The sequence below is a fragment of the Frigoribacterium sp. Leaf263 genome, assembly GCF_001422285.1.
Classification (GTDB): Bacteria; Actinomycetota; Actinomycetes; order Actinomycetales; family Microbacteriaceae; genus Frigoribacterium.
On sequence record NZ_LMMO01000004.1, the window covers coordinates 111,969 to 333,845 of the forward strand.

Below are 221,877 nucleotides of genomic sequence, written 5' to 3' on the forward strand. Positions count from 1 at the left end.
CATGCTCGGCCGCCTCGTCGATTCGTCGGGCGGCGCCCGGGTGCTCGCCGACCGCATGGTCGACGTCTTCGGCGAGAAGCGGGCGCCGTTCGCGCTCGGCCTCGCGTCGCTGATCATGGGGTTCCCGATCTTCTTCGACGCGGGCCTCATCGTCATGCTGCCGATCGTGTTCGCCGTCGCCCGCCGCATGGGCGGCAAGTCGATGCTGCTCTACGGCATCAGCGCGGCCGCGGCCTTCTCGGTCATGCACGTGTTCCTGCCGCCGCACCCCGGTCCGGTCTCGGCGACGGAGCTGCTCGGCGCGAACCTCGGCATCGTGCTGCTCGCCGGTCTCGTGATCGTGTTCCCCGTCTGGTACGTCTCGGGCTACCTGTGGGCCAAGGCCGTGAACAAGCGCATCCCGCTGCCCGTGCTCTCGCTCTTCGGCAGCGAGAAGGACGACGTCCAGGCCGCCAACCCGCCCAAGGCCAGCACCGTCATCGCCGTGCTCGCCGTGCCCCTCGTGCTCATCCTGCTGAACACGGGCCTCAGCTCGCTCGGCTCCGTCGGCATCGTCGACCCCGAGGCGGGCTGGGTGCAGGCCCTCGTCCTCATCGGCACGAGCGGCATCGCGCTGCTCATCTCGGTGCTCGTCGCCGCGATCGTGCTCGGCCGCGCCCGCGGCGTCACCGGCAGCGCCCTCGAGAAGGTGCTCGACAGCGCGCTCGGCCCGATCTGCTCGGTCGTGCTGATCACCGGCGCCGGCGGCATGTTCGGCGGCGTGCTGCGCGCCTCCGGCATCGGCGACGCCCTCGCCGACGTGCTCGGCGACCTCGGTCTGCCGGTCATCGTGGCCGCGTGGGTCATCGCCGCGATCCTGCGACTGGCGCAGGGCTCGGCGACCGTCGCGCTGGTCACCGCCGCCGGCCTGGTGGCGCCCGCCGTCGCCCTCGCCGACCTCAACGCCGTCCAGCTCGCCGCCGTCGTGCTCGCCACCGCGGCCGGGTCGGTCTTCGCCGGTCACGTCAACGACTCGGGCTTCTGGCTCGTCGGCCGCCTGATGGGCATGGACGTCAAGACCACCCTGCGCGTCTGGACCCTGCAGCAGGCCATCGAGTCCGTGCTCGGCTTCGCCGCCGCGCTGCTCGTGTTCGCGGTCGGCTCGCTGCTCTGATCCGCGCCCGTCGGGTCGACCGGGCGCGCTCGGTCGACCCGGCCCGCGCCTCCTGTCCGGCCCGCGCCTCCTCGCGGCGTCAGCCGTCACCCTCACGAAGGAGTCTCATGTCATCCTCGCTCTTCGACCTCACCGGGCGGCTCGCGCTCGTGACCGGCTCGTCCCGCGGACTCGGGCGGTCGCTCGCCATCGCCCTCGCCGAGTCGGGCGCCCGTGTGGTCGTGCACGGTCGCGACGCGTCGACCGTCACCACGACGCAGGACGCCATCGAGCAGTCGACGGGCACCCGGCCGGCGGCGGCTCTGTTCGACGTCACCGACGCGAAGGCCGTCGAGGAGGCGCTGGCCGGCCTCGTCGCAGAGCACGGGGTCCCCGACATCCTCGTCAACAACGCCGGCGTGCAGAAGCGCGCTCCGTTCACCGAGTTCTCGGTGGAGGACTGGGACGCCGTCGTCTCGACGAACCTGTCGAGCGTCTTCTACGTGTCGCGCTTCGTGGCGCCCGGCATGGTCGAGCGCGGGTCGGGCAAGATCATCAACATCGCGAGCGTCCAGTCGATGCTCGCCCGCCAGACCATCGCGCCGTACTCGGCGAGCAAGGGCGGCGTCGCGCAGCTGAGCCGCGGCATGGCGGCCGACCTCGCACGGCACAACGTGCAGGTGAACACGCTCTCGCCCGGGTACTTCGCGACCGAGATGAACACGGCGCTCTGGCAGGACGAGACGTTCGACACGTGGCTGAAGCAGCGGACCCCGGCGCAGCGCTGGGGCCGCATCGAGGAGCTGCACGGCACGCTCGTCTACCTCGCCTCGGCCGCGAGCGACTTCGTGTCGGGGCAGAACATCTTCGTCGACGGCGGCATGACGAGCGTCGTCTGACGACCGAGCCTCATCCCCCGCAGATCCGAGAGAGAACCAGCATGAAGACCATCCAGATCGACTCCGCCCACGTCCTCACCGAGCGCGAGGTGCCGACTCCCGAACCCACCGAGGGGGAGGTGCGGATCCGGGTGGACTACGTCGGCATCTGCGGCTCCGACCTGCACTACTTCTTCGAGGGGGCGAACGGGGCGTTCGTCGTCGAGGAGCCCCTGGCGCCGGGCCACGAGCTCGCGGGCCGGGTCGACGTCGACCCGAGCGGGCGTCTCGCGCCGGGCACGCCGGTGACCGTGCACCCGGCGCGCTTCGGCGCCGATGAGCCCGGTCTCGAGAACGCCCCGCACCTGCGGCGCGGGGGGTCGTATCTCGGCAGCGCGTCGACGCACCCGCACACGCAGGGGGCGCTGAGCGAGTACCTGGTCGTCGACGCCGGCATGATCCGCGTGCTGCCCGACGGTCTGCCGCTCGAGCGGGCGGCGTTGGCCGAGCCGCTGGCCGTCGGTCTGCACGCTCTGACCCGCGTCGGCGATGTGACGGGCGCGCGGGTGCTCGTCTCGGGTGCGGGCCCGATCGGCCTGCTGGCGGCGGCCGCGGCGCGGGCGCGCGGCGCGGCGAGCGTGACGGTGGTCGACCTGCTGCCGGGGCCGCTGAGCCGTGCGCTGGCGATCGGTGCCGACGAGGCGCTGCGGCTCGGGGTCGACGAGGTGCCGGCCGATTCGTTCGACGTGGTGCTCGAGTGCTCGGGTGCGGCGAAGGCGGTCAGTGCGGCGTTCGTCGCCGCGCGCCGCCAGGGCACGGTGGCGCAGGTCGGCATGATGCCGAACGAGGAGCGCCCGGTGAACCTCGCGCCCGCCATCTCGAAGGAGCTGTCGGTGCTCGGTGTGTTCCGCTTCGTCGACGAGATCGACGAGGCCGTGCGGATCCTGGCGTCGACGCCGTCGCTCGAGGCGGTCGTGACGCACGTGATCGGCACCGATGCCGCCGAGCACGCGTTCGAGGTCGCGAAGGACTCCGCGGTGAGCGGCAAGGTGCTGCTGGCCGCCTGGCCCACCGCCTGAGCCCGGCGGCGCTTCGCGTGCGCTGCCCTGCGCTGCCCCGCCCTGCGTGCCGCCGCCACCACGCCGCGCCTCCTCATCCCGCCACGAGCTCGACACCCCGCCACCGGATCGTGTGGCGGGTCGTCGACTCCGTGGCGGGATGATCCTGCGCCCGGCCGGGTGGGCGCACCCCGCCGCCCTCGTCAGCGGAGCGGGTATCCGACTCCGGACATGACGGGCGTCAGCAGCAGACGCGCCGTCAGCCCGCCGCCGGGTGTCTCGACCAGCTCGACCGACCCGTGATCGTGCTCGACGAGCTCGCGGGCGATGGCGAGCCCGAGACCGGAGCCGCCGGGCGTCGTGCTCCAGAAGCGGTCGAAGGCTCGGGAGCGGTCGTCGGGCGACATGCCCGGACCACGGTCGACCACTTCGACGAGCACGCCGCTCGGCACCGACGACCCGCGCAGCGTCACCGCCGCCCCGGCCGGAGTCACCCGAAGCGCGTTGTCGATGAGGTTGTCGAGCGCCTGCTCGAGGTGACCCCGGGTCGCGAGAGCGCCGAGCGCCCGCGACCCTGTCGTCGCGATCGTCGCGGATGCGCCGACCGCTGACGGCCGCCCTGGGCCGGACCCGGAGGACTTCGCCGCCTCGCCCGCGGATCGTGCGCCAGCAGATCGTGCGCCGACGGACCCCGCCGATCCGCCAGCCCCCGCGCCGGCAGCAGACCGAGTTCCGGCAGAACCCGCGTCAGGTGGCCGTCGCACGCCGACACCGGTCGGCACCGGACCGGCGGGCACGAGCTCGACCACGATCCGAGCCTCGACGTCCTCAGCGGCCGGCGACCAGAACCGGGCCCGGTCCGTGAGCACCGCACCGACGTCGATCGGCACAGGCGTCGCCGACGACGCCTGACTCCGCGCGAGCACGAGCAGGTCGGAGACCAGTCGACTGAGCCGCCCCGACTCGCGCAGGGCCCGGTCGACCGCCGCCTTGTAGTCGGGGTCGTCGAGGCGGTCGTGCAGGTTCTCGAGACCGAGGCGCAGGGCGGTGAGCGGCGTCCGCAGCTGGTGCGAGGCATCTGCCGTGAAGGCTCGCTGCGCGGCGAGCAGCACCTCGATGCGCCGCGTGCCGTCGTTCAGGGTGCCGGCCAGTCTCCGCATCTCGGGCGGGCCCATCGCGTCGAGGTCCGCTCGGGCGGTGAGGTCTCCTCGGGAGATGCGGTCGGCCATGGCGTCGAGCAGCCGGAGCGGTCGCAGCAGCGAGGTCGCGACGACCGCGCTGGCGATGACCGACAGCACGAGCACGATCGATCCGGCTGCGAGCCGGAACAGCCAGATGCCCTGCACCTGCGCATCAACCGGGGCGGACGGCACCGTCACCCGGACGGCGCCGTCCACCCGCCCGTCGTCGGTCGTCGCCGGGACGGTCACCTGCAGTCCGCGTTCCCCGAGCACGGAGTCGTCGAGCGACCGCACCCGCTCCTGGCCCGCCAGGGCGGCGTCGAAGTCGTCGTCCGCCGCACTGACGACGGGGCGACCGAGGGCGGGGCGGCGGTCGACGCCGATCAGCTCGACGCGTCCGTCGGTCTGCTCCTCGACCTCGTCCCGCAGCTGGATCAGCGCCAGCCGCGAGCCGCGGGCGGTCGCCTCGTCGGCCTCGGTCGCCGTCGTGAGGAGCACGGCGATGGTGCGTGCCTCGCGCAGGGCGACCTCGCGCTGACCGCCGCGGAGCAGATCGCCGAGCTGGATGCCGACGGGCACGGTGAAGGCGACGAGAGCCAGACCGACGATCACCAGGTACGAGGCGATGAGCCTACGACGCATCGCCGTGCTCCACTCGGAAGCCCACCCCGCGGACCGTCGTGATGACGATCTCGGGGCCGAGCTTCTGCCGGAGCGCCGAGACGTGCACGTCGAGGGTGCGGGTCGATCCGAACCAGTGGGTGTCCCACACCTCGTCGATCAGCGCCTCGCGGGTAACGACCGACCCGACGCGACGGGTCAGCGCGACGAGCAGATCGAACTCCTTGGGAGCGAGTGCGACCTCGTCGTCGTGGCGCACGACCCGACGGGCCGGGACGTCGACCGACACGGCGCCGATCCGAAGGGGAGGAGGAGCGGGCTCGGTCGTCTCGCCCGTCCCGTCGATGCCGTGACGTCGGGTCACGGCACGGATCCGGGCGACGATCTCGCGCACGCCGAACGGCTTGGCGACGTAGTCGTCGGCACCGACCTCGAGCCCCGCGACCGTGTCGACCTCGTCGCCCCGGGCCGTGACGACGATGATCGGCACGGTCGACCGGGTGCGGAGCCGTCGGCACACGTCGAGGCCGTCCATGTCGGGCAGCCCGAGGTCGAGCAGGACGATGTCGGGGGGTTCGGCGGCGAGCGCCTCGCGTCCCGTCGTCACCCAGTCCACCTCGTAGCCGAAGCGGGCGAGGCCCTCTCGGAGGGAGGCGGCGATGGCCGGATCGTCTTCCACGAGCAGAACGAGCACAGGAGACGATCTCACTCTCGGCTGGACGGAGGGCGGACGGAGCGGTCGCCGTCCCGGTCGGCGGTCACCGTCGACTAGCCCTCGACGGGCTCCTTCGACGAGTGGTGCTCGACGATCTGCCACTCGCCGTCGCTCTGCTCGTAGACGAAGGTGAACCGGGCGGGCACGACGTCGCCGCTCGCCCCCATGGTGAACGTGTAGAGCCCGGAGTGCGAGACGGTCCCGTCGCCCAGGTCGCGGACGACGCTCTCGGTGATCTCACCCGAGGGCTCGTTCTGCAGGAATCCCTCGAAGTAGCCGAGGCGCTCCTCTTCGGTGTCGTGGATGCCGGGCGACACCGTCGGCAGGAGCACGGCGTCGTCCGCGTAGTGGTCGTTGACCTTCTCCGGGTCGCCGGTCGCGAGCGACGCGTTCCACTCGTCGAACAGGGCCATGACCTCGGCGTCGGTGGGGGCCGCCGCCGATGACGGGGCCTCGGGCGCGGTGTCGGGCGAGGCGGCGGTCGCGGCGGTGTAGCCGGTCACGCCGAGCACGGCGACGGCGGAGACGGCGATGGCGGGGATGGCGATGCGGCGGCGGCGAGTCATGTGCGGCTTCTTTCGCTGGGGGCCGGTGTTGCCGGCCGGTGGATGCGGTGAACTCAGCTTCTCGAGACGCCCGTCAGCGCCCCGTCAGGAGAACGTCAGCACCGCGACAGGATCGTGTCGTCGGGGTCGATCGAGGCGATCCCGCCCGAGTCGCTGCGCTAGCGTCGGCGGATGACCGGCATCACGTATCCGACACCGCTGCGGGCCGGGGCGCGCGTCGAGGTGCCCGCTCCGTCCATGGGAGTCCCGGCCGAGCTGCACGACCGGCTGCGCGCCTCCGTCGCCTCGTTGACCGGGCGAGGGTTCGACGTGCGCGTCCGTGAACACGCGACCCGCGGCGGGCTCGTCCCGGCCGACGCCGCCGAGCGGGCGCGCGATCTCGCCGACGCGTTCCGTACCGGCGACGCCGTGCTGCCGCCCTGGGGCGGCGAGCTGGCGATCGAGCTGCTCGACGCGCTCGACTGGCAGGCCCTGGCCGAGACGCGGGCCTGGTTCGTCGGGTGGTCCGACATCTCGACCCTGCTGCTGCCGCTGACGACGATGACGGGGCTGGCCACCCTGCACGGCGCGAACCTCATGGACGAGCCCTGGCAGCTGCCCCGCGAGTTCCGACGGTGGAGCGACGTCGCGAGTCTGCCGATCGGCGGCTCGTTCGAGCAGCGGAGCGCCCCGAACCGTCGCGACCGCCCGTGGGGCGAGTGGGCCGACGAACCCCTCGACCGCGAGCGGGCCTACGAGGCGCCGACCCGGTGGCGCGCCCTCGACGGCGCACCCGACGTCGCGATGCGCGGTCGCCTCATCGGCGGGTGTCTCGAGACGGTCTCGCTGCTGGCCGGGACCCCCTACGGCGATGTTCCCGGTTTCGCCCGGCGGCATGCGCCCGAGGGCACGATCGTCTATCTCGAGGCGGCCGAGTCGGACGCGATCTCCGTCGCGCGGATGCTCCGCTCGCTGCGGCTGGCGGGCTGGTTCGACGCGGCGAACGGCGTGCTGATCGGGCGGACCGGCGGCCCCTCGGCGGGCGGCCTCGAACAACACGACGCCGTCGAGCGCGCGCTGGGCGACCTGGGCCTGCCCGTCGTGCTCGACTTCGACGCCGGGCACCAGCCGCCGCAGCTGCCGCTCGTGAACGGCGCCCTGGCCGAGGTCACGCTGACCGGCGACGCCGGCACCATCACGCAGCACCTCGTCGCCTGAGTCACCGCCCCGACGCCAGAAGATGGACCCGACGCCACGTTCAAGCCCGGCGTCGTGTCCATCTCCTGGCGCACTGGCCGAGCCGCCGTCGGGCGACCGACCATCTAGAGTCGCCCCGTGAGCGTCGATCCGTTCGAGAACGATGAACTCGGCCGTGCCGAGCGCGAGGTCGCACGCCTGCCCCACCGGGTGCCGCTGTCGGCGCGGAGACCGGCGACGCCGATCGGACGCGTCCTGACCGTCGCGGCGCCGCTCTGCGCGATCGCGACCGTGGTCGCCGAGATGGCCTTCACGTTCGCCGCGACGGCGTTCGTCAGCGTCTGGATCGTCCTGCTGCTCGGCGTCGCGAGCACCGTCGCCGTCAGCCTCGCCGCGGGCGAGTACGGCGGCCGTTCGGGACGGATCGTCGGCGTCATCAGCGGGCTCGTCATCCTGCCACCGGGCGGCATCGTCGTGGGATGGATGGTGCTGGAGGCGCCCCGCCTGCTGTTCTCCTAGCCGACCGCACCCGCACCTCCACCCGCCGCGAGCGCCGCCGCCTCGACGCGGTCGTGGTGCGCCCGCCACCCCGTGTCGTCGCGGTCGGGCACGTTGAGGTCGCCCGGGCCGTTGCCGAGGCGCCCGTCGATCAGCTCGCCGACCAGGTCGGCGTGCCCGGCGTGACGGGCCGTCTCGACGCAGAGGTGGACGAGGATCTGATGCAGCGTGACCTCCTGCCGCCCGGCCCCCCACCACGGCACGAAGCCCGGGGCGTCGAGGTCGAGCGTGGCGACGGTCGCGTCCGCGTGGGCGGCGGAGTAGCGGGCGAACTCGACCACCGCCTCCCTCGTCTCGTCGGCCGTGGCCCACAGGTCGGCCTCGGGCTCGCTCGTGTCGGACAGCCAGGGGACGTCGCGGTCGGCGGGGCGGCCCATCACCTCGCCGAGATAGCCGAGCTGCACGCTGGCGACGTGCTTGACGAGCCCGAGCAGGTTCGTGCCGCTCGGCACGAGAGGCCGGCGGATGTCGTACTCGCCGAGGCCGTCGAGCTTCGCGAGCAGGTCGGCGCGCTGTCGCGAGAGGTAGCGCTGGAGGGTCTCTTTCTCGTCCATGAGCCCAGAGTGGCGCGGTCGCGGCCTGTGCGCCAGAGGCTGCGCCCACGCCGCCACCGACTCGACATCCCGCCACCGGATCGCGTGGCGGGATGTCGATTCCGTGGCGGGCTGGCGCCACCCCGGCCGCCACCGCGCGAGGAGATGGACACGACGCCGGCTTCGAACCCGGCGTCGTGTCCACTTCCTGGCGTCGGGGCGCACATCGCGTGCCAGGATCGACGGGACGCCGCAGTCGGCGGCGTCGCCGACGTGAGGATGCGGGCATGAGCGTGACGGACGAGCTGGTGCACGTGGTCCTGGTCGAGTGGGCCGACGGGGCTCCGGCCGATGTGGCCGATCAGGCGACCCGCTTGTCGCGCGAGCACCTCACCCGCATCGACGGCGTGCTGTCCGTGTCGAGCGGCGAAAGCCTGAGCGGCGAGCAGCTCGAGGCCGGGTTCGGCTGGATGCTCGTCGTGCGGTTCCGCGATCGGGCCGCGCTCGACGGCTACCTGCCGCACCCGTCGCATCAGCCGGTGTCGGAGTATCTGCGCGACGCGTCGGCGCGCGTCGTCGTGTTCGACATCGCCGCCTAGGCCCCGCATCCCTCCGCAGTCGCCGATGCGCCGATGCGCCGATGCGCCTGCGCGACCATGCGGCGTTGCGGCGGGCTCAACCGTTCGGCGCGACCAGCACCTTCGCATGCCGGGTCTTCCCGCCGTCCAGCTCCGCCAGCAGCGCCGGCAGCTCGTCCAGCCCGACCGTCCCCGTGATCAGCGGCTCGGCCTGCACCGACCCGTCCGCGAGCGCCCGCATCGCTCCGACGAAGTCCGAGTGCGTGTACGCGAGGCTGCCGACGACGGTGAGCTCGCGGCTCTGCCAATCGCCGTACGAGACCTCCGAGGTGGTCATCGGGTAGCCGAGCAGGGCGAGGGTGCCTCCGCGGCGGACCAGCTCGGCGCTCGGCTGGAGGAGCGGTGCGGCCCCCGTGCACTCGTACAGCACGTCGGCGCCGAGGCCGTCGGTGAGCTCGAGCACGTGCGACTCGAACGCGGCGCCCGGCTCGTGGACGTCGGTGAAGCCGAGCTCGCGGGCGGTCTCGCGCCGCGCCTCCATCGGCTCGACGATCACCACGTGGCCGGCGCCGGAGTGGCGCGCGTGCTGCGCGGTGAGCAGTCCGATCGGTCCGGCCCCCTGCACGACGACGACGTCGCCGAGGCGCTGACCGGCGCGGCGGACGGCGTGGAACGTGACCGCAGTCGGTTCGACGAGCCCGAGCTGCTCGTCGGTGAGATCGTCGAGCGCGCGCTGGACGCGGCGTTCATGGACGGTGACGTGCTCGGCGAAGGCGCCATGCGAGGGGGCGCCGTCCGAGATGCCGTTGGCCTCGGCGAAGGCGGTGTCGCAGTGGTCGGGATGCCCGGCGCGGCACATGGCGCACGAGCCGCAGGGCGGTCCGACGCTGGCAACGACGCGGTCCCCCACGGCGACGGTCGTGACACCCGTGCCCGCGGCGATGACGGTGCCGGTCCACTCGTGGCCGAACACGGCGGCCGGGATCAGCCCGCCCGACGCCCACCCGTGCGTGTCGGTCGCGCACACGCCCGTGTACCGGATGCGCACCACAACCTGATCCGCGCCCGGAGCCTCGAGCGGCCCCTCGGCGAACGCGACCGATCGCTCGGCGTCGACGGTGGCGAATCGGGTGCGGGCCGGCAGCTCAGTCATCCCCCCACGCTAGCCCTAGGCGACACCTGTCGCCCTGCAGCCCGGGAGGCGCGGGTCGGTCCGACCGGTGAGGTCCGCCCCCGGGCGGGCCACGTCGGGTAGCGTCGCCCTCTTCGCGAGAGCGGAGTCCCCCTCGGAGATCGATGAAGCGCTACGACGTGTTCGTGTACCGCGACCGCACCTTCTGGATGCTCGACGTCCCCGAGCTCGGCATCCTCGGTGCGGCGGCCAGCAGGTCCACGGCCCCTCGCGAGGCCCGTGATCTCATCTCCCTCTGGTTCGACCACCCCGACGCGCACACGCCGCCGCCCCGGATCCGCTGGTCTCCCCCGCGCCACCACGGCTGAGCCCGAGAAGTCACGACATCCCGCACACCGACGGCCCGGGAGGTCAGTGACGCGGCGCCGCCCGCAGCGCCGCGTTCAGCTGAGCAGCCACGTACGTCGCAGAGGTCTGCACCTTCCAATAGAGCCCGCTCGGCGACGACATCTCGAGCTGTCCGTAGAGCATGACCGAGCGCTCGGGGTTGTTCGAGTAGCGACGATCGGGTCCGCCCTTGACGTTGACGTACTGCCACGTCCGGTCGACCTTCTGAGCGTCGCGGGGCGCCGCTCCGGCCGCTTCGATGAAGCGTGTGGTCGTGGCGCCGCTGAAGAGGTCGCCGTACGCGACGTCGGCGTAGTGCCGGCCGTCTTTGACGAGTATCCGGTCGGGGAGGAAGTGCAGGCTCGTGCTGCCTGCCGTGATGGTCGGCACGGTGATGTTGGTCGCGAGATGGCGCGGGGCGTCGAAGCTCACGGTCGCCACGATCCGATTGATCAGGTTCGCGGCGCCGGCGTTGGTCTTGTGTTGGCGGGTGGTCACGACCTGCCCTGACTCGAGCACGCGCCAGATCCTCTGCGAGCCGGCGGCGATCTTCGTCGTGTCGACCAGCGACTCGAACCAGCGTTCGTCCGCGCCGTCGACGTCGTAGAAGACGACGACGCGGCTCGTGGCCTGGTCGCGCAGCAGGAGGAATACGAGTGCCGCCACCGCTGCACCCGAGAGCGCCCATCCCCACGGCGCGAGCACGAGCCCCGCCGCGAAGAGCAGTGGGGCGATGAGCCAGAGCCACGACCGGTGACCGGCAGCGCTGTTGAGCTGCTCGACGATGTCGCCCCGCCCCGTCGGGATGAGCTCGTGGACGGCCGCCCCGGTGACGTCCTTTATGTCGACACCCTCCGGTGTCGCCGACTGCCGAGGAGGCGCGGGTCGCCTCGACCGTTCCGCCCGGGAACGGGTGGCCCGGTACGTCAGTCCCCCACCGCGCATCGTCACATAGTTGGCGCGTGGCGCTGCACGTGTCCCATAACCCGGCAGACCAGTGCTCACGTCGACCGCGGTCTCGCGGGCAGCGAAGCGGAACGGCCCCGTTCTGATGCTCTCGCGGATGTAGATCCCCACGCGTTCAGACAGCCGGAGTCTCGAGGAACGTCTGCTCGGTCAGGATGCCGCGCGCCTTGCTGCGTGATGGTGAGTTCAGTGACACCCATCGAGCCTAGGAGCGATCCTCACCTCTTCCAGCCCCAGTTCGGGCCCGTTCGCTCGCGGGCCGGCCGAGAAGCCCCAGGTCGCCTCCCTCAGGAGGCGGTGGCCGCGACTCCCCCACGGGTGCCGTCCTCCGCGGGCCGCCTCGCCGGCCTGACAGGATGGGCGAGGCGCGGCGTCCACCGCCGCCCGCTCCGGGGGAAACGCATGCCAGACCTGACACGAGAAGAACTCGTCGCACTGCGCGACGCTGAGAAGCTGCGCCTGAAGATCTTCGAGAACCACGGCAACGTCATGGACACGGTCGTAGTGACCGGCGACGACTACGTCGGCTACCGCGTCTGGGCGACCGACGAGCGAGCCGCGGTCTGGGGTGGGACGAGCCTCTACGCGTTCGAGTCCGCCGCCCTGAAGAACGCGCTCATGAGAGCGCGAGCGGGTCGCGAGCTCGTCTTCTATCGGCTCAGCCGAGCAGTCGACCGACGAGCTGCGGCATTCGCCGAGCGAGGCGGTGCACTCGAGGCGGGTCTCCGCGGGACCCTGCTCCGCCCGAACGCCGAGTGGCTCGAGAACGACGGCGGCCCGACGTTCTACGACGTGTTCACCTCCCCCGCTACCGACGAGCACGGCTTCCTCACCGACCACGTCGGTGTCCTCCTGTCCTCGCGTGTCGGGGGCTGGACGGCCACGACACCCCGTGACGTCGACTACGGCAGCTTCCCCACGCGAGACGAGGCCCTCACCGCCCTGCTCGACGCTGCCCGGGGCTAGATCGACCAGCAGCGAGACCTCGCACTCGGACGGACGTCCCGTCTGGTCGACTTCCTCAGAAGCTCGCCCACGGAAGGCGGAACCGCCGAGACCCCGAGCGTCGACCGACGTGCGAGGAGGCGCGCATCATCGGATCCCGCCCCTCACCGCCCTCGCGCCGCGGGCGTCGGGATCGCCGACAGGGGCGCGCAGTAGATGAGGGCGTCCCAGTCGTTCTCGAGGGTGCACTCGATGGGGACGTCTCGGCCGTCGACGGTGAGGGCCTCGTCTTGGAAGCCGCCGCCGGTATGTCCGCCCGGGTCACGGAAGGTGAAGACATGTGATCCGTCAGCCGAGGTGCATTGCCAGGGCCGCTGATTGCGCCACCCGTCGATCCGCACGCATTCGCCGAGAGGGTGCGCCGCGAGGTTCTCGTCGAGGTACTCCCACGATCCCGGGCGGCCGTCGTCGGTCTCGAAGACGCTGTGTGGGGTCGATTCGGCGATCTCGCGGGGGAAGTCGGGATCGTTCCAGATCAGCATCGCCGCGAAGACAAGGCCCATGCCCCCGACGAACACGAGCAGGATGATCCCCGTCACCTTGAGGTCGCGCTTCTGCCGAGCCGTGAGCGGCTCGATCGGCTTCGGCGGCCGTCTGGGCTTCGACACGTTCCTCCTCCATGACGGTGACGGCGCACACAACACCATTGTGGCTCGCGCGCTCATGGCACGGTCCCCGCGAGCCAGACACCCCGACCAGCAGACCCCCGGTGCCCCACCCACATCATGGCAGGCGTCTCAATCGGCTAGGAGCCCGCCCGAACGTGAAGGGCTATCGCGACGTCACCATCACGTGGCTCGAGAACTTGCGACGTCCATCCACAATCAGCTCGGAGCGGCCCCGAACTCACCTCGACGTCGAGATGGCCGAGACCGTCCTGGTGAGGGGACGCGAACGTGGTGATGGCGTTCGCGCGATCAGCCGCCGTCGTCACCTCGCGCAGGTCCCAACCATGGGCAGCCGATTCGTCTTGCAGAGCCTGAATCACGGCCGTCGAATCGGAAGCCAGGAAATACCCGAAATAGGCGCTCTGGGTATCAGAGTCACTCTCCGACCGCTCGCAGGCGAGTTCCGCACCTGACCCGATCAGACTGGAGAAGACCGGTTGCGTCAGCTCGTCCGCCTCGCTCTCGGACCCCAGGCCGAAGAGATAGCCGAGGTAGGCGTAGAAGACGAGTACCAGTGCGGTGAGCACGAGACCGGCAACCACGAGGAGGACCGTCGTGAGCCTCCTGAACGCGGACATGCGAGCACCGTAGCCCACTCGAGAACGCAGCCACAGGTCTGCTTCGAACACCGGCAGGTGCGACGTGGGTGAGCGGGACGTGCTGTGCTGCACCAGTCGACGCGGACGGGGAGAAAGCTGCGTCGGGCGCTGGAGACAGCGTTGCGAACCCGCGGACGGGTACGGGTGCGGGAGGCGCGGTGTCAGCCCCAGAGGCGCGTGGCGATCGACCCGATCAGGTCGTCGGTCGGCACGTTCGTCTGATCGACGGTCACGACGATGTCGTCGCGGACGAAGTACGTCTGGGTGCGGTCGACCGGGTACTGGGGGTCGGGGGTCACGAGCTGGCAGAGGCGTCCGCCGTCGGTCGTGGTGCAGTCGTAGCCCTCGGCGGCGAAGCCCTCCAGCAGGGGGCCGGTGATCGACGGGTCCAGGCGCGCCATGTCGACGCCGATGCCCGAGGCGTCCGATCGCGGGTCGCGCCAGTAGCACGACAGCTCGTTCGCCGCCCGGATGGTCTCGATCGCGCTCGCCCCGTCGCTCGCGTCCGACGGCGTCTTCGCTCCGGAGGCGGTGCCCGAGTAGCCGAACTCGACCGGGTTCAGCGGGATGTCGCCGAAGTTCTTCGTGTAGGCGGCCTCGTCGACGATCTGCGTGCAGTCGGTCGGGATCGTGACCGGGGTCGCGGCGGCCGGCGACTCGGTCGTCGCCGTGTCCGACGGACTCGGCGACGAGGAGGTGGAGGCCGTGTCGGTCGTGCTCGAGACGGGTTCGGCCGGCGTGGTCTGGCCCGCGCAGCCGGCGAGCAGGACGAGGGCGAGGCCGGTGGCCCCGATCGTGCCGATGCGTCGTGTGATCATGTCGTTCTCCCGTACTCGTGTGCTGACCCCCGTGGTCCGGCTCGTCCACGCTAGCCAGCCGTTGCACGACTGGTGTCGTCCTCGAGGATGACTCCGCGCCTCCTGAGATCACGATCCCGTCACGGCGATCGATCGATGTCGTCCGGGAGGATGACACCGGTTCTCTGGCGACGGAGATGCGGCCCACGAGCGGTCGGAGGCCGGTCGACGGCGTTACGGTCGGATCATGAGAAGTCCTTGGGGAATCACGGCAGCAGCCGTCCTGTCCGTGTCCGTCATGGCCGTGCTGGCGGGGTGCACGACGACCGATTCAGCGGCGCCGTCTGCGACGCCCACCTCGTCGCCCTCCGCCTCAGCCTCCGCCTCGACGTCGCCGGTTCCTGCGCCGTCGACGACCGCTGCGGCTCCCGAACAGGGCGCGGACGCTCTGGACTCGGTCGACACGATCGTGGTGTCCGCCACGCAGCTGTCTCTCCGCGAAGCCGACTCCGAGGTCGCCACGATCGCCCTGGTCGGCACGCCGCTCGACGACGCCGTGTCGACCCTGTCAGAGGTGCTGGGCGAGCCCCGCTCGAGCGACCTCGAGGCGGCGAGCTGCGTTCGAGCACAGACGGCCTGGGCCTGGGGCGACACGACCCGGATCGGCACGCCCGATATCCACACCGACGACGGGACGCTCAGCTTCGGGACGAACGAGACCGCGGTGGCGACGTCTGACGGCCGCTCGGTCCGCATCGAGACCCTGACCGGCGAGGCCGTCGGGGACTCCGTCGCTGCGCTGGACGCGGCCTTCGACGCCACCGTGAAGGACGACTTCGCGACGGCGCCCGACCGGGAGCTGCTCTCCATCGTCTACGACCTCGTCAGGAACCCCCAGGTCAGGGAGGGCGACTACCGACCGTACGGCGCCTCGGTCTTCAGCGAGAGGGGTGTCATCGCATCGATCATCGGTCCGAACGAGATCAAGAGCGACTGCTGAGCCCCCGGCCCCGAGGCGGTAGCCCGAGCAGACTCGGCTCACCCCACCACGGCCGAGGCCTCCACCTCCACCCGAACACCCGGCTCGAACAGGATCTCCACCCCGACCAGCGACGCCGGCGGCATCGGCGACGGGATCCCCAACTCCCCCGCGACGGCGAGCACCCCGGCCATGAAGTCGTCCATCTGATCCACCGACCACTCGGTGACGAAGAACCGCAGCCGGGTCACATCCGCGAACGACGCGCCCGCCCCGGCCAGCCCCACCGCGGTGTTCCGCAGTGCCGACGCCACCTGCCCTGCCAGATCCGCCGGAACCCCGTCCGCCCCATGAGCCACCTGCCCCGCGACCTCGACGAGCCGAGACCCGGTGGCGACCGAGACGTGGTGGTACGGAGCAGGAGCGAGCATCCCCGCGGGGCTGCTGAGCTGAACTGTCATGTCATCCTCTCGAGGCCGCCACCCTGGCAGCCGTCGCAGGACTGTCTACGGGACGACTCCAGGGCACTTCAACGAAACTAAGTGGCATGCACGACACCGACGCAGCCGTCATCACGCCCGAGCACCGCGAGCTGCTGGGCGAGCTCCTTGACCGCTGGTCGCTCCACATCATCGATGAGCTCTGCGAGGGCCCCCGCCGTTTCAACGACCTGAGGCGTGCGTTGCCCGACGTCTCCCCCAAGTCGCTGACGACGACCCTCCGCCGCCTCGAGCGCAACGGAATGGTCGAGCGAGCCGTCCTCACCACCCGCCCCGTGGCCGTCGAGTACCGCCTCACCCCTCTTGCCCACTCCGTCCAGACCCTCATCGACGCCCTCTACCGCTGGACCACCACCAGCCTCCCCGCCATAACCGCCGCCCGAACCACCTTCTACGCCCGCGAAGCCCCCTAGCCCAGGAGGCGCCGCTAGAAATCACCTATCAAGGCGGCGAAAGCACGGAGGAGAGCGCTGACTTCGTGGCGACCCCGCGCGTGGACATTTGCATCACCACGGAACCTGCGCCAAGGACACCGCCCTGATGGGCGCAGTCCCGAGGTATCGGAACCCTCACTTCTATGGGCAATAGCCGCCTAGCGCACACGACGAATTGACACCAGTAAGTGCGCCGTCACGAAAACAATTCTCTTAGCTCTCGCGCCCCATCCCAGGCAAAATCAAGTCCGAAACTCAGCCTAGAAGATTTCACATATCTTAGAGGCTAAAGTCCAGATGACCATTTTAGGACGCTGGACAGCCATGGAACTCCACATGCGTAAGAATGGGGACATGGGCGTACAAGGCATGTGGGGACGGGACCAAGTCGTTGAGACCATTCTTGACACACCGCCAGGCGTGGTTATTCTGGCCGGCGACTCAGGTGTCGGTAAATCGCACGTACTGCGTGGACTCGGAAGCGTTGCACCCAGCAGTACGCTCTTGAGTGAAATCCACGATGTATCTGGAGTCGACGATTCGCTGAGATCAGCCATCGCGAAGGGCCTCGGTGACTGCGTTAGGAGTCACCAGGAGTCCCATCCGGGAGACCTTCAAATTTGGGGCCGTCTCGACGACCTGGTCAAAAGCGCGGGAAGCGCAAGCGCAAAAAAAGCAGGTGCATTGATCGTCGATGCCGCCTTCGGAGCTTTAGCTTCAAAAGTCGGCAAAGAAACCGCGGACATCATTCGCTCAGGGTTGCAAAATGTGTTGACAGCGGCTGAGAATACGTTCGAAACACGACTCGGGGAATTTATTAGTTCGGATGTTGCCGCAGAACTTAGCAAAATAGCGAAAGAAATTGCGTCTTGGAGTGAAAGTCATCTCGTGATTCGCCTTGATCACGGGGAACGTCTGTCTGCGAATGATACGGCTTTGCTGACGACTCTAGCCGAAAGCGAAGAAGCGACTTTTGCCCTCGTCGTCGCCCTGAGTGACGCAGATATTCAGGGTCGTGACACTCTTGCCCTCCTGCGTACACGTGGGGTCTCGACCCTGCGGCTTGAACCCTTGAAACAAACAGACATAGATCAATGGTGTGAATCCCAGGGAATTATCCCTGCCCATTGGGATGCCCTCGGACGCGTGACAAGCGGGTACCCTCTATTCATCCTGGCGGCCCTATCCCTCGAAAAGGAAGGGCTACCACTTTCCGAGCTCGCGCCGGAAATGGCATTTTCGGCGCTACTAGAAAATTCTTGGAACCAGGTTCCTGAGCAGCAACGCCTGCAAGCCTCAAAGCTGGCAGTCTTTAGAGACGCTCCCCCAGACGAGTTCCTGACCTCGTACTTGAACACTGACGCCATGGGACTCGGCGCGCTACGACGGGTCCTGGTGCGGACAGGTATCTTTGTCGCTGCTACCGACACGACTTGGTTCCACGACCGACGCCGAGTTGACATCTGGGACCGTATTCTGGAAAGTTCCGAACGAATGGAAGTCTCCGCAGCAGCATTCGATAAAGTCAAGTCTTGGCTCGAAGAAGCTGACTGGATTGAAAGTTGGACGTATACGGCCTTACCCACGCTTATCCGATCTATTCGTGCAGATGCATTAGCGCCCTATCTATTGGCCTTGACGAATATCAAAGATGACGAAGCAGCCATAATGTGGGCGCTTCTCGAATTGGGCGAGCCTGATGGCACGCTGGGCCAGTTCTCAGATACCGCCGCGGTTGTTCGGTGGGCTGGCCACAGGCACAGTCCACTAGAGAACCCGATCGACGCCTTGCAACGCCTGCTGTCAGCGAACATGACCGTCTCGGCGGCGGACGAGCAATTCTCGATGACGGGTGCCGTGATTCCAGATATTGTAAGCCATGCTGCACTGATTGGTGAAATTGAGAAGCGTTTTGCGGCTCAGCCGATACAGAATATAGCTTCGGAAGCCTTCAACGCTTATGTACGCCCACTAGTGCCAAAGTTCCACCAGGCCTCGATTGCGACAGGTGTCAGAGATTTGAGGGGCCATAAAGCTGCGCTTGAGAAGTTGCGGAGAACCGACAACCAAATTCAGCTTATATCATCTATGATTGCGCTTGGTTTCACCCTAAAGATACAAGCTATGTCAGTTAGCATCACCATGACTTTCAAGACACACGCCGACCAGCAAGTGGCTGTGGATGCTTTGAGGAAGTTCCCGATATCAGCTCGCATCACTTTTGACGATCCTTTGTTGCTTCCGCCACAACGCGTAGCTTGGCGAGGGGTGGTTGATATTCTCGAAGGCGCAGAACCAATCAAGTCAATATCATTGCACAATGCAGACCACTTGCTCGAGATTGCAACTGCGCGCATGGCAGCAGAGAAGTGCCTCCGACACATTCTTCCCTCACAGGCGGCATCAGCTTTAGGACTTGAACATCCTCGTCGCTACCTTATTCAAGTTGATGATGAACTCTCAAACTCTTTGATATTCGAAGTTATCGGCGGACAGGAAAAGGACGCTGTTCAACTATCTCAGTCGGACTGGCCAGGCCTCATGCACGACCCACTTCGCGAGCTTCGACTACGAGCCGCTGGCTATCTTGGACCAGACGAGCGAATAGGACTCATCACAGGTAGATTTTCTCGTGACAAAGCGATTGAGGGGCCCCTGAGCCAACTAGCAGGGGATCTGAAACGACGAGGGCGTGAGTACAACCGCTACCTTCCTAAGATTGAAGTGTCACCAAATGTAGAGATTTTTAAACCACGCATCAAAACTGCCCTAATTGCTCGTAAGCAGTTGCAAACAGCCCTCAATGAAATTGGCCTGTTGCCAAGTGTGCCCACAAATGAATCTTATTTCGTTGATGTCTTTTGGTCTCCAGATGCTCTCAGAGGTCACTATCTTGCCCAAACCGTAGTAGTTGACGACGGAGCGGGCACAGTTCGAGTGCGCAATTTGAAGGAAGATCATCGTCGGCTATCCTGGCCCCCGTCGCCTGCAGAACTCGCTCATCTCGGCTTAGCCGGCAGCAAAGAAATACAGTCTTCGAGCAGTGGTGATTATCTATGGCAGCTCGCTGATTTGCTCGGCTTTGACCATGAAGACTTAGTGCCTGCACGGTCTACGTATCTCGGTACTTCGGGTACTTAGACTACAGAGACATTGCAGTCTAATAAATGTAGGTCAATATCGTCGGTCGTGGAAACGGTTGATACAGACCCCTGGTTAGATTGAGGAAGTTCACTAATGGAGTCAATGCCAAAGCACACAACTGTTCGCGCGGAGCCTTCGAGGGTCGGGCAGAACTTGCGTGGAACTTGGCGCTGAATCACTCGGTTCTTCGCCTCAGAATGTGAATTTTGATGCGGCGAGTCGGAGGAAGACATCCCCCCTTTCGCCTCAGGACTGTGCCGGTAGTGACCGTTGCGGTCCGCAAGCCTCCGTGGAACTCGTCCCCCACCCCTGAAAGGTGACTCACGATGGATCCGGTGTCGTAGGAATCAACTCGCCCGCTTGATGGCCCGCGGCTTCGGCGAGGCGCTGGAGCGAAGTGGTCGTATAGATTCCTTCTGTCCGCGAGGAATCGTCGGATCAGGGGCAGCTGGGAGTCGGGCATACCCTGAGGGCCACAAGCGTTACGCTGTAACGAGATCGGTGACAGTGGTTGCGGGTACTCTACAAGAGCAACAAGCTGAAGAAACAGTGCGCGGACGAGCGTGAGATGCGTCGGAAGTGGCCGCAACTCGAGAAGAAGCTGCGTCTACGGGTGAAGGCGTTGTACGCGGTTCGCACGCTTGGCGACCTCCCCGTAGAAGATCCCGGTGGCGCCTGGCACGACCTTAAAGGCGTCCGCTCCGGTAGCTGGTCCGGGGAGCTCAGTGGCAACTGGCGCCTCATCGTCGAGCCGGACCCCGACAAGCTGCATGCAACCAAAGTCACCGTTGTCGACATCGAGGATTACCACGGTGCGTGACGAGCCCAGCAACTCCTGTAAGGAGACACCATGACCACCACGAACTATGCCGTCGCTCCCGGCGAGTACCTCGAGGAGTGGATCGAGGACAACGGTCTCTCTCAGCAGCTCGTCGCGGATCGCCTTGGGTGCAGCCGTAAGCACGTTAACGAGATTGTGAACGGCCGCACGCCGATCACGGCAGACACTGCCGCGCGGCTTCAGCGAGTTGTGGGTATCCCTGCTGACGCTTGGCTGCGGTACGAGGCTGCGTACCGGGCAGACCTTGCCCGCATCGCCGATGAAGAACACCTAGCCGACCACTTCGACGATATCCACCCGAGCGCTGCGACGTACCTTCGCAGCCTCGGTGCGACGAAGTCCACTAAGCGTGAGCCGGGCAAGTTCGTATCGGACTTTCTTGCGTTCCACCGGTGCGGGACCTGGGACGCCTACACGCACGTGCATGACTCTGCCAACCGTGGTGACTATGCACTTGCCGCGCTCAAGGAGTCGAACGCCACCGTCGACCCCACTTTGCTGTCGAGTTGGTTGCGGGCAGCCGAGTTCAGCGAGCCGTTTGAACGGGGCCGCTCGTTTTCGTACACGCAGGAGCGCCTGGAGGCCGCGCTACCGGCGCTTCGGCAGCGAACCGCGACACCCGACGTGCTTATGCTGCACGACGTTGCTGCCATGCTCGCCGACGTCGGCGTGGTGTTCATGGTTGTACCTCCGCCAGCGAACTTCCCGCTGCTGGGAATGACTCGATGGATCAACAAACGGGTGCCCGTCATCCAGCAGACCGGGCGATGGGGCAGGGATGGCTTCGTTGTATGGACCCTGTTTCACGAGCTTGGGCACGTGTTGAACGATCCTCGCGGCGAGATGCACCTGGAATATCGGAGTGATAAGAAGCGCACCACGGTCGCGGAGAAGCAGGCCAACACGTTCGCCATGCAGGTACTGTTCGGCGAAGACGGCATCGAACCGTTCCGCGGGTTGAGCACCGACCAAGACATTTCGCGACGGGCAGCTGAGATCGGAGTGGCGCCGGGCGTCGCCGTGCAGCAGATGCACCGCAAGCGATGGCTGCCGTACGGCTACGGGAACCGCCTGTTTGTGGACCTCAGCGGAACTTTCAACGCCTGACACCGCACGGATTAGGGCATTGGTTGGTTTCGGAGACTGAGGAACGCGCTGGAGGTGACGACGCCAGCTTACGAGGATGGCGCATCTCGGCCCCACTTCTTTGCACTCTGATCAATGGGTCCTTCGTGCCCCACTCCTGGCCACTGTTGTTTCGATACGAAGTCTGATGCGGTCCGGACGTCGCCGTCTTACGGACGATCTGCTGATGACACGGTCGAAGGCGCCACGAGTGTCTTCAGTGCGATTATCTGACCCCGGCGGGGCAGACTTGCGCCATAAGCCGGCCCAGCCTCACAAGACGTCGCCGTTCACCAAGGATTGATCATGTCCGATCGTCGGTCGACAGGCGGACTCCCCGACTGTCGATCGGCCGCCTCGACCCCAGGACACGGATGAAGCGCTTACACGTCTCAAATAGCTAGTCCTCGCTGTGTAAAACGACGGAATATCATATGAACGCGTCGAAGATGACCAAGCCTCCTAGGACTCGAGCCGGACGTGGCCCGTGGGCATTGCCAAACAACGTGTCCATGTCCGTATTTCCGACACGTTAGGTGTCATTCCGAAAAATTTTTTGGCGGACAACCCGCAGCCTAGCTAGGCATATCCACGAACCGCGAGAACATCCCATGGAACGCCACGGTGATCGTGTCCGTCGGCCCGTTGCGGTGCTTGGCGACGATGAAGTCGGCCTCGCCCTGGCGGGGGTTGTCCTTCTCGTAGGCGGACTCGCGGTGCAGCAGGATGACCATGTCGGCGTCCTGCTCGAGCGAGCCGGACTCTCGCAGGTCGCTGATCGCCGGCTTCTTGTCGGCGCGCTGCTCGGGGCCACGGTTCAGCTGCGACAGCGCGATCACGGGCACCTGCAGCTCCTTCGCCATGAGCTTCAGCGCACGCGAGAACTCCGACACCTCCTGCTGACGGCTCTCGACGCGCTTGCCCGACGTCATCAGCTGCAGGTAGTCGATGACCACGAGCTTCAGGTTGTGCTGCTGCTTCAGACGCCGGCACTTCGCGCGGATCTCGACCAGCGTCATGTTCGGGCTGTCGTCGATGAACAGCGGCGCATCGTTGATCCGGCCACGCACCTGGGCGATGTTCGTCCAGTCACGCGCATCCACCGTGCCCTTGCGCATGTTCTGCAGCGGCACACTCGACTCGGCCGACATCAGACGCATCGCGATCTCGCTGCGCCCCATCTCGAGCGAGAAGAACACCGACGCCTGCCCGTGCTTGATCGACGCCGCCCGCGCCAGGTCGAGCGCCAACGTCGACTTACCGAGCGCCGGTCGCGCCGCCACGATGATCAGCTGCCCGGGGTGGAAACCGTTCGTCAATGCATCGAGCTGCGCGAACCCCGTCGGCACACCCGTCATCTGACCGTCACGACCCTTGGCCGCCTCGATCTCGTCGATCGCGACCGTCACAGCCTCGTTCAACGGCACGTAGTCCTCGGTCTGGACTCCCCCGGCCACGTTGTAGACCTCGGCCTGGGCGTTGTTGACCAGGTCGACGACCTCGCCCTCGCTGGCGTAACCCATCTGCACGATCCGCGTGCCGGCCTCAACAAGACGGCGCAGCACCGCCTTCTCCGCCACGATCGACGCGTAGTAGCCCGCGTTCGCCGCGGTCGGCACGACACCGGTCAGCGTGTGCAGGTACTCGGCTCCCCCGGCCCGCGACAGATCGCCCGACTTCATCAGCTCGTCGCTGACCGTGATGACATCGGTGGGCTCACCGTGCGAGTACAACCCGAGGATCGCGTCGTAGATGACCTCGTGCTTCGGCACGTAGAAGTCCATGCCGCGCACCGTCTCGATGACGTCGGCGACGGCGTCCTTGCTCAGCAGCATGCCGCCGATCGTGCTCTGCTCGGCCAGCAGGTCGTGCGGCGGGACGCGGTCCATGCCCGAACCCATCGCCGGGCGATCGCGGTCACGCGGCGAATCGCTGGCGATACCGAGTTGGGCGAGCGACATGGGGCCTCCTGCAAGAGCTGATCGGGCGCGTGCCGACGGGCACGAAACGACACTCGGGACTGTTCTACAGCGGACCCCCGACATCGCTGCCCGAACCGCCGCGACCCATCCCCTCCGAGCGCGTGTACACCATATGGACACCTAGTTCTCCACAGCAAACGAGCCTGTGGATAACTCTGGGGAGAACCCGTGCGAAACGCCGGGAGCGCTTGGGGAGAACTGTGGATCAACCTGTGGAGAAAGAGATACTTTACCGCCCTTACCCACCTCTGACCAGGCATTTCGGTTTACTCACCCTGTGTGTAAAAACTAGTCTCAACCCGGGGTCGAGACTCCCGATTTGACTTCTGCCTGTGCACAGAGAACTTGACAGGGAGGCGCGGTGACCGATACGGATTCGGCTGCCGTTCAGCTTCCTGTAACCCGGTCCCACTCCGCCGGCCCGCGCCTCCTCGGCCCCTCAGCAGCCCCTGTGCGCCCCTCTGACGGGCGACGCGCGCGCGAACGACCAACGGTCCCCGGCGCACGGAAAAGCGGCGCCCCTCCCGACAGGAGGGACGCCGCTCGACGAAGCTCAGAGAGCTACTTGGCCGAGACCACCGTGAGGGTGATCGTGGCGATGACGTCTTCGCGAAGACGCAGCGTGGCCTCGTGCTCACCGACGAGCTTGATGGCCGAGGGGATCTCGACCTTCCGCTTGTCGATGGTGGCGACGCCCTGCTTGGTGACCGCGTCGGCGATGTCGCCGGGGCGGACCGAACCGAACAGACGACCGTCGGCACCGGTCTTGACCGTGAGACGGATCTTCTGGGCCTCGAGGCGGGCCTTGAGGTCGTGCGCCTCTTCGATCGTCTTCAGCTCGCGGGTCTCGCGGGCCGTGCGGATCTGAGCGACCTGCTTCTCGCCACCACGCGACCACGCCACGGCGAAGCCCTGGGGGACGAGGTAGTTGCGGGCGTAGCCGTTCTTGACGTCGACGACGTCACCGGCCGAGCCGAGGCCGGAGACCTCGTGCGTGAGGATTACTTTCGACATGCGTTCTCTCCTAAGTCGGCGCTGATCAGCGGCCGGAGCCGGCGTAGGGGAGAAGCGCCATCTCGCGGGCGTTCTTCACGGCACGGGCGATGAGGCGCTGCTCCTGGACGGAGACGCCGGTGATGCGACGGGCGCGGATCTTTCCACGCTCCGAGATGAACTTGCGAAGGGTCGCGACGTCTTTGTAGTCGATGACGCCGACGCGGATCGACTTCGCGGGAGCGGCGTTCTTGCCGCCCTTGCCGCGGAGGGGCTTGCGGCGGTCGCCGCTGCTCTTTCCAGCCATTGTGGTCTGCTTTCAGATGAGAAGAAGAAGTACTGAAGGGGGACGAGGTGCCCTGAGGCAGGGTGCCTAGAAGGGCGTCTCGTCGTTGTAGGTGCCGCCGCCGGGGGTGTTCCAGACGTCGCCGCCCGAGGTGCTGCCACCCTGCGGTGCGGCCGCGGGCTGACCCCACGGCTCCTGCGCCTGACCGCCGCCGACCTGACCCTGCTGGCCGCCGCCGCGGTTGCCCCCGAAGGAGCCTCCGGCAGCGCCGTCGCGGGATGAGGAGGCGCGGGTCACCTGAGCGGTCGCGTAGCGCAGCGAGGGGCCGATCTCGTCGATCTCGAGCTCCATGCTGGTGCGCTTCTCGCCCTCTTTGGTCTCGTACGAGCGCTGCTTGAGCCGCCCCTGAGCCATGACACGGCTGCCCTTGGTGAGGCTGCTGGCCACGTGCTCGGCGAACTCGCGCCAGACGCTGGCACGGAGGAAGAGCGCTTCGCCGTCCTTCCACTCGTTCGACGCGCGGTCGAACGTGCGGGGGGTCGACGCGATGGTGAAGTTCGCGACCGCGAGCCCGTTCTGCGTGTAGCGCAGCTCGGGGTCACTGGTGAGGTTTCCCACCACTGTGATGACGGTCTCGCCAGCCATCGGCTACTCGGAGGCCTTCGGTGCGGCGGGTGCGGGCTTCTCCGACGACGCGGCGGCGACCGACGCGGCGGGAGCCGAGGCGGAGGCAGGAGCGGCGGCGGGTGCGACGGCGGCGTTGGCGGCCTTGCGGGCCGCCTTCTCGTCGGAGACCTTCTTGGCGGCGGCGACCATCGCGATGGCCTCTTCCGCACGGAGGACCTTCGTGCGCAGCACGGCCTCGGAGAGACCCAGCTGACGGTCGAGCTCGACCGTGGCGGCCGGGTTCGAGGTCAGGTTGACGACGGCGTAGATGCCCTCGGTCTTCTTGTTGATCTCGTAGGCGAGACGACGGCGGCCCCAGATGTCGACGTTGTCGATCGTGCCGCCATCGTTGCGGATGACGTTGAGGAACTTGTCCAAGCTCGGGGCGACGGTGCGCTCATCGATCTCGGGGTCCAGGATGACCATCAGTTCGTACTGGTTCATGACTAACCCACCTCCTTCGGACTTAACGGTCGCAGACGGTCTGCGACAGGAGGGTATTCATGGTCGCGGGGCGCCGTGAGGCGCACGCAACCTTGCAAGGGTAGCCGCTCGCGCCTCCTAGTTCAATGCCTCGTCATCGTCGGCCGGCGGGGGAGTGACGCCGCCACGGGCGCCCGGAACCCCGGTCAGCGCCGCGTTCGCCTCGCTCTGCGCCTGCGCGAGCGCGTCGGCCACCGAGAGCTCGCCGGTGAACATCCGGTCGAAGATCGGCTCGATGATGCTCTGCGTGCGCCCGTAGATGCCGGTCGGCGCGGCGATGGTCGGGCCGTCGTCGATGACGTCGAAGAACGGCCTGACGTCGACGCCCTGCGTCGTCCAGTGGTCGTAGTACCCCTCTTGAGCGCCGAGCACGGCCGGCACGGCGGCGCCGTCGGCCCCGATGTGCTTCGCGCCGTCCGTCGAGCCGAGCCACGCGAGCACCTTCGCGGTGTCGTCGCGGTGCGGGGTGTTCGCGTTGCCCGCGGCGACGATGCCGTTCGTCACGCTGATGCGGCCGGCGGGCCCGGCGGGCATCGGCGCGACGCCCCACTCGAAGTCGGCTCCCGCGTCGACGGGCGCGAGGCTGTACAGCCCCGACTGGAACAGCGCCATGTTCCCGGCCACGAACTGCTCGCGGCTGTAGTCCGCGTTCTCGTTCGTCAGGACGGCGGGAGGCGCGACCCGCGCCTGCTGCACGAGGTCGACCACGTACTGAAAGGCGACCCGCGCCTCCTCGGTGTCGAAGGCGAACGCCGTCGAGTCGTCGTTCTCGAACGCGCCGCCGGCCGAGGCCAGGTAGTCGTACCAGATGGCCTGCAGGTCGTCGCCGGCGTTGTAGCCGTACTGCACCGGGGTGCCGTCGAAGGCGGGGTCGTCGGCCGTGTGCCCCGACGCGTCGCGGGTGAGCTTCTTCAGCACGGGCAGCAGCGTGTCGCCCTCGCCGCCGCCGGGCGCCCAGGCGAGCTCGTCGAGCGTCGCCGGATCGATGCCGGCCTGCTTCAGCAGATCCGCGTTGTAGTAGAGCGCGATGCCGCCGTCCGAGAGCTGCGGCACGCCCCAGAGGTGGCCGTCGTCGGTCGTGAACTGGTCGACGACCGCGGGGGACCACGCCGCGCGCGAGGTGCGACCGAGCACGCGGTCGATGTCGAACAGCGCGCCCTCGTCGGCGTAGTCGGTGTAGTTCGAGCTGTTCAGCCAGAAGATGTCGTCGGCCTCGCCCGCTGCGACGTCGTCGGCCAGGGTCGTGAAGTACTCGTCGTAGGGCACGACGTCGACCTCGACCTCGATGTCGGGGTTGTCGCGCTCGAACGTCGCGAACGACTTCTCGTAACCGGCGGCGACGGTGTCGTCCCAGACGCGGACGGTGACCGTCGTCTGATCCGCCTCGGGTTCCGGACGCGTGGGCCCGGTCTGACCCGAGGTCGACAGACCGAACGCGGTGATGCCGAGGGCCGATGCGGCGACGATCGCGACGCAGACGGACCCGGCGACGAGCGCGGAGTTCAAGGGCTTGGGCACCGGTGCAGAGTACCCGGACTCCGAGGAGGCGCGGGTCGGCACCGTCCTGTGCTCGACGCCGCCGTCGTGAAGCGGCTACTGGCTGCGCGCGCCCCACCAGGCCAGCAGGCGGGCGGTCGCCTCGTCCTCGCCGAGCGGGCCCTCTTCGGTGCGCAGCTCGAGCAGGAACCGATACGCCTCGCCGACCTCGCGGCTCGGGCCGATGCCGAGCACGCGCTGGATCGCGTCGCCGTCGAGGTCGGGGCGCAGCGAGTCGATCTCCTCGCGGGCGCGGAGATCGGCGATGCGGGCCTCGAGGTCGTCGTAGGCGAAGCCGAGGCGGTCGGCCTTGCGGCGGTTGCGGGTCGTGACGTCGGCCCGGGTGAGCATGTGCAGACGTTCGAGCTGGTCGCCGGCGTCGCGCACGTAGCGGCGGACGGCCGAGTCGGTCCAGGCGCCCTCGGTGTAGCCGAAGAACCGCAGGTGCAGCTCGATCAGACGGTAGACCGCGGCGATGGTGTCGTTGTCGAAGCGCAGGGCCTTCAGCCGCTTCTTCGCGAGCTTCGCGCCGACGACGTCGTGGTGGTGGAACGTCACGACCCCGCCCGGCTCGAGGCGGCGGGTGGCCGGCTTGCCGCAGTCGTGCAGCAGGGCGGCGAGGCGCAGGGTGAGATCGGGGGCCTCGCCGGGGTGACGCTCGGCCTCGTAGCCGATCGCCTGCTCGAGCACGGTGAGGCTGTGCTCGTAGACGTCTTTGTGGTGGTGGTGCTCGTCGATCTCGAGGCGCATGGCGGCGAGCTCGGGCATCACGTGGTCGGCGAGGCCCGTGTCGACCAGCAGGCGGATCCCGGGGGTCGGGGTCGGGGTGCGCAGCAGCTTCGAGAGCTCGTCGGCGACGCGCTCGACCGACACGATGGACAGGGTGGAGGCGCGGGTCGTCATCGCCTCGCGCACCTCGTCCGACACCTCGAATCCGAGCTGAGCGGTGAACCGCGCCGCCCGCATCATCCGCAGCGGATCGTCCCGGAAGCTGTCGACGGCCGCGCCGGGGGTCGCGAGCCGCTGCGCCAGCAGATCGTCGACCCCGCCGGACGGGTCGACCAGCACCTTCTCGGGCAGCCGCAGCGCCATCGCGTTGACGGTGAAGTCGCGACGCACGAGATCGCCCTCGAGGGTGTCGCCGAACTCGACGACGGGCTTGCGGGTCTCGCCGTCGTAGACGTCGCTGCGGTACGTCGTGATCTCGACGACCTCGCCGTCGACGCGGGCCGCGATCGTGCCGAACTGGCGCCCGACGTCCCAGTGGGCCTCGGCCAAGGGCACGACGATCTCGAGGATCTCGTCGGGGGAGGCGCTGGTCGTGAAGTCGAGGTCGTTCACCCGGTGCCCGAGGAACGCATCGCGCACCGGACCGCCGACCAGGGCGAACTCGTGACCCGCGGCGGCGAAGGCGGCCGAGAGGCGGGCGATGCGGGGGGTGGAGGCCAGTCGATCCAGGCGCTCGACGGCGGAGGCGACGGTGTCCATGGGCGACCACTTTGCCATACGGGGCGGTGCGGATCGCCGACCCGCGCCTCCTCCCCAGGGCTGGTTCCGGGCCTCGACGGGGCCGTCGGGGGCCGCTCACCTCGAACGGCTGGGGACGATTCCCTAGACTCGGCATGCTCGTGCGACCCCGGCGCCGACGAGCGACACCACTATGAGACTCCTTCCCGCCCTCCTGGCCCTCGTGACGACGCTCGGCGTCGCAGGCGCCGCGCTGCCCGCGGACGCCGCGTCGGCCGCACCGGCGGGCACCGTGTCGGCGTCGGCGTCCGCCGCGTCGTCGGCCGCCGAGGCCGACGGCGACTCCGTCACGCTCACCGTCTCGCCCGAGGCCGACGGAGTGCTGCGCTCGGGCGACGACCTCGATCTGACGCTGACCGTGACGAACGGCACCGAGAGCGACCTCGACGAGGGCAGCGCCCGCATCTACCTCGACCGCGACTCGTTCGTCGCCCGGTCGAAGCTCGCCGACTGGCTCACCCCCGAGACGACCACGGGCGACGACTACCTCGGCCTCTACATGGCGCGGGTCGACGTGCCCGCGGTGTCCGCCGGCGAGACCGTGACCGTCGACGACGTCTCGATCCCCGCCGACCGCACGGCCCTCGACGGGTGGACGTGGGGTGCGCGGGCGCTCGGGGTGCGCCTCCTCGGCCCCGACGGACTGCAGGTCGCGCAGGCCCGCAGCAGCGTCGTCTGGTACCCGAGCGAGAGCTTCCAGCCGACGCGCCTGTCGGTCGCCGTGCCGATCACCACCCCCGAGACCGAGAACGGCGTGCTCGACGCCGCCGCCCTCGAGGCCTACACCTCACCCGACGGCACCCTCACGCGGCAGCTGCGCCAGGTGGTCGGCACGTCGGCGACGGTGGCCGTCGACCCGATGATCATCGCGTCGATCCGCCTGCTCGGCAGCGAGGCCCCCGAGTCGGCGGTCGAGTGGCTCGACGACCTGTCGGCGGCGGGCGTCGAGACGTTCCCCCTCGCCTACGCCGACGCCGACGTCGCCGGGCTGAGCCAGGCGGGCGCCCCCTCGGTGCCCGGACCGACCTCGTTCGACTCGCTGGTCGACGAGTCGCGGTTCGACACCTCGACCTCGGCCACCGACGCGCCGACCCCGGCGCCGACCGACGAGACGAGCGACGGGTCGGACTCGAGCACGAGCTCGTCGTCGGGCTCGTCGACCTCGTCGGAGTCGTCGCCCGGCGCGGGTCCGTCCGACTCGCCGGGCGTCGGCACGGGCGGCGGCTCGGGCTCGACCGCCCCGCCGGCCGACGAGCCCACCCCGACCCCCACCGACGAGCCGACGGCGCCTCCGCTGCCGACCACCGAGTCGCTGCTGGCGTTCCCCTGGTCGCTGTCGTCGATCGCCTGGCCGGTCGACGACACCGTGGTGGCCTCCGACATCGCCACCATCACCGAGCGCGACTACACCTCGACGATCCTCTCGAGCTCGAACGTCGACGTGGCGTCCGAGTCGACCGAGAACGCGCCCGTCGACCTCGGCGGCTCGACCGGTCTCGTCTCGGACGACACGTTGTCGGGTCTCGTCCGCGAGGCGGCCGCGGCCACCAGCACCGCCTCCTGGAAGTCCGCGATGGCCGAGCTGTCCGCGAGCGTCGCCACCATCGCGAAGGAGCGCCCCAGCGACGGCCGCACCATGCTCGCCACCCTCGGCCGCTCGTGGTCGACCGACGGCGAGCGGCTGCGTCAGACCCTCGGCGCCCTCGACGACCTGCCCTGGTCGGCGCCCTCGGCCCTCGGCGACACCCTCGCGGTCGATGCGACCGACGCGACGGTCGTCGACGAACCCGAGTCGGCCGAGCGCCTCCGCGACCTGCGCTCGCTCGTCCGGTCCGACCGCCAGGTCGCCGACTTCTCGACCGCCCTCGAAGAGCCGCAGACCGTGACCGGTCCGGCCCGCCTCCGCACGCTGGCGCTGTCGTCGCACGCCTGGCGGGCGAACCCCGGCGGTCTGTCGTCCGAGGTCGCCGACGCGGCCGTGGCGGCCACCGACACGTCGCGACTCGTCTCGATCGTGCAGGGCAGCGACCAGCTGATCCTCGGCGACCGGTCGTCGCTGCCGCTCTACGTGCAGAACACCTCCGACTCGGCGGCGACGGTGTTCCTCACCCTCGCCCCCTCCAGCTCGCGCCTCCTCGTCGAGGAGGACCGCATCCCCGTGACCGTGCAGGCGCAGTCGCAGGCGCGCGTGCGGGTGCCCGTGCAGTCCATCGCCAACGGAACGGTCGACGTCTCGATGTCCCTCGTCAGCTCCACCGGGGTCACCATCGCCACCCCGGCCGTCGTCTCGATCAACGTGCAGGCCGGGTGGGAGACCGCCATCACCTGGGCGTTCGGCATCGGCTTCGCCCTGCTCTTCGGCGGCGGCATCTACCGCACCATCCGCAAGCGCCGTCGCGGCGCCGACGGCGGCGGCAGCGCCGGGGGAGACCCCGACGGCCCGACCGACGGCCCCGTCGCGTCCCCGGGCGCGGCCGCGTGAGCGGCGCGACGGGCACGGGGAGCGCAGGAGGCGCGGGAGGCGACCAGGGAGGCTCCGGTCCGATCCCTCCCGCCGGCTCCGCGGGCCGCGGCGGTCTCGGCCGCGCGAGCATCCTCCTCGCGTCCGGCACGATGGTGTCCCGCGTGCTCGGCTTCGTCAAGACGGCCGTCCTCGCCGCGGCGATCGGCCAGTCCGCCAGCCGGGCGGCCGACTCGTTCGCCCTGGCGAACCAGCTGCCGAACAACATCTACGCGCTCATCGCGGGCGGCCTGCTGAGCGCCGTGCTCGTGCCGCAGATCGTCCGGGCGGCGACGCACGACGACGACGGCGGCCAGCGCTTCATCAACAAGATCGTCACCCTCGGCACGCTCGTCTTCGCGGTGGTCGGTCTGCTCGGCACCCTGCTGGCGCCGGTGCTCGTCTCGATCTACGCCCAGCAGGCCGATGCATCCGGTCAAGGGGGTTACACCTCCGAGTCCCTGGCGCTGGCCACGGCGTTCGCGTACTGGTGCCTGCCCCAGATCTTCTTCTACGCCATGTACTCGCTGCTCAGCGAGGTGCTCAACGCCCGCCAGGTCTTCGGCCCGTTCACCTGGGCCCCGGTGCTCAACAACGTCGTCGCGATCGCCGGTCTCGTCGCCTTCATGGTGGTCTTCGGGGGAGCCGAGGCGAACTCGACCGTCGACGTCTGGTCGGCCGACCGCATCGCCGTGATCGCCGGCACGGCGTCGCTCGGCGTGCTGGCCCAGGCGGCGTTCCTGCTGCTCTTCTGGCGTCGCGCTGGGCTCACCTTCCGCCCCGACTTCCGCTGGCGCGGCGTCGGACTCGGTGCGACCGGCAAGGCGGCCGGCTGGCTCTTCGGCATGGTGCTCGTGACCCAGGTCGCCGGGCTCGTGCAGAGCCGGGTGGCGTCGCAGGGCAGCGGCGCCGGGGCCTCGAACGCCGTGCTCGCCAACTCTTGGCTGCTGTTCATGCTGCCGCACGGGATCGTGGCCGTGTCCATCGCGACGGCCTACTTCACCCGCATGAGCGGCCACGCCTCGCGCGGCGATCTCCGCGCCGTGCGCACCGACCTGTCGCAGTCGCTCCGCACCATCGGCATGTTCATGGTCTTCGCCACCGTGGCCATGTGCGTCGTCGCGTACCCGTTCGCGAGCTTCTTCGAGCGGACCTTCGAGGGCGCCAGCCAGATGGCGCAGGTCATCCTCGGGTTCATGCCCGGGCTGATCCTCTTCAGCGTGCTGTTCGTCGTCCAGCGGGTCTTCTACGCGCTGCACGATCAGCGCACGCCGTTCTTCATGCAGGTCGTCCAGTCGAGCATCTTCGTCGTCGGCACGCTGATCGCCTCCGTCGTCGTTCCCGACGACCAGGTCGCCGTCGCGATCGCCGTCACGACCTCGATCGCCGGCTCGACGCAGACGGTCGTCGCCCTGGTGCTCATCAGCCGCCGCCTCGGCGGGATGGACGGCCGCTGGGTGCTGCGCCGCTACGTGCAGTTCCTGTTCTTCTCGCTCGTCGCCGGTGCCGTCGGACTCGTCGTCGTGACCGTCATGGGTGGTTTCGTTGCTGATGGCTTCGCGCACAGCGGCCGGATCCCCGGGCTGCTGACCGTCATGGTCGCCGCCGCGGTGATGGCCGTTGTCTACCTCGGTCTGCTCGCCCTGATCCGGCTGCCCGAGCTGCTGGCGCTGACCGGTCCGGTGGTGGCCCGGGCCCGGCCGCTGGTCGCGCGCGTCCTCAGGCGCTGACCCGCGCCTCCTCCCCAGGGGCTCCCTGGGCCGCTCCGAGGGGTCGACCCGCGCCTCCCGGGTCGCTCGGAATAGCCCGTCGATAGGATGTGTTCACTCAGACGGTCGGGCGAGAACGTCGATCGGGCATCACGGCTCGAACGCATCTGGCACGACATCCGCCCCGTTCCTCAGAGAGGTGCTCATGCGCCAGATCATCATCATCGGCTCCGGTCCCGCCGGCTACACGGCCGGCATCTACGCCGCCCGCGCCGGGCTCGAGCCGCTCATCGTGGCCAGCTCGGTCGAGGCCGGCGGCGAGCTCATGAAGACCACCGAGGTCGAGAACTTCCCCGGCTTCCCCGACGGCATCATGGGCCCCGACCTCATGTTCAAGCTGCAAGAGCAGGCAGAGAAGTTCGGCGCCGAGGTCCTCCTCGACGACGTGACCAGCGTCGACCTGACCGGCGACGTCAAGAAGGTCACCCTCGGCAGCGGCACCGTCGAGGAGGCCGTCACGGTGATCTTCGCCACGGGCAGCGCCTACCGCAAGCTCGGCCTCGCCGACGAGGAGCGCCTCAGCGGCCGCGGCGTCAGCTGGTGCGCGACGTGCGACGGCTTCTTCTTCAAGCAGAAGGAGATCGCGGTCGTCGGCGGCGGCGACTCGGCGATGGAGGAGGCGACGTTCCTCACGCGCTTCGCCAGCAAGGTCTACGTCATCCACCGCGGCGACTCGCTGCGTGCGTCGAAGATCATGCAGGAGCGGGCCTTCGCCAACGACAAGATCGAGTTCCTCTGGAACAAGACCGTCACGAAGATCAACGGCGACGAGAAGGCCACGGGCGTGCAGCTGACCGACACGGTCGACGGCAGCACCTCGGACCTCGACCTCGACGGCCTCTTCATCGCGATCGGCAACGACCCGCGCGTGCACCTCGTCCACAACCAGCTCGACCTCACGGTCGACGGCACGATCGCCGTCGAGGGCCGCAGCTCGAAGACGAACCTCCGCGGCGTGTTCGCCGCCGGCGACGTCATCGACGCGACGTACCGCCAGGCGGCCACGGCAGCCGGCTCGGGTGTCGTCGCGGCGCTCGACGCCGAGCACTTCCTGGCGAGCCTCGACCAGACGTTTCTAGCCGAGAACACCGAGGGCGCGGCCGAGGGCATCGACACGGCCGAGTCCGTCGCCGTGGGCGTCTGACCGGCGCCCCCGGTCTCCGCCTCGCGAACCCCACAGCCCTAACAGTCCCCACGACGAAAGGAACCACCATGAGCACCGCCAAGGCAGTCACCGACGCGTCCTTCGAGAGCGACGTCATCACCTCCGACAAGACGATCCTCGTCGACTTCTGGGCCGAGTGGTGCGGCCCGTGCCGCGCCGTCTCGCCGATCCTCGACCAGATCGCGGCCGAGCACTCCGACAAGATCGAGATCGTCAAGCTCAACGTCGACGACAACCCGCAGACCGCGGCGAAGTACCAGATCACGTCGATCCCCGCCATGAAGGTCTACCGCGGTGGCGAGGTCGTCAAGACCGTCATCGGCGCGAAGCCCAAGCAGGCCCTCGAGGCCGACCTGGCGGAGTTCCTCGCGTAGTCGATCCGACCACGTCGAAAGCCCGCCCAGCACCCCGCTGGGCGGGCTTTCGTGGTCTCACCGCCGCACCAGGCATAGTCTTGGACGATTCACCCTCAGACAGACAGGGAAGCAGATGACCGACAAGGGCACCAACCTCGATCCGTGGTACGACTCGTACGCCGACCGTACGGCCGGACTCAGCGCCTCCGAGGTCCGAGCCCTGTTCGCCGTCGCCTCGCGTCCCGAGGTCGTCTCCCTGGCCGGGGGCATGCCCTACGTCTCGGCTCTGCCGCGCGAGCTCGTGACGGGGTCGATCGACCGCGTCATGTCGAAGGGCGGGGGAGCGATGGCCCTGCAGTACGGCTCGGGTCAGGGCACCCCCGCGATCCGCGAGCACATCATGCAGATCATGGCGATGGAGGGCATCCGCGGCAGCGCCGACGACGTGGTGGTCACGACCGGCTCGCAGCAGGCCCTCGATCTCGTCACGCGGCTGTTCATCAACCCCGGTGACGTCGTCCTGGCCGAGTCGCCGAGCTACGTGGGGGCTCTGGGGGTCTTCAAGGCCTACCAGGCGGACGTCCAGCACGTCGCGATGGACGACGAGGGGCTGGTCCCGGAGGCGCTGAGAGAGGCGATCACGGCCGTCACCTCCCGGGGCGGCACGATCAAGTTCCTGTACACGATCCCCAACTTCCACAACCCGGCCGGAGTCACGCTGTCGTGGGCCCGCCGGCTCGAGATCCTCGAGATCTGCCGCAGCGCCGGAATCCTCGTGCTCGAGGACAACCCCTACGGCCTCCTGTCGTTCGACGAGCCGGCTCCGCAGGCGATGCGCTCGGTCGATGACGAGGGCGTCATCTATCTCGGTTCGTTCTCGAAGACCCTCGCCCCCGGATTCCGCGTCGGCTGGGCCCTGGCCCCGCACGCCATCCGCGAGAAGCTGATCCTCGCGAACGAGTCGGCCACCCTGTCGCCCAACTCCTTCGGTCAGTTCGTGATCACCGAGTACCTCGACCAGGCGGACTGGCGCGGCCAGATCGACATCTTCCGCGACCTCTACCGCGAACGACGCGATGCGATGCTGTCGGCCCTGGGGGAGTACCTGCCCTCACTGACGTGGACGCGACCCGAGGGCGGCTTCTTCGTCTGGCTGTCGCTCCCCGACGAGCTCGACTCGAAGGCCATGCTGCCGCGTGCGGTGAAGGAGCTGGTGGCCTACACGCCCGGAACGGCCTTCTACGCCGACGGAGGGGGGCGGCAGAACATCCGTCTGTCGTTCTGCTACCCCACGTCCGAGATGATCAAGGTCGGCGTGGCGCGCCTCGCGACGGTGATCAACGGCGAGCTCGACCTGCTGAACACGTTCTCCGGTGCTCGTCTGGGCAAGCCGGCGACGCAGCGCGAAGGCGTCACCATGCCGCCGCCGAACATGTCCTGATCAGGGTTTATCGTCTCTCGCGTCCTCTTCTCGCCATCATCTCGAAGGATCATCCGTCATGAACTCGAGCGCCCTGCGCAACGTCACCGTCCTCGCCGGCGGCATCTCGCACGAGCGCGACGTGTCGCTCCGGTCGGGTCGACGCGTCGTGGACAGCCTGACGTCGCACGGCATCGCCGTCGAACTCCGCGACCCGGATGCGACGCTGCTGGCGCACCTCACCGAGACGCGCCCCGACGTCGTCTGGCCGGTGCTGCACGGCGCCAGCGGTGAGGACGGCGCGCTGCGAGGCCTGCTCGAGGCACTCGACATCCCGTTCGTGGGCAGCACCTCGGCCGCGGCGCGTCTCGCGTGGGACAAGCCGACGGCGAAGGAGCTCGCCCGTCGTGCCGGCGTCTCGACGCCCCGGGGCCTGACGCTGTCGCACGATGCGTTCCGCGAGCTCGGAGCAGCCGGCGTCCTCGCCGCCATCGCCGACGAACACCCGGTGCCCGTCGTGGTGAAACCCGCCCGAGGAGGCTCGGCGCAGGGAGTCACCGTCGTCGAGACCGCAGACGGCCTCCCCCGGGCGATGGTCGACGCGTACACGTACTGCGACGATGTCATCGTCGAGCAGAAGATCACCGGCACCGAGATCGCCGTGGGCGTCATCGACACGGGCGACGGGCCCACCGCCCTGCCGGCCGTCGAGATCGTTCCGCGCAGTGGGATCTACGGATTCGACGCGCGGTATAACGCTGGTGAGACGACGTTCTTCACGCCGGCTCGGTTGTCGGATGAGGCAGCGGCGTCGGCCGCCCAGGCCGCGGTTGCGGTGCACGAGGCCTTGGGGCTGCGGCACCTGTCACGTGTCGACCTGATCGTCGATGCCACCGGCAAGGCCTGGTTCCTCGAGGTGAACGTGCTGCCGGGGCTGACGGAGACCTCGCTCGTACCGATGGCCCTCGATGCCGCCGGATACGAACTCGGCTTGGTCTATGCAGCCCTGGCCGAGAAGGCCGTCCGCGACCACCAGTAGACTCACCGGCCTCCGGGCCCTCGTTTCACGTGAAACCTCGCCCGCATGCTGTCGAGGATGCCGTGGTCGTGACGGACTGAGGCTGCCCCCACACAGTGACCGACGCCGGCCTCATCGAGGCTCGTGCTCGCTCGGTCTCTCCGGCTTAGGCATGCCCTGCAGTCACCAGTGATGAGACACCGGCTGCGATCGCTCGATTTCGTCGGGAGGTGCTCCTCTCGAAGGGAGTGTCGCCTTCCTGCCTGCTCATGGTGCGTGACCAGAACTGCCAGTCAAGGGGGACGAAGCCTCGAGAAGTCCAGCTGGGAAGCATCGCGAGTAGCGCCATATCGCTGCAGGGCAGGTGGTGTCGTAACTCGGCAGGGCAGGCGGTGTCGTAACGAGACAGGGCAGGCGGTGTCGTAACTCGGCAGGGCAGGCGGTGTCGTAACTCGGCAGCGCAGGCGATGCCGTATCGCAGAGTCGCAGCGGAAGATCGCGTGAGGTCCGAAAGCGTCGCGGACGACTCGCCGCCAGTACCGGCGCGACATATAGCGCGGTCATGGGCTTCTTCGTCGTCGCTCCGATCACGGCGAGCTGTGCGATCGGATTCACGGACTCGTGATCCGCCCCACCCGGCGAGACCCGACCACCCGGAGTCTTCAGCCGATCGAGAAGATCCTCTCGACATCGATCACCCGATGACGGCAGGTACAGCGAGGCGCACGGAGTCAGACCCGCCCTCGGAGGACGACAGACCAAATGCAGCACGACGTCGAAGCTCTCGGGGGCAGGGACAGGCTCTCTCTCTTCGTTTCACGTGAAACACACCCAGCCACGGTCAAATCACACTTACGCGACAGGCGGAAACGTTTCACGTGAAACAGCCGGGGTTGACTCGATGAACGCGCCGCCGTACCTGCGACATGATCCCATAGCCGGAAGTCCTCCTTACGCCACCGTCGAGGCCACGTGGACCGGTGTCGCCCCGTTTCTTCGCTCCATACCTGTATCCATGGGACGGCAACCAAGAGAAGTCGCAAGCTCGCCAACCCGGAGAACCCTCTCAACCGGGTACAAAGATGTCCTAGACACCTATCTGACGCAGAACGACGAAACGCCCCGTGAGTGGAAGCGTTTCACGTGAAACAACAGTCGACATGACCGCAGACGATCAGCGGACGGGATCCTGGCCCAACTCCCCGAGAATGCGGTTGAGATCATCGATCGAAGCGAAGTCGATCGTGATCGAGCCCTTCCGCGCTCCGAGGTTCACCTTGACCCGCGTCTCGAGCCGGTCACCGAGACCCTCGGCGATCTCATCGAGATGCGCCTGGTGACGACCAGCAGCCTTAGTGGTCTTCGCCTTGGCAGGGGAGCCCGCCGCGATGGCTTCCGCCTGACGCACGGACAGGTCTTCGTTGACGATCTTGTCGGCCAGGCGCTCCATGAGGACGGGATCACCGGTGGACAGGATCGCACGAGCATGACCGGCCGACAGCACGCCGGCGGCGACCCGCCGCTGCACGCTCGCCGGCAGCCGGAGCAGACGAAGCGTGTTCGTGATCTGAGGACGGCTTCGACCGATGCGAGTCGCCAGCTCGTCCTGCGTGATGCCGAAGTCGGCGAGAAGTTGCTGATAGGCCGACGCTTCTTCGAGAGGGTTGAGCTCCGCACGGTGCAGGTTCTCGAGAAGGGCGTCGCGCAGCATGGCGTCATCGGCCGTGTCTTTGACTATGGCCGGAATCGTGGCCAGCCCCAACTCCTTGGTGGCCCGCAGTCGACGCTCTCCCATGACGAGTTCGTACTGCACAGGCGTCGACGCCTTCTTGCCCTTCGAGGGGAGGGGCCGAACGACGATCGGCTGCAGCACGCCCACCTCACGGATCGACGAGACGAGCTCGGCGAGCTCCTCATCGCGGAACTCCGTGCGCGGCTGCTTCGCATTGGGGACGACATCGAGGGGGTTCAGGTTCGCCAGTCGCGCACCCGGGACCGCGACGAGATCCTCAGCCGTCTGTTGCGCCGTCGGGAAGAACACGTCGACAGGGCGACCCTGCGTCTCGTCGTTGACGGGGATGAGGGCGCCGATGCCGCGCCCGAGTCCGGTTCTCTTCGTAGCCACTACTGGGGTGCTCCTCGACGTGCAAGTTCGGCGGCCGCCTCGAGGTACGAGATCGACCCGGGCGAGTTCTGGTCATAGCTGATCACGGTCTGCCCGTAACCGGGAGCCTCGCTGATCCGTACGGACCGCGGGATCAACGTTTGCAGCGCCTCCTTGGGGAAGTGCTCGCGGACATCGGCGACGACCTGCTGAGCGAGGTTCGTCCGGCCGTCGTACATCGTCAACAGGATGCTCGAGACGGCCAGACGGGGGTTGAGGTGCTTCTCGATCAGCTGGATGTTGCGCAGGAGCTGGCTGAGGCCCTCAAGCGCGTAGTACTCGCACTGGATCGGGATCAGCACTTCTCCTGCAGCGACGAACGCGTTGATGGTCAGCAGCCCCAACGACGGCGGGCAGTCGATGAACACGTAGTCGTACCGCTCACCAGCAGCCTCAGTCCGTTCGAGGTGCGCTTCGAGCGCCGTCCGGAGTCGCTGCTCGCGAGCCACCAGCGAGACCAGCTCGATCTCGGCGCCGGCGAGGTGGATGGTGGCCGGGATGCAGAAGAGGGTGTCGAACTCCGGACTCTGCTGGACGACATCGTCCATGTTCCCGTCGTTGACGATGACGTCGTACACGCTCGGTGTATCGGCGCGGTGGTCTACCCCCAATGCCGTCGAGGCATTGCCCTGCGGGTCGAGATCGATGACCAGCACCCGTGCCCCGCTGCGCGCCAGGGCTGCAGCCAGGTTGACGGTGGTCGTCGTCTTGCCGACGCCGCCCTTCTGGTTCGACACGGTGAGCACGCGTGTCTGCGCCGGCGGCGGCAGGGGCTCCCGCGACAGCGCACGCTTGCGCCGATTCAGGTCGGCGAGCTCCCGGGCCAGGGGAGTGGTGCCGTCGTAGTCAGTGGAGGAACTCACCGGATGGATTCTCCGAATCGCCATGTTTCACGTGGAACAACGTGGATGCAGCTCGACGGGCGAGGTCGCACGCCGAGGAGGCGCGGCGACCGGTCGAGCACTGGCTCAACTTTAGCTTGCAGCACCGACAATGCCGGGAGAACAGCGACTCGAGCCGACGTTCTCTCATAACCCCTGATCACGCCCTGGATGCGGACCTGCTCGAGTGTCGTCTGGTCAGGCTGCGAGCTGAGGGGCCCAGATCACGACAGGATAGGCCGGAAGGCGACCATCTCGCTCAGATCGGCTCCTGTGGAGCCGGATCGCGCCTCCTCGGCGGTAACCACCGGCATCGAGACGAGCCGGCCACGAGACGTGCGGGCGACGAGTCGTCAACCCAAGGTGGCGCGGAAGACGCGGGTGGTCTCGGCCGGGTCGACGACGCCGACCCCGAGCTCGAGCACCTCGACATCGACCAGGTGGTTCTTGGCGATGACCTTCCGAGCCGCGTCCACCTCGGCGTCGACTCGGGCCCCCTTCATCAGCAGCAGCTGTCCGCCGGTCTTCACCAGGGGAGCCGTCAGGGGGATCAGCTTCGACAGCGCCGACACCGCGCGCGCCGTGACCTGATCGAGCCAGCCGTCGAGCTCGACCTCCTCGGCGCGAGCGCGCACGACCTCGACGTTGGTGAGGCCCATGCGATCGGCCTCGGCCCGGAGCCAGTCGGTGCGACGCTCCATGGGCTCGATGAGGACGAGCGTGGCCCCGGGTCGTGCCGCGGCGAGGACGAGACCCGGCAGTCCGGCGCCCGAGCCGACGTCGCCCACGCGACCGTCGACGAGCAGCGGCGCCAGCAATCCCGAGTTGACGATGTGCCGAGTCCACAGGCGGGGGAGTTCGAGCGGGCCGATGAGACCGAGCTCCTCGCCGTACTGCGCGAGGTCTGCGGCGTACTGCCGCACCACGTCGAGACGGTCGCCGAAGATGCCGGCCGCGACGGCGGGCTCGGGCTCGAGAGTGCTCAGGTCAGGCATCGGCGGCTCGGGGTGTGCGGGCTAGGCCCGGGTGATGACGGTGTGGCGGTCGCGGCCTTCGCCCTCGGACTCCGAGGTGAAGCCGCGAGCGGCCACGATGTCATGCACGAGCTTGCGCTCGTACGACGACATGGGAGGCAGCGACGCTGCGGTGCCGCCCTCCTCGAGCTTCTCGACGGCACGGTCGACGAGCGCGCCGAGCTCGGCCTCGCGGATCGCCCGCGACCCGCCGATGTCGAGGATCAGGCGCGAGAACTCGCCCGTCTTGGTCTGCACCGCGATGCGCGTGAGCTCCTGCAGGGCGTTGACCGTGTCCGGCTTCGATAGCACGCGGAGGTTGCCCTCGCCGGTCGAGTCGACCGAGATGTACGACCGGCCGGCCCGCACCTCGATGTCGATGTCGCCGTCGAAGTCGCAGATGTCGAGGAGCTCCTCGATGTAGTCCGCGGCGATCTCACCCTCGTCGAGATCGGTGGTCGAGGAGGCGCCGGTCGCGTCGTCGTCGGAGGTGACGGCACCGGTCGGCTCGACCCGCGCCTCCTCGGGGGAGGCGTCTGCGGGTGCTGCGGGCTCGGCCGCCGCGTCCCGCGTGGTCGCCGTCTCGCTGTCGATGGGCTGCGGGTTCGTCACGTCGTGGTCATCCGTCTCGCTCGTCACTTCTTGTTGCCGTTCTGCTTCTTCGCCCGGTTCTTCCCCACCGGCTGCGTGCGCTGCGTGGTCTTCGGAACGGGAGGGGCCGACTCGATCTCGGTCACCGTGATGGTCGGCAGACCCTTGCGCTGCTGCTTGCGGGCGAGGCGCTCCTCACGGGCGAGTGCCGCCTCGCTGCCCGGGGTGGGCATGTTCCGGATGACGATGAACTGCTGCGCCATCGTCCAGATGTTCGAGGTCAGCCAGTAGAACATGACGCCGAGCGGGAACGACAGACCCGAGAAGACGAAGACGAGGGGCAGCACGTAGAGGAGCATGCGCTGCTGCTTGAACATGGGGCTCGCCTTGGTCTCGGGCGACATGTTCTTCGAGACGATCTGCAGCTGGGTGATGAACTGCGACGCGGTCATGACGACGACCATGCCGGCGGCGATGAGCCGGACCTCCCAGGTGGTGGCGCTGAGGAAGGTCTCCTTCAGCGGTGCACCCCACAGCGTGGCCTCGCCGAACGAGGTGGACAGCGCCTGGTTGAGCAGGCCGACGCCGACGCCCTCGCGCTGGGCGTTCTGCAGCACCGAGAACAGGCTGAAGAAGATCGGCATCTGGATGAGCAGCGGCAGGCACGAGCTCAGCGGGTTGGTGCCCGTGTCTTTGTAGAGCGCCATGGTCTCGCGCGACATGGCCTCGCGGCTGAACTGGTCGCGCTTGCCCTTGTACTTGTCCTGGATCTTCTTGAGCTTGGGAGCGATCTCCATCATGCGTCGCTGGCTCTTGATCTGCCGGACGAAGATGGGGATCAGCAGGGCCCGGACCACGAGCACGAGACCCACGATCGACAGCACCCAGGTTCCACCCCAGTCGAAGCCCATCCCGGCGCTGGTCAGCAGCTCGTGGAATCCGACGAGGATCGCCTCGACGACCCACTTGAGGGGCCAGAGGATGGTGTCGATGAAGCCCATGGTGTTCGGGTCAGCCCTTTCCGTGGCTCTGTACGAGGAGACCGTTCGAACCGACGGGAGCGGAGGCTCGAGCCGGGCGACGGGGGATCACGAAGCCGAAGCCCGTGATCGTGATGTTCTGGGCCGGTCGTTCGGGGACGTCGTCGATCCCGCCCGCCGACCAGGGGTTGCAGCGGGCGATGCGCCAGGCGCCCCGCGCGGAGCCGGCGACGACGCCATACCGCTGGATCGCCTCGAGCGCGTATCGCGAGCAGGAGGGATGGTACCGGCAGACCTCGCCGTACAGAGGCGAGATGACCGCCCGATAGGCGCGGAGCACGACGATCGCCGCGTTGCGGGGAAGCAACGCCACGAACAGTACGAGTTCTCTCACGCTTTCACGACCTTGTCGACGACCCCTGAGATGTCCTTCAGCAGGGTAGACCACGGAACGGAGTCGCTGCCTGGCAAAGAGCGGATGACGATGTCGGTCCCCGGGGGCATCGACGGCAGCAGCTCATGGCAGACGTGCTTCAACCGCCGACGGACCGTGTTGCGGACGACGGCGTTGCCGACGGTCTTGGCCACGATGAACCCGAACCGGACTCCGGCGTCGTCATGACGACGCACGTAGACGACCGAGTGCGCCGTGGCCGACTTGCGGCCACGGCGCACGGTGTTTCGGTAGTCGTCTGCGCGGACGATCCGGTTGGCTCTGGCCAACACCGGGTGCGACTACGCGGAGAGTTCGGTGCGACCCTTGCCACGACGGGCGGCGAGGATGGCGCGACCCGCACGGGTGCGCATGCGGGCACGGAAACCGTGCTTCTTGGCGCGGCGGCGGTTGTTCGGCTGGAACGTTCTCTTGCTCATGGTGTTTTCTCCAGGGATGCGGACCTGGCCTGCTGCCATGATCCGAGAAGTCTTGTACAGCCCAACTGGCTGAAATCAACTGATTAAAAGTACGCGGCATCCGCCCTGCGGTCAAACGGCAGCCTCGGAGGAGTTTATCCACAGTGTTGAAAACTCCGATTGCGGCAGACATACTCATCCGAACTAGGGTGGGTACCTCCCGCTCAAGATCCGCGTAAATCCGGGGAACGAGCACCACTCACGGACGATCCGGCCACCGCCGACCCGTGGAGAAAGCTGTGCATAAGTCGGTCCGCCGAGATGCCGAGGCCCCCCACCGGGCACGGCGCGCCCAGCACGCAGATCACCGGCAGAAAGAGAAACCCCCGTGGCGAACACCGTCGATCCGGTCCAGGACCTCTGGCGGTCCGTGCTCGCGAGCCTGACCACCGACGACCGCATCACGCCTCAGCTGCACGGCTTCATCAGCCTCGTCGAGCCGAAGGGCGTGCTCGGCGGCACCCTCTACCTCGAGGTGCCCAACGACCTGACCCGCGGGATGCTCGAGCAGCGCATCCGCGGTCCTCTGCTCGAGTCCATCGCCGCCCTCGGCGACGACTCGGTCGCCAGCTTCGCGATCACGGTCAACCCCGACATCACCCCCGACACCCTCACGCAGCAGCCCGAGCAGACCGAGCCGGCCCACTACATCGAGGCCCCCTTCGTCCCGACGCCCGTCGAGTCGCCGACGACGGGCAAGCGCAACGACTCGCGGCTGAACCCGAAGTACAGCTTCGACAACTTCGTCATCGGCGCCTCGAACCGCTTCGCGCACGCGGCCGCCGTCGCCGTCGCCGAGGCGCCGGCCAAGGCCTACAACCCGCTCTTCATCTACGGGTCGTCCGGGCTCGGCAAGACGCACCTCCTCCACGCCATCGGCCACTACGCCGAGACGATGTACCCGGGCATCCGCGTCCGCTACGTCAGCAGCGAGGAGTTCACGAACGACTTCATCAACTCGATCGCCAACAACCGCTCGAACCTGTTCCAGCAGCGGTACCGCGAGATCGACATCCTCCTGATCGACGACATCCAGTTCCTGCAGGGGAAGGACAGCACGCAGGAGGCGTTCTTCCACACGTTCAACACCCTGCACGATCACGACAAGCAGCTGGTCATCACCAGCGACCTGCCCCCGAAGCACCTCACGGGGTTCGAGGACCGCATGCGCTCGCGCTTCGAGTGGGGTCTGATCACCGACGTGCAGGCGCCCGACCTCGAGACGCGCATCGCGATCCTCCGCAAGAAGGCGCAGAGCGAGAAGCTGCAGATCCGCGACGAGGTGCTCGAGTTCATCGCCACGAAGGTGTCGAGCAACATCCGCGAGCTCGAGGGCACGCTCATCCGGGTGACGGCGTTCGCCAGCCTCAACCGCACGGCGGTGGACCTCGCGCTCGTGCAGACCGTGCTGAAGGACCTCATCACGCTCGACGAGGACAACATCATCGCGCCGGTCGACATCATCAACCACACCGCGGACTACTTCAAGCTCTCGGTCGACGACCTCTACGGCTCGTCGCGGTCGCAGGCGATCGCGACCGCCCGGCAGATCGCGATGTACCTGTGCCGTGAGCTGACGAGCCTGTCGCTGCCGAAGATCGGTCAGCTGTTCGGCAACCGGGACCACACCACGGTCATGTACGCGAACAAGAAAATCAGCGAGCTCATGAAGGAGCGCCGCTCCATCTACAACCAGGTGACCGAGCTGACGAGCCGCATCAAGCAGGACACCCGCTACAAATAAGGGCCTGGTCGAGGGGCTGTCCCCACCCCTCCCGGCAGCACCGTCCGTTCGGGCGTCGACATCATGTCGGCGCCCGTTCGTCGTCTCCGGAGCCATCAGGAGTCGCACAGCAGGTCCCTAGACGACCGAACGATCCCACAGTGTGGATAACCTGTGGAAACTCGTGGATAACTTGGGGGACGGTTGTTCACGAATGACATGACCCTGTGGGAACGGCTCGAGGCCGACCCGTGGGTCGTCCGAGGTTTCGGGGGTGACGTCCACATCGAGTGCACAAGTCACACGGTTGTAGTTCCCTGTCGCCGTGGGGTTTTAAACAGGTTATCCACACTGTGCACAACGGTTAAGACTGTTAATCCTGATTACAAGAAATTGATGGAGAGACAACCTTGTGGACAGGTCGAGGGCGGTCGGGACCCCGGGACCGGGGCTCCGAATGCTGTGCCAGTATTAACCGGCCATCCACGAGCAGGTAGTCGATAGGGGTCCCCCGCGTGAAGTTCCAGGTCAACCGTGACGTCTTCAGCGATGCCGTCTCGTTCGCGGTGAAGCTCCTTCCGCAGCGCACGACCCTCCCGATCCTCAGCGGAGTGCTGATCGAGGCCGACGCCGACGGGCTCACGCTCTCGTCGTTCGACTACGAGGTCTCTGCCCAGACGCAGATCCCCGCGGAGGTCGACGAGCCCGGCACGATCCTCGTCTCGGGTCGTCTGCTCGCCGACATCGCGAGCCGCCTGCCGAACGCCCCCGTCACCTTCTCCACCGACGAGAACCGGATCGCCGTCAGCTGCGGCTCCGCGAACTTCTCGCTCCTGAGCATGCCCGTCGAGGAGTACCCGACGCTGCCCACCGTCGGGGAGCGCTCAGGCATCGTCCCCGGCGATCGCTTCGCCCTCGCCGTCTCGCAGGTCGCCGTCGCCGCGTCCCGCGACGACGTCACGCCCGTCATCACCGGCGTCCAGCTCGAGGTCACCGAGAACGCGCTCTCGCTCGTGGCCACCGACCGCTACCGCGTTGCCGTCCGCGGCATCGACTTCGACCCCGGCACCGCCGCCAGCGCCGAGACCACCACCGCGCTCGTCCCGGCCCGCACGCTCCAGGAGGTCGGCAAGACCTTCGGCAACGCGACCACGGTGTCCGTGTCCATCACCGGTTCCGACGACCGTGAGCTCATCGCCTTCCAGGCGGGCAACAAGACCGTCACGTCGCTGCTGATCAAGGGCAACTTCCCGCCCGTCAAGCGGCTCTTCCCCGAGACCGTCGAGAACTACGCCGTAATCAACACGGCCGAGCTCGTCGAGTCCGTCCGCCGCGTCTCGCTCGTGCTCGAGCGCGAGGCGGCCCTCAGGTTCACGTTCACCATCGACGGCCTCACGCTCGAGGCCATCGGTAGCGAGCAGGCGCAGGCGTCAGAGTCGATCGATGCGTTGTTGACAGGAGAGGACACGGTCGTCTCGTTGAAGCCGCAGTTCCTCCTCGACGGTCTCGGAGCGGTCCACTCCGAGTTCGTCCGCATCTCCTTCACGAAGACGGAGAACCCGAACAAGCCCGGTCCGGTGCTGATCACCAGTCAGTCCTCCAAAGACCAGGCCGGCGCTGACAGCTACAAGTACCTGCTGCAGCCCAACCTCCTCCTGCGCTAGACGCATCTCACGAATCGGGCGCCCACCCGCGCCTCCCCGAACAAAGGAATCACATGCACATCGGTCTCGTCGGTCTCGGCAAAATGGGCAACAACATGCGTGCCCGCCTCCGCGACAACGGCATCGAGGTGACGGGTTACGACGCCAACCCCGCCGTCTCCGACGTCGCCACGCTGTCCGACCTCGCCGCCGGCCTCCCCAGCCCCCGCATCGTCTGGGTCATGGTCCCGGCCGGTGACATCACCGCCGCCGTCATCGAGGACCTCTCCAACGAGCTCTCCGAGGGCGATCTGGTCATCGACGGCGGCAACAGCAAGTTCACGAGCGACTTCGCGAACGAGAAGCTGCTCGGCGACAAGGGCATCAAGTACATCGACGCCGGCGTCTCGGGCGGCGTCTGGGGCAAGGACAACGGCTACGGCCTGATGGTCGGCGGCTCGACCGAGAACGTCGCCATGGCTCAGCCGATCTTCGACGCGCTGCGCCCCGAGGGCCCCCGCGAAGAGGGCTTCGTCCACGCGGGCGACACCGGCGCGGGTCACTACGCCAAGATGGTCCACAACGGCATCGAGTACGCGATCATGCAGGCCTACGGCGAGGGCTACGAGCTTCTCGAGGCCCGCTCCGACCTGATCAAGAACGTGCCCGGCACCTTCAAGGCCTGGCAGCGCGGCACCGTCGTGCGCTCCTGGCTGCTCGAGCTCATGGTCCTGGCCCTCGAGGCCGACCCGAAGCTCGCCGAGATCTCGGGCTACGTCGAGGACAGCGGCGAGGGCCGCTGGACCCTCGAAGAGGCGATCAACCACGCGGTGCCGATGCCGACGATCAGCGCGTCGATCTTCGCGCGCTTCGTCTCGCGTCAGGGCGAGGGCTCGCCGACCATGAAGGCCGTCGCCGCTCTGCGCAACCAGTTCGGCGGCCACGCGGTCAAGAAGGCCTAGCGCCTCACCGGCCCGCGTGCGAGTACTGCATCTCAGCCTGACCGACTTCCGCAACTACACCACTGCAGAAGTCGGCCTCGCGCGCGGGCCGAACCTCTTCGTCGGCAGCAACGGCCAGGGCAAGACGAACCTCGTCGAGTCGCTCGGGTACCTGTCGAGTCTCGGCTCGCACCGGGTGTCGAGCGACTCGGCCCTGATCAGACAGGGCGCCGACTCGGCCATCGTCCGGGCGCGACTCGAGGCCGACGGCCGCGAGCTGCTCGCCGAGGTGCAGATCAACCGGTCGTCCGCCAACCGGGCGCAGATCAACCGGGGCGCCATCAAGCCGCGTGAACTCCCGCGGTACTTCACGAGCGTCCTGTTCGCCCCCGAAGACCTCGCGCTCGTCCGGGGCGAGCCCTCCGGCCGCCGGAGGTTCCTCGACGAACTGCTCGTCGCCCGCTCGCCTCGGTTCGCCGGCGTGCAGACGGACTACGACCGCGTGCTCAAGCAGCGCAACACCCTGCTGAAGTCGGCCAGGGCCAGCGGGGTCAAGGCCGGTCAGCTCGGCACCCTCGACATCTGGGACGAGCGCCTGGTCGCCCTGGGCAGCGAGCTGATCGTCGCCCGCGACCGACTCGTCGCGGACCTCGCCCCCGAGGTCGCCCGCGCCTACGCCGCCGTCGCCGGCGAAGACCACCGGGCCCGACTCGCCACCGTGCTGAGCATCCGCGGCTCGGTGCCCGACGACGAGACCGCGGCCGCCGCCGAGGCCCCCGACGAGACCATCCCCGCGGACTCCGTCGCCGACGTCTTCCGCGAGGCGCTCGCCCGGGTCCGCCCGTCCGAGCTCGATCGGGGTCTCACTCTCGTCGGGCCGCATCGTGACGATCTCTTCCTCTCGCTGAACGGGCTGCCGGCGCGCGGTTACGCCAGCCATGGCGAGTCATGGTCGTTCGCGCTCGCTCTCAAGCTCGCCTCGGCGGCCGTCGTCCGCAGCGAGTCGGCCACGGGCGACCCGGTCATCGTGCTCGACGACGTCTTCGCCGAGCTCGACGGATCCCGTCGCGAACGTCTCGCCGACGAGGTCGCCGGCTACGAGCAGGTGCTCATCACCGCGGCGGTCGAGGGCGACGTCCCCCAACGGCTGAAGGCCCACACCGTGCGGATCTCAGCCGGCACCATCGTCGACGAGGTCGCGCCGTGAGCGACGACCGGGTCGACCGGAGCGACCGGGTCGATGGGGGAGCCGCGGCCGATGCGTCCGCCCGGCCCGCGCCTCCTTCGCTCCCCGCGGTCGAGACGCCGCCCGACGACGAGGCGCAGCGGGTCTATCTGCGGTTCCGCCGCGTGTTCGGCGATGCGACGAGTCGCTCGCGCGACGGCCGGCGCCGCAAGGCCATCAAGCTCGGGTCGCCGAGTCAGCCGTTCGGCACGGGCCGGGAGCCCCGCGGCATCGCCGACGTCCTCGCGAGCGTCACCACCGAGATGGGCTGGAACTCGCCTCTCGCGCAGTCCGAGCTCATGGAGGCCTGGCCCGCGCTGGTCGGCGACGAGCTCTCCGGGCACTCGCATCCCGTCTCGATCGACGACGGCACGCTGACCGTCCAATGCGACTCGACGGCGTGGGCCACGCAGCTGAGATTGATGCGCGGACAGGTCACGACGACCATCGTCCAGAGGTACCCCGACGCGGGCATCCAGTCGGTGCGATTCTTGGCACCCAACGCCCCGACCTGGAAACGCGGTCCCAGATCGGTTCCAGGGCGTGGTCCTCGCGATACCTACGGGTGACGAGGGTGAATCGTCCAAGGCGACGGAGAAAATCGCTCTGAGGGCGGATTTCGCCCCGTCGCAGGCGGGGCTGCGGTAGACTCGGAAGGTCGTCCGTGGGCCCCTTGGGGGGTTCGAGACCGGGCGTTCCACCCTCGTCCGATCCGGCAGGAGCTCCACGCACATGTCACCTGACACCCCCGACGCCCGAAACGACCACTCCTACGGCGCCGGCGACATTCAGGTGCTCGAGGGGCTCGAGGCGGTCCGCAAGCGACCCGGCATGTACATCGGGTCCACCGGCCCGCGCGGTCTGCACCACCTCGTGTACGAGATCGTCGACAACTCGGTCGACGAGGCCCTGGCCGGTCACTGCGACCACATCGAGATCACCATGCGCGAAGACGGCGGCGTGCGCGTCGTCGACAACGGCCGCGGCATCCCGGTCGACGTGCACCCCATCGAGGGTCGCTCGACCGTCGAGGTCGTCCTGACCGTGCTCCACGCCGGCGGCAAGTTCGGCGGCGGCGGATACGCCGTCTCGGGTGGTCTGCACGGCGTGGGCAGCTCCGTCGTCAACGCCCTGTCGAGCGAGCTCGACGTCGAGGTCCGCCGTCAGGGCAACGTCTACCGGCAGAGCTTCACCGACGGCGTCCCCGTCGCGCCGCTCGCCAAGGGCGAGGCCGACGACACGACCGGCACCACCATCACCTTCTGGCCCAACGCCGAGATCTTCGAGACGGTCGACTTCGACTACGAGACCCTCCGCACGCGATTCCAGCAGATGGCGTTCCTGAACAAGGGCCTCCGCATCGAGCTCAGCGACGAGCGCGTGCAAGAAGAGGATGCCGAGCCGCGTCACGACGTCTTCCACTACGAGAAGGGGCTCGTCGACTACGTCGAGTACCTGAACACGGTGAAGAAGGTCGAGACCGTCCACGACGACATCATCGCCTTCGAGCAGGAGGACACCGAGAAGAAGATCTCGCTCGAGGTCGCCATGCAGTGGAACACCTCGTATCAGGAGAGCGTCCACACCTACGCGAACACGATCAACACTCACGAGGGCGGCACGCACGAGGAGGGGTTCCGCGCCGCGCTGACGACGCTGGTCAACCGCTACGCCAAAGACCCCAAGAACAAGCTGCTGAAGGAGAAGGACGACAACCTCACGGGCGACGACGTCCGCGAGGGTCTGACCGCCGTCATCTCCATCAAGCTCGGCGAACCGCAGTTCGAGGGTCAGACGAAGACCAAGCTCGGCAACACCGAGGCCAAGTCGTTCGTGCAGAAGGTCGCCTTCGACCAGATCACCGACTGGTTCGACCGCAATCCGCGACAGGCCGCCGAGATCGTCCGCAAGGGGATCCTCGCGTCGCAGGCCCGAATGGCCGCCCGCAAGGCCCGTGAGCAGACCCGTCGCAAGGGCGTGCTCGAGTCGAACGGCATGCCCGGCAAGCTCAAGGACTGCCAGAGCAAGGACCCTTCGCTCAGCGAGATCTTCATCGTCGAGGGCGATTCCGCCGGCGGTTCCGCCGTGCAGGGGCGCAACCCCGAGACCCAGGCGATCCTGCCCCTCCGCGGCAAGATCCTCAACGTCGAGAAGGCGCGGCTCGACCGCGCCCTCGGCAACAACGAGGTGCAGGCCATGATCAAGGCCTTCGGCGCCGACATCGGCGAGGACTTCGACGCCGACAAGGCCCGGTACCACAAGATCGTGCTGATGGCCGATGCCGACGTCGACGGGCAGCACATCACCACGCTGCTGCTGACGCTGCTGTTCCGCTACATGCGGCCGCTGATCGACCTCGGCTACGTCTACCTCGCCCAGCCGCCGCTGTACAAGCTCAAGTGGAGCAACGCCCCGCACGAGTACGTCTACAGCGACGCCGAGCGCGACGCCGTGCTGGTGTCGGGCAAGGCCGCGGGCAAGCGGATCCCCAAGGAGAACGCCATCCAGCGCTACAAGGGCCTCGGCGAGATGGATTACAAGGAGCTCTGGGAGACCACCATGGACCCGGAGACCCGCACGCTCCTGCAGGTGACCCTCGAGGACGCCGCCGCCGCCGACACGATCTTCGACACCCTCATGGGCGAGAACGTCGAGTCGCGACGCAACTTCATCCAGCAGAACGCGAAAGACGTCCGCTTCCTCGACATCTGACACGCGCCTCCGGTGATCCGGAGGACATCCGCGCCCCGCGGAGCAGACCGGGGCCGACGACGACAAACGGAGAATCATGGCCGACGAGCCGACAGACACCCCCGAGGGCACCGACCCCGAGGTCACGCCCACCTTCGCGGCGGCGCTCAAGCGGGACAGCATCGAGCAGGTCGACCTGCAGCTCGAGATGCAGCGCTCGTACCTCGACTACGCGATGAGCGTCATCGTCGGGCGCGCGCTCCCCGAGGTCCGCGACGGTCTCAAGCCCGTCCACCGCCGCGTGATCTACGCGATGTACGACGGCGGCTACCGCCCCGACCGTGCGTTCTCGAAGTGCTCCCGCGTCGTCGGCGACGTCATGGGCCAGTTCCACCCGCACGGCGACTCGGCCATCTACGACGCGCTGGTGCGTCTGGTCCAGCCGTGGAGCCTGCGCTACCCGCTCGCGCTCGGGCAGGGCAACTTCGGCTCGCCCGGCAACGACGGCGCCGCGGCCCCGCGGTACACCGAGACCAAGATGGCTCCCCTCGCGCTCGAGATGGTCCGCGACATCGACGAGGACACCGTCGACTTCCAGGACAACTACGACGGTCGCACGCAGGAGCCCGCCATCCTGCCGAGCCGGTTCCCGAACCTCCTCGTCAACGGCTCGGTCGGAATCGCCGTCGGCATGGCGACGAACATCCCGCCGCACAACCTGCGCGAGGTCGCGTCGGGTGCGCAGTGGTTCCTCGAGAACCCCGAGGCCTCGCGCGAGGAGCTCCTCGAGGCGCTCATGCAGCGCATCAAGGGACCCGACTTCCCGACCGGCGCGCAGATCCTCGGCGTCAAGGGCATCCAGGACGCGTACCGCACGGGTCGCGGCTCGATCACGATGCGCGCCGTCGTCAACGTCGAAGAGATCCAGGGCCGCACCTGCCTCGTCGTCACCGAGCTGCCGTACCAGGTCAACCCCGACAACCTGGCGATCAAGATCGCCGAGCTCGTCAAAGACGGTCGCGTCGGCGGCATCGCCGACATCCGCGACGAGACCTCCGGTCGCACCGGTCAGCGACTCGTCATCGTGCTCAAGCGCGACGCGGTCGCGAAGGTCGTGCTGAACAACCTCTACAAGCACACGTCGCTCCAAGAGAACTTCGGCGCGAACATGCTGGCGATCGTCGACGGGATCCCGCGCACGCTGGCCCTCGACGGGTTCATCTCGGCCTGGGTCGACCACCAGATCGACGTCATCCAGCGCCGCACCCGGTTCCGTCTCAAGAAGGCCGAAGCCGACGTGCACATCCTGCGCGGCTACCTCAAGGCGCTCGACGCCCTCGACGAGGTCATCGCGCTCATCCGCCGGTCGCCCACCGTCGAGGAGGCGCGGGTCGGCCTGATGGAGCTCCTGGCCGTCGACGAGATCCAGGCCTCGGCCATCCTCAACCTCCAGCTGCGCCGGCTGGCGGCCCTCGAGCGCCAGAAGATCCAGGACGACGCCGACAAGCTCGAGCGCGAGATCGCCGATTACAAGGACATCCTCGCCCGGCCCGAGCGTCAGCGCACGATCGTCAGCGACGAGCTCGCCGAGATCACCGACAAGTTCGGCGACGACCGCCGTACCGAGATCATGTTCGGCTTCGACGGCGACATGAGCGTCGAGGACCTCATCCCCGAAGAGGAGATGGTCGTCACCATCACCCGCGGCGGCTACGTCAAGCGGACGCGCAGCGACAACTACCGCAGCCAGCACCGCGGCGGCAAGGGCGTGCGCGGCGCCCAGCTGCGTGCGGACGACGTCGTCGACCACTTCTTCGTCACCACGACGCACCACTGGCTGCTGTTCCTCACGAACAAGGGCCGCGTCTACCGGGCCAAGACGTACGAGCTGCAGGAGGCCGGTCGCGACGCGAAGGGCCAACACGTCGCCAACCTGCTCGCGATGCAGCCCGACGAGCAGATCTCGCAGGTGCTCGACATCCGCGACTACGAGGTGGCGCAGTACCTCGTGCTGGCCACCCGCGAGGGCCTCATCAAGAAGACGGCCCTGACCGAGTACGACACGAACCGCACCGGCGGCATCATCGCCATCAACCTGCGCGACGACGACGAGCTCGTCTCGGCGCTGCTGGTCGACGAGCACGACGACCTCCTGCTCGTGTCGCGCCACGGCATGTCGCTGCGCTTCACCGCCACCAACGACTCGCTGCGACCGATGGGCCGTTCGACCTCCGGTGTGAAGGGCATGACCTTCCGCGAGGGCGACACGCTCCTGTCGGCCTCCGTGTCGAACGACGAGGGCTACGTCTTCGTCGTCACCGAGGGCGGCTACGCCAAGCGCACGGCCGCCGACCAGTACCGCGTGCAGAACCGCGGCGGTCTCGGCATCAAGGTCGCCAAGCTCGCGGAGGCGCGGGGCGACCTCGCCGGAGCGCTCATCGTCGGCGAGGACGACGAGGTGCTCGTGGTGCTGTCGAGCGGCAAGGTGGTACGGTCTGCCGTGGCCGAGGTGCCCGCCAAGGGCCGCGACACGATGGGTGTCGTGTTCGCACGGTTCGCCGCAGATGATCGGATCATCGCCGTGGCGCGCAACACCGAGCGCAACCTCGTGGCACAGTCCGACGAGGCCGTCATCGACGCAGTCGGTGACAACGAGGCCGTGCCGGCCGTCAGTCCCGGAGACGTGATCGACGCCGTCGAGACAGACGACACCACGCCCGACGTGCCGAACGCCGGCACCACCGAAGAGGAACCGATCAATGAGTAGTGTCGCCGAGCGACTCCAGAGCAAGGCCAAGCGACCCGCCGGCACCAAGCAGGTGCGGCTGAAGCTCGTCTACATCGACTTCTGGTCGGTCGTGAAGCTGTCGTTCCTCATCGCCGTCGCCCTGGGCATCATCACCGTGGTCGCCACGTTCCTGATCTGGCTGATCCTCAACCAGACCGGCATCTTCAACGACCTCGACCAGCTGCTGCGCGACATCCTCGGCGACCAGGACTTCTCCATCCAGGAGTCCTTCAACGTCGGTCAGGTGATGCTCTTCGCCATCGTGGTCGCCGTGCTCAACGTCGTCATCGGCACCGTCATCGGCGCGATCGTGGCCGTGCTGTACAACCTCAGCGTGCGTGTCACCGGCGGCCTGCTCGTCGGTTTCACCAACAACTGAGTCGATCTGACGGATCGTCGACGCGGCCGCCGCGTCGACGATTCGGAAACTCCGTCGTGGTGTTGTAGGCTTTACGACGGTTCGGGGGCTATAGCTCAGGCGGTTAGAGCGCTTCGCTGATAACGAAGAGGTCACAGGTTCAAGTCCTGTTAGCCCCACTCCCGTGAGGTCCACCAGCGGGTGGATCCCCAGCTCCACGGGGCCTTAGCTCAGTTGGTAGAGCGCCTGCTTTGCAAGCAGGATGTCAGGAGTTCGATTCTCCTAGGCTCCACAAGAAACAGGCCCTTCCCTGCTCCTCGACTTCGTCGGGTCGCGGGGATTTCTTGTTCGTGCTTGTGGCTGCGCCGCCGCTCCTGCGGCGCAGGCGAGCAGGCTTCGCCTGCCGCCGACGGGGTCCGGGCGATCGCGGGGGGCTGCCGACTTCGTCGGGTCGCGGGGCGCAGGCGCGCAGGCTTCGCCTGCCGCTGAGGGGGTCCGTGCGGTCGCGGGGGGCTGCCGACTTCGTCGGGTCGTGGGGGCTTCGAGGATCGGACGAGCATGGGGGCTGCTGACTTCGTCAGGTCGCTCGGGGTCTCGTTCGGGGCGTGTGGCGGCGGCGCGAGTAGCGCGAGTGCGCCGGAGCCCGCCGGAGCGGGCGTCGGACGGCGAGAGGGCCCGCATCCGGGTGGATGCGGGCCCTCTCGGGTGGTTCGGGGGGAGGACTACGCCTTGGTGTCGGCGTCGTCGTCGGCGACCCAGAGCTCGTCGTCGGCGCGCAGCGTCTGCACGGCGGCGAAGACGAGGGCTCCGAGGGCGACGACGCCCACGCCGATCAGCAGCACGCCGCCAACGCCGGGGCCGGACTTCTGCTTGGCCGGCGCGTACTTCTTCGCGACCTTGGCGCCCTGCTTCTTCGCGTTCTTGACGGCCTTCTTGACCTTGGGGTCGTTCGTGATGTCGAGGCCGTTGAGGTACGACTGCACGCTCGGGTAGACATCGTGCATCAGGCGGTCCTGAGCCTTGGTGGCGTACTTCGACCCGGCGGCGAGGCTGGTCGACACGGCGGGGCGCACGTTGTTGTCGACGGCATGACGGACGCGCGGCACGACCTCTTTGTTCGCGACCTTGACGCCGGCGTCGCGGGCATCCCCGAGGACCTTGCCGGCGTGACCGAAGACCTCGCGCTGCTCGGTCCACACGGCGGACGCGTGCTTCTTGAACTTGTTCAGTTCCTTCTTCTGCTTGCGTGACAAGGCCACAGTGTTCCTCCAACGAGTAGGCAACGGGGCCAGAGGGATACTGGCTCCTCCATCCTGGCACGAGGCAACCTGACAGGGAACACCACGAAGTCTGTACCCTCACTGAGGCCGAGGGGCCCCTGTGGGACAATGAGGCCTATGTCAAAGCACACTTCCGTTGCCACCGTGACGACCTCGCTCGGAACGATCAAGGTCAACCTGTTCGGCAACCACGCCCCCAAGACCGTCGCCAACTTCACCGGTCTCGCGACCGGCACCATCGAGTGGAAGCACCCCGCCACCGGCAAGGTCAGCACCGACAAGCTGTACGACGGCGTCGTCTTCCACCGCATCATCAAGGACTTCATGCTCCAGGGCGGCGACCCGCTCGGTCAGGGCATCGGCGGCCCCGGCTACCAGTTCGACGACGAGATCCACCCCGAGCTCGACTTCAGCAAGCCCTACGTCCTCGCCATGGCGAATGCCGGCACCCAGGGCGGCAAGGGCACGAACGGCTCGCAGTTCTTCATCACCACGGTGGCGACGCCGTGGCTGCAGGGCAAGCACACCATCTTCGGCGAGGTGGCCGACGACGAGTCCAAGAAGGTCGTCGACGCCATCGAGGCCGTGAAGACCGACGCCCGCGACAAGCCGCTCGAGGACGTCGTGATCCAGAGCGTCACCATCGACGAGGTCTAGGTGACGCAACCCTCTCCGTCGGATGCGGGCAACTACTGCTACCGACACCCCGATCGGCAGAGCTTCGTGCTCTGCCAGCGCTGCGGGCGGACCATCTGCGGGCAGTGCCAGACGCCGGCGGCCGTCGGCGTGCACTGCCCGGAGTGCGTCCGCGAGGCGCGCGCGAACGCACCGAGGGTGCAGCCTGCCGTCGTGACGCGCATGCGGAGCGCCTCGGCCAGCGGCGCACCGGTCGTCACGTACTCGTTGATCGGCACGAGCGTGCTCGTCTACCTGCTGCAGGTCGTGCTCGGATCGTCGTTCACGAGCCTGCTGTCGTTCTCGGCTCCGTTCGAGATCGTGCAGCCGTGGCGTCTCGTCACGTCGCTGTTCGCACATGCGGGCGTGTTCCACCTGCTCTTCAACATGTACGCGCTGTTCATCTTCGGCGGGCAGCTGGAGCGCACTCTGGGGCGGGGCCGGTTCGCCGCGCTCTACGCGATCAGCGGGGTGGGAGGCGCGGCAGCGGTCTCGCTGATCGCTCCCGTCTCGAGCGTGATCGGCGCCTCCGGGGCCATCTTCGGTCTCATGGCGGCGTTCTTCGTCATCGCCCGCAGCCTGGGCGGTTCGAACGGCGTGCAGCTGCTCGTGCTCGTGGGCATCAACCTCGTGATCGGGATCGTCCTGCCGAACGTGTCGTGGCAGGCCCACCTGGGCGGCCTCGTGGCCGGCGCGGCCGTCGCCTTCGTCTTCTCGAAGACGCGGCACCGCTCGAAGCGGGGTGCGCAGACCGCCGCGGTCGTCGGCATCGGCGTGCTCGTGCTCGCGATCGTGCTCTGGCGGTCGTACGAGCTCGCCAGCGCCTACGGCGTCATCTGAGGCGAGAGCGGGTTCGAACACCCGGACGACGGAAGTGGCGGCTCCCTGGGGAGCCGCCTCTTCTGTCGTTCCTGGCCGGGCCGGGAGTTTTCACACTCTTATCCACAGAAAGTTATCCACAGGTTTATTAACACTGGGGATAGTTACAGCGATGTAAGTCCGAAGGTGTGTTCTAGCGCCAGCGCGTGGTCATGAGGAACCCGATGAACATGATGCCGAAGCCCACGAGGATGTTCCACGAGCCGATCGAGGGCACGGGCAGCGTGCTCTGGCTGACGTAGAACACGACGATCCACGCCAGGCCGATCAGCATGAACCCGAACATGACCGGCTTGAACCAGACCGGGTTCGGGGCGTCTGCGGCCGTCCGCGTCTCGCGCGGGTCGGCGGGCTTCGAGGTGCGCTTCGTGTCTTTGGCCATGGCCGACATCATACCGGGAGGGGTTCCGGAGGCGCGGGGCGGCATCCCCGTCCACAGCACGCCCCCGAGACGGCCGGCCCGCCGGGGCCTGCACCTAGAATCGAGGCCATGGACGACGACCGGCGCCGACCCCGCGAGGGGGCGAGGTCGCGTCGCCGCCCTCGCCGCACCTCCTTCGCGGGTGTGCTCGGAGAGCTGCTCATCACGGCCGGTGCGCTCGTGCTGCTGTTCATCGGATGGCAGCAGTGGTTCAACGACCTCGTCGTCGCGGGCGAGCATCGCGAGCAGGCGTCGAGCCTGAGCGATCGGTTCGAGCGCGAGGCCGGGCCCGAGGTCGAGCCCGGTGCCGACGGCTCGTACGGTGACCCGCCGGTGGGCGAGGCACCCGCGGAGGCCGAGGAGTTCGCGAACTTCTACGTCCCCCGCTTCGGCGCCGACTACGCCGTCCCGATCGCCGGCGGCACGAGCACCGTTCGGACTCTCAACGCGATCGGCATCGGCCACTACGACCAGACGCAGATGCCCGGCGAGGTCGGCAACTTCGGGATCGCCGCGCACCGCACGACCTACGGGGCGCCCTTCAACGCCATCGCCGATCTGCGGGAGGGCGACGAGATGTACGTCGAGACCGAGGACGGCTGGTTCACCTACGCGTTCCGCAACCTCCAGTACGTCCAGGCGTCGCAGGTGTCGGTGCTGCAGCCCGTCCCCGACGCCCCTGACGTGTCGGCCGCTTCGGGCGAGAGGCTCATCACCCTGACGAGCTGCAACCCGATGTTCACAGCGCAGGAGCGCATCGTCGCCTACGGCGTCTTCGATTCGTGGCAGCCGCTCTCGGCCGGACCCCCGGCCGGGGTCACGGCCGCCGGTGGGGGGAGCTGACCGTGTACGCAGCCCTGTGGCGTATTCTTCCGGGACCGTGGTGGGTGCGACTGGTGATCCTGATCGTGCTGCTCGCGGCCGTCCTCTTCGCTCTCGTCGAGTGGGTGTTCCCCGCTGTGAACGAGATGCTGCCCACCCCCGACGTCACTGTGGAGAACCCATGACGCGCATCCTCGTCGTCGACAACTACGACAGCTTCGTCTACACGCTGAACGGCTACCTGCAGCAGCTCGGAGCCGAGACCGAGGTGGTCCGCAACGACTCGTTCGCCGGCCGCGACGCCGCCTCGCGCATCGCCGAGTACGACGCCGTGCTGCTCTCGCCGGGCCCCGGCACGCCCGCCGCGGCCGGGGTGTCGATCGACGTCGTCAACGCCGCCCTCGAGACCGACAAGCCCCTCCTCGGCGTCTGCCTCGGGCACCAGGCCATCGCGGAGGCGCTGGGTGCGACGGTCACCCACGCCGAGGAGCTCATGCACGGCAAGACCTCGGCCGTGACGCACGACGAGAGCCCCTTCTACGACGGGGTGCCGCAGCCCTTCACGGCGACGCGGTACCACTCGCTCGCCGTCGTCGACGAGACCGTGCCGGGAGCCCTCGAGGTGACCTCGCGCACCACCGGCGGCATCATCATGGGTCTGCGGCACCGCAGCGCTCCCCTGTACGGCGTGCAGTTCCACCCCGAGTCGGTCCTCACCGAGGGCGGCTATCAGATGATCGGCAACTGGCTCGGCGAGGCCGGTCTGCCCGAGGCACGGACGACCGCCCGAGGGCTGTCACCGCTGCTCGATCTGAGCTGAGCCCGCCCGTCGAGCCCGTCGGGTGCCGGGCGCGACCACCGGGCGCGACCACCGCTCGCGAGAGTCGGCGGTGAAAGCCCGCCGGCTCTCCGCGCGACGGGTCGAGAGCTCCAGCCGCGCGAGCCGATCGGGGGAGGTCGGCGGTGAAGAGCGGTGATCAGCCGCTGCAGACCCGCAGGGTGATCGGCGAGCCCTGGGCGTGATCGCCGGGTGCGAGGGTCTGGCCGGCGACGGCACCGCCCGTGCAGGCGGGATCGGGTTCGAGGGTGACCGGCAGCTGGAGCTGCTCGGCCAGTCGCGCGTTGGCGTCCGTCGTCGTCTCGCCGGTCACATCGGGCACGGTGACGAGGCCGTTCGAGACGACCAGGTCGACGGTGCTGCCCACGGCCACCTCGGCGTCGACCTCGGGATCGGCGGCCATCACGGCGCCCTCCGGCACGTCGGGCGAGTAGTCGGTGGTCTGCTGACCCTGGGTGAAGCCCTCGTCGGAGAGCGTCTGCCACGCCTCGTCGATCTGCGAGCCGACGACGTCGGGCACCGCGGACAGCTGCGGACCCGTCGACACGGTCACCGTGACCCTCGTCTCGAGCGGCACGGACATGCCGGAGGAGGGATCCGTCGAGACGATGTCGCCGGCGGCGACGGTGTCGTCGGGCATCTCGGCGCGCGTGACCTCGAGACCCAGTTCGTCGAGGCGAGCCGAACCGTCGTCGTAGCTGACCCCCACGAGATCGGGGATGCGGGCGGACTGCGAGTTCTCGACGACGGGCGGTGCCAGGTTCACCACCCAGAAGACCACGGCGATGATGACGATCGCGACCAGGACGATGCCCGCCCAGATCCAGGCGACCGGGGGCCGGGTCTGGGTGCGCTGGGGACGGTCGTTGTCGTCGGACGCGAGCTCTTTCAGGGCGCCTTCGCTGCCGGCGGCGGTCGCCGGGTTGACGCCGAAGAGCGTCGAACCCGACTGCGACGAGGGCAGACGCCGGGTCGGCGCCCGGCCCTCGGCCGACGCCTCGACGTCGGCACGGAAGTCCGCTGCGGTCTGGAACCGTTCGAAGCGGTCTTTCGCCAGAGCGTGCAGGACGACCGCGTCGAGCGCCGGCGAGACCGCGGGCACGATCGTGCTCGGCGGCACCGGCGGCTCGCTCACGTGCTGGTAGGCGACGGCGACCGGCGACTCGCCCCGGAAGGGCGGACGGCCGGTCAGCAGCTCGAAGAGCAGGACGCCGGTGGAGTAGAGGTCCGTCCGGGCGTCGACCGTCTCGCCGCGCGCCTGCTCGGGGCTGAAGTACTGGGCGGTGCCGAGGATCGAGGTCGTCTGCGCCACCGTCGCCGACGAGTCGGAGATGGCCCGCGCGATGCCGAAGTCCATGACCTTGACCTCGCCGGCGTGGTTGATCATCACGTTGCCCGGCTTGATGTCGCGATGCACGACCCCGGCGCGATGCGAGTACTCGAGGGCGGTCAGGATGCCCCGGGTGATGCGCATCGCCTCGGCGGGATCCATCGGGCCCTCGGCGACGATGTCCTTGAGGAGTCTGCCCTCGACGTACTCCATGACGATGAAGGGGACCTGCACCTCGTGGCCGTTGGCCGAGCGCACGGTCTCCTCGCCGGCGTCGAAGACGCGGACGATGGTGGGGTGCGCCATGCGTGCCGCCGCCTGGGCCTCTTGGCGGAAACGCGTGCGGAAGGCCGGATCGGTCGCCAGTGCGGGCTTCATCAGCTTGATCGCGATGCGCCGACCGAGTCGGGCGTCGGTGCCGACGTGCACGTCGGCCATGCCGCCTCGACCGATGCGCTCACCGATCTGATACCGGTTGGCGAGGAGGTGGATGCTCTCTCTCACGCCTTCGACCACGCCGTACACTCCCTCACGAAACCGTGAACTCGGAACACACGGTCGCAGCAAGTGTACTTGGCCGTCTGGCCCCAGATCGGGTGCCGGGGTCCGTCCTGGGGATGATTGTCGCCGCTTCGTGACCGCGGCCCCGGAGGGCCGCGGTCACGGGGTTCAGCCCTGGGCGGGGGGCGTCTCGGACGGCGTCGTCTCGGTCGGCTCCTGAGACGGCTCCTGGGCCACCGGCGACGCCGTGAGCGTCACGCCGGGTGACGCGTCGGAGGCGAGCTCGCCGCAGTTCGCGAGGTAGGCGACGGTGACGTTGCCGGGCGTGGACGAGACGACCTGGATGGAGGTCACGTTGGCGCCGACGGCCCCGCCCGTCTGACCCGACGTGTCGGTTCCGCCCGAGACAGAGTACGAGTACCCGGTCAGCGAGTAGCCCGTGGGGCAGCCCGCGTAGGACTCCCAGGTGATCGTCGCGGGGGTCGCGCCGTCGGCCGGGATCTCCGAGGGGGACGCGCTCGGCGACCCGGGCTGGGTCGGCTGGGGCGCCTCCTGGTAGATCAGGATCGTGACGGTGCTGCCCTTGCGGACGTTCCCGCTCGGGTTGACGCTGGCGACCGTTCCGACGTCCTCGCTGTTCGGCGGTGCGGCCGAGCTGGGCCCCGAGTCGACGACGAGACCGAGCGACTCGAGCGCCGAGCGCGCCTGAGCCTCGGTCATGCCGACGAAGTCGCCGGCCACGACGTTGACCGTGTCGGGCGTCGGCGTCGTCGTGGGGGTCGGGGTGGGCGTCTCGGAAGGCGGCGGTGTCGAAGCGGTCGACGACGGGGGCCGGGACGAGGTCTCGGACGGCGACGGCTCGTTCGACGACAGAGCGAAGGCGATCACGGCGATCGCGCCGGCCAGCACGAGGACGCCGAGCACGATGAGCGGCCAGAACCAGGGGCTGCGCTGCTTGCGCTCATCGTCGAGGTCGTCGTCGTGCAGGGCGTCCGGGTCGGCGGAGCCGGGCGTGTACGGGCCCGTCACGGCCGCACCGGCACCCGTGGCGTTCGGGTTGAAGAGCTGCGTCGTGGCGTCCTGCGCGGCGAAGGCGCGGGTCGCGTCGTCGGCGGCGAGGGCGGCGGCACCGGCCGCGCCGATGGCGGGCACGGCGACCGTGGCGGCGGCGACGTCACCACGGCGGAGGGCCCGTGCGGCCTGGGCCAGGGCCGACGCTGTGGCCGGACGCTCGCCCGGCTTCTTCGAGATGCACGACATGACCAGACGTCGCACCGGCTCGGAGACGGTCGACGGGAGATCCGGCGGCTGTTCGTTGATCTGGGCCATGGCGATGGCGACCTGCGACTCGCCCGTGAACGGGCGTCGACCGGCGAGAGCCTCGTAGGCGACGATGCCGAGCGAGTAGATGTCGGTGCTCGGCGAGGCGGGGTGACCGCTGGCCTGCTCGGGCGAGAGGTACTGCACGGTGCCCATCACCTGACCGGTCGCGGTCAGCGGCACCTGGTCGGCGATGCGGGCGATGCCGAAGTCGGTGATCTTCACGCGGCCGTCGGGCGTGACGAGGAGGTTGCCGGGCTTGATGTCGCGGTGCACGAGGCCTGCGGCGTGGGCGGCCTGGAGAGCCGACGCGGTCTGCGCGACGATGTCGAGCACCTTGTCGGTCGGCAGGACGCGATCGCGCTCGAGCACGGTCGACAGGGCCTCGCCGGGGACCAGCTCCATGACGAGGTACGCGCTGCCCTCTTCTTCGCCGTAGTCGAAGACGTTGGCGATGCCCTCGTGATTGACGAGGGCGGCGTGTCGGGCCTCGGCGCGGAAGCGCTCGAGGAACCCCGGGTCGCCCAGGTACTCGTCCTTCAGGATCTTGATGGCGACGGTGCGCCCGATGACGAGGTCGGTCGCCTCCCAGACCTCGCCCATGCCGCCGATGGCGACACGGGTCGACAGCTGGTAACGCCCACCGAAGGTGATTCCGCCCGAAGGTCTCATTTGTTCAGCACCGCCTCAATGACTCTCTTCGCGATTGGTGACGCGACACTGTTTCCGAACGCGGACTGGCCCTGCCCGCCGCCGTTCTCGACGACGACCGCGACGGCCACCTCGGGGTCGGCGGCCGGTGCGAAGCCGGTGAACCACAGCGTGTACGGCTCGCCCACGCCGTTCTCCGCCGTGCCCGTCTTGCCGGCCACGTCGACCCCGCTAATTCTTGCATTGCTGGCCGCACCGTCGGCGACGTCGTCGACCATCATGTCGGTCATCGTCGCCGCGGTGTCGGAGCTGATCGGATCGCCGTACTCGGTGGGCGAGAAGTCCTCCACCGGGCTGAGATCGGGGTTCAGCACGCTGTCGATCAGGGTCGGGTCCATCTGCGTGCCGCCGTTGGCGATCGCCGCGGACACCATCGCCATCTGCAGGGGCGTGACGCGGTCGCTGCCCTGGCCGAACGACTGGAGCATGAGCGCGGCGTCGCTGATCTCGGCGCCGTCGGCGTCCTCGATCGGGAACTGGCTGGGCGTCACCGACTGCGGGATCGTGATCGAGTCGTCGTCGAAGCCGAACGCCTGAGCCTGCTCCTTCAGCGCGTCGGCGCCGAGCGCCCGACCGAGCTGAGCCATCGGGATGTTGCACGACAGGCGGAGCGCCGTGGCGATGCTCGCCTCGTCACCGCCGCCGCAGCTGCCGCCCTCGGCGTTGTTGATGTCGGTCGACGTGCCCGGCAGGGTGAGCCTCGAGGGGTTGGGGAACGTGCTCTCGGGGGTGTAGTCGCCGCTCTCGAGAGCCGCCGCGACGGTGATGAGCTTGAAGGTCGAGCCCGGCACGTAGAGGTCGCCCTCGATGGCCTTGTTCTGCAGCGGGTCGGAGGGATCGGCGACGAGGGCGTCGTAGGCGGCCTTGACCGCCGCGCTGTCGTGGCTCGCCAACGGGTTGGGGTCGTAGCTCTGCTTCGACACCATGGCGAGGATCCTGCCGGTCGAGGGCTCGACCGCCACGATCGAACCGTCGTTGCCGCCGAGCGCGTCGTACGCGGCCTGCTGCACCGTCGGGTCGAGCGTCAGGTTGACGGTCGCGCCCTCGGGGGACTGCCCGGTCAGCAGCGAGTTCATCTGCTCGAAGAACTGGGAGTTGGCGTTGCCCGTCAGGTACTCGTTCATGGAGTCCTCGATGCCGCGGGCGCCCTGACCGAGCGTGTAGTACCCGGTCACCGGGGCGTAGAGGTCGGGCTGCGGGTACGAGCGCTGGTACTTGTAGACGTCGTCGACCGGGTCGGACTGCGCGACGGGCTCGCCGCCCACGAGGATCGGTCCGCGCTGGGCCGAGTAGCTCGCCAGCAGGGCGCGGGAGTTGCGCGGGTCGGCCCGCAGCGACTCGGCCTGGAACGTCGTGATGTACGTGCTCGACACGAACAGCGCGACGAACATCGCCAGCACGACGAGGCTCACGCGTCTCAGTTCTTTGTTCATCAGCCGATCACCAGCCTGGGTTGGTTGCGCACCGAGTCGGACAGCCGCAGCAGCAGAGCCACGATGATCCAGTTCGCCACGAGGGACGATCCGCCGGCGGCCATGAAGGGCGCCGTCAGACCGGTCAGGGGGATGACGCGCGTCACGCCGCCCATGACCACGAAGACCTGGAGGGCGATGACGAAGGCCAGGCCGACGCCGAGCATGCGCCCGAAGTCGTCCTGCCCGACGAAGCCGATGCGGAAGCCGCGCGACACGAGCAGGAGGTAGAGGGCCAGGATCGCGAAGATGCCGGCCAGGCCGAGCTCCTCGCCGAGCGAGGCGAAGATGTAGTCGCTCTCGGCGAGCGGCGTCGTCTGCGGGCGCCCCTGGCCGAGTCCGGTGCCGATCAGCCCGCCGTTCGCGAAGCCGAACAGGCCCGAGACCAGCTGGAAGGACCCGCCGTCGGCGCTGTACTCGGCCGGGTCGAACGGGTTCAGCCAGGCAGCGAACCGGCCCTGGACGTAGCCCAGGAACGTCGAGGCCACCAGCGCCCCGCCGAGGAACAGCGTCAGACCGAGCACGATCCAGCTGGCCCGCCCCGTGCCCACGTAGATCATCACGAGGAACAGGCCGAAGTAGAGCAGCGAGGTGCCGAGGTCGCGCTGGAAGATCAGGACGCCCATGGCGACCAGCCAGACGATGAGGATCGGCCCGAGGTCGCGCGGTCGCGGGAACCGCATGCCGAGGATCTTCGGCCCCATCAGCGAGAGGTTGTCGCGGGCCGTCACCAGGTAGCCGGCGAAGAAGATCGCCAGCGTGATCTTGCCGATCTCGCCCGGCTGGAACGAGAACGGACCGATGTCGATCCAGACGCGGGCGTTCAGGCCCTCGCGACCGAGTCCGGGGATGAGCGGCAGCAGCAGGAGCACGATCGACACGAACATGGCGATGTACCGGTAGCGCGAGAGGATGCGGTAGTTGCGGATCACGATCAGCGCGATGAGCGCGATCACCATGGCCATCGCCGTCCACGCGATCTGCTTGATGCCGAAGGCCTCCCAGCCCGACCGGCCGTACGCGAGGTCGATGCGGTAGATCATCGCGATCCCGATGCCGTTCAGGGCGAGCCCGATCGGCAGGATGAACGGGTCGGCCTCGCGCGCGACCACGCGGAGCACGAGATGGAAGATCAGACCCAGGCCGAGCACGGCCGAGCCGGCGATCAGGACGCTCGTGTCGATCTCGTCGGTCGCGCCCAGCTGGACCAGGACGACCGCGCCGGCGCAGATCCCGCATGCGATGAGCAGCATCAGCAGCTCGAGGTTGCGGAGCCGGGCGGGCTGCCGCAGACGGATGGTGATGGCCTGCGTCAGACTGGTGGGCTCGACGGGTGCGGGGCGGGAGGCCTTCGCGGACCCTCGCGCGCCTCCTGGAGGACGACCGATCAGCTCGGTCGACGTGTCGTCACCGGGTGCTGGCATCGGTCAACCTCTCGACGATGGCACGGGCATCGGCCAGGGAACGGGCGTTGATGGTGTCCTCGACGGTCTGCTGCGTGTAGTTCGGCAGATCGGAGACCTCGAGGTCCGTCTCTTCGAGGACGCTCGACAACGCGATCGGGCCGAGCGTCTGCTGCACGCCCTTGTAGATGACGACCGTGCCCTCCCGCTCGCCCACGTAGTAGTGGTCCTGAGTCCACTGGTAGGTGAGCACGAGACCCGCCACGAGCGCGCCGATCGCGACCACGAGGGCCGCCAGCCAGGTGATGCGGCGACGCCGGCGACGCCGTCTGTCTTCGGCGATGAGCTCGGCGAGGTACTCGTCGGACTCGGGCTCGAAATGGCTGTCTTCGGGGGTCGTCGCGACCTTCAACGGGTGGAGCAGGATCGTCGGCAGCCGGAGCGACTTGCGGCCCGTCTCGCCCTCGAACGTGAGAGGGACGGCGGCGGAGCCCACGGTCACCGGGGGCTCGACCGACGAGTCGCCCGACTCGTCGACGTCGACGATGACGACCGTGACGTTGTCGGGGGCGCCGTGGTCGAGGGTCTCCTTCACCAGACGACGAGCCGTCTGATCGGGGTCGAGACCGGCGGCCAGGGCCTTCTTGATGCGCTCTTCGGCGAGATAGCTGCTGAGACCGTCGGAGCAGATGAGCCACCGGTCGCCGGGCTGCGTGCCGAGGATGGCCGTGTCGATCTCGGGCGCCGCGTCGACGTCGCCGAGCACGCGCATGAGCACGCTGCGGCGGGGGTGCACCGCCGCCTCCTCGGCCGTGATGCGACCGCTGTCGACCAGACGCTGGACGAACGTGTGATCGGCGGTGATCTGACTGAGCTCGCCCTCGCGCCACAGGTAGATGCGCGAGTCGCCGATGTGCGCGATGGCCATGCTGTCGCCGACGCGCAGCATCGCGCTGACGGTCGTGCCCATGCCCGTGAGCTCCTGGTGCTCGAACACGGTCTCGGCGAGCAGCTGATTCGCGGCGATCAGCGACGACTGGAGCGCGAACTCGGCATCGCCGGGCGAGCTGTACTGCTTGTCGGTCTCGCGGATGCGACGGATCGCGATGGCCGAGGCGACGTCGCCGCCGGCATGACCGCCCATCCCGTCGGCGACCACGAACAGCCGACCTCCGGCGTAGCCGCTGTCTTGGTTGTTCGAGCGGATCTTGCCCACATTGGACAGAGCCGCGCTCTTGGGATGCGTCATCGGGCGCTTACCGTCGCAGCTCGAAGCTCGTCTGGCCGATCGTCACCGTGGAGCCGACGGGCACCGGCGTGGGGACCGTGACACGTTCGCCCGCGAGGAACGTGCCGTTCGTGGAGTCGAGGTCCTGGATGACCCAGCGACCGTTCCACAGCATGAGACGGGCGTGATGCGTCGAGGTGTAGTCGTCGCGGATCACGAGATTGCTCTCTTGAGACCGGCCGATCGTCAGCGGGCCGTCGGACAGGGGCATCTCGAGCCCCGCCTTCGCGCCCTTCGTGATGACCAGCCGACGCGCGGCCGGATCGCCGCCCGGCGAAGGCGCCGCCGGAGCGGCGGACGCGGGCTGAGCGCGAGGCGCGGCGGGAGCGGGAGGCGCGGCGGGGGCTGCGCTCATCTGGCCCGGCTGCTGGTCCGCCGGCAGCTTGCGCGCCCGCTGACCGAACAGATCGGATCGGAGCGCGAACACGATGGCGAAGACGAACAGCCACAGGACCGCCAGGAAGCCGAAGCGCAACGCCAGGAGAGTGAGCTCACTCGTCATCGTCGGCCCCCCGAGACGTCGGGCCCGGAGAAGGGGTCGGGCGTCGCTGAGAGGGGGAGCACCCGGAACACGATACGCGTACGACCGATCTGGATCGTCGAATCGGGCAGGAGGGGGGCCTTCGAGAAGGGCTCGCCGTTCAGCTTCGAGCCGTTCGTCGAGCCGAGATCGCGGACCTGCGCCCGGTCGCCGTCCCACAGGATCTCGACGTGCCGCCGCGAGGTGCCGGTGTCCTGGATGGTGATGTCGGCGTCGGAGCCGCGACCGATGACGGTCCGCTGGCCGCGGAGCACATGCCGCTGACCGTCGATGTCGACGACCGGTCGCCACGAGACCTCCTCGCCGCGGACGTTGCGCGAGTCGACGGCCATGATGCCGATGCTCAGCGAGTCGTCCTCGCGGAGGCGGATGCTGACCGGACCGGCGAAGTGATACCCCTGCGCGGTGGCATGACGCTGCGTCAGCTGAGTGAGCTCGTCGATCAGCGACGACCCGATCGCCGCCATCTTCTCGTAGTCCATCGGCGCGAGACGCACCAGCAGCTCGTTGGGCACGAGGATGCGGTCACGCGAGACCACCGCGGCCTTCGTGTCGAGCTCGCGCCGCAGGGCGTTCGTCAGCTCGAGAGGTTGCACGCCCGAACGGAACGTCTTGGCGAAGGCGCCGTTGACGGCGCGCTCCAGCCCGCGTTCGAAGTTGTCGAGCAGTCCCATGTCTCTCCAGGGTCGGGTCTCAGGTCGCCCGATCTTAGCCGGAACGGGTGGCATGTTCTCACGAGTGCGAAGCGGGAGGCCTCGTTCATGCTAGTGTTTTCGAGTTCGCGCGAGTGGCGGAATTGGCAGACGCGCTGGCTTCAGGTGCCAGTGCTCGAAAGGGCGTGGGGGTTCAAGTCCCCCCTCGCGCACGAACGAATTGGCTCTCCCCTACGGGAGGGCCAATTGTTCTTTGTGCTCATGGTGCGCCGCCGCTGCTGCGGCGCACGAATGAAGATGGCTCTCCCTATCGGGAGGGCCATTTTGTTCTCTGTGCTCATGGGGGGCGCCGTCTGTGCGGTCGGTGAGCTGCGCCTCCTAGGGGAGGGGGGCGATGAGGTGGGGGCCGTTGTTGCGGACCGAGTTCGCGTCTCGGGAGACCTCGTGATGCACGAGGTCGTGCGCGATCTCGTGCGAGTCCCGGTCGAGCAGCTCGAGCAGCTCGGTCGTGCCGAGGTGATCGCCCAGCCAGTCGTCGTACGAGTCGGGCGTCAGGCAGGCGGGCATGCGATCGTGCACCTCGCCCGGCGCGACGTGAGCATCGCGCGTGATGATGGACATCGACAGCATCCACCTGTCGGGGTCGTCGTCGGCCCTGGACGGGTCCGGCCACGCGCTCGCGACCGCGGCCATGGCCAGCCCCGCCTCCGGCTGGTGGATGTAGTGCGGCTGCTTGCCCGTCTCGGTCACGACCCACTCGTAGTACCCGAGGGCGGGGACGATGCAGCGGGCCTGCGCGAACGGCCGACGGAACATCCCGCTCGTCGCGACGGTCTCGATGCGGGCGTTGATCGGCTGCGGGCGCCGCTTCAGATCCGGGTACCACGAGGGCACCATGCCCCAGCGGACGAGCGGCATCTCGCGCTCGCCGTGCCGCTCGCGCACCACCGGGACCCGCGTCGTCGGCGCGACGTTGAAGTCGTCGGGGACGGGCCCCAGACCCTCGAGCAGCGAGGGCAGCAGATCCGACGTGGCTCGGGCGATGACGTAGCGGCCGCACATGGGCTCAGTCTGCTCTTCCGTCGCCTCGGCGGTGGTGGTTCACTGGGGCGCAGCGGTCGCGGACACGACCCGGGCCGCACGTTCGGCCTCCCGGGGCCTCGACGAGACGAGGGTGACCATGTCCGACTCGCAACTGCACGGCTACGTCGTCGCGGGCGTCGTCCCGGGGAGCGGGGAGGCGGTGGTCGCCCGGGCGGTGGAGTTCGCCGCCCGCTTCGGCACCGGTCTCGTCTGCGTGATCGTCGAGCCCGACCGCGTCGCGTTCACCGAGGGGATCGACGGCACGGTGCTCTCGTACCCGCTCGAATCCGACGAGCTCGACGCACCGCCCGTCTTCGACGCCGAGCTGGAGGCGCTGCTCCGGCCGATCGCCGAGGCCCGTGGTGTCCCGCTCGCCACACGCGCCCTCACCGGAGAGCCCGCCCACTGCCTCGGCCGCTTCGCCGACCGCATCGGCGCGCCGATGATCGTCGTGGGCAGCCGCGAGGCCGGCCTGCGGGGCAGCCTCCGCGAGTTCTTCGCCGGCTCGGTGGCGCTGCATCTGACCCATCGCCAGCAGCTGCCCGTCGTGGTCGTGCCGCTGTCGCCGGTCACCCGGTCGGAGCGCCTGCCGTGGGAGCACGAGCTGTAGCGGGGCTCGGAGAGGCTCGCGTCAGGCGTGCGTCGCGCGCTCGTGGTCGGCGTGATCGGCCGGCTCGAGCTGGAACGTCGCGTGCTCGACCTCGAAGTGCGCGGCCAGGCACCGGTCGAGCGAGTCGAGGGTCTCGTCGACCCGCATGTCGCAGAACACCTCGCGCTCGACGACGACGTGCGCCGAGAAGACCGTCGCCCCGCTCGTGATCTGCCAGGCGTGCACGTCGTGGGCCGAGACGACGCCGGGCGTCTCGGTGATGTGCGCGCGGATGTCGTCGAGGTCGATGTCGCCCGGCGCCGAGCCGAACAGCACCCGGAGCGCCTCGCGCAGCAGCGACCAGGCGCGCGGCGCGATCATCGCGGCGATGATCAGCGACCCCACCGAGTCGGCCTGCACGAAGCCCGTGGTCAGGACGACGACCGAGGCCACGACGACGGCGACCGAGCCGAGCAGGTCGCCCAGCACCTCGAGATACGCGCCCCGCATGTTGATCGAGTGCGACGCCCCGCCCCGCAGCACGAGCAGCGCCACGACGTTGGTCGCCCCGCCGATCACGCCGACGACGAGCATCGGCAGACCGAGCACCTCGTGATCCGACGGGGTCAGCAGCCGCCCGACGGCCGCGACGGCCACCGAGATCGAGACGGCGACCAGCACGAGGCCGTTCACGGCCGCGGCGAACACCTCGGCCCGCCGGTACCCGTACGTCTGCCGCCCGCTGGCGGGTCTCGCCGCCACGATCGTCGCCGCGAGGGCCACGACGAGACCCGCGAGATCGGAGAACATGTGACCCGAGTCGGCCAGCAGGGCGAGCGAGCCCGAGACGAGCGCGCCGGTCAGCTGCGCGACGAGTCCGAGGGCGATGACGATGATCGCCAGCTTCAGTCGACGCCCGTCGGCCGCCATGTGACCGTGCTGGTGGTCGTGCGCCATGCTGTGCTCTCTCGGGGTGCTCGGGCGGCTCGAGCCGTCGGCCCGGTCGCGGGTCGTCGGTGATCGCCTCCCCCGAGAGTAGCCCGGGCCACCGACGTCGGACAGCTCTCGGGCCCAGTCGATAACGACTCTCGATCCCCGGAACGACGCGGATCCGAGCCGGGGAGGCGCGGGTGGCGGAACACGGCGGGCGCGACCGCGGTTGGCTGAGTCATGGACTCGACCCGCGCCTCCTCGGCCTCCCCCCGCCCCGTCGCCGTGACCGGGGCCACCGGCGCCCTCGGAGGGCGGGTGGCGGCCTCCCTCGCCGCCGACGGCGTGCCGTTGCGCCTCGTCGTCCGCGACGCCGCGCGCGCCCCGTCGCTCGGCGACCACGTCGATGTGGCCGTCGCCTCGTACGCCGACCGCGCCGCCGCCCGGGCCGCGCTCGAGGGCGTCGAGACGCTCTTCATGGTCTCGGCGGCCGAAGCGGTCGACCGGCTCGACCAGCACCGCGCCTTCGTCGACGCCGCGGCCGAGGCGGGCGTGCGGCACGTCGTCTACACGTCGTTCCAGGGCGCGGCCCCCGACGCCGTCTTCACGCTCGCCCGCGACCACGCCGCCACCGAGCAGCACCTGCTGGCGTCGGGCATGGCGACGACGTTCCTCCGCGACTCGTTCTACCTCGACGCCCTGATCGACTTCGCCGACGCCGACGGGGTGCTCCGCGGGCCGGCCGGTGCGGGGCGGGTCGCCGCCGTCGCCCGCACCGACGTGGCGGACGCGGCGGCCGCCGTGCTGCGCGACCCGGCGGCGCACCGGGGCGCGACCTACGACCTGACCGGACCGGAGGCGCTGACGCTCGCCGAGCTCGCCGCCCGTCTGTCGACCGCGACGGGCCGCGACCACGTCTTCGTCGACGAGACGCTGGACGAGGCCTACGCGTCGCGTGCGGCCTGGCGACCCGAGCCGTGGATGGCCGACGCCTGGGTCAGCACCTACACGTCGATCGCCTCGGGCGAGGTGGCGGGCGTCTCGCGTGCGGTGCGCGACCTCACGGGGCGCGAGCCGCTGACGCTCGAGCAGGTCGTCGCCGCGCGCTGAGGCCGTCGCCGAGCGGTGGTGCGGTCGCTACCGCACCCGCCGCGACGACAGCACGCCGCTGACCCCGAGCACCAGCGTCGCCGCGAACACGCCGAGCATGGGCGCCTGCCAGTTGCCCGTCGCATCGTGCAGACCGCCGATGGCGAGGGGCCCGAGCGCCGCGATCGCGTAGCCGCCGCCCTGCACGAGGGCCGAGAGCCGCCGGGCGTCGGTGTCGGTCGTCGCCATGCGCACGATGACGATGAAGATGATGGTGATGCCGCCGCCCTGGGCCGCGCCGCCGAAGATCGACCAGAGCAGCCAGTGCTCGGGGGCGAAGAGCAGGCCGAGGGGCATGACCGTCCAGAACAGGCTGATCAGGGCGATGACCACGGCGGGGCGCAGCTTCAGCGCGAGCACCGGCACGCCGAGGGCGCCGACCACCGCGAGGATCTGGAAGACCGACGAGCTGGCGCCCGCGGCCTCGCGGGTGAGGCCGATCTCGTCGCGCAGCAGCGTCGGCATCCAGGCCGTGAGCCCGTAGTACCCGAACGCCTGACCGGAGAACGCCAGGGTGAGGCCCCAGGTCGTCCAGCGCCTCAGGAGCGGGGGGCGTGCGGCATCGGCGCGGCGTTCGGCGTCGGCCGCCGCCGCGCGCTCGTCGACGACGGGGATGCCGCCGGTCAGCACGTCGGACGCGTCGCCCTCGGACGAGGAGGCGCGGCCCGTGTCGACCGGACCGGTCGCCGAACCGAGGCGCGCGCCCCGCAGAGCGACCCGCGGACCGACGGCGATCGACCAGACGACGCCGGCCAGGACCGCCAGCAGTCCCCAGGTGAGCAGGGCCAGAGGCCAGCCGACGACCGAGGCGATGGGCGCGGTGCCGAGCGAGGTGATCATCGACCCGACGTTGAGCGCCGACGTGTAGATGCCGGTCACGAAGCCGCCGCGCTCGGGCGAGAAGTCGCGCTTGATGACGACGGGCAGCACGACGTTGCCGATCGTGATGGCCACGCCGATGACGATGGTGCCGGCGTAGAGCCAGAACGAGCTGCCCAGCGTGCGGATGACGGTGCCGGCGAGCACGCCCGCGAGTCCGAGGGTCACGGCCAGCTCGGGGCCGACCCTGCCGATGAGAGCGGAGGCGGCCGGGCTCGCGACGGCGAAGCAGAGCACCGGGATGCTCGTCAGGAGGCCCGCCACCACGGCGGTGAGACCGAGGTCGCCGATCATCTGGTCGAGCACCGGCGCGGTGGCCACGATGGGCCCGCGCAGGTTGATCGCGATCAGGATGATCGCGAGGGTCAGCAGCCAGGCGGCGGGCGACCGCGCGACGGTGCCCGCGCGGGGGCTCACGCCGCGCCGCGCAGCAGGGTGACGCCCAGCAGGGCGGCGAGCTCGTCGACGTCGGCGGCCACCGCGACCGAGCCGGCGTACTCGGGCTCGTCGCCGTAGCCCCAGCCCGCCATGATGGTGGGCACGCCGTGGACGGCGGCGCCCTCGACGTCGTGGTGCCGGTCGCCGATCAGCACGGGGCGCGACAGGTCGACGCCGCGGGCCTCGAGCCGGCGGAGGGCCTCGGCCACGACGTCGGCCTTCGTATTGCGCACCTCGTCGTCGGAGGCGCCCGTGATGACGTCGAGGTAGCGGTCGAGACCGTTGACCTGCAGGATGCGCGTGGCGGGAGTCTCCGGCTTCGACGTCGCCGTGGAGGTGGGGATGCCGGCGGCGTGCACGGCGGCCATCAGATCGGGGACCCCGGGGTAGATGGGGCTGCCGAGGGCGCCGGTCTCGAGGTAGTGCGCACGATAGAGGCGCATGGCCTCGACGAGCCGGTCGCCGGTCAGGCCCAGACGCACCTCGAAGCTCTGCGGGAGGGGCGGGCCGACCCAGGCGATCAGCTCGTCGGGCGAGGGCACGGGCAGCCCGAGGGCCTCGATGGTGTGCGCGAGGCTGGCCGTGATGGCGGGCGCCGAATCGGCGATGGTGCCGTCGAGGTCGTAGAGGACGGCGGTGTAGGGGAGAGTCATCCCCCTCAGCTTAGGCACCGGGACCACCCCCGGGGAGGCGCGCCGTGGGCGGGTGGGGACGCCCGTCAGGCCACGGGGCCCAGCGGCCAGGTGGTCGCGGGCAGGGAGCGCGGGCCGGAGGCCGCGGTGCGACCCCGGCTCGGCGCGGTCGACCCGGGTCGACGGGCGGGTCGTGCGGAGTCGGTCCGCCCACGGGGCGTCGAGGGGACGATCGCGACGTCGTCGCGGACGACGCTCGGGAAGGAGCCCGAGATGGACTCGAACAGAGGCGTCGCCTCTCGCTGGGAGAGGATCTGATCGAAGATGGGCGAGGTCACGGGAGCCTCCGAGGGTTGCGGGCTGGGGAAGAGCGGGACATGAGAAATGTTACGCTCATATTCCGCCCGCGCAAGGGGTCGGCTGATGTATTTCGGATCGGCCCCCGCGCCCCTGTTCTCGGTGATGCGGCTCAGAACAGTCGCGAGTGCGAGTCGTCGAGGCCGCGCATCGCGTCGTAGTCGAGCAGCAGCGTGCGGATGCCCCGGTCGTGCGCCAGGGTGCGCGCCTGGGGCTTGATCTCCTGGGCGGCGAAGACGCCGGTCACCGGCGCGAGGTGCGGATCGCGGTTCATCAGCTCGAGGTAGCGGGTCAGCTGCTCGACGCCGTCGATGTCCCCGCGGCGCTTCAGCTCGACCGCCACCGCGCCTCCGGAGGCATCGCGCGCGAGGATGTCGACCGGGCCGATCGCCGTCATGTACTCGCGCCGGACCAGCGTGTGGCCCTCGCCGAGGAGCTCGATCTGCTCGGCGAGGAGCTTCTGCAGATCGGCCTCGACGCCGTCCTTCGTGAGGCCCGGGTCGAAGCCCATCTCGTGGCTGGAGTCGTGCAGGACCTCGTGGATCGAGACCACGAGGATGTCGGCCGTCTTCGCCTGGGTGACCTTCCAGAGCTCGACGACCCCCGCCTCCTGCTGGTCGGCGTCGGCCTCGAGGATGCTGATCGAGCACGGCGGGCTCATCCAGTTCAGCGGCTTGTAGCTGCCGCCGTCGGAGTGCACGAGCAGGCTGCCGTCGCTCTTGATCATGAGCAGGCGCGTGGCCAGCGGCAGGTGGGCCGAGAGTCGCCCGGCGTAGTCGACGGAGCAACGGGCAATGACGAGACGCACCCGACGATCCTAGGCGGGGAGGCGCGGGTCGGGCGACAGCGTCGGCGTCGGGCGATCGGTCCGCCTCTCCTGCTGGGCGCTTGACAGAGTGTGAAATGCGAAATATGTTCATGACACCGCGAGGAGCGGCCCGAGCACCAGCACCAGACCCCGGAGGAACCCATGTCGACCACGCTGCCCGCCACCGCTCAGGACTCGCCCGCGACGAACGGCCGGTCGGGGATCGGCGTCGCCGCGGACGCCCTGCTGATCGACCTCGCGACGGGCCGCCACACCCCGGGCGACGTCCTCGACGACTCGGCCGTCGCCCGGGAGCTCGGCGTGAGCCTCGGCGAGGTGCGCCGCTCGATCGACGTGCTCTGCCGCATCGGGGTGCTCCTGCGGGCGCCGTTCGGCCGCGACGCAGTGGTCGGTCTGCCCGCCTACAGCGTCACGACCCTCCTGCGGCGTCTCGGGGGCGCCATGGAGCTCGCGCTCGCTCGCGGGCCGCAGGTCGAGGACCTCCCCGATCCGCGACCGGGCGCCACCCTCGCCGACCGGTTCGGGCTCGAGTCTCCCCTCGACATCGCTCGACTCGTCGAGCTGGCCGACCCGCTGTTCGGACTGTTCGACGACGAGGAGGCCGCACGACTCGACCGCGAGGTCGTCGGCCCCCTCTCGGTGCTCGCCAGCATCGACGCGCTGCGGGTGCACGACTCGCGCCCCGCCCTCCCGGACGACCTCCGCGCCCGCATCGTCGACGAGATCGAGGCGGCCGTGCACTACGGCGAGTGGCGCTCGATCCCGGGCCTGATGGCCGACTTCGGCATCGCGTTCGCACCCGACCAGCCATAGGGGGGACGCCCCGCGGGCACCGCTAGGCTGCACCACCATGAGCCCGGCAGAGAAGCCCGACGTCGGCAGGCCGACGCTCGCCGCCGTGGCGCGTGCCGCGGGCGTCTCGGCCTCCACCGCCTCCCTCGCCTTCAGCGGAGCCGGCCCCGTCTCGCCGGCGACCCGCGACCGGGTCCTGGCCGCCGCCGCCGAGCTCGGCTACGGCGGACCCGACCCCCGGGCGCGATCGCTGCGACGCGGTCGCTCGGGCATCGTCGGGGCCGTCATCGAGTCGAGTCTCAGCGACGCCTTCCGGGATCCCGTCAACGTGGCCATGCTCGACGGCCTGGCCGACGTCACCGGACCGGCGGACTACTCGCTCCTGCTGCTCACGGAGACCGGGCCCGAGCGGTCTCGCCTGATCGACGCTCCGCTCGACGCCGTGGTGCTCTTCGGCTGCAGTCTCCGACTCGACGAGTCGGTCGCCGTCGTGCGACGGCGGGGCATCCCGGTCGTGTCCATCGAGGCGCGGGCGATGGAGGGCGTGCTCGACATCGGTCTCGACAACCTCGACGCGTCGCGGACGCTCGCCCGTCACCTCCACGATCTCGGACACCGCCGCGTCGCCGTCGTGTCGCTCCAGCTCGGACCCACCCGGGCGCTCGGACCGATCACCGACGAGCGGGTCGCCTCGGGGACGACCTACATCGCCCTGCAGCGTCTCGCCGGGGTCCGCGAGGTCTTCGGTCGGGTCGGGGGAGTCGTCACGGAGGGCAGCTGGACGTCGGAGGGGTACCGGGCCGGACTGGCCCTGCTCGACGTCGCACCCGCCGACCGGCCGACGGCCGTCATCGCGCAGAGCGACCTGCTCGCGTCGGGGGTCATCGCGGCCGCCGCCGAGCTCGGCCTCGAGGTGCCGCGCGATCTCAGCGTCGTCGGCTTCGACGGCATCCGTCTCGACGACCCCCGGGCGGCGGACCTCACGACGATGCGTCAGCCGGCGGTCGAGAAGGGTCGCGCGGCCGGACGGGCGCTGCTCGACCTGCTGTCGGGGGGGCCCGTCGAGTCGACGTCGTTCACGAGCACTTTCCGACGCGGGTCGACGACCGGGCCGCCGCCGCTCCCGGCGGACTGACCGGGCGAGACGAGAGCGCGGGGGAGGCGTCAGGCGGCGGGAGTCGCCAGGACGCCCTCGAGGGCCTTGTCGGCCTCTTCGGCGGTGGTGTTCAACGCCAGGGCCAGCTCGGAGACGAGGATCTGCCGGGCGCGGCCCAGCATGCTCTTCTCGCCGGCGGAGATGCCCTTGTCCTGATCGCGACGCCAGACGTCGCGGACGACCTCGGCGACCTTGTAGACGTCACCGCTCGTCATCTTCTCCTGGTTGCTCTTGTAGCGACGCGACCAGTTGCCGGCCTCCTCGACCTCGGAGGTGCGGAGCACGTCGTAGACGCGCTCGACGCCGGCCTGGTCGATGACCTCGCGGACGCCGATGTCGGTGGCGTTGCCCGTGGGGATCTGGATGACGAGCTCGCTCGTGTGCACGCGCAGCGACATGTACTCGGTGGGCGAGCCCTTGATGTTCTTGGTCGTCAGGTCGGTGATCGTGACGGCGCCGTGGTGCGGGTAGACCAGCGTCGTGCCGACTTCGTATGTCGTGGCCATGGTCTAGTGCGCCGCGTCGTAAGCGTCGCGGACGGCGGCGGCGATGCGGCCGCGGTCGGACACGTCGTGCCCGTTCGCCTTGGCCCACTCGCGGATCTTCTGCAGATCGTCGCCGTTCGACCGGGTCGAGCCGCTGCGCGCCGGGGCCTTGCGGCCGGTTCGGCGGGCCGCACCGGTGAAGGGGGCCAGGGCCTCGGTGAGCTCGTCGACGTGCGCGTCGCTCAGGTCGATCTCGTACGAGACGCCGTCGAGCGTCAGCGAGACGGTCTTGCCCTCGCCGTCGGCGATGGGGGTGCCGTCGATGTCATCGACGAGCTGGATGAGTGTTTTCTGGGCCAACGGAGTCTCCTGAAAAAACAATGGAAAGCGCCGAAGATAAACGTGCGACGGCGTGCTAGGGAACAAGTGTAATTCATGCGTGTCTGTATGACATCCCTAAAGCACTCCGCAGGCCGTCGCGCGAACGCCGATCGTTTATGCGGACGCATTCACGAGTGACCGGGAATGCCTTTCACCACCGCGCGAGGGTGTCGCGCGGATACTCTCCGAAGCGCTTCGCGTACGACGCCGAGAACCGACCGAGATTGCCGAATCCCCATCGACGCGCGACGTCGGCGACGAAGCCCGCGGCCGGATCGGCCGCGAGGAGATCCTGCCGGGCCCGGTCGAGACGGACGTGCCGGAGGTACGTCGTCGGGCTCGAGCCGAGGTGCTGGTTCATGAGCTGCTGCAGCGTGCGCGTGTGGACCCCGGCCGCCGTCGCGATGTCGCCCGCCGAGATCGGCTGGTCGGCGAAGGCGTGCACGTACTCGGCGGCCTGGCGGAGCTTGCGGGTCTGCTCGGTCCGCAGCTCCTCGGGGACGTCGACGGCCTGCCACGGGAATAGGTCGAGGAGGGCGTGCGCCAGCGAGACCTGCGCCGAGTGGCGGGCCAGGGGCTTCGTCGTGTGGCCCACGACGAGCGGAGTCGCCGCGCCGAGCGCCTTCTGCCAGGCGGCGAGCCCGGCGGCGTCGGGCACCGCGTCGTAGTCGAACACGATGCGCTGGCGCGGGCCACCGTGCCTCTCGGTCGCGACGTCCTCCAGGAAGTCGGCGCCGAGATGCACGATCCCGTGATGGTGCGGGGTCATCGTGAACGAGTACGAGGTCTCGCTCGGGGTCAGGAACGGCCGTCCGACGACGCTCGTCAGCTGGCCGCCGGGGTGGTCGATGGTCACCTCGCCGCTGCGGAACCACGACACGACGTAGTCCTTCGACCACGGGATCACGCCCTGCAGATGTCCGGTGAACGATCCCGTCTGCACGCTGAGCCGCTCGTCGCCCGCCGAGGCGAATCGGAATGAGAAGGGCTCGTCCGCGAGGCGCGCACGGAACTGACGACCGTCGAGAGAGGTCTCGAGGCTGTGTCGCGCCTCCTCGATGTCGTCGCCGGTGACCTGGAAGCGGTCGAAGCCGCCGGGGGTCTGGCCCGGCTCGGGCCGGGGCGTCCCGCTCGGCAGGTAGGTGGTGGTCATGAGGTCTCCTGGTCCTGAGCGTCTCGCACCGGTGCTGGTGGGGCACGCGGCTGCATCATCAGGACGTGTCCCGGAGGCCGAACGTCACGAAACCGACGACGACGGCCCTCCTTCCACGGTCGCAAATCGCGGCGGCATGCGCTCTCCCCCGAACGCGGGTCGTCGAGGTAGCGTCGGCCGCAGCGCGAGAACGCCCGGGCACCGAACGAGAGAGAGCGTCACCATGAGCGGAGCCGTCGTCGTCCACGACGCCGTGCTGATCGACGCCGCGGGCCGACGACCCGGCTGGATCCGCGTCGAGGACGGGGTGATCGCGGCCGTCGCCCAGGGCGCGGGTCGGCCCGAGGGAGCGACCGGTGGGGCGACGGGTCTGCCCGGCGCGTCGGCTGACGGTCCCTCGACATCGACGGCGCGCGTGATCGACGCCGGGGGTCGCGTCGTCGCCCCGGGTTTCGTCGACCTGCACGGACACGGCGCGGCCGGCCTGTCGTACGACGACGACGCCGACCTCTCGGCCGCGCTCGCGCACCACCGTCGACACGGGACGACGCGGCAGGTGCTGAGCCTCGTCTCGGCGCCACCCGCCCGACTGGAGGCGGCGCTCGGGCGCATCGCGGCGCTCGCGGCCACGGATCCGCTCGTGCTCGGCTCGCACCTCGAGGGGCCGTTCCTCGCCGCCTCGCATAAGGGCGCGCACGACGAGAGCGCGCTCGCGACGCCGACCGCCGAGACCGTCGACCGGCTGCTCGGAGCGGCGGACGGGAGCCTGCGGATGATCACGCTGGCACCCGAGCTCGACGGGGCCGCGGACGCGCTGCGGCGATTCGCCGACGCCGGGGTGGTCGTCGCCCTCGGGCACACGGCGGCGGACCACGACCTCGCGCTCGACGCCTTCGCCCGGGGCGCGCGCGCCCTCACCCACGCCTTCAACGCCATGCCGCCCCTGCTCCACCGCGACCCCGGCCCCGTGCTCGCCGCCGTCGACGCGGGCGCCGTGCTCGAGCTGATCGTCGACGGGGTGCACGTGCATCCGTCGGTCTGGCGGGCGGTCTTCGCGCTCGCACCGGGCCGGGTGGCGCTCGTCACGGACTCGATGTCGGCGACGGGCTGCGCCGACGGGTCGTACCGGCTCGGCGGGCTCGACGTCGTGGTGGCCGCCGGGGAGGCGCGGCTCGCCGACTCGGGAGCGCTCGCCGGGTCGGTGCTCACGCAGGACGTCGCCCTGCGGCTCGCCGTCGGGTCGGGCGTCGACCCCGTCGTGGCGATCACGGCGCTGACGCGCACCCCGGCCGACCTGCTCGGCCGCGGCGATCTCGGGCGGTTCGAGGTCGGAGCGCGGGGCGACCTCGTCGTGCTCGGCGACGACTGGTCGCCCGACGTGGTCGTGGCGGAGGGCGAGGTGCTGTTCGAGCGAGGATGATCGACCGGATGAGCGAGACCATCAGCGTCGGCGAGCTGCGTCAGCGGGCGGCGGGCACGACGGCCCCCGGGACGGAGGCGCTGGTCGGCCTCCTGGGGCGGTCGCCCCGCGACGAGCGGATCGGTCTCGATCGTGCGCCCGCAGCCGTCCTGGCCCGGAGACTCCGCTCGAGCCGGGCGCCGTCGAGCGGGAGTCTCACGGCGCTCCTGGCGGTGCTCGACGATCTCGGCGACGACGACGTGCGATTCGGGCGATACGACACCGAGACCGAGGTCGCGATCATGCTGATCGATGCGGGTGGGGCCGTCACCGCCGCGTCCGTGGAGCCGGTCGTCGAACCGGATCACGTCTCGGCCGCCGAGCTGGCTGGACTGCTGAGACGGTCCGACGACGCGGCGGCCGCCTCGTCGGCGGTCGCTCGGGCGTTGGCCGTGCTCGACGAGAGGCCCGACGAGTCGCTGCGGGTCGGACGACAGGGCGCCATCGCCACCTCGCGGACGTTCCGGACCAAGTACTCGATCGCCCGGGAGAAGGACGTCACCGTCGTCGGGCTGGAGGACTTCGTCGATCGGCTCGCCGAGCGGGGCGAGACCGAGATCGCGCTCTGCTCCGCCGACACGGGCTCCGCCGTCGTCGTCGCGGCCCTCCGGCCGGATCGGTCAGCCGCGATCGCCGTCCTGTTCGTGACCGACCTGCGGCACGACGGCGACGCCCGGGCCTGAGGTCGGCACGGGCCGCGGCCTCGCCCGTCGATCGGCCGCCCGCGCGTACCGGCCCGCGAGATCGGCGAAGGCGTCGATCAGCTCGGCCGGGCCGACGGCCACGAGCTCGGCGTCGAAGCGGCCGAACGAGGCGGCGAGCGACCCCCACGACCACGATCCGGCCTCGACGCGGCAGCGCTCGGGACCGACGGCGACCACGACGCCGTCGCCGACGAACGGGGCCACGGCGCTCGCCGGCAGCGACAGCTCGACCGTGCCGACGCAGGCCCAGGCGTCGGCTCCGCTCGAGCCCTTGAACCGCGCCGACAGGAAGGCCGCCGGGTCGCCGCCCGGCACCGCCCTCGGCTCGAAGCGCCGACCCGTGTGCTGGCGCAGCCGTAACCGGTCGACCCGGAACACCCGCCAGTCGCCGTGCTCGTCCGACCAACCGATCAGGTACCAGCGGCCGGAGCTCAGCAGCAGGTGATGCGGCTCGACGCGGCGCGGCGGTCGGGGCGGGGGCGACGCGGAGGCCGGGGGCGGCGTCGACGCGGGGTGCGCTTCGGAGGCGACCCGCGCCTCCTCGGCCCGGTCGACGTCGAAGCGGAGCTCCTCGCAGCGGTGGATCGCGTCGCCGATGCGCAGCAGCACCTCGGGGTCGACCTGCACGCGGGTCGACGGCGAGCCCGGCGTGAGGGCCCCGACCTCGAGTCGCGCGATGCGCTGCGCCACGCGATCGGGCAGCAGTCGCGTCACGGTCAGCAGGGCCCGGGCCGCGGCGTCGTCGAGACCGGCCCCGGCCAGGCGAGCGGTCTGCAGCGCGAGGGTCACGGCGACCGCCTGCTCGTCGTCGAGCAGCAGCGGAGGCAGCGACTCGCCCGCCGCGAGCCGGTACCCGCCCTCGGGCCCGCGGCTCGTGTCGATCGTGTAGCCCAGCTCGCGCAGACGCTCGACGTCGCGACGCACGGTGCGCTCGCCGACCTCGAGCCGAGCGGCCAGCGTCGGAGCCGACCACGACCGGTTCGTCTGCATCAACGACAGGAGGGCGAGGAGGCGCTGGGACGTCGACGAGGCGGCTGCGGCGGGCATGACGTCATCATCGCGCGTGAACCGGACCGAAGCTGACCGGTACACGGAGTCGACTTGTCTCAGCGCTCAGAGAGAGCGCGACATCACGACGAGGAGACAGACCATGAGCGTCATCACCACCCTGCACATCAACTTCCGAGGCCAGGCGAAGGAGGCGCTCGAGTTCTACCACTCGGTCTTCGGCGGCGACCTGGTGCTCGTGCCCTACGGCGAGACCGAGTCGGGTCAGGGCCCCGACCAGGCCGACCAGATCGTCTGGGGGCAGGTCAAGGCCCCGAGCGGGTTCCACGTCATGGCGTACGACATCCAGGACTCGCTGCCGTATGCGGCCGGCGACAACCCCTTCTACCTGTCGCTGCGCAGCACCGACGCGGCCGAGCTCGAGCAGCTCGGAACGGCGCTCGCCGCATCCGAGGGCGTCACCGTGCACGTCCCCTTCGGACCGTCGATGTTCTCGCCGTACTACGGCAAGCTCACCGACCGGTTTGGCGTGACGTGGATCATCGACGTGATCGTCCACTGGGGCTGAGCCGGGTCTCGGCGGGGCCGGAGCCCGCCCTCCACCGTGCGCGTGCCCGAGGGCCGGCCCCGCCCTGTGGCAGGATCGAGCCACGATCGAGGGGGAGACATGCGTTCAGAGGACGTCGTCGCGACGAGATTCACACCGACCCGGTTCCGGGACGGCTACGACCAGGACCAGGTCGACGACCTGCTCGACCGGATCACCGCGACGTTCGCGGCCCTCGAGCAGGGGCGCGGCCCGGGTCCCCTCACCCCCGACGAGGTCATCGCGGCGAGGTTCCAGCCGACGAAGTTCCGCGAGGGGTACGACCAGGATCAGGTCGACGCGTTCCTCGACCAGGTCGTCATCGCCCTGCGCGCCGTCGAACCGCCCGCCGCCGGCTGACGACGGAGCCGAGGAGGCGCGGGTCGCCACCCGCCGACCGGCCCGCACCGAGAGGGAGACATGCCCGACGACCGCCTCACCGTGCCCGACGCCGTCGCCTGGCGGGCATGGCTCGACGCCCACGAGTCGACCTCGGAGGGGGTGCGCCTCGTGCTCGCCAAGAAGGGCACCACGAGCCCCACGTCGCTCACGTACGCCGAGGCGCTCGACGAGGCCCTCTGCAGCGGCTGGATCGACGGGCGCCGCAACGCCCTCGACGCCGGCACCTTCCTCCAGCACTTCACGCCCCGGCGGGCCCGGTCGATCTGGTCGATGCGCAACGTCGACCACGTCGCCCGCCTCGTCGACTCGGGGCGGATGCGCCCGCGGGGTCAGGCCGAGATCGACCGGGCGAAGGGCGACGGGCGCTGGGATCGCGCCTACGCGGGCCAGGCGGACATGGAGCCGCCCGCCGACCTGGCGGCCGCGCTCGCCGACTCGACCCGCGCCTCCCGGACGTTCGAGGGGTTGAGCCGGTCGGCCCGCTACTCGGTCATGCACCCGGTGCTGACGGCCCCCACCGAGGAGGCGCGGGTCGGCCGCATCGCCCGCGCCGTCGCCCGGCTGGATGCCGGCGCCGAGCCGCCCGGCGCCGCCCGGCCCGGCTGACGGCGACCCTGGTCGGAAGACGCCCGCGAGCGCCGCGCGAGGGGCGCCTTCCGCCCACCGTGGCCGCGGGGCTGGTGCGCTGGCCTGTCGTTGGTCAGAAGATGCCCGTCCGAGCTCTGCGAGGGGCACTTTCCGCCCACCGTGGCCGCGGCAGGGCAAGGCGGCAGGCGGCGAGCGGTGCGGAAGCGACGGCTAGGCGCGGCGCCTGATCAGGTTCATCATGATCTGCGACATGACGACCTCGTCGTGCTGGTTCAGCATCTCGATGCGGGTGCGGACGATGCCGCGGTCGGGCTTCGACCGCGAGGGGCGGGCCTCGAGCACCGTGAACCGCGCCCGCAGCTGGTCGCCGGGTCGCACGGGCCGGTGCCAGCGCAGCTCGTCGACACCCGGCGACGCGAGGCTCGTCCGCTCGTTGAGGAAGTTGTCGACCATCAGCCGCATCATCATGGCGGTCGTGTGCCAGCCGCTCGCGATCAGACCGCCGAAGGGACCGTCAGCCGCGCCGACGGGATCCAGGTGCATCGTGTGCGGGTCGAAGTCGGCCGCGAAGCCCACGATGGAGCTCGCGGTGACCTCGACCGGGCCGTACGTCCCGCCGGCGCCGGGCCGGTAATCGTCGAAGTGTCGGTCGGTCAGCGGGGTCTCGTCGAAGGAAGGCACGAGAGGAGACGGTACACATCGCGCAGAATCCTGGCCGGGGGGTGGACAGACGTGCGGAGGGCCCCCGCCTGCGCGGGGGCCCTCCGGTCGTCGGGTCAGCTGTCGATCGACCGTCGCTCGGCCGACGGAGCGCCGACGGACGGCTCGGTCGCCGGCCCGGCGGTCACCTCGATCTTGCGCGGCTTCGCCCGCTCGCTCACCGGGATCAGCAGCGACAGCACGCCGTTGTCGTAGTGGGCGGTGATCGCGTTCGAGTCGATGCCCTCGCCCACGCTGAACTGCCGCAGGTACGACCCGTGCGGGCGCTCCTGCGACAGCCACGTCACCCCGTCGCGGGTGTCGGGGGTGCGGTTCGCGCGGATGGTCAGCAGCTGACCGTCGACGTCGATGTCCACCGAGCCCGGGTCGATGCCCGGCATGTCGGCGTTCAGCACGTAGCGGTCGCCGTCGCGGTAGAGGTCGACGGGCATGACCTTCGGGCCCTGACGGGTGCCGAGGAGCCCGGCGGCGAGGCGGTCGAGCTCGGTGAAAGGATCGAAAGACACAGCCATATGAAGAGTCCCCTTTCGGTGTTCGCGTGTGGTTATCCGGGCCGGTCCCGGTCTCGGATCCGGCCGACGAGAAGAGGATAAGTCCTGGCCAGCGGGCATGTCTTGAAAAGCGCTTCGAGCACGCTGGGATGAATCTGAGACCGCGACGGCCTGCTCAGCGCGCGCCGACGACCATCCAGCGCGACCCCGCGGCCCGCACCCCGAGGGTGACCGCGCGGATCCCGATGTAGCCCAGGCCGAACGCGGACCAGAGCGCCACGACCGCCCCCGGCCCGTCGCCCACCGCGCTCTCGACCGGCACGAGGATCGCCAGGTACACCAGCACGTTCACCACCCCCGCCAGCGCCAGGTAGCGCGCATCGCCGGCTCCGAGCAGCACGCCGTCGAGCACGAACACGAACCCGGCCAGCGGGATGCCGACCGCCATCGCGAGCACCACCCCGGGGAGCAGTGCGCGGACGCCCTCGTCGGTCGTGAACACCGGCCCGAGCACCCCCGAGAGCGCGGCGACGAGCACCCCGAGCAGCACCCCGCCGCCGACCCCGAACAGCATCAGGCGGCTGGTCACCGCCCTCACCCGGTCGCGGTCCCCGGCTCCGAGGGAGTGCCCGATCATGGCCTGCCCGGCGATCGCGAGGGCGTCGAGCGCGAAGGCGAGCGTGCTGAAGACCGTCAGCGCGACCTGGATGGTCGCCAACCCCGTCACCCCCGAGGAGGCGGCGGTCGCCACGGTCGCGATCATCGCGACCCGCAGACTCGCGTTCCGCACCAGCAGCCACGCGCCCGACCGGGCCGTGCGTCCGACCCCTGCGAGCCCGGGGCGCAGATCGGCGCCGACGGCGCGGGCCGCGCGCACGGCGATCACGACGTAGACGGCCGCCATGCCCCACTGCGCGACGACGGTGCCGGCCGCCGATCCGGCGACGCCCCAGCCGAACCCGTAGATGAACACGGCGTTCAGCCCGGCGTTCACGGCGAAGCCCACGCCGGCGACGACGAGAGGGGTGCGGGTGTCCTGCAGGCCGCGCAGCAGGCCGGTGGCGGCGATGACGATGAGCATGCCCGGCAGGCCGATCATGGACACCGTGAGATAGGTCGTGGCGGCGGCCTCCACGGCCGGCTCCGTGCCGAACAGCCCCACGAGCGACGGCGCCGTGAACGCTCCGGCGACGGCCAGCACGACGCCGAGCAGCAGCGCGAACCAGAGGCCGTCGACGCCGGCGCGGATGGCCCCCGCCCGGTCACCGGCACCGAGCCTCCTCGCCACGGTCGGGGTCGTCGCGTACGCCAGGAAGATCAGCAGCCCGAGCGCCGTCTGCAGGATCACCCCGGCCACCCCGAGACCGGCCAGCGGCACCGAGCCGAGATGCCCGATCAGGGCCGTGTCGGTCAGCAGGAACAGCGGTTCGGCGATCAGCGCCCCGAGCGCCGGCAGGGCCAGACGGACGATCTCGCGGTCGAGGGGGTTCCGGAGGCGCACCTCAGTCGGTGCCGCGGGCCCGGCCGACCAGCGTCATCAGGTGGTACACGACGATGGCCGCGACCGTTCCGAGGATGATGCCGCCGAACGTGGCGCCGCCGAGCGACAGCGTGAAGTCGGCGATGCCCATGATCAGGGCGATGCCGGCCGTGAGCTGGTTCTTCGGTCGGCTGAAGTCGACCTTGTTCTCGACCCAGATGCGGATGCCGATGACGCCGATGAGGCCGTAGAGGGCCGTGGTCACGCCGCCGAGCACCCCCGGCGGGATGGTGAAGATGACGGCGCCGATCTTCGGCGACAGCCCGAGCAGGATCGCCACGATGCCGGCGACCCAGTACGCCGCGGTCGAGAAGACCCGGGTGGCGCTCATCACGCCGATGTTCTCGCCGTAGGTGGTGGTGGCCGAGCCGCCGCCGAGCCCGGCGAGCACCGTGCTGAGGCCGTCGGCGAAGAGCGCTCGGCCGGTCAGCGGGTCGAGGTTCCGCTTCGTCAGCTGACCGACGCCCTTCACGTGCCCGACGTTCTCGGCGATCAGGGCCAGCACGACCGGCAGGAAACCGAGGTAGACGGGCAGCGCCGACAGATCGAAGGCCGGCGCGGTGAAGGTCGGCAGACCCACCCAGGGGGCGTCGCGCACGGCATCGAAGCTGACCTCGCCGAGCAGCACGGCGGCGATGTAGCCGACCACCACGCCGACGAAGATCGAGAGGCGACCGAGGAGGCCTCGGAAGAGCACGGCGCTCAGCACCACCGCGGCGAGCGTGATGACCGCCGTCAGCGGGGCGAGCGCGAAGTTGTCGCGGGCGGCGGGCGCGAGGTTGAAGCCGATCAGGGCGACGATCGCGCCGCTGACGACCGGCGGCAGCAGCGAGTCGATCCAGCGCGTGCCCGCGAGGTGCACCACCACGCCGATGATCGCGAGCAGGGCACCGACGACGATGATGCCGCTGAGAGCGAGCGGTATGCCCCCGACCTCCTTCGCCGCGGCGATCGGAGCGAGGAACGCGAACGACGACCCGAGATAGCTGGGCAGCCGGTTCTTCGTGATGATCAGGAACAGCAGCGTGCCGATGCCCGAGAACAGCAGGGTCGTGCTCGGCGGGAAGCCCGTGAGGATCGGCACCAGGAAGGTCGCGCCGAACATGGCGACGACGTGCTGACCGCCCAGGCCGATGGTGCGCGGCCAGGTGAGCCGCTCCTCCGGCGCCACGATCTCGGTCGAGTCGACGGTCTTGCCGTCACCGTGCAGGGACCAGGGGAGTGCCATGCTCAGAACTGTAGCGGCGACGCGGTCGTAGGCTGACGACCATGACGAGCGACGCCCTCTCCTCCGGAATCCTGACCGACGAGCTCGACCCGGAGGTGCGTCCGCAGGACGATCTCTTCCGTCACGTCAACGGTCGCTGGATCGCCCGGACGGCGATCCCCGACGACAAGGCGCGCTACGGCTCGTTCTACGTCCTCGCCGAGGAGGCCGAGGCGGCCGTCCGCGACATCATCCAGGAGTCTCAGGACGCCGAGCCGGGCACCGAGGCCCGCAAGGTCGGCGACCTCTACACGAGCTTCCTCGACGAGCAGCGCGTCGAGGCGCTCGGCGCCGAGCCGATCCGCCCCCTGCTCGACCCCGTCGACGACGTGACCGACGTCGACGGCCTCCTGCGCCTCCTGGGCTCGTTCGAGAAGCAGGGGCTCGCGAGCTTCGTGCAGCTCTTCGTCGACAACGACCCGGGCGACCCCGAGCGCTACGTCCTGTTCGTCGAGCAGGGCGGTCTGGGTCTGCCCGACGAGTCGTACTACCGCGACGAGAAGTCCGAGTCGATCCGCACCGCCTACGTCGCCTTCGTCGCCCGCATGCTCGAGCTCGCCGGCTTCGACGAGGCCGCCGACCGCGCCGCCCGCATCATGGCGCTCGAGACCGAGCTCGCCTCGCACCACTGGGACAACGTCGCCACCCGCGACAGCGACGCGACCTACAACCTCCTGCCCTGGGCGGGGTTCGACGCGCTCGCCGAGGGCGTGGACCTGACCGTCTGGCGCGACGCCGTGGGCGCGCCCGAGCGCGTGTTCGACGAGCTCGTCGTGCGTGAGCCGTCGTTCGTGACGGGTCTGGCGTCGCTGCTGACCGGAGCGCGCCTCCCCGACTGGCAGGACTGGCTGCGCTGGCAGATCATCCGCTCGTCGGCGGCCTATCTGTCGACCCCGTTCGTCGAGGCGAACTTCGGCTTCTACGGTCGCACCCTCACGGGCGCCCCCGTCCAGCGCGCCCGCTGGAAGCGCGGCGTCTCGCTCGTCGAGGGCGCCATGGGCGAGGCCGTCGGCCGCATCTACGTCGAGCGCCACTTCGCGCCCGAGGCCAAGACCGCCATGGACGTGCTCGTCGCGCACCTGGTCGAGGCGTACCGGCAGAGCATCACCGGCCTCGAGTGGATGACGGAGGAGACCCGCGGCCGCGCCCTCGAGAAGCTCGAGAAGTTCACGCCGAAGATCGGGTTCCCCGACACCTGGCGCGACTACTCGGCCCTCGAGGTCGACCCGGCCGATCTGGTCGGCAACGTGCGGGCGACCGCCGCCGTCGGCTTCGACCGCGAGCTGGGCAAGATCGGACAGCCGCTCGACCGCGGCGAGTGGTTCATGACCCCGCAGACGATCAACGCTTACTACAACCCCGGCATGAACGAGATCGTGTTCCCCGCGGCGATCCTGCAGTTCCCGTTCTTCGACGAGACCCGCGACGCCGCCGCGAACTACGGCGCGATCGGCGCGGTCATCGGACACGAGATCGGCCACGGCTTCGACGACCAGGGGTCGAAGTACGACGGCGACGGCCGACTCCGCGACTGGTGGACGGCCGCCGACCGCGAGGCGTTCGAGAAGCTCACCGCGTCGCTGATCGCCCAGTACGACGCGCTCGCCCCGGCTCAGGTCCCCGACCACCACGTCAACGGCGCCCTCACCATCGGCGAGAACATCGGCGACCTCGGTGGGCTGTCGATCGCCTACAAGGCGTACCTGCTCTCGCTCGAGGGGGCCGAGGCTCCTGTGATCGACGGCATGACCGGAGCCCAGCGGTTCTTCCTCAGCTGGGCGCAGGCGTGGCAGATCACGCTGCGCGACGAGGAGGCCGTCCGGCTGCTCTCGATCGATCCGCACTCGCCGAACGAGTTCCGCTGCAACCAGATCGTGCGCAACATCGACGAGTTCTACGCCGCCTTCGATGTCGCGCCGAGCGACGCGGCCTGGCTGCCGCCGGAGGAGCGCGTCACGATCTGGTGACCCCGCGCGGCCCCGCCGGTCAGTCGATCAGGCCGAGCCGGACGAGACCGTCGAGGGTCGCGACGCCGGCCGGGGGGCACCGGTCGGCGTCGGCCGACGTGACCCAGTGGAGCGCACCCACCTCGGCCGAGGCGAGGGGCTCGGGGCTGGCCGTGGTCGGGTCCGCCGAGAACAGGGTCATGTGCACCTCCCGCCCGTCCGGCTCGCCGTGGGCCTGGGTTCGCACGGTGAAAAGCTCGACGACGGTCGACGGGTCGAGTTCGACGGCGACCTCCTCGCGCGACTCGCGCACGAGGGCCTCGGCGGGCGACTCGCCCGGCTCGAGCTTGCCGCCCGGCAGGTACAGCACGTCGCGGCCGCGGGCCGTGACCATGAGGAGGCGCCGGTCGCGGATCAGGGCGAGGGCGCTGACGACGATCGGTTCCATCCGGTCATCCTCGCACCGGCCTGAAGAGGTCAGCTCGCGTCGCCGACGGCGCGCAGATGCGGGGCCGGGGTGGCGGCGCGCGTCTCGGTGAGGCCGAAGAGGGCCTCGAGCCCGTCGCGGAACTCCTCGCCGCGACCTTCGCGGGCCAGCTCGCGCGCTCGCACGGACGGGGTGTGCAGCAGCACGCCGGCCAGGTGGCGCAGGGCGGCCTCGGTGCGGTCGGACGAGTCGCCACGGGACCTCGCGCGCTGGATCTCGGAGTCGAGCAGATCGAAGACGTGCTTGCGCAGAGCGACGACGGCCGGGGTGAGCGACTGCTCGGCGGCGACGGCCTGGAACTCGGCCGCGGCCGTCGAGACGAGCGCGCGGGCGTCGTCGGCGGCGGTGAGCTCGGCGAGCGGGGCGTGCAGGCTGATGGTCTCGAGGTCGAGCAGCTCGACTCCGTCGATCTCGGTGACGAGGGGGTCGACGTTGCGGGGCAGGCCGAGGTCGATGACCAGGCGGCGGTCGCCCGCGGCGACGACGTCGGGGGTCACGACGGGTTCGGTCGTCGACGTGCAGGTGATGAGCACGTCGCACCAGGCGATGGCCTCGGCGAGGTCGTCGTAGGGGGTGGCGTCGTGCTTCAGCCCGAACCAGGAGGCGCGACCCGACGACGAGTACACGGCGAGCCGGTCGGCGCCCCGGTCGCGCAGGGCGGTGACCGTCGTGGCGGCGTACTGGCCGGTGCCCACGATCAGCACCCGGGCGTCGGCCCAGTCCGTGACGCGCGAAGACGCGAGCTCGAGGGCGAGGCGCACGAGCGAACGACCCGCGCCTCCGACGTTCGTGCGGTTCTTGATGCCGCGGGAGGTGTGCGAGGCCTTCTGGAAGAGGCGCTCGAGGTCGGACGACGTCGTGCCGCCCTCGCGGGCGCGCTCGAGCGCGCGGCGGACCTGGCCCGAGATCTCGTCTTCGCCGATGACGACCGACTCGAGACCCGAGCTGACGGCGAACAGGTGCTCGACGACCTCGTCGCCGGTGATGACGCGCACGCTGTCGCGCAGGTCGTCGGCCGTGACGTCGCTCGCGTCGCTCATGGTCGCGATGGTGGCCTCGACCGCGACGGCGCTGCCGGCCGTGAGGGGCTCGTCGACGTCGAGATAGGCCTCGAAGCGGTTGCAGGTCGCGAGCACGACGGCTCCGTTGACGAAGTCGCTGCCGTCGACCAGGGTGCCGACCGCCGAGGGTGCGCCGATGCTCAACTTCTCGAGGAGGTCGAAGCTGGCGTTCCGGTGGGACGCCGTCAGGCAGATGAGCACCGATCAAGAGTAACGCTCATCGACGCATCCGGCTGGGTGATGCCTCGATGTCGAGAGGATGCACGGGGTCAGGCTGGTCCCGGGAATGCGCATGCAGTGTTGCGCATTGCAACATGAGGCCCCGCCGACCACCCCGATCGGCCCGACGACAGGAGAATCATGACCACCAGCATCCAGTGGCAGCTCATCGCCCGCCCCGAGGGCGAGCCCACCACCGACGACGTGCGCCGGGCCGAGGTGACCCTGCCCGAGCTCGCCGACGGCGAGGTGCGCGTGCAGAACGAGTTCCTGTCCGTCGACCCCTACATGCGCGGTCGCATGAACGACGTGAAGTCCTACGTGCCGCCCTTCGCCCTGAACGAGACGATGACCGGCGGCGCCATCGGACGCGTCGTCGAGTCGCGCTCCGACGAGCTCCCGGTGGGCACGGTCGTGCAGCACGACCTCGGCTGGCGCGACGTGGCCCAGGGAGGCGCCGGCTCGTTCCGCGCCACGCAGACCGTCGAGGGCGTGCCCCTGTCCGCTCACCTCGGCGTGCTCGGCCTCACCGGTCTGACGGCCTACGTCGGCCTCACCGAGATCGCCGGGATCCGCGAGGGCGACGTCGTCTTCGTCTCCGGCGCCGCCGGCGCCGTGGGCACGATGGTCGGTCAGATCGCCCGGCTGAAGGGCGCCTCGCGCGTCATCGGCAGCGCCGGATCGGCCGAGAAGGTCGAGCTGCTCACCTCGAAGTACGGCTTCGACGCGGCGTTCAACTACAAGGACGGCGACGTCACCGAGCTGCTGCGCGAGGCGGCGCCCGACGGCATCGACGTCTACTTCGACAACGTCGGGGGCGACCACCTCTCGGCCGCGCTCGACTCGTTCCGCGACGGCGGCCGTGCCGCGCTCTGCGGCTCGATCGCCAACTACAACTCGACCGGGGCCCCCGTCGGCATCACCGGCATGACCAACATGGTCACCCGCGGTCTCATGATGAAGGGCTTCACGCTCGGTGACTACCGTCACATCGCCCCCGCCTTCCAGGCCGAGATGGGCCCGTGGCTCGCGAACGGCGACGTGGTCCACGACGAGACCGTCGTCGAGGGCATCGACCAGGCCTTCGAGGCGTTCACCGGGCTGATGCGCGGCGCCAACGTCGGCAAGATGGTCGTCAAGGTCGGCTGACCCGCGCCTCCTCGGCTCCCGCCTCCGCGTCGTCGGCGAGCCGAGGGCGAGGCGGCCGCGCGGGCGGTCCCGGGACCGCGGGACCCCCGCCGGGTCGCCTCGACGAGACGCCCAGCAGGCGATGGGAGAATGCTCCCCGTGATCACCTCCGCCCTGCCCGACCAGCACCCGCTCGCGACCGGCCTCACCGCCGACTCCCGCCTGGTGCGGGCGCTGCGGGGCGACCGGCCCGAGACGCTGCCCGTCTGGTTCATGCGTCAGGCCGGTCGATCGCTGCCCGAGTACCGCGAGCTGCGCGTCGGCACGAAGATGCTCGACGCCTGCCTCACCCCCGACCTCGCCAGCGAGATCACGCTGCAGCCGGTCCGTCGCCACGGCGTCGACGCCGGCATCTTCTTCAGCGACATCGTCGTGCCGATCAAGCTCGCCGGGGTGTCGGTCGACATCGTCCCCGGGCGCGGTCCGGTGCTCGAGAACCCCATCCGCACGGCGGCCGACGTCGCCGCCCTGCGCCCGCTCGACGACGACGCGCTGGCCCCCATCGCGGCCGGCGTCGCGCAGACGGTCGCCGAGCTGGGCGCCACCCCGCTGATCGGCTTCGCCGGCGCCCCGTTCACCCTCGCCGCGTACCTCGTCGAGGGCGGCCCCTCCAAAGACCACATCCGCGCCCGCACCCTGATGCACAGCGATCCCGACACCTGGGAGGCGCTGCTCACCTGGGCGGCGGACGTCACGGGGGCGTTCCTGCGCGCGCAGGTGATGGCCGGTGCGAGCGCCGCCCAGCTGTTCGACTCGTGGGTCGGGTCGCTGTCGCTCGCCGACTACACGGCGAACGTGGCACCGCACTCGGCCCGTGCGCTGTCGCACGTGGCCGACCTGGGCGTGCCGCGCATCCACTTCGGCGTCGGCAGCGGCGAGGTGCTGACCGCCATGCGCGACGTCGGCGTCGACGCGATGGGCGTCGACTGGCGCATCCCGCTCGACGAGGCCTCGCGTCGCCTCGGCGGCGGCACCCCGCTCCAGGGCAACATCGACCCCGCCCTGCTGCAGGCGCCCTGGCCGGTGCTCGAGGCGCACGTGCGCGACGTCGTCGAGCGCGGCCGCGCCGCGCCGGCCCACGTGCTCAACCTGGGGCACGGCGTCAACCCCGACACCGACCCCGACGTGCTGACCCGCATCGTCGAGCTGGCGCACACGCTCTAGAAGACCGCTCTCAGAGAAGGGGAACGCCCGTGTCCGACCCGCTCCGCGCCTCCTCGGTCGGTTCCGAGTCGCCGGCGCCCGCCTCCGGGCGCGCGCTCGTCGTCGTCGTCGGCGGCGGGGTCGCCGGACTGGTCACCGCGCGCGAGCTGGCCCGAGGCGGGGCGCGCGTGCTGCTGCTCGAGGCCTCGGGTCGACTCGGCGGCGAGGTGGGCCGGCACACCGTCGCGGGGATCGACCTCGACTCGGGCGCCGAGAGCTTCGCCACCCGCGGGGGGACGGTCGCCGCCTACCTCGCCGATCTCGGCCTCGGCGACGACATCGTGCTGCCCGACGGTCGAGGCGCCTGGGTGCATCAGGCCGACGGCGAGGCGTTCCCGCTGCCCCGCACGGGTCTGCTCGGCATCCCCGGCGATCTCGCAGACCCCGACGTGCTGCGCGTCATCGGGGCCGACGGGGCGGCGATCGCCGCCCGGCTCGACGCGCAGCCCGCCGAGGTCGGCGCCGACGAGATCGCCGTCGGTCCGTTCATCCGCGCGCGCATGGGCGACGCCGTGCTCGACCGGCTCGTCACGCCGATCGTCGGGGGCGTCCACTCGCGTCACCCCGACGACCTCCTCGTCGACCGCGTGTCGCCGGGCCTGCGCCGCGCGCTGCTGCGCGAGGGGTCGCTCACGGCCGCCGTCCTGAGCCTGCGGGCCCTGGCCCCGGCGGGCTCGGCGGTCGCGGGTCTGCGGGGCGGCAACGCCCGGCTGGTCGACGCGCTCGTCGCCGATCTGGCCCGGCTCGGCGTCGAGACCCGCCTCGACGCCCCCGTGAGCGCGCTCGACGCGTCGTCCGTGACCGTCGGGGGCGAGCGGCTCGTCGCCGACGCCGTGGTGCTGGCCGTCGGCGAGGGTGCGGGGCGGGCCCTGGCGGGTCGCGCCTCCTCGGCTGCGGGCCTGATCACGCTCGTCACCCTCGTCGTCCGCGAACCGGCCCTCGACGGCGGCCCGCGGGGCACCGGGGTGCTCGTCGCGCCGGGCGCCCTCGACGTGCGGGCGAAGGCCCTCACGCACGCCACCGTCAAGTGGCCGTGGCTCGCCGAGCGGACCGGCGGTCGCCACGTGCTGCGGCTGAGCTACGACTCGCCCGTCGTCGAGCGGAGCACCCCCGACGCCGAGCTGCGTGCGGTCGCGATCGCCGATGCCGGGGTGCTGCTCGGCGTCGCCCTCGACCCCGATCGGGTCGACGGCTGGGCGCGCGTCGCCTGGGACGCCCCGCTGACGACGCCCGCGACCGGAGCCGAGGAGGCGCGGGTCGGCTCCGTCACCCCCCTCGACGGCGTCCGTCGCGTCGGCGGCGCCGTGGCGGGACGGGGCCTCGCCTCGGTCATCGCGCAGTCCCGTGCGACCGCCGCGGCCGTCTTGAGCGACGGCGTCGGGCATCTCGCGGCGCCCTCGGACTAGATTGGGGTCTCGCGTGGCCGACGGCCGCGCGCAGACCACAGAAGGAGCGACATGCGAGGCAAACTGATCTTCGTCGCCGGTGGAGCACTCGGCTTCGTGCTGGGCGCCCGGGCCGGTCGGGACCGCTACGAGCAGATCTCGGCGACGAGCTCGAAGCTCTGGCACAGCCGCGCGGTCCAGCGCCAGGTGGTCAAGGCCGAGGACTTCGCCGGCGCCAAGACGGCCGACGTCGTCGACGCGGGTGTCAACGCCGTCAAGTTCGTCATCGTGCGGGCCTTCGGCGGCGGCAGGAAGAAGCAGAAGTCGACGACCACCGGTAAGACCCGATGACCGATTCGACCCGGAGCGACCGGATCCGCCACGACTCCGGCTCACGGACCCGCTCCCGGTCGCTCTTCACGCTGCTGCACGACGTCCCGACCCTGGTGACGGACCTCGTCAAGGGCGAGATCGCGCTGCTGAAGAGCGAGATCCTCGGCACCCTCAAGGCCTTCGGCCTCGGCGCGGGCTTCGTCGTCGGCGCGCTCGTGCTCGTCTTCGCGGCCCTCGGGGTGCTCCTGACCGCGATCGTGCTCCTGATCGCCATCTGGCTCCCGGGCTGGCTGTCGGCCCTCATCGTCGCGGTGGCCCTGCTGATCGGCGCGGGCATCCTCGGCTGGGTCGGCTACAAGAAGATCAAGGTCGGGCTGCCGGTCGTCCCCGAGAAGACCCTGGCCAGCCTGCAGCGCGATCTGCGGGCCATCAAGGGCGTCGGCACGATCCCCCGCACGCGTCTCGACGAGTCCTGACGCTCCTCCCCCTCTCCGCACCTCCCCTGCACCGAACGGAACCATCGTGAGCGACACGAACGACATCCAGGGTCACATCGACAAGACGCGTGCCGAGCTGGCCGCGACGCTGAACGAGATCGAGGACAAGCTCAACGTGCCCAAGCAGCTGGGTGCCGCCGGGCAGCGGGCCAAGGCGTCGTACGAGCGCGACAAGTGGCCGTGGCTCGCGGGCGCGGGGGTCGTCGCGCTGACCGTCGGCGGCATCCTGGTCGGCGTCGTCAAGCGCCGTTAGCCCCTCCCCACCGACCCCGCCCGGGGCGTCCTCCACCGTTCTCTCGAACTGGAAGTACCTGGTTGGGCTCCCAGCCGCGAGAGGGGGAGAATAGCCGCATGAGTACCAGCGCCGACGGGTCGGCACCCGTGTTGCCGACGTCAGATTCACCCGCCGCTCCCGCATCGGCCCCGACCGGGGCTCCGTCGTCGGGCGCCGGCGCCGAGCGTCTCGGCTACACGCTGTGGGCCGTGCTCCGCCGAGACCCCCAGAACCCGTTCACCCCCGACGAGACCGACGCCGAGGCGCTCGACGCCGTCGTCGAGTCGCTGGCCGCCGACGGCGTCGTCGTCCGCGGGTTCTACGACGTCAGCGCCCTGCGCGCCGACGCCGACATCATGATCTGGCTGCACGGCGAGATCCCCGAGGCGATCCAGTCCGCCTACCGTCGCCTGGTCCGCACCGACGCGCTCGGCGGCCTGCTCCCGACCTGGAACGCCATGGGCATGCACCGCGAGGCCGAGTTCTCGCGCAACCACAGCCCGGCCTTCATGCGCGGCAAGGATCCCGAGGCGTGGCTGACGGTCTACCCCTTCGTGCGCAGCTACGAGTGGTACCTGCTGCCCGAGTCCGAGCGCCGTCAGATGCTGGCCGACCACGGCAAGCAGGGGTCCGAGCACCGGGCCGTGCTCACCAACACGGTCGCGAGCTTCTCGCTGGGCGACTACGAGTGGATCCTCGCCCTCGAGGCGCCCGAGCTGGTCCAGCTCGTCGACCTCATGCGCGACCTGCGCTACACCGAAGCCCGTCGTCACGTCCGCGAGGAGATCCCCTTCTTCACCGGCCGACGCATCACCACCACCGAGATCATCGAGGTTCTGTCGTGACCGACACCAGCGGAATCACCAACGGCGAGCTCGTGCGCAACGCCACCCCGGCGGCCGAGCGCGGCCCCGAGCACGTCTCCGAGCCGACCGACTACGACGCCATCCTCCTGGCCGGCTTCGGCGGCCCCGAGGGCCAGGACGACGTCATCCCGTTCCTGCGGAACGTCACGCGCGGTCGCGGCATCCCCGAGGAGCGGCTCGAGGAGGTGGCCACCCACTACCGCCACTTCGGCGGCGTCAGCCCGATCAACGAGCACAACCGCGAGCTCAAGGCGGCCCTCGAGGCCGAGCTCGAGCGACGCGGCATCGACCTGCCCGTCGTCTGGGGCAACCGAAACTGGGATCCCTACATGGCCGACGCGGTCCGCGAGGCGGATCGCCGCGGGTTCCGCAAGCTCATCGCCGTCGCCACGAGCGCCTACTCGTCGTACAGCTCGTGCCGCCAGTACCGCGAGGACTTCGCCATGGCCCTCGACGAGACGGGTCTCGCCGACACGATGCAGATCGACAAGGTGCGTCAGTTCTTCGATCACCCCGGCTTCGTCCAGCCCTTCATCGACGGCGTGCGCGACGCGCTGCTGAAGGCCCGTGCCGAGCTGGACGGTCTCGACCTGTCGTCCGAGATCCAGGTGCTCTTCGCGACGCACTCGATCCCCTCGACCGATGCGGCCAAGAGCGGGCCGCAGTCGCGCGGCTTCGACGAAGACGGCGCCTACGCCGCCCAGCACAAGGCGGTCGCCGAGGTCGTCATGGCCGCGGCCGAGGCCGCCCTCGAGCTGGAGATCCCCGGAGGCGGCGGCAGCACCGTGCCGTGGCAGCTCGTCTACCAGTCGCGCAGCGGTCCGCCGTCGATGCCGTGGCTCGAGCCCGACATCAATGACGCGATCGACGATCTCGCCGGCGGTCCGACCCGCGCCGTCGTCATCGTGCCGCTCGGCTTCGTCAGCGACCACATGGAGGTCATGTGGGACCTCGACAACGAGGCGCTCGAGACCAGCGAGAAGAACGGCTTCTGGGCCGTCCGCACGCCGACGCCCGGCATCGACCCCAACTACGTGACGGGTCTGGTCGACCTCGTGCTCGAGCGACGCGACGGGGTCCCGGCCGAAGACCGCCCGCACGTGACCGACCTCGGCCCCTGGTACGACGTCTGCCGCCCGGGGTGCTGTGAGAACGTCCGCCTCGGCTTCAAGCCGGCGCTCTCGGGTCTGGTGCCCTGACGCCGTGACGACACTCCGCATCGGAACCCGCGGCAGCGCACTCGCCGTCGCCCAGTCGACGACCATCGCCGAGCGGCTCGGGCGTGCGACGGGCGCCGACGTCGAGCTCGTCCGCATCAAGACGGAGGGCGACCGCACCCAGTCGTCGGGTGAGTCGCTGTCCAGCCTCGGCGGAACCGGCGTCTTCGCCAGCGCCCTGCGCTCGGCGCTGCTCGCCGACGAATGCGACGTGCTCGTCCACAGCCTGAAAGACCTGCCCACCGCCTCCCACCCCGGTCTCGTCATCGGCGCGACGCCCGGCCGGGCCGACGCCCGCGACGCCCTGTGCGCGCGCGACGGGCTCACCCTCGAGACCCTGCCTCAGGGCTCGCGCGTGGGCACGGGGTCCCCTCGACGTGCCGCGCAGCTGCTCTCGCGTCGTCCGGACCTCGAGATCGTCGACATCCGCGGCAACGTCGACACGCGCCTCCGGCGGGTCGGAGACGACCTCGACGCCGTGCTGCTGTCGGCGGCGGGCCTCGGCCGCCTCGGGCGTCTCGACGCGGCGACCGACCTGCTCGGCCTGGGCTGGTGGCCGACCGCCCCCGGTCAGGGCTCCCTCGCGGTCGAGGTGCGCGAGGGCGACCCCGACGAGGTCCTCGCCCGCGGGCTCGCCGCGGTCGACGATCGCGAGACCCGACTGGTCGTCACGGCCGAGCGTCAGGTGCTCGCCGGTCTCGAAGCGGGCTGCGCCGCACCGATCGGCGCCACCGCCGTCGTCGACGCCGGTCTGCTGCTGCTCAGCGCCACCGTCTACAGCCCCGAGGGCGCCGGAACCGTCAGCTCCTCGCACGCCGTGTCGCTCGACGACGGCTCGCTCGAGTCGCAGCTGGTGGACGTCTCCGAGGTCGCCCGTCGCGTCGTCGACGAGCTCCTCGAGCTCGGCGCCGCCGATCTGGCGCCGCTCGGCGGCGGACCGTCGGGCGGCGACCCGGTGGGGAGCGCGTCGTGACGGTCGATCGGCCGCTCAAGGGCACTCGTGTGCTCGTGCCTCGCGGCGGCAAGTGGGGCGACGGCGTGGCCGCCGCCCTGCGCGCCCACGGCGCCGCCCCCGTCATCGCCCCGATGATCAACTTCGCTCCGGCCGAGACGCCCGAGCTGCTGGCCGCCGCCCTCGCCCGTCTCGAGGCGGGTGTCTACGACTGGCTGGTCGTCACCAGCGCCACCACGGTCGACGTGCTCGTCGGCAACGGCATCCGCCCACCCGCCTCGACCCGCATCGCGGCCGTCGGCGAGACGACCGCCGCGGCCCTCACGCTCTCCGGCTACCGCGTCGACTTCGTGCCCGAGGGCGACAACTCGGCGCGGGGTCTCGTCAAGGAGTGGCCGCGCGACGACGTCCAGGGCCGCGTGCTGGTGCCGCAGTCCGACCTCGCCGAGCCGACCCTCGTCGCGGGCCTGTCGGAGCGCGGCTTCGACGCCGAGTTCGTCTCCGCCTACCGCACGGTCGGCGTCGACGTCTCCGAGTCCGTCGCGACCGGCGTCCGGTCGGGCGACATCGGCGTCATCCTCATCACCTCGGGCAGCGTGGCCCGGCAGATCGCGGCACAGCTGGCCCCGCTGCCCGCGAGCACCCTCGTCGCCTGCATCGGGCCGCGCACGGCGTTCGACGCCCGCGCGGCCGGGCTGCCGGTGCACCTGATCGCCGAGACCCGCTCGGCGGCCGCCCTCGTCCAGGCCGTGGTCGACCACGCCCTCGACGGACGCCCCTCCGATCCCGAGAAAGACTGATGTCCGAGTTCCCCCGCGTGCGCCCCCGTCGGCTGCGCGCCACCCCCGCCCTCCGCCGCCTGACCGCCGAGACGCGTCTGCATCCGGCCGATCTCGTGCTGCCGATGTTCGTCCGAGAGGGCATCGACTCGCCGGTCGAGATCTCGTCCATGCCGGGAGTCGTCCACCACAGCCTCGCGAGCCTCCCGCACGCCGTCGCCGAGGCGGCCGAGGCCGGGGTCGGCGGTGTCATGCTCTTCGGCGTCCCGCTCGAGAAGGACGCCGTCGGCTCGGGTGCGACCGACCCGGACGGCATCCTGAACGTCGCGACCCGGGTGGCCGTCGACGCCGCGCAGGGCGCCCTCGTCGTGCAGACCGACCTCTGCCTCGACGAGTTCACCGACCACGGGCACTGCGGCGTCCTCGCCGCCGACGGCTCCGTCGACAACGACGCGACGCTCGTCCGCTACGACGAGATGGCCGTCGTGCAGGCCGAGGCCGGATCGCAGCTGATCGGCATGAGCGGCATGATGGACGGCCAGATCGGCTCGGCCCGCGACGCGCTCGACGCCGCCGGCTTCTCGAACACCGCTCTGCTGGCCTACGCCGCGAAGTACGCCTCGGCGTTCTACGGGCCGTTCCGCGAGGCCGTCCAGTCGACGCTCGTCGGCGACCGCCGCACCTACCAGCAGGACGCGGCCAACGGTCGCGAGGGCATCCGCGAGGTCGAGCTCGATCTCGCCGAGGGCGCCGACATCGTCATGGTGAAGCCCGCCATGAGCTACCTCGACGTGCTCGCCGAGACCGCGGCGATGAGCCCGGTGCCCGTCTGGGCGTACCAGATCAGCGGCGAGTACGCGATGATCCAGGCCGCCGCCGCCAACGGCTGGATCGACCTCGACGCCGCGTCGTACGAGAGCGTGCTCTCGATCAAGCGGGCCGGAGCCGATGCGATCCTGACGTACTGGGCCACGGAACTGGCCACGCGCCTCCGGGAAGGACGGATCCGATGATCACCGACCGCAGCACAGACCGCACCAACGACGGGTACTTCGCGCGAGCGAAGCGCTCCATCCCCGGCGGCGTCAACTCGCCGGTCCGGGCCTACGGGTCGGTCGGGGGCACACCCCGGTTCCTCGTCGGCGCCTCGGGCCCCTACGTGACCGACACCGAGGGCCGCGAGTACGTCGACCTCGTCGCATCGTGGGGTCCGGCCATCCTCGGCCACACGCATCCCGAGGTGCTCGAGGCCGTCCAGCAGGCCGCCGCCCGCGGTCTCTCGTTCGGGGCGTCGACGCCGGGCGAGACCGAGCTCGCCGAGCTCGTGCGAGAGCGGGTCTCCGTGGGCGACGCCCGCCCGATCGGCAAGATCCGCATGGTGTCGACGGGCACCGAGGCGACCATGACGGCGATCCGTCTCGCCCGCGGCTGCACCGGCCGCGATCTGCTGGTGAAGTTCGCCGGCCACTATCACGGACACTCCGACTCGCTGCTGGCCGAGGCCGGCTCGGGAGTCGCGACCCTGTCGCTGCCCGGCTCGGCCGGCATCACCGCGGCCACCGCGGCGCAGACCCTCGTGCTGCCGTACAACGACCTCGACGCCGTGCGCCGCGCGTTCGCCGAGCACGGGCCGCGCATCGCGGCCGTCATCGTCGAGGCCGCCGCCGCGAACATGGGCGTGCTGGCGCCGCAGCGCGGCTTCAACCGCAGCCTGTCCGAGATCACGCGCGCCAACGGCGCCCTGCTGATCGTCGACGAGGTGCTGACCGGGTTCCGGGTCGGCCCGGCCGGCTGGTGGGGTCTCGAAGCGGCTGACATCGTGCCCGACGGCAGCGGGTGGGAGCCCGACCTCGTCACGTTCGGCAAGGTCATCGGCGGCGGCATGCCCCTCGCCGCGCTCGGCGGTCGTGCCGACGTGATGGACCACCTCGCCCCTCTCGGCCCCGTCTACCAGGCCGGCACGCTGAGCGGCAACCCCGTCGCCGTCGCGGCGGGCACGGCGACCCTCCGTCTCGCGACGCCCGAGGTGTACGCCACGCTCGACTCGGTCTCCGACCGGCTGTCGGACGCCGTCTCCGCCGCGTTGTCCGCCGAGGGGGTCGAGCACACCGTGCAGCGCGCGGGCTCGCTGTTCTCGTTCGCCTTCACGCCCACGGCACCCGTCGACTACGACGACGTCCGCGCGCAGCAGGCCTGGCGCTACCCGCCGTTCTTCCACGCCATGCTCGACGCGGGCGTGAACCTGCCGCCGTCGGTCTACGAGGCGTGGTTCGTCACGGCGGCGCACGATGAGACCGCGGTGTCGCGCATCCTGGATGCCCTGCCCGCCGCCGCGAAGGCTGCGGCTGCGGCGACGCCGCCGACGCCGGTCTAGGCCGGCCGGGTCCGTCGGGGCGACGGCTCGCTGCCGTGGTCCCGTCGGGCCGGGCGTGCGGGTGCGCGCTCCAGGGCGCGAGGCGCTCCAGGGCGCGAGGTGCGCCGGGCACTCAGGCCGGCGGGGCGCCTCGCCGGGTCCGAGCCGACCAGCGTCCGTCGACGCGCTCCACGTCGAGCGGGTGGTCGAAGGCCGCCGACACCGGCTCCGATGTCAGCACGTGGTCGGCCGCTCCCTGGGCGAAGACGCGGCCGTCGCGCAGCAGGACGGCATGACTCGTGCTGGCCGGGAGATCCTCGAGATGATGGGTCACGGTCACGGACGCGATGTCCGGGTGGGCCGCCCGCACGCCGTCGAGGGTGTCGAGCAGGTGCTCGCGGGCGGCCACGTCGAGACCGGTCGCGGGTTCGTCGAGCAGCAGCAGCGAGGGCGTGGCGACCAGCGCCCGGGCGATGAGGGCGCGACCCCGTTCGCCCTGCGACAGCACCGACCAACGCGCCGTGGACCGGGCCCCGAGACCGACGGAGGCGATGAGCGAATGCGCCCGCGCCTCCTCGGCGGGTGTCGGCGACCAGCGGGCGACGGGGTCGCTGCTGCCGGTGAGCCCGGTCAGCACGACCTCGGTGACGATGTTGTCGCGCAGCATGCGGTGCCGCGGGTCGACGTGACCGATGTGCCGCCGCAGCTCGCTCAGCTCGACGCGGCCGAGACGGCGGCCCAGCACGTCGACCGTGCCCGAGGTGGGGTGCCCGAGGGCCCCGCAGAGCGTCAGCAGCGTGGTCTTGCCGGCGCCGTTCGGGCCGATGAGGGCCCAGTGCTCACCCGATCGGACCCGCAGCGACACGTCGGCCAGGAGGTCGCGACCCGAGCGCGCGACCCGCACGTCGGCGACGTCGAGCACGACCGGGCTCGGCCGCGCGCCGGTCGCCGACGCCGGGGTCACGAGAGGTAGACGCCCGCCTCGCGGACCTGCTCGTGGAACGCGGCGAGGCGCGCCGGCTGCGTGCGGACGGCCTCGGCCGCGGCGGCGGCGTCGCCCGAGGCCACGGCCTCGCGCAACGACTCCGTGAACTCGAGAGCGGCGTCGAAGTCGAAGAGCCCCTGCGACGACGGACGACGGATCAGCAGCAGGAGGCGCGGGCCCGTGTTCGCCCACAGTCGCGCCAGCGAGGTGCTCGCGCTGGCCTCGAGCAGCAGCTCGTTGAAGCGGACCAGGGCGGCGTCGTCTTCGAGCTTCTTCGCCGAGAAGGCCTTGATGCGGGCGTCGAGGATCTTCAGGGCCTCAGCGCGCTGGCTCGAGCCGAGGCGGGCGACGCCGCGCTCGACGAAGAGCGCCCAGACGGCGTAACCGACGTCGATGGTGTCGACGAACTCGTCGAAGGTGGGGTGCACGATGCGCGTGTAGCGGTTCGCCTCGATGTCGACCAGGGCCTGGTCGGCGAGCTTGGCGATGGCCTCGCGGACGGGCGTGCGCGAGACCCCGAGCCAGGCGACCAGCTGGTCGTCGTTCAGTCGCTCGCCGAACTCGAGGGTGCCGTCGATGATCGCGTCGAACATCTTGTCGTAGACGACGTCGCGGAGCAGACGGCGGGGGGCGGGCGGCTGGTCGGTGAGCGTGGGGATCGGCATGGGGTCTCCTGGGTCGGGCGGAGGGCGGGAGGTGCGGGCCGACTTCCCTGCGTCGGCCCGCACCGGGGATGGTGCGGTGGAACTGGTCGTGCTGTCGTGCTGTGGAGCTGGTCGTGCGGGTGTCGCGGTGCGGCGGTGCTACGACCGGGTCGTGAGCAGCGCGCCGACGACCTCGACGGCTTCGAGGTGGCGGAGGTTCGCCTCGTCGAGGGGCTGGAAGGCGGCGATCGCGAGGGCGACGTCGCGCCGGCGCACGGCCTCTCGGATCCGGGTGAGGTACTCGGTGGTGAGATCCCACTGCCAGTGGTCGAGGACGGGCTTCGAGTTGAACATCACCCGGGCGTTGATGAGCCGCTCCGCGCTGTCGAGCAGGGGGTTGCCGACCTTCGTCCGCAGGTACGCCGGCACCGCCTGGAAGTCGGGCAGCCCGGCGACGTCGTGCTCCGCGAGACGCGCCAGCGCGACGTCGACCAACCCGGTGAACTCGTCGACGTCGGCGTCGTCGAGCAGGGGGATGGCCCAGCGGGCGGTGAGCTCGTTCAGCCCCGAGTAGACCTGCAGGGCGTGCCGGTACATCTCGAAGTCGGGCAGGGCGATGCGGGTGTAGCGATTCGCCTCCATCTCGACGAGGCCGTGGTCGACGAGCTTCGCGATCGCCTCGCGGATGGGTGTGCGCGAGACGCCGAGCCAGGTGACGAGCTCGTCGTCGTTCAGGCGCTCACCGGGCTGCAGCGTGCCGTCTTCGATCGCCGCGAGCAGCTTGTCGAAGACGACGTCGCGCAGGAGGCGGCGGGGTGCCGGAGCGTCGGGACCGGAGGGGATGGGCATGTATCAGACCTTCAATGCACGAGGATGTATCGATTATCCGGTACTTTAGTAGACCACCCCGGGCGTGTCCACAGAGCGCCCCCGCGAGTCGGGGGTCGAGGTGTCAGGCGCCGACGCGGACGACGGTGCGGCCCTGCACGCGTCCGTCGAGGATGGCGCCGCCCTGGGCGACGACGTCGTCGAGCGCGACCTCGCGGGTCATCGAGTCGAGCAGGTCGAGATCGAGGTCGTCCGCCAGACGCGCCCAGGCCCAGCGACGCAGCGCGACCGGCGCCTGGACCGAGTCGATGCCCGCCAGGGTGACCGACCGCAGGATGAACGGCAGCACCGTCGTCGGCAGATCGGAGCCCTGCGCCAGCCCGCAGGCCGTCACGGTGCCGCCCCAGGACGTCTCGGCGAGCACCCCCGCGAGCGTGGTGCTGCCGACCGAGTCGATGCCGCCGGCCCAGCGCGGCCGGCGGATGGGCTTGCCCGGCTCGCCGAGCTCGGACCGGTCGATGACCGTGCCGGCGCCGAGCGACCGGAGATACGGTCCCAGCTCGTCGGCCCGCCCCGAGGAGGCGGTGACCGAGTACCCCAGGCGACTCAGCACCGCGACGGCGACCGACCCGACGCCCCCGGCCGCCCCGGTGACGACGATCTCGCCGTCGCCCGGGTGTACGCCGCGCTCGAGGCGGAGCACGCTCAGCATCGCCGTCAGCCCGGCCGTGCCGATCGCGGCGGCCTGCCGTGCGCTGATGCCGGCGGGCACGGCCACGAGCGTGTCGGCGTCGACCACGGCCTGGTCGGCGAAGCCGCCGTCGCGCGTCTCGCCGAGACCGGCGCCGGTCGCGACCACGAGGTCGCCGACCGCGAACGATCCGTCGGCGGTCTCGGGCCCCACGGAAAGGACCCGCCCGACGACGTCGATGCCCGGCACGAGCGGGCTGACGCGGACGACGCCCGGGTCGCCGGCGAGGGCGAGTCCGTCTTTGTAGTTCAGGCTCGACCAGAGGACGTCGACGACGACCCGGCCGGGCTCGAGTCCGTCGCCGCCGAGGGGCGGCGCCACCTCGCGCAGGGTGGCTCGCTGACCTCTCTCGACGACGACGGCTCGCATGCGCGCCAGGCTACGCGGAGTCGCGCGGCGTGGTGACGGGGGAGTCGGACGCCGCCCCGGCGCGACCGCCGAGGAACCCGCCCAGGGCCCCCACGAGGTCGAGACCGGTCGTGGCCTTCACGACGTCCTGCAGCTGCGTCATGTTGTTCGCCACCGACTTGGTGAGCTCGTTCGCCCCGTCGGTCGACACGACGGTGAGCGTGTCGATGTTGCTCATCGGCGCCGCCATCTCGCGGGCGATGTCGGGCAGACGCGAGATGACCTGCGAGGCCAGGGCGGCCTGGCCGAACTTGCCCTGCGCCTCGGCGAGGGCGTCGACCGCCTCGGCCTCGGCCAGACCCTTGGCCTTGATGGCGGCGGCCTCGGCGCGACCGGCGGCCTCGACGGCGGCGGCCTCGTTCTCGGCCGCGGCGCGGGCGGCGTCGGCGAGCTGCGTGCGGCGGAAGGCCTCGGCCTCGACGGCGGCGTTGGCCGCGTCGCGCTCGGCCTCGGCGTTCTGGACGGCGGCGTACGCGGCGGCCTCGGCGGGCTGGCGCACGTCAATGTTCAGGCGCTCCTGGTTGACCTTGGCCTGCTCGGCGACGGCGATGCTCTCCTGCTCGGCGACGAGCTTGTCCTGCGTGGCGCGGGCCAGCTCGCCGGCGGCGGACGCCTCGGCGTTGGCGCGGTCGGTCTCGGCCTTGATCTGCGCCTGGCGCACGTCGAGCTGCAGCTGACGCTCGGCGGTCTGCTGCGTGTTGCCGATGCGCGCCAGGGCGGCGATGCGCTCGGCCTCGGCCTCGGCGACGTCGGCGTTCTGCTTGGCGACGGCGGCCTCGGCGCGACCGCGGTCGGCGAGGTACGTGCTGCCGGGGGTCTCGATCTCGCGGATGTTCATCGTCTCGATCTGGAGACCGAGCTCGGCGAGCTCGCCCTTGGTCTCGTTGACGGCGTCGGCCGCCAGACGGGAGAAGTTCTTGACGAGGTCGTCCACCGGCTGGCCGCCGATCAGACCGCGGATCGAGCCCTCGAGCGACTGCTGGACGATCACGGGCAGCTGCTGCTGCTGCAGCAGGTACCGCTGGGCGGCGCGACGCACGCCGTCTTCGGTGCCGGTGACCTTGAAGTTGACCGTGGCCTTGACCGCGGTGCGGATGTAGTTGGCGTCGATCGCCTGCACCTCGACGGGGGTCTGGTACTGCTCGAGGCTGAGCTTGAACCCCTCTTGGAAGATCGGCCAGACGAAGGTGCGTCCGCCGATGATGACCTTCTGCGGGCTCGAGATCCCGCCGCCCTCGGAGCGCTCGGCGCCACGGCCGACGACGATCAGCGCCTCGTTCGGCGGGACGCGTCGCACGCGGCTGGCGACGAACGACAGCAGGGCGACGACGATGACGACCGCGACGACGATGGCGACGACGCTGATGTTTCCGGAGATGAAGTCCATCGGGCTTCTCGTTTCTCTTTCGGTGGTGCGGGGCGGTAGTCGGGGGACCCGGTGCGGGTCGGGGAACGGGGGCGGCGGAGCCTAGGAGGCGCGGGTCGGCTCGGACCCGTCGCGCACGACCTCGACGCGCGGACCGGCCTCGGCCACCACCCGGATGCGGGTGCCGCGCTCGATGCGCTCGCTGCTGACGGCCAGGCGGCGCTCGAGCTCGCGGACGTCGTCGAGGCGGACCTCGCCGCCCGTCGGCGTGATGGTCTCGGTCGCCGTGCCGACGAAGCCGACCGGCGACCAGTGGCCGCCGGTCTCGCGGCGGGTGACCCGGCGGACGAGGATCTGGATGACCACGAGGGCGACGAGGGCCATCGCGATCGCGATGACGTACGTCCAGCCCGGGGGCAGGCCGTTCTGCAGGGTGACGACGCCCGCGAGGCCGAAGATCGCCAGAGCGGCGCCCACGGCGACGCCGGAGACGAGGCCGTCGCCGATGTCGAAGACGTCGAGCAGATCGCCCACGACGATGCTGAGCAGCAGGACGACGAGCCCCACCGACCCGACGACGATGAACGTGACCATGCGACGAGACTGTCAGAAGACGACCCGCCGCGCCTCGGCTGCGCGGGGGAATGCGGACGGATCCGCCTGGGGTCGCCGACCCGCGCCTCCTCGGCGGGTGCCCGGATCAGCCGAAGAGGATGGCGGCCTCGTCGTAGCGGTGCTGCGGCACGGTCTTCAGGCTGTCGAGGGCCTCCTCGAACGAGACGTGCACGATGTCGGTGCCGCGCAGGGCCACCATGCGGCCCCAGCGCTCGTCCCGCACCGCGTCGCTCGCCGCGAGCCCGAGACGCGTCGCGAGCACCCGGTCGTACGACGTGGGCGTGCCGCCGCGCTGGATGTGACCGAGCGTCGTGGCTCGCGTCTCGATGCCGGTGCGCTCTTCGATGATCGGCGCGAGGCGCTCGCCGATTCCGCCGAGACGGGGACGGCCGAAGGCGTCGAGCCCGCGCTCGGAGTGCACGTCGGTGCCCTGATCGGGCACGAAGCCCTCGGCCACGACGACCAGCGGCGCGCGACCCCGGTCGTACGCCGACTTCACCCACGCCACGATCTGATCCATGCTCGTCGCCTGCTCGGGGATGAGGATCGCGTGCGCGCCCGACGCCATGCCCGAGTGCAGGGCGATCCAGCCCACGTGGCGGCCCATGACCTCGGCGACCATGCAGCGGCTGTGCGACTCGCCGGTCGTGCGGAGGCGGTCCATGGCGTCGGTCGCGATCTGCACGGCGGTGTCGAAGCCGAAGGTGTAGTCGGTGGCACCGAGGTCGTTGTCGACGGTCTTCGGCACGCCGACGATCTTGAGACCGGCGTCGGTCAGGCGCTTGGCCGCCGCGAGGGTGCCCTCGCCGCCGATCGCGATCATGGCGTCGATGCCGTGCCGCTCCATGTTCTCGGTGATGCGCGCCACGCCGCCGTCGCCCTCGAAGGGGTTCGTCCGGCTCGTGCCGAGGATCGTGCCGCCCTGCTTGGCGATGCCCTGGATGTCCTTCCGGGCCAGGGGGACGATGTCGGCGTCGACGACCCCGCGCCATCCGTCGCGGAACCCGACGAACTCCTGCCCGTGGATCTGCGTGCCCTTCAGGACGGCTCCGCGGATGACGGCGTTCAGGCCGGGGCAGTCGCCGCCGCTGGTGAGGATTCCGATTCTCATCGTGATGCTCCATCGCAAGGTCGGGCCCGGCCCGGAGGGCCGAGGTCGGTTCCATCATGGCGTACTACCCTCGACGCATGAGCGACCAGTCGACGCCGCGACCGCCGTCGGCCTGGGCGCGTTTCACCCGGCCCGCACCGGGCGAGAGCCGCGAGATCCCTCTCGCCGCGCCTCCTCGGCCCCGGCAGGAGGCGCGGGTCGATCCGTTCGCGCCGGCCGCCGAGCAGACGTGGGCGCCAGCCGCCCCCGAGCCCCGGCCCGACGCGGCCGGATTCGACTCGTACTTCGCCCCTGCCGACGACGACGAGTGGGACGCCCCGAGACCCCGACACGACGACCCCGGTCACGGTCTCGCCGTCGCGTCGATCGTCTTCGCGGTCTTCTTCGCGCCGCTCGGGCTCGTCCTCGGCCTCGTGTCGGCCCGACGCTCGGCCCGGGCGGGCCACTCGCGGCGCCTCGCCCTGATCGGCGTCGCGATCGCCGCCGTCGTGATGGTGGCGAGCATCGTCTACGGCGTCAGCGCGCTCGACCACCTGGCGCGGCTGTCGGCGACGTGCGCCCAGCTGGGCCCCGGCGAGTACGCCGACCCGGCCGGACGCACGGTCACCTGCGACTGACGCCGGTCGTGCTGGCCGCCGATCGACTCAGAGTCGGACGGTGCCCGTGTCGGCGACGTTCTCGGGGTGACCGCCGGTGATCGCGGCCTTCGCGTACTTCAGCAGCGTGACGGCCTTGGGCTCGTTGCTGACCCAGTACTCGGCGGTCTCGACGTCGACCTCGAGCAGGGCGACGGTGGGGTCGTCACGGCCCTGGTCGAACCAGGCCTCGGCCCCGGTGGTCCACAGCTCGTCGATGAGCTCCGCGTCCTTGACGACGGTCGCCTTGCCGGAGAGCGACAGGTAGCCCTTGCCGGTCTCGACGGCGACGTTGACCTGCGGGTGCGCGCGGACGTCGTCGACCTTGGGCGACGGGTCGGGCGTGAAGAAGTAGACCTTGCCGTCGAACTCGCGGTCGACGATGGCGAGGGGCCGGCTGACCAGGTGCTGGCTGCTGCCCTGGGTCGTGAGGATGCCGATTCGGCCCTTGTCGAGGACCTCGGAGATGCGCTTGATGTCGTTCGTGTCGGTCATGCGGGTGACGCTACGCCGGAGGTGCGGTGCGGGTCACAGTGCACCGCGCCTCCTTCCGCGCACGCGTCGCAGACCACCAGCTGCTCGCGGCACTGGACGTCGCTGCAGTTGCGCATCCGCTTCGTCGCGTCGCCGCAGCGGACGCATCGACCGAGCACGGCGGTGTGGTCGGAGAAGTCGACCGAGCCGCGGCCGTCGAACACGTAGAGCGAGCCGTCCCAAACGCCGTCGTCGCCGAAGCGCTCGCCGTAGCGGACCACGCCGCCGTCGAGCTGATAGACGCGGGTGAAGCCGCGCGTCGTCATCAGCGAGCTGAGCACCTCGCAGCGGACGCCGCCGGTGCAGTACGTGACGACCGGTTCGTCCTTCAGGTGGTCGTAGCGGCCGCTCTCGATCTCGGCCACGAACTCGCGCGTCGTGGCGACGTCGGGCACGATCGCATCGCGGAACCGGCCGATGCGCGACTCGAACTCGTTGCGACCGTCGAAGAACGTGACCTGCTCGCGCGCCATGAGCTCGTGCAACCCGTCGGGCGACAGGCGCGTGCCGCCGCCGACCATGCCGTCGGCGTCGACCCGAAGCTCGTCGGCGGCGCCGAAGGTGACGATCTCGTCGCGGACCTTGACCGACAGGCGGGGGAAGTCGTGACCCGTGCCCTCGCTCCACTTCGCGTCGAGGCCGGCGAAGGGCGCGTACTCGCGGGTCGTCTTGAGGTAGCGCTTGACGTCTCGGAGCTCGCCGCCGACCGTCGCGTTGATCCCGTGGGGCGAGAGGACGATCCGACCCGTCAGGTCGAGCGAGCGGCACAGGTCGCGCTGCCAGAGGCGCAGGGCCTCGGGGTCGGCGAGCGGGGTGAACACGTAGAACAGCAGGATCTTGGGGACGGCCACCCGGAGAGCTTAGTCGTCGACTGTGCAGTCCTGGATGATGAATGCACTATTCTGACATGTGGAACGGCACCGGGCGGCACACCGCCGGTCGGGGCCGTCGACCACGAGGAGGATCGATGCCCATCCCGACGACCCCGTCACCCGCGTTCTGCCGGCGGCTCCACCGCGACGAGGTCTTCGAGCTCGTCCTCGACGCCATCGTGTCGGGCGAGCTCGCCGAGGGCGAGCGGCTGCGCGACACCGAGCTGGAGGAGTGGCTCGGCGTCTCCCGCACGCCCATCCGCATGGCGCTGGCCCGCCTCGAGGACCTCTCTCTGATCGAGACCGTGCCGAAGAGGTACACCCGGGTCAGTCACGCCCGCCCCTGGCTCGTGCGCCCGCTGCTGCCCACGCTGTGCTCGCTCGTGCTGCTCGCCCTGGTCGAGGCCGTCGCCGACGACGAGACGCGGGTCGCGGTGGCGGCGGTGCTCCGTCAGGCCGGTGCGGAGGCCCCGGCGGGGGACGAGGCGCGGGTGGTGGCGCCGAGCGCGCCCCCGGTCGTCGAGGCCCTCGTCTCGGCCGCTCGCACGATGGCCGCCGCCTCGTCGAACGGTCGACTCGAGGGAATGGTCGTCCACTTCGGGGTCGCGCTGCTGTTCCACGCCCGGTTCGTCGGCGACGACCTCGACGAGGCGGGTCTGACGGAGGGGCTGTCGAGTCTCGCCGTCGCCCTCGAGAGGGCCGATGTCGAGGCGGCTCGCACGGCCGTCGAGAGGATCGCCTCGTCGGCGGGTCAGTAGGCGCCGACCGGGCGCACCACGGCGCGCACCGTCCGGACGAGGACGACGGCGTCGGTGACCGGGGTCCAGTCGTGGACGTACGAGAGGTCGAGATCGAGCGCGGCCTCCCAGGGGAGGTCGGATCGGCCGCCGACCTGCCACGGGCCCGTGAGCCCGGGGAGCACCAGCAGGCGCTGCCGCGCCCGGTCGCAGTAGCGGTCGACCTCGTGGGGCAGCGCGGGTCGGGGGCCGACGAGGCTCATGTCGCCGCGCAGCACGTTGAGCAGCTGGGGCAGCTCGTCGATCGAGTGGAGACGCAGTCGGCGACCCACCCGGGTGACCCGGGGGTCGCGACGGAGCTTGAAGAGGGGCCCGCCGGCCTCGTTGCGGGCGGCGAGCTCGGCGAGCCGGGCCTCGGCATCGACGTGCATGGTGCGGAACTTCAGCATCGTGAAGGGCCGGCCGTCGAGACCCGCGCGCTGCTGTCGGTAGAGGATCGGCCCGGGGGTGTCGAGGCGGACCGCCAGGGCGACCAGGACGGCGAGGGGGAGGAGGGCCACGGCGAGGACGAGTCCGACGATCACGTCGACGAGGCGCTTCGCGACCCGGTGCGGACGGCGGCGGACGGGCGGCGGGGCGAGGTAGGGCGAGGCGCCCGGCGAGGCCTCCGGGGTGACGGCACCCGGGGCCACGGCGTTCGGGGTGACGGCGATCGGGGTGACGGCGTCGGGGAGGGGGGCCGGGGTCGCGCCCCGGGTCGAGCCCGGCCTGAGGGGCGTGGTCGTCACCGTGCCGCCCGCCGGGTGTCGGGCACAGCCGGGATGTCGTCGAGCCCTGCGACGGCGGGGCCGAGCGTCTCGCGGCCGAGCAGCTCGACGAGCGCATCGCCGGCCTCGAGCCAGCGTCGATCGGACACCGCTGCCGCGAAGACCGCCACCGAGGGGCGGAGGGCCGGCTCGCCGAGGCTGATCGAGACGTGCTGCGAGAGGAACGCCGCGCGATGGTCGAGCGGCTCGGCGGCCCGACGCGTGAGCGGGTTCCCGGCCCGGTCGACGAAGACCGTCGTCTCGCGGACGATGTCGGCGCACGTCGCGTCGTCGGCCGCGAGGGCCTCGACCAGCTGGTCGGCGAGGGGTGCGGTCTCGTCGCCCGGCAGCTGCCTCGCGTGGCGCATCGCCTCGCCGTGGAGGACGCCGATGAGCTCGAACGTGTCGAGCAGGTCGGCGATCGTCACCGACGCGATGCGGGTGTACCGGTTCGCCTCGATGTCGACGAGGCCCTGGGTGGCGAGCCGGGCGAGCGCCTCCTTGACGGGCGTCTTCGAGACGCCCAGCCAGGCCGCGATGTCGTCTTCGAACAGGCGCTCGCCGGGATGCAGCGTGCCGTCGAGGATGGCGTCGAGGACGGATTCGAACGTCAGATCGCGGAGCAGTCGCCGGGGGCGACGCGTCGAGCGGTCGGGAACTGGCATGCTGCCTCCAAAGTCAGAAGCAGAACATATCATCCGTCATTCTTTTTCGCCAGAGCGGTAGCGGGCGGCGGACGGGCGTCAGGCCCCCGCCGACGCCGACGCCGACGCCGTCGCCGTCGTGTCCGATCCGATGCGGCCGCCGTCGAGACGGATCACGCGCCCGGCGACGGCGAGCACCGCCGGGTCGTGCGAGACGCAGACCACCGCGACGCCGCGGCGCGCCTCGGTCTGCATGATGTCGCGGATCCGCTCGGAGCTCTCGTCGTCGAGCCCCGTCGTGGGCTCGTCGAGCAGCAGGAGGTCCGCACCGCCGACGAGGCCCTGCGCCAGGAGCGCCCGCTGGCGCTGACCGCCCGACAGCGACGAGAACGGCTCGCCCGAGAGGTCGGCGATGCCGAGTCTGTCCAGCGCGACCGCCACGGTCTCGCGCGCCGCGCCTCCTCGGTGCCGGGGGCTCGTCGAGCGGCCCCAGGTGCCGATCGTCACGACGTCGCGCACCGTGACCGGCAGGCGGTCCGAGACACCGGCACGCTGCGGCACGAAGGCCGTGACGCGGGAGCCCACGCGGGTGCCGCGCGAGAGGGGGCGGGTGCCGGCGACGACCTCGAGGAGCGTCGACTTGCCGGCGCCGTTCGGGCCCGCCACGACGGTCAGCGACGCGGCGGCGAGGTCGAGGTCCACCCCGTCGAGTGCGGCGCGACCGTCGAAGTCGACACCCGCGCCGCGGAGGCTGACGCAGGGGAGGGGGGCGGGTCGGTTCGAGAGCACGACTCCACCCTACAAGTTGATAACCGTTCTCATTCTCGGCTACGGTCGTGCCTCGTGCCCTCCTCCATCACCGGGATCCTCGAGCCGTTCACGCTCGACTTCCTCCAGCGCGCCCTCGTCGGCGGCGGTCTCGTCGCCGTCCTCTGCGGCGTCGTCGGCACCTGGGTCGTCATCCGCGGCATGGCGTTCCTCGGCGAGGCCCTCGCCCACGGGATGCTGCCCGGCGTCGCCCTCGCGACCGTCGTCGGCGCCCCCGTCCTGGTCGGGGGCGCCCTGAGCGCCGTCGCCATGAGCCTCGGCATCGCCGCCCTGCAGCGTCGGGGCCGGCTCTCGTACGACACGAGCATCGGCATGCTCTTCGTCTCGATGCTCGCCCTCGGCGTCGTGATCATCTCGCACTCGGGCAGCTTCGCCACCGACGCGACCTCGATCCTCTTCGGCGACATCCTCGCCATCGCCCCGCTCGACGTGCTGCTGCTCGCCGTCGCCGCCGTCGTGGGCCTCGTCGTCGCCGTCGTGTTCCACCGCCCGCTCGTCGCCTCGGCGCTCGACCCGCGGATCGCCGCCGTGCTCGGACTCCGCCCCCGGCTGGCGCACGCGGCCCTGGTCGGACTCGTCACCCTCGCCGTCGTCGCCTCGTACCAGGCCGTCGGGTCGCTGCTGGTCGTGGGCCTCCTGCTCGCACCGGCCGTCGCAGCCGGCCAGTGGACGACGCGCATCCCCACCCGCATGGCGCTCGCCGCCGTCGTCGGCATCGCCGCGGTCGTCATCGGACTGCTCGTCTCGTGGCACGCCGCCACGGCGGCCGGCGCGTCGGTCGCCGCCACCGCCATCGCCCTGTCGGGTCTCTCGTGGGCCGCGCGCTCGATCGTGACGACCCGGCGGCGGGCTGCTCGACCCCCGGCCCCGCCCGCGGCACCGGCCCCCGCGCCCGCCCCTCTCGAAAGGACCCCGTGATCTCCCGCATCCTGAACTCCGCCCTCGTCGGCGTCTGCGCGCTCGCCCTGACCGCGTGCTCCCCGGGGTCCGACGCCTCCGACGGGTCCGCCGCGGGGTCCGAGTCGTCGGCGGCGACCGCACCCGCGGGTCACGGCGCGGTCGCCGGCGCGGAGGAGCTCGCCGAGCCGCGCCTCGGGCTCACCACGATCGACCCCGAGGGGGCGGTCTCGCACCTCGACCTGCTCGACGAGACCGTCACCGAGATCGGGTCGATCGGCGCCCCGTCCGCCATCACGACGGACGGCCGGTACCTGTTCGCGCAGACGGAGGCCGGCGTCGAGGTCGTCGACAGCGGGGTGTGGACGTGGGATCACGTCGACCACTTCCACTACTACCGGGCCGACCCGCGCCTCCTCGGCACCGTCGACGGAGGCGGGGAGGCGCAGATCGCCACCACGAACCTCTCGACGTCGGGCGGCACCGGCGTGTTCTTCGAGGGCTCGGGCGAGGCCGTCCTGCTCGACACCGAGGCGCTGTCGGAGGGCGAGGTCTCGGAGCTGTTCCGCCTCGACACCGCGCCCGGCCCGGGCATGGTCGTGCCCGTCGGGTCGTTCGCGGTCGTCGCCCAGGGCGGCACCGCCGTCGGCTACACGGCCGAGGGCGAACCGACCGGGCTCGACGAGGCGTGCCCCGACGCGTCGGGCACCATCACCACCCGCGTCGGCGCCGTCATCGGCTGCTCGGACGGGGCGCTGCTGGCCACCGTCGTCGACGACGAGCTCACCGTCGAGCGGATCCCCTACCCGGCCGGGACGACCGCGCCGCCCGCGACGTCGTTCGACAACCGGGAGGGGCGACCCACCGTCGCGGCGCTCGCCGGCTCGGAGGGCATCTGGCTGCTGGACACCCGAGAGCGCTCGTGGACGCTGATCGACGCCCCGGCGCCGCTCGTGCACGTCACCGCGGTGGACGACGCCGACGAGAACGTCCTCGCCCTCACCGCCGACGGCCGCGTCGTGGTCATGAGCGCCGACGGCGCCGTGCTCGCCGAGACCGAGCCGCTCGTCGCGGAGTCCCTCGCGGCCGGAGCGACCCCGACCCTCGTCGCCGACCAGCAGCGCGCCTACCTCAGCGGCCCGTCCGAACGGCGCCTGTTCGAGATCGACCACGCCGACGGCGCCCGCGTCGCCCGCACGTTCGACACCGCCACCGAACCGGCGTTCACCGCCCAGACGGGACGATGACCATGCGATCCACCACTCGGCGCGCGACCCTGTCCACGATCGTCGCGGCCGCCGTCGCCGGCCTCGCGCTCACAGGCTGCTCGCCCGTCGCGGGCGACGACCGGCCGCTCGTGGCCGTCTCGACGAACATCCTCGGCGACGTGGTCGAGGAGCTCGTGGGCGACGACGCCGAGGTCATGACGCTGATGAAGCCGAACGCGGACCCGCACTCGTTCGAGATCTCGGCCCAGGAGGCGGCGCGCCTGCGGTCGGCCGATCTGATCGTCTCGAACGGGCTCGGTCTCGAGGAGGGGCTGCAGCAGCACCTCGACGCGGCCTCGGCGGACGACGTGCCGACGTTCGTCGCCGGCGACGTCATCGACGTGCTCGACTACAGCGAGGGCGACGCCGAGGGCATGCCCGACTCGCACTTCTGGACGGATCCGGCGCGGATGCTCGACGTCGTCGACGCGCTCGAGCCCGAGCTGGCCGGGATCCCCGGCGTCGACGCCGAGGCCGTCGCCGAGCGGACCGCCGACTACCGGGCGCGGCTGGACGCGCTCGACGCCGAGATGACCGCGGCGTTCGAGGCGATCCCCGACGACCGCCGCGCCCTCGTCACGAACCACCACGTCTTCGGATACCTCGCCGACCGGTTCGACTTCGACGTGGTCGGAGCCGTCATCCCCGGGGGCACGACCCTGGCCGCGCCCTCCGCCTCGGACCTCGCCGACCTCGTCGACGCCGTCGAGGAGACCGGGGTCCGGGCGATCTTCGCCGAGTCGTCGTCGCCCGACCGCCTCGTCCAGGCCCTCGCCGGCGAGGCCGACATCCACGTGGAGGTGGTCGAGCTCTACACCGAGTCCCTTACGGGACCCGACGAGGGGGCTCCCGACTACCTCACCATGATGCGCGTCAACACGCAGCGCATCGCCACCGGGCTCTCGCCCTGAGCGCCCTGATCCACCATCAAGAGAAGGAACCCGCCATGCGCACCCCCCACCTCCGCCGAGTCGGCCTCGCCGCCGCCTCCCTCGGGCTCGTCGCCGCCCTGGCCGCCTGCTCGTCGGGCGCCGCACCCGAGAGCGACGGCACCACCACCCCCGCCGCCGACGCGTCATCCGGCCCGGCCGGCAGCCGCGTCGCCGTCTCGTACGAGGGCGGCATCCTCGTGCTCGACGGCACGACCCTCGAGACGGTCGCCGACATGGACTCCGAGGAGTTCACCCGGCTGAACCCGGCGGGCGACGGCCGCCACGTGATGGTCACGATGAGCGAGGGCTTCCAGCTGCTCGACACCGCGGCCGGCACGTCGGAGGAGCCGGAGCTCACCGACACCGTCTTCGCGGCCGACACCCCGGGCCACGTCGTGCGGCATGGCGGCAAGACGATCCTCTACGCCGACGGCACGAGCGACACCACCGTCTTCGACACCGCCGACCTGGCCACCGCCGACGGTCTGCCCGAGACGGAGACCATCGAGGGCGTCGAGGCGCACCACGGCGTCTCGGTCGTGCTCGAGGACGGCACGTTCCTCACCACGGTCGGGAACGCCGACGGCCGGAACGGCATCGAGGTCCGCGACGCGGCCGGCGAGGTCGTCGCGCAGAGCGACGAGTGCCCGGGCGTGCACGGCGAGGGCACCGCGGCCGACGAGGCCGTCGTCTTCGGCTGCGAGGACGGCGCGATCGTCTACCACGACGGCGAGATCACCAAGCTCGACGCACCCGACCAGCCCTACGGCCGCATGGGCAACGCGTACGTGAGCGAGACCAGCCCGATCATCGTCGGCGACTACAAGAACGACCCCGACGCCGAGGGCTACCTGCTGAACGCTGTGACCCTGATCGACACCGAGGCGAAGACCCTCGAGGTCGTCGACCTGCCCGAGGGCGTCGAGTACACCTTCCGTGACGTCGCCCGCGGCCCGGACGACCTCGCGTACATCATCGGCTCCGACGGCGCCGTGCACGTGCTCGACCCCGAGACCGGCGAGCTGACCGCCTCGTACCCCGTCATCGACGCCTGGGAGAGCCCCGTCGAGTGGCAGGACGCCCACCCGGCGATCGTCGTGGGCGCCGACGGCGTCGGCTACGTCACCGAGCCGGCCAAGAACAGCATCCACGCGGTCGACCTGACCACGGGCGAGGTCGTCGCCACGAGCGAGCTCGACGTCACCCCGAACGAGATCGCGACCGCGGTCGGCGAGTAGCCGAGGGCAGGAGGCGCGGTGCCGGTCGGCACCGCGCCTCCTCGTCCGTCGCGGAGCCACCCCCAGCCGGGTCGGCCGGCGCTCAGTCGGCCTTGACGACCGCGAGTTCGTTCCAGTGGGTGGTGGCGCGGGGCGAGACCATGTCGCGCTTCATCGTCCAGCCGCGGCGATGGCGGAGCCCGGCCACGCCGAGGCCGAGCGTCTCTTCGCCGAACCGGCCGGCGATCCGGTCGAGCACGGCCCCGTAGGCGGGCGGGGTCTCGGCGGCCTCGCCGAAGACGTCGAGACTGGCGTGCTCGTCGCGCGGCGTGAGCTCCATCAGGGTGACGCCGGCGCGGACGTACCTCTTGCCGGGCTCGAGCTGCGGCCCGAGCGCGGCGATGGCGGCGCGGTAGAGCGTCGTGGCGTCGTCGGTCGGCTCGGGGAACGCGGCCGAGACGACGTGGTTCGTGTGGGCCGACCCCTCGGCGAACGGGGAGGTCGCGGCGAAGCAGCGCATCATGCGGGTCAGCGAGCCCTGCTTCCGCAGGCGGGCGGCGGCGCGCTGCGTGTAGACCGACATGACCTCTTCGAGCTCGGCGACGGTCGTGATGGGCACGGCGAACGACCGCGAGTGGTGGATCTGGTCGCGTTCGGGCTGCACCTGGTCGATCGGCAGGCAGTCGACGCCGCGGAGCTCCTCGACGACCCGGGCCTGGACGACCCCGAACCGCTTGCGGATGCGGGCGACGTCGGCGTCGCGGAGATCGGCGGCGGTGTGGATGCCGAGCGGGATCAGCTTCTTGGCCGTCCGTCGGCCGATGCCCCACACCTCGCCGGCGTCGACGCTCGCCAGGATGGCGGTCTGCTGCTCGGGGCCGTAGCTGCCGAGGTGGCACACTCCCGCGAGGGCGGGGTTCTGCTTGGAGCCCCGATTGGCGAGCTTGGCGAGGGTCTTGGTCGGAGCGATGCCGATGCTGACGGGCAGCCCGATCAGCTTGCGGATCATGCGCCGGATCTCGCGCGCCTGCGCGATGGTGTCGTCGAGCGTGCCGGTCAGCTCGATGAAGGACTCGTCGATCGAGTAGACCTCCTGGCTGCTGGTGTACCGGCTGAGGATCTCGGCCGAGCGGGCCGACATGTCGCCGTAGAGCTCGTAGTTGCTCGACACGGCGACCACGCCCTGCATCGCCGCGATCGGGGCGATCGTGTGCCACGGCGCCGCCATGTCGACGTTCAGCGCCTTCGCCTCCTGCGACCGGGCGATGACGCAGCCGTCGTTGTTCGAGAGCACGACGACGGGCCGGCCCTCGAGGGCGGGGTCGAACACGCGCTCGCACGAGACGTAGAAGTTGTTGGCGTCGACGATCGCGATGCTGCGCCGCGAAGCCGTCGACGGGGAGCGCGGCTCAGACACGGTGCAGGCACCTCGTGGCGACGCCCCAGATGGTCGCCTCGTCGTGCTCGGACAGCACGATCTCGGGGTAGGCGGGGTTCTCGGGGCTCAGCACCATGCGGCCCGACCGGTACGACAGCCGCTTGACGGTCAGCTCGGTGTTGACGACGGCGACCACCACGTCGCCCTCGTGCGCGTCGAGCCCGCGATCGACGATGAGCTCGTCGCCGTCGAAGATGCCCGCGCCGATCATGCTCTCGCCGCTGACCCGCACGATGAACGTCGCCGTCGGGTCGCGCATCAGGTGGCGGTTGAGGTCGACGGGGCCGGTGTAGTAGCCCTGCGCCGGCGACGGGAAGCCCGCGGGGACGGCCTCGGGCGCCAGGCGGGCGAGGAGCCCCTCGGGTCGCTCGTCGCCCCCGACGGGTCCGATGATCGCGGCGCTCACCGGGCGCCCCCGACGGCACCCCGCGCCGCGGCGGGGTCGGCGACGATCGTCGGGGAGCTCATGGGGTGAAGCCTACGGAGCACCCCCGACATCGGGGGAGGGGCCGAGGAGGCGCGCCCGCGGTCGCGAGGACCGCCTCCTCGGCCGGTCACGGCGTCAGCCGCGGGCCAGCTGCGGGTACAGGGCCTCGAGGGGGGCCGAGAGACCCGCCCGCACCTGCCGCGAGGTCTCGTCGGCGAGGACCTCGTGCTCGCCGGCCTCGGTCGCGTCGAAGACGTCGGAGACGAGGTCGACGGGCGAGGTCTTCGCGTCGGTCACGCCGGCGGCCATCGCGGTGTCCACGTAGCCGACGTGCACGCCGACCACCTGGACGCCGGCGGGCTGCAGCTCGAGGCGCAGCGAGTTCGTCGCCGACCACAGAGCGGCCTTGGTCGCCGAGTAGATGCCCGCCACGGCGAACCACGACAGGGCCGAGTGGATGTCGATGATCGCCGTGCCGCCGCCCTGCGCGGAGAGCAGCGGGGCGTAGGCGCGGGCGAGGAACAGCGGCCCGAAGAAGTTCGTCTCGACGTTGGCGCGGATCTCGTCGTCGGTGTGGCTGAGGATCCCGGGGGTGGGCGTGTTGGCGCCGGCGTTGTTGATGAGGATGGTGACGTCGGGGGCGGCCTCGACCACGGCCGCGATGGAGGCGGCGTCGGTCACGTCGAGGGCGAGGGGCACGACGCGGTCGTCGCTCCATTCGCGCGGGGTGCGGGCGGTCGCGTAGACCTTCGCGGCACCGCGGGCGAGGGCGGCCTCGACGAACGCGGTGCCGATGCCCCCGTTCGCTCCGGTGACGAGGACGACGGAGCCTTCGATGCTGGTCATGGGTGTTCCTTCCGAGAGGGTGAGAAGATGTGATGCTCGAATACGAGCCGCCAGATATCTGACTCATGTCATAATTGAGTTCAGTCAGAATCTATTCCTGGAGCATGCCATGTCGTCGACATCCCCCGAGCCCGGGCGGCGCGAACGCAACAAGCAGGCGAAGCTCGAGCGCATCACCCGGGCGGCCTCCGACCTGTTCTCCCGCCACGGCGTCGACGAGGTCACGACCCAGCAGATCGCCGAGGCGGCCGACGTCGGCGCCGGCACGCTGTTCCTCTACGCCAGGACGAAGGGCGAGCTGCTGCTGCTCGCGCAGAACGCGAACTACGCGCGTTCCCTCGACGAGGGGATCCGCGCCTCCCAGAGCGCCGCGACGGCCGTCGAGGCCATCGTCGCCGTGCTGACTCCGATCGTGCACTGCAACCGCGAACAGGTCGAGAACGGCCGCACGTACCTCCGCGAGATGGCGTTCGGCGACGCGACCGAGCCGCATCACGCCGAGGCCCTCGCCATCGTGGCTCGCACCGAGGAGGCGGTGGCCGGCATCATCACGCGCCTCACGTCGCGCAGTCCGGCCGACGCCGCCTCGCTCGCCCAGGTGATCTCGGCGGTCGTCATGCTCGCGATGTCGTCGGCGGTCGACGAGGCGGTCTCCGACGACGAGATCGTCGAGGCGATCCGCGCGCGCCTGAGGGTCATCCTCCCCGACTGAGGCGGGGCTCGGCCATCCATGCGCACCGCGACCTCGAGGGAGGGACTCAGGTACCGGATGCCGAGGCAGTCACTTCGACTTCATTAGGACAGGGCCGCCAGAGACCCATCCCGAAGCCAGCACGAGAAGGTAGCCGTCTCGGACCACTCGTCCTCAAGGGGCCAGTAGGCGTACCACTCCACGCCTTCCGGCGCTTCGGCCTCGCACAGCACCCTGCCCCGATCCTCGATCGCAGCGATGCCCGGGTTCCCCGCTGGGAACTCGTCCGAGGCCTTGATGGAGGAGACGAACCGCCATTCGTACTCGCCGGTGCAGTCGGCCACTTCGGTTCGGCGCCCCTGAGAGTCGAACGGGTCCTGACCGCCTGGAGTGGTCGCGCACAGCTGATACTCACGAGGGTCGGCCTTCATCTGCGCGGCCATGTCCGCGATGCTCGCCGGCAGGAGGGGATACGCAGCAGTCGACTTCTGCGCGGCGAAGTTCATCCCTGCTGGCAGCCTCATGATGTCGCATCGCAGCCAGCGGTCGCCATCGGCCCAGGCCGTTGGCGCAGGGATGTGAGGTTGCAGCGTGAATGTCGCGTACAAGGAGTCGTCGTCGATCTGCAAGGCATCGCTCAAGGCGAGGCCTCAGGTCGATTGGATGAAGTCGCGCGTCGTCTGTGTGACGTCGTCCATGGTCGTCTCGGGGGTGAACGACTCCATCGTGCCCTGCGGAATGTCCGCGACCTTCACGGTGATGATCTCGTGATCGGTGGCGCAGTCGACCGGTTCCGCTCCCGACCAGGCGAGTGGCAGTTTCGTGCCCGCACGTTCATCGATCGCCTCGTCCTCGAGAGTCCAGCAGTGACCTTCCTCGGGTGTCGGGTCTGCGGCCATTGAAGGTGCTGCTTCGCTGGGCGGCGACGTTTCATCGGCGGCCGAGCAGGCGGACAATCCCATGGTCGCGATGATCGCCAGGCTGACGAGCGTTTTTCTTCTCCGCATGAACCCCCCAAAGGTCGATGCCAGATTATTCAGCGACCCGTGACGAGCGCGACTCGCGGATCACCCCCTTTCGGGTCGGGCGTCGCCCGGCTCGAGCGTCACCCACTCCTCGTCGCGCACGTAGCCCAGCAGGGCGTTCGCCCGGAGGATGCCGGTGTTGTCGGCGGAGCCGCCGGTGCGGAACCGCTCGACGCCGTCGTCGACGAGGGTCAGCACCGAGAGCGCCTTCACGGCGACGCCCAGACCCCGGCGCCGTCGGTCGCGTGCGACCACCGTGAAATCGGTCTCGGCCGCGGCCCCGTCGACGTCGACGACGGTGAGCGCGAGCAGCTCGCCGCCCGCCGAGAGCACCCCGAACATGCGCCGTGAGGCCGACGGCGTCGCCCCATCGCGATCGACGGGCCGTTGCCGCGTCGCCACGCTGCCCGGGTAGTCGCGGGCCGTCGCGGCGTCGAGGGCCAGGACGGCGTCGACGTCGTCGGCGGTGAGCTCGCGCGCGACGCCCGCCCGTCCGACGGAGCCGGCCAGCGCCTCCTGCAGCCTCGCCCGGTCGATGCGGTCGGCGTCGAGCTCCGCGCCGAACGACCGGGCCGTCACGCGCCAGCCCTCCGCCTCGAGCGCCGCGCGGCGCGGGTCGTCGGCGGGCATCACGGCGCTGTCTCGCATGCCCTCCATCATGCCGTGGCGTGTGGAGTCCGTGAGGATCCCCGAGCCCGGCGTGAGGAACCCGTAAAGGCCGCCGGCCGAGGCGCCGAGGGGGCGTCTACTGACTCGCTGTGCCCGTGACGGGCACCCGGGCCTCAGGGCCCGCCGATCATCCTCTTGGAGTCGTAGTGCTCGACATCGTGTACGTGCTCGCCGTCATCGCTGTGTTCGCAGTGGTCACCCTCGTGGCGAAGGGGGTCGAGAAGCTGTGATCGTCTTCAGCATCGGCGCGGCGGTCCTCGCCGTGGCCGCCCTCGCCTACCTCGTGTACGCCCTCGTGAAGCCCGAGAGGTTCTAGTGGACGCTCTCTCCGGCATCCTCCAGATCCTCACCGTCGTGGTGGTCCTGGTCGTTGTGCACCGCCCCCTGGGCGACCACATGGCCCGCATCTTCACCACGGCGAAGGACGCCCGGCTCGAGCGCGGCTTCTACCGCCTCATCGGGGTCGACTCCGCCTCCGAGCAGACCTGGCCCGCGTATCTGCGCGGTGTGCTCGCGTTCTCGCTCGTCGGCGTGCTGTTCGTCTACGCCCTGCAGCGGCTCCAGGCGGTCCTGCCGTACTCGCTCGGCTTCCCGGCCGTGCCCGAGGGGCTGTCGTTCAACACGGCGGCCTCGTTCGTGGCCAACACGAACTGGCAGTCGTACTCGCCCGACATCACGATGGGCTATGCGGTGCAGGTGCTCGGACTCGTCGTGCAGAACTTCGTGTCGGCGGCCGTCGGGATCGCCGTCGCGGTCGCGCTGATCCGCGGGCTCGCCCGGGTCCGCAGCGGCACCCTCGGCAACTTCTGGGTGGACCTGACGAGGGCCGTCACGCGCCTCCTGCTGCCCCTCGCCGTCCTCTCGGCGTTCGTGCTCCTCGCCGGCGGCGTCGTCCAGAACCTCGCGGGCTTCACCGACGTGACGACCCTCACGGGGGGCGCCGCGACGATCCCCGGCGGGCCGGTCGCCTCGCAGGAGGCCATCAAGCTGCTCGGCACCAACGGTGGCGGCTTCTTCAACGCCAACAGCGCCCACCCGTTCGAGAACCCCACCCCGTGGACGAACGTCCTCCAGGTGCTGCTGATGCTCGTCATCCCGTTCTCGCTGCCGCGGACCTTCGGCCGCATGGTCGGCTCGACCCGTCAGGGCGTCGCCATCGCCGCGGTCATGGCGACGATCTTCGCCGTGTCGCTGTCGGCGATGACCTGGTTCGAGCTGCGCGGCGCGGGCACCGCGACGCAGCTGGCCGGAGGCGCGATGGAGGGGAAGGAGGCGCGGTTCGGCATCTGGGGGTCGACCCTGTTCGGCACGACCTCGACGATCACGTCGACCGGCGCCGTCAACTCGATGCACGACTCGTACACGGCCCTCGGCGGCATGATGGCGATGCTGAACATGATGCTCGGCGAGATCGCCCCCGGCGGTGTGGGCAGCGGGCTCTACGGCCTGCTCGTGCTCGCCGTGATCACCGTGTTCATCGCGGGGCTGCTCGTCGGGCGGACGCCCGAGTACCTCGGCAAGAGGATCGGGCCGCGCGAGATCAAGCTCGCGAGCCTGTACATCCTCGTCACGCCGACGATCGTGCTGGCGTTCACGGCGCTGAGCTTCGCGATCCCCGCGGTGCGGGCCGACGTCGAGGGCACCAGCATCTGGAACCCGGGGCTGCACGGCTTCAGCGAGGTGCTCTACGCCTTCACCTCGGCGGCGAACAACAACGGCTCCGCCTTCGCCGGGCTGACCGCGAGCACGCCCTGGTTCACCACGACCCTCGGCGTCGCGATGCTGCTCGGCCGGTTCGTGCCGATCGTGCTCGTGCTCGCGCTCGCCGGCTCGTTCGCCGCACAGGACAGGGTGCCCGCCACGGCCGGCACGCTGCCCACCCACCGCCCGCAGTTCGTGGGCCTCCTGACCGGCGTCTCGGTGATCATCACCGCGCTGACCTACTTCCCCGTCCTCGCACTCGGGCCGCTCGCCGAAGGGCTGCAGTAACCATGACCACCACCGACACACCTGCCACCGACGCGTCACACGACGCCGACGACGCCACCCGCGCCGACTCCGGCACCGGCACCCCGCCGAAGCGCGGCGGCGCCTTCGGGGCCGCCCAGCTCGTCGCCGCCCTCCCGGGGGCCCTCCGCAAGCTCGACCCGCGCGAGATGTGGCACAACCCCGTCATGTTCATCGTCGAGGTCGGCGCCGCCTACACGACGATCCTCGCCGTGGCCGGGCTCTTCACGGGCCCGGAGACCTCGGGCGGATCGCCCGTGCCCGGCTCGTTCACGGCCGCCATCGCCGTCTGGCTGTGGTTGACCGTCGTCTTCGCCAACCTCGCCGAGTCCGTCGCCGAGGGGCGCGGCAAGGCGCAGGCCGAGACCCTGCGGGCCACCCGCACGAGCACCACGGCCCGGCGCGTCACGGCGTACGACGCGGTGTCCGACGGCGGAGCCGAGCGCGCCTCCTCGGAGTCCGTCTCGTCCGCCGATCTCACCCTCGGCGACGTCGTCGTCGTGACCGCCGGCGAGGTCGTGCCCGGCGACGGCGACATCGTCTGGGGCATCGCCAGCGTCGACGAGTCGGCCATCACCGGCGAGTCCGCGCCGGTCATCCGCGAGTCGGGCGGCGACCGCAGCGCCGTCACCGGTGGCACGCGCGTGCTGTCCGACCGCGTGGTCGTGCGGATCACGAGCAAGCCGGGCGAGACCTTCGTCGACCGGATGATCCGTCTCGTCGAAGGGGCCTCGCGGCAGAAGACGCCGAACGAGATCGCGCTGAACATCCTGCTCGCGAGCCTCTCGATCGTCTTCGTCGTCGTCACGCTGACCCTGAACCCGATCGCCGCCTACAGCGACGCGTCGGTGAGCATCCCCGTGCTCATCGCCCTGCTGGTGTGCCTCATCCCCACGACGATCGGCGCCCTGCTGAGCGCCATCGGCATCGCCGGCATGGACCGCCTCGTGCAGCGCAACGTGCTGGCCATGTCGGGTCGCGCCGTCGAGGCCGCCGGCGACGTCACCACGCTGCTGCTCGACAAGACCGGCACGATCACGTACGGCAACCGCCAGGCCGCCGAGTTCACGCCGCTCGACGGCATCGCACCGGCCGAGCTCGTCGACGCCGCAGCGCGGTCCTCCCTCGCCGACCCGACGCCCGAGGGCAAGTCCATCGTCGACCTGGCCCTGACGACGGGCTGGCACGACGCCGAGGATCGGCGAGGGGAGATCGTGCCCTTCACCGCGCAGACCAGGATGTCCGGGCTCGACCTGCCCGACGGCACCCGGATCCGCAAGGGCGCCGGCAACTCGATCATCTCGTGGGTCGAGGAGGATCGCCGCCTCTCGTCGAGCGAGCGCGACGAGCTCCAGACCCGCATCGACGAGATCTCGAACGCCGGCGGCACGCCCCTGGTGGTCGCCATGAAGACGACCGCAGCCGATGCCCGCGTGCTCGGCGTCGTCCACCTGAAGGACGTCGTCAAGACCGGGCTGCGCGAGCGCTTCGCCGAGCTGCGCACGATGGGCATCCGCACCGTGATGATCACGGGCGACAACCCGCTCACCGCGAAGGCCATCGCGGCCGAGGCCGGCGTCGATGACTACCTCGCCGAGGCCACGCCCGAAGACAAGCTCGCGCTCATCCGCCGCGAGCAGCAGGGCGGGGCGCTCGTCGCCATGACGGGCGACGGCACCAACGACGCCCCCGCGCTCGCGCAGGCCGATGTGGGCGTGGCGATGAACACGGGCACCTCGGCCGCGAAGGAGGCCGGCAACATGGTCGACCTCGACAGCGACCCCACGAAGCTGATCGACATCGTCCGCATCGGCAAGCAGCTGCTCATCACCCGAGGCGCCCTCACGACGTTCTCGATCGCGAACGACGTCGCGAAGTACTTCGCGATCATCCCGGCCATGTTCGCCGGGGTGTTCCCGGGGCTCGGGGTGCTGAACGTGATGCAGCTGAGCTCGCCCGCGTCGGCGATCCTGTCGGCGATCGTCTTCAACGCGCTGGTCATCGTCGCGCTCATCCCGCTCGCCCTGCGCGGAGTCCGGTACCGGGCGGCGTCCGCGTCGGCGATCCTGTCGCGCAACCTGCTCGTCTACGGAGTGGGCGGCGTCGTCGCCCCGTTCGTCGGCATCAAGCTCATCGACCTCGTCGTCAGCCTCCTCCCCGGCTTCTGAGCCGGCCAGCCGAGCCCGCGACCCCCACGCAACGAGAGAGACCATGAACACACGCACCCTGTTCCGCCAGCACGGCGTCGCCCTCCGGGCCATGCTCGTCTTCACCCTGCTGCTCGGCGTCGTCTACACGGCGGTCGTCACGGGCATCGGCCAGGTCGCCCTGAGCGGTCGGGCCGACGGCTCGGCCGTCCGTCTCGACGGAGAGACCGTCGGGTCGTCGCTCATCGGGCAGTCGTTCACCGACGCCGACGGGGTCGCTCTGCCCGAGTGGTTCCAGTCGCGGCCCTCCGCGGCCGGCGACGGCTACGACGCCTCGGCCTCGAGCGGCAGCAACCTCGGGCCCGAGAGCGACGACCTCGTGACCGCGGTCGAGGAGCGCCGGGCCGCGATCGCCGAGAGCGACGGGGTCGACCCCGCGAGCATCCCGGTCGACGCCCTGACCGCGTCCGGCTCGGGCCTCGATCCGCACATCAGCCCCGCCTACGCCCGTCTGCAGATCGCCCGGGTCGCGGCCGCGCGCGACCTGCCCGCCGACGAGGTGTCGGCCCTCGTCGAGAGTCACGTCCAGGGCCGCGACCTCGGCTACCTCGGGGAGCCCACGGTGAACGTGCTCGAGCTGAACGTGGCGCTCGCGGCGACGGCGGGCTGACCCGCGGGCGGGGCGGTCGGGGCACCGGGGTCGCGGGCGGTCGGGGCATCCCGGCCGCCCGCGGCGTCGTCTGCCTCGAACAGGGCATAGACGCGGCACCCCGCAGCGCGACAGAATCGGGGGAGGCCCGACGGTCTCACCGCCCCGCCGCCCCGCGGGAAGAAGCCGCGCGCGACGACCGCGCCCCCGCACCCTGAGCAAAGAGCACCCATGCACGACGATCTGCCCGCGACCCCGGCCAACACCCCGGAGTCCGTCGCACGACTGGCCGACACCCTCCACCAGCTCGACGAGGCCCACCGCCGGTACCGCGTGTACACCGCCAGGGTCGTCGACGTGAGCCCCATGGAGCTGTCCGCGCTGACCGCCATCAACGACACGCCCGGCATCACGCCGGGGGCGCTCGCGAAGGACATCGTCCTCAGCTCGGGGGCCACCACCGCCGTCATCGACCGCCTCGAGCGCTCGGGGCACATCTTCCGCGAGAAGCACCCCGGCGACCGTCGCAGCCTGCACCTCCGCCTCACCGAGAAGGGCGACGACACGATGTCGATGCTGAACGAGGCGTACCGCTACGTGCTCTCGACCTCGGGCACCGACGATGCCATCACCGCCGTGCTCCCGCAGCTCGACCGCGTGACCGACGCCCTGAACGGCGCCGCCCGGGAGGCCGCCGGCCCCGAGTGACACGCCGTCGGCCGCCGAACCGTCCCCAGTGTCCGCCAGCCGTCTTTAATGGGGCGATGTCGGAGAGCCGTGAAGCGCAACTCGTCCATTCGTTCGTCAGCCTGGCCGATTCGCTCGTCAACGAGTACGACGTGATCGACACGCTGCAGACCCTCGTCGACCAGTGCGCGACCCTCTTCGACGCGACCGACTGCAACATCGTCCTCGGCGCCGACGACGCGCACCTCGAGGTCGCGGCCGCCACCAGCGAGGAGTGCCGCGGCATCGGGCGGCTGCAGCTGGAGGCCGAGCAGGGCCCCTGCATCGAGGCCGTCACGCGACGCGTCGTCGTGTCCGTCGTCGACCCGGCCGAGATGGTCGACCGCTGGCCGGTCTTCGCCGAGGCGTCCGTGGACGCCGGCTACCGTTCGGCCCACGCGATCCCCATGCGTCTGCGCGAGCAGACCATCGGGTCGCTCAACCTGTTCCGCGACCACGACGGCGCGCTGAACGACGCCGACGCGACGGCGGCCCAGGCGCTCGCCGACGTCGCGACGATCAGCATCATCCGCGAGAGGGTCATCCGCGACGGCGACGAGGTGCGCGAGCAGCTGCAGCGGGCCCTCGACAGCCGGGTGGTCATCGAGCAGGCCAAGGGCTTCCTCGCGCACCGGCACGAGCTCGACACCGACAGCGCCTACCGCCTCCTCCGCGCCCACGCCCGCTCGGCGCAGGCCCCGCTCTCGTCGATCGCCGAGGGCGTCGTCCAGGGCACGGTGGTCATCCCGGCCCGGTGACGCCGAGGAGGCGCGGTGCCGGTCGCAGCCCCACCGCGCCTCCTCCTTCTCCGCGCCTCCTCCCCTTCTCGTGCACCACGCGCGCCCGATCGTGTCGGCGGCGGCGTCTACCATCGCTCCATGTCCGATCCCGCCTCGACGCACCACGTCGACCCGGCGGGCGGCCCAGCGGTCGTGACCGTGTACCGGCCGTCCGACCCGGTCGACGTGCGGGCGACCCTGCGGCCGCTCTCGCGGGGCGCCGGCGACCCCGCCTACCGCGTGATCGGCGGCGTCGTGTGGCGGGCGATCCGCACGCCGTCGGGGGCCGCGACCCTGCGCCTCGAGGCGGTCGCCGACGGCGTGCACGCCCGCGCGTGGGGCCCCGGCGCCGAGTGGGTCATCGAGTCCGTGCCCGAGATGCTCGGCCGAGGCGACGACTGGTCGGGGCTCGACGTCTCCGGCAGCGCCCTGCTGCGCGACGCCCGGCACCGCCTGCCGGGGCTCCGGCTGACCCGGGTCAACCAGGTGGTGCAGGTGCTCGTGCCGGCGGTGCTCGAGCAGAAGGTGACGAGCCGGGAGGCGTGGCGGGCCTGGCGCGATCTCGTCCGCCGACACGGCGAGCCCGCGCCGGGGCCGGCCCCCGAGGGGCTGGTCGTGCCGCCCGACGCCGCGGGCTGGCGCCGCATCCCGAGCTGGGACTGGCACCGCGCCGGGGTCGGTCCCCAGCGGTCCGACACGGTCATGCGGGTCTGCGCCGTGGCGTCGTCGCTCGAGCGGACGCTGTCGCTCGGGCGCGGGGGCCCCGGGGTCGAGCGGCGCCTGCGGTCGATCCCCGGCATCGGCGTGTGGACGGCCGCCGAGACGATGCAGCGTTCGCACGGCGACGCCGACAGCCCGAGCGTCGGCGACTACCACCTCCCCGCGCTCGTGGGCTGGGCCCTGATCGGGAGGCCGGTCGACGACGACGGCATGCTCGAGCTGCTCGAGCCGTGGCGGGGTCACCGCGAGCGGGTGATGCGCCTCATCTCGGCGAGCGGCTTCTCGAAGCCGAAGTTCGGCCCGCGGATGACCATCCAGGACCACCGCTTCCACTGACGCCTCCGGTCCTCCCCGGGCGCGCCTCCTCGGGGGTCGGCGCAGGTCGCGGCGATCGGTGGGTCGCCGGGCCGGTGGACCGGTAGGCCGGCGGTCGGGCGGTCGGGCGGTCAGGCGGTCGGATCGGGGCCCGGGCGCGCGGGGCCGTCGGGCGAGGCGTCCGCTCCGATCGCGCCGAGGACGCGATCGGCGAAGGCCTGCAGAGTCTGCGCGTCGTCGCCGAGCGAGGTCACGAAGTACTCGTGGATGGCCGCGGTGTGACCACGGGTCGCCGTCAGCATCGCGCGTCGGCCGTCGGCCGTCAGCTCGACCCAGGTGCCGCGGCCGTCCGTCGGGCACTCCGAGCGGCGCACGAGCCCGCGCCTCTCCATGCGGGTGACCTGATGGCTGACGCGGCTCTTCTCCCAGCCGATGTGGTCGGCGATGTCCCGGACCCGGAGGCGCCGGTCGGCGCTGCGACCCAGCCCCACCAGGATCTCGTACTCGGCCGCCGACACGCCCGACTGCGTGTGCAGGCGCAGCTCGAGCGCGCGATCGAGCCGTCGTCGCATGTTGTAGAAGGCGTCCCAGACGGCCCACTCGTCGTCGGTCAGTTCGTGGGACATTCGCCCAGTGTAGAGACGGTGGTGCGGCATATCCTCGGGCCATGCCCGATGTGAACGCCGCCGACCTCACACAGCAGACCGCCGAGACCGCCCGGCGATGGCAGCAGGCCGCGAGCGGCGCACCGGTCGACGCGACGGCCGCCCGGCTGGCCCGGGTGACGCGCGATCCCGAGGGTCTCGACTTCACGGCGGCGTTCATCGACGGCGTCGTCCTCGTCGACGACCCGGCCGTCGCGGCCCGCCGACTCGACGGCCTCAGCCGCTCGATGCCCGACTCGCTCCCGTGGCCTCTGCGCGCCGCCGTCTCGACCGGCGGCGGCTTCGGCCCGCTGGCGCCCCGCGCCGTGATCCCCGTCGCCCGGCGGGCGTTCCGTCGCCTGGTCGAGCACCTCGTCGTCGACGAGACGCCCGAGCGGCTCGCGGCGCAGCTGCCGGCGCTCGCCGTCGACGGATCGTGGCCGAACCTCGCCCCGCTGGGCGAACCCGTCGTCGGACCGGCGGGCGCCGACCGACGGCTCGCCCGGGTGCGCGCGCTCGTCGCCCGTGGCGACGTGCGGCACGTCTCGTTCTCGCTGCGCGACGTCGGCGGCCCGTTCGGCCCCTGGGGCCTCGACGAGACCGCGGCGGCGCTCGTCGAGCGGCTGACCCCGCTCTACGAGCTCGCGCGGAGCGGCGAGACGCCGACCCTGCTCGATCTCGACATGGGGAGGCGCGGCGAACTCGACCTGACCGTCGACGTCTTCACGCGCCTCCTCGATCAGCCCTCGCTGCGGGGTCTGCACGCCGGCATCGCGCTGCAGGCCTATCTGCCCGACGCCCTCGCGACCCTCGAGCTGCTCACCGACTGGGCGCGGCAGCGGGTGGCCGAGGGCGGCGCGCCGATCCGCGTCCGGCTGGTGAAGGGCGGCAACCTCGGCGCCGAGGCCGTCGAGGCGGCACGTCACGGGCGGGCCGCACCCACCCTCCCGTCGAAGGCGGCGACCGACGCCTCGTACCGACGCCTGCTCGATCACGCCCTGCGGCCCGAGAACGCCGCCGTGGCGCACGTCGGCGTCGCCACGCACGACCTGACCGACCTCGCGCACGCCTGGACTCTCGCGCGCCACCGCGACGTCGCCGGGTCGGTCGTGTTCGAGATGATGCACGGACTCGCCCCGGCTCAGACCCGCGTCGTCGCGGCCGAGGTCGGGGGCATGGCCGTCTACACGCCGACGGCGCCGCCCGCCGAGTCCGACGCGGCGGTCGGCGCTCTCATCCGGGGCCTGATCGGCGGGGGTCCGAGCGCCGGGGGCGGTGCGGGTGCGGGTGCCGGTGCCGGTGCGGGGAGTGACGACCTCGCCGACGCGGCCGACGCCGCCGACGCCATCGACGCCGACGGGGCCGACGACGCGACATCGGGCGACGCATCCACGCGGCCCGCGCCTCCCTACGGTGACCTCGTCTCCGCGCCCGACTCGGATCCCGCCCTCGACGCGGTCCGTGCCTGGGCCCGGCGGATCCTCGTGGCCGCCCGCACCTCCGAGCTCGGTCTCGAGCAGATCGAGGGGGCCCGCGTGCGGGACCACGGGCGCCTCGAGGAGATCGTGGCGCGCACGGTCGAGGCCGGGGTCGCCTGGGGGCGTCGCGAGCATGCTCTCCGCGCCGAGCTCCTCGATCGGGTGGCGGCGAAGATCGACTCGCATCGGGCCCGCCTGATCGAGGTGTTGGTCAGCGAGACCGGCGCGACCATGACCGAGGCCGACCTCGACGTCGCCGCGGCCGTCGACGCCGCCCGCTGGCATGCGGTGCTCGCCCGCGGACTGGGTGACGTCCGCGGTGCCCGCTACGCGCCTCCTCGGCTCACCGTCGTCGTGCCGACCGCCGACTCGGCCGTCTCGACCCTGATCGGCTCCGTCTCGGCTGCGCTCGCCGCCGGCAGCGGCGTCGTCGTCCGCCCGGCGTCGGAGGCCTGCCGCACCGCGTCGGTCGTCTCGGACCTGCTGCGTTCGGCCGGGGTGCCGACGTCGCTCGTGTCGACGGCGATCGTCGACGACCTCGAGCTCGCCCACGATCTGCTCATGCACCCGGCCGTCGACCGCGTCGTGCAGCACGGATCGTTCGACGACGCGGCCCGGATCCGCTCCTTCCGCGGCGATCGCGAGATGTGGGCCGAGACCGCCGGGCTGAACTCCGTCGCCGTGGCCGAGAGCGCCGACCTCGACCGCGCGGCCGTCGACGTCGTCGCGGGGGCGGTGGCTCACGCCGGTCAGGCGCCGTGGGTCGCTCGCCTCGTCGTGGTGGTCGGGTCGCCGATCCGGGTCGACGCCTTCCGTCGTCGGCTCGTCGACGCCGTCGCCGCTCTCCGCGTCGGCTGGCCGGACGTCGTGACGACCGACGTCGGGCCGCTGATCGACCCCGCCGAGGGGCCGCTGCTCGCCGCCCTGACCCGGCTCGACTCCGGTGAGAGCTGGCTGGTCGAGCCCGAGCGGCTCGACGACGACGGCCTGCTCTGGCGGCCCGGTGTGCGCGACGGCGTGCGACCGGGCGGAACGTTCTTCGCGCCCACCCGCGGCGGGCCCGTCATCGGCCTGATGCGCGTCGACACCCTCGGCGAGGCCATCGAGGTGCAGAACTCGCTCGACCGTTCGATCACCGCGGGCCTGCATTCGCTCGACGCGGGCGAGGTCGAACGCTGGCTCGACGAGGTGGAGGCGGGTTCGCTCGTGGTCAACCGCCCCGTCGCGGCCCCTCGCGCCGGGCGGTCGCCGGCGGCTGGTCGACGCCGTGCCTCGATCGGGCGGACGACGGCCTCAGGAGGCGCGCACACCGTCACCGCGCAGGGCGCCTGGTCGCGCGTGGCCCGGTCGCCCGAGAAGTCGCTCGCCCTCGACGGCGTCTCCGAACCGGTCGTCCGGCTGATCGAGGCCGCGCGAGCGAACCTCTCGTTCGACGAGTTCGACCGGGTCCGCGCCGCGGCTCGAAGCGACGAGAGGGCGTGGAGCGACCTGTTCGGGGCGTCGCGCGAGATCGGGGGCGTCCCGGTCGAGCGCACGCTCGTACGGCACCGACCCGCGTCGGTCGTGCTGCGTCTGGCGTCGGGCGGCGACCCCGTCGACCTCGTGCGGCTGATCGCGGCGGCCACCCGCGCCCGTGCCCGCGTCGACGTCAGCACCGCCTCGCCCCTGCCCGCCTCGCTCCGGCTGCTGATCACCTCGCCGCGGTCGCCGGTCCAGGTCGGCTCGGTGGTCGTCGAGAGCGACGAGGCCTTCTTCGACCGGGCCGCCGTCGGGGGGCTCCAGAACGCCGACGACGAGCGCGACCTCGTCGTCGACCTCGGCATCGCGCCGTCGGGTGCGCCCCGGCGGGTCGCCGACTACCGCGGGCTGCGCATCCGGCTGATCGGTCAGGGGCGGACGGCCCTGTCGTCGGCCTTCGGCAACAGCGCCGACGTCGCCGTGTGGACGGGCGAGGTGACCGACGAGGGGCGCGTCGAGCTGCTGCCGTTCGTGCACGAGCAGACGGTCACGGTCGCCGCCCACCGCGACGGGCGCCCCGACGCCTCGCTGCGCCGACTGGTCGGAGGCCTGCGCTAGCTCGGAGGTGAGGTGAGGTGCGGTGCGGCTCGGAGGCCTGCGCGAGCTCGGCGGCCTGCGCCGGCTCGGAGGCGCGCGGCTCCAAGGTCTCCGCTGACTCCGAGGTGCGGATGCCGGGGCGCGGCGAGCCGTGCCCGTGCTCTCGCCCGTTCGCGGTTGCCCGTGCCCGTTCTGGTTCCCCTGCGCACCGAGCCGCTCAGGCCGGGTGTCGGCTGATCAGCTTCGACAGGACGATGGCGCTGCGGGTGTGGTCGACGTTGGGTGCGTTGCGGACGCGCTCGAGCGCCTCCTCGAGCGAGGGGATGTCGCGGCTGCGCATGTGGACGATCGCGTCGGCGCTGCCCGTGACCGTTCCGGCGTCGACGACCTCGGGCACGGTGCTGAGGATGCGCTGCAGCTCCTGCGGCGACACGGTGCCGCGGCAGAAGAGCTCGACGTAGGCCTCGGTGCCGAGCCCGTCGACCGCGGGGTCGACCTGCACGGTGAACCCCTTGATGACCCCGTCGGCGACGAGCCGGTCGACCCGGCGCTTCACGGCCGAGGCGCTGAGGCCGACGGACGCCCCGATGTCGCCGTACCCGGCGCGGGCGTTCTGGCGGAGCAGGTCGATGATGCCGAAATCGAGATTGTCCACCCGAAGACCCTACTCGTTGCGTGCACAGTGCTCACAACGCATGTTCGTTGCGTGGCAGCCCGATCACCTGCGCGCACGGCGTGTGACACTGGCATCCGTGAGCATCACGAGCGACTCCGTGGACACCGCCGGAGACCCCCAGAACCCGATCACCCGTCGAGCCACCCCGCGCACGGTGCTGATGTGCCGACCCGACCACTTCACCGTGAGCTACAAGATCAACCCGTGGATGGACCCGGCCGAGCCCACCGACACGGCCAAGGCGGTCGCCCAGTGGCAGGTGCTGTACGACACGTACGTCGGGCTCGGCCACGACGTGCACCTGATCGACCCGATCGACGGCCTGCCCGACATGGTCTACGCGGCGAACGGCGGCTTCGTCGTCGACGGCAAGGCCTACGGCGCCCTCTTCACCTACCCCGAGCGCCAGCCCGAGGGCCCCGCGTACATGGACTGGTTCCGCGACGCGGGCTTCGAGGTCGCCGTCCCGAGCGAGATCAACGAGGGCGAGGGCGACCTCCTCCTCGTGGGCGACGTCGTGCTCGCCGGCACCGGGTTCCGCACCTCGACCCGCTCGCACGACGAGGTCGCCCGGGTGTTCGGCCGCGAGGTCGTCGGGCTCACGCTGGTGGACCCCGCCTTCTATCACCTGGACACCGCCGTGGCCGTGCTCGACCCCGAGCCGGTCGAGGGCCGCCAGAACATCGCCTACCTCGAGAGCGCCTTCGACGCGCCCTCGCTCGAGATCCTCCGCGAGAGGTTCCCCGACGCGATCCTGGTCGACGAGCAGGATGCCGCGATCCTCGGGCTCAACTCGTACAGCGACGGCTACAACGTCGTCATCGCCGCCCGGGCCACCGGCTTCGAGCGCCAGCTGCGCGAACGCGGCTACAACCCGATCGGCGTCGACCTCTCCGAGCTGCTGCTGGGCGGCGGCGGGGTCAAGTGCTGCACCCTCGATCTGCGACGCTGACGGTCGACCCGACCCGCGCCTCCTCGGCGGTCCGTGCTCAGCCGCGGCCGTCGGGGCGCACGAACAGGTAGACCACGCTGCGGCCCGTGCGGTGCTCCTGCGCGAGGTCGTAGCCGAAGCCGCCGAGGGTCCGCAGATCGGAGTCGTCGACGGCGTCGACCTGCAGCCGGGTGATCCAGAGACGGTCGACGTCGCTGAGGCGCTCCTGAAGCTCGTCGCGCTGGGTCTCGTCGTCGAGGCTCAGCGTGACGTCGGTGAACCGGCCCTCGGACGCGCCCGAGCGCACGAACGCGACGTCCTCCAGCCCGTCGAAGCGGTCCGGGTAGGCGTAGAGCGCCTGGCGGGGCCTGGTCGAGACGGTGCCCGACGCGTCGAGCACGAAGGCGTCGCCGGGCCGCGCCTGCTGCTCGATGTAGCTCGCGATCTGACGCAGATCGGCCGCGCCTCCCTTGCCCGTCGGCTGCCGCTGCAGCACCCAGGTCGGGGCCGACGCGACGACCAGCAGCGCGATCAACGCGATGCTGATCCAGCGACGGCGGAACCCGGTGATGGCGACGCTCAGCAGCAGGCACATGCCGGGGGCGGCGAACACGGCGAGGCGCGCCTGGTAGATCGGCTCGAGCGCGATGCCGGCCAGCAGCAGCACGCCGATGGGCATGACGACCCAGAGCGCGCCGAGCAGCACGACGCTGCCGGGGGTCCTGGCCCGGTCGCGCAGGCGCGTGCCGAGCAGGATCAGCAGCACGAGCCCGATGACGACGTAGGCGATCGACGTCGCGAACCACGGCTCGACGAGCACGGTCCACCAGGTGATGTCGGCGCCGGTCGAGGGGTCGTCGGCCCCGAGCAGCCGGCTGCGCTCGCCGAGCACGGTGCCGATGAACGGTGCGGTCGCGAGCAGCGCGGCCCCGGTCGACACCGACCAGCCGAGGAGGCGGTGGCGGGCTCCCCGACGACGGCGCTGAGCCGGGGCCAACGCGAGGAACACCCCGTGCACGACGACCATCAGCGCCAGCGGCACGAAGGTCGCGACGGCGGCGGCGAGCCCTGCCCCGTAGGCCGCCCACCACCACCAGCTGTGCCGGCGAGACGCGACGAGCACCAGCACGGTGATCCACACGGCGAGGGCCGCGGTGAGCGCGTACGGCCGAGCCTCGATCGCCTCGAGGGTCAGGCGGGGCAGCACGGCGTAGATGACGGCGGCGAGCACCGCCGTCGTGCGGTTCGTCAGCATGCGCACCAGGACGAGCACGCCCGCGGCTCCGAGACCGGTGACGAGGACCCCGGGGAGGCGCGTGGCGAACTCGCTCTCGCCCACGACGCCGATCCAGGCGTGCATGAACAGGTAGTAGACGCTGTGCACCGCGTCGCGCTGACCGAGGAACGCGCTCAGATCGGGCAGCGGCATGCGCGCCGCGAGCAGGGTGGTGGCCTCGTCGCTCCAGTACGAGGGGATCCAGCTGCCGGTGACCGTGACGACGACCGCGAGGAGTCCGGCGAGCAGCGGGTCGAGCCAGCGGTGGCGCGGATGCGCGACGCCCGGGTCGTGGCCGATGCTCACGCGACCCCTGGCTTAAAGAAGACAGGCCCCGCCGGGGCGGGGCCTTGGGTGGCTGGACACGGCATCGATCCGTGGACCTTTCGATTTTCAGTCGAACGCTCTACCAACTGAGCTACCCAGCCGTGGGGCCTCGGTGGAGACTGCGCCCCGACCTGCCGGCCCACCGGAGGGACGTGCCCTCCAGGCGAGAAACTCGCCTTCGCGACCCTGACCGGACTTGAACCGGCGACCTCCGCCGTGACAGGGCGGCGCGCTAACCAACTGCGCTACAGGGCCAAACAATTGCTACTTATACTAACCGGACTCTGGATCGTTGCCGAACCAGTGACCCCAACGGGATTCGAACCCGTGCTGCCGCCGTGAAAGGGCGGTGTCCTAGGCCACTAAACGATGGGGCCGTGTGTTCCGAAGAGCACAGAGCAACCGAGAGACGAGCATACGGAACCGCCGGGCTTAATGCAAAACGAGATGCCCGCACGGCGGGCTCGACACGAGTCGCCACGCCACTCCGGCGCGGTTCCCGCCGTCGGGCCCCGCCGCCGTTAGTTTCGACCTGCGCTTGAAGGTCCGACGGGCCGACGTCGGCGCCGCCCAGCATCCCGAGTGAATCGAACACGCATGACTCTCCTCCGCCTCCTCGGTCTCCCCGGCGCCTCGAGCACCTCGGCCCCGGCCGGTCGTCGCGGCCGACTGACCGCCGTCGCCGTCGCGCTCGCCCTGGTCGTCGGCGTGGGGGTCGCCGGCGGACCGGTCGACTCGGCGCAGGCGGCGAGCTACCCGTCGTGGTCCGACGTCGAGAAGGCGCGGGGTGACGAGGCGGCCAAGAAGGCCGAGATCGCGCGGCTCGAGAAGCTGCTCGACACGATCGAGGCCGACCTCGACCGCAAGAACGCCGACGCGAAGAAGAAGGGCGATCTGCTGCAGAAGGCGCAGAGCGCCTTCGACGAGGCGCAGTACCGGACCCAGCAGCTGCGCGGGCAGGCCGACGCGGCCGCCACCGTCGCCGCCGCGAGCGAGAAGCGCGCGGGTCAGCTCGCCGCCCAGCTCGGCCGATCGGGCGGCAACGGCAACGACATGACCGGCACCCTGATCGCCGACCCGGGCGACGCGGGCGAGCTGCTCTACAAGCTCGGCGCGATGACCAAGCTCACCGAGCAGGCCGACGGCATCTACTCGCAGGCCACGCAGGACCGCAACACGGCGCAGGGGCTGACCGACCAGGCCGAGGTCGCCGAGGAGGCGCTGGGCGCGTTGGCCGACGAGGCCGAGGCCGCGCTCGACGCCGCCAACGCGGCCGTGAAGGCCGCCGCCGACTCGCTCGCCGAGCAGCAGGAGAACGGCGCGCGCCTCCAGGCGCAGCTGACCTCGCTCAAGACGAACACGAAGACGACCGAGAAGCAGTTCCTGAAGGGCGAGGCCGAGCGCAAGAAGAAGGAGGCCGAGGCCGCCGCCCGCGCCGCCCGACTCGGCAGCCCGACCTCGGGCACCCCGGTGGGCGTCACGTCGAGCTTCGGCTGGACGCGCCCCTCGGGCGGGAACGTCGTGAGCGGCTTCGGCATGCGCGTGAACCCCGTCACCGGCGCGTACATCCTGCACGCGGGCACCGACCTGGCCGCCGCCTGCAACACCCCGATCTTCGCCGCGACGGCCGGGACCGTCGTCTACGCCGGCTGGTACGGCGGCTACGGCAACTACGTGCTGATCGACCACGGCAACGGCATCACGACGGCCTACGGTCACCAGCCCGACGGCGGCATCATCGTGGGGGTCGGCCAGCGGGTCGCCCTCGGCCAGCAGATCGGCCACGTCGGCTCGACCGGCAACTCGACCGGCTGCCACCTGCACTTCGAGACCCGCATCAACGGCACCGCCGCCAACCCCGTCGCCTTCATGGCGCAGCGCGGCATCACGCTCTAGCCGCGCCTCCCCGGCCTCTCAGGAGGCGCGCGCCAGAACCGAGAGGGACCGCAGCACCGCGATCGCGTAGTCCTCCTCGGGTTCGGGATCGAAGAAGACGGCCAAGGCGCCGGTCATCTGGATCCAGATCAGGACCGCGACGACGAGGATGATCCCCGCGCAGATCGCCACCACCGTCTTGCTCTCGAACACGTCCGTCCTCCCTCGTCAGACCATGAGGGGGCCCCGCGAGTGATCGCGGGGCCCCCTCATGATGCGGAACGGGTCAGTGACCCTCGTCGGCCAGCTTCTTGATGCCGGCCTCGACGATGGCCTCGGCTTCGGCGGCGTCGCCCCAGCCCTCGGTCTTGACCCACTTGCCGGGCTCGAGGTCCTTGTAGTGCTCGAAGAAGTGCTCGATCTCTTTACGCAGGTACTCGGGGACGTCCGAGATGTCCTGGATGTGCTCCCAGCGCGGGTCCTTCGCGGGCACCGCGATGACCTTGGCATCGCTGCCGCCGTCGTCGGTCATGTTGAAGACGCCGACGGGGCGGACCTTGACGCCCACGCCCGGGAACAGCGGGTAGTCGAGCAGCACGAGCACGTCGACGGGGTCGCCGTCGAGCCCGAGGGTGTTCTCGAAGAACCCGTAGTCGGTCGGGTACACGAAGCCCGTGAAGAGCACGCGGTCGAGGTAGACGCGACCGGTCTCGTGGTCGACCTCGTACTTGTTGCGGCTTCCCTTGGGGATCTCGATCACGGCGTCGTACGCGGCCATGGGTGCTCCTGCTTCAGTCTCGGGGGCGTGCCGACCAGGCGGGTCGACGGCTTCGCTAACGTTACAAGATGAGCGCCGAGCACCGTCCGACCCGCCCGCGCCTGACCCCGGCCATGGCCGACGTGCGTCGGGCCGTCCGCGCCTCGCTCGACGGGCTGCCCTCCGACGCCCTCGTGCTCGTGGCCCTCAGCGGCGGCGCCGACTCGCTCGCCCTCGCGGCCGCCACCGCCTTCGAGGCGCCCCGGGCCGGCCTCCGCGCCGGGGCCGTCGTCGTCGACCACGCGCTGCAGCCCGGCTCGGCCGAGGTCGCGGCCACCGCCGCGGCCGCCGCCACCGCCCTCGGTCTCGCCCCGGTCGAGATCCGCCGCATCGGGGTCGGCGTCGACGGCGGGCCCGAGGCCGCAGCCCGGGAGGCGCGCTACCGGTCGCTCGACGAGGTCGCCACCGAGACGGGCGCCGCCGTCGTGCTGCTCGGCCACACGCTCGACGACCAGGCCGAGACCGTGCTGCTCGGGTTGGCGCGGGGCAGCGGCCCGGTGAGCCTGCACGGCATGGACGCCGTGTCGGGGCGGTGGCGCCGACCGCTGCTGGGGGTGCGTCGCGAGACGACCCGCGCCTCCTGCGCCGACCTCGGTCTCGATCCGTGGGACGACCCGCACAACGACGACCCCGCGTACGCCCGCGTGCGGGTGCGCCACGCGGTGCTGCCGGTGCTCGAGCGCGAGCTCGGGCCGGGCGTCGCCGAGGCGCTCGTCCGCACCGCCGCGCAGCTGAGAGAGGACAGCGACGCGCTCGACCACTTCGCCCTCGAGCAGGCGGAGGAGGTGGCCGATCATGCCGAGGCCGGCATCTCGCTCGACGTTCGGTCGCTCGCGGCGAACCCCGCCGCCCTCCGCCAGCGGCTGATCCGCCTGGCCGTCTCGAGCGAGTTCGCCGTGACCCTCAGCCGCGCCCAGACCCTCGAGGTGGCGCGTCTCGTGACCGACTGGCACGGCCAGGGGCCCGTGTCGTTGCCGGGCATTACAGTGGAACGCACCGGAGGCGCGCTGCACTTCGCCGCGACCGGCGCCTCCTGAGATCCCCGCCACCGCCCCTCCCCTCACCTCTGGAGCACGACCCCGCCATGGAACTCAGCGACATCGAGAGCGACCTCACCTCCGTCCTCTACACGGAAGAGCAGATCCACGCGAAGATCGCCGAGGTCGCCCGTCAGGTCGAGGCCGACTACGCCGGTCGCGACCCGCTGCTGGTCGGGGTGCTGAAGGGCGCGGTCATGGTCATGGCCGACTTCTCGCGCGAGCTCAAGATGAGCGCGGCGATGGACTGGATGGCCGTCTCGTCGTACGGCTCGGGCACCAAGTCGTCGGGTGTGGTGCGCATCCTTAAGGACCTCGACACCGACCTCCACGGTCGCGACGTCATCATCGTCGAGGACATCATCGACTCGGGTCTGACCCTGTCGTGGCTGCTCGACAACCTGCGCACCCGCGGCGCCGCCTCGGTCGAGATCTTCGCGCTGCTGCGCAAGCCCGAGGCCGCGAAGGTCGACGTCGACGTGAAGTACGTGGGCTTCGAGATCCCCAACGACTTCGTGGTGGGCTACGGGCTCGACTTCGACGAGCGCTACCGCAACCTGCGCGGCGTCGGGGTGCTGGCGCCGCACGTCTACAGCTAGCTCCGGCGCGGGTGCATTAGGCCCACGGCGAACACCCATGGGGCGCATAGGGGGCTCGATGTAACCTTCTGCTCATCTTCTCCCTGCAGAAAGGTCTCGGGCTCCGCCCGTACTGACATGGACTTCAAGAAACTCTTCCGCGGCCCGATCATCTACATCGTGATCGCCGTGATCGGCATCGGCATCGGGTGGAGCGTCATCAGCTCGTCGAGCACGACGCAGGTGTCGACCCAGAAGGGTCTGGCCTCGATCAGCGCCGGCGACGTCAAGTCGGCGACCATCTTCAGCAACGAGCAGCGGGTCGACCTCGTGCTGAAAGACGGCGACAAGCAGGAGCAGTTCTACTACGCGACCCCGCGCGGCGAAGAGGTCGTCACGGCGATCACCGACGCCGACCTCGAGAACTTCGACGACACCGTCACGCAGAGCAACTGGCTCGTGTCGCTGCTCGGCATCCTCCTGCCGTTCCTGATCATCGGCGTGATCTTCTGGTTCCTCCTGTCGTCCATGCAGGGAGGCGGCAGCAAGGTCATGCAGTTCGGCAAGTCCAAGGCGAAGCTGAACTCCAAAGAGACCCCGCAGGTCATGTTCACCGACGTCGCCGGGGCCGACGAGGCCATCGAGGAGCTCGAGGAGATCAAGGAGTTCCTGAAGGAGCCCGCGAAGTTCCAGGCCGTCGGCGCCCGCATCCCCAAGGGCGTGCTGCTGTACGGCCCTCCCGGCACCGGCAAGACCCTGCTCGCCCGCGCCGTCGCCGGCGAGGCCGGGGTCCCGTTCTTCTCGATCTCCGGCTCGGACTTCGTCGAGATGTTCGTCGGCGTCGGCGCCAGCCGCGTGCGCGACCTCTTTGAGCAGGCCAAGCAGAACTCGCCCGCCATCATCTTCGTCGACGAGATCGACGCCGTCGGCCGCCACCGCGGCGCGGGCGTCGGCGGCGGCAACGACGAGCGCGAGCAGACGCTCAACCAGCTGCTCGTCGAGATGGACGGCTTCGACGTCAAGACCAACGTCATCCTCATCGCCGCCACGAACCGCCCCGATGTGCTCGACCCGGCCCTGCTGCGTCCCGGTCGCTTCGACCGGCAGATCGGCGTCGACGCCCCCGGTCTCGACGGTCGCAAGCAGATCCTCGAGGTGCACGGCAAGGGCAAGCCCCTCGCAGCCTCGGTCAACCTCGAGGTCCTGGCCCGCAAGACGCCCGGCTTCACGGGCGCCGACCTGGCCAACGTGCTCAACGAGGCCGCCCTGCTGACGGCTCGCTCGAACGCGCAGCTGATCGACAACCGCGCGCTCGACGAGGCCGTGGACCGCGTCATGGCCGGGCCCCAGCGTCGCAGCCGCATCATGAACGACCACGAGAAGCTCATCACCGCCTACCACGAGGGCGGTCACGCCCTCGCCGCCGCGGCGATGCGGCACACCGACCCGGTGACGAAGGTCACGATCCTGCCCCGCGGTCGCGCTCTCGGCTACACGATGGTGCTGCCCCTCGAAGACAAGTACTCGGTCACCCGCAACGAGCTGCTCGACCAGCTGGCCTACGCCATGGGCGGTCGCGTCGCCGAGGAGATCGTCTTCCACGACCCGACCACGGGCGCCTCGAACGACATCGAGAAGGCCACCGGCACCGCCCGCAAGATGGTCACCGAGTACGGCATGAGCAACAAGGTCGGCTCGGTCAAGCTCGGTCAGGGTTCGGGCGAGCAGTTCATGGGCCGCGACATGGGTCAGCGCGACTACTCCGAGAACATCGCCGAGACGGTCGACGCCGAGGTGCGCGTGCTGCTCGAGCAGGCGCACGACGAGGCCTGGCAGGTCATCAACGACAACCGCGACGTGCTCGACCACCTCGCCTCCGTGCTGCTCGAGAAGGAGACCCTCGACCACGACGAGCTGGCCGACATCTTCAAGGACGTCAAGAAGCTGCCCGAGCGCCCGCAGTGGCTCTCGAGCGACAAGCGACCCGTCTCGGACCGGCCCGCCATCCCGATGCCGACCAAGGCGCCGGTCGACGCGGCCGCGGTCGACGGCGGCGTGGGCTCCGAGCCCGAGGCCGACGGCGCGACCAGCCGTCAGCGCCCGCCGCGCACCACCCCCGGCATCGCCACGGCCTGACCGCCGCTCGGGGCGACCGCACCGGCTCGACGACACCGGTGCGGTCGCTACCCTGGGTATCGATCCTGTTCGTCCCTGCCCGATCGGAGGCGCCACGCCGTGACCGACTCACCGAGCGGAGCCCACCGGGCACCCGACGAGACGTCGGCCAGGCGTGTCTGGAAGCGCCCCCGCGGTCGCGAGCGATACCCCGACCCGGTCGTGCTCGACGCCCCTCCGGCCAGCGCCCCCGCCGCCGGCAGCGAGCGTCGCCTCGTGCTCTCGCTCGGCGAACGTGCGGCGGTGCGGCCGCCGGCCCAGCTGCCCCCGGTCACGCAGACCCCCGCGACGCGCACTCCGGGCGGCCCGGTGGGCGTGACGCCCTCGGCGCCGGCGGCCTCCGCGCCAGCGGCCTCCGCGCCGGCGGCACCCGCCGCCTCCGGTGAGGCCGGTGCCGCGGGCGCGGCCGTCTCCGGTTCCGCTTCCGGTCTCGCTTCCGCTTCCGCGACAGTGGGCGGCGAGGGGGAGCCGACCCGCGCCTCCGGACGCCGCCTCATCGCCGGGGGGCGCTTCGACGGCCCCCTCGACGACCGCGACGCCGCGGCCGCCCGCACCCGGGTCGGGTCGCACGCGGCGCCGGGCCTCGTCGTGCCGCCCGTCCGCGGCGCCGACGAGCTGAGACCCCGCGTCACGGGCGACCGCCGCCCGGCCCCCGAGCCCGACGTCGCCACGCGGGTGCTCGAGGTCGTGCCGACCGGTGCCGGCGCCCACGCGCAGCCGTCGGGCCGCGGCACGCTCGTGATGGGCATCCTCAACGTGACACCCGACTCGTTCAGCGACGGCGGCCGGTACGTCGAGGTCGACGACGCACTGCGGCACGCCCGCGAGCTGGTCGCGGCCGGCGCCGACGTGATCGACGTCGGCGGCGAGTCGACCCGCCCCGGCAGCGCCCGCGTCGCGCCGATCGACGAGCAGCGCCGTGTGCTCCCCGTCATCCGGCAGCTGGCGTCCGAGGGCATCCGCATCAGCATCGACACGATGAACGCGGCCACGGCCTACGCCGCCGTCGAGGCCGGCGCCGAAATCGTCAACGACGTCTCGGGCGGCCTGGCCGACCGCTTCATGGCGCAGGTCGTCGCCGACACCCGCAGCACGTTCGTGGCCACCCACTGGCGCGGCCCCCTCGACGGCACCGACCGGCCGCACTACGACGACGTCGTCGCCCAGGTGCGCGACGAGCTCTCCGACCGGGTCGGCGAGCTCGTGGCGCGGGGCGTCGACCCGGCGCGCATCGTGCTCGACCCCGGCATCGGGTTCTCGAAGGACGCCGCGCAGAACTGGCGGGTGCTCGCCGGTCTGCACGAGCTCGACCGTCTCGGTCTGCCAGTGCTGATCGGGGCCTCGCGCAAGAGGTTCCTCGCCGATCTGCTCCCCGAGGGGGCGAGCGTCGACGATCGCGACCCGGCGACCGCCGTCATCAGCGTGCTGGCCGCGCAGGCCGGCGTCTGGGCCGTGCGCGTGCACGACGTCGCGGCGACCCGGGCGGCGCTCGACGTGTGGGGGGCCTGGCAGCAGGGCGCCCTCCCCAGCCGACCGGCCCGGCACGCATGAGCCCCGACGACCCGCGACCGGTCGAGCCGACCCCGCCGTCGCCGACGCCGACCCCGTCGCCCGTCCCGATCCCCGGCCGGACGCCCGCGCCGACGATCGCCGTCGGCCTCGACGTGCTGCGACTGTCGGGCGTGCGCGCCACGGGTCATCACGGGGTGTTCGACCACGAGCGCCGCGACGGCCAGGAGTTCGTCGTCGACGCCGTCGTCCACCTCGACACCCGTGCCGCGGCGGGCTCCGACGACCTCGAGCGCACCGTCCATTACGGCGTGCTGGCCGAGCAGCTCGTCGCCGCCGTCGAGACCGACCCCGTCGACCTCATCGAGACCCTCGCCGAGCGGCTCGCCGGGGTCGTGCTCGCGTTCCCGGCCGCCGCCCGGGCCGAGATCACCGTGCACAAGCCGAGCGCGCCCATCACCGTGCCGTTCGGAGACGTCTCGATCACCATCGTGAGAGAACGCCCGTGAGCGACGCCACCGGGCCCGTCACCCGCGCCGTCGTCGCCCTCGGCTCGAACCTCGGCGCTCGCGACGAGCTGCTCCGCGACGCCGTGGCCGCCCTCGACGCCGTCGCCGGGGTCACGGTCGTCTCGGCCTCGACGCCGGTCTCGTCGGTGGCGCTGACCCCCGAAGGCCCCGACGAGACGCGCCCCGAGTACCTCAACGCCGTGGCCCTCGTCGAGACCAGCCTCGACCCGATCGCCCTGCTCGACGCCCTGCAGTCCATCGAGTCCGACCACGGGCGCACCCGCGACGTCCGCTGGGGCGACCGCACCCTCGACCTCGACATCGTCGCCTTCGGAGACCTCGAGCTCGAGACGGAGCGCCTCACCCTGCCGCATCCGAGGGCGGCCGAGCGCGCCTTCGTGCTCGAGCCCTGGTCCGAGATCGACGAGGAGGCGCGGCTCGGCTCGCTCGGACGCGTCACCGACCTGATCGCCGCGCTGCCCGACCGGACGCACCCCGTGCCGGGCGCGACGCGGTTGCACGACGGGCGCCGCGCCTCCTCGGCTCCGGCCGTCCGCGACGAGGGAGCCACCGCATGAAGCACACCCGCCCCGCCACCCTCGTCGCGCTCGGCGTCGTCGCCCTCCTCGGCGGGTTCGTCGTCGACACGGCCCTGGTCGCGAACGGGCGGGCCGCGCTCGTGCCGCCGGTGCCGCTCGGACTCGTGCTGCTCGCCATCGGCGGCATCGTCATCAGCCTCGCGGTGCCCGTGCGACGCGTCGCCCGAGGCACCAGCACCGACCGGATCGACCCGTACTACGCGACCCGCGTGCTGCTGCTCGCGAAGGCCAGCAGCCTGTCGGGCGCACTGTTCGGCGGGGCCGCCGCGGGGGTGCTGATCTTCATGCTGACTCGCGGCGTGAGCGTCGCGGTAGGCTCGCTCGTGCCCACGATCGTCGCCGTCGTGGGGGGCCTCGCCCTCCTGGTGGCGGGCGTCGTCGCCGAGCGCATGTGCACGGTGCCGCCGGGCGACGACGACGGCGGACCGGGGGCGCAGGCGGTCTGAGGGCCGTCCCGCCTCGCCCGTGATCACCGGAGGAGCCCGCGCCATGGATCGACTCGACAGCGCCTACGACGACATCGCCCGCGGCGACGACCACCCGGACGGCGCGCACGCCGTCTCGGACGGACCCGACGCCGGTCCGACCGCCGGCGTCTGGACGGGCGTCTCGCCGAAGTACGTCTGGCCCGAGCTGATCGGCTGGGTCGTCACCGGGCTGATCGTCGCGGCCGCGACGACGCCCCTGTGGCTGCTCGACCGGTGGTGGGCGTACGGCATCACGGCCGCGGTGGTCGTGATCTTCGCCCTGGTCGCCGCGTTCACCCCGCGACGGGTGCGGGCGATCCGCTACCAGCTGCGCGACGACGACCTGCTGCTGCGCAAGGGCGTCATGTTCGTCCGCTTCGTCGCCGTCCCCTACGGCCGCATGCAGCTCATCGACATCAACCGGGGGCCCGTGGTGCGCGCCCTCGGTCTCAGCGACCTCAAGTTCGTCACGGCCGCGGCCGCGTCGGGCGTCACGATCCCCGGCGTGCCGGCCGACGACGCCGACGCGCTGCGCGATCGCCTCGTGGGTCTGGCCGAATCGCGGCGGGCGGGCCTGTGAGCGACGGCGCCCCCGACGGCGACCACGGCTCGGCCCCCGCGGGCGCGCAGCCGGACGCGCAGTCTGGCTCCGCCCCGCTCGGCGGCTCGGCCCCGCCGGAGGTCGCGGCGCTGACCGACGGCGAGTGGCACCGGCTGCACCCGGCGACGCCCGTGCTCAAGGGCGGCATCGCGCTGGTCGTGGCCCTCGGCATCATCATCAACAACGCCCGTGACTGGGTGCTCGAGCTGTTCCTGCCGGGTGGTCGCCGCGGCGGCCACGACGAGGGGGACGCCTTCGGCTACGTCTGGCAGAACGGCTGGTTCGGCTTCGCGCTGCTCGGCCTCGTCGTCGTGATCGCGGCGCTCGTCGGCCTGTTCTGGCTGTCGTGGCGCATGAACACGTTCCGCGTGACGGAGGAGATCGTCGAGATCCGCAGCGGCGTCGTGTTCCGCACGAACCGTCGGGCGCGGCTCGACCGGATCCAGGGCATCAACATCCAGCGGCCGCTGCTCGCACGGATCTTCGGCGCGGCTCGGCTCGAGGTCAACCAGGCGGGTGACGACGCCAACGTGGTGCTGGCGTATCTGAAGGGGGCCGCGGCCGACGACCTCCGGCGCGAGATCCTGCGCCGCGCCTCCGGGGCCCAGCGTCCGGAGCGCTCCGGCCCGACCGCGGGCGGGCGGTCGGCGGTCGACGGCCCGGGAGGCGCGGTGACCGGACCCGGCGGAGCCCCCGTCCGCAGCGGACTCGGCCACGTCGTCGAGCAGCGGGCCCACGAGCTCCTGGCCCCCGAGCTCGACCCGCGCGAGGTCGACCCCGACTCGGTCGTCCGCATCGCGCCGGGCCGTCTCATCGGCTCGGTGCTGCTGAGCGGCTACACGCTGTTCATCATCGCCGCCGCCGTGGCCGTCGCGGTCAGCATCGCGGTGACGGGCGAGTTCTTCCTGCTGTTCGCCCTGCTGCCGGCGCTGCTCGGCTCGGGCGGCTTCTACGTCAACCGCGTCTCGAAGTCGCTGCGCTTCAGCATCGCGTCGACGCGCGACGGGGTCCGCATCGGCTACGGCCTCTTCTCGACGACGAACGAGACCCTGCCGCCCGGGCGCATCCACTCGGTCAAGGTCGGTCAGCCGCTGCTCTGGCGGCCCTTCGGCTGGTGGGAGGTCTCGATCAACCGGGCCTCGCGGTCGAGTGCGAAGGGCGCCGACGGGCAGAGCAACACGAGCATCCTGCCCGTGGGCGACATCGGCGACGTGCGGCGCGTGCTCGAGTTCGTGCTGCCCGAGCTGGTGGGGGTCGCCGCCGCCGACGCGGACACCGAGGAGGCGCTGGTCGCCTCGACCGGGCCCCTCGCCACCGATCCGGCGGGCGTCGCGCGCGAGTTCCGCGAGACCGCCGGCGAGCACGCGGCGCGCACCGTCTCGATCGTCGAGCAGAGCCTCACCTCGACGGGCGCCGACGGCGGCTTCACCGTCTCGCCGCGTCGCGCGGCCGTGCTGCGCTGGTTCTCGTGGCGTCGCAACGGGTTCCGCTCGGCGCCGGGCGCCGTGCTGCTGCGCACCGGCGCGGTCTGGCGCCGACTCGTCATCGTGCCGCTGCCGCGGATGCAGAGCGTCGCGCTCCGACAGGGGCCGCTGCTGCGTCGACTCCGGCTCGCCGAGGTGAGCGTGCACACCGTCCAGGGGCCGATCACCGCCGAGATCGGGGCGCTCGACGAGCACGACGCCCTCGGCTTCTTCCACGCGGCGTCACGCGACGCCGTCGGCGCGGCGCGAGCCGACCGGACGCACCGCTGGCTGTCGGCCGCCGTGAGCGGGGCGTCCTCCGAAGCCGCGCCTCCTGCGGGGACCGTCGCCGCGCCTCCTGCGGCATCCTCTGCGGAGACTCCGCCCGGGGCCGGGGGCGCGCCTCCCGCGGAGACTCCGCTCGGGACCGTCGCCGCGCCTCCTGCGGTCTCTCCCGATCCGGCGGCCACCGGGGCCGGGGCCGGGGCCGACGGCGCGGGGGAGCGCCCGTGAGCCCCCAGCGCAGCGGCCGACTCGGCGTCGGCGTCATCGGGGCGGGGCACGTCGGGCCGATCCTCGGGGCGGCGCTCGCCGCGGCCGGGCATGCGGTGGTCGGCATCTCGGCCGTCTCCGACCGGGCTCGGGACCGCGCCGAGGCGATCCTGCCCGGCGTCCCGATCCTCACCGTGCAGCAGGTCGTCGAGCGCAGCGAGCTCGTGCTGATCGCCGTGCCCGACGATCAGCTCGCCGACCTGGTGTCCGGCCTCGCCGAGACGGGCGGCTGGCAGCCCGGGCAGCTCGTCGTCCACACCTCGGCCGCCCACGGGCTCGAGGTGCTTCGACCCGCGCTCGCCGCCGGCGTCATCCCGCTCGCCATCCATCCGGCCCTCACCTTCACGGGCACGACCATCGACCTGGTGCGCCTGCGCGGCGCCTATTGCGCGGTCACGGCTCCCGTGCCGGTGCAGCCGATCGGGCAGGCGCTCGTCGTCGAGATGGGCGCCGAGCCGGTGCTCGTCTCCGACGCCGACCGCCCCCGGTACGCCGAGGCCGTGGCGACGGCGACGGAGTTCTCGGCCGCCATCGTGCGCCAGTCGGTCGACCTGCTCGCCGAGCTGGGGATGCCCGAGCCCGGCCGGGTCATCGCCCCGCTCGTGCGGTCGGCGATGGACCGCGCGCTCGGCATCGCCGAGGGGTCCGTCGGCCCCGGTACCATCGACGTGGCCTCGTTCGACGACGGGTCGTCCGCATCCGGTGGCCCGGGCGCCTGACCGGCACCGCGCCTCCCACCCCTCTCTTTCCCGCTGGAGCAGCTGACACATGACCGCCTCGTCCGACCCCACCCCCTCGCCCGCGATCGACGGTGCCGCCGGCGCCGACGGCCAGGCGGTCAGCGAGGAGGCGCGCGAGGCGTCGGAGCAGAAGCAGGTCCGCCTCGCGAAGCGGCAGCGCCTGCTCGACTCCGGTCGTGAGGCCTACCCGGTCGGGGTGCCCGTCACCGACACGATCGCGGCCGTCCGCGCACGCCACGTCGACCTCGAGACCGACAGCCGCTCGGGCGACGTCGTCGGCCTCGCCGGCCGCATCGTGCACGCCCGCAACACGGGTAAGCTCTGCTTCGCGGCGCTGCAGGCCGGCGACGGCTCGCGCATCCAGGCGATGGTGTCGCTCGCCGAGGTCGGCGAGCAGTCCCTCGCCGACTGGAAGGAGCTCGTCGACCTCGGCGACCACGTCTTCGTCACCGGCGAGGTCATCTCGTCGCGTCGCGGCGAGCTGTCGATCATGGTGACCGACTGGACCATCGCGTCGAAGGCGATCCTGCCGCTGCCGAACCTGCACGGCGAGCTCAGCGAAGAGACCCGCGTCCGTCAGCGCTACCTCGACCTGATCGTCCGCGACCAGGCCCGCGCCACCGTACGCGCCCGCGCCGCGGCCGTCGCCTCGCTGCGTCGCACCTTCGACTCGCACGAGTACCTCGAGGTCGAGACGCCGATGCTGCAGACGATGCACGGCGGGGCCGCGGCCCGGCCGTTCCAGACGCACAGCAACGCGTTCGACACCGAGCTGTTCCTCCGCATCGCGCCCGAGCTGTTCCTCAAGCGCGCCGTCGTGGGCGGCATCGACCGCGTGTTCGAGATCAACCGCAACTTCCGCAACGAGGGCGCCGACTCGACGCACTCGCCCGAGTTCGCCATGGTCGAGGCGTACCAGGCCTACGGCGACTACGAGCAGATGGCCCGTCTGACGCAGGAGATGGTGCAGAACGCCGCCCTCGCCGTCGCCGGCACCCACGTCGTGACGCTCGCCGACGGCACCGAGTACGACCTCGGGGGCGAATGGGCCCGAGTGCCGATGTACGAGTCGCTCAGCGAGGCCGCCGGCGTCGAGGTCACCCCGACGACGTCGGTCGCCGACCTGCAGGCGCTGGCCGCCACGGTCGACCTGGTCGTGCCGCACGAGACGCACGGCAAGCTCGTCGAAGAGCTCTGGGAGCACTTCGTCAAGCCGTCGCTCGACCGTCCGACCTTCGTCATGGACTTCCCGGTCGACACGAGCCCGCTCGTCCGCAGCCACCGCTCGAAGCCGGGCGTCGTCGAGAAGTGGGATCTCTACGTCCGCGGATTCGAGCTGGCCACGGCGTACTCCGAGCTCGTCGACCCGGTGGTGCAGCGCGAGCGCTTCGTCGAGCAGGCCGCCCTCGGGGCCCGCGGCGACGTCGAGGCGATGCGCCTCGACGAGGACTTCCTGACGGCGCTCGAGCACGGCATGCCGCCGAGCGGCGGCATGGGCATGGGCATCGACCGCCTGCTCATGGCGATCACGGGCCTGGGCATCCGCGAGACGATCCTGTTCCCGCTGGTGAAGTGACACCGCGGGACGTACCCTTGACGAGTGCCTGAATCGTACCTCGGAGCGTTCGTCTTCTCGCTGACGCCGACCATCGTCGTCGGTCTCATCTTCTGGTTCGTCGTGCGCTCGCTGATCCGGGCCGACCGGACCGAGCGCTCCGCGTACGCGAAGATCGAGGCGGAAGAGCGCGCCAAGGTCGCGGCCGCCGACTTCGAGACCGAGCGCCTGGCGGCCGACCGTCGGGGCGCCGACCACCTCGACGACGGTCCGCGGCCCGCCACCCCGTAGCGCGCCTCCTCGGCTTCGACCCTCCGAACGCCCGCCCGACCACGTCGGCGGGCGTTCGCGCTGTCCGGTCGCATCCGCTTTGCGCACTCGAAGATGTCCCCCTAGCCGGTATCCGAACGGCCGGTGAAGACGAGGTGAAGAAAAGGCGAGCAGCACGCGTCGAACTGTGCATCGCGGCGGACTGTCACCCCTCACCGGCTCGGATGCGCCTCGGGAGGCCCGGAGATCCGGGCTTCCCTTGAGGATCGGCTCGGTGAGATGTACCCCGCTCGGGAGGGCGAGAGGCCTACACCCGATCGAGGCTCGCCGTCAAAGCCAGTTCGTTCTCGTACCCCGTCCGACTCGAAACCCTGTGTGCCTGCTCCGAGAACCCCCGCGAAGCGCTTCCGCGGCTTTCGCGCCGAAACTCCCGCACGCCAGACTCGTATCACGCCGAAGAGCTTCACGAACTTATTCGACAGCAGCACAGTCAGCATTCGAAGCAGGGAGAGAACGATGACGAACACCTCCGTCACCACGCGCAACACGAGCACCGACACAGCGACCGACGACACCGAAGTCGAAGTCCTGTCGCAGGTCCGCGGGGCCTCCACCGACCAGGTCGGCGACTACCTCCGCCACATCGGCCGCATGCCCCTCCTCGACGCCGCCGAGGAGACCGAGATCGCCCGTCGTATCGAGGTCGGCCTGTTCGCCGCCGAGAAGCTCAAGGACCTCCAGGCCGCCGACGCGATCAAGAAGGACCGCACCAAGGCCCACGCCCAGATGATGCGCGACCTCAAGTGGCTGCAGCACGACGGCGAGCGTGCCAAGGACCGCATGATCACCGCGAACCTGCGCCTCGTCGTCAGCATTGCGAAGCGCTACACGCAGCGCGGCCTGCCGTTCATGGACGTCATCCAGGAGGGCAACCTCGGCCTCGTGCGCGCCGTCGAGAAGTTCGACTACACGCAGGGGTACAAGTTCTCGACCTACGCCACCTGGTGGATCCGCCAGGCGATCGCCCGCGGCCTCGCCGACAAGGCGCGCGCCATCCGCATCCCCGTGCACACGGTCGAGCGCATCAACCGCATCTCGCGGGCCGAGCGCGACCTGACCGTCGACCTGGGCCGTGCGCCCACCGTCGAGGAGGTCGCCGCCGAGGTCGCGATGGAGGTCGCCGACCTCGTCGAGCTCAAGTCGCGTTCGCACGAGCCCGTCTCGATCCACACCGTCGTCGGCGACGCCGAAGACAGCGAGCTGGGCGACTTCATCGAAGACGAAGAGACCCCCTCGCCGACCGCAGCGACCGAGAACTCGCTGCTCAACCGCGACATGCACGCCCTCGTGGCGACGCTGCCCGACGACGAGGCCCGCGTGATCCGCATGCGCTTCGGCCTCGACGACGACCAGCCGATGACCCTCGACGAGATCTCGAAGCGCGTCCACTCGTCGCGCCAGGCCGTCTCGCGCGTCGAGAGCCGCGCCCGCCTGCGCATGTTCGCCAAGGCCGTCAGCCAGGACCTCCAGCTGTACCTGCAGTAGGACGCGTCTGCTTCTCCGCGTCGGAGGGCCGCCGCCCCGAGTCCGCTCGGGTGGCGGCCCTACTCCGTGCGCCCCGCCCCTGGCCACGGTGGTCGGTGACAGCCCTTCGCGGCCAGCTGCAGGGACGTTCTCCGCCACCGTCGAGCTGGGTTGAGTGGGCCTCTGGCCTGGGTGGTCAGAAGTAGCCCTTCCCGGCCTGCTGCAAGGACGTTCTCCGCCCACCGTGAGACGTCGGCTCTGGGCGACCAGGGGCTCCCCCGGCAGGGCGAGTCCTCCCCGATCGCCTCACGGGCCGAATCCTCCCCAGAGGGCCAAGCCGAGGAGGGGCGGGTCGACTCCATCACGCCAGTCTCGGCTCATGCCCCGCATCCCTCTGCCCCCTGACCTCGTCGATCGTCCGTTCTCCGTCGCCGAGGCGACAGGAGCTGGAGTCGGAGGCAAGCGCCTCCGCGGCCCCGATCTCGTGGCACCGCATCGCGGAGTCCGTGTCGGCTCCGAGCGCGGCGCGATTCACGACGGTGCCACGAACGCCGCGAGGCCGCTCGGCCTGGCGTCGGTGCCATGCCTAGCCGGGACCGGATCGGCCGCCCTCGCGAGCCCATCGGCCATGGTCGTCGATCGAGCACTGGCGCTGCAGCCCGTCATGCTGAACGGCTGGGTCTTCTCACACACGACGGCGCTGGCGCTGTGGGGTCTGCCCGTCCCGCTCCGTGTCAGCACCGGGATCGAGCCGTTGCATGTCAGCACGAGCGTCGGGCGCGGACCACGTCGGCCAGGCGTCGTCGGGCACCGGTCGGCCCCGACGCGACTCTCCGAGCCGATGCGGCTCGATGTCTCGTCGTCGGCACTCCCGCGCACCGAGAACTCGACCCGACGAGAACTCCCGGTCGATGATCCTCTCTCGGCTTGGGCGCGATCCGGCGCCCTGCTGACCCTCGACGAGCTCGTCCGCGTCGGCGACTCTCTGGCCGGTTCATGGTCGCCTCACGCGGAGGCGCGCGAACGGCCGATCGACGACCTTGTCGCTGCGATCGCCGCCGTGGGTCGGGTACCGGGTGCCGGGCGCGTTCGAGCCGCGCTCGAGTTCGTCCGCTCGGGCGTCGAGTCACCGAGAGAGACCGATCTGCGCCTTCTGCTCGTCCGCGCCGGGTTGCCCGAGCCCGAGATCAACCAGCCGACCTACGACGCCAGCGGTCGCTATCTCGGCAAGCTGGATCTGCGGTACCGGTGGTGCAAGGTCGCGATCGAGTACGAGGGTGACGAGCACCGGCTCGATCGTCGGAGATTCCGGAACGACATCCTGAGGCGAGAGCGCTTCGCCGACGCGGGCTGGCGGACGGTCCGCTGCACGGGCGACGACCTCGACGGGCGGCGGGCCGCGGAACTCATCGCCCGCGTCGAGCGCCTTCTCCGTTAGAGGCGACAGCCTCAGATGTCACTGAGCGGGTGGGTAGAAGATGCTCTTCCGTGCCTGGCAGAGGGTCACGTTCGACCCCGCCGAGTCCGGTCCGGGTCAGGTTGGTCAGAAGGTGCCCTTCAGTGCTGAATGAAGGGCGACTTCTGACCACCGATGCAGCCGAGCTGGTGACCATGGTCAGAAGGTGCCCTTCAGCGCCGAACGAAGGGCGACTTCTGACCACCGTCGCCGCCGCGGCGAGAGGGCGCGCGACCGCGGCGTCAGCGGGCGGAGTCGACGTCGGCGGAGCGGGCGCCGCGCTCCGCCCGCTCACGGAACCGCGCCCGCACGTCGCTCGGCACCAGCTCGAGCAGCTGGTCCTCGCGCAGCGGCAGGTCGAGCAGGCTCAGCTTCAGCCGCCCCTTGCGGCCGTGGCGGTCGGCGTCGAGTCGGATGACCTGCCCCGCGTCGCGCCGAAGGCGCAGGCGGATGACGCACCCGGCGCTCACGTCGGCCATGACGCGCCCGTCGATCTCGAGCGCGGCCGAGTGCGTGCCGTCGCCGATCTCGAACCGCAGCAGCTCGCGCGGACCCAGCACCACCGAGCGGTCGATGCCCGACATGGGCGCGACCGGCGTGACGACGACGGCGGCGACGGCCGGCGACAGGATCGGCCCTCCGGCCGCGTAGTTGTAGGCGGTCGAGCCGGCCGGCGTCGAGGCGACGATCGCATCGGCCTTGTAGAAGCCGTAGGGGGTGTCGTCGAGCACGAGGTCGGCGGTGACGACGCCCTCGCCGGGGCGCCGTGCCACCGAGACGTCGTTGAACGCCAGGTAGGTGCTCTCGGAACCGGACGACGTGTGGGTCACCTCGAGGGCATGGTGCGCCTCCAGCGAGAACTGCTTCTCGCCGATCCGATCGAGGGCCTCGGGCAGGTCGCGCGGCTCGACCTCGACCAGGAACCCCACGTTGCCGTAGTTCACACCGAGCACGGGCACCGGCCGCTCGGCCACGAGACGCATCGCGCCGAGCATCGTCCCGTCGCCGCCGAGGGCCACCACCACCGATACGCGCTCGCGGAAGACGCTCTCGTCGACGAGCTCGACGCCGTCGCCGACCCGGGCCGCGTCGGCGGTCATCGCGAGCAGGTGGGCGTCGGATCGCGCCGTCCAGTCACGGAGGATCGCGACGCTGTCGATGACCGACTTGGTGGGGTGCGGGACGAGGCCGACGGTGAAGGTGCCCATGGGGCCGAGGCTAGTCGCCGGCCCTGTCAGCCCGACCCCGGAGGCCTCCCGCGGCCCGCCGCGAGGACGCTCTATGCCCCCAGCGAACAGGGGCTGATTAAGCGGTGTCCCGTGGTTACTCTCTGTGTAAACCGGTGCCACCCCCTGCGGGCACCGACTGCGTATCGGTGGCGACAACTCCACCCCGTCACCAAGGGAGCAAAGAAGATGTTCGAGAGATTCACCGACCGTGCCCGTCGCGTCGTCGTCCTCGCCCAAGAAGAGGCGAAGATGCTCAACCACAACTACATCGGTACCGAGCACATCCTGCTCGGTCTCATCCACGAGGGCGAAGGCGTCGCCGCCAAGGCCCTCGAGTCTCTGGGCATCTCGCTCGACGCCGTGCGCGAGCAGGTCCAGGACATCATCGGCCAGGGCCAGCAGCAGCCGACCGGCCACATCCCCTTCACGCCCCGGGCGAAGAAGGTCCTCGAGCTGAGCCTGCGCGAGGCGCTGCAGCTCGGCCACAACTACATCGGCACCGAGCACATCCTGCTCGGCCTCATCCGCGAGGGCGAGGGAGTCGCCGCTCAGGTGCTCGTGAAGCTCGGCGCAGACCTCAACCGGGTCCGCCAGCAGGTCATCCAGCTCCTGTCCGGCTACCAGGGCAAGGAGGCGGTGGCCGTGGGCGGAGAGGCGACCCAGGGCGCGCAGGGCGGCAGCCAGGTGCTCGACCAGTTCGGTCGCAACCTGACGCAGGCCGCGCGCGACAACAAGCTCGACCCGGTCATCGGACGCGAGAAGGAGATGGAGCGGGTCATGCAGATCCTCTCCCGCCGCTCGAAGAACAACCCCGTCCTGATCGGCGAGCCCGGCGTCGGCAAGACGGCCGTCGTCGAGGGCCTGGCCCAGGCGATCGTCAAGGGCGAGGTCCCCGAGACGCTGAAGGACAAGCAGCTCTACTCGCTCGACCTCGGCTCGCTCATCGCCGGCAGCCGCTACCGCGGCGACTTCGAGGAGCGCCTGAAGAAGGTCACCAAGGAGATCCGCACCCGCGGCGACATCATCGTCTTCATCGACGAGATCCACACGCTCGTGGGCGCCGGTGCCGCCGAGGGAGCCATCGACGCCGCGTCGATCCTCAAGCCGCTGCTCGCCCGTGGCGAGCTGCAGACGATCGGCGCGACCACGCTCGACGAGTACCGCAAGCACTTCGAGAAGGACGCCGCTCTCGAGCGCCGCTTCCAGTCGGTCCAGGTGCACGAGCCGTCGCTGCCCCACACGATCAACATCCTCAAGGGGCTGCGCGACAAGTACGAGGCGTTCCACAAGGTCTCGATCACCGACGGCGCCATCGTGTCGGCGGCGAACCTCGCCGACCGCTACGTCAGCGACCGGTTCCTGCCCGACAAGGCGATCGACCTGATCGACGAGGCCGGCGCCCGCCTGCGCCTGTCGATCCTGTCCGCCCCGCCCGAGCTGCGCGAGTTCGACGAGCGCATCGCCGGCGTCCGCGGTCAGAAGGAGGGCGCGATCGAAGACCAGGACTTCGAGAAGGCCGCCTCCCTCCGCGACGAGGAGAAGAAGCTGCTCGGCGAGCGTCTCCGTCTCGAGAAGCAGTGGCGTTCGGGCGAGGCCGGGGCCGGCGGGACCGTCGACGAGGGCATCATCGCCGAGGTGCTCGCCCAGGCGACCGGCATCCCCGTCTTCAAGCTCACCGAAGAGGAGACCTCGCGTCTCGTCTTCATGGAGAAGGCGCTCCACCAGCGCGTCATCGGTCAGGAGGAGGCCATCGCGGCCCTCTCGAAGACCATCCGCCGCACGCGCGCCGGTCTGAAGGACCCGAACCGCCCCTCCGGGTCGTTCATCTTCGCCGGCCCGACCGGCGTCGGCAAGACCGAGCTGGCCAAGGCGCTCGCCGAGTTCCTGTTCGATGACGAGGGCGCGCTCATCTCGCTCGACATGTCGGAGTACGGCGAGAAGCACACCGTCTCTCGTCTGTTCGGCGCCCCTCCCGGGTTCGTCGGCTTCGAAGAGGGCGGCCAGCTGACCGAGAAGGTCCGCCGCAAGCCGTTCTCCGTGGTGCTGTTCGACGAGATCGAGAAGGCCCACCCCGACATCTTCAACTCGCTGCTGCAGGTGCTCGAAGAGGGTCGTCTGACCGACGGTCAGGGTCGCGTCGTCGACTTCAAGAACACGGTCATCATCATGACGACCAACCTCGGGTCGAAGGGCATCGCGGGCGGACCGGTCGGCTTCCAGAGCGACAGCGACACGGCGACCGGCTACGACCGGATGCGCGCCAAGGTCAACGAGGAGCTCAAGAAGCACTTCAAGCCCGAGTTCCTCAACCGCGTGGACGACACCATCGTCTTCCCGCAGCTGAGCAAGCCCGAGCTGCTGCAGATCGTCGACCTGTTCGTGAAGCGCCTCTCGGAGCGTCTGCTCGACCGCGACATGACGACCGCGCTGACGCTGCCCGCGAAGGAGCAGCTCATCAAGATCGGCTTCGACCCGTCGCTGGGTGCTCGTCCGCTGCGTCGTGCGATCCAGCACGAGGTGGAGGACCGCCTGTCCGAGCGCATCCTCACGGGTGATCTCACCGCAGGCGACCACGTCGCGATCGACTTCGTCGACGGCGAGTTCACCTTCGAGACGTCGCGCCAGCCCGGTCGCGACGAGGTCCTGGTGGGCGACGCCCCCGAGATCGAGAGCTGATCGACGCGTCACCTGATTCACCGCGAGGGCGGTCCGGCTCCGGCCGGGCCGCCCTCCGGCGTTCCCGGGGGAGCCGACCCGCGCCTCCTCGGGGGGGCCGACCCGCGCCTCCTCGGGGCCGTCCGAGCCGAGGAGGCGCGGGTCGGCCTGAGTAGGCTGGCCCGATGACCACAGCGGACCAGTTCGGCATCACCGTCCGCGATGCCGTCGTCAGCGACGTGCCGCACATCCAGCGGCTCTGCGAGCCCTTCGTGCAGAAGCGGATCCTGCTCGGCAAGGACCTCGTGACGCTCTACGGCGACGTGCAGGAGTTCCAGATCGCCGTCGGCCCCGACGGCACCCCCATCGGCTGCGGCGCGCTGCACGTCATGTGGGACGATCTGGCCGAGGTGCGGACCCTCGCTCTCGATGCCGCCTGGATCCGTCGCGGTGTCGGCCACCGCCTCCTCGAGGCCCTCGAAGGCGCCGCGCGCCGCCTCGAGATCGGCCGCCTGTTCTGCCTCACGTTCGAGGTCGACTTCTTCGAGAAGCACGGGTACCTCAACGTGGGCGACGAGGGGCTCGTGCCGCCCGACGTGTACGGCGAGCTCGTGCGATCGACGGACGAGGGCGTGGCCGAGTTCCTCGACCTGGCGCGTGTGAAGCCGAACACGCTGGGGAACTCGCGCATGCTCAAGGCGCTGCCGCCGCTCTCGGCCTGAGGCCGCGACTGCTGGGCCGATTCTCAGCCCACACGCCGTCCGCGTGCCGGGATCGCGGGCTGACCTGCGGTTAGCTTGGGCGCATGTCGACGTTCACGAATCCGACGGGGCCGCAACCGCCTTCGGTGTACTGGCGCCGACGAGCCGTGGTGGCCCTCGGGCTGATCGCCGTGATCGTCATCATCGTGCTGATCGTCGTGCGACCCGGGTCGAGCAGCGGCGAGCCGGGCACGGCGCCGACGTCGAGTGCTCCGCCGGCCGACGAGGCCCCCGCCGACACGGCGACGGAGCCGGCGGCCGCCGAGACCGCACCCGCCGCCGACGCGACCGCCGAGCCCACCGCCGGTGCGTCGACCGCCGACGGGACGGCCTGCGACCCCGGTGACATCGCCCTCGCGGCGATCCTCGACAAGGAGTCCTACGCGCCCACCGAGCTGCCGCAGATGGCCATGTCGATCACGAACACCGGCGACTCGGACTGCGTCATCGACCTCGGGTCGAACCAGCAGCGCCTGGTCGTGTCGAGCGGCGAGGAGCAGTACTGGTCGTCGAAGGACTGCCAGGTGAACGGCACCGACCAGGACGTCACCCTCACCGCCGGTCAGACCCTCGAGACCCCGGCGATCGCCTGGGATCGCACGCGTTCGTCGCCCGACACCTGCGACAGCGAATCGCGCGACGCCGTGCCGGCCGCGGGTGCCACCTACCGCCTGTCCGTCTTCGTCGGCGACATCACGTCCGCCGACGCCGCCCCGATGATCCTGAACTGAGCCATGAGCGAATCCTCCTACCGTTCCGAGCAACTCGAGCAGGCCCTGGCCGAGCAGGACGTCGCCGGGGTGGCCTTCGCCCTGCGCCATGACGTGGTGGTGGTGCCGAAGCTGGTCGCCGAGGGGGCCGACGGCGTCGCGTTCGGCGCGACGGAGCAGGTGCGGGTGTTCGGGCGCGAGAACACCGAGAAGCGGATCCTGCTGCTGTTCTCGTCGGACGAGGCGTACGCCGCGATGGTGCCGAACGACACGAACCGTCAGGTGATGCTGTACGACGCTGCCGCGCTGCGGGCCTTCCTCGAGGTGCATCTCGACGTGCTCGAGCAGGTGTTCTTCGACATCGCGGGGCCGCACACGATGGCCGCGACGCCGGAGGACCTGCTGAAGGCGCTGCGGTAGCGGTCGCGGCTGTCGGCGGCTGCGGCTGCTCGCGCCATCGCGTTCGGCGGCTCGCGGCCGTTCGGGCTCGGGCCCGGGCTCGAACCGTCCCTTTCGCGCGCGTCGCCGCGCGTCGGGCCGACGGGTCAGAAGGCGGCGTCGAGTTCGCGTTCGCGGGGGCTGCTGCCGATGCTGAAGGCACGGCGGAGGGCCTCGCGGAGGTGCGTGGCGTCGGAGTCGACGAGGTGCGTGAACCCGAGGCGGCGGGCTTCGGCGGTGCGCTGGGTGGCGGAGGAGGCGGGTCGGATCTCGCCGGCGAGGCTGATCTCGCCGATGGCGGCCATGGTGTGGGGGAACGACACGTCGCGGCTGGCGCTGGCGAGGGCGAGCGCGATGGCGAGGTCGGCGCCGGGTTCGGTGAGCTTGATGCCGCCGACGGTCGAGACGTACACGTCGGCGTCGCCGAGGCGGATGCCGGCGCGGCGTTCGAGCACGGCGAGCAGCATGGCGACGCGCGACGAGTCGACGCCGTTGACGACGCGGCGGGGCTGCGGTGCCGAGCTGGCGACGATGAGCGCCTGGACCTCGACGGGCAGGGCGCGGCGGCCCTCCATGGCGACGGTGATGCAGGTGCCGCTGACGGGGGCGCCGGTGCGTGACATGAAGAGGCCGCTGGGGTCGGCGACCTCGGCGATGCCGTCGCCGGTCATCTCGAAGCAGCCGACCTCGTCGGTGGGGCCGAAGCGGTTCTTGTGGGTGCGGATGAAGCGGAGCGAGGTCTGCCGGTCGCCTTCGAACTGGCAGACGACGTCGACGAGGTGCTCGAGGAGGCGCGGGCCGGCGATCGTGCCGTCTTTCGTCACGTGCCCCACCAGCAGCACGGGCAGGTTGCGGTCTTTGCTGACGCGGATGAGGGTCGAGGCGACTTCGCGCACCTGCGAGGTGCCGCCGGCGATGCCGTCGAGGGTGGACGACGAGACCGTCTGGACGGAGTCGACGATGACGAGCTGCGGGTCGACCTGCTCGATCTGGCCGAGGATCACGGCGAGGTCGACCTCGGCGGCGAGGTAGAGGTTGGGATGGAGGGCGTTGGTGCGTTCGGCGCGGAGTCGGACCTGCGAGGCGCTCTCTTCGGCGGTGACGTAGAGCACGCGGGCGCCGGTGGCGGCGGCGCGGGAGGCGACTTCGAGCAGGAGGGTCGACTTGCCGACGCCGGGTTCGCCGCTGAGCAGGATGGCGGCGCCGGGCACGATGCCGCCGCCGAGCACGCGGTCGAACTCGTCGATGCCGCTGGGCCACGAGGCGACGCTGGTGGCTTCGACCTCGGTGATGGGCCGGGCGGCGCGGTCGGCGCCGACCTTGACGGGTGCGGTGCCGCGGGCGCTGACGAGGGTGGAGGTGACGTCGACGACGGTGCCCCAGCGCTGACATTCACCGCAGCGGCCGACCCACTTGAGGGAGGTCCACCCGCATTCGGTGCAGCGGAAGGGTGGGGATGCGGGGCGTGCCATGCGGACAGCCTAGGTGTGGCCGCCGACAGTCACCGCGCCTCCTCGGTGGGGGTGTGGAGAGCCGCGGGAGGGGCGGTCAGGTGCGGTCGGCGGCGAGCTGGATGAGGCGGTCGGCGATGGCGGGTTCGAAGGCGGAGGCCCAGACGCGGTAGCCGAGGTCGTTGGGGTGGAACAGGTCGCCAGCCGAGTTGCGGAACGTGCGGAGGAGCCCCTGTCGGCGGGTGGTCTCGTAGAGGGGGGCGACCGTGAGTCCGAGTTCGCCGGCGATGCGGCGGATGATCTGGTTGGCCTCGGCGACCCTCTTCTCGCGGTCGGGCAGCCACATCGCAGGCAGGTCGGCGACGATGGCGTGGCTCGGCAGGGCGCTGTAGATGGCCCGGATGTTCTTCTCGAACGACTCGGCCTTGTAGTCGATGATGTCGTTGGCGCCGATGGCCACGGTGACGATGTCGGGTTCGTAGTCGGCGAACTTCGGCAGCTGGTCTTTGCGGCAGAGCCAGGTGGTCGAACCGCTGACGCTGAGGTTGACCATGCGCAGCGACGAATGGGTGGTGCGACGGATGCCGGCCGACAGGCGCCCCACGTAGCCGCGGGCCGGGCTCGAGGCGCCGATGCCCTGGGCGGCCGAGTCACCGAGGGCGACGTAGAGCAGCGCCCCCTTCTTGTCGTAGCGCGAGCGCCACCAGGCGCTGTGCACCGGCAGCTTCTCGGTCAGATCGTGGGCGGCGGCACGCTGCTGACCGGCGAAGTGGCGGTACAGGGCGAAGACGCCACCGGCGGCGGCGAGGGTCGTGCCCACGCCCGAGAAGAAGGCCAAGGAGGTGCGCTGCGTCATGCTGGTGAACCTACGCCCGACCACTGACATCACGATCGCGATGCCTCCGTGCCCCCACCGGAGCCGAGGAGGCGCGGATCCCGATTTCGACACAGCCCCCGTCGTGTATTACACTCGCTCTCGGTACCGTGTCCGAGCGGCCGAAGGATCATGTCTCGAAAACATGTGTGGGGGTTGACTCCACCGTGGGTTCAAATCCCACCGGTACCGCCACAGAAAACCCCTGGTCATCCAGGGGTTTTCTTCTTTTCCCAGCCTTTCGTGGTGCAAAAGTGGTGCAGGTATGGCACGAAGGTCTTCTTAGACGGCCCCTGATGGCCGTACGCTCAAGCTCTTGCTAGGGACCGGCACCCTTCTTCTTCCGAGATTTGCCGACCCTGGCGCGCAAGTTATTAGGCCGGGACAGTCACGTCGTCCCGCAGTGCCCTGTCGATGATGTGAGTGGGCACGTCGTGAGAACTTGCGCCGTCGAGGCCTGTCCTACCCCAATAGCTCGTTCTGGTTTCACTCAGTCGCGCGTCGGTACTTCAGGGCAGGCAGGGCCGTCACAATGCGACCGAGGACCCTTAAAGCCGAGATCGTTCTCGTCGGCGCCCTGCGCGACGAGGTAGTCCCAGTGCCCCGACAGTTCCGCGATGTACGCCGGGTCGATCTTGCCGCTAAGGGGGCCGTAGTAGTCGTTCGCGTCCATGCGCTCGGCGCTCGTCTCCACCTCGCTGAGGTCGAAGTAGTTGGCCCAGCGTGTTTCGTTCAGGGTCAGCCAGGACTGACTCGCGCGCTGCGGTTCCACCTGGAGATGCCGCTCGAGGATCGTCGCCGCCTCCCGGCGGATGCGGCCAGCGACGAGAAGGCACGCGCCACACGCTGGCGCGGCCGCCGATTCAGCTCGGTCGCTTCGCGTTCTTCGTCGGTCTGATCGACAAGGGGCGCAGGGTGCGCGCGCCGGTCGCAGAGCGACCTTCCGTCGATCATCCAGACGTGCATGCTCTTGATGTCGGTCATGGACCGACCGTAGGCGACGACGACGGCGTGTCGGGCGGCATTGAGCAAGTGTCACGGTCTGCCAGGATGAGCCACATTATGAACAAGCGCTTTGCACCCTTGGCCTCCGTGGCCCTCATCACCGTCCTCGCCCTCACAGGCTGCAGCGGCTCCGACTCTCCCGACTCGTCCAACGCCGACTCGAACTCCGGGTCCAGCAGCGCGCCCTCTGCCGAGGCGACGCCCGAAGCAGCTGCGGCGCCCGACCTCGCCGGGACGTGGAAGCAGACCAACTCTGGAAGCGACGACGCTTACCAGGCCGCCGTCATCACTGGTGACACGATCACCGTCAACTGGGTTAGCGACGGCGGCGACACCGAGTCAATCTTCTGGGTCGGCACCTTCACGCCTCCCGCCGACGACGCCTCGCCGTACACGTGGACGTCGACCCGGGACGCAGCCGCGACCGACTCGGCGATGCTTGCCTCGACAGATGATTCGAAGGACTTCACCTTCGAGGACGGCGAGGTCAGCTACAAGGCCAGCCTGATGGGCACCACGACCACCGTGCGCCTCGAGAAGGGGTAGCCGAGACTCGAACTCGGGCTGCTTCACGTCCACCCCTCGAAGCCCCGCCGTGCAACACGCTCGGCGGGGCTTCGCCTTGCCGCCGGCCGCCGGCGGCTGCTCCACTCTGGGATGCGCTGGAAACGGCTCAGAGGCTGCCCTCGGCAACCACCCACTGCTGCTTCAGGTCAGGATAGGCCCGTGCGATGTGTGTGAAGTCCCGGTCGTAGTGCACGACGGTGGCGTGATTCAGGACGGCGTACGCGGCGATGAGGATGTCGGTGGCGCCGGCCGCCCTGCCCATGCCCGCGGCGAAGAGGGCCGACTGGATGCCCGCGACCTCTCGCACCTCGGGGTGAATCGAGCAGTCCGAGAAGGCGCTGGCGAGCGTCAGCACGATCGCGGAGTGGTCCTTGGCGCTCCGAGCGCTGTAGCCGTACTCGGCAGCAACGGGCGGGCAGACGAGGATGTCGTCCGGCGCGGTCGTCCGGATGATCGTCTCGATGGATGCGCGGACCGCCGGCTCGGTGGCCACGCGCTGCCAGGCCGAGTTGTCGATGATGAAGCGGGGCCGACGCGAAGCCGTCGCCCACTCGTCTTCTTCCGCGAGCTGCAGACCCAGTTGGCCGGTGCTCACGCGTCGCCGTCTTTGAGGTCCTTAGCCCGCGGATCGACGTCGACTTCGATGTCACTCAGCGCGGCCAGGGCATCGAGTTGACGCTGCCTCTTGACGATGTCGCCGAGTGCCTGGTTGATGGCGTCCTTCGTCGTCCTTACGCCAAGGATGCTTTTGGCCGCCGTCAGCAGCTCGGCGTCGACATCTACGCTCGTCATCGCCATCCTGTCCTCCATATGTCCGTGTGAACGACTCTATATGCAGGGGTCGGCTCCCGCCAGAGTGCGCTGAGTTGCGCGCGTGAAGCAGGCCTGGCCGTGCAGCCGGCGTCATATCCGCTCCGCCAGCAGATCTTCGAGCGCGCCGAGGGCGCACCAGTAGGCGGCGACCTCCTCTGGCTCTGAGCGGGGGGCACTCCCGGCAGAGTCACGTTGTCGAGGTCGTCCGGGAACAGCGCTGCATGAGTGACGCCTTGAGTCGGCAGCGTGCGGCGCAGTTGTAACCCCTGCCACTGTCGAAGTGAGAGTTCCTTTAGACAAGTTGCGAAATCGCTGCCAGGCTGGCGCCATGGCGCCAGTTTCCTTCTCAGACCTCACCCGTGTTCTTGCGAACTCCGCGATGGAGGGTCTTTCCGTGTCGGCTTTTGCCGTTCCACGAGACGCCGGGTTCTTCGTGGACCCTGTTCTAGTGGTGCGGGAGGACCGGGATGATTTGAACGCAGAGGTCATTCTGATTTCGGCCAGGGGTGCGGCGGGAAAAAGCCGCACGGCAGCTGAACTGGCGTACAACGCCAAGGCTCCTCTGTGGCGCCTTGAAGCGGACGCGGCTGTCGGGCAGGCAGCTTTGCCTCTGCGCCTGAACTCGTACCTAGAGTCGGTCGATGCGCTGCAAGAGATTGCTCAAAGGGAGACGAGACCCACGCTGCTCATCGACTCGATGGATGAGGCGAGAGCGCGTGTTTCGGCTCAGTCCTGGGAGGACTTCCTTGACTCGATTGCAGACGCGGCATCTAAGGGGTTGAGGGTAGTTCTCTTTGGACGTGACAGGACGCTTGAAGAGGTCTGGTTAAAGTTCGAGGAGGACGGCCGCTCCGTCGCATGGTTGGAGGTTTCACACTTCCCAGCCGAGGCGCGTCGCGAGTACATCGATGGTCGCGTCAGGGACCGAGCAGGTAACGCTCTCCTCGAAGGGGCCAATTACGAGGAGGCCCGCGAAGCACTTCTTAACGCGCTGGCAGGATCAATCGACGATGCTTCCTCTGAGACTTTTGTCGGGTACGCGCCCGTGCTGGATGCGGTCGTCGCTGTGCTCGCGGAGGAACGGAACCACTACAAGCTGGCCCGCGAATTCGAGGCTCAGACGGAGAAGGCCCGACACATCGACGTTCTGCGAAGCATTCTCGTTCGTCTCCTGGAGCGCGACCAGGGCAAGCTGCAGAAGTTGGCGGAAGAACTTGGGCTCGACGGGGAAGCGACGTACACCCCAAGCGAGCAAATCGATTGGCTCTGGCACGACATCGAGGGCCTAGCGTCGCCCGACTTGTCGTTCATTGCTGACGAATCCAAGCGCTATGCCTATGAGCAGGGTTTGCGCTCGTTCCTGGACGATCACCCATTCCGAGCAGAAAAGCGATGGGCGAGTGTCGTCTTTGAGGCCTACGCCGCAGCCGCACGGTTTGAGAAATCTCTTCCCGCTGATGTCCTGACCGAGGTGGGCAACCGCTCTGGCCTGTTCTTCGACTTCGTTGCGACAGCGAACGCGACCGGCGCACTCCTGGATGAGTGGCAGTTTGCTGCATTGCACTCATCGATCCTCGCCGGCGAGTCTGAGGGGAGTGCAGCCACTGTTGCGGCTGCCCAAGACGAGGACGGGCTGGAAGGCCGAATGGCCGTAAATCGCCCCAGCGGCCCTCTGTCGCTGGACTTCACTCTCTTGCCGGAGGATGCGGAGGTCGTGTCCCTTGTTGGACCGCTTGCGTCGTTGACGCTGACAACCCCTCTCGGTCTCCGAGTTCCGGACATGAGCGGCGGTCGGGTTTTGGGGCCGGATCTGTTCTTGCGGGCTGACTCGATCGTCATCGATGGCGAAGAGGCTCGCTTTGCGAGAGCCTCGGGCGCCACGGCGGAAGAAGAAGCAGATATTCGCTTCGAGGTCACCGGTGAGTCCGTCACGCTTCCCGGAATGATTTCACTCGCTCCCGCAACGAACTCCTTCGAGCTCGCGACTTGGCCGACAACGTCCCTTGTCTATCCCTGGACCGTATATCGTTCCGCACTGGAATTGGACGAGGAGGTCGACGCCCAATCAAAGGCCATCCGCTTCCTCAACAAGCTTCAAAATCTCGCCCGAACGCACGGACACAAGGGTGGTCGAGCAACTTTTTTTATGAAGCTGCAGGGGCGCCAGCCGATCAAGTCGGGCGAGCTCAAGGCCGTGCTCAACATGATGGAGCAGCGAGGTGTGGTGCAGCTCGATGGAGACCTCGTCTTTCTGACGGCGGATGCGGACAAGCATCGTTTTAACGGCAAAGGCACGCCTGGACAGCAGACCATTCAGCAGCAGTGGGCTTACTGGGGGCCGGTTGTCGAGCAGATTGAGGAGATCCTGGCGGCAAAGGCCTAGCCCCCGGCGCGGCCCCCGCGAAGCTCGTGAATTCGGGGTGCTCATTTCAATCTGCACGGGTTACTGGTGGTGCATTTTGGTGCAGGAGACCTTGTGGAGTGATGTCAGCAGAGGTGCATCCCAGTGCGTTTTCTCCTCGTACTTACGGGCTTTGTCTGCTCTCGACGATAAGCACACGGGATGCAACCTGGGTTCAAATCCCACCAGTACCACCACAGAGAATCCCCGCTCGCGCGGGGTTTTCTCTTTGCGTCGAAGACGGTGGCCGAAAGCGGTGCGCCTCATTCGACACGGCCCTGCGCTGGCGGCGAATCCGGCTCACGACAGCGAGGCGATGGCCTCGATCTCGATGCGCGCCCCCAGGGGCAGGCCTGCGACGGCCACCGTGGTGCGCGCCGGGTACGGCTCCTGCACGAGCGACGCGTAGACCTCGTTCATCTCGGCGAAGTTGTCCATCGTCGTCAGATAGACGCTGAACTTGACGACGTCGGCGAGCGTTCCGCCGGCGGCCGCCAGCACGGTCTCGAGGTTCGCGAACACCTGTCGTGTCTGCATCGCGACGTCCCCGGTCACCAGTCGAGCCGTCGCCGGGTCGATGGGCGTCTGTCCCGAGAGGAACAGCAGGCGGGCGCCCGAGGGCTCGGCTGCGTGGGCGTAGGGGCCGATTGCCGCGGGCGCGTCGGGGGCGAACGTTGTTGAACGAGGCATGGTCTCTCCGTCGGTGGCAGGGTGATGGGGCGGGGCGGTGGTGCGAGGACGTCGCCCCGGGTGTCGCTCGGGGCCAGGGCCGCTGCACAGCAGTCTTCCGCCAAGACCGCTCAATCCGCCCTGGGCTCGTCGCTCGGCGACGCTGACGTCGAGCCCGGAACGACGAGCCGTGTGGGCGCCCGGCTCGAGCAGCCGCCGATCTTCCTCCGACCCCGCCGCGAACCGCGTGCCGCGACCGTCGCACCCCTGGCCCTGCGCGGCACCGCCTCCGCGGCTCCGCGACCCGGCCCCACCAGCCCCGGTAGCATGCGACCCGACGGGGCACGCGCCCGGCCGACCCGACAGGAGCACCATGACCGACCCCGACGAGACCATCGGCTCGCCCGCCGACCGCCGGTTCCGGGAGGAGCTCCGCCGCCGCCTCGCAGAGGTCGACGCCGAGACCAACACCGGCACCCGCTCCGGCCCCGGCGTCCAGGCCGCCGGTCCCCGGACGAGCGGCACCCCCGAGCGCGCACGAGACGCCGCCGACCCCGGGGCGGCGACGCGATCGCACCGGTCGGCCTCCGCCTCCTCGCGGCTCCTCGCCCCGGCGACCGCCCGCCGCAGCGACGAGCGCTCGCGCACGGACAGGCTCCTCGACTGGGCGCCCCTCGTCGTCGGTCTCCTCGCGCTCGCGGCCATCGCCGGCATCGTCGTCTACGGCATGAACGGCGGCGACCTCGGCCCCTGGTGATCCGGCACCGGTCCGCCCGGCCTTCAGCCGGCCAGGGCCAGCAGCTCGGCGAGCGGCGCCACCGGCACCCGCCCGCGCGCCCCCTCCACCAGATGCGGATCGGCCGTGACCAGCGCATCCGCCTGCAGCACCGCGACGGCGAGGTACTCGGCCGGCCGAGGGTCGTCCCAGCCGAGGTCGCGCGCGAACGCCCACGCCCGAGAGCGCGAGACGCGGTCACCGAGGAGGCGCACCGAGAGCTCCGCGAACCGGTCCAGCTCCCGCCGCCCCATGGCTTCGGGCAGCGCCCCGGACCGCACCTCGGCGAACAGCAGCGCCAGCACGTCGGACTTCAGCGCCGCGGGAGCCACCAGCCGGTGGTCCGCCGGCAGCGCCGGTCGGCGGCGCAGCAGTTGGAGGCAGGTGGGCGCGTCGATCGCGTAGCGGGTCATGAGCCGATCGTGCACCCGCGGCGACGGGCCGGCGGGACTTCGTCCGTCCACAGCGCCCGACCTGCGACCCCCGGCGCGTCACGCACGCCTGCTATGGTCCCGACCGACAGCGCCTAGGGTTCCGGGGTCCCATGACCCGACTGGTCCGAGCGGCGCCACGGCAGGGCGCCATCGCCCGCCGTCATCTGAACGGACAAAAGCCTGGAGGATCCTGCCGACGCGCCCTGCGTCGGGTCGAAGGGTCTGCCATGTCCACCACCGCTCTGCTCCTCGTCCTCGGGGCCGCCGTCGCCCACGCGTCGTGGAACATCGTCGCCCACGGCGTCAGCCGCATCGGCACGCCGTTCCTCTGGTGGGGTGCCCTCGCCAGCGCCGTGCTCTGGCTGCCCGTCGTCCCGTTCACCGGCGGGCTCGGCGGCAGCGTCGCGGGCCTCGCGCTCGGCGCCGGCGTCTCGGGGGTGCTGCACGTCGTCTACATGATCGTGCTGCAGCGCGGCTACGCGGCCGGATCGCTCTCGACCGTCTACGCGACGGCCCGCGGCACCGGCCCCGCCGTCAGCGCCCTGCTCGCCGTCCTCCTGCTCGGCGAACGGCTCTCGGCGCTCGCCGTGGTCGGCATCGCGGTGGTCGTGGCCGGCGTCGTCGCGACGGGACTCATCGACCGGAAGCCCGCCGCTCCAGGCCGGCCCGGCGAACGGACGACCGACCCGGCCGACGCGACCCGCGCCTCCCGCACACCGCCCGCAGTCCACGCGTCGCCCGCCTCCGACGCGGCCCCGGCATCCGACGCGACGCCTGCAGCCGACGCGACCTCCGTGTCGACCCCCGCACCCCGCAGGAGGCGCCGCCTCGACCCCGGGATCGCCTGGGGCCTCCTGACCGGCCTGGCCATCGCCTCCTACACGATCTGGGACGCCCACGCCCTCCGCACCTTCGAGCTCTCGCCGGTCTCGTTCATGGTGGGCGTGACCGTCGTCGAGGTCGTCTTCTACACGGCGGCGCTCGGCCGTCGTCGTCGCGAGCTGCTCGACGTCGCCCGCGCGCACTGGCCCCGCGTGCTGGCCTTCGGGGTGCTGTCGCCGCTGTCATACATCCTCGTGCTCGTCGCGATCCAGACGACCCCGGTCGCCCTCGTGGCCCCGGCGCGCGAGACGAGCGTCGTGATGGTCGCCGTGTTCGGCGCCCTCGTGCTGCGCGAGGGGTCGGTCGCGAGACGGCTCGTGGCCTCGGTCGTCGTGCTCGGCGGCATCGCCCTGCTCGCGCTCTGACGCCGACGGCCCCGACGCCGACGGCCCCGCCCCCATGAAGCCGAGCCCCGAAGGGTGGGCATACAAGAGGTGAACTCTGCCTGAACTAGCCACGAGATAGGTTCCTAAGTGCAGGAGGCGCGTGTCACCATCGTGACGTCCCCACCCCCACCCGAAAGGCCGTCATGCCCCTCCGCCGCCCCCGCGTCGCGATCGCCCTCGCCGGCACCGCCCTGCTCGCCACCGCCCTCGTCGGCTGCTCGACCGCCGGCACGCCCGCCGAGGGCTCGGGGGCGTCCGGCTACGCCGTCGACTCCAGCACCCTCGTCTTCGGCGTCGTGCCCGACTCGGTCGACACCGAGACCAACTACCAGCCGCTGATGGACTACATCGCGCAGGAGACCGGCAAGACCGTCGAGTACCACGAGTCGACCGACTACGCGGCCCTCATCGAGGCGAGCATCGCCGGCCAGATCGACGTCGCGTCGTTCTCGGGCTTCACCTACGTCACCGCCAGCAACAACGGCGCCGAGCTGACCCCGATCTCGTCGATCACGACGGCCGAGGGTCAGGAGCCGGGCTACTACTCGCAGGCCATCGTGCCGAAGGGCAGCGACATCACGTCGATCGCCGACATGAAGGGCAAGAAGGTCTGCTTCGTCGACCCGTCATCGACCTCGGGCTACCTGTTCCCGAGCTACGCGCTGCTCGAGGCCGGCATCGACCCCGAGAAGGACATCACCCCGGTGTTCGCGGGCAAGCACGACGTCAGCGTGCAGAAGACCGGCGAGGGCGCCGAGTGCGACGCCGGCTTCGCCGAGGACAGCGAGGTCGCCAAGAGCGACGCGGTCGAGATGATCGACGAGCAGATGGTCCCCGGCGCCCCGATCGTCGAGTCGGACACCCTGCCCGACGACGTCAAGGCGCAGCTCGAGGACATCCTCGCGAACGTCAGCGCCGACGACATGGTCGCCGCGGGCATCGAGGGCGCCGACAGCGAGGGCTTCCGCAGCGTCTTCTACGAGACGACCCCGGTCGACGACGCGTACTACGACGAGATCCGCGACATCTGCGAGAAGACGAACGCCACGCAGTGCCAGGCCTGACCCGCACGAACTAGCCGCTCGACACCCCGGGAACTCGTCGAGACCCCCACGCGCGCGCGGGTGTCTCGGCGGATCCCCGGGGTCTGAACCGACCGAACGAAGGACGAACATGACCCCGCACGCCGACCCCGCCGAGACCGTCGTCTCGCTCGAGGGCATCACCAAGCGCTTCGGCTCGACCGTGGCCCTCGACGGCGCGTCGCTGAGCGTCCGCCGCGGCGAGGTCGTCGTGCTGCTCGGCCTCTCGGGCTCGGGCAAGTCGACGCTGCTGCGTCACGTCGACGGCCTCGAGCGCCCCACGTCGGGCACCGTCCGCGTGCTCGGTCGCGACGTCACCGGGCTCTCGGGCCGGGCCCTGCGCGAGCTGCGCAGCGAGGTCGGCTTCATCTTCCAGCAGTTCGAGCTCGTGCCCTCGCTCACGGCGCTCGAGAACGTGCTGACGGGGTCGCTCGCCGCCGTGCGGGGCCCCCGGCTCGGCCTCTGGTCGTACGGCCGCGCCGCCCGCGCCGAGGCCCTCGCCCGCCTCGAGCGCGTCGGACTGCTCGAGCGCGCCTATCAGCGCGCCGACACACTCTCGGGTGGGCAGCAGCAGCGCGTCGCGATCGCCCGCGCCCTCATGCAGCGACCCCAGGTCCTGCTCGCCGACGAGCCCGTCGCCTCGCTCGACCCCGAGTCGAGCGACCAGGTGATGGCGCTGATCCGCGAGATCGCCGTCGACGAGGGGCTCACCGTCATCTGCAGCCTCCACCAGGTCGACCTCGCCCTGTCGTGGGCCGACCGCATCGTGGGCCTGCGGCACGGCGCCGTCGTGCTCGACACCGAGACCGAGGGGCTGTCGAAGGCCCAGGTCATGGAGATCTACGGCCGCGTCGCCACGAGCACCGACCAGCTCGCCGCCATCGAGCTCGAGCTCGCCGGGGACGCCGTCCGATGACCGCGGTCACCGAGCGCCCGCGCACGACCGAGGCTCCCCTCGCGCCCCGCGCCGCGCCTCCTCGTCGTCGCACCTCGCCCGAGCGCGTCGCCGCCGGTCTGACGATCGTCGCGCTGCTGGTCGCGAGCATCGTCGCCCTCCGCAGCGTCGAGATCGACCCGGCGCGCATGCTGCAGAGCTGGTCGAACGCCGAGCGGTTCTTCGGCCGGGTCGGGGCCATCGAGTTCCCGCCGCTCGCCGAGCTGCTGCAGCTCACGGCGCTGACGCTCGGCCTCGTGATCTGCGGCACGCTGCTCGCCGCCGTGCTCTCGGTGCCGGTGGCCGTGCTGGCCGCGTCGAACACGACGCCCGGGCCGGTCTGGCGTGCGGCCGCCCGCTTCGTCACCGTGCTCGCCCGCGCGGTGCCCGACGTGGTGCTCGCCATGGTCTTCGTGCTGCTCTTCTCGCTCGGCACCCTGCCGGGCATCCTCGCCATCGGCCTGCACTCCGTCGGCATGATCTCGAAGCTGTTCGCCGACGCCATCGAGCAGATCGACGAGGGCCCGCGCACCGCCGTCCGCGCCGCCGGAGGCACCCGCCTGCAGCAGTTCACCGCGGGTGTCCTGCCGCAGGTGCTGCCCTCGTGGGTGGCGACGGTCCTGCACCGCAACGACATCAACCTGCGCGGCAGCGTCATCCTCGGCTACGTCGGCGTGGTGGGCCTCGGCATGGAGATGTCGTTCGCCTTCAAGTCGCTCGACTACGGTCTCGGCCTCGGCTACGCCCTCGTCATCTTCGTGCTCTGCGTCGTCATGGAGATCGTGTCGAGCTCGGTGCGCGCCGCCATGCTCGGAATCGCCCCCACCGGCCGGGGTCTCGGCGATCGCGTCGTGCGACGGGCCACGAGGAGGCGCGCCGACGGCCCCTCCGCCGCGATCGTCACCGAGACGGTCGGCCGGGCACCCGCCGCGCCCGCCGCCCCGACGGTCGACGCGATGCTCCGCCGCCCCTGGGACCGCACCCGGGTGCGGAACACGTCGTGGGGCCTGATCGCCGGGGCGGTCGTCGTCGCGAGCGTGCTCGTCTGCGACATCGCCTGGTCCGACCTCGTCACGGTCTGGGGCGGCGTGCCCGCCGTCGCCGTCCGGTTCTGGCCGCCGTCGTTCGGCAGCTACGAGGCGGCGACCATGGTGGCCGCGATGGGCGAGACGATCGCGATCGCCCTGGCCGCGACGCTCCTGACGCTGGTCGCGTCGATCGTGATCGGCTCGCTCGCCGCCCGCAACGTCGCCCCGAGCCGGGGGATGCGCAGCGGCATGCGGCTGCTGCTGGTCGGCATCCGCGGCGTGCCCGAGGTGATCCTCGCCATCGTGCTCATCGTCGTGACGGGTCTCGGCACGCAGGCGGGCACGCTCGCGCTCGCCCTCGGCGGCATCGGCCTGCTCGGCAAGCTGCTCGCCGACTCGTTCGAGGAGGTCCCGGCCGGGCCCGAGCGCGCGCTCACCGCCACGGGCGCCACGCGCCTCCAGGTGTACGCCGGCGCGACGCTGCCCCAGGGCCTCCGCGCGCTCGTCGGCCACTCGTTCTACATGCTCGACACGAACATCCGCGCCGCGACGCTGCTCGGCATCGTGGGCGCCGGGGGAGTGGGCTACTACCTGCTGAACGCCAGCCAGGGCTCGAACTACGGGGCGGTCACCGCGATCGTGCTGATGATCCTCGTGACCGTGCTCGCCGTCGAGGGCCTCGCGATGTGGATGCGCAAGGTGCTCCGATGAGCGCGGCGATCCGGCCGCCCGCCGCGGCGCGACACGACGTGGTCATCGTCGGCTCGGGCATCGTCGGCCTCGGCGCGGCGCTCGCCGCGGTCGACCGCGGGCTCTCGGTGCTCGTGGTCGACCGATCGGCGGCGATCGGCGGCTCGACGATCCGCAACTTCGGGCACCTCTGCCTCACCCCGCAGAGCGGCGAGGCCCGGCGGCATGCGCTCACGGCCCGCGAGCTGTGGCTGCGTCTCGCCCGCGACGCCGGCTTCTGGGTCTCGCAGCGCGGCACCCTGGTCGCCGCCCGGCACGCCGACGAGCTGGCCCTGCTCGACGAGCTCGCCGCCGCCCGCACCGAGCGGGTGCTCGGCGACCGCCCCGAGATCGAGCCCCTCGACGAGCGCGAGCTCGCCGCGCTCGCCCCGGTCGCGCCCGGCGTCACCCTCGGCGGCGCCCTGCTGCCTTACGACCTCCAGGTCGACCCGAGGGAGGCGGCGGACGCGATCCGCAGGCACCTCGAGTCGCGAGGGGTGCGCTTCCTGACCCGCACCTCCGTGGGGTCGGTCGCCACCGGCCGCGTCGAGACGAGCCGCGGACCGATCCGGGCCGGCACCGTCGTCGTCGCGACGAACCACGACCTCGACCAGCTGCTGCCCGATCTCGCCGAGCGGTCCGCGCTGCAGCGCTGCGGACTCGACATGCTCCGCGTCCGGGCCGACCTCGTCCGACCGCTCGCGGCGCCCCTCCTGACCGGGTGGTCGCTCATCCGCTACAGCGCCTTCGCCGGCACGGTCGCGGCCGACGACGTGCGAGCCCGCCTGCACGGCGAACGACCCGACCTGGCCGCGCTCGACCTCAATCAGATGTACACGCAGCTGCCCGACGGCTCGGTGCTCGTCGGCGACAGCCACCAGAAGGGCGCGGCCATCTCGCCGTTCCAGGACGAACGCGCCGCCGTCGCGTTCCTCGACGAGTTCCGCGTGCTGTTCGGCGCGGAGCCCGTCGTGACCGAGCGGTGGCAGGGCGTCTACGCCTCCGGCCGCGATGAGTTCGTCGTCGACGAGGTGGAGCCCGGCGTGCTCGTCACCGTCGTCGCCACCGGCATCGGCATGACCACCGGCCTCGGGCTCGCCGAGCACGTCGTCGGCGCCCACCTCGACGGTGGACGCGACGCCGCCCTCCCGCCCGCGGACGCCTCCGTCGCGCCCGTCCCCCGCCCCTCCCTCCTGACAGGAAGCCGCTCATGAGCACCGCCACCACCGACACCGCCACGACCACGACCGCCGCCGTCGCCACGACCACGACCTCCGCCGTCGTCCCGATCGAGCTCGTCGTGCTCGACATGGCCGGCACGACCGTCGTCGACGACGGCATCGTCGAGCAGGCCTTCGCACGCACGGCCGACCGCGTCGACCTCGGGCCGACGCTCACCCGCGACGAGGCTCTGCAGCACGTGCGCGACACGATGGGCCAGTCGAAGATCGACGTTTTCCGCCACCTCACGGGCGGCGACGAGCAGGTCGCGCAGCGTGCCAACGAGCAGTTCGAGGTCGCCTACGGCGAGCTCGTCGACGAGCTCGGGGTCGACCCCCTCGACGGGGCGGCCGACGTGATCGACGCGCTCCGCGCCTCCGGCGTCAAGGTCGTGCTCACGACGGGCTTCTCGCCCGACACCCGCGACCGCCTGCTCGACGCGCTCGGCTGGAGCGTCGACGCGGTGCTCTCGCCGGTCGACGCCGGCCGGGGCCGCCCGGCACCCGACCTGGTGCTCACGGCGCTGCTGCGGACGGGGGCGTCGTCGGTGGCGTCCGTCGTCGTGGTGGGCGACACCGTCAGCGACGTCCGATCGGGTCTCGCCGCCGGCGCCGGGCTCGTCGTCGGCGTGACGACCGGCGCGCACACCCGCGAGCAGCTGCTCGCCGCCGGCGCCCACCTCGTGCTCGACGGCGTCGGCGAGCTGCTCGAACAGCCCCGGTTCGCCGGCATCGCCGCACCCGCCCCGACCGCGGCCGCCTGATGCGCGACGCCGCCCGGTCGGGGCGTCAGGGCGCGAGAGCCTGGTCGTCGCGGCGCCGCCCGGCGGCCGCCGCGGGGGAGTCCGCCCGGCGATCCGGCCCCCCGACGGCGTCGGACGAGGCCGGGGGCGCCTCCGTCGAGCTCCGCCTCGACCCGTCACCGACCGCGATGGTGTGGACCGAGCCGGGTCGACCCCACGAGGCGATCGCCGTGCCCACGGTCGTCCTCGCCCCGGGAGACGTGCTCGTCGAGCTCGAGCTGAGCACCGTCTGCGGCTCGGACGTCCACACGACGCGCGGCGATCGCACCGCCCCGACGCCGCTCGTGCTCGGGCACGAGCAGGTCGGCCGCGTCGTCGCGCTCGGCGAGGGCGCGGCGGCCGTCGACGGCTCGGCGCTGGTCGTCGGGCAGCGCGTGGTCTGGTCGCTCACCGTGAGCTGCGGGCGCTGCGCCACCTGCCGACGCGGTCTGCCGCAGAAGTGCGACTCGGTGCTGAAGTACGGGCACGAGCGCCTCGTCACCGGGTGGGAGCTGAGCGGCGGCTTCGCCACGCACGTCCACGTGCGGGCGGGCACCGCCGTCGTGCCGGTCGACGGCGACCTCGACCCCGCCCTGCTGGCGCCGGTGTCGTGCGGCACGGCGACCGCCAGGGCGGCCCTCGACTCCGCCGAGCGGATCGTGTCGCTCGACGGCGCCGTCGTCCTCGTGCTCGGAGCGGGTCTGATCGGCCTCACGGTCGCCGCCATGGCCGCCGATGCCGGGGCCCGTGTCGTCGTCGTCGACCCCGATGCCGGTCGCCGGGCCCTCGCGGCCCGCTTCGGCGCCGTCGTCACCGCCGACCCGTCGGCCGCGCCCGGCTCGGACGACAGCGTCGAGCACGCCCTCGAGACGGCAGGAGGCGCGCCCCTGGCGGCCATCGAGGCGTCCGGTTCGCCGAAGGCCGTCGCCTCGGCGCTGACCCTGCTCGGCACGGGCGGGGTCGCCGTGCTCGTGGGCAGCGTGTTCCCGGCGCCGCCCGTGCCGCTCGACGCCGAGAGCATCGTGCGGCGGCTGATCACCGTCCGGGGCGTGCACAACTACGCGCCCCGGCACCTCGTCGAGGCGGCGCGCTTCGTCGAGGATCGGCACGGCGCGTGGCCCCTGCGCGAGCTGGTGGGCGACGTGGTCGGTCTGGCCGACCTCGACGCGGGCATCGCGGCGGCTGCGGCCGGAGGGTCGGTGCGGGTCGGCGTCCGCCCCGGCGCCTGACGCCGACCGCGCTCGGCTCTGCTCGGCCTGGCTCTGCGCGACCTCGCCGCTGCTCGGCCTCGCTCCGCTCGCCCGGCCCGGCCGGGTTCGCGGGGCGTCCGTCCGAGGCGACCCGCGCCTCCTCGGGTCAGGTGCCGATGGCGCGGATGAAGTGGTCGCCCTGGCGGGCCCGGCCCGATGCGGCGACGGTGAAGCGGACGATGTCGCTGCGGTAACGGTCGTCGGAGGCCTCGAAGGTGCGGCCGTCGCGGCCCCGCGTGACGCGATGGAGTCGCAGGATCGGCGTTCCCGGCTCGACGTCGAGCAGCTCGGCGTCGAGCTCGTCGGCGGCCACCGCGTCGATCTCGTGGTCGATGTCGTCGTAGCCGAATCCGCGCGAGTCGAGGTACTCGGTGATCGACACGGTGTCGAGGTCGACGTCGAAGAGCACCCGGCCGACCTCCTCGATGAAGGTGAGGCGCTCGAGCATCGTCGGCCGGCCGTCGACCAGGCGCAGACGCACGACGTCGACGACCAGGTCGCCGGGGCGGATGCCGAGGGCCTGGGCCTTGTCGTCGTCGGCCCGGCGCAGCGAGATCTCCTGCGTGCGGGCGCCCGGTTCGCCGCCGACGTCGCGCACCCACTTCGTGAAGGGGATCGACACGTCGACGGGGTGGTGCGCCTTGCGGGCGACGACCCGCGCGGGTCGGCCGCGGCGGGTCTCGACGAGTCCCTCGCTGCGGAGCGCCGCCAGGGCGTTGCGGATCGGACCGCGGGAGGTGCGCCACTGCTCGGCCAGCTCGCCTTCGCTGGGCACGTCGTCGCCGACCGCGAGGTCGCCGCTGAGGATGCGGCGGCGCAGGTCGTCGGCGATCTGCTCGTAGAGGGTGGTGGCCACGGTCGGATCCTACCGACGAGGCGGACTCGTCAGCCTCCCGGGGGTGGGGCGAGCGGGTCAGGCCCCCTCCCGACGGGGCTGACGCCACCCGGAGCGCGACGAAGGGGCGGGCGCACTGCGCCCGCCCCTTCGTCTCGACCCGGAGGGTCGACGCTCGATCAGCGCTTGCTGCGACCCGTGATGAGGCCGTAGACGAACAGCACCACGACGGCGCCGACGATGGCGATCAGCCACGACTCGATCGAGAAGAAGCCGTTGAAGTCGACGCCGAACAGCGCGCCGCCGATCCAACCGCCGAGCAGGGCGCCGATGACGCCGAGCACGAGGGTGGCGATCCAGCCGCCGCCCTGACGGCCGGGGAGGATCAGCTTGGCGATGGCGCCGGCGATGAGACCGAGGAGGAGGAAGGCGAGGAAGCTCATGAGAGACCTTTCGAGCGGTTGGTGACAAGTTGACACCGCCTGATCCCGTCACCACCGAGGTGGCGACGAACTCATGAGCCTCAACTCGAGGCTTAGCGGTAAGTCGACTGTGCACCTCCTGGGAGTCTCCCGCCCAAGCTCGCTTTTCGACTATCCGGAAAGCGCACCCCAGCCCTTGCGATCTCGGGACTTGTTCTAGTAGAGATAGAACATGTTGATCAGGCTCGATCCGGCGTCCGAGATGCCGCTCGCCGACCAGGTCGTGACGCAGATCCGCCGGGGCATCGCCGACGGCGGCATCGAGATCGGCGAGCGACTGCCCTCGGCTCGCGACCTCGCGGCCGCTCTCGCGATCAACATGCACACCGTCCTGCGCGCGTACGACTCGCTCCGCACGTCCGGCCTGATCGAGCTCCGCCGCGGTCGTGGGGCGGTCGTCATCGCCGGCGCCGACGCCCCGACCACGGCCCTCTACGACGCCGCCGCCGCGCTCGTCCGCGACGCCGCCCGCCTCGGCATCGCACCCGCCGACCTCGCCACGATCATCAGGGGGATGACATGACCACCGACCGACCCGATTCGAGCACGCCCGACGAGCCCGAGACCGGCACCGCGCCCGTGCCCGCCGACCACGCGCCCGCCGACCATGCGCCCGCCGGGGTCGACGGGGCGGCCCTGCTCCGCACCTCCTCGGCCGTCGTCGCGGCCCTCGCGCCCGCGTCCCTCCTCGTGGTCGTCGCCCTCGTGGTCGGTCCGCGGCTGGGCGACACCATCGCGCGGCACTGGTCGGGCGACGGCCCCGCCGACGGGTTCTCGGGCACCTGGTCGTCGTTCGCCGTCGTCGCGACGATCGTCGCCGCCCTGACCGCGGCGTCGATCGTGGCCGCCCTGACCCGGCGCGGGCGCCCGTCACGCCTGATCGCCGGAGGCGCGGCCTCCTTCGCCGGCCTGGCCGCCTGCACCTGGGTCGCCACCGCCCTCGCCACCGCGGCGGCGCCGACCCCCGAGGAGGCGGTGGCCGGGTGGACACCCGCGCTCACGCTCCCGGGCCTCGCCTGGGGCGTCGTCGTCGGCTGGCTGGCGACCGGGAGCGGCGTCCGGGCCCTGCCCGACGAGGAGCTCGACGACCGGGCGAGCGTCCGCCCGGCGGATCTGCGACCGGGGGAGCGGCTGGCGTGGTCGGGAACCACCGGCAGCCCCGTCTTCGTCGTGATGGGGTCCGCCCTGATGGCCCTGGCGATCGTCGTGGGCGTCGTCCTGTTCGCGACCGGCGCCTCCTCGGTCGTCGTCCACGCCGCCGTGCTGTTCCTCGCCGGCGCCGCCGTCCTCGCCCTGGGCCGGGTGCGGCTGACCGTCGACCGGCGCGGCGTGCGCCTCGTGTCGGCCCTGCTCGGCATCCGCCTGCTGCGGGTGCGCCTGGCCGACGTCGCCGGCGTCGAGACCGAGACCCTCGACCCGCTCTCCTGGGGCGGCTGGGGACTGCGCGTCTCAAAGCGCGGAACGGCCTACGTCACCGGCCGCCGACCCGGCATCGTCGTCCGACGCCGCGACGGGAGCGCCATCGCCGTCACCATCGACGACGCCGAGTCCGCCGCTTCGGTCGCCGCCGCTCTCGCCGCGCGCTGACGCGACGGGGCGTCCGTCCTCCCTCCCCCTCGGACCGCACCAGAAGTGGGGTCACCGGAGGCGGGCGGAGGCTCCCCGGAGACCGCTCCATCTGTTTAGAGTGTCCACAGAGAGGGGGTGCGACGATGCAGGAGTCCACGCGCGAGGTCAGACGCCAGCGGGCGGTCGAGAGCCTCGGCGTCATCGACACCGATCGGAACCCCCGCCTCGACCGCATCACGCGCATGGCCCGGGCGATCTTCGGGGTGCCGATGTCGTCGGTCACGGTCATCGACTCCGACCGCGCGCTCTTCCTGGGGCGAGACGGCTTCGACGTGCCGGTCGTCGGCCGCGCCGACACCCCCTGCCGCCTCGTCATCGACTCGGGCGAGATCATCACGACCGACGACGCCCGCATCGACCCGCGCTTCGACGACATCGCGATGTTCCGCGCCAACGGCCTCGGCTTCTACCTCGGCCACCCGCTGCTCGACGGCTCGGGCAACGTCGTCGGGTCGTTCTGCGTCATGGCCCCCGAGCCGCGGCAGCTGAACCCGCTCGAGATGTCCGAGTTCGTCGACCTCGCCGCGTGGGCGCAGAGCGAGCTGCTCGCCGACGCCGAGGCCGCCTCGTCGCGGGCGACGCAGCAGGCCCTGCTCCCCGACGAGCCCCTCGAGATCGACGACGTGCACGTCGAGGGCGTGTGCCTGCCCTCGCTCAGCGTCGGCGGCGACTACTTCGACTACGGCGTCGTCGGCCGACAGGTGCACGTGGCCGTGGGCGACGTCATGGGCAAGGGCGTCGGGGCCGCGATCCTGGGGGCGGCCGTCCGTGCGGCGTGCCGCGCCGCCGTGCCGACGGTCACCGACGGGCGTCGCCTCGGCACCGCCGTCGACCGCATCGAGCGCGCCGTCCTCGGCGACCTGCAGCGCACCGGGTCGTTCGTCACCTACTTCCACGCCGTGCTCGACCTCGACACCGACGAGCTGTCGTACGTCGACGCGGGCTCGGGGCTCTCGCTGATCATCCGCGCCGACGGCACGATCGAGCAGCTCATGGGCGCCGATCTGCCCCTCGGCCTCGAGGCGCAGTCGCACGAGACGCACACCACTCCGCTGCTGACCGGCGACCGGCTCGTCGTCATGAGCGACGGCGTCCTCGACATCCTCGACGACGACCTCGACTGGGTGCGCGAGATCGGCCGCATCGTCGCCCGCTCCGGCGACGGCGAACGGACGGACGGGCCCGACCTCGTCGATGCGATCAGCATGCTCGCCGACGACCGCATCGCCCGAGACGACGTCACCCTCCTCGTACTGGACCGTCGTCCATGACGGACCTCCTCACCCGACGCGACCAGCGCCTCCTCGGGCGGACGACGCCGCCCCGGCGCATCGTCCCGATCCGCATCGTCGTGCTGCTCGCATCGCTGGCGGGGCTGAACTACATCATCTGGCGCTGGGCCGTGTCGGTGAACTGGTCGTCGTGGTGGATCGCCGTGCCGCTGATCGTCGCCGAGACGTACAGCGTGATCGACTCGCTGCTGTTCGGCATGGGCGCCTGGCGACTGCGTGAACGCGGCGAACCGCCGACCGCGCCGTCGCCCGAGTCGCCCGACACGGTCGTCACCGTCGACGTCTTCGTCACCACCTACAACGAGCCCGTCGAGCTCGTCATGCGCACGGCGCTCGCCGCGAAGGCCATCGAGTACCCGCACACGACGTGGATCCTCGACGACGGCGGTCGCGCCGAGATCCGCGAGGCGGCCGAGTCCGCGGGCATCGGCGTCATCACGAGGTCGTCCGACTGGGTCGACCGGCCCCGCCACGCGAAGGCGGGCAACCTGAACAACGCGCTGCTCGCGACCGAGGGCGAGTTCCTGCTCATCCTCGACGCCGACCAGGTGCCCGAGCCGAGCATCCTCCATCGCACCCTCGGCTACTTCCGCGACGAGAAGACGGCCCTCGTGCAGACGCCGCAGTGGTTCGAGAACGTGCCCGAGTCCGACCCGCTCGGCAGCCAGGCGCCCCTGTTCTACGGGCCGATCCAGCAGTCGAAGGACGGCTGGAACAGCGCGTTCTTCTGCGGCTCGAACGCCGTGCTGCGTCGCGAGGCCCTCATGCAGCTGGGCGTGTCGCGCTACGTCGCCGAGGTCGAGGCGGCCGTCCGCCGCGCCATCAAGACGTCGACGCGTCTCATCGCCCGCGCCCGCGAGGAGGCGGTCGACCAGCCCCGCGTGCTCGAGGTGCTCGACGAGGCCGAGACCATCGTCGAGCGGGCGCGGGTCGAGGTCGCCCGCGGCGACTCGCTGGGCGACGTGACCTACCGGTTCCAGCGGGGCATCGACACGATCGCGTACCGCTTCGCGGACGCCGACGTGGCCGCCATGCAGGACGACATCGCCGAGCTCGCCGCCATGTCGGTCGGCCCCGGCACCTTCGACGCCCTCGACCAGGCCGCCCTCGACCTGCTCAGCCAGCGCTCGTCGTCGCCGCTGCAGGCCATCGAGTCGATCTCGATGCTCGTGAACGCGCTCGACGTCGACCGCGGCGACGAGGCCCAGGCGATCATGCCGCTGGCCACGATCTCGGTGACGGAGGACATGGCGACGGCCATGCGCCTCCACGGTCTCGGCTGGAAGTCGGTCTACCACGACGAGATCCTCGCGATCGGCCTCGCCCCCGAAGACCTCAACACGATGATGACGCAGCGCCTCCGCTGGGCCCAGGGCACGATGCAGGTGTTCTTCCGCGAGAACCCGCTCGTGCAGAAGGGCCTCTCGTGGGGTCAGCGCCTCATGTACTTCTCGACGATGTGGAGCTACCTCTCGGGCTTCGCCGCCCTCGTCTACATCGCGGCGCCCGTGCTGTGCCTCTCGTTCGGCGTCGTCCCGGTGACGGCGTACAGCGTCGACTTCTTCGCGCGGCTGATCCCGTTCCTGGTGCTCAACCAGGTGCTGTTCTGGGTCGTCGCCGCGGGCCGCCCGACCTGGCGCGGGCAGCAGTACTCGCTCGCGCTGTTCCCCGTCTGGATCGCCTCGGTGACGACCGCGTTCCAGAACGTCTACCGCGGCCGTGCACTCGGCTTCTCGGTGACCCCCAAGACCAAGCAGGCCTCGAACGGGCCGCGCTGGGACCTCGTGAAGCCGCAGCTGATCGCCATGGGCTGCCTCGCGGCGGCCCTGGTGCTCGTCGGCATCCGCTACGCGACCGGACAGGCGGACGGCATCGCGCCGTTGGTGAACATCCTCTGGGTCGTCTTCGACCTGGTGATCTTCAGTATCGTCATCCGAGCCGTTCTCTACACGGGGCCAGAGGCGCCCCGAGACAAGGAATCCCCATGATGACCGTTGGAGTCGAGACCGTCGAGGGCGGGGTCGTGATCTCCCCGCAGGGGCGTCTCACCGTCGTGTCCACCCCGCAGCTCCGAACAGAGGTGTCGACGCGCATCGAGGCCGGCGACCGCCTGATCATCGTCGACCTCTCGCAGACGACGTTCGTCGACTCGTCGGGGCTCGGCGCGCTCGTGTCGTGCCTGAAGTCCGCGCGACAGGCAGGTGGAGACCTCCGACTCGTGGCCCCGACCGAGCAGGTCTCGATGGTGCTGAAGCTCACGAACCTCGACCGCATCCTCCAGCCCCGCGCTTCGGTCGAAGAAGCGCTCCATGACTGAGAGCGACGGCGTCAGCGTCATCGACGTCGCTGCCGTGCCCGAGAGCATCGACCTCGTCCAGAACACCTTCGAGGCCTGGTGGTCCGCGCTCGGCATCGACTCGATGGAGGTGCGGTTCCCGTTCGAGACGGCGATCGTCGAGATCGCCGCGAACGTCATCGAGCACTCGATCCGCGCCGACGGCCTCGAAGGGGTCGACGGGCGTCGGTTCCAGCTCGAGCTCCGGGCCGAAGACGAGCGTCTGACGGCCGTCTTCAACGATAACGGGCTGCCCGCCGAGATCGACCTCAGCAACGTGTCGATGGCCGACCTCGAAGACGAGGACGGCCGGGGGCTCGCCCTCGCCCTCCTCAGCCTCGAATCGCTCGACTACACGCACGAGGGAGGCCGCAACATCTGGACGCTCGTGTGCCGTCGGTGAGACGCCGGGCGCTGCGCGTCGTCGCCGCCCTCGCGGCGGTGGCGGCCGCGGTGCCGCTGGCCCTGGGAGGCGCGGCGGCGGCGACGGCCGCCACCGCGCCTCCTGCGGACGGGGCCTGGTTCGGCCCCGATCTCGACTGGGGCTCCGACGGGCCCGACGGCTACGCGGGTCGCCTCGGCGAGACGCCCTCGATGTACGGCGTCAACGTCGACTACCCGCTCGACGACGGCGCCGTCGACGAGTGGCGTCGATCGGCCCGGGCCGCGGCCGCCCAGGGGGCGGCCCTGGTGGTCAGCCTCGAGCCGTCGAGACCGCTCGCCGACCTCGACGCCGATCAGGCCGCCCGCGCCGACGAGCTGATGACCGAGTTCCACGACCAGTACGGGCTCGCCCAGCTCGTGCGGTTCGCCCCCGAGATGAACGGCAACTGGCAGCGCTGGGGGCAGCAGCCGACCGAGTTCGTGCGGGCCTTCGGCGAGATCGCCGACACCGTGCACGCCGGCACGTCCGATGCGACGATGGTGTGGGCTCCGTCGTACGGGGCCGGCTACCCCTTCGCCGAGGCGAACGGCCGGCTGCCCGCCACCGGCGCCCGCGACGAGGCCCTGCTCGACACCGACGGCGACGGGGCCGTCACCGCGGCCGACGACCCGTACGGCCCGTACTACCCGGGCGACGACGCCGTCGACTGGGTCGGGCTCACCATGTTCTTCTTCGGCAAGGGCGACGCCTCGACGTCGGCCGGGACCGACGTGCCCCTCGAGATGAACCAGGCGCCGACCGCCGGCGAGGTCGAGGCCCGCTTCGACGAGACCTGGGGCTACACGCAGCCGCAGCAGTCGACGTTCTACGACCGGTTCGCCGCCGGGACGGACCACCCGCTGCTGCTCGACACGGGCGCCCTGTACGACCAGAGCATCGACGGCGACCCCGAGGTCGACGTCAAGCGGGGCTGGTGGCGTCAGGTGCTCGCCGCGCTGCCCGACCGGCCGCTCATCGCCGGGGTGACCTGGCTCGAGACGGTGCGAGACGAGGCCGAGGCGGACGGCCGCGAGGTCGACTGGCGTGCGACCGCCGACGACGACATGGCCGCCGCTCTCCGTGCCGATCTGACCGCCTCCGACGTCGTCTTCGGGCCGGTGACCGAACCCGTCACGAACGCCGAGGGCGACGCGGCCACCGTGCAGGTCCGCGACGGCGGCGGCGACGAGATGGGCTGGATCGTCGGCTGCGCCGTCGCCCTCGCCCTGGCGTTCCTGCTGAGCGGTGTCGCCGGTCGCCTGCTGCCGAGCTGGCGCTACCCCGACGACGGCAAGCCGGGGCGCGACCTGCGCATCGACCTGTTCCGCGGCTTCATCATCCTCGCCGTGGTCATCACGCACATCGAGGTCGCCGGGCCCTACTCGTTCGTCACCCTCAAGGCGGTGGGCGCCATCACCGGCGCCGAGATGTTCGTGTTCCTCAGCGGGCTCGTGCTCGGCATGGTCTACCCGCTCGGGGTCAGGAGGTTCGGCGAGAAGACGGCCGCGATCGGCGCGTTCGTGCGGGCGCGCAAGCAGTACGTCGTCACGCTCGCGGTCATCCTGATCGTCTTCGCGTTGAGCTTCGTGCCGCTGGTGAACACCGACGAGATCACGACCTTCACCGACCGCGGAACCGGCGACACCGGCGCGGGCGCCATGGGGCGCGTCTACGACCTCTACCCGAACGCCGACCGCCTGCTCGACTATCCGCCGCCCTGGTACGCGGTGCGTCAGCTGCTGCTGCTCGAGATGGGCCCCTGGCCGTTCAACATCATGGGGCTCTTCGTCGTGCTCAGCCTGACGATCCCGGGTCTCATGTGGCTCGTCAAGCGCGGCCTCTGGTGGGTCGTGCTCGTCGCCAGCTGGGCCGTCTACGCGGTCGGCGTGCTCTTCCCCGACTTCTCGCTGCTGCCGTCGCAGTTCGAGCCGGTGTTCCCGCTCTTCGCCTGGCAGGTGCTGTTCACCCACGGTCTCGTGATCGGCAACTACCGGCGTCAGATCGTCTCGGCGCTGACGTCGACGGTCGGCAAGGTGCTCGTCGGCGTCGGCGTCGTGGGCTACGCCGGGTTCCTCGCCCTCCTCTGGGCGGGCAGCACCTACGGCTTCGATCTCGGACCGATCCCGTCGTCGATCTACGACTCGCTTTACCTGACGGGGTACCAGCGCGTCGACATGCAGTGGGGCCGCCTCGTCGACGTCGCCCTCGTGGTGGTGTGCGTCTACGCGATCCTCACCGTGTTCTGGAAGCCCATCGCGGCCGCCCTGGGATGGCTGTGGATCCCGCTCGGGCAGGCGAGTCTGTACGTCTTCATCTGGCAGGTCTTCTTCGCCCTCGCGGTGGCCTCGATCCCGGGCCTCGACCGGTCGAACGTCCTCGCCGGCACCGTGATCCACACGGTGGTCATCCTGCTGGTCTGGTTCATGGTGCGGAAGAGGTTCCTCTTCTCGGTCATCCCGCGGTAGCCGGCCGGCGCGATCGTCGCGACCCGCGCCTCCGGGGCTCTCGGCACCCGGGGACGGGCCCGAAGACGCGAAGACCCCCGTGCACGATGCACGGGGGTCTTCGTCGTTCTCGCGGAGCGGTGGCCTAGGAGGCGCTGGTCGCCTTCGCCGCGTCCGTCTCGGCCTGCAGTGCGGCCAGTCGGGCGTCGCGCTTGGCGCCGGGCACCCAGCCGCCGTCGACGAGCTTGATCTGGTAGATCGAGGCGCCGATGACCAGCACAGCACCCACGATCAGGCTGATGACGACGCCGATCAGGGGTCCGCCGAGGAAGCTGACGCCGATGAGCGTGCCGAACCAGCCGAAGTCCGCGTCGCCGAAGGTGCTGTTCGCGAAGCCCAGGTTGCCGAGCACGAGCAGCAGGATCGCCGGCAGGAACGTGATGATCAGGCCGTTGACGAATCCGCCCAGCACGGCTCCCTTGCGGCCGCCGGTCGCGTTGCCGAAGACGCCCGCTCCACCACCGGTGAAGAAGTGGGGCACCATGCCCGGCAGGATGAGCGCGAGACCGAACACGGGGTTCAGCCACGACGCCAGCACCGCGAGGGCGACGAGCCCGCCGGCGAACGACGACAGGAACCCGATCAGCACCGCGTTCGCCCCGTACGGGAAGATCAGCGGGATGTCGAGGGCGGGCTTGGCGCCGGGCACGACCTTCTCGGCGATGCCCTGGAACGCGGGCACGAGTTCGCCGAGCACGGTGCGGACGCCGTAGAGGATGATGGCGACGCCGACGCCGAACTGCAGCGCCTGGGCGAAGCCGGCCATGACGAACGCGCCGGCGTCGGTGACGCCGAAGATCTCGAACGCCTGGTCCTGCGGCAGCACGATGAGGGCCCAGACGGTGAAGACCAGGTAGATGAGCACCATCGAGAGGCTGGTCGCGACCATCGAATCGCGGAGGAACTTCAGCCCCTGGGGGAACGTGATCTCTTCGGTCGACTTGCTCTTGCCGCCGACGACCGAGCCGGTGGCGCCGGCCGCGAGGTAGCCGAGCGTGCCGAAGTGGCCGATGGCGATCGAGTCGTCGCCGGTGATCTTCTTCATGAAGGGCTGCGCCAGCGCGGGCATGACTACCATGATCACGCCGAGCAGGACGGCGCCGAGCACGACGGTGAGCCAGCTGAGGCCCTCGCCGAGGCCGACCGACAGGACGACGGTCAGCATGACCGACATGAAGACCATGTGGTGCCCGGTGAGGAAGATGTACTTCAGCGGCGTGAAGCGCGCGAGGGCGAGCATCACCAGGAACCCGAGCACGAGCACGTAGGCGCTCTGGGCGCCGTACTGCTCCTGCGCGACGGCTGCGATGACCTCGTTGGTGGGGATGACTCCCTGGGCGCCGGTGACGGCCAGGATCAGCGTGCCCAGCGGGTCGAGCGCCCCGGTGACGACGGTGGCGCCGGCTCCGAGGATCAGGAATCCGAGAGCGGCCTTCAGCGCGCCTCCCACGACCTGGCCGGCGTTGCGGCGCAGGGCGATCAGGCCGATGGCCGTGATGATGCCGATCAGGTAGGCGGGCACGTTGAGGATCTGCATGCCGATGAAGTCGAGTACGACGACCAGCCACTCCATTGGGACTCCTTCTGGGTTTCGTTCGTGGGATCAGCCGACGCGGAGCGTCAGGCGATCGATTCCTGGAGCTTCGCCTGGATCTCGGCGACGCTGGTGAAGTTGTCGATGACGACGACCTTGGCGGGGACCTGGCCGAGCTCCTCGACGAGGTCGGCCGAGGTGAGGACGATCTGCGCGGTGCGGGCGGCGCCGCGGGCGGTGCCGATGTCGGCCGCCTCGACGTCGGCGTCGACGTCGAGGGCGCGGAGCGCCTTCTCGGCGTTCATCTTGAGCAGGACCGAGGTGCCGATCCCCATGCCGCAGACGGTGATGATCTTCATGATGCGTTCCTTTCGAGCGGTGCGTGGTTGAGGGGGTGTTCCGCCGGCCCCGGAGGAGGCGCGGTCCGATTCGGGCGGGACCGGTCGCGATCCCGACGGCTCACGACTCGACGTCGCCCTCGGACAGGGCGTGCAGCGTGCGCAGCACCTCGTCGGGGGAGCCAGCGGCGCGGAGCGCGGCGAGTCCGTCCTCGTCGGCGAGGACGCCGGCCAGGGCCGACATGACCTCGATGTGGCCGTCGTGGTCGAGTGCGGCGAGCCCGATGACGAGGTCGACGGGGTCGTTGGTCTTGTGGCCGAACTCGACGGGCTCGGCGAGACCCACCCACGAGAGGCCGGTGCGCGACACGGCGGGTGAGGGGCGGCTGTGCGCCAGGGCCAGACCGGGGGCGATGACGATGTAGGGGCCGAGCTCGTCGACGGCGGCGATCATCTCGTCGGTGTAGTCGGCTGTCGTGGCGCCCGAGGCCACGAGCCCGTCTCCGGCGAGGCGGAGGGCCTCGCGCCAGTCGGCGGCGCGTGCACCCGTCACGACGGATTCGACGGGGAGTTCTTCGGCGAGGTCGACGGGCATGTCGGGCTCCTTCGCTCGGCGCCTCGTTGGGCAGCAGGTGTCGTCGATGAGGGGCCTCGTCGACTGCTGCCCGAGCCTAACCCGAAATTCGCCTTTTGACCACTCGTGTTCGAAAGTCCTCTACCCGAGGGGGCGCCGACTGGTCGCGGCGCTGACGCGGCCGATGTCGAAGAGGGCGTCCTGCGCCATCAGCGACGCGCCCCGCACGCCCGCCTTGTCGCCGAGTCGGGCCCGTTCGACGACGAGCCCGCGTCGCGAGAAGTCGTGCGTGCCGGTCAGCAGCGCCGACCGGATGCCCGCGACGAGCCGCTCGCCCGTCTCGGCGAGGTTGCCGCCGATGATGACCGCCTGCGGGTTCAGCAGCCCGACGACGTCGGCGAGGGCCTCGCCGATGCGGGTCCCGATCCGCTCGAGCTGGGCGAGCACGACGGGATCGTGCGCCCGGGCGGCGGCGACGATGTCGGCGCTCGTGGCGATGTCGCGGCCCTGCTCGCGGAGGGCGCGACGGATGGTGGCCCCGCTCGCCTCGAGCTCGAGACGATGGAGCGGGCCGCCGTCGTGACGGGGCGCGCTCAGCTGACCCGCGCCTCCTCGGGCCCCTCGGTAGACGTGGCCGTCGAGCACGAAGGCGCAGCCGACCCCCATGCCGACCTTGACGACGGTCAGGTGGGAGTACTCGGGCCAGCTCAGGCGGGACTCGCCGACGGCGAGGATGTTGACGTCGCGGTCGACCGCGAAGACCGCGTCGAAGCCGCCGAAGTAGTCGTCGACCCGCACCTCCTCCCAGCGGGGGTCGAGCTGGGGGCTGCCCAGTCGGCCCGTGACGGCGTCGACGGGTCCGGGCACGCCGATCCCGATCGCCCGCACGTCGGACCTCGAGCGGCCGAGGTCGGCGAGGAGGAAGTCGAACACCTGGATGGCCCAGCTGAAGATCTCGTCGGGGCCGTCGTGCAGCCCGATGTCCGCCTCGTCCTCGCTGAGCACCGTCGAGACGAGGTCCGTCACCCCGACCCGCGTGTGCGATCCGCCGATGTCGATCGACAGGATGACGCCGGCCGACGCGTCGACGGCGAACTCCTCGGGTGGGCGCCCGCCGCTCGAGCTCAGCTGGCCGGCACTGACGATGAACCCGGCCTCGAGCAGGTCGTCGAGACGTCGGGCGAGGGTGACCCGCGACCAGCCGAGCCGGTCGATCAGCTCGGAGCGCGTGGTCGCCTCGCCGCGTCGGATGAGGTCGAGCACCACGCCGGACCCCGTCGAGGGGGTCTTGGGGGTTCGGGCCACGGTGCGCTCTTCTCGGTCGGGCGACGACCGGCGCATCGGGGGATGACGCCGGTGTCAGCTGATCTCGTCGGTTGACTTCTGTCTATTTCTATACGAATGTGGACGAATGGTCGACGACGCCCCCGACATCCACCCGACAGACCCTAGCCGCGGGCTCGACGCCCGCCTGGTCGCCACCGCCACCGCTATCCCCGCCGAGGTGGTCCAGACGAAGGGCCATGGGCACGCCGGGACGGCCATGGCGCTCGCCCCCGCGGCGCACGTGCTCTGGCACCGCGTGCTGCGGCACGACCCGTCCGACCCGGAGTGGGAGGGGCGCGACCGGGTCGTCCTGTCGGCCGGCCACGCGAGTCTGCTGCTCTACACGCAGCTCGTGCTCACCGGCTACGACCTCGACCTCGACGAGCTGCCCCGCAGTCGCAGCCTCGGGTCGCGCACCCCCGGGCACCCCGAGCTGCACCACACCCCCGGGGTCGAGATGAGCACCGGGCCGCTCGGTCAGGGTCTCGCCTCGGCCGTCGGCATCGCGCTCGCCGCCCGTCGCGACGAGGCTCTGCACGGCGGCGGCACCGGTCTCTTCGACCCGACCGTATGGGTCGTCGCGGGCGACGGCTGCCTGCAGGAGGGGGTCTCGGCCGAGGCGTCGAGCCTCGCCGGCACGCTCGGGCTCGAGAACCTCGTCGTGCTGTGGGACGACAACGGCATCACCATCGACGGCACCACCGACCTCGCCTTCTCGGAGGACGTCCGGGCGCGCTACCGCGCCTACGGCTGGTCGGTCGTCGACGTCGACGACGCCACGGACCTCGACGGGCTCGAGGCGGCGTTCGCGGAGGCCCGAGCGCGCGACGGCCGACCGGTGCTCGTGGCCCTCCGCACGGTGATCGGCGCGCCCTCGGCGCTGCGCGGGGGCACCCCCGCCGCGCACTCCGGCGGTTTCGGGGTCGACGAGGTCGCGGCGGTCAAGGTCGCCCTCGGGTTCGCCGCCGACGCCGGGCTGCACGATCTCGTGCCCGACGACGTGCGGACCGCGGGGCTCACCGCCCGGACGCGCGGCGCCGAGGTCCACCGCGTCTGGAGCGCCGACGTCGAGCGCTGGCGTCGGGAGCACCCCGCCCTCGCCGCGCTCCGCGACGCGGCGCGCGCACCGCTCGACGCCGACCGGCTCGAGGCGGCCCTGGCAGGCGTTCCGGTCGACGACGGCGCCGCCACGCGCACGACCTCGGGCGCCGTGCTCGCGGCCGTGCACGACGCGGCGGGGCTGTGGGGCGGATCGGCGGACCTCTCGGGCTCGACGAACGTGACCGTGCCCGGGGTCGCGGTCGAGCGGTCCACGCCCGCCGGCGACTTCGTGCACTTCGGGATCCGGGAGCACGCCATGGCCGCCGTGCTCAGCGGGATCGCCCTGCACGGCCTCTGGCGCCCCTACGGCTCGACCTACCTCGCGTTCAGCGACTACGCGCGCCCGAGCATCCGACTGGCTGCGCTGATGGGCCTGCCGGTGCTCTATGTCTTCACCCACGACTCGGTGGCCGTCGGCGAGGACGGCCCCACGCACCAGCCCGTCGAGCAGACCGCGTCGCTGCGGACGGTGCCGGGGCTCGACGTCGTGCGCCCGGCCGACGCCCGCGAGGTCGTGGCCGCCTGGAGGCGCGTGCTGGCGACCACGGACCGTCCGACCGCGTTCGTCCTGTCGCGTCAGGCGCTGCCCGATCTCGACGGCGGCGAGGCGACGGCGGACGGCACCGCCGCGGGCGGCTACGTCGTCTGGCGGTCGGGCGACGGCGACGAGCTCGCCCTGATCGGGGCGGGCAGCGAGGTGCACGTCGCCCTCGAGGCGGCTCGTCGTCTCGCCGACGAGGGCGTCGCCGTGCGGGTCGTCTCCATGCCGTGCCTCGAGTGGTTCGCCGAGCAGGATCGGGAGCACCGGGAGGCGGTGCTCCCGTCCGCCCTCCGCGCCCGAGTGGCCGTCGAGGCCGGCAGCACGCAGCCCTGGCACCGCCACGTCGGGCTCGACGGCGAGGTCGTCGGCATCGACGAGTTCGGCGAGTCGGGCTCGGGCCCCGAGCTGCTGCGACTCCGCGGCGTGGACGTCGACTCGGTCGAGAGGGCCGCGAGGCGGGTGCTCGGTCGCCCCTGACGGAGATCGACGCCGTGTCCCCCGACCACCGATGTCTCTCGACATCGAGACATCTCCTCCCGCTAGCCTGAGCAGGAACACACGCACGAGCGACACGAGGGAGTACCCGCCGCCATGGCCAAGATCATCTACACGCTCACCGACGAGGCGCCGCTGCTGGCGACCTACTCGTTCCTTCCCATCATCCAGGCGTACGCGAAGACCGCGGGGGTCGACGTCGAGACCCGCGACATCTCGCTCGCCGGACGCATCATCAGCCAGTTCCCCGAGCGCCTCACCGACGAGCAGCGCATCGGCGACGCCCTGGCCGAGCTCGGCGCCCTCGCGCAGACGCCCGAGGCCAACATCATCAAGCTGCCCAACATCTCGGCGTCGATGCCGCAGCTGAAGGCCGCCATCGCCGAGCTGCGGTCGCAGGGCTACGACCTGCCCGCCTACCCCGACTCCCCGCGAGACGACGCCGAGCGCGACGTCAAGGCCCGGTACGACAGGGTGAAGGGCAGCGCGGTCAACCCGGTGCTGCGCGAGGGCAACAGCGACCGCCGCGCGCCGCTGTCGGTCAAGAACTACGCCCGCAAGCACCCGCACCGCATGGGCGCCTGGTCCGCCGACTCGAAGACGAACGTCGCGACCATGGGCGTCGACGACTTCCGGTCGAACGAGAAGACCGTCGTGATGCCCGCCGACGACACCCTCCGCATCGAGTTCGTCGGCGCCGACGGCACCACCAGCGTGCTGCGCGAGTCGGTGCCCGTGCTCGCGGGCGAGGTCATCGACGGCACCGTGCTGCACGTCGCCGCGCTGCACGAGTTCCTCGCGGCGCAGATCGCCCGCGCCGAGTCCGAGGGAGTCCTGTTCTCGGTGCACCTCAAGGCGACGATGATGAAGATCAGCGACCCGCTGCTCTTCGGCCACGTCATCCGCGCGTTCTTCCCCCGGGTCTTCGAGCGGTACGGCGCCGACCTGCAGGCCGCCGGGCTCGACCCCGCCAACGGTCTGAACGGCATCCTGCAGGGCCTGTCCGGCCTGCCGAACGGCGCCGAGATCACGGCGGCCTTCGACCAGGGCATCGCCGACGGCCCCGACCTCGCGATGGTCGACTCCGACAAGGGCGTCACGAACCTGCACGTGCCCTCCGACGTGATCGTCGACGCGTCGATGCCCGCGATGATCCGCACGTCCGGTCACATGTGGGGCCCCGACGGCGACGAGCACGACACCCTCGCCGTGATCCCCGACTCGAGCTACGCCGGCATCTACCAGGCCGTGCTCGACGACTGCCGCGCGAACGGCGCGTTCGACCCGGCGACGATGGGCTCCGTGCCCAACGTCGGCCTCATGGCGCAGGCCGCCGAAGAGTACGGCTCGCACGACAAGACCTTCGAGCTGACGGCCGCGGGCGTCGTCCGCATCGTCGACTCGTCGGGTGCGACGCTCATCGAGCATGACGTCGAGCCCGGCGACATCTGGCGCGCCTGCCAGACGAAGGACGTCCCGATCCGCGACTGGGTCAAGCTCGCCGTCACGCGGGCCCGTGCCAGCGGCACGCCGGCCGTGTTCTGGCTCGACGAGACCCGTTCGCACGACGCGACCCTGATCGGTCTGGTGCGCACGTACCTGGCCGAGCACGACACCGACGGTCTGCAGATCGAGATCCTGTCGCCCGTCGACGCGATGGCGTTCTCGCTCGAGCGCATCCGCCGCGGCGACGACACCATCTCGGTGACCGGCAACGTGCTCCGCGACTACCTCACCGACCTGTTCCCCATCATGGAGCTCGGCACCTCGGCGAAGATGCTCTCGGTCGTCCCGCTGATCAACGGCGGCGGACTCTTCGAGACCGGCGCCGGCGGATCCGCCCCGAAGCACGTGCAGCAGCTCGTCGAGCAGGACTACCTGCGGTGGGACAGCCTGGGCGAGTTCCTCGCCCTCGCGGTCAGCTTCGAGCACCTGGCGACCTCGACCGGCAACGCCCGGGCGCAGATCCTCGCCGACACGCTCGACCGTGCGACCGGCACGTTCCTCGACGAGAACAGGTCGCCGGGGCGCAAGCTCGGTTCGATCGACAACCGCGGAAGCCACTTCTACCTCGCCAAGTACTGGGCCGACGAGCTCGCGGCGCAGACGGACGACGCCGACCTGGCGGCCTCGTTCGCCGAGCTCGCGGCATCGCTCGGCGAGAGCGAGGAGGTCATCGTCGGCGAGCTGATCGCCCCTCAGGGCACGGCCGTCGACATCGGAGGCTACTACCGCCCCGACGCGGCGAAGACCGAGGCCGTCATGCGGCCGTCGGCGACGCTGAACGCGGCGCTCGCGACGCTGTAGCGGAGCATCGATCACGGAGGCGCGGTGTCCGACGGGCACCGCGCCTCCGTCGTCCTCGTGCCGCCGTCGTGCCGCTCACCGGGCGCGCTCGGAGGAGGGTGGGCCTACGGTGCAGGCATGAGCGTGACGCTGCCTGAGGCACGAGACCAGTCCGACCGCACGATCGTCATCACCGGCGCGAGCTCCGGCATCGGCCGCAGCGCCGCGAGGGCGCTGTCGCGGCTCGGCGCGAAGATCGCCGTGGTCGGCCGCAACCCCGACCGGACGACGTCCGTCGCCGCCGAGGTGGGCGGACGCGCCTACGTCTGCGACTTCACCGACCTCGCCCAGGTGCGCGATCTCGGGGCGTCGCTGCTGGCGGACCACCCGCGCATCCACGTCCTGGCGAACAACGCCGGGGGCCTCTTCACCGAACGCACGAGCACCCGCGACGGCTTCGAGACGACCTTCCAGAGCAACCACCTCGCGGGGTTCCTCCTGACCTCCCTGCTGCTGCCGCGCCTCCTCGAGACGGCCGAGAGCGCGCCGGAGGGCGCCGTCCGCATCATCCAGACCTCGAGCGCCGGCAATCGGCTCGGCGGCGTCCGTCTCGACGACCTCGGCACCGCCACGGGTCCGTGGGCGGGCGGCATGCGGGCCTACGGCGCCTCCAAGCTCGAGAACGTGCTCTTCACCCGCGAGCTGGCGCGTCGCCTGCGCGGCACCGGCGTCGAGGCCTTCGCGTTCCACCCCGGCTTCGTCGCCTCGGGCTTCGGCGGGTCGGGCACGGTCGCGACCCTGGGCAAGCGGCTGGCCGTGACGACCGACGAGGGCGCCGAGCCGCTGGTGCGACTCGCCGCCGCGCCTCGGGTCCCGGCGCCGAGCGGCAACTACTTCGACCGGCTGCGCGCACCGGGGCGTCTGCACCGGTCCGCCGACGACGCCGAGCTCGCCCGGGGCCTCTGGGAGTGCAGCGCGCGGTTCTCGGAGGCACCCGAAACGATCTGAGCCGGGGTCGCGCCGGGAGCCGGTGTTTCGTAGGCTACATATCGTGACTCGTCTCCCGCCCCGACTCGTGCCCGATGGACCCGACGCCGACGACCCCCCGGCCGCCCAGGGGGTGGTGACCCGGGCGTACGGTGACACCCTCTCGCTGCTCGACCAGGTGATCGCTCTCGAGGCGGACGGCATCTCCGGTCTCGAGACGCTGTTCGCCGAGGTGATCGACGGCCGTGACCGGCTGATGCTGCCCGGCTTCGGGGCGCCGGGTCTGCCGGCGCCCGAGGTCGCGCGTCTCGACCACGAGATCCGTCGGCGGATCGACGTGCTCGTCGCCCGCGGTCGGAACGACGGGTCGGTGGTCTCGACGATCCGCACGACCGACGTGGTGGTGCTGCTCTCGCTCCTGGCGCAGGGGCTGCCCGAGTACCCCGGCTACGAGGCCGCGGCCACGGCGATCGCCCTGAGGTTCGTCGAGAGCGTGGCCACGGGGGTGCGACCCCCGTTGTCAGCGTGTTGACGGGTGCGACCCAGGAGGCGGTGATCTGCACCCCCTAACGTCGTCGAGACGAGAGGGGCAGTCATGCATCAGGACGGACACGACGCAGCGCGCCGCGCGGTCCACGGCACGATGATGCTGACGACCGTCGGGCTGGTCCTCCTCGTCGCGACGGTGCTCTGGGGGCGCGGCCCGCTCGGGGTCGCGACCGAGACCTCCCCGTCCGATCGGGCGACGATCGACGTGCCCGCGTCTCCGGCCCCGACCGCCACGACCGACCCGAGTTCCGGCACCTCGATCGTCGACGTCTCCCTGTCGTCGTCCGCCGACGTCGGTTCGATGATGGGCTACATGCGAAGCGAGTCGTTCGCTCTCATCGCGGGCTGATCGCCGCGTGCTCCTGCGGAGTTCGTTTTGCGGACTGTGCGCCGACATCGGTTCGGCGACCGGAGAGCCCCCGCGATCCCCACCCCGCTGCCGATCCGACGCTCGCGAGGTCCCCCGCTGAGGCGGAGGCTGGCAGTGACCTGCTCGCGGGGAGGTGGGCCCTGCTGATTGACTGACGTCGTAAAGGAATTCGTCCGAGATGGAGGGTGGTGCGTCGTGACCGAGCTGCGACCCGACCCGACCTCTCCGCGTCGATCACGGAGCGACCTCCTCGACTCCTTCTCCGGTTCCGACGGTCTTCCCGCGGCGTTCAGCGACCGCCGTCCGGCCGTGCCCGACCTCACGGCCGATGACGACTGGGCCGAGTTCTACGGCGAGCTCGACCCGGATCTCGTCTTCGAGTGCTCCGCCACGCTCTCGGGCGACCACCACGCCGTGTTCGTCTACCCCGACCGGGTCCACGTCGAGGGCCCCGAGGTGCCGGAGGGCTCGCAGGATGTGCCGCTCTCGGCCGTCTCCGGCTGGGCGCTGGTCGTCCAGGGGCCCGTCGTCGTGCTGACCCTGCAGGCCGGCCACCCCTACCGGATCCGCGTTCCCAAGGCGTTCCGATCGGTTCTCCGGACGGCGCTGCTCAAGGTGCTGGGCGACTCTGAAGACGCCTGAGCCGGGTCGCGGAGCACCGAGGGCGGATGCGGTTCTCGGCCCGCGCCTCCTCGTCCGATGCGCTTTGCGGCTGTCGGCTCGGCGCTGGGAGTGCGTTTATGGGACTATCGGCCTATGAGCCGTGAGACCCAGCCGCCGATCAGGTCGGAGATCGCGGGTCGCGACATGGATCAGGCCCGGGCCATGTACGAAGACGGGTACAACGGCAAGGGCTTCGACACGGAGCGCACCGAGACCGACTTCGCGTACCGGTACACGATCACCGGCGACGACGAGATGACGTTGCGGTCGTCGATGTTCCTCGGGTCGATCAAGGGCGCGATCCAGCCCGAGAACGAGTACGTCGTCTCGTGGATCACCGGCGGTTCCGGCGTCTACGACCTGAACGGCGACGAGCTGCCCCTCCAGATCGGCCGGCCGGCGATGTTCCCGACGGGCAAGGAGTTCGAGTTCGAGTTCGAGGACTACCGCCAGAACCTCGTCCACTTCAACGCCGGGTTCCTGGAACGCGTGGCCGCCGAAGAGGAGGGCACGCTCCCGGGCTCGCTCGAGTTCGACCACACGGCCGTCCCCGACGCCGACGCCCTCCGCGACTGGAAGAACACGATCACGACGGTGGCCAAGACCGTCCTCGGCGGCGAGGCCACGCCTCTGCTGCGCTCCGAGGTCAACCGGCTCGCCGCCGTCACACTGCTCAACACGTTCAAGCACCGCGGGCCGCAGCTCCCAGAGCAGCTCCTCGCCCCGCGCAACGCGCGCCTGCGGGCAGCCGTCGAGTTCATGCACGCCAACGCGCACCTGCCCATCACTCCGACGGAGATCGCCGAGCACGCGGGCCTCGGCCTCCGCGGTCTGCAGGTGGCGTTCAGCCGCCAGCTGGGAGTGACGCCCACCGACTACCTACGGGGCATCCGCCTCGACCGCGCGCGGGCCGACCTGCTCAACCTCGGGCCGCGCGAGACCACCGTCGCCGCCATCGCGACGCGCTGGGGCTTCGCCCACCTCGGCCGGTTCTCGGCCTCGTACGGCGAGCGTTTCGGCGAGAAGCCCTCCGCGACGCTGCACCGCTGACGCCGGTCGGCGCTGATGCTGCACCGGCTCGGCGCGCCCAGCCCGCTCGGCGCTTTCCAGCGGAAAAGGGACGCCTTGCGCGGGGGCCCCGCGGCAAGACGTCCCTCTCCGGGCAGAGCGCGCGCCCGGTTCAGGCAGCCGCGCGGTGCGTGACGATCGACCCCGTGAGGGTGCGGACCGCGGTGGTCCAGGCCGAGACGCCGCGTCGCTCGCTGCGCGTGTAGCGACCGACGGCGAGGTTGCGCGCGGCGCCGGTCGTGACGTACGAGCCGATCACCGTGGCGTCGTGGGCGCTCGAGCCGGTGTACGAGCCGACGCCCGCGCCCGTGCCGACCCGCGAGACGTAGTGGCCACCCAGGGGGTGCAGCTGGGCGGTGGAGGTGGAGTTGTGCGTCGAGGTCATGCGTCCGACTCTAGACCGTCTTTTGAGTAATTCAAAACAAGACTCGCACAGTGGCCGGACGGTTCGCCCGGACGATGCCCTAGTCCCGGCTCCCCTGCCGTTCGTCGGGCAGCAGGGCCGAGAACGCGCGCCCGATCTCGGTCCGCATGTAGGCGACCGCCTCGTCGTTCTCGGGAGGTTCGAGCGAGCTGGTCGTCGTCTCCGCCATCAGAGGAGACCCCGAGTCGAGCAGGAGCGTCGCGACGACCTGGTTGCCATCCGCGTTGATCGCGTTCAGCTCGACCGTGTCGGCGTCGCCCGACTGGGCGAGCAGTGCGGCGTACTCGAGCAGCGTGTCCGCCGCCTCGTCATCGACGAAGAGCGACTTGGAGGCGAACGTGATGTGCTTCATGGCCCTTGTGTAGTCGGTGCCGGTGCCGCCGACAAGGGGTCGGACGACAGGTCACCCGCGGCCCGCCCGCTCGCCCGCGCGCGCCTCCCCGGTTCACCGGGTGGACCGAGGAGGCGCGGGTCAGCCGCGAGGGCTCCTCACGACGCGCACGCCCCCCGCCGGCACGGTCAGCGAGCCCTCGACGGTCTCGCCGTGCAGCAGCTCGACGCCCACGCCCACGCCGGCGTCCACCTGCGCGTCGACGTCGGCGTGGTTCACGAAGAACGTGAAGACTGCGTCGTCGCCGTGGCGCGTGACGACCTCGAGCCCCTCGACGTGGCCCTCGGGCACGACGACCCCGGCCTCGTCGAGCACGTCTCGGACGAACGCGGCGAGGTCGCCGCCGGCGAGGCGCGTCGAGACGTACCAGGCGGTCCCGTCGCCGAGGTGGTGGCGGGTGACGGCCGGTCCGCCGGCGGCCGGGCCGGTCGTGTACCGGGCCACGGCCTCGGCGCCCTCGAGCACGATGTCGTCCGACCAGCCGGTGCCGGTCGCGCCCGAGTCGAGCGTGACGACCTGGTCGGCGTAGAGGGGGAGGAACTCGGGCACCGAGAGCCCCAGCACCTCGCGCAGGCCGCCGGGTGCGCCGCCCGCCGGCACGGCGTCGTTCTCGTCGACGACGCCCGAGAAGTACGACGCGACGAAGCGCCCGCCCGCTCGGACGTACGAGGTCAGGTTCTCGGAGGTCTCGGCGTCGACGATGTACTGCGACGGCGCGAGCACGAGGTCGTAGCCGGACAGGTCGTCGTGCGGGTGGCGGAAGTCGACGGTGACGCCCAGGTTCCAGAGCGCCGTGTAGAAGGCGACGATGCGCTCGCGGTGGTCGAGCTCGACCGACGGGCGCCACTCGAGGTCGTGGGCCCAGAACGACTCGACGTCCCAGAGGAGGGCGACCCGCGCCTCCACCCGGGATCCGCGCACCTCGGCGAGGCGACCGAGCTCGGCGCCGTACTCGACGACCTCGCGCCAGATGCGCGACGAGGTGCCGGCGTGGGGCAGCATCGCCGAGTGGAACTTCTCGGCCCCGTAGCGCGAGGCGCGGAACTGGAAGAACAGGATGGCGTCGGCGCCGCGGGCCAGGTGCGTCGTGCTGTTGCGGGCGAGCTCGCCCGGGCGCTTCGCGATGTTGCGGGGCTGCCAGTTCACGGCCCCGGTCGAGTGCTCCATCAGCATCCACGGGTCGCCCCCGGCCAGCGACCGGTTCAGGTCGGCGTCCAGGGCGAGCAGCACGTGGTTGTCGTGCCGCTCGGCGACGAGGTAGTGGTCGTTCGCGACGACGTCGACCTCGCGGGCCCACTTCCAGTAGTCGATCGACGGGCAGTTGGTCGACATGAAGTTGGTGGTGACCGGGAGGTGCGGCGCATGCCTCTTGATCACGTCGCGTTCGGCGACGAAGCAGGCGAGCAGGGCGTCGGAGGTGAACCGCGCGAAGTCGAGCCGCTGAGTCTGGTTGACGACGGTGGCCGAGACGCGGGGCGCGTCGATGTCGGTCCACTCGCCGTAGGTCTGCCCCCAGAAGAGCGTGCCCCAGGCGGCGTTGAGGGCCTCGAGCGTTCCGTAGCGGGTCTTCAGCCAGGCGCGGAACGCCCGGACGGAGTGGACGCCATAGTCGTCGCTGATGGGGGCGCCGTACTCGTTGTGCACGTGCCAGAGCACGACCGCGGGGTGGGTCGCGTAGCGCTCGGCGAGCTTCTCGGTGATGGCGGTCGCGGCGCGACGGTAGTCGGGCGAGCTCGGGCTGACCATGCCGCGCGAGCCGCGGCCGAGGGTGAGGCCCTCGCGGGTCACCGGGTGGGAGTCGGGGTAGGCCGTCCAGAACCAGGCCGGCGGCACGGTCGTGGGGGTCGCCAGGTCGACGTCGATGCCCGCGTCGTGCAGCAGGCCGAGGATGTCGTCGAGGAACGTGAAGTCGTACTCGCCCTCGCGCGGCTCGAGCAGGGCCCACGAGAAGATGCCGACGCTGACCAGGTTGATGCCGGCCTGCTTCATCAGCGCGATGTCCTCGAGCCAGACCTCGCGGGGCCACTGCTCGGGGTTGTAGTCGCCGCCGTAGCGGATGTCGGCACGGCCGGGCAGCCAGCTCGTCGTGCGACGCGGTTCGCTCTCGGGGGTCGGCGTGACGGCCGGGGCGTCGAGGTCGAGTGACATGCGGTGATCTCCTTTGACTGTGTGCGCTCCCAGTTCTAGCACACGCGAAAGGCGTGCAGAGGATGCAACTGCCCTGCCGAACCGTTACGAAAGCCGTGTTGACAACAGAAAAGCCGTGTGCGTAACTGTTACCGCTCACAGGCACAGCGTGGTGGTTCTCCCGGCTCGCGCTGTCCGCTCCACCAGCTCTTGCTTTCCTCAAGGAGGACGAATGCACAGCTCACTCCGCCGCATCGGCGTCGTCACGGTCGCCACGGCGGCCCTCATCCTCACCGGCTGCTCCGGCGCCGGGGGAGGCAGCTCGTCCGACGGTCCCGTCGAGCTGACCTACTGGGCCTGGGCCCCCAACCTCGACAAGGTGGTCGACATCTGGAACGACCAGAACCCCGACATCCAGGTCACGGTCAACAAGCAGGACGGCGGGGACCCCGCCATCACGAAGCTGCTCACCGCCATCAAGGCCGGCAGCGGCGCCCCCGACCTCATCCAGGCCGAGTACCAGAAGATCCCCACGCTCGTCTCGTCCGACGCGCTGGCCGACCTCACCGACCAGGGCGCCGGCGACCTCGAGGGCGGGTTCAGCGAGGGCGTCTGGTCGTCCGTCACCCTCGACGGACAGGGCGTCTACGCCATCCCGCAGGACAGCGGCCCGATGATGGCCTACTACCGGACCGACATCCTCGACCAGTTCGGCCTCGACGTCCCCACCACCTGGGACGAGTACGCCCAGGTCGCCGAGGACCTGCACGCCGCCGACCCGAGCAAGTACCTCGGGACCTTCTCGGCCAACGACGCGGGCTGGTTCGCCGGTCTCTCGCAGCAGGCCGGCGCCTCCTGGTGGTCCATCGACGACCAGAGCTGGGGGGTTGACATCGCCGAGGACCCGACCGAGCAGGTGGCCTCGTACTGGGGCGGCCTGGTCGAGAGCGGCGCGATCGACAACAAGCCGATGTACACCCCCGAGTGGAACGCCGGCCTGAACGACGGCTCGCAGGTGGGCTGGATCAGCTCCGTCTGGGCTCCCGGCGTGCTGAGCGGCAACGCACCCGACACCGCCGGCAAGTGGACCGCCGCGCCGCTGCCCCAGTGGGATGCCGCGAACCCGTCCGACGGGAACTGGGGCGGGTCCACCACGGCCGTCACCACGCAGTCCGATGAGAAGGAGGCGGCCGTCGAGTTCGCCACCTGGCTGAACACCGACCCCGAGGCCGTCGCCGCGCTCGCCGACATCTCGGGCGTCTACCCGGCCGCGACCGACGCCGCCGCCCCCGCGCTGGACACGGCGCCGGAGTTCTTCAGCCAGCAGAGCGACTTCTACGACATCGCCGCCGAGGCGTCGTCGACCGTCGCGCCGTTCACCTACGGCCCGAACGTCAACGTCGCGTTCAGCGCGTACAACGACGAGTTCGCCAAGGCCGCCGACGCCCGCACGCAGTCGGCCTTCGAGGACGCCGTGGACGCCATGCAGGAGATCACGACCGACGACCTCGTGAAGAGCGGCTTCTCGGTCGAGTAGCCGAGACGACCAGGAGGGGCGGCATCCTGAGCCGCCCCTCCTCCCTCACCCCTCCGACACCGTCACCGTCCGCGACCAGCGAGGAACCGTCATGGCCGACACGCTCACCCCCATCACCCCGCCGGTCGGCGCCGCGTCCGACCGCCGGGCGACCGCCCCCGTCGGGCGGCACGGCACCGGCAGCTTCCGCAGCCGCGTGCTCACCCCCTACGCCATGCTCGCGCCCGGGATCATCCTCTTCGTGCTCTTCATGGCGGCGCCGATCATCTACACGCTCTTCCTCAGCTTCCAGAAGAAGCAGGTCTCGGGCCTCGGCCTCGGCTCGGCTGCGCGCGGCACCGGGTTCGCCGGCCTCGAGAACTACATCGGGACCCTCACCGACCCCGAGTTCGGCTCGAGCGTCGGCCGCGTGCTGCTCTACGGCCTCGTGCTCGTGCCCTGCATGCTCGGTCTCGCCCTGCTCTTCGCCCTGCTGCTCGACTCGAAGCGCACCCGCGCCACGTCGTTCTCCCGCATCGCGATCTTCCTGCCCTACGCCGTGCCCGCCGTGATCAGCTCGCTGCTCTGGGGGTTCCTGTACCTGCCGGCGGTCAGCCCGTTCTATTACGTGTTCGAGCGCTTCGGCTGGGAGGTCCCCGGCGTGCTCGGCTCGGGCACCATCCTGTTCGCCATCGCGAACATCGCCCTCTGGGGCGGCGTCGGCTTCAACATGATCGTCATCTACACGTCGCTGAAGGCCGTCTCGAGCGACATCTACGAGGCCGCCCGCCTCGACGGCGCCAGCGAGGTGCAGATCGCCCTCCGCATCAAGATCCCGATGGTCGCCCCCGCGCTCGTCATGACCGCCCTGTTCTCGATGGTCGCGACGCTCCAGGTCTTCGCCGAGCCGACCACCCTGCGGCCTCTGACGAACAGCCTGTCGACCAGCTGGTCGCCGCTCATGCTCGTCTACCGCGACGCGTTCACCCGCGACGACATCTACTCGGCTGCGGCGACCTCGGTCGTCATCGCCCTCGCCGCCTTCATCGTCTCCTTCTTCTTCCTCCGGGTCGTGCAGAAGCGAGCCTTCGGCCAGGAGGACTGACCATGACCATCGCGGACCTCGACGACACCACCCGACGCGGCGAACGCTCCCCGGTCGACCCGACCCGCGCCTCCTCGGCGACCGGCCCCGGAGGCGCGGGCCGGCCCCGCAGCGTCCGTCGCCCCGGCGGCAGCTCGCTGACCGAGCGTCGCAGCCTCGTCTCGACGGCCATCGTGCTGATCGGCGCCGTCTACTGCCTGTTCCCCGTGCTCTGGGTCGTGATGGCGTCGACGAAGAGCGGCGGCGAGCTGTTCTCGACCTTCACCCTCGCGCCCAGCACGCACCTGCTCGACAACCTCGTCGCGCTGAGCCAGTACCGCGACGGCCTCTTCTGGCGGTGGATGCTCAACACCGCGCTCTACGCCGGCATCGGCGCCCTCGCCTCGACCTACGTGTCGGCGCTGTCGGGCTACGTGCTCGCGAAGTTCGAGTTCCCGGGCAAGAAGGTCGTCTTCAACGTGCTGCTCATGGGCGTGCTCGTGCCCGGCGTCATCCTGGCGATCCCGCAGTACTTCCTGCTGGCGAACGTCGGTCTGACCAACACCTTCTGGGGTGTGCTGCTGCCGCAGATCATCAGCCCCTACGGCATCTACCTGGCTCGCATCTACGGCGCGGCGGCCGTGCCGACCGATGTGATCGAGGCGGCGCGCACCGAGGGCGCCGGCGAGCTGCACATCTTCCACCGCATCGCCGTGCCGATGCTCGGACCGGGTCTCGTGACGATCTTCCTGTTCCAGTTCGTCGCCATCTGGAACAACTTCATGCTGCCCTACATCATGCTCGGCGACGACTCGCTCTTCCCTCTGACCGTCGGCCTGAACGGCCTGCTGAACCAGGGGGCGTCGGCTCCGGCGCTGTACACGCTCGTCATCACCGGGGCGCTGCTGTCGGTCATCCCGCTGATCCTGATCTTCCTGGTGCTGCAGCGGTACTGGAGGGTCGACCTCGCCGCGGGCGCCGTCAAATAGTGGGAGGCGCGGGTCGGCCCGGGCGGGCGGGCGCGGCTCGGCGCGATCGGAGCCCTAGGCTGTGCGCGTGACGAGCACGCCCGGTCGCCAGCGGCCCACGATCAACGACGTCGCCGACCAGGCGGGCGTCTCGCGGGGGACGGTCTCGCGCGTGCTGAACGGCGGCCGGTGGGTCAGCCCCGACGCGAAGGCCGCCGTCGACGCCGCCATCAAGAAGACGGGCTACCGGGTCAACCCGCACGCGCGCAGCCTGGCGACGAACCGCACCGGCTCGGTGGCGTTCCTCCTCACCGAGGACCACCAGCAGCTCTTCGAGGATCCGAACTTCTCGGCCCTGCTCAAGGGCACCGCGGCGGCGCTCGCCGACAGCGACATGTCGCTCGTGCTGATCATGGCCGGGTCGGCCGCCGAGCAGAAGCGGGCCGTCGCGTACATCGAGGCCGGTCACGTCGACGGCGTGCTGCTGGTCTCGGCGCACAGCGGTCAGCGGCTGCTCGCCGACATCGTCGGCTCGGGTGTGCCCGCGATCGCGTGCGGGATCCCGCTCGGGTACCAGAGGCGGATGGGCTACGTGGCCGCCGACGACGAGGAGGGCGCCCGCGAGATGGTCGCGCACCTCCGGTCGCTGGGGCGTCGCCGCATCGCGACGATCGCCGGCCCGCTCGACACCCCCGGCGGCATCACCCGGCTCGACGGCTACCGCGTGGAGCTCGGCGACGAGCTCGACGAGAGCCTGATCCGTCACGGCGACTACTCGCGGGCGAGCGGGGAGGCCGCCATGGCCGATCTGCTGGCCGCATCACCCGACGTCGACGCCGTCTTCGCGGCCAACGACCGGATGGCCGCCGGCGCGCTCGACGCCCTCGCCGCCGCCGGGCGCCGTGTGCCCGACGACGTCGCCGTGGGCGGCTTCGACGACTCGAGCATCGCGGCCGAGACCGAGCCCCCGCTCACCACGATGCGTCAGCCCTTCGACCGCATCAGCTCCGAGATGGTGCGTCTGCTGCTGCAGCTGATCGACGGACAGAAGCCCGCGGCGATGACGCTGCCGACCGAGCTGGTGCGGCGCGCGACCACCTGACCCGCGCCTCCTCGACCCTGCCGGCGGGGCGGCGCGTCCCCCGTCGCCCTGCCAATCCGCTGGACGGCCCGGACACGGCCCTGCGCCTGGACCTACCGTCCACGTCAGACCTGTTCCACCAGCAGAACGAAGGACGAACCATGTCGCAAGCAATCGAGACCATCGACGTCAGCGTGCCCGTCAGCGTCGCCTACAACCAGTGGACCCAGTTCGAGGACTTCCCGAAGTTCCTCGACGAGGTCGAGTCAATCACCCAGACCACGCCCACCCTCACGGTGTGGAAGGTCAAGGTCGGGCCGGTCGAGAAGACCTTCGAGGCCGAGATCACCGAGCAGCACCCCGACGAGCGCGTCGCCTGGAACAGCACCGGCGGCGAGGTCGACCACGCCGGCGTCGTCACGTTCCACAAGCTGAGCGACTCCGAGACGCGCATCACCGTGCAGATCGACTGGACCCCCGAGGGCTTCCTCGAGAAGGTCGGGAACACGCTCGGCGCCGACAACCACGCCATCAAGAAGGATCTCCGCAACTTCAAGGAGTTCATCGAGTCGCAGGGCGCCGAGACGGGCGCCTGGCGCGGAGACGTCCAGGCATGAGCGACGAGTCGACGTACACCGCGTCGTTCGTCGACGAGGGCGGCGCCGAGGTGTCGACCGAGCAGCTCGAGTCGATCGCGGGAGCCCCGGTGAAGTCGCTCACGCGACCGGGAGCGGCCGACGGCGAGGACATCACGTACGAGCTCGACGCCGACACGGCGGACTCCGACCCGGTCGTCTACCGGGCGACGGGGGTCGCGGGGCACGACTACAACTGAACATCCCGAGGAGGCGCGGGTCGACCGAGACGGCGACCCGCGCCTCCTCCGCGTTGCAGGGTGAGCGCTCACATGGCAGAATGTGAGCGCTCACTTTCGGTGCGGGGTCCGCCCGCCCACCCCGACGACGAAGAGGTCATCATGGTCGATCACGTTCCCCCGGCCACCCCCGACGAGACCGGCGACGGCCCCGTCGCCGGCGGCTCCGGCCCCACCGCCCCGGGCGCCTCGACCGAGACCTACGTCGTCGGCGTCGACTACGGCACCCTCAGCGGCCGGGCCGTAGTCGTGCGCGTCTCCGACGGCGCCGAGCTCGGCGCCGGCGTCTTCGAGTACCCGCACGCGGTCGTCGACACGACGCTGCCGGGCACGGGCGAGCGGCTCCCCGCCGACTGGGCCCTGCAGGTGCCCTCCGACTACGTCGACGTGCTGAAGAACGCCGTGCCGGAGGCGCTGGCCGCGTCGGGCGTCGACCCGGCGGCCGTCGTCGGCATCGGCACCGACTTCACCGCGTGCACGATGGTCCCGACCACGGCCGACGGCACCCCGCTCAACGAGCTCGAGCGCTTCGCCTCGCATCCCCACGCCTTCGTCAAGCTCTGGCGTCACCACGCGGCGCAGGGTCAGGCCGACCGCATCAACGAGCTCGCGGCCGAGCGCGGCGAGTCGTGGCTGCCCCGCTACGGCGGACTCATCTCGAGCGAGTGGGAGTTCGCCAAGGGCCTCCAGCTGCTCGAAGAGGACCCCGAGGTCTACGCCGCGACCGAGCACTGGGTCGAGGCCGCCGACTGGATCGTCTGGCAGCTGAGCGGGCGCTACGTCCGCAACGCCTGCACCGCGGGCTACAAGGGCATCTACCAGGACGGCGAGTACCCCAGCCGCGAGTTCCTCGCTGCGCTGAACCCCGACTTCGCGGACTTCGCCGAGACGAAGGTCGTGCACGAGATCGGCGCGCTCGGTGACTCCGCCGGCACGCTGACCGCCGAGGCCGCCGGCTGGACGGGCCTCCCCGAGGGCATCGCCGTGGCCGTCGGCAACGTCGACGCTCACGTCACCGCCCCGGCCGCGAAGGCCACCCAGCCCGGCCAGATGGTCGCCATCATGGGCACGAGCACCTGCCACGTCATGAACGGCGACAAGCTCGCCGAGGTGCCCGGCATGTGCGGCGTGGTCGACGGCGGCATCGTCGACGGCCTCTACGGCTACGAGGCCGGTCAGTCGGGTGTCGGCGACATCTTCGCCTGGTACGTCAAGAACCAGGTGCCGCAGTCGGCCGTCGACGACGCCACGGCCGCCGGCAAGAGCGTGCACCAGCACCTCACCGACGTCGCGTACGAGCAGCTGGTCGGCGCCCACGGGCTCGTCGCCCTCGACTGGCACAGCGGCAACCGCTCGGTGCTCGTCGACCACGAGCTGAGCGGCGTCATCGTCGGTCAGACGCTCGCCACGTCGCCCGCCGACGGCTACCGAGCGCTGCTCGAGGCCACGGCCTTCGGCACGCGTCGCATCGTGCAGGCCTTCGACGAGTCGGGCGTGCCCGTCACGGAGTTCATCGCCGCCGGCGGTCTGCTGAAGAACAAGCACCTGATGCAGACCTACAGCGACGTGCTCCGCATGCCGATCTCGACGATCACGAGCGAGCAGGGCCCGGCCCTCGGGTCGGCCATCCACGCCGCCGTCGCCGCGGGCGCCTACGCCGACATCCGCGCCGCGGCCGAGGCCATGGGCAGCGTCGAGCGCGCCACCTACACGCCCGACCCCGCGAACGCCGACGCCTACGACGCCCTCTACGCCGAGTACCTGCTGCTGCACGACTGGTTCGGCCGCGGCGGCAACGACGTGATGCACCGCCTGCGGGCGATGCGTCGGGAGGCGACCCGCGCCTCCTCGGCTCCGGGTTCCGACTCGGACTCGGACTCGGACTCGGACTCGGTCGAGCAGGCCGCCGTGGACGCCGAGGTCTCCGCATGAGCGGCTGGATCGACCGCGCGACCCAGGCGGCCATCGACGCCACCCGCGAAGACGTCGCCACGCTGCACGCCGAGCTCGTGCGCTACGGCCTCGTCGTCTGGACGGGCGGCAACGTGTCGGGCCGCGTGCCCGGCACCGACCTCTTCGTCATCAAGCCGAGCGGCGTCTCGTACGACGACCTGACGCCCGAGAACCAGATCGTCTGCCGCCTCGACGGCACCGTGCTCGAGGGCACCCCGGGCAGCGACCGCAGCCCGTCGAGCGACACCGCGGCGCACGCCCACGTCTACCGCAACATGCCGCACGTCGGGGGAGTCGTGCACACGCACTCCACCTACGCGACCGCGTGGGCCGCCCGCGGCGAGGCGATCCCCTGCGTCATCACCGCGATGGCCGACGAGTTCGGCGGCGAGATCCCCGTCGGGCCCTTCGCGATCATCGGCGACGAGTCCATCGGCGAGGGCATCGTCGAGACGCTCACCGGTCACCGCAGCCGCGCCGTGCTGATGCAGAACCACGGCGTCTTCACGATCGGCAAGGACGCTCGCGACGCGGTCAAGGCCGCGGTCATGACGGAGGACGTCGCCCGCACCGTTCACATCACCCGCCAGCTCGGCGAACCCCTCCCCATCCCTCAGCAGAGCATCGACGCTCTGTTCGACCGGTACCAGAACGTCTATGGGCAACGCGGAGCGTTGCCCCGGGCCGCAGGCTCGGCCACCCCCGACATCGCCCGACCTGCAGTCTCGAACAACGGAGAACTCTCATGAACGACACCCTCGACCCCACCGCGTTCCTCGCCTCGAAGGAGGTCTGGTTCCTCACCGGCAGCCAGGGTCTCTACGGGGAGGAGACCCTGAAGCAGGTCGCCGACCAGTCGAAGGCGATCGCCGACGAGCTGGCCGCCGCCTCCGACGTGCCCGTCCGCCTCGTCTGGAAGCCCGTCCTGACCGACGCCGACTCGATCCGCCGCACGATGCTCGAGGCCAACCTCGACGACTCGGTGATCGGCGTCACCGCCTGGATGCACACGTTCAGCCCCGCCAAGATGTGGATCGGCGGACTCGACGCGCTCCGCAAGCCCCTGCTGCACCTGCACACGCAGGCGAACGTCGCGCTGCCCTGGGCCGACATCGACTTCGACTTCATGAACCTCAACCAGGCCGCGCACGGCGACCGCGAGTTCGGCTACATGCAGACCCGGCTCGGCGTCCCGCGCAAGACGGTCGTCGGTCACGTGAGCGACCCCCGCGTGCAGAAGCAGGTCGGCACGTGGATGCGCGCCGCGGCCGGCGCCTCGGCCATGCGCTCGCTCAAGCTGGCGCGCTTCGGCGACAACATGCGCTTCGTCGGCGTCACCGAGGGCGACAAGACCGAGGCCGAGCTGGCCTTCGGCGTGCAGGTCAACACCTGGGGCGTCAACGAGCTGGCCGAGGCCGTCGCCGCCGCGACCGAGTCCGAGATCGACGCGCTGGTCGCCGTCTACGAGGCCGAGTACGACGTCGTCCCCGCGCTCCGCGCCGGTGGCGAGCGTCACCAGTCGCTGCGCGACGGGGCGGCGATCGAGATCGGCCTCCGGTCGTTCCTCGAGGCGGGCGGCTTCAGCGCCTTCACGACGAACTTCGAGGACCTCGGCGCTCTCAAGCAGCTGCCCGGTCTCGCCGTGCAGCGCCTCATGGCCGAGGGCTACGGCTTCGGCGCCGAGGGCGACTGGAAGACCTCGGTGCTGGTGCGCGCGGCCAACGTGATGGGCGCCGGTCTGCCGGGTGGCGCCTCCCTGATGGAGGACTACACGTACCACCTCGTCCCCGGCGAGGAGAAGATCCTCGGGGCGCACATGCTCGAGGTCAGCCCCGCCCTGACGTCGCAGCGCGCGTCGCTCGAGGTGCACGCGCTCGGCATCGGCGGCAAGGACGACCCCGTGCGCCTGGTCTTCTCGGCCGACCCCGGCCCGGCCGTCGTCGTCGCGATGAGCGACGTGCGCGACCGGTTCCGCCTGACCGTGAACGTCGTCGACGTCGTCGAGCCCGACGAGGACCTCCCGAACCTGCCGGTCGGCCGCGCGGTGTGGAAGCCCCGCCCCTCGTTCCCCGTGTCGGCCGAGGCCTGGCTCACCGCCGGCGCCGCGCACCACACGGTGATGTCGACGGCGGTCGGCCTCGAGGCCTTCGAGGACCTCGCCCGCATCGTCGAGACCGAGCTGCTCGTCATCGACGAGGACACCCGCATCCGCGACTTCCGTCACGAGGTCGCCTGGAACGCCGCGTACCACCGCCTCGCCCGCGGCCTGTAGGCGTCGCGCGCGGCCGGCCGGGCCACCGGCCGGCCGGGCCCGCCGGCCCGCCCGCTAGCCGGGCCCGCCGGCTGGCCGGTCCGCCCGCCGGGCCCGCCGGCCGGTCCAGTGGTCGGAAGATGTCCTTCCACTGGCCGCGAAGGACATCTTCCGACCACTCGGCAGCCTGAGCGGAGCACGCGGGCCGGGCGCAGGAGGGCGGCCTAGCGTGGCGGGGTGACCGAACAGACCTCTCGCACCGCGCCTCCTGCCGCATCGATCCCCGAGGAGGCGCGGCGACGGTTCGAGACACCGGCCGGCGTGATCATCGGCCGGGTCGACGGCGACGTCGTGCGGGCGACGGGCATCCGCTACGCCGAGTCCGAGCGCTTCGCGCCGCCCCGGCCCGTGCCGCCGGCCACCGAGCCCGTGCTCGCCTTCGAGCCCTCGCCGGGGTCGCCGCAGCTGCCGTCCGAGACCCTGAGCTCGCTCATCGAGGGCGCCGGCGACGGCCTGATCGCCGACGAGAGCTGCCAGTTCGTCTCGATCACCCTGCCCGCCGACGCCCGGCCCGACGAGCGGCTGCCGGTCATGGTGTGGATCCACGGCGGGTCGTACGTGACCGGTGCCGGCGACCTCTCCGTCTACGACCCTCGGGCGCTCGTCGTCGAGCAGCGCGTGATCGTCGTGGCCGTCACGTACCGCCTCGGCATGCTCGGATTCTTCGCCGACGACGATCGGATCCCCGCGAACCTCGGCCTCCTCGACCAGCTCGAGGCGCTCCGCTGGGTGCACGCGAACATCGGGGCGTTCGGCGGCGCGGCCGACCGCGTCACCCTCTTCGGCCAGTCCGCCGGCGGCGACGCCATCGCCCACCTGATGATCGCCGACGGCGCCGAGGGGCTCTTCCAGCGGGCGATCGTGCAGAGCGCGCCGCTCGGCATCACGTCGGGCCGCTCGAAGATGGCGGCCGCGATGGCCGCCGCCGTCGGCACGCCGGCCCGCGACGCCCCGATCGACGAGCTGCTCGCCCAGCAGGCCGTCGCCGAGAGGGCCGCACGCCGCTTCGGACTGCGCGGCGGCATGGCGTTCGGGCTGCAGTACGGCAGGTCGCCCCTGCCCGCCGAGGCCGACCGCGACGCCGCCTGGCGCCGCGTCGCTCCGCGGATCGACGTGCTGATCGGCACGACCACCGAAGAGACCGGGCTCTTCCTGATGTTCATCCCGGCGCTCCGTCGCCTCGCCGCGCTGCCCCTCGTGGGCGGGCTGGTGCGCAGGGTGCTGGTCGGCGGGACGACCCACGTGATCTACGGCCGGGACGCGCGGGCGTTCGCGGACCGGCACCGCGCCTCCGGCGGTCGTGCCGTGCGGTACCGGATGACCTGGGCCCCCGAGGGCGCCGAGTTCGGCGCCGCCCACGTGACCGACGTGCCGCTGCTGCTCGGCGGGCGCGAGTCGTGGGGGCACACGCGGCTGATCGGCTCGAGCGCGTGGGAGGACGTCGACCGCCGAGGGCGCCGGGTGCGGCAGATCTGGGCAGACTTCGCCCGGACGGGCGCGCTGGCGTCCGACGCGGCCGCGGGGGCTCGCGACACGATCACGCTCGACCGGGGCTGACGCGCGCCTCGCCGGCGAGCCGGCGCGCCGGCGGCTCGCTCGCGTGACACCCCGTTTTCGGCGCTACACCCGCATCTACCGGGGTTTAGCGCCGAAAAGCGGGTGTAGCGGCGCGGGCTCCGCGCGGCGCGGCTAGGCGCGGAGGGCGGCGGCGAGGCGGTCCCACCACGCGGCGGAGGCGGTCCGGGCCGGGCCGACCCGCGCCTCCCAGGCGGTGCGCACCGCGTCGCGTGCGCCCCAGGCGTCGAGCACGATCCGGTCCGCCGAGCCGGTCAGCACCTGCTCGGCCGAGACGACGCTCGACTGGCCGAAGTTCGCGAGCGCGCCGGTCAGCTTGACCGTCGTGTAGTCGTCGACCGCGATGCCGACCGTCGGAACGCCCGCCGCGACGGCGAACACGGCCGGGTGGTAGCGGCTCGTCAGGTGCAGCGACGCCTCGCGGGCGAACCGGGCGGCCGCGGCGGTGTCGGTGGTGGGCTCGACGCGGGCGGGCCGGGTCATGCGGTCGATCACGGCGCGGTGCAGCAGCGAGTCGCCGCGCTCGTCGTCGCTCCGCAGCGACGCCCAGTGCGCCAGGAACACCACCTCGAGTCCCGTCTCGTCGACGACCCGGTCGAGGAGGCGCGCCACGGCCTCCGCGAACGCGGTGCGGTCGGCGGCTCCCACGTGCGCGGACAGGCTCACGGCGCAGTACGGTGCGGCGGCGGCTGCGGCGCCGGTCGCCGCGTCGGTGCTCGGCCCGACCCCGAGCCCCGGCCCGAGCCCGACGAAGCTCGCGTCGTCGATCGTCGCCGTCAGCCGCGACTCGGGCACGCCGAGGGTCCGCACGAGCTCGAACGACGCGCGCTCGCGCAACCCGACCAGCTCGGCGCCCGACAGCAGCTCGGCCACGAGCGCGCGGTCGTCGCCGTCGAGCACCGGTCCGATCGTCTGACCGGTGACGACGTACGGCTTGCCCGCTCGGCGGGCGAGCTCGGCGAGGGTCGCCCGCTCGTACACGTGCATCGGCCAGAGCGACGCCATGTTGCCGCCGCCGGCGACGGCGAAGGCGTCGGAGGCGCGGATCGCCTCGATGGCCGACCACGCGGCGTCGGAGGCGGGGAGTGCGGAACGGTCGCCGTCGGCGGCGGCCAGCACGCGCCTCCTGCGCTCGATCCGTCCGTCGCGGTCACCGGCCGTCGCGGGCGAGAAGTCCAGGGCGGGCACGGCCTCGACGCCGTAGCGGGCGGAGGTCTCGGCCGGGGTCGACGAGACGCCCGTGATGGTCGCGCCGCGGGCCCGGAGCTGCGCCGCGAACTCGTCGAACATGGCCTCGTCGCCGATGTGGATCATGTCGTCGACGACGCCGACGTCTCCGATGGTGACGATGCGCACGCGGGGCCTCCGGGGTGGGGTTCGAGGGTCGCGGATCCGCGCCCAGACGACGGTAGCGGATCGCGGGGCGGGGCTCCGGACGGGTGGGGCGGCGCACGCGCCTGCGCGACCCCGCGCGGCGATAGGCTCCCCTCGGCCCGGGGAGTCCGGGCGGCCCGGGGAGTCCGGGCGCTGCGCCCGACCCGGCGACCCACCCGAGAGGCGGCACCATGGGGATCCAGACCTCGCTCGACGCGATCCACGAGGCCGAGCGCCTCGTCGACTCCATGCGCCTCGCCGACGAGCTCGCGCTCGACGCGGCCCGCACCGGCGGCCCCCGCACGATCCGCGTGCTGCGGTCGGCCCTCTCGAGCGACGATCAGCTGGTCGCGGTCGCCGCCGCGAACGCCCTCGCCCAGGTCTTCGACGACGAGGCCGACGTCGTGCTCTCGGCGCTGCTGTCGAGCGAACGCACGTTCCTGCGCGAGCACGCCGCCTCGGCTCTCAGCCAGCGCCTCCCTCGCTACGACACGATCGGGCGGCTGATCGGCCTCGTCGCGGCGGGCGGGTTCACCGGCATGGTCGCGCAGCGCACCCTCGAGCAGTGGACGTCGTCGTCGCCCGCCCTCGTCGCCGTCGGCCTCGAGGGCGCGCTGCTCGGCGTGCACGAACCCGGCGCGCGCTACCGCCTGGTCGAGACGCTCGGCCTCGTGCGCGCGGCGATCGCGACCCGCCCCCTGCTCGCCGTGGCGCTCGACCCGGGCGAGGACGAGCGCGTGCGGGTCGCCGCCGTCTCGGCCCTCGGACAGCGCCGGGGCGACGTCGCCGTGGCCTCGGCGGTCGACGGGCTGGCCCGGCACGAGGGGTTCCTCGGCGACGTCGCCCGGCTGGCCGTCGTCGACCTGTCGGCCCGGCACGAGGGTCTGCGGATCCCGTCGGACGACCTCACCGTGGCTCAGCTCTTCCTGCACGCCGACATCGACGCCGACCTGACCCAGGCGGGCAGCGGCGACAACGGCGGGATCGCGACGCTGCTCGTGCGACTCGGCGACGCGCTCGCCGGGCGCGCGATCGGCGCCGGTGCCCACGCCGGTGCTCTCGCAGCCGATGCGGGCCGAGGAGGCGCGGGCGCGGCAGCCGGGACGGCTCGCGTCGGCCGGGTGGTCACCCTCTCGCGGGGTTCCGCCGCCGGGGCGCTCGACAGCGTCGAACGCGTCGCCGCCACGACCTCGGGTCACACGTACGGTCGCGTTCCGCTGCTCAGCGAGCCGGTCTCGTCGGCGACGGCCTGGCCGCTGCGCGTCGCGGCCCGTCGGGGCATCCGCCGCATCCTCCGCACGAGCGGCGGGGTCGATCTGCTCCACCTGCGGATGGCCGACGTCGGCTCGCTCGCGGCCTCCGACGTGGCCCGCGAGCTCGACATCCCCGTGGTGTTCACGGTCGCCCCCGACCCGCACGCCGTCATCCAGTCGCTCGACCTCGCGGGCGGTCTCACGCGCGAGACGTTCGGCGACGTCGACGAGCGCGAGCACTTCTGGTTCCGCACCCGACTGGTGCAGCAGCTGGCCGCCAACGCGTCGCACACGGTGCTGTTCCCCCGGCCCGAGCTGCGGCGCGACATGCGCGAGCTCGTCGGCATCGACATCACGGCCCACCCCGAGCGGCACACCGTCGTGCCCGAGGGGATCGACCTCGACGTGGTCGACCGCTCGGTGACCGAGGCGGCCGAGCACGCGGCGGGTCTGCCGCCGACCCCGCCGCTCGCCGAGCTGCGCGACCTGCTCGAGACCCTCCCGGAGGCGCGGCGCGGTCTGCCCCTGCTGGTGAGCGTCGGGCGCCTGCACCGCGTCAAGGGCATGGCGACGATCGTCGAGGCATGGGCCGGCGGGGGTGCGGGCGACGGGGCCGGTGCGGGCGACGGGGCCGGCGCGGCCGGCGGGGCCGGTGCGCTGAGCGACCGGGCGAATCTGCTGCTGATCGGCGGCGATCTGCGGCACCCGAGCGCCGACGAGCGGGAGCAGCTCGACCTCATCGACGGGATCGTCCCGACCGACCGGCACCGCGCCTCCGGCCTGCTGCTGCCCGGGCACCGTCCGAACGACACCGTCGCCCGGTGGGTCGCGGCGGCGCGCTTCGGCGTGCCCGGTCTGTCGGCGCCTCGCGGCGTCTACGTCTGCGGCAGCCTGAAGGAGGAGTTCGGCATCGCGCTGCTCGAGGCGATGGGGTCGGGGCTGCTCGTCGTCGCGCCCGAGGGCGGCGGGCCGTCGACGTACGTGCGGCAGGGCGACACCGGGTTCCTGACCCGCACATGGGACGTCGAGGCGCTCCGGCTCGCGATGGCCGAGGCGCTCGAGGCGGCGGGCTCCGAGACGACGGAGGCGCGGGCCGGCCGGTCACGCGACACCGTCGAGCGGTCGTTCACCATCCAGGCCATGGCCGGCGCCCTCACGGGGGTCTACGGCACCGTGCACGACGACGAGCTCGAGCAGCGCGAGTGGAGCGTGAGCTCGCGATGACCCTGCTCGTGATCAGCCCCGACTACGCCTCGCACCTGCTGCCGCTCGCCACCCTCGCCACCGAGTGGCGCGAGCGCGGCGAACGGGTGGTCGTGGCGACCGGCCCGGCCACCGCCTCCATCGTCGAGTCGTTCGGCTTCGAGCGCGCCCACCTGCAGCTCGGCCGCGGCTCGAACCCCGGCGTCATCCGCGCCGAGGAGCAGGTCGCCGACGAGGACGCATCGCTCCGCGGCTTCTTCGACGCGACCCGCCTCGGCATGATCGAGACGCTCGGCTACCAGGCGCGCGAACGACTGACCGACCTCATGTGGCAGCCGGTCGAGACGGCCCGCGCCGTGCTGGCCGTCGTCGCCGAGGTCGCCCCCGACCGGATCATCGTCGACCACCTGGCCTTCAGCGCCCGCCTCGCGCTCGTCGCCGGAGGGGTGCCCTACGCCGACGTCGTGCTCGGACACCCGACCGCGCTGCCCGTCGGCGACGAGGTGTACGGCTGCCCGCCGGAGTGGCCTGCCGCGTTCGACGACGCCGCCGGCGGGGAGGCCGGGGTCGCCGCGGAGACCGGGGCCGGGGGTGCCACGCGACGTGACGCCGCCGGGATCGCCGGGCTGCGCGAGCTGTGCGAGCGGGTCGACGCGTCGTTCACCGCCGAGTGGAACACCGCGCTCGCCGAGCTGGCCCCCGACCTGCCGCCGTCGACGAGCGCGTTCGGCGAGCACGGCGAGCTGCTGCTCTACAACTACCCGGGCGAGCTGGCCGACCCGGCTCGCGAGGAGCTCCTGCCGCCGCACGTCTGGCTCGGCTCGGCCGTGCGCACCGAGCCCGCGGACCCCGAGGTCGAGGCCTGGCTCGCTCAGGGCGCCGCGGTTCGGCGGGTTCCCGTCATCGAGGGCGGGTCAGCGCTGACCCGCACTGGCCGACAGGAACCCGCCGCAGCCGCGGAGCCGTTCGTGTACGTGAGCTTCGGCAGCTTCCTGTCGGTGCGCTCGGACGTGCTCGGGCGCGTGGCCGGGGCGCTCCGCACGCTCGGCGTCCGAGCGGCGATCGCGCTGGGGTCGGGCACGCGGGAGGACCTCGGCGAGATCCCGTCCGACTGGCTCGTCCGGGAGTTCCTGCCGCAGGTCAGGCTGCTCGGGGCGGCGTCCGCGGCCGTGACGCACGGGGGCAACAACAGCGTGACCGAGGCGATGACCGCCGGTGTGCCGCTCGTCGTGCTGCCGTTCTCGACCGACCAGTTCGCCGGGGCCGCGGCGCTCGAGCGGACCGGCTTCGGCGTGGCCCTCGCACCCAACACGGCGACGGAGGGCGAGCTGGCCGAGGCGCTGCAGCATGTGCTCGCCCTCGCCGAGAGCGCGCCCGACGCGGCGGCGGGCCTGGCCGCGCTCGCCTCGGCGCTGAACGAGGTGCCGGGCAGGGTGCGAGCCGCGACGGCGCTGACCGCCGGGCGCTGACCCGGCCGGCCCGCGCCTCCTCGGCTCGGGTCGTTGCGGTTAGGGTCGGGTCGGGTGTCAGCCGAAGACGACCGCGCGCATCGCCTCGGGGCTGACGGCGGCCTCGCGGTACCGCTCCATGAGGGCCGCGTTCGCGTCGTACTGCGGCCCCTCGCGCGACTCGGCCTGGTGATGCAGCGCGAAGACCATGCCCTCGTGCCGCCGCGGAGCCTCGCCGAGCAGCGTGCTGTGCGCGAGGTACCACGCGGCGTCCTCGAAGCCCCAGCCGCGGAACCGCTCGTCCTGTCCGCCGTGACTGCGCCACGAGGAGGCGCGGGTCACGTAGACCCCCGAGCACGCGCCCCGCACGAGCTCGAAGTCGCACTGCTCGAGGGGCGTCCCGGCGGCCGCCTGCGCGGTCCCCTCGCGCCCGAGCCAGTGGTACTCGGTGTAGGGGAGGTGCACGCTGCCGCTGTCGCGCGCGGCCTCGATCGCGGCGAGCAGGGGCTCGCGCTGGGGGAGGGTGTCGGCATCGCCGATCACGGCGATCTCGTCGTCGG

General features: G+C 70.9%; 217 protein-coding genes, 7 tRNA genes and 3 pseudogenes (2 of these 227 running past the window's edge). 131 read left to right on the forward strand and 96 right to left on the reverse strand.

Going from position 1 to position 221,877, the window contains the following annotated elements; genetic code table 11:
* The 3 genes from ASF17_RS09725 to ASF17_RS09735 all read left to right on the forward strand — a co-directional run.
* Positions 1 to 1,153 carry the 3' portion of a GntP family permease gene (locus ASF17_RS09725; protein WP_055798910.1) on the forward strand. 239 nt of this gene lie to the left of the window's left edge, so the window shows 1,153 of its 1,392 coding nt (coding positions 240-1,392); its start codon lies beyond the left edge, outside the window; it ends in the stop codon at positions 1,151 to 1,153.
* Positions 1,154 to 1,260: 107 nt separating this feature from the next.
* Positions 1,261 to 2,031: an SDR family oxidoreductase gene (locus ASF17_RS09730; protein WP_055798913.1), complete on the forward strand. Its 771-nt coding sequence runs from the start codon at positions 1,261 to 1,263 to the stop codon at positions 2,029 to 2,031.
* 41 nt (positions 2,032 to 2,072) lie between these two features.
* Positions 2,073 to 3,089 (forward strand): zinc-binding dehydrogenase, encoded by a 1,017-nt coding sequence (locus ASF17_RS09735; protein ID WP_055798916.1) that lies wholly within the window; start codon positions 2,073 to 2,075, stop codon positions 3,087 to 3,089.
* 182 nt (positions 3,090 to 3,271) lie between these two features.
* On the opposite strand, the gene ASF17_RS09740 is transcribed toward ASF17_RS09735, so the two are convergent.
* The 3 genes from ASF17_RS09740 to ASF17_RS09750 all read right to left on the reverse strand — a co-directional run bounded on the left by ASF17_RS09740 (position 3,272) and on the right by ASF17_RS09750 (position 6,151).
* A complete protein-coding gene (locus ASF17_RS09740) occupies positions 3,272 to 4,891 on the reverse strand; it encodes a sensor histidine kinase (RefSeq protein ID WP_055798919.1) in 1,620 nt (539 codons plus the stop codon).
* Entirely contained in the window at positions 4,881 to 5,564 is a 684-nt protein-coding gene (locus ASF17_RS09745) for a response regulator transcription factor (protein WP_055798922.1), read from the reverse strand. The genes ASF17_RS09740 and ASF17_RS09745 overlap by 11 nt, the downstream gene beginning before the upstream one ends.
* Positions 5,565 to 5,638: 74 nt before the next feature.
* A complete protein-coding gene (locus ASF17_RS09750; protein ID WP_082475252.1) occupies positions 5,639 to 6,151 on the reverse strand; it encodes an SgcJ/EcaC family oxidoreductase in 513 nt (170 codons plus the stop codon).
* 171 nt (positions 6,152 to 6,322) lie between these two features.
* Here ASF17_RS09750 and ASF17_RS09755 point away from each other — a divergent pair, with 171 nt between their 5' ends.
* Together ASF17_RS09755 and ASF17_RS09760 are read left to right on the forward strand one after the other, a co-directional pair.
* Positions 6,323 to 7,348, forward strand: a complete 1,026-nt coding sequence (locus ASF17_RS09755) for a S66 family peptidase (protein ID WP_055798925.1) — start codon at positions 6,323 to 6,325, stop codon at positions 7,346 to 7,348.
* Between the two features lie 117 nt (positions 7,349 to 7,465).
* Positions 7,466 to 7,846 carry a hypothetical protein gene (locus tag ASF17_RS09760; RefSeq protein ID WP_055798926.1) on the forward strand — a complete coding sequence of 127 codons (381 nt, stop codon included), beginning with the start codon at positions 7,466 to 7,468 and terminating at the stop codon, positions 7,844 to 7,846.
* Here ASF17_RS09760 and ASF17_RS09765 read toward each other — a convergent pair.
* Complete coding sequence (locus tag ASF17_RS09765) at positions 7,843 to 8,439, reverse strand: DinB family protein (protein WP_055798929.1); 597 nt, start codon at positions 8,437 to 8,439, stop codon at positions 7,843 to 7,845. The two genes, ASF17_RS09760 and ASF17_RS09765, sit on opposite strands and share 4 nt — an antisense overlap.
* A gap of 266 nt (positions 8,440 to 8,705) precedes the next feature.
* Between ASF17_RS09765 and ASF17_RS15755 the strand changes: the two genes are divergently transcribed.
* Positions 8,706 to 9,017: a Dabb family protein gene (locus ASF17_RS15755; protein ID WP_055798932.1), complete on the forward strand. Its 312-nt coding sequence runs from the start codon at positions 8,706 to 8,708 to the stop codon at positions 9,015 to 9,017.
* Between the two features lie 76 nt (positions 9,018 to 9,093).
* Here ASF17_RS15755 and ASF17_RS09775 read toward each other — a convergent pair whose 3' ends face one another.
* Positions 9,094 to 10,149 (reverse strand): zinc-dependent alcohol dehydrogenase, encoded by a 1,056-nt coding sequence (locus ASF17_RS09775; RefSeq protein ID WP_055798935.1) that lies wholly within the window; start codon positions 10,147 to 10,149, stop codon positions 9,094 to 9,096.
* 143 nt (positions 10,150 to 10,292) lie between these two features.
* Between ASF17_RS09775 and ASF17_RS09780 the strand changes: the two genes are divergently transcribed.
* Positions 10,293 to 10,496 (forward strand): hypothetical protein, encoded by a 204-nt coding sequence (locus ASF17_RS09780; RefSeq protein WP_055798938.1) that lies wholly within the window; start codon positions 10,293 to 10,295, stop codon positions 10,494 to 10,496.
* A 43-nt stretch (positions 10,497 to 10,539) separates the two neighbouring features.
* Here ASF17_RS09780 and ASF17_RS09785 read toward each other — a convergent pair whose 3' ends face one another.
* Positions 10,540 to 11,460 carry a hypothetical protein gene (locus ASF17_RS09785; protein ID WP_156357381.1) on the reverse strand — a complete coding sequence of 307 codons (921 nt, stop codon included), beginning with the start codon at positions 11,458 to 11,460 and terminating at the stop codon, positions 10,540 to 10,542.
* A 423-nt stretch (positions 11,461 to 11,883) separates the two neighbouring features.
* Between ASF17_RS09785 and ASF17_RS09790 the strand changes: the two genes are divergently transcribed.
* Positions 11,884 to 12,447 (forward strand): hypothetical protein, encoded by a 564-nt coding sequence (locus ASF17_RS09790; RefSeq protein WP_055798945.1) that lies wholly within the window; start codon positions 11,884 to 11,886, stop codon positions 12,445 to 12,447.
* A 143-nt stretch (positions 12,448 to 12,590) separates the two neighbouring features.
* Here ASF17_RS09790 and ASF17_RS09795 read toward each other — a convergent pair whose 3' ends face one another.
* The 3 genes from ASF17_RS09795 to ASF17_RS09805 all read right to left on the reverse strand — a co-directional run bounded on the left by ASF17_RS09795 (position 12,591) and on the right by ASF17_RS09805 (position 14,571).
* Positions 12,591 to 13,094 carry a hypothetical protein gene (locus tag ASF17_RS09795; RefSeq protein ID WP_055798949.1) on the reverse strand — a complete coding sequence of 168 codons (504 nt, stop codon included), beginning with the start codon at positions 13,092 to 13,094 and terminating at the stop codon, positions 12,591 to 12,593.
* A 137-nt stretch (positions 13,095 to 13,231) separates the two neighbouring features.
* Positions 13,232 to 13,732, reverse strand: a complete 501-nt coding sequence (locus tag ASF17_RS09800) for a hypothetical protein (RefSeq protein ID WP_055798952.1) — start codon at positions 13,730 to 13,732, stop codon at positions 13,232 to 13,234.
* Positions 13,733 to 13,914: 182 nt separating this feature from the next.
* Positions 13,915 to 14,571, reverse strand: coding sequence for a hypothetical protein (locus ASF17_RS09805; protein ID WP_055798955.1), 657 nt, complete (start codon positions 14,569 to 14,571; stop codon positions 13,915 to 13,917).
* Positions 14,572 to 14,797: 226 nt separating this feature from the next.
* Between ASF17_RS09805 and ASF17_RS09815 the strand changes: the two genes are divergently transcribed.
* The gene (locus ASF17_RS09815) at positions 14,798 to 15,550 is read left to right on the forward strand and encodes a hypothetical protein (RefSeq protein ID WP_156357382.1); all 753 of its coding nucleotides are present in this window, start codon (positions 14,798 to 14,800) and stop codon (positions 15,548 to 15,550) included.
* A gap of 38 nt (positions 15,551 to 15,588) precedes the next feature.
* Here ASF17_RS09815 and ASF17_RS09820 read toward each other — a convergent pair whose 3' ends face one another.
* Complete coding sequence (locus ASF17_RS09820) at positions 15,589 to 15,990, reverse strand: RidA family protein (protein ID WP_055798964.1); 402 nt, start codon at positions 15,988 to 15,990, stop codon at positions 15,589 to 15,591.
* An 86-nt stretch (positions 15,991 to 16,076) separates the two neighbouring features.
* On the opposite strand from ASF17_RS09820, the gene ASF17_RS09825 reads away from it, so the two are divergent.
* The 4 genes from ASF17_RS09825 (at position 16,077) to ASF17_RS09835 (ending at position 21,555) form a co-directional block, all read left to right on the forward strand.
* Positions 16,077 to 16,442, forward strand: a complete 366-nt coding sequence (locus ASF17_RS09825) for a winged helix-turn-helix transcriptional regulator (RefSeq protein WP_055798969.1) — start codon at positions 16,077 to 16,079, stop codon at positions 16,440 to 16,442.
* Between the two features lie 345 nt (positions 16,443 to 16,787).
* Complete coding sequence (locus ASF17_RS15560) at positions 16,788 to 19,604, forward strand: hypothetical protein (RefSeq protein ID WP_156357383.1); 2,817 nt, start codon at positions 16,788 to 16,790, stop codon at positions 19,602 to 19,604.
* Between the two features lie 514 nt (positions 19,605 to 20,118).
* Positions 20,119 to 20,427: a type II toxin-antitoxin system RelE/ParE family toxin gene (locus ASF17_RS09830; RefSeq protein WP_055798972.1), complete on the forward strand. Its 309-nt coding sequence runs from the start codon at positions 20,119 to 20,121 to the stop codon at positions 20,425 to 20,427.
* A gap of 30 nt (positions 20,428 to 20,457) precedes the next feature.
* A complete protein-coding gene (locus tag ASF17_RS09835; RefSeq protein ID WP_055798977.1) occupies positions 20,458 to 21,555 on the forward strand; it encodes a HigA family addiction module antitoxin in 1,098 nt (365 codons plus the stop codon).
* 593 nt (positions 21,556 to 22,148) lie between these two features.
* Here the strand turns inward: ASF17_RS09835 and dnaB are convergent.
* The 7 genes and pseudogenes from dnaB to ASF17_RS09870 form a co-directional block, all read right to left on the reverse strand.
* Entirely contained in the window at positions 22,149 to 23,534 is a 1,386-nt protein-coding gene (gene dnaB, locus ASF17_RS09840; RefSeq protein WP_055798980.1) for a replicative DNA helicase, read from the reverse strand.
* Positions 23,535 to 24,116: 582 nt separating this feature from the next.
* Positions 24,117 to 24,569, reverse strand: coding sequence for a 50S ribosomal protein L9 (rplI, locus tag ASF17_RS09845; RefSeq protein ID WP_055798983.1), 453 nt, complete (start codon positions 24,567 to 24,569; stop codon positions 24,117 to 24,119).
* 25 nt (positions 24,570 to 24,594) lie between these two features.
* Complete coding sequence (gene rpsR / locus ASF17_RS09850; RefSeq protein WP_043595327.1) at positions 24,595 to 24,855, reverse strand: 30S ribosomal protein S18; 261 nt, start codon at positions 24,853 to 24,855, stop codon at positions 24,595 to 24,597.
* 66 nt (positions 24,856 to 24,921) lie between these two features.
* Complete coding sequence (locus ASF17_RS09855; RefSeq protein ID WP_055798988.1) at positions 24,922 to 25,479, reverse strand: single-stranded DNA-binding protein; 558 nt, start codon at positions 25,477 to 25,479, stop codon at positions 24,922 to 24,924.
* A gap of 102 nt (positions 25,480 to 25,581) precedes the next feature.
* Positions 25,582 to 25,944 (reverse strand): annotated as a pseudogene (rpsF, locus tag ASF17_RS09860) (30S ribosomal protein S6); the annotation flags it as partial.
* A gap of 117 nt (positions 25,945 to 26,061) precedes the next feature.
* The gene (locus ASF17_RS09865; protein WP_082475254.1) at positions 26,062 to 27,501 is read right to left on the reverse strand and encodes an ABC transporter substrate-binding protein; all 1,440 of its coding nucleotides are present in this window, start codon (positions 27,499 to 27,501) and stop codon (positions 26,062 to 26,064) included.
* 75 nt (positions 27,502 to 27,576) lie between these two features.
* Positions 27,577 to 29,007 (reverse strand): CCA tRNA nucleotidyltransferase, encoded by a 1,431-nt coding sequence (locus ASF17_RS09870; protein WP_055798993.1) that lies wholly within the window; start codon positions 29,005 to 29,007, stop codon positions 27,577 to 27,579.
* A 172-nt stretch (positions 29,008 to 29,179) separates the two neighbouring features.
* Here ASF17_RS09870 and ASF17_RS09875 point away from each other — a divergent pair, with 172 nt between their 5' ends.
* The 6 genes from ASF17_RS09875 to ASF17_RS09900 all read left to right on the forward strand — a co-directional run bounded on the left by ASF17_RS09875 (position 29,180) and on the right by ASF17_RS09900 (position 37,295).
* Positions 29,180 to 31,528 carry a DUF6049 family protein gene (locus ASF17_RS09875; RefSeq protein ID WP_055798997.1) on the forward strand — a complete coding sequence of 783 codons (2,349 nt, stop codon included), beginning with the start codon at positions 29,180 to 29,182 and terminating at the stop codon, positions 31,526 to 31,528.
* Positions 31,525 to 33,276 carry a murein biosynthesis integral membrane protein MurJ gene (murJ, locus tag ASF17_RS09880; protein ID WP_235476521.1) on the forward strand — a complete coding sequence of 584 codons (1,752 nt, stop codon included), beginning with the start codon at positions 31,525 to 31,527 and terminating at the stop codon, positions 33,274 to 33,276. The genes ASF17_RS09875 and murJ overlap by 4 nt, the downstream gene beginning before the upstream one ends.
* Positions 33,277 to 33,460: 184 nt before the next feature.
* Positions 33,461 to 34,459 carry a thioredoxin-disulfide reductase gene (gene trxB / locus ASF17_RS09885; protein ID WP_055800628.1) on the forward strand — a complete coding sequence of 333 codons (999 nt, stop codon included), beginning with the start codon at positions 33,461 to 33,463 and terminating at the stop codon, positions 34,457 to 34,459.
* Positions 34,460 to 34,527: 68 nt separating this feature from the next.
* A complete protein-coding gene (gene trxA, locus ASF17_RS09890; RefSeq protein ID WP_055799001.1) occupies positions 34,528 to 34,854 on the forward strand; it encodes a thioredoxin in 327 nt (108 codons plus the stop codon).
* Positions 34,855 to 34,969: 115 nt separating this feature from the next.
* Positions 34,970 to 36,277, forward strand: a complete 1,308-nt coding sequence (locus ASF17_RS09895) for an aminotransferase-like domain-containing protein (RefSeq protein ID WP_055799004.1) — start codon at positions 34,970 to 34,972, stop codon at positions 36,275 to 36,277.
* 58 nt (positions 36,278 to 36,335) lie between these two features.
* On the forward strand, positions 36,336 to 37,295 hold the full coding sequence (locus ASF17_RS09900; protein WP_055799007.1) for a D-alanine--D-alanine ligase family protein: 960 nt from the start codon (positions 36,336 to 36,338) through the stop codon (positions 37,293 to 37,295).
* A gap of 1,153 nt (positions 37,296 to 38,448) precedes the next feature.
* On the opposite strand, the gene ASF17_RS09905 is transcribed toward ASF17_RS09900, so the two are convergent.
* The 8 genes from ASF17_RS09905 to rpmH form a co-directional block, all read right to left on the reverse strand.
* Positions 38,449 to 39,399 carry a ParB/RepB/Spo0J family partition protein gene (locus tag ASF17_RS09905; RefSeq protein ID WP_055799011.1) on the reverse strand — a complete coding sequence of 317 codons (951 nt, stop codon included), beginning with the start codon at positions 39,397 to 39,399 and terminating at the stop codon, positions 38,449 to 38,451.
* The gene (locus ASF17_RS09910; protein WP_326934188.1) at positions 39,399 to 40,301 is read right to left on the reverse strand and encodes a ParA family protein; all 903 of its coding nucleotides are present in this window, start codon (positions 40,299 to 40,301) and stop codon (positions 39,399 to 39,401) included. Before ASF17_RS09910 ends, ASF17_RS09905 begins: the two co-directional genes overlap by 1 nt.
* Positions 40,302 to 40,672: 371 nt before the next feature.
* On the reverse strand, positions 40,673 to 41,314 hold the full coding sequence (gene rsmG, locus ASF17_RS09915; protein ID WP_055799015.1) for a 16S rRNA (guanine(527)-N(7))-methyltransferase RsmG: 642 nt from the start codon (positions 41,312 to 41,314) through the stop codon (positions 40,673 to 40,675).
* Positions 41,315 to 41,335: 21 nt separating this feature from the next.
* A complete protein-coding gene (locus ASF17_RS09920) occupies positions 41,336 to 41,944 on the reverse strand; it encodes a Jag family protein (RefSeq protein ID WP_235476524.1) in 609 nt (202 codons plus the stop codon).
* Between the two features lie 23 nt (positions 41,945 to 41,967).
* Entirely contained in the window at positions 41,968 to 42,924 is a 957-nt protein-coding gene (yidC, locus tag ASF17_RS09925; protein WP_055799017.1) for a membrane protein insertase YidC, read from the reverse strand.
* 10 nt (positions 42,925 to 42,934) lie between these two features.
* Positions 42,935 to 43,297, reverse strand: a complete 363-nt coding sequence (gene yidD, locus ASF17_RS09930; RefSeq protein ID WP_055799019.1) for a membrane protein insertion efficiency factor YidD — start codon at positions 43,295 to 43,297, stop codon at positions 42,935 to 42,937.
* Positions 43,294 to 43,629, reverse strand: coding sequence for a ribonuclease P protein component (gene rnpA, locus ASF17_RS09935; protein ID WP_055799022.1), 336 nt, complete (start codon positions 43,627 to 43,629; stop codon positions 43,294 to 43,296). The genes yidD and rnpA overlap by 4 nt, the downstream gene beginning before the upstream one ends.
* A 9-nt stretch (positions 43,630 to 43,638) precedes the next feature.
* Positions 43,639 to 43,776 carry a 50S ribosomal protein L34 gene (gene rpmH, locus ASF17_RS09940; protein ID WP_043595303.1) on the reverse strand — a complete coding sequence of 46 codons (138 nt, stop codon included), beginning with the start codon at positions 43,774 to 43,776 and terminating at the stop codon, positions 43,639 to 43,641.
* Between the two features lie 367 nt (positions 43,777 to 44,143).
* Between rpmH and dnaA the strand changes: the two genes are divergently transcribed.
* The 10 genes from dnaA (at position 44,144) to ASF17_RS09990 (ending at position 55,476) form a co-directional block, all read left to right on the forward strand.
* On the forward strand, positions 44,144 to 45,559 hold the full coding sequence (gene dnaA, locus ASF17_RS09945; RefSeq protein ID WP_055799026.1) for a chromosomal replication initiator protein DnaA: 1,416 nt from the start codon (positions 44,144 to 44,146) through the stop codon (positions 45,557 to 45,559).
* 494 nt (positions 45,560 to 46,053) lie between these two features.
* On the forward strand, positions 46,054 to 47,202 hold the full coding sequence (gene dnaN / locus ASF17_RS09950; RefSeq protein ID WP_055799029.1) for a DNA polymerase III subunit beta: 1,149 nt from the start codon (positions 46,054 to 46,056) through the stop codon (positions 47,200 to 47,202).
* Between the two features lie 53 nt (positions 47,203 to 47,255).
* A complete protein-coding gene (gene gnd, locus ASF17_RS09955; protein ID WP_055799033.1) occupies positions 47,256 to 48,143 on the forward strand; it encodes a phosphogluconate dehydrogenase (NAD(+)-dependent, decarboxylating) in 888 nt (295 codons plus the stop codon).
* 16 nt (positions 48,144 to 48,159) lie between these two features.
* A complete protein-coding gene (gene recF, locus ASF17_RS09960) occupies positions 48,160 to 49,329 on the forward strand; it encodes a DNA replication/repair protein RecF (protein ID WP_055799036.1) in 1,170 nt (389 codons plus the stop codon).
* The gene (locus tag ASF17_RS09965; protein WP_082475255.1) at positions 49,326 to 49,916 is read left to right on the forward strand and encodes a DUF721 domain-containing protein; all 591 of its coding nucleotides are present in this window, start codon (positions 49,326 to 49,328) and stop codon (positions 49,914 to 49,916) included. Before recF ends, ASF17_RS09965 begins: the two co-directional genes overlap by 4 nt.
* Before the next feature lie 163 nt (positions 49,917 to 50,079).
* The gene (gene gyrB, locus ASF17_RS09970; protein ID WP_055799038.1) at positions 50,080 to 52,059 is read left to right on the forward strand and encodes a DNA topoisomerase (ATP-hydrolyzing) subunit B; all 1,980 of its coding nucleotides are present in this window, start codon (positions 50,080 to 50,082) and stop codon (positions 52,057 to 52,059) included.
* A 76-nt stretch (positions 52,060 to 52,135) separates the two neighbouring features.
* Entirely contained in the window at positions 52,136 to 54,805 is a 2,670-nt protein-coding gene (gene gyrA / locus ASF17_RS09975; RefSeq protein WP_082475256.1) for a DNA gyrase subunit A, read from the forward strand.
* Positions 54,798 to 55,205, forward strand: a complete 408-nt coding sequence (locus ASF17_RS09980; RefSeq protein ID WP_055799041.1) for a DUF3566 domain-containing protein — start codon at positions 54,798 to 54,800, stop codon at positions 55,203 to 55,205. Before gyrA ends, ASF17_RS09980 begins: the two co-directional genes overlap by 8 nt.
* 84 nt (positions 55,206 to 55,289) lie before the next feature.
* Positions 55,290 to 55,363: transfer RNA gene (locus tag ASF17_RS09985), tRNA-Ile, on the forward strand.
* Between the two features lie 40 nt (positions 55,364 to 55,403).
* A tRNA-Ala gene (locus tag ASF17_RS09990) sits at positions 55,404 to 55,476 on the forward strand.
* Positions 55,477 to 55,906: 430 nt separating this feature from the next.
* Here ASF17_RS09990 and ASF17_RS09995 read toward each other — a convergent pair.
* A complete protein-coding gene (locus tag ASF17_RS09995) occupies positions 55,907 to 56,437 on the reverse strand; it encodes a hypothetical protein (RefSeq protein WP_156357384.1) in 531 nt (176 codons plus the stop codon).
* Between the two features lie 144 nt (positions 56,438 to 56,581).
* Here ASF17_RS09995 and ASF17_RS10000 point away from each other — a divergent pair, with 144 nt between their 5' ends.
* Both ASF17_RS10000 and ASF17_RS10010 read left to right on the forward strand, forming a co-directional pair.
* Positions 56,582 to 57,121, forward strand: a complete 540-nt coding sequence (locus ASF17_RS10000) for a peptidylprolyl isomerase (protein ID WP_055799047.1) — start codon at positions 56,582 to 56,584, stop codon at positions 57,119 to 57,121.
* Complete coding sequence (locus ASF17_RS10010; RefSeq protein ID WP_082475257.1) at positions 57,122 to 57,979, forward strand: rhomboid family intramembrane serine protease; 858 nt, start codon at positions 57,122 to 57,124, stop codon at positions 57,977 to 57,979.
* A gap of 172 nt (positions 57,980 to 58,151) precedes the next feature.
* Here the strand turns inward: ASF17_RS10010 and ASF17_RS10015 are convergent, their stop codons facing one another.
* The gene (locus ASF17_RS10015) at positions 58,152 to 58,400 is read right to left on the reverse strand and encodes a cell division protein CrgA (protein ID WP_055800637.1); all 249 of its coding nucleotides are present in this window, start codon (positions 58,398 to 58,400) and stop codon (positions 58,152 to 58,154) included.
* 108 nt (positions 58,401 to 58,508) lie between these two features.
* Between ASF17_RS10015 and ASF17_RS10020 the strand changes: the two genes are divergently transcribed.
* The 3 genes from ASF17_RS10020 to ASF17_RS10025 are packed head-to-tail and all read left to right on the forward strand — an operon-like array spanning position 58,509 to position 60,081.
* A complete protein-coding gene (locus tag ASF17_RS10020) occupies positions 58,509 to 59,282 on the forward strand; it encodes a class E sortase (RefSeq protein ID WP_055799055.1) in 774 nt (257 codons plus the stop codon).
* 2 nt (positions 59,283 to 59,284) lie between these two features.
* Positions 59,285 to 59,446 (forward strand): hypothetical protein, encoded by a 162-nt coding sequence (locus ASF17_RS15870; RefSeq protein ID WP_200913470.1) that lies wholly within the window; start codon positions 59,285 to 59,287, stop codon positions 59,444 to 59,446.
* Positions 59,443 to 60,081, forward strand: a complete 639-nt coding sequence (locus tag ASF17_RS10025; protein WP_055799058.1) for an anthranilate synthase component II — start codon at positions 59,443 to 59,445, stop codon at positions 60,079 to 60,081. Before ASF17_RS15870 ends, ASF17_RS10025 begins: the two co-directional genes overlap by 4 nt.
* Positions 60,082 to 60,238: 157 nt before the next feature.
* Here ASF17_RS10025 and pknB read toward each other — a convergent pair whose 3' ends face one another.
* The 7 genes from pknB to ASF17_RS10060 form a co-directional block, all read right to left on the reverse strand.
* Positions 60,239 to 61,933 (reverse strand): Stk1 family PASTA domain-containing Ser/Thr kinase, encoded by a 1,695-nt coding sequence (pknB, locus tag ASF17_RS10030; RefSeq protein ID WP_268761069.1) that lies wholly within the window; start codon positions 61,931 to 61,933, stop codon positions 60,239 to 60,241.
* A 165-nt stretch (positions 61,934 to 62,098) separates the two neighbouring features.
* Positions 62,099 to 63,922 (reverse strand): protein kinase domain-containing protein, encoded by a 1,824-nt coding sequence (locus ASF17_RS10035; RefSeq protein WP_055799061.1) that lies wholly within the window; start codon positions 63,920 to 63,922, stop codon positions 62,099 to 62,101.
* Positions 63,919 to 65,394, reverse strand: coding sequence for a peptidoglycan D,D-transpeptidase FtsI family protein (locus ASF17_RS10040; RefSeq protein WP_055799064.1), 1,476 nt, complete (start codon positions 65,392 to 65,394; stop codon positions 63,919 to 63,921). The genes ASF17_RS10035 and ASF17_RS10040 overlap by 4 nt, the downstream gene beginning before the upstream one ends.
* The gene (locus tag ASF17_RS10045) at positions 65,394 to 66,857 is read right to left on the reverse strand and encodes an FtsW/RodA/SpoVE family cell cycle protein (RefSeq protein WP_082475258.1); all 1,464 of its coding nucleotides are present in this window, start codon (positions 66,855 to 66,857) and stop codon (positions 65,394 to 65,396) included. The genes ASF17_RS10040 and ASF17_RS10045 overlap by 1 nt, the downstream gene beginning before the upstream one ends.
* Complete coding sequence (locus tag ASF17_RS10050) at positions 66,841 to 68,085, reverse strand: PP2C family protein-serine/threonine phosphatase (protein ID WP_055799066.1); 1,245 nt, start codon at positions 68,083 to 68,085, stop codon at positions 66,841 to 66,843. The genes ASF17_RS10045 and ASF17_RS10050 overlap by 17 nt, the downstream gene beginning before the upstream one ends.
* Positions 68,086 to 68,092: 7 nt before the next feature.
* Positions 68,093 to 68,626 carry an FHA domain-containing protein FhaB/FipA gene (locus tag ASF17_RS10055; RefSeq protein ID WP_055799069.1) on the reverse strand — a complete coding sequence of 178 codons (534 nt, stop codon included), beginning with the start codon at positions 68,624 to 68,626 and terminating at the stop codon, positions 68,093 to 68,095.
* Entirely contained in the window at positions 68,623 to 69,339 is a 717-nt protein-coding gene (locus ASF17_RS10060; protein WP_055799072.1) for an FhaA domain-containing protein, read from the reverse strand. The genes ASF17_RS10055 and ASF17_RS10060 overlap by 4 nt, the downstream gene beginning before the upstream one ends.
* Positions 69,340 to 69,446: 107 nt before the next feature.
* Between ASF17_RS10060 and ASF17_RS10065 the strand changes: the two genes are divergently transcribed.
* A tRNA-Leu gene (locus tag ASF17_RS10065) sits at positions 69,447 to 69,530 on the forward strand.
* A 166-nt stretch (positions 69,531 to 69,696) separates the two neighbouring features.
* Here the strand turns inward: ASF17_RS10065 and ASF17_RS10070 are convergent.
* Positions 69,697 to 70,380, reverse strand: coding sequence for an SOS response-associated peptidase (locus tag ASF17_RS10070; RefSeq protein ID WP_055799076.1), 684 nt, complete (start codon positions 70,378 to 70,380; stop codon positions 69,697 to 69,699).
* Positions 70,381 to 70,498: 118 nt separating this feature from the next.
* On the opposite strand from ASF17_RS10070, the gene ASF17_RS10075 reads away from it, so the two are divergent.
* Complete coding sequence (locus ASF17_RS10075) at positions 70,499 to 71,011, forward strand: universal stress protein (RefSeq protein ID WP_055799079.1); 513 nt, start codon at positions 70,499 to 70,501, stop codon at positions 71,009 to 71,011.
* Positions 71,012 to 71,032: 21 nt separating this feature from the next.
* On the opposite strand, the gene ASF17_RS10080 is transcribed toward ASF17_RS10075, so the two are convergent.
* The gene (locus ASF17_RS10080) at positions 71,033 to 71,947 is read right to left on the reverse strand and encodes a cation diffusion facilitator family transporter (RefSeq protein ID WP_055799082.1); all 915 of its coding nucleotides are present in this window, start codon (positions 71,945 to 71,947) and stop codon (positions 71,033 to 71,035) included.
* Positions 71,948 to 72,160: 213 nt separating this feature from the next.
* Between ASF17_RS10080 and ASF17_RS10085 the strand changes: the two genes are divergently transcribed.
* Positions 72,161 to 73,030, forward strand: a complete 870-nt coding sequence (locus ASF17_RS10085; RefSeq protein ID WP_055799085.1) for an NmrA family NAD(P)-binding protein — start codon at positions 72,161 to 72,163, stop codon at positions 73,028 to 73,030.
* 27 nt (positions 73,031 to 73,057) lie between these two features.
* Here the strand turns inward: ASF17_RS10085 and ASF17_RS10090 are convergent, their stop codons facing one another.
* From ASF17_RS10090 to nucS, 4 genes are all read right to left on the reverse strand, one after another.
* Positions 73,058 to 74,365 (reverse strand): MFS transporter, encoded by a 1,308-nt coding sequence (locus ASF17_RS10090; RefSeq protein ID WP_055799088.1) that lies wholly within the window; start codon positions 74,363 to 74,365, stop codon positions 73,058 to 73,060.
* Positions 74,362 to 75,039: an HAD hydrolase-like protein gene (locus tag ASF17_RS10095; protein WP_055799092.1), complete on the reverse strand. Its 678-nt coding sequence runs from the start codon at positions 75,037 to 75,039 to the stop codon at positions 74,362 to 74,364. Before ASF17_RS10095 ends, ASF17_RS10090 begins: the two co-directional genes overlap by 4 nt.
* Positions 75,040 to 75,104: 65 nt before the next feature.
* The gene (locus ASF17_RS10100; protein ID WP_055799095.1) at positions 75,105 to 75,356 is read right to left on the reverse strand and encodes a hypothetical protein; all 252 of its coding nucleotides are present in this window, start codon (positions 75,354 to 75,356) and stop codon (positions 75,105 to 75,107) included.
* A gap of 131 nt (positions 75,357 to 75,487) precedes the next feature.
* Positions 75,488 to 76,183, reverse strand: a complete 696-nt coding sequence (nucS, locus tag ASF17_RS10105; RefSeq protein ID WP_055799099.1) for an endonuclease NucS — start codon at positions 76,181 to 76,183, stop codon at positions 75,488 to 75,490.
* A 162-nt stretch (positions 76,184 to 76,345) separates the two neighbouring features.
* Between nucS and ASF17_RS10110 the strand changes: the two genes are divergently transcribed.
* Both ASF17_RS10110 and ASF17_RS10115 read left to right on the forward strand, forming a co-directional pair.
* A complete protein-coding gene (locus ASF17_RS10110; protein ID WP_055799102.1) occupies positions 76,346 to 77,017 on the forward strand; it encodes a GntR family transcriptional regulator in 672 nt (223 codons plus the stop codon).
* Between the two features lie 37 nt (positions 77,018 to 77,054).
* Positions 77,055 to 78,131 (forward strand): LacI family DNA-binding transcriptional regulator, encoded by a 1,077-nt coding sequence (locus ASF17_RS10115; RefSeq protein ID WP_055799105.1) that lies wholly within the window; start codon positions 77,055 to 77,057, stop codon positions 78,129 to 78,131.
* 29 nt (positions 78,132 to 78,160) lie between these two features.
* Here the strand turns inward: ASF17_RS10115 and ASF17_RS10120 are convergent, their stop codons facing one another.
* The 3 genes from ASF17_RS10120 to ASF17_RS10130 all read right to left on the reverse strand — a co-directional run bounded on the left by ASF17_RS10120 (position 78,161) and on the right by ASF17_RS10130 (position 80,171).
* Positions 78,161 to 78,658 (reverse strand): CarD family transcriptional regulator, encoded by a 498-nt coding sequence (locus ASF17_RS10120; RefSeq protein WP_055799108.1) that lies wholly within the window; start codon positions 78,656 to 78,658, stop codon positions 78,161 to 78,163.
* A 3-nt stretch (positions 78,659 to 78,661) separates the two neighbouring features.
* Positions 78,662 to 78,997 (reverse strand): histone-like nucleoid-structuring protein Lsr2, encoded by a 336-nt coding sequence (locus tag ASF17_RS10125; RefSeq protein WP_055799111.1) that lies wholly within the window; start codon positions 78,995 to 78,997, stop codon positions 78,662 to 78,664.
* 172 nt (positions 78,998 to 79,169) lie between these two features.
* The gene (locus ASF17_RS10130; protein ID WP_055799114.1) at positions 79,170 to 80,171 is read right to left on the reverse strand and encodes an AraC family transcriptional regulator; all 1,002 of its coding nucleotides are present in this window, start codon (positions 80,169 to 80,171) and stop codon (positions 79,170 to 79,172) included.
* A gap of 223 nt (positions 80,172 to 80,394) precedes the next feature.
* Between ASF17_RS10130 and ASF17_RS10135 the strand changes: the two genes are divergently transcribed.
* The gene (locus ASF17_RS10135) at positions 80,395 to 81,591 is read left to right on the forward strand and encodes an N-acetylglucosamine-6-phosphate deacetylase (protein WP_055799118.1); all 1,197 of its coding nucleotides are present in this window, start codon (positions 80,395 to 80,397) and stop codon (positions 81,589 to 81,591) included.
* Positions 81,592 to 81,599: 8 nt separating this feature from the next.
* Positions 81,600 to 82,313 carry a hypothetical protein gene (locus ASF17_RS10140; protein WP_156357386.1) on the forward strand — a complete coding sequence of 238 codons (714 nt, stop codon included), beginning with the start codon at positions 81,600 to 81,602 and terminating at the stop codon, positions 82,311 to 82,313.
* Here the strand turns inward: ASF17_RS10140 and ASF17_RS10145 are convergent.
* Positions 82,251 to 83,381: a helix-turn-helix transcriptional regulator gene (locus ASF17_RS10145; RefSeq protein WP_082475356.1), complete on the reverse strand. Its 1,131-nt coding sequence runs from the start codon at positions 83,379 to 83,381 to the stop codon at positions 82,251 to 82,253. The genes ASF17_RS10140 and ASF17_RS10145 overlap by 63 nt on opposite strands.
* A gap of 103 nt (positions 83,382 to 83,484) precedes the next feature.
* On the opposite strand from ASF17_RS10145, the gene ASF17_RS10150 reads away from it, so the two are divergent.
* The 4 genes and pseudogenes from ASF17_RS10150 to ASF17_RS10160 all read left to right on the forward strand — a co-directional run bounded on the left by ASF17_RS10150 (position 83,485) and on the right by ASF17_RS10160 (position 84,936).
* Positions 83,485 to 83,910, forward strand: coding sequence for a glyoxalase/bleomycin resistance/extradiol dioxygenase family protein (locus ASF17_RS10150; RefSeq protein ID WP_055799125.1), 426 nt, complete (start codon positions 83,485 to 83,487; stop codon positions 83,908 to 83,910).
* Between the two features lie 99 nt (positions 83,911 to 84,009).
* Positions 84,010 to 84,132: pseudogene (locus ASF17_RS15875) on the forward strand (DivIVA domain-containing protein); the annotation flags it as partial.
* 18 nt (positions 84,133 to 84,150) lie between these two features.
* Positions 84,151 to 84,261: pseudogene (locus ASF17_RS10155) on the forward strand (DivIVA domain-containing protein); the annotation flags it as partial.
* An 87-nt stretch (positions 84,262 to 84,348) separates the two neighbouring features.
* Positions 84,349 to 84,936 (forward strand): YdeI/OmpD-associated family protein, encoded by a 588-nt coding sequence (locus tag ASF17_RS10160; protein WP_055799132.1) that lies wholly within the window; start codon positions 84,349 to 84,351, stop codon positions 84,934 to 84,936.
* A 192-nt stretch (positions 84,937 to 85,128) separates the two neighbouring features.
* Here ASF17_RS10160 and ASF17_RS10165 read toward each other — a convergent pair whose 3' ends face one another.
* The 4 genes from ASF17_RS10165 to ASF17_RS10180 form a co-directional block, all read right to left on the reverse strand.
* Complete coding sequence (locus ASF17_RS10165; protein ID WP_055799135.1) at positions 85,129 to 85,599, reverse strand: MaoC family dehydratase; 471 nt, start codon at positions 85,597 to 85,599, stop codon at positions 85,129 to 85,131.
* Positions 85,600 to 85,694: 95 nt separating this feature from the next.
* Positions 85,695 to 86,150, reverse strand: a complete 456-nt coding sequence (locus ASF17_RS10170) for an Hsp20/alpha crystallin family protein (protein ID WP_055799138.1) — start codon at positions 86,148 to 86,150, stop codon at positions 85,695 to 85,697.
* A gap of 154 nt (positions 86,151 to 86,304) precedes the next feature.
* Positions 86,305 to 87,630 carry an MATE family efflux transporter gene (locus ASF17_RS10175; protein ID WP_055799140.1) on the reverse strand — a complete coding sequence of 442 codons (1,326 nt, stop codon included), beginning with the start codon at positions 87,628 to 87,630 and terminating at the stop codon, positions 86,305 to 86,307.
* A 1-nt stretch (position 87,631) separates the two neighbouring features.
* Positions 87,632 to 88,897 carry a uracil-xanthine permease family protein gene (locus ASF17_RS10180; RefSeq protein WP_055799143.1) on the reverse strand — a complete coding sequence of 422 codons (1,266 nt, stop codon included), beginning with the start codon at positions 88,895 to 88,897 and terminating at the stop codon, positions 87,632 to 87,634.
* 41 nt (positions 88,898 to 88,938) lie between these two features.
* On the opposite strand from ASF17_RS10180, the gene ASF17_RS10185 reads away from it, so the two are divergent.
* On the forward strand, positions 88,939 to 90,903 hold the full coding sequence (locus ASF17_RS10185; protein WP_055799146.1) for a M13 family metallopeptidase: 1,965 nt from the start codon (positions 88,939 to 88,941) through the stop codon (positions 90,901 to 90,903).
* A gap of 19 nt (positions 90,904 to 90,922) precedes the next feature.
* Here the strand turns inward: ASF17_RS10185 and ASF17_RS10190 are convergent, their stop codons facing one another.
* Positions 90,923 to 91,330 carry an NUDIX hydrolase gene (locus tag ASF17_RS10190; RefSeq protein ID WP_055799149.1) on the reverse strand — a complete coding sequence of 136 codons (408 nt, stop codon included), beginning with the start codon at positions 91,328 to 91,330 and terminating at the stop codon, positions 90,923 to 90,925.
* Between the two features lie 29 nt (positions 91,331 to 91,359).
* A complete protein-coding gene (locus ASF17_RS10195; RefSeq protein WP_055799152.1) occupies positions 91,360 to 92,631 on the reverse strand; it encodes a glutamyl-tRNA reductase in 1,272 nt (423 codons plus the stop codon).
* 159 nt (positions 92,632 to 92,790) lie between these two features.
* On the opposite strand from ASF17_RS10195, the gene ASF17_RS10200 reads away from it, so the two are divergent.
* The 12 genes from ASF17_RS10200 (at position 92,791) to hemL (ending at position 103,717) form a co-directional block, all read left to right on the forward strand.
* Positions 92,791 to 93,798, forward strand: coding sequence for an NADP-dependent oxidoreductase (locus ASF17_RS10200; protein ID WP_055799155.1), 1,008 nt, complete (start codon positions 92,791 to 92,793; stop codon positions 93,796 to 93,798).
* A 129-nt stretch (positions 93,799 to 93,927) separates the two neighbouring features.
* A complete protein-coding gene (gene hemE / locus ASF17_RS10205) occupies positions 93,928 to 95,001 on the forward strand; it encodes a uroporphyrinogen decarboxylase (protein WP_055799158.1) in 1,074 nt (357 codons plus the stop codon).
* A gap of 29 nt (positions 95,002 to 95,030) precedes the next feature.
* A complete protein-coding gene (locus tag ASF17_RS10210; protein ID WP_082475260.1) occupies positions 95,031 to 96,446 on the forward strand; it encodes a protoporphyrinogen/coproporphyrinogen oxidase in 1,416 nt (471 codons plus the stop codon).
* A gap of 51 nt (positions 96,447 to 96,497) precedes the next feature.
* Positions 96,498 to 96,776: a hypothetical protein gene (locus ASF17_RS10215; protein WP_055799161.1), complete on the forward strand. Its 279-nt coding sequence runs from the start codon at positions 96,498 to 96,500 to the stop codon at positions 96,774 to 96,776.
* Positions 96,773 to 97,234 carry a phage holin family protein gene (locus tag ASF17_RS10220; RefSeq protein WP_055799166.1) on the forward strand — a complete coding sequence of 154 codons (462 nt, stop codon included), beginning with the start codon at positions 96,773 to 96,775 and terminating at the stop codon, positions 97,232 to 97,234. Before ASF17_RS10215 ends, ASF17_RS10220 begins: the two co-directional genes overlap by 4 nt.
* Before the next feature lie 46 nt (positions 97,235 to 97,280).
* Entirely contained in the window at positions 97,281 to 97,508 is a 228-nt protein-coding gene (locus ASF17_RS10225; RefSeq protein WP_055799170.1) for a DUF3618 domain-containing protein, read from the forward strand.
* Between the two features lie 98 nt (positions 97,509 to 97,606).
* Complete coding sequence (gene hemQ, locus ASF17_RS10230) at positions 97,607 to 98,374, forward strand: hydrogen peroxide-dependent heme synthase (RefSeq protein ID WP_082475262.1); 768 nt, start codon at positions 97,607 to 97,609, stop codon at positions 98,372 to 98,374.
* Positions 98,371 to 99,594: a ferrochelatase gene (locus tag ASF17_RS10235; protein WP_055799173.1), complete on the forward strand. Its 1,224-nt coding sequence runs from the start codon at positions 98,371 to 98,373 to the stop codon at positions 99,592 to 99,594. Before hemQ ends, ASF17_RS10235 begins: the two co-directional genes overlap by 4 nt.
* 4 nt (positions 99,595 to 99,598) lie before the next feature.
* Positions 99,599 to 100,585 (forward strand): hydroxymethylbilane synthase, encoded by a 987-nt coding sequence (hemC, locus tag ASF17_RS10240; protein ID WP_055799175.1) that lies wholly within the window; start codon positions 99,599 to 99,601, stop codon positions 100,583 to 100,585.
* Positions 100,582 to 101,364 (forward strand): uroporphyrinogen-III synthase, encoded by a 783-nt coding sequence (locus tag ASF17_RS10245; protein ID WP_055799179.1) that lies wholly within the window; start codon positions 100,582 to 100,584, stop codon positions 101,362 to 101,364. Before hemC ends, ASF17_RS10245 begins: the two co-directional genes overlap by 4 nt.
* On the forward strand, positions 101,364 to 102,356 hold the full coding sequence (hemB, locus tag ASF17_RS10250) for a porphobilinogen synthase (RefSeq protein ID WP_055799182.1): 993 nt from the start codon (positions 101,364 to 101,366) through the stop codon (positions 102,354 to 102,356). Before ASF17_RS10245 ends, hemB begins: the two co-directional genes overlap by 1 nt.
* A complete protein-coding gene (hemL, locus tag ASF17_RS10255) occupies positions 102,353 to 103,717 on the forward strand; it encodes a glutamate-1-semialdehyde 2,1-aminomutase (protein ID WP_055799185.1) in 1,365 nt (454 codons plus the stop codon). The genes hemB and hemL overlap by 4 nt, the downstream gene beginning before the upstream one ends.
* A 112-nt stretch (positions 103,718 to 103,829) precedes the next feature.
* Here the strand turns inward: hemL and ASF17_RS10260 are convergent, their stop codons facing one another.
* The 7 genes from ASF17_RS10260 to ASF17_RS10290 all read right to left on the reverse strand — a co-directional run bounded on the left by ASF17_RS10260 (position 103,830) and on the right by ASF17_RS10290 (position 110,404).
* Complete coding sequence (locus ASF17_RS10260; protein ID WP_235476539.1) at positions 103,830 to 104,660, reverse strand: ABC transporter ATP-binding protein; 831 nt, start codon at positions 104,658 to 104,660, stop codon at positions 103,830 to 103,832.
* Positions 104,657 to 105,346: a GntR family transcriptional regulator gene (locus ASF17_RS10265; protein ID WP_055799188.1), complete on the reverse strand. Its 690-nt coding sequence runs from the start codon at positions 105,344 to 105,346 to the stop codon at positions 104,657 to 104,659. Before ASF17_RS10265 ends, ASF17_RS10260 begins: the two co-directional genes overlap by 4 nt.
* A gap of 138 nt (positions 105,347 to 105,484) precedes the next feature.
* Positions 105,485 to 106,174 carry a GntR family transcriptional regulator gene (locus ASF17_RS10270; protein WP_055799192.1) on the reverse strand — a complete coding sequence of 230 codons (690 nt, stop codon included), beginning with the start codon at positions 106,172 to 106,174 and terminating at the stop codon, positions 105,485 to 105,487.
* Positions 106,175 to 106,277: 103 nt separating this feature from the next.
* Positions 106,278 to 107,273, reverse strand: a complete 996-nt coding sequence (locus ASF17_RS10275) for an MDR family oxidoreductase (protein WP_082475263.1) — start codon at positions 107,271 to 107,273, stop codon at positions 106,278 to 106,280.
* A 10-nt stretch (positions 107,274 to 107,283) separates the two neighbouring features.
* Complete coding sequence (locus ASF17_RS10280) at positions 107,284 to 108,699, reverse strand: SPFH domain-containing protein (RefSeq protein ID WP_055799198.1); 1,416 nt, start codon at positions 108,697 to 108,699, stop codon at positions 107,284 to 107,286.
* Between the two features lie 81 nt (positions 108,700 to 108,780).
* Complete coding sequence (locus ASF17_RS10285) at positions 108,781 to 109,272, reverse strand: hypothetical protein (RefSeq protein WP_055799201.1); 492 nt, start codon at positions 109,270 to 109,272, stop codon at positions 108,781 to 108,783.
* 106 nt (positions 109,273 to 109,378) lie between these two features.
* On the reverse strand, positions 109,379 to 110,404 hold the full coding sequence (locus tag ASF17_RS10290) for a 6-phosphofructokinase (RefSeq protein ID WP_055799204.1): 1,026 nt from the start codon (positions 110,402 to 110,404) through the stop codon (positions 109,379 to 109,381).
* A gap of 77 nt (positions 110,405 to 110,481) precedes the next feature.
* On the opposite strand from ASF17_RS10290, the gene ASF17_RS10295 reads away from it, so the two are divergent.
* Positions 110,482 to 111,021, forward strand: coding sequence for a hypothetical protein (locus tag ASF17_RS10295; protein ID WP_055799206.1), 540 nt, complete (start codon positions 110,482 to 110,484; stop codon positions 111,019 to 111,021).
* A gap of 27 nt (positions 111,022 to 111,048) precedes the next feature.
* Here ASF17_RS10295 and ASF17_RS10300 read toward each other — a convergent pair whose 3' ends face one another.
* The gene (locus ASF17_RS10300; RefSeq protein ID WP_055799209.1) at positions 111,049 to 111,534 is read right to left on the reverse strand and encodes a pyridoxamine 5'-phosphate oxidase family protein; all 486 of its coding nucleotides are present in this window, start codon (positions 111,532 to 111,534) and stop codon (positions 111,049 to 111,051) included.
* Positions 111,531 to 112,424, reverse strand: a complete 894-nt coding sequence (gene trhO / locus ASF17_RS10305) for an oxygen-dependent tRNA uridine(34) hydroxylase TrhO (RefSeq protein ID WP_055799212.1) — start codon at positions 112,422 to 112,424, stop codon at positions 111,531 to 111,533. Before trhO ends, ASF17_RS10300 begins: the two co-directional genes overlap by 4 nt.
* 116 nt (positions 112,425 to 112,540) lie before the next feature.
* Here trhO and ASF17_RS15995 point away from each other — a divergent pair, with 116 nt between their 5' ends.
* Complete coding sequence (locus tag ASF17_RS15995; RefSeq protein ID WP_055799215.1) at positions 112,541 to 113,203, forward strand: GntR family transcriptional regulator; 663 nt, start codon at positions 112,541 to 112,543, stop codon at positions 113,201 to 113,203.
* Here the strand turns inward: ASF17_RS15995 and ASF17_RS16000 are convergent.
* The 3 genes from ASF17_RS16000 to ASF17_RS10325 form a co-directional block, all read right to left on the reverse strand.
* Entirely contained in the window at positions 113,197 to 113,970 is a 774-nt protein-coding gene (locus tag ASF17_RS16000; protein ID WP_055799218.1) for a sugar transferase, read from the reverse strand. The two genes, ASF17_RS15995 and ASF17_RS16000, sit on opposite strands and share 7 nt — an antisense overlap.
* Positions 113,967 to 114,653, reverse strand: coding sequence for a GntR family transcriptional regulator (locus ASF17_RS16005; RefSeq protein WP_055799223.1), 687 nt, complete (start codon positions 114,651 to 114,653; stop codon positions 113,967 to 113,969). Before ASF17_RS16005 ends, ASF17_RS16000 begins: the two co-directional genes overlap by 4 nt.
* Positions 114,654 to 114,731: 78 nt before the next feature.
* Positions 114,732 to 115,421 carry a metal ABC transporter ATP-binding protein gene (locus ASF17_RS10325; protein ID WP_055799225.1) on the reverse strand — a complete coding sequence of 230 codons (690 nt, stop codon included), beginning with the start codon at positions 115,419 to 115,421 and terminating at the stop codon, positions 114,732 to 114,734.
* A gap of 66 nt (positions 115,422 to 115,487) precedes the next feature.
* Between ASF17_RS10325 and aztB the strand changes: the two genes are divergently transcribed.
* Genes aztB through aztD form a run of 4 tightly spaced genes read left to right on the forward strand, consistent with a single transcriptional unit; the run spans position 115,488 to position 119,795 of the window.
* Positions 115,488 to 116,378 carry a zinc ABC transporter permease AztB gene (gene aztB / locus ASF17_RS10330; protein WP_055800656.1) on the forward strand — a complete coding sequence of 297 codons (891 nt, stop codon included), beginning with the start codon at positions 115,488 to 115,490 and terminating at the stop codon, positions 116,376 to 116,378.
* The gene (locus tag ASF17_RS10335; protein WP_055800659.1) at positions 116,375 to 117,604 is read left to right on the forward strand and encodes a hypothetical protein; all 1,230 of its coding nucleotides are present in this window, start codon (positions 116,375 to 116,377) and stop codon (positions 117,602 to 117,604) included. The genes aztB and ASF17_RS10335 overlap by 4 nt, the downstream gene beginning before the upstream one ends.
* Before the next feature lie 2 nt (positions 117,605 to 117,606).
* Positions 117,607 to 118,536 (forward strand): zinc ABC transporter substrate-binding protein AztC, encoded by a 930-nt coding sequence (gene aztC / locus ASF17_RS10340; protein ID WP_055799228.1) that lies wholly within the window; start codon positions 117,607 to 117,609, stop codon positions 118,534 to 118,536.
* 35 nt (positions 118,537 to 118,571) lie between these two features.
* Positions 118,572 to 119,795 (forward strand): zinc metallochaperone AztD, encoded by a 1,224-nt coding sequence (gene aztD, locus ASF17_RS10345; RefSeq protein WP_055799232.1) that lies wholly within the window; start codon positions 118,572 to 118,574, stop codon positions 119,793 to 119,795.
* Positions 119,796 to 119,877: 82 nt separating this feature from the next.
* Here aztD and ASF17_RS10350 read toward each other — a convergent pair whose 3' ends face one another.
* The 3 genes from ASF17_RS10350 to ASF17_RS10360 all read right to left on the reverse strand — a co-directional run bounded on the left by ASF17_RS10350 (position 119,878) and on the right by ASF17_RS10360 (position 122,485).
* Positions 119,878 to 121,191, reverse strand: coding sequence for a Y-family DNA polymerase (locus tag ASF17_RS10350; protein ID WP_055799236.1), 1,314 nt, complete (start codon positions 121,189 to 121,191; stop codon positions 119,878 to 119,880).
* Positions 121,184 to 121,618, reverse strand: a complete 435-nt coding sequence (locus ASF17_RS10355) for a LexA family protein (protein WP_369814523.1) — start codon at positions 121,616 to 121,618, stop codon at positions 121,184 to 121,186. Before ASF17_RS10355 ends, ASF17_RS10350 begins: the two co-directional genes overlap by 8 nt.
* Before the next feature lie 156 nt (positions 121,619 to 121,774).
* On the reverse strand, positions 121,775 to 122,485 hold the full coding sequence (locus ASF17_RS10360; protein WP_055799239.1) for an SDR family oxidoreductase: 711 nt from the start codon (positions 122,483 to 122,485) through the stop codon (positions 121,775 to 121,777).
* Between the two features lie 109 nt (positions 122,486 to 122,594).
* Here ASF17_RS10360 and ASF17_RS10365 point away from each other — a divergent pair, with 109 nt between their 5' ends.
* Positions 122,595 to 123,197, forward strand: coding sequence for a TetR/AcrR family transcriptional regulator (locus ASF17_RS10365; RefSeq protein WP_055799242.1), 603 nt, complete (start codon positions 122,595 to 122,597; stop codon positions 123,195 to 123,197).
* Between the two features lie 83 nt (positions 123,198 to 123,280).
* On the opposite strand, the gene ASF17_RS10370 is transcribed toward ASF17_RS10365, so the two are convergent.
* Genes ASF17_RS10370 through ASF17_RS10380 form a run of 3 tightly spaced genes read right to left on the reverse strand, consistent with a single transcriptional unit; the run spans position 123,281 to position 124,849 of the window.
* On the reverse strand, positions 123,281 to 123,817 hold the full coding sequence (locus ASF17_RS10370) for a septum formation family protein (RefSeq protein ID WP_055799245.1): 537 nt from the start codon (positions 123,815 to 123,817) through the stop codon (positions 123,281 to 123,283).
* 9 nt (positions 123,818 to 123,826) lie between these two features.
* Positions 123,827 to 124,183 (reverse strand): hypothetical protein, encoded by a 357-nt coding sequence (locus tag ASF17_RS10375; RefSeq protein WP_156357389.1) that lies wholly within the window; start codon positions 124,181 to 124,183, stop codon positions 123,827 to 123,829.
* Positions 124,184 to 124,243: 60 nt separating this feature from the next.
* Positions 124,244 to 124,849, reverse strand: coding sequence for a hypothetical protein (locus tag ASF17_RS10380; RefSeq protein ID WP_055800666.1), 606 nt, complete (start codon positions 124,847 to 124,849; stop codon positions 124,244 to 124,246).
* Between the two features lie 116 nt (positions 124,850 to 124,965).
* Here ASF17_RS10380 and ASF17_RS16095 point away from each other — a divergent pair, with 116 nt between their 5' ends.
* The 8 genes from ASF17_RS16095 (at position 124,966) to ASF17_RS10410 (ending at position 132,234) form a co-directional block, all read left to right on the forward strand.
* Positions 124,966 to 125,100 carry a hypothetical protein gene (locus tag ASF17_RS16095; RefSeq protein WP_255354962.1) on the forward strand — a complete coding sequence of 45 codons (135 nt, stop codon included), beginning with the start codon at positions 124,966 to 124,968 and terminating at the stop codon, positions 125,098 to 125,100.
* The gene (gene kdpF, locus ASF17_RS15575) at positions 125,097 to 125,186 is read left to right on the forward strand and encodes a K(+)-transporting ATPase subunit F (RefSeq protein ID WP_071257733.1); all 90 of its coding nucleotides are present in this window, start codon (positions 125,097 to 125,099) and stop codon (positions 125,184 to 125,186) included. Before ASF17_RS16095 ends, kdpF begins: the two co-directional genes overlap by 4 nt.
* A complete protein-coding gene (gene kdpA / locus ASF17_RS10385) occupies positions 125,186 to 126,859 on the forward strand; it encodes a potassium-transporting ATPase subunit KdpA (RefSeq protein WP_055799252.1) in 1,674 nt (557 codons plus the stop codon). Before kdpF ends, kdpA begins: the two co-directional genes overlap by 1 nt.
* 2 nt (positions 126,860 to 126,861) lie before the next feature.
* On the forward strand, positions 126,862 to 129,045 hold the full coding sequence (gene kdpB, locus ASF17_RS10390; RefSeq protein WP_082475267.1) for a potassium-transporting ATPase subunit KdpB: 2,184 nt from the start codon (positions 126,862 to 126,864) through the stop codon (positions 129,043 to 129,045).
* Positions 129,046 to 129,088: 43 nt separating this feature from the next.
* Positions 129,089 to 129,694 carry a potassium-transporting ATPase subunit KdpC gene (kdpC, locus tag ASF17_RS10395; RefSeq protein WP_055799256.1) on the forward strand — a complete coding sequence of 202 codons (606 nt, stop codon included), beginning with the start codon at positions 129,089 to 129,091 and terminating at the stop codon, positions 129,692 to 129,694.
* 210 nt (positions 129,695 to 129,904) lie between these two features.
* The gene (locus ASF17_RS10400) at positions 129,905 to 130,381 is read left to right on the forward strand and encodes a MarR family transcriptional regulator (RefSeq protein ID WP_055799260.1); all 477 of its coding nucleotides are present in this window, start codon (positions 129,905 to 129,907) and stop codon (positions 130,379 to 130,381) included.
* Between the two features lie 56 nt (positions 130,382 to 130,437).
* On the forward strand, positions 130,438 to 131,157 hold the full coding sequence (locus ASF17_RS10405) for an ANTAR domain-containing protein (RefSeq protein WP_055799263.1): 720 nt from the start codon (positions 130,438 to 130,440) through the stop codon (positions 131,155 to 131,157).
* 120 nt (positions 131,158 to 131,277) lie between these two features.
* A complete protein-coding gene (locus tag ASF17_RS10410) occupies positions 131,278 to 132,234 on the forward strand; it encodes a DNA-3-methyladenine glycosylase family protein (RefSeq protein WP_055799266.1) in 957 nt (318 codons plus the stop codon).
* Between the two features lie 110 nt (positions 132,235 to 132,344).
* Here the strand turns inward: ASF17_RS10410 and ASF17_RS10415 are convergent, their stop codons facing one another.
* Positions 132,345 to 132,839, reverse strand: coding sequence for a MarR family winged helix-turn-helix transcriptional regulator (locus ASF17_RS10415; RefSeq protein ID WP_055799269.1), 495 nt, complete (start codon positions 132,837 to 132,839; stop codon positions 132,345 to 132,347).
* Between the two features lie 41 nt (positions 132,840 to 132,880).
* On the opposite strand from ASF17_RS10415, the gene ASF17_RS10420 reads away from it, so the two are divergent.
* Positions 132,881 to 136,411, forward strand: a complete 3,531-nt coding sequence (locus ASF17_RS10420; protein WP_055799273.1) for a proline dehydrogenase family protein — start codon at positions 132,881 to 132,883, stop codon at positions 136,409 to 136,411.
* Between the two features lie 196 nt (positions 136,412 to 136,607).
* Here ASF17_RS10420 and ASF17_RS10425 read toward each other — a convergent pair whose 3' ends face one another.
* The gene (locus tag ASF17_RS10425) at positions 136,608 to 137,045 is read right to left on the reverse strand and encodes an Lrp/AsnC family transcriptional regulator (RefSeq protein WP_055799275.1); all 438 of its coding nucleotides are present in this window, start codon (positions 137,043 to 137,045) and stop codon (positions 136,608 to 136,610) included.
* Between the two features lie 97 nt (positions 137,046 to 137,142).
* Between ASF17_RS10425 and ddaH the strand changes: the two genes are divergently transcribed.
* Positions 137,143 to 138,018 (forward strand): dimethylargininase, encoded by an 876-nt coding sequence (ddaH, locus tag ASF17_RS10430; protein ID WP_369814524.1) that lies wholly within the window; start codon positions 137,143 to 137,145, stop codon positions 138,016 to 138,018.
* Positions 138,019 to 138,055: 37 nt separating this feature from the next.
* Here ddaH and ASF17_RS10435 read toward each other — a convergent pair whose 3' ends face one another.
* From ASF17_RS10435 to ASF17_RS10450, 4 genes are all read right to left on the reverse strand, one after another.
* Positions 138,056 to 139,579 carry a glycosyltransferase family 39 protein gene (locus tag ASF17_RS10435; RefSeq protein WP_055799279.1) on the reverse strand — a complete coding sequence of 508 codons (1,524 nt, stop codon included), beginning with the start codon at positions 139,577 to 139,579 and terminating at the stop codon, positions 138,056 to 138,058.
* A gap of 49 nt (positions 139,580 to 139,628) precedes the next feature.
* A tRNA-Phe gene (locus ASF17_RS10440) sits at positions 139,629 to 139,701 on the reverse strand.
* 80 nt (positions 139,702 to 139,781) lie between these two features.
* Positions 139,782 to 139,855: transfer RNA gene (locus tag ASF17_RS10445), tRNA-Asp, on the reverse strand.
* Positions 139,856 to 139,904: 49 nt separating this feature from the next.
* Positions 139,905 to 139,977 (reverse strand) — tRNA-Glu (locus ASF17_RS10450).
* Between the two features lie 220 nt (positions 139,978 to 140,197).
* On the opposite strand from ASF17_RS10450, the gene ASF17_RS10455 reads away from it, so the two are divergent.
* Positions 140,198 to 141,496, forward strand: a complete 1,299-nt coding sequence (locus ASF17_RS10455) for a M23 family metallopeptidase (protein WP_055799283.1) — start codon at positions 140,198 to 140,200, stop codon at positions 141,494 to 141,496.
* An 18-nt stretch (positions 141,497 to 141,514) separates the two neighbouring features.
* Here the strand turns inward: ASF17_RS10455 and ASF17_RS15580 are convergent, their stop codons facing one another.
* Together ASF17_RS15580 and ppa are read right to left on the reverse strand one after the other, a co-directional pair.
* A complete protein-coding gene (locus tag ASF17_RS15580; protein ID WP_156357390.1) occupies positions 141,515 to 141,688 on the reverse strand; it encodes a hypothetical protein in 174 nt (57 codons plus the stop codon).
* A 73-nt stretch (positions 141,689 to 141,761) separates the two neighbouring features.
* Positions 141,762 to 142,253, reverse strand: coding sequence for an inorganic diphosphatase (gene ppa, locus ASF17_RS10460; protein WP_055799285.1), 492 nt, complete (start codon positions 142,251 to 142,253; stop codon positions 141,762 to 141,764).
* Positions 142,254 to 142,321: 68 nt separating this feature from the next.
* Here ppa and tilS point away from each other — a divergent pair, with 68 nt between their 5' ends.
* From tilS to ASF17_RS10530, 14 genes are all read left to right on the forward strand, one after another.
* A complete protein-coding gene (tilS, locus tag ASF17_RS10465) occupies positions 142,322 to 143,329 on the forward strand; it encodes a tRNA lysidine(34) synthetase TilS (protein ID WP_055799289.1) in 1,008 nt (335 codons plus the stop codon).
* A gap of 47 nt (positions 143,330 to 143,376) precedes the next feature.
* Positions 143,377 to 143,928 carry a hypoxanthine phosphoribosyltransferase gene (hpt, locus tag ASF17_RS10470; protein ID WP_055799292.1) on the forward strand — a complete coding sequence of 184 codons (552 nt, stop codon included), beginning with the start codon at positions 143,377 to 143,379 and terminating at the stop codon, positions 143,926 to 143,928.
* A 117-nt stretch (positions 143,929 to 144,045) separates the two neighbouring features.
* On the forward strand, positions 144,046 to 146,043 hold the full coding sequence (ftsH, locus tag ASF17_RS10475) for an ATP-dependent zinc metalloprotease FtsH (protein ID WP_055799295.1): 1,998 nt from the start codon (positions 144,046 to 144,048) through the stop codon (positions 146,041 to 146,043).
* Between the two features lie 780 nt (positions 146,044 to 146,823).
* Entirely contained in the window at positions 146,824 to 147,633 is an 810-nt protein-coding gene (gene folP, locus ASF17_RS16145) for a dihydropteroate synthase (protein ID WP_055800672.1), read from the forward strand.
* A complete protein-coding gene (gene folB / locus ASF17_RS10485; protein ID WP_082475270.1) occupies positions 147,630 to 148,100 on the forward strand; it encodes a dihydroneopterin aldolase in 471 nt (156 codons plus the stop codon). Before folP ends, folB begins: the two co-directional genes overlap by 4 nt.
* Positions 148,097 to 148,678 carry a 2-amino-4-hydroxy-6-hydroxymethyldihydropteridine diphosphokinase gene (gene folK / locus ASF17_RS10490; RefSeq protein WP_082475271.1) on the forward strand — a complete coding sequence of 194 codons (582 nt, stop codon included), beginning with the start codon at positions 148,097 to 148,099 and terminating at the stop codon, positions 148,676 to 148,678. Before folB ends, folK begins: the two co-directional genes overlap by 4 nt.
* On the forward strand, positions 148,675 to 149,145 hold the full coding sequence (locus tag ASF17_RS10495; RefSeq protein WP_055799298.1) for a DUF3180 domain-containing protein: 471 nt from the start codon (positions 148,675 to 148,677) through the stop codon (positions 149,143 to 149,145). The genes folK and ASF17_RS10495 overlap by 4 nt, the downstream gene beginning before the upstream one ends.
* Before the next feature lie 43 nt (positions 149,146 to 149,188).
* Positions 149,189 to 149,746: a PH domain-containing protein gene (locus ASF17_RS10500; RefSeq protein ID WP_082475272.1), complete on the forward strand. Its 558-nt coding sequence runs from the start codon at positions 149,189 to 149,191 to the stop codon at positions 149,744 to 149,746.
* Positions 149,743 to 151,743, forward strand: coding sequence for a PH domain-containing protein (locus ASF17_RS10505; RefSeq protein ID WP_082475273.1), 2,001 nt, complete (start codon positions 149,743 to 149,745; stop codon positions 151,741 to 151,743). The genes ASF17_RS10500 and ASF17_RS10505 overlap by 4 nt, the downstream gene beginning before the upstream one ends.
* Positions 151,740 to 152,501: a Rossmann-like and DUF2520 domain-containing protein gene (locus ASF17_RS10510; RefSeq protein ID WP_055799301.1), complete on the forward strand. Its 762-nt coding sequence runs from the start codon at positions 151,740 to 151,742 to the stop codon at positions 152,499 to 152,501. Before ASF17_RS10505 ends, ASF17_RS10510 begins: the two co-directional genes overlap by 4 nt.
* A gap of 49 nt (positions 152,502 to 152,550) precedes the next feature.
* The gene (lysS, locus tag ASF17_RS10515) at positions 152,551 to 154,098 is read left to right on the forward strand and encodes a lysine--tRNA ligase (RefSeq protein ID WP_082475274.1); all 1,548 of its coding nucleotides are present in this window, start codon (positions 152,551 to 152,553) and stop codon (positions 154,096 to 154,098) included.
* Between the two features lie 24 nt (positions 154,099 to 154,122).
* On the forward strand, positions 154,123 to 154,368 hold the full coding sequence (locus ASF17_RS15310) for a hypothetical protein (RefSeq protein ID WP_082475275.1): 246 nt from the start codon (positions 154,123 to 154,125) through the stop codon (positions 154,366 to 154,368).
* Between the two features lie 495 nt (positions 154,369 to 154,863).
* Entirely contained in the window at positions 154,864 to 155,892 is a 1,029-nt protein-coding gene (locus ASF17_RS10525) for a sigma-70 family RNA polymerase sigma factor (protein WP_055799304.1), read from the forward strand.
* A 607-nt stretch (positions 155,893 to 156,499) separates the two neighbouring features.
* On the forward strand, positions 156,500 to 157,309 hold the full coding sequence (locus ASF17_RS10530) for a hypothetical protein (RefSeq protein WP_055799310.1): 810 nt from the start codon (positions 156,500 to 156,502) through the stop codon (positions 157,307 to 157,309).
* A 260-nt stretch (positions 157,310 to 157,569) separates the two neighbouring features.
* On the opposite strand, the gene ASF17_RS10535 is transcribed toward ASF17_RS10530, so the two are convergent.
* Positions 157,570 to 158,535, reverse strand: coding sequence for an NAD(+)/NADH kinase (locus ASF17_RS10535; RefSeq protein WP_055799313.1), 966 nt, complete (start codon positions 158,533 to 158,535; stop codon positions 157,570 to 157,572).
* 207 nt (positions 158,536 to 158,742) lie between these two features.
* Between ASF17_RS10535 and ASF17_RS10540 the strand changes: the two genes are divergently transcribed.
* The 4 genes from ASF17_RS10540 to ASF17_RS10555 all read left to right on the forward strand — a co-directional run bounded on the left by ASF17_RS10540 (position 158,743) and on the right by ASF17_RS10555 (position 163,102).
* Positions 158,743 to 161,232 (forward strand): ATP-dependent Clp protease ATP-binding subunit, encoded by a 2,490-nt coding sequence (locus ASF17_RS10540; protein ID WP_055799316.1) that lies wholly within the window; start codon positions 158,743 to 158,745, stop codon positions 161,230 to 161,232.
* Between the two features lie 164 nt (positions 161,233 to 161,396).
* Complete coding sequence (locus ASF17_RS10545) at positions 161,397 to 161,933, forward strand: amino-acid N-acetyltransferase (protein ID WP_055799321.1); 537 nt, start codon at positions 161,397 to 161,399, stop codon at positions 161,931 to 161,933.
* An 83-nt stretch (positions 161,934 to 162,016) separates the two neighbouring features.
* Positions 162,017 to 162,703 (forward strand): hypothetical protein, encoded by a 687-nt coding sequence (locus ASF17_RS10550; RefSeq protein WP_055799324.1) that lies wholly within the window; start codon positions 162,017 to 162,019, stop codon positions 162,701 to 162,703.
* Between the two features lie 3 nt (positions 162,704 to 162,706).
* Entirely contained in the window at positions 162,707 to 163,102 is a 396-nt protein-coding gene (locus ASF17_RS10555) for an SseB family protein (protein WP_055799327.1), read from the forward strand.
* Between the two features lie 125 nt (positions 163,103 to 163,227).
* Here ASF17_RS10555 and radA read toward each other — a convergent pair whose 3' ends face one another.
* Both radA and ASF17_RS10565 read right to left on the reverse strand, forming a co-directional pair.
* Positions 163,228 to 164,592, reverse strand: coding sequence for a DNA repair protein RadA (gene radA / locus ASF17_RS10560; protein ID WP_055799330.1), 1,365 nt, complete (start codon positions 164,590 to 164,592; stop codon positions 163,228 to 163,230).
* A 76-nt stretch (positions 164,593 to 164,668) separates the two neighbouring features.
* Positions 164,669 to 165,427, reverse strand: coding sequence for an SGNH/GDSL hydrolase family protein (locus ASF17_RS10565; RefSeq protein ID WP_082475276.1), 759 nt, complete (start codon positions 165,425 to 165,427; stop codon positions 164,669 to 164,671).
* A 122-nt stretch (positions 165,428 to 165,549) separates the two neighbouring features.
* Here ASF17_RS10565 and ASF17_RS10570 point away from each other — a divergent pair.
* Positions 165,550 to 165,640 (forward strand) — tRNA-Ser (locus tag ASF17_RS10570).
* A gap of 295 nt (positions 165,641 to 165,935) precedes the next feature.
* Here ASF17_RS10570 and ASF17_RS10575 read toward each other — a convergent pair.
* Both ASF17_RS10575 and ASF17_RS15585 read right to left on the reverse strand, forming a co-directional pair.
* Positions 165,936 to 166,217: a hypothetical protein gene (locus tag ASF17_RS10575; protein ID WP_055799333.1), complete on the reverse strand. Its 282-nt coding sequence runs from the start codon at positions 166,215 to 166,217 to the stop codon at positions 165,936 to 165,938.
* Positions 166,184 to 166,429 carry a hypothetical protein gene (locus tag ASF17_RS15585; protein WP_156357392.1) on the reverse strand — a complete coding sequence of 82 codons (246 nt, stop codon included), beginning with the start codon at positions 166,427 to 166,429 and terminating at the stop codon, positions 166,184 to 166,186. Before ASF17_RS15585 ends, ASF17_RS10575 begins: the two co-directional genes overlap by 34 nt.
* A gap of 66 nt (positions 166,430 to 166,495) precedes the next feature.
* Here ASF17_RS15585 and ASF17_RS10580 point away from each other — a divergent pair, with 66 nt between their 5' ends.
* On the forward strand, positions 166,496 to 166,996 hold the full coding sequence (locus tag ASF17_RS10580; protein ID WP_055800686.1) for a hypothetical protein: 501 nt from the start codon (positions 166,496 to 166,498) through the stop codon (positions 166,994 to 166,996).
* A gap of 127 nt (positions 166,997 to 167,123) precedes the next feature.
* On the opposite strand, the gene ASF17_RS10585 is transcribed toward ASF17_RS10580, so the two are convergent.
* Together ASF17_RS10585 and ASF17_RS10590 are read right to left on the reverse strand one after the other, a co-directional pair.
* Positions 167,124 to 167,612 carry a PIN domain-containing protein gene (locus tag ASF17_RS10585; RefSeq protein ID WP_055799336.1) on the reverse strand — a complete coding sequence of 163 codons (489 nt, stop codon included), beginning with the start codon at positions 167,610 to 167,612 and terminating at the stop codon, positions 167,124 to 167,126.
* Positions 167,609 to 167,815 carry a type II toxin-antitoxin system VapB family antitoxin gene (locus tag ASF17_RS10590; protein WP_162236419.1) on the reverse strand — a complete coding sequence of 69 codons (207 nt, stop codon included), beginning with the start codon at positions 167,813 to 167,815 and terminating at the stop codon, positions 167,609 to 167,611. Before ASF17_RS10590 ends, ASF17_RS10585 begins: the two co-directional genes overlap by 4 nt.
* A 343-nt stretch (positions 167,816 to 168,158) precedes the next feature.
* On the opposite strand from ASF17_RS10590, the gene ASF17_RS10595 reads away from it, so the two are divergent.
* Positions 168,159 to 170,213 carry a hypothetical protein gene (locus ASF17_RS10595; protein ID WP_156357393.1) on the forward strand — a complete coding sequence of 685 codons (2,055 nt, stop codon included), beginning with the start codon at positions 168,159 to 168,161 and terminating at the stop codon, positions 170,211 to 170,213.
* A gap of 318 nt (positions 170,214 to 170,531) precedes the next feature.
* On the opposite strand, the gene ASF17_RS10600 is transcribed toward ASF17_RS10595, so the two are convergent.
* Complete coding sequence (locus ASF17_RS10600; RefSeq protein WP_055799346.1) at positions 170,532 to 170,921, reverse strand: Rid family detoxifying hydrolase; 390 nt, start codon at positions 170,919 to 170,921, stop codon at positions 170,532 to 170,534.
* 352 nt (positions 170,922 to 171,273) lie between these two features.
* On the opposite strand from ASF17_RS10600, the gene ASF17_RS10605 reads away from it, so the two are divergent.
* Positions 171,274 to 171,657: a hypothetical protein gene (locus ASF17_RS10605; protein WP_055799349.1), complete on the forward strand. Its 384-nt coding sequence runs from the start codon at positions 171,274 to 171,276 to the stop codon at positions 171,655 to 171,657.
* Between the two features lie 23 nt (positions 171,658 to 171,680).
* Here the strand turns inward: ASF17_RS10605 and ASF17_RS10610 are convergent, their stop codons facing one another.
* A complete protein-coding gene (locus ASF17_RS10610) occupies positions 171,681 to 172,088 on the reverse strand; it encodes a hypothetical protein (protein WP_055800690.1) in 408 nt (135 codons plus the stop codon).
* Between the two features lie 248 nt (positions 172,089 to 172,336).
* Here ASF17_RS10610 and ASF17_RS10615 point away from each other — a divergent pair, with 248 nt between their 5' ends.
* The 7 genes from ASF17_RS10615 to ASF17_RS10645 all read left to right on the forward strand — a co-directional run bounded on the left by ASF17_RS10615 (position 172,337) and on the right by ASF17_RS10645 (position 180,381).
* On the forward strand, positions 172,337 to 173,356 hold the full coding sequence (locus tag ASF17_RS10615; protein ID WP_055799352.1) for an EamA family transporter: 1,020 nt from the start codon (positions 172,337 to 172,339) through the stop codon (positions 173,354 to 173,356).
* A 164-nt stretch (positions 173,357 to 173,520) separates the two neighbouring features.
* Positions 173,521 to 174,441 carry a phosphate/phosphite/phosphonate ABC transporter substrate-binding protein gene (locus ASF17_RS10620; protein WP_055799354.1) on the forward strand — a complete coding sequence of 307 codons (921 nt, stop codon included), beginning with the start codon at positions 173,521 to 173,523 and terminating at the stop codon, positions 174,439 to 174,441.
* Positions 174,442 to 174,550: 109 nt separating this feature from the next.
* Entirely contained in the window at positions 174,551 to 175,375 is an 825-nt protein-coding gene (gene phnC, locus ASF17_RS10625; protein ID WP_055799357.1) for a phosphonate ABC transporter ATP-binding protein, read from the forward strand.
* Positions 175,372 to 177,132 carry a PhnE/PtxC family ABC transporter permease gene (locus tag ASF17_RS10630; RefSeq protein WP_055799361.1) on the forward strand — a complete coding sequence of 587 codons (1,761 nt, stop codon included), beginning with the start codon at positions 175,372 to 175,374 and terminating at the stop codon, positions 177,130 to 177,132. The genes phnC and ASF17_RS10630 overlap by 4 nt, the downstream gene beginning before the upstream one ends.
* The gene (locus ASF17_RS10635; protein WP_082475277.1) at positions 177,129 to 178,364 is read left to right on the forward strand and encodes a TIGR03364 family FAD-dependent oxidoreductase; all 1,236 of its coding nucleotides are present in this window, start codon (positions 177,129 to 177,131) and stop codon (positions 178,362 to 178,364) included. The genes ASF17_RS10630 and ASF17_RS10635 overlap by 4 nt, the downstream gene beginning before the upstream one ends.
* Complete coding sequence (locus tag ASF17_RS10640) at positions 178,361 to 179,134, forward strand: phosphonatase-like hydrolase (RefSeq protein WP_055799364.1); 774 nt, start codon at positions 178,361 to 178,363, stop codon at positions 179,132 to 179,134. Before ASF17_RS10635 ends, ASF17_RS10640 begins: the two co-directional genes overlap by 4 nt.
* On the forward strand, positions 179,134 to 180,381 hold the full coding sequence (locus tag ASF17_RS10645) for a zinc-binding dehydrogenase (protein WP_082475278.1): 1,248 nt from the start codon (positions 179,134 to 179,136) through the stop codon (positions 180,379 to 180,381). The genes ASF17_RS10640 and ASF17_RS10645 overlap by 1 nt, the downstream gene beginning before the upstream one ends.
* Before the next feature lie 127 nt (positions 180,382 to 180,508).
* On the opposite strand, the gene ASF17_RS10650 is transcribed toward ASF17_RS10645, so the two are convergent.
* A complete protein-coding gene (locus ASF17_RS10650) occupies positions 180,509 to 181,258 on the reverse strand; it encodes a GntR family transcriptional regulator (RefSeq protein ID WP_055799368.1) in 750 nt (249 codons plus the stop codon).
* Positions 181,259 to 181,416: 158 nt separating this feature from the next.
* Complete coding sequence (locus ASF17_RS10655; protein ID WP_055799371.1) at positions 181,417 to 181,680, reverse strand: GlsB/YeaQ/YmgE family stress response membrane protein; 264 nt, start codon at positions 181,678 to 181,680, stop codon at positions 181,417 to 181,419.
* A gap of 211 nt (positions 181,681 to 181,891) precedes the next feature.
* Between ASF17_RS10655 and ASF17_RS10660 the strand changes: the two genes are divergently transcribed.
* The 7 genes from ASF17_RS10660 (at position 181,892) to opgC (ending at position 189,864) form a co-directional block, all read left to right on the forward strand.
* Positions 181,892 to 182,242 carry a GntR family transcriptional regulator gene (locus ASF17_RS10660; protein ID WP_055799374.1) on the forward strand — a complete coding sequence of 117 codons (351 nt, stop codon included), beginning with the start codon at positions 181,892 to 181,894 and terminating at the stop codon, positions 182,240 to 182,242.
* Complete coding sequence (locus ASF17_RS10665; RefSeq protein WP_055799376.1) at positions 182,239 to 183,306, forward strand: hypothetical protein; 1,068 nt, start codon at positions 182,239 to 182,241, stop codon at positions 183,304 to 183,306. Before ASF17_RS10660 ends, ASF17_RS10665 begins: the two co-directional genes overlap by 4 nt.
* A 125-nt stretch (positions 183,307 to 183,431) precedes the next feature.
* On the forward strand, positions 183,432 to 184,619 hold the full coding sequence (locus tag ASF17_RS10670; RefSeq protein WP_055799379.1) for a PP2C family protein-serine/threonine phosphatase: 1,188 nt from the start codon (positions 183,432 to 183,434) through the stop codon (positions 184,617 to 184,619).
* Positions 184,616 to 186,628, forward strand: a complete 2,013-nt coding sequence (locus ASF17_RS10675) for a glycosyltransferase (protein ID WP_055799382.1) — start codon at positions 184,616 to 184,618, stop codon at positions 186,626 to 186,628. The genes ASF17_RS10670 and ASF17_RS10675 overlap by 4 nt, the downstream gene beginning before the upstream one ends.
* A complete protein-coding gene (locus tag ASF17_RS10680; RefSeq protein ID WP_055799385.1) occupies positions 186,625 to 186,957 on the forward strand; it encodes an STAS domain-containing protein in 333 nt (110 codons plus the stop codon). Before ASF17_RS10675 ends, ASF17_RS10680 begins: the two co-directional genes overlap by 4 nt.
* Positions 186,950 to 187,378, forward strand: coding sequence for an ATP-binding protein (locus tag ASF17_RS10685; protein WP_055799388.1), 429 nt, complete (start codon positions 186,950 to 186,952; stop codon positions 187,376 to 187,378). The genes ASF17_RS10680 and ASF17_RS10685 overlap by 8 nt, the downstream gene beginning before the upstream one ends.
* A complete protein-coding gene (gene opgC / locus ASF17_RS10690; protein WP_055800695.1) occupies positions 187,375 to 189,864 on the forward strand; it encodes an OpgC domain-containing protein in 2,490 nt (829 codons plus the stop codon). Before ASF17_RS10685 ends, opgC begins: the two co-directional genes overlap by 4 nt.
* 124 nt (positions 189,865 to 189,988) lie before the next feature.
* Here the strand turns inward: opgC and ASF17_RS10695 are convergent, their stop codons facing one another.
* From ASF17_RS10695 to ASF17_RS10710, 4 genes are all read right to left on the reverse strand, one after another.
* A complete protein-coding gene (locus ASF17_RS10695; RefSeq protein ID WP_055799390.1) occupies positions 189,989 to 191,476 on the reverse strand; it encodes a PTS ascorbate transporter subunit IIC in 1,488 nt (495 codons plus the stop codon).
* Positions 191,477 to 191,523: 47 nt separating this feature from the next.
* Positions 191,524 to 191,796, reverse strand: a complete 273-nt coding sequence (locus tag ASF17_RS10700; protein ID WP_055799394.1) for a PTS sugar transporter subunit IIB — start codon at positions 191,794 to 191,796, stop codon at positions 191,524 to 191,526.
* 100 nt (positions 191,797 to 191,896) lie between these two features.
* Positions 191,897 to 192,370 carry a PTS sugar transporter subunit IIA gene (locus ASF17_RS10705; protein ID WP_055799398.1) on the reverse strand — a complete coding sequence of 158 codons (474 nt, stop codon included), beginning with the start codon at positions 192,368 to 192,370 and terminating at the stop codon, positions 191,897 to 191,899.
* A gap of 120 nt (positions 192,371 to 192,490) precedes the next feature.
* Positions 192,491 to 193,654, reverse strand: coding sequence for an ROK family transcriptional regulator (locus ASF17_RS10710; RefSeq protein WP_235476549.1), 1,164 nt, complete (start codon positions 193,652 to 193,654; stop codon positions 192,491 to 192,493).
* Between the two features lie 106 nt (positions 193,655 to 193,760).
* Here ASF17_RS10710 and ASF17_RS10715 point away from each other — a divergent pair, with 106 nt between their 5' ends.
* The 7 genes from ASF17_RS10715 (at position 193,761) to ASF17_RS10745 (ending at position 201,717) form a co-directional block, all read left to right on the forward strand.
* Positions 193,761 to 195,794, forward strand: a complete 2,034-nt coding sequence (locus ASF17_RS10715) for a transketolase family protein (protein WP_055799406.1) — start codon at positions 193,761 to 193,763, stop codon at positions 195,792 to 195,794.
* 114 nt (positions 195,795 to 195,908) lie between these two features.
* Positions 195,909 to 198,119 (forward strand): NADP-dependent isocitrate dehydrogenase, encoded by a 2,211-nt coding sequence (locus ASF17_RS10720; protein WP_055799409.1) that lies wholly within the window; start codon positions 195,909 to 195,911, stop codon positions 198,117 to 198,119.
* Between the two features lie 117 nt (positions 198,120 to 198,236).
* Positions 198,237 to 199,106, forward strand: a complete 870-nt coding sequence (locus tag ASF17_RS10725) for an SDR family NAD(P)-dependent oxidoreductase (protein ID WP_055800700.1) — start codon at positions 198,237 to 198,239, stop codon at positions 199,104 to 199,106.
* 43 nt (positions 199,107 to 199,149) lie between these two features.
* The gene (locus tag ASF17_RS10730; protein ID WP_156357394.1) at positions 199,150 to 199,617 is read left to right on the forward strand and encodes a hypothetical protein; all 468 of its coding nucleotides are present in this window, start codon (positions 199,150 to 199,152) and stop codon (positions 199,615 to 199,617) included.
* Positions 199,618 to 199,680: 63 nt separating this feature from the next.
* A complete protein-coding gene (locus ASF17_RS10735) occupies positions 199,681 to 199,983 on the forward strand; it encodes a hypothetical protein (protein ID WP_055799414.1) in 303 nt (100 codons plus the stop codon).
* Between the two features lie 216 nt (positions 199,984 to 200,199).
* Positions 200,200 to 200,646 carry a hypothetical protein gene (locus ASF17_RS10740; RefSeq protein ID WP_055799418.1) on the forward strand — a complete coding sequence of 149 codons (447 nt, stop codon included), beginning with the start codon at positions 200,200 to 200,202 and terminating at the stop codon, positions 200,644 to 200,646.
* Positions 200,647 to 200,760: 114 nt separating this feature from the next.
* Positions 200,761 to 201,717: a helix-turn-helix transcriptional regulator gene (locus ASF17_RS10745; RefSeq protein WP_055811539.1), complete on the forward strand. Its 957-nt coding sequence runs from the start codon at positions 200,761 to 200,763 to the stop codon at positions 201,715 to 201,717.
* A gap of 130 nt (positions 201,718 to 201,847) precedes the next feature.
* On the opposite strand, the gene ASF17_RS10750 is transcribed toward ASF17_RS10745, so the two are convergent.
* The 3 genes from ASF17_RS10750 to ASF17_RS10760 all read right to left on the reverse strand — a co-directional run bounded on the left by ASF17_RS10750 (position 201,848) and on the right by ASF17_RS10760 (position 204,698).
* Positions 201,848 to 202,120, reverse strand: a complete 273-nt coding sequence (locus tag ASF17_RS10750) for a hypothetical protein (protein WP_055799424.1) — start codon at positions 202,118 to 202,120, stop codon at positions 201,848 to 201,850.
* A 79-nt stretch (positions 202,121 to 202,199) separates the two neighbouring features.
* Complete coding sequence (locus tag ASF17_RS10755; RefSeq protein ID WP_055799427.1) at positions 202,200 to 202,511, reverse strand: hypothetical protein; 312 nt, start codon at positions 202,509 to 202,511, stop codon at positions 202,200 to 202,202.
* A 120-nt stretch (positions 202,512 to 202,631) separates the two neighbouring features.
* On the reverse strand, positions 202,632 to 204,698 hold the full coding sequence (locus ASF17_RS10760; RefSeq protein WP_082475280.1) for a beta-galactosidase: 2,067 nt from the start codon (positions 204,696 to 204,698) through the stop codon (positions 202,632 to 202,634).
* 211 nt (positions 204,699 to 204,909) lie between these two features.
* Between ASF17_RS10760 and ASF17_RS10765 the strand changes: the two genes are divergently transcribed.
* The 10 genes from ASF17_RS10765 (at position 204,910) to ASF17_RS10810 (ending at position 216,021) form a co-directional block, all read left to right on the forward strand.
* The gene (locus tag ASF17_RS10765) at positions 204,910 to 206,214 is read left to right on the forward strand and encodes an ABC transporter substrate-binding protein (protein ID WP_055799430.1); all 1,305 of its coding nucleotides are present in this window, start codon (positions 204,910 to 204,912) and stop codon (positions 206,212 to 206,214) included.
* 91 nt (positions 206,215 to 206,305) lie between these two features.
* Complete coding sequence (locus ASF17_RS10770) at positions 206,306 to 207,298, forward strand: carbohydrate ABC transporter permease (protein WP_055799433.1); 993 nt, start codon at positions 206,306 to 206,308, stop codon at positions 207,296 to 207,298.
* A gap of 2 nt (positions 207,299 to 207,300) precedes the next feature.
* Complete coding sequence (locus tag ASF17_RS10775; RefSeq protein WP_082475281.1) at positions 207,301 to 208,266, forward strand: carbohydrate ABC transporter permease; 966 nt, start codon at positions 207,301 to 207,303, stop codon at positions 208,264 to 208,266.
* Between the two features lie 67 nt (positions 208,267 to 208,333).
* Positions 208,334 to 209,347: a LacI family DNA-binding transcriptional regulator gene (locus tag ASF17_RS10780; RefSeq protein WP_082475360.1), complete on the forward strand. Its 1,014-nt coding sequence runs from the start codon at positions 208,334 to 208,336 to the stop codon at positions 209,345 to 209,347.
* Between the two features lie 140 nt (positions 209,348 to 209,487).
* Positions 209,488 to 209,943 (forward strand): SRPBCC family protein, encoded by a 456-nt coding sequence (locus tag ASF17_RS10785; protein ID WP_055799439.1) that lies wholly within the window; start codon positions 209,488 to 209,490, stop codon positions 209,941 to 209,943.
* Entirely contained in the window at positions 209,940 to 210,161 is a 222-nt protein-coding gene (locus ASF17_RS10790) for a hypothetical protein (RefSeq protein ID WP_055799442.1), read from the forward strand. The genes ASF17_RS10785 and ASF17_RS10790 overlap by 4 nt, the downstream gene beginning before the upstream one ends.
* A gap of 72 nt (positions 210,162 to 210,233) precedes the next feature.
* Positions 210,234 to 212,132 (forward strand): ribulokinase, encoded by a 1,899-nt coding sequence (araB, locus tag ASF17_RS10795; RefSeq protein WP_235476550.1) that lies wholly within the window; start codon positions 210,234 to 210,236, stop codon positions 212,130 to 212,132.
* Entirely contained in the window at positions 212,129 to 212,902 is a 774-nt protein-coding gene (locus ASF17_RS10800) for an L-ribulose-5-phosphate 4-epimerase (protein WP_055799445.1), read from the forward strand. Before araB ends, ASF17_RS10800 begins: the two co-directional genes overlap by 4 nt.
* A complete protein-coding gene (gene araA / locus ASF17_RS10805; RefSeq protein ID WP_055799450.1) occupies positions 212,899 to 214,425 on the forward strand; it encodes an L-arabinose isomerase in 1,527 nt (508 codons plus the stop codon). Before ASF17_RS10800 ends, araA begins: the two co-directional genes overlap by 4 nt.
* A 216-nt stretch (positions 214,426 to 214,641) precedes the next feature.
* Entirely contained in the window at positions 214,642 to 216,021 is a 1,380-nt protein-coding gene (locus ASF17_RS10810; RefSeq protein ID WP_082475282.1) for a carboxylesterase family protein, read from the forward strand.
* A 132-nt stretch (positions 216,022 to 216,153) separates the two neighbouring features.
* Here ASF17_RS10810 and ASF17_RS10815 read toward each other — a convergent pair whose 3' ends face one another.
* Positions 216,154 to 217,395: a polysaccharide pyruvyl transferase family protein gene (locus ASF17_RS10815; RefSeq protein WP_055799452.1), complete on the reverse strand. Its 1,242-nt coding sequence runs from the start codon at positions 217,393 to 217,395 to the stop codon at positions 216,154 to 216,156.
* A 209-nt stretch (positions 217,396 to 217,604) separates the two neighbouring features.
* Between ASF17_RS10815 and ASF17_RS10820 the strand changes: the two genes are divergently transcribed.
* Both ASF17_RS10820 and ASF17_RS10825 read left to right on the forward strand, forming a co-directional pair.
* Entirely contained in the window at positions 217,605 to 219,890 is a 2,286-nt protein-coding gene (locus ASF17_RS10820; RefSeq protein ID WP_055799455.1) for a glycosyltransferase, read from the forward strand.
* Positions 219,887 to 221,338, forward strand: coding sequence for a nucleotide disphospho-sugar-binding domain-containing protein (locus ASF17_RS10825; RefSeq protein ID WP_055800717.1), 1,452 nt, complete (start codon positions 219,887 to 219,889; stop codon positions 221,336 to 221,338). The genes ASF17_RS10820 and ASF17_RS10825 overlap by 4 nt, the downstream gene beginning before the upstream one ends.
* Positions 221,339 to 221,395: 57 nt before the next feature.
* On the opposite strand, the gene ASF17_RS10830 is transcribed toward ASF17_RS10825, so the two are convergent.
* A protein-coding gene (locus tag ASF17_RS10830; protein WP_055799458.1) for a galactosyltransferase-related protein crosses the window boundary here: on the reverse strand, positions 221,396 to 221,877 show its 3' portion. Its footprint extends 172 nt past the window's final position; only the last 482 of its 654 coding nucleotides appear in the window; its start codon lies beyond the right edge, outside the window; it ends in the stop codon at positions 221,396 to 221,398.

What these genes read in the sequence shown, in the direction of transcription:
- ASF17_RS09730 (WP_055798913.1), top strand. Translation starts at nt 1,261, where the DNA reads ATGTCATCCTCGCTCTTCGACCTCACCGGGCGGCTCGCGCTCGTGACC.
- ASF17_RS09735 (WP_055798916.1), top strand. Translation starts at nt 2,073, where the DNA reads ATGAAGACCATCCAGATCGACTCCGCCCACGTCCTCACCGAGCGCGAG.
- ASF17_RS09740 (WP_055798919.1), bottom strand. Translation starts at nt 4,891, where the DNA reads ATGCGTCGTAGGCTCATCGCCTCGTACCTGGTGATCGTCGGTCTGGCT.
- ASF17_RS09750 (WP_082475252.1), bottom strand. Translation starts at nt 6,151, where the DNA reads ATGACTCGCCGCCGCCGCATCGCCATCCCCGCCATCGCCGTCTCCGCC.
- ASF17_RS09755 (WP_055798925.1), top strand. Translation starts at nt 6,323, where the DNA reads ATGACCGGCATCACGTATCCGACACCGCTGCGGGCCGGGGCGCGCGTC.
- ASF17_RS09765 (WP_055798929.1), bottom strand. Translation starts at nt 8,439, where the DNA reads ATGGACGAGAAAGAGACCCTCCAGCGCTACCTCTCGCGACAGCGCGCC.
- ASF17_RS15755 (WP_055798932.1), top strand. Translation starts at nt 8,706, where the DNA reads ATGAGCGTGACGGACGAGCTGGTGCACGTGGTCCTGGTCGAGTGGGCC.
- ASF17_RS09775 (WP_055798935.1), bottom strand. Translation starts at nt 10,149, where the DNA reads ATGACTGAGCTGCCGGCCCGCACCCGATTCGCCACCGTCGACGCCGAG.
- ASF17_RS09780 (WP_055798938.1), top strand. Translation starts at nt 10,293, where the DNA reads ATGAAGCGCTACGACGTGTTCGTGTACCGCGACCGCACCTTCTGGATG.
- ASF17_RS09785 (WP_156357381.1), bottom strand. Translation starts at nt 11,460, where the DNA reads ATGCGCGGTGGGGGACTGACGTACCGGGCCACCCGTTCCCGGGCGGAA.
- ASF17_RS09790 (WP_055798945.1), top strand. Translation starts at nt 11,884, where the DNA reads ATGCCAGACCTGACACGAGAAGAACTCGTCGCACTGCGCGACGCTGAG.
- ASF17_RS09800 (WP_055798952.1), bottom strand. Translation starts at nt 13,732, where the DNA reads ATGTCCGCGTTCAGGAGGCTCACGACGGTCCTCCTCGTGGTTGCCGGT.
- ASF17_RS09805 (WP_055798955.1), bottom strand. Translation starts at nt 14,571, where the DNA reads ATGATCACACGACGCATCGGCACGATCGGGGCCACCGGCCTCGCCCTC.
- ASF17_RS09815 (WP_156357382.1), top strand. Translation starts at nt 14,798, where the DNA reads ATGAGAAGTCCTTGGGGAATCACGGCAGCAGCCGTCCTGTCCGTGTCC.
- ASF17_RS09820 (WP_055798964.1), bottom strand. Translation starts at nt 15,990, where the DNA reads ATGACAGTTCAGCTCAGCAGCCCCGCGGGGATGCTCGCTCCTGCTCCG.
- ASF17_RS09825 (WP_055798969.1), top strand. Translation starts at nt 16,077, where the DNA reads ATGCACGACACCGACGCAGCCGTCATCACGCCCGAGCACCGCGAGCTG.
- ASF17_RS15560 (WP_156357383.1), top strand. Translation starts at nt 16,788, where the DNA reads ATGGAACTCCACATGCGTAAGAATGGGGACATGGGCGTACAAGGCATG.
- ASF17_RS09835 (WP_055798977.1), top strand. Translation starts at nt 20,458, where the DNA reads ATGACCACCACGAACTATGCCGTCGCTCCCGGCGAGTACCTCGAGGAG.
- dnaB (WP_055798980.1), bottom strand. Translation starts at nt 23,534, where the DNA reads ATGTCGCTCGCCCAACTCGGTATCGCCAGCGATTCGCCGCGTGACCGC.
- rplI (WP_055798983.1), bottom strand. Translation starts at nt 24,569, where the DNA reads ATGTCGAAAGTAATCCTCACGCACGAGGTCTCCGGCCTCGGCTCGGCC.
- rpsR (WP_043595327.1), bottom strand. Translation starts at nt 24,855, where the DNA reads ATGGCTGGAAAGAGCAGCGGCGACCGCCGCAAGCCCCTCCGCGGCAAG.
- ASF17_RS09855 (WP_055798988.1), bottom strand. Translation starts at nt 25,479, where the DNA reads ATGGCTGGCGAGACCGTCATCACAGTGGTGGGAAACCTCACCAGTGAC.
- ASF17_RS09870 (WP_055798993.1), bottom strand. Translation starts at nt 29,007, where the DNA reads ATGGACACCGTCGCCTCCGCCGTCGAGCGCCTGGATCGACTGGCCTCC.
- ASF17_RS09875 (WP_055798997.1), top strand. Translation starts at nt 29,180, where the DNA reads ATGAGACTCCTTCCCGCCCTCCTGGCCCTCGTGACGACGCTCGGCGTC.
- trxB (WP_055800628.1), top strand. Translation starts at nt 33,461, where the DNA reads ATGCGCCAGATCATCATCATCGGCTCCGGTCCCGCCGGCTACACGGCC.
- trxA (WP_055799001.1), top strand. Translation starts at nt 34,528, where the DNA reads ATGAGCACCGCCAAGGCAGTCACCGACGCGTCCTTCGAGAGCGACGTC.
- ASF17_RS09895 (WP_055799004.1), top strand. Translation starts at nt 34,970, where the DNA reads ATGACCGACAAGGGCACCAACCTCGATCCGTGGTACGACTCGTACGCC.
- ASF17_RS09900 (WP_055799007.1), top strand. Translation starts at nt 36,336, where the DNA reads ATGAACTCGAGCGCCCTGCGCAACGTCACCGTCCTCGCCGGCGGCATC.
- rsmG (WP_055799015.1), bottom strand. Translation starts at nt 41,314, where the DNA reads ATGCCTGACCTGAGCACTCTCGAGCCCGAGCCCGCCGTCGCGGCCGGC.
- yidC (WP_055799017.1), bottom strand. Translation starts at nt 42,924, where the DNA reads ATGGGCTTCATCGACACCATCCTCTGGCCCCTCAAGTGGGTCGTCGAG.
- rpmH (WP_043595303.1), bottom strand. Translation starts at nt 43,776, where the DNA reads ATGAGCAAGAGAACGTTCCAGCCGAACAACCGCCGCCGCGCCAAGAAG.
- gnd (WP_055799033.1), top strand. Translation starts at nt 47,256, where the DNA reads ATGCACATCGGTCTCGTCGGTCTCGGCAAAATGGGCAACAACATGCGT.
- gyrB (WP_055799038.1), top strand. Translation starts at nt 50,080, where the DNA reads ATGTCACCTGACACCCCCGACGCCCGAAACGACCACTCCTACGGCGCC.
- gyrA (WP_082475256.1), top strand. Translation starts at nt 52,136, where the DNA reads ATGGCCGACGAGCCGACAGACACCCCCGAGGGCACCGACCCCGAGGTC.
- ASF17_RS09980 (WP_055799041.1), top strand. Translation starts at nt 54,798, where the DNA reads ATGAGTAGTGTCGCCGAGCGACTCCAGAGCAAGGCCAAGCGACCCGCC.
- ASF17_RS10000 (WP_055799047.1), top strand. Translation starts at nt 56,582, where the DNA reads ATGTCAAAGCACACTTCCGTTGCCACCGTGACGACCTCGCTCGGAACG.
- ASF17_RS10015 (WP_055800637.1), bottom strand. Translation starts at nt 58,400, where the DNA reads ATGGCCAAAGACACGAAGCGCACCTCGAAGCCCGCCGACCCGCGCGAG.
- ASF17_RS10020 (WP_055799055.1), top strand. Translation starts at nt 58,509, where the DNA reads ATGGACGACGACCGGCGCCGACCCCGCGAGGGGGCGAGGTCGCGTCGC.
- ASF17_RS10025 (WP_055799058.1), top strand. Translation starts at nt 59,443, where the DNA reads ATGACGCGCATCCTCGTCGTCGACAACTACGACAGCTTCGTCTACACG.
- ASF17_RS10035 (WP_055799061.1), bottom strand. Translation starts at nt 63,922, where the DNA reads ATGAGACCTTCGGGCGGAATCACCTTCGGTGGGCGTTACCAGCTGTCG.
- ASF17_RS10040 (WP_055799064.1), bottom strand. Translation starts at nt 65,394, where the DNA reads ATGAACAAAGAACTGAGACGCGTGAGCCTCGTCGTGCTGGCGATGTTC.
- ASF17_RS10045 (WP_082475258.1), bottom strand. Translation starts at nt 66,857, where the DNA reads ATGCCAGCACCCGGTGACGACACGTCGACCGAGCTGATCGGTCGTCCT.
- ASF17_RS10050 (WP_055799066.1), bottom strand. Translation starts at nt 68,085, where the DNA reads ATGACGCATCCCAAGAGCGCGGCTCTGTCCAATGTGGGCAAGATCCGC.
- ASF17_RS10055 (WP_055799069.1), bottom strand. Translation starts at nt 68,626, where the DNA reads ATGACGAGTGAGCTCACTCTCCTGGCGTTGCGCTTCGGCTTCCTGGCG.
- ASF17_RS10060 (WP_055799072.1), bottom strand. Translation starts at nt 69,339, where the DNA reads ATGGGACTGCTCGACAACTTCGAACGCGGGCTGGAGCGCGCCGTCAAC.
- ASF17_RS10070 (WP_055799076.1), bottom strand. Translation starts at nt 70,380, where the DNA reads ATGTGCGGCCGCTACGTCATCGCCCGAGCCACGTCGGATCTGCTGCCC.
- ASF17_RS10075 (WP_055799079.1), top strand. Translation starts at nt 70,499, where the DNA reads ATGTCCGACTCGCAACTGCACGGCTACGTCGTCGCGGGCGTCGTCCCG.
- ASF17_RS10080 (WP_055799082.1), bottom strand. Translation starts at nt 71,947, where the DNA reads ATGGCGCACGACCACCAGCACGGTCACATGGCGGCCGACGGGCGTCGA.
- ASF17_RS10085 (WP_055799085.1), top strand. Translation starts at nt 72,161, where the DNA reads ATGGACTCGACCCGCGCCTCCTCGGCCTCCCCCCGCCCCGTCGCCGTG.
- ASF17_RS10095 (WP_055799092.1), bottom strand. Translation starts at nt 75,039, where the DNA reads ATGACTCTCCCCTACACCGCCGTCCTCTACGACCTCGACGGCACCATC.
- ASF17_RS10110 (WP_055799102.1), top strand. Translation starts at nt 76,346, where the DNA reads ATGTCGACCACGCTGCCCGCCACCGCTCAGGACTCGCCCGCGACGAAC.
- ASF17_RS10115 (WP_055799105.1), top strand. Translation starts at nt 77,055, where the DNA reads ATGAGCCCGGCAGAGAAGCCCGACGTCGGCAGGCCGACGCTCGCCGCC.
- ASF17_RS10120 (WP_055799108.1), bottom strand. Translation starts at nt 78,658, where the DNA reads ATGGCCACGACATACGAAGTCGGCACGACGCTGGTCTACCCGCACCAC.
- ASF17_RS10130 (WP_055799114.1), bottom strand. Translation starts at nt 80,171, where the DNA reads ATGACCACCACCTACCTGCCGAGCGGGACGCCCCGGCCCGAGCCGGGC.
- ASF17_RS10135 (WP_055799118.1), top strand. Translation starts at nt 80,395, where the DNA reads ATGAGCGGAGCCGTCGTCGTCCACGACGCCGTGCTGATCGACGCCGCG.
- ASF17_RS10140 (WP_156357386.1), top strand. Translation starts at nt 81,600, where the DNA reads ATGAGCGAGACCATCAGCGTCGGCGAGCTGCGTCAGCGGGCGGCGGGC.
- ASF17_RS10145 (WP_082475356.1), bottom strand. Translation starts at nt 83,381, where the DNA reads ATGCCCGCCGCAGCCGCCTCGTCGACGTCCCAGCGCCTCCTCGCCCTC.
- ASF17_RS10150 (WP_055799125.1), top strand. Translation starts at nt 83,485, where the DNA reads ATGAGCGTCATCACCACCCTGCACATCAACTTCCGAGGCCAGGCGAAG.
- ASF17_RS10160 (WP_055799132.1), top strand. Translation starts at nt 84,349, where the DNA reads ATGCCCGACGACCGCCTCACCGTGCCCGACGCCGTCGCCTGGCGGGCA.
- ASF17_RS10170 (WP_055799138.1), bottom strand. Translation starts at nt 86,150, where the DNA reads ATGGCTGTGTCTTTCGATCCTTTCACCGAGCTCGACCGCCTCGCCGCC.
- ASF17_RS10180 (WP_055799143.1), bottom strand. Translation starts at nt 88,897, where the DNA reads ATGGCACTCCCCTGGTCCCTGCACGGTGACGGCAAGACCGTCGACTCG.
- ASF17_RS10185 (WP_055799146.1), top strand. Translation starts at nt 88,939, where the DNA reads ATGACGAGCGACGCCCTCTCCTCCGGAATCCTGACCGACGAGCTCGAC.
- ASF17_RS10190 (WP_055799149.1), bottom strand. Translation starts at nt 91,330, where the DNA reads ATGGAACCGATCGTCGTCAGCGCCCTCGCCCTGATCCGCGACCGGCGC.
- ASF17_RS10200 (WP_055799155.1), top strand. Translation starts at nt 92,791, where the DNA reads ATGACCACCAGCATCCAGTGGCAGCTCATCGCCCGCCCCGAGGGCGAG.
- hemE (WP_055799158.1), top strand. Translation starts at nt 93,928, where the DNA reads ATGCTCCCCGTGATCACCTCCGCCCTGCCCGACCAGCACCCGCTCGCG.
- ASF17_RS10215 (WP_055799161.1), top strand. Translation starts at nt 96,498, where the DNA reads ATGCGAGGCAAACTGATCTTCGTCGCCGGTGGAGCACTCGGCTTCGTG.
- ASF17_RS10220 (WP_055799166.1), top strand. Translation starts at nt 96,773, where the DNA reads ATGACCGATTCGACCCGGAGCGACCGGATCCGCCACGACTCCGGCTCA.
- hemQ (WP_082475262.1), top strand. Translation starts at nt 97,607, where the DNA reads ATGAGTACCAGCGCCGACGGGTCGGCACCCGTGTTGCCGACGTCAGAT.
- hemB (WP_055799182.1), top strand. Translation starts at nt 101,364, where the DNA reads ATGTCCGAGTTCCCCCGCGTGCGCCCCCGTCGGCTGCGCGCCACCCCC.
- hemL (WP_055799185.1), top strand. Translation starts at nt 102,353, where the DNA reads ATGATCACCGACCGCAGCACAGACCGCACCAACGACGGGTACTTCGCG.
- ASF17_RS10265 (WP_055799188.1), bottom strand. Translation starts at nt 105,346, where the DNA reads ATGCCGATCCCCACGCTCACCGACCAGCCGCCCGCCCCCCGCCGTCTG.
- ASF17_RS10270 (WP_055799192.1), bottom strand. Translation starts at nt 106,174, where the DNA reads ATGCCCATCCCCTCCGGTCCCGACGCTCCGGCACCCCGCCGCCTCCTG.
- ASF17_RS10275 (WP_082475263.1), bottom strand. Translation starts at nt 107,273, where the DNA reads ATGCGAGCCGTCGTCGTCGAGAGAGGTCAGCGAGCCACCCTGCGCGAG.
- ASF17_RS10280 (WP_055799198.1), bottom strand. Translation starts at nt 108,699, where the DNA reads ATGGACTTCATCTCCGGAAACATCAGCGTCGTCGCCATCGTCGTCGCG.
- ASF17_RS10285 (WP_055799201.1), bottom strand. Translation starts at nt 109,272, where the DNA reads ATGGTCACGTTCATCGTCGTCGGGTCGGTGGGGCTCGTCGTCCTGCTG.
- ASF17_RS10290 (WP_055799204.1), bottom strand. Translation starts at nt 110,404, where the DNA reads ATGAGAATCGGAATCCTCACCAGCGGCGGCGACTGCCCCGGCCTGAAC.
- ASF17_RS10295 (WP_055799206.1), top strand. Translation starts at nt 110,482, where the DNA reads ATGAGCGACCAGTCGACGCCGCGACCGCCGTCGGCCTGGGCGCGTTTC.
- ASF17_RS10300 (WP_055799209.1), bottom strand. Translation starts at nt 111,534, where the DNA reads ATGACCGACACGAACGACATCAAGCGCATCTCCGAGGTCCTCGACAAG.
- ASF17_RS15995 (WP_055799215.1), top strand. Translation starts at nt 112,541, where the DNA reads ATGCCCATCCCGACGACCCCGTCACCCGCGTTCTGCCGGCGGCTCCAC.
- ASF17_RS16005 (WP_055799223.1), bottom strand. Translation starts at nt 114,653, where the DNA reads ATGCCAGTTCCCGACCGCTCGACGCGTCGCCCCCGGCGACTGCTCCGC.
- aztC (WP_055799228.1), top strand. Translation starts at nt 117,607, where the DNA reads ATGCGATCCACCACTCGGCGCGCGACCCTGTCCACGATCGTCGCGGCC.
- aztD (WP_055799232.1), top strand. Translation starts at nt 118,572, where the DNA reads ATGCGCACCCCCCACCTCCGCCGAGTCGGCCTCGCCGCCGCCTCCCTC.
- ASF17_RS10360 (WP_055799239.1), bottom strand. Translation starts at nt 122,485, where the DNA reads ATGACCAGCATCGAAGGCTCCGTCGTCCTCGTCACCGGAGCGAACGGG.
- ASF17_RS10365 (WP_055799242.1), top strand. Translation starts at nt 122,595, where the DNA reads ATGTCGTCGACATCCCCCGAGCCCGGGCGGCGCGAACGCAACAAGCAG.
- ASF17_RS10375 (WP_156357389.1), bottom strand. Translation starts at nt 124,183, where the DNA reads ATGCGGAGAAGAAAAACGCTCGTCAGCCTGGCGATCATCGCGACCATG.
- ASF17_RS10380 (WP_055800666.1), bottom strand. Translation starts at nt 124,849, where the DNA reads ATGCGAGACAGCGCCGTGATGCCCGCCGACGACCCGCGCCGCGCGGCG.
- kdpB (WP_082475267.1), top strand. Translation starts at nt 126,862, where the DNA reads ATGACCACCACCGACACACCTGCCACCGACGCGTCACACGACGCCGAC.
- kdpC (WP_055799256.1), top strand. Translation starts at nt 129,089, where the DNA reads ATGAACACACGCACCCTGTTCCGCCAGCACGGCGTCGCCCTCCGGGCC.
- ASF17_RS10400 (WP_055799260.1), top strand. Translation starts at nt 129,905, where the DNA reads ATGCACGACGATCTGCCCGCGACCCCGGCCAACACCCCGGAGTCCGTC.
- ASF17_RS10405 (WP_055799263.1), top strand. Translation starts at nt 130,438, where the DNA reads ATGTCGGAGAGCCGTGAAGCGCAACTCGTCCATTCGTTCGTCAGCCTG.
- ASF17_RS10410 (WP_055799266.1), top strand. Translation starts at nt 131,278, where the DNA reads ATGTCCGATCCCGCCTCGACGCACCACGTCGACCCGGCGGGCGGCCCA.
- ASF17_RS10415 (WP_055799269.1), bottom strand. Translation starts at nt 132,839, where the DNA reads ATGTCCCACGAACTGACCGACGACGAGTGGGCCGTCTGGGACGCCTTC.
- ASF17_RS10420 (WP_055799273.1), top strand. Translation starts at nt 132,881, where the DNA reads ATGCCCGATGTGAACGCCGCCGACCTCACACAGCAGACCGCCGAGACC.
- ASF17_RS10455 (WP_055799283.1), top strand. Translation starts at nt 140,198, where the DNA reads ATGACTCTCCTCCGCCTCCTCGGTCTCCCCGGCGCCTCGAGCACCTCG.
- ppa (WP_055799285.1), bottom strand. Translation starts at nt 142,253, where the DNA reads ATGGCCGCGTACGACGCCGTGATCGAGATCCCCAAGGGAAGCCGCAAC.
- tilS (WP_055799289.1), top strand. Translation starts at nt 142,322, where the DNA reads ATGAGCGCCGAGCACCGTCCGACCCGCCCGCGCCTGACCCCGGCCATG.
- hpt (WP_055799292.1), top strand. Translation starts at nt 143,377, where the DNA reads ATGGAACTCAGCGACATCGAGAGCGACCTCACCTCCGTCCTCTACACG.
- ftsH (WP_055799295.1), top strand. Translation starts at nt 144,046, where the DNA reads ATGGACTTCAAGAAACTCTTCCGCGGCCCGATCATCTACATCGTGATC.
- folP (WP_055800672.1), top strand. Translation starts at nt 146,824, where the DNA reads ATGGGCATCCTCAACGTGACACCCGACTCGTTCAGCGACGGCGGCCGG.
- folB (WP_082475270.1), top strand. Translation starts at nt 147,630, where the DNA reads ATGAGCCCCGACGACCCGCGACCGGTCGAGCCGACCCCGCCGTCGCCG.
- ASF17_RS10495 (WP_055799298.1), top strand. Translation starts at nt 148,675, where the DNA reads ATGAAGCACACCCGCCCCGCCACCCTCGTCGCGCTCGGCGTCGTCGCC.
- ASF17_RS10500 (WP_082475272.1), top strand. Translation starts at nt 149,189, where the DNA reads ATGGATCGACTCGACAGCGCCTACGACGACATCGCCCGCGGCGACGAC.
- lysS (WP_082475274.1), top strand. Translation starts at nt 152,551, where the DNA reads ATGACCGCCTCGTCCGACCCCACCCCCTCGCCCGCGATCGACGGTGCC.
- ASF17_RS10525 (WP_055799304.1), top strand. Translation starts at nt 154,864, where the DNA reads ATGACGAACACCTCCGTCACCACGCGCAACACGAGCACCGACACAGCG.
- ASF17_RS10530 (WP_055799310.1), top strand. Translation starts at nt 156,500, where the DNA reads ATGGTCGTCGATCGAGCACTGGCGCTGCAGCCCGTCATGCTGAACGGC.
- ASF17_RS10535 (WP_055799313.1), bottom strand. Translation starts at nt 158,535, where the DNA reads ATGGGCACCTTCACCGTCGGCCTCGTCCCGCACCCCACCAAGTCGGTC.
- ASF17_RS10540 (WP_055799316.1), top strand. Translation starts at nt 158,743, where the DNA reads ATGTTCGAGAGATTCACCGACCGTGCCCGTCGCGTCGTCGTCCTCGCC.
- ASF17_RS10545 (WP_055799321.1), top strand. Translation starts at nt 161,397, where the DNA reads ATGACCACAGCGGACCAGTTCGGCATCACCGTCCGCGATGCCGTCGTC.
- ASF17_RS10550 (WP_055799324.1), top strand. Translation starts at nt 162,017, where the DNA reads ATGTCGACGTTCACGAATCCGACGGGGCCGCAACCGCCTTCGGTGTAC.
- ASF17_RS10555 (WP_055799327.1), top strand. Translation starts at nt 162,707, where the DNA reads ATGAGCGAATCCTCCTACCGTTCCGAGCAACTCGAGCAGGCCCTGGCC.
- radA (WP_055799330.1), bottom strand. Translation starts at nt 164,592, where the DNA reads ATGGCACGCCCCGCATCCCCACCCTTCCGCTGCACCGAATGCGGGTGG.
- ASF17_RS10565 (WP_082475276.1), bottom strand. Translation starts at nt 165,427, where the DNA reads ATGACGCAGCGCACCTCCTTGGCCTTCTTCTCGGGCGTGGGCACGACC.
- ASF17_RS15585 (WP_156357392.1), bottom strand. Translation starts at nt 166,429, where the DNA reads ATGACCGACATCAAGAGCATGCACGTCTGGATGATCGACGGAAGGTCG.
- ASF17_RS10580 (WP_055800686.1), top strand. Translation starts at nt 166,496, where the DNA reads ATGAGCCACATTATGAACAAGCGCTTTGCACCCTTGGCCTCCGTGGCC.
- ASF17_RS10590 (WP_162236419.1), bottom strand. Translation starts at nt 167,815, where the DNA reads ATGGCGATGACGAGCGTAGATGTCGACGCCGAGCTGCTGACGGCGGCC.
- ASF17_RS10595 (WP_156357393.1), top strand. Translation starts at nt 168,159, where the DNA reads ATGGCGCCAGTTTCCTTCTCAGACCTCACCCGTGTTCTTGCGAACTCC.
- ASF17_RS10600 (WP_055799346.1), bottom strand. Translation starts at nt 170,921, where the DNA reads ATGCCTCGTTCAACAACGTTCGCCCCCGACGCGCCCGCGGCAATCGGC.
- ASF17_RS10605 (WP_055799349.1), top strand. Translation starts at nt 171,274, where the DNA reads ATGACCGACCCCGACGAGACCATCGGCTCGCCCGCCGACCGCCGGTTC.
- ASF17_RS10610 (WP_055800690.1), bottom strand. Translation starts at nt 172,088, where the DNA reads ATGACCCGCTACGCGATCGACGCGCCCACCTGCCTCCAACTGCTGCGC.
- ASF17_RS10615 (WP_055799352.1), top strand. Translation starts at nt 172,337, where the DNA reads ATGTCCACCACCGCTCTGCTCCTCGTCCTCGGGGCCGCCGTCGCCCAC.
- ASF17_RS10620 (WP_055799354.1), top strand. Translation starts at nt 173,521, where the DNA reads ATGCCCCTCCGCCGCCCCCGCGTCGCGATCGCCCTCGCCGGCACCGCC.
- phnC (WP_055799357.1), top strand. Translation starts at nt 174,551, where the DNA reads ATGACCCCGCACGCCGACCCCGCCGAGACCGTCGTCTCGCTCGAGGGC.
- ASF17_RS10630 (WP_055799361.1), top strand. Translation starts at nt 175,372, where the DNA reads ATGACCGCGGTCACCGAGCGCCCGCGCACGACCGAGGCTCCCCTCGCG.
- ASF17_RS10635 (WP_082475277.1), top strand. Translation starts at nt 177,129, where the DNA reads ATGAGCGCGGCGATCCGGCCGCCCGCCGCGGCGCGACACGACGTGGTC.
- ASF17_RS10640 (WP_055799364.1), top strand. Translation starts at nt 178,361, where the DNA reads ATGAGCACCGCCACCACCGACACCGCCACGACCACGACCGCCGCCGTC.
- ASF17_RS10645 (WP_082475278.1), top strand. Translation starts at nt 179,134, where the DNA reads ATGCGCGACGCCGCCCGGTCGGGGCGTCAGGGCGCGAGAGCCTGGTCG.
- ASF17_RS10655 (WP_055799371.1), bottom strand. Translation starts at nt 181,680, where the DNA reads ATGAGCTTCCTCGCCTTCCTCCTCCTCGGTCTCATCGCCGGCGCCATC.
- ASF17_RS10660 (WP_055799374.1), top strand. Translation starts at nt 181,892, where the DNA reads ATGTTGATCAGGCTCGATCCGGCGTCCGAGATGCCGCTCGCCGACCAG.
- ASF17_RS10665 (WP_055799376.1), top strand. Translation starts at nt 182,239, where the DNA reads ATGACCACCGACCGACCCGATTCGAGCACGCCCGACGAGCCCGAGACC.
- ASF17_RS10670 (WP_055799379.1), top strand. Translation starts at nt 183,432, where the DNA reads ATGCAGGAGTCCACGCGCGAGGTCAGACGCCAGCGGGCGGTCGAGAGC.
- ASF17_RS10675 (WP_055799382.1), top strand. Translation starts at nt 184,616, where the DNA reads ATGACGGACCTCCTCACCCGACGCGACCAGCGCCTCCTCGGGCGGACG.
- ASF17_RS10680 (WP_055799385.1), top strand. Translation starts at nt 186,625, where the DNA reads ATGATGACCGTTGGAGTCGAGACCGTCGAGGGCGGGGTCGTGATCTCC.
- ASF17_RS10685 (WP_055799388.1), top strand. Translation starts at nt 186,950, where the DNA reads ATGACTGAGAGCGACGGCGTCAGCGTCATCGACGTCGCTGCCGTGCCC.
- ASF17_RS10695 (WP_055799390.1), bottom strand. Translation starts at nt 191,476, where the DNA reads ATGGAGTGGCTGGTCGTCGTACTCGACTTCATCGGCATGCAGATCCTC.
- ASF17_RS10700 (WP_055799394.1), bottom strand. Translation starts at nt 191,796, where the DNA reads ATGAAGATCATCACCGTCTGCGGCATGGGGATCGGCACCTCGGTCCTG.
- ASF17_RS10705 (WP_055799398.1), bottom strand. Translation starts at nt 192,370, where the DNA reads ATGCCCGTCGACCTCGCCGAAGAACTCCCCGTCGAATCCGTCGTGACG.
- ASF17_RS10715 (WP_055799406.1), top strand. Translation starts at nt 193,761, where the DNA reads ATGGTCGACGACGCCCCCGACATCCACCCGACAGACCCTAGCCGCGGG.
- ASF17_RS10720 (WP_055799409.1), top strand. Translation starts at nt 195,909, where the DNA reads ATGGCCAAGATCATCTACACGCTCACCGACGAGGCGCCGCTGCTGGCG.
- ASF17_RS10725 (WP_055800700.1), top strand. Translation starts at nt 198,237, where the DNA reads ATGAGCGTGACGCTGCCTGAGGCACGAGACCAGTCCGACCGCACGATC.
- ASF17_RS10735 (WP_055799414.1), top strand. Translation starts at nt 199,681, where the DNA reads ATGCATCAGGACGGACACGACGCAGCGCGCCGCGCGGTCCACGGCACG.
- ASF17_RS10745 (WP_055811539.1), top strand. Translation starts at nt 200,761, where the DNA reads ATGAGCCGTGAGACCCAGCCGCCGATCAGGTCGGAGATCGCGGGTCGC.
- ASF17_RS10750 (WP_055799424.1), bottom strand. Translation starts at nt 202,120, where the DNA reads ATGACCTCGACGCACAACTCCACCTCCACCGCCCAGCTGCACCCCCTG.
- ASF17_RS10755 (WP_055799427.1), bottom strand. Translation starts at nt 202,511, where the DNA reads ATGAAGCACATCACGTTCGCCTCCAAGTCGCTCTTCGTCGATGACGAG.
- ASF17_RS10760 (WP_082475280.1), bottom strand. Translation starts at nt 204,698, where the DNA reads ATGTCACTCGACCTCGACGCCCCGGCCGTCACGCCGACCCCCGAGAGC.
- ASF17_RS10765 (WP_055799430.1), top strand. Translation starts at nt 204,910, where the DNA reads ATGCACAGCTCACTCCGCCGCATCGGCGTCGTCACGGTCGCCACGGCG.
- ASF17_RS10770 (WP_055799433.1), top strand. Translation starts at nt 206,306, where the DNA reads ATGGCCGACACGCTCACCCCCATCACCCCGCCGGTCGGCGCCGCGTCC.
- ASF17_RS10775 (WP_082475281.1), top strand. Translation starts at nt 207,301, where the DNA reads ATGACCATCGCGGACCTCGACGACACCACCCGACGCGGCGAACGCTCC.
- ASF17_RS10785 (WP_055799439.1), top strand. Translation starts at nt 209,488, where the DNA reads ATGTCGCAAGCAATCGAGACCATCGACGTCAGCGTGCCCGTCAGCGTC.
- ASF17_RS10790 (WP_055799442.1), top strand. Translation starts at nt 209,940, where the DNA reads ATGAGCGACGAGTCGACGTACACCGCGTCGTTCGTCGACGAGGGCGGC.
- araB (WP_235476550.1), top strand. Translation starts at nt 210,234, where the DNA reads ATGGCAGAATGTGAGCGCTCACTTTCGGTGCGGGGTCCGCCCGCCCAC.
- ASF17_RS10800 (WP_055799445.1), top strand. Translation starts at nt 212,129, where the DNA reads ATGAGCGGCTGGATCGACCGCGCGACCCAGGCGGCCATCGACGCCACC.
- araA (WP_055799450.1), top strand. Translation starts at nt 212,899, where the DNA reads ATGAACGACACCCTCGACCCCACCGCGTTCCTCGCCTCGAAGGAGGTC.
- ASF17_RS10820 (WP_055799455.1), top strand. Translation starts at nt 217,605, where the DNA reads ATGGGGATCCAGACCTCGCTCGACGCGATCCACGAGGCCGAGCGCCTC.
- ASF17_RS10825 (WP_055800717.1), top strand. Translation starts at nt 219,887, where the DNA reads ATGACCCTGCTCGTGATCAGCCCCGACTACGCCTCGCACCTGCTGCCG.